The organism is Sutterella wadsworthensis 2_1_59BFAA (assembly GCF_000297775.1).
GTDB lineage: Bacteria > Pseudomonadota > Gammaproteobacteria > Burkholderiales > Burkholderiaceae_F > Sutterella > Sutterella wadsworthensis_A.
Map to the genome: position 1 here is coordinate 1 of NZ_JH815517.1, position 220,976 is coordinate 220,976.

167 protein-coding genes, 8 tRNA genes, 4 rRNA genes, 1 pseudogene and 1 riboswitch are annotated in these 220,976 nt (G+C 61.5%); of the genes and pseudogenes, 109 read left to right on the forward strand and 71 right to left on the reverse strand.

Translation table 11 applies throughout. From position 1 onward, the window contains the following. From HMPREF9465_RS07320 to dusA, 16 genes are all read left to right on the forward strand, one after another. Positions 1-2,654 (forward strand): 23S ribosomal RNA (locus HMPREF9465_RS07320); the annotation flags it as partial. Between the two features lie 118 nt (positions 2,655-2,772). Further along, positions 2,773-2,887, forward strand: a 5S ribosomal RNA gene (rrf, locus tag HMPREF9465_RS07325). 427 nt (positions 2,888-3,314) lie between these two features. Next, on the forward strand, positions 3,315-3,746 hold the full coding sequence (locus tag HMPREF9465_RS12835) for a group II intron maturase-specific domain-containing protein (protein WP_081579460.1): 432 nt from the start codon (positions 3,315-3,317) through the stop codon (positions 3,744-3,746). 271 nt (positions 3,747-4,017) lie between these two features. Beyond that, positions 4,018-5,331, forward strand: a complete 1,314-nt coding sequence (locus HMPREF9465_RS07330) for a replication-associated recombination protein A (protein ID WP_231289370.1) — start codon at positions 4,018-4,020, stop codon at positions 5,329-5,331. Positions 5,332-5,450: 119 nt separating this feature from the next. Then, entirely contained in the window at positions 5,451-6,764 is a 1,314-nt protein-coding gene (gene serS / locus HMPREF9465_RS07335) for a serine--tRNA ligase (RefSeq protein ID WP_038007178.1), read from the forward strand. A gap of 111 nt (positions 6,765-6,875) precedes the next feature. Then, positions 6,876-6,966, forward strand: a tRNA-Ser gene (locus tag HMPREF9465_RS07340). A gap of 139 nt (positions 6,967-7,105) precedes the next feature. Next, positions 7,106-7,711, forward strand: a complete 606-nt coding sequence (gene scpB, locus HMPREF9465_RS07345; RefSeq protein ID WP_051009049.1) for an SMC-Scp complex subunit ScpB — start codon at positions 7,106-7,108, stop codon at positions 7,709-7,711. Then, positions 7,695-8,942 (forward strand): 23S rRNA pseudouridine(2605) synthase RluB, encoded by a 1,248-nt coding sequence (gene rluB / locus HMPREF9465_RS13960; RefSeq protein WP_005435578.1) that lies wholly within the window; start codon positions 7,695-7,697, stop codon positions 8,940-8,942. Before scpB ends, rluB begins: the two co-directional genes overlap by 17 nt. Before the next feature lie 417 nt (positions 8,943-9,359). After that, the gene (rimP, locus tag HMPREF9465_RS07355; protein WP_005435580.1) at positions 9,360-9,926 is read left to right on the forward strand and encodes a ribosome maturation factor RimP; all 567 of its coding nucleotides are present in this window, start codon (positions 9,360-9,362) and stop codon (positions 9,924-9,926) included. 5 nt (positions 9,927-9,931) lie between these two features. After that, the gene (nusA, locus tag HMPREF9465_RS07360) at positions 9,932-11,425 is read left to right on the forward strand and encodes a transcription termination factor NusA (protein ID WP_005435581.1); all 1,494 of its coding nucleotides are present in this window, start codon (positions 9,932-9,934) and stop codon (positions 11,423-11,425) included. 249 nt (positions 11,426-11,674) lie between these two features. Next, a complete protein-coding gene (gene infB, locus HMPREF9465_RS07365; protein ID WP_005435582.1) occupies positions 11,675-14,524 on the forward strand; it encodes a translation initiation factor IF-2 in 2,850 nt (949 codons plus the stop codon). Positions 14,525-14,605: 81 nt separating this feature from the next. After that, positions 14,606-14,971: a 30S ribosome-binding factor RbfA gene (rbfA, locus tag HMPREF9465_RS07370; RefSeq protein ID WP_005435583.1), complete on the forward strand. Its 366-nt coding sequence runs from the start codon at positions 14,606-14,608 to the stop codon at positions 14,969-14,971. A 1-nt stretch (position 14,972) separates the two neighbouring features. Further along, entirely contained in the window at positions 14,973-15,866 is an 894-nt protein-coding gene (truB, locus tag HMPREF9465_RS07375) for a tRNA pseudouridine(55) synthase TruB (RefSeq protein ID WP_005435584.1), read from the forward strand. A gap of 17 nt (positions 15,867-15,883) precedes the next feature. Continuing rightward, entirely contained in the window at positions 15,884-17,740 is a 1,857-nt protein-coding gene (typA, locus tag HMPREF9465_RS07380) for a translational GTPase TypA (RefSeq protein ID WP_005435585.1), read from the forward strand. Next, positions 17,733-18,137 (forward strand): YchJ family protein, encoded by a 405-nt coding sequence (locus HMPREF9465_RS07385; RefSeq protein ID WP_051009050.1) that lies wholly within the window; start codon positions 17,733-17,735, stop codon positions 18,135-18,137. The genes typA and HMPREF9465_RS07385 overlap by 8 nt, the downstream gene beginning before the upstream one ends. A 75-nt stretch (positions 18,138-18,212) precedes the next feature. After that, positions 18,213-19,199, forward strand: a complete 987-nt coding sequence (gene dusA / locus HMPREF9465_RS07390) for a tRNA dihydrouridine(20/20a) synthase DusA (RefSeq protein ID WP_005435589.1) — start codon at positions 18,213-18,215, stop codon at positions 19,197-19,199. 58 nt (positions 19,200-19,257) lie between these two features. Here the strand turns inward: dusA and HMPREF9465_RS07395 are convergent, their stop codons facing one another. The 8 genes from HMPREF9465_RS07395 to lpxK all read right to left on the reverse strand — a co-directional run bounded on the left by HMPREF9465_RS07395 (position 19,258) and on the right by lpxK (position 26,962). Continuing rightward, the gene (locus HMPREF9465_RS07395; RefSeq protein ID WP_005435591.1) at positions 19,258-20,559 is read right to left on the reverse strand and encodes a hypothetical protein; all 1,302 of its coding nucleotides are present in this window, start codon (positions 20,557-20,559) and stop codon (positions 19,258-19,260) included. Between the two features lie 150 nt (positions 20,560-20,709). Further along, complete coding sequence (locus tag HMPREF9465_RS07405) at positions 20,710-21,237, reverse strand: HNH endonuclease domain-containing protein (RefSeq protein ID WP_005435593.1); 528 nt, start codon at positions 21,235-21,237, stop codon at positions 20,710-20,712. Beyond that, complete coding sequence (locus tag HMPREF9465_RS07410; RefSeq protein ID WP_005435595.1) at positions 21,200-22,438, reverse strand: class I SAM-dependent methyltransferase; 1,239 nt, start codon at positions 22,436-22,438, stop codon at positions 21,200-21,202. Before HMPREF9465_RS07410 ends, HMPREF9465_RS07405 begins: the two co-directional genes overlap by 38 nt. 10 nt (positions 22,439-22,448) lie before the next feature. Then, positions 22,449-23,888 carry an FAD-binding oxidoreductase gene (locus tag HMPREF9465_RS07415; protein ID WP_005435597.1) on the reverse strand — a complete coding sequence of 480 codons (1,440 nt, stop codon included), beginning with the start codon at positions 23,886-23,888 and terminating at the stop codon, positions 22,449-22,451. A 114-nt stretch (positions 23,889-24,002) separates the two neighbouring features. Next, a complete protein-coding gene (gene adk, locus HMPREF9465_RS07420) occupies positions 24,003-24,656 on the reverse strand; it encodes an adenylate kinase (RefSeq protein WP_005435598.1) in 654 nt (217 codons plus the stop codon). A 139-nt stretch (positions 24,657-24,795) separates the two neighbouring features. Beyond that, the gene (gene kdsB, locus HMPREF9465_RS07425) at positions 24,796-25,566 is read right to left on the reverse strand and encodes a 3-deoxy-manno-octulosonate cytidylyltransferase (protein ID WP_005435599.1); all 771 of its coding nucleotides are present in this window, start codon (positions 25,564-25,566) and stop codon (positions 24,796-24,798) included. Between the two features lie 7 nt (positions 25,567-25,573). Then, a complete protein-coding gene (locus HMPREF9465_RS07430; RefSeq protein ID WP_005435607.1) occupies positions 25,574-25,792 on the reverse strand; it encodes a Trm112 family protein in 219 nt (72 codons plus the stop codon). Positions 25,793-25,927: 135 nt separating this feature from the next. After that, positions 25,928-26,962, reverse strand: a complete 1,035-nt coding sequence (gene lpxK, locus HMPREF9465_RS07435; RefSeq protein ID WP_005435609.1) for a tetraacyldisaccharide 4'-kinase — start codon at positions 26,960-26,962, stop codon at positions 25,928-25,930. Between the two features lie 887 nt (positions 26,963-27,849). Between lpxK and xseA the strand changes: the two genes are divergently transcribed. From xseA to HMPREF9465_RS13740, 4 genes are all read left to right on the forward strand, one after another. Continuing rightward, complete coding sequence (gene xseA, locus HMPREF9465_RS07440; protein ID WP_196793873.1) at positions 27,850-29,376, forward strand: exodeoxyribonuclease VII large subunit; 1,527 nt, start codon at positions 27,850-27,852, stop codon at positions 29,374-29,376. A 132-nt stretch (positions 29,377-29,508) separates the two neighbouring features. Beyond that, a complete protein-coding gene (locus tag HMPREF9465_RS07445; RefSeq protein ID WP_005435613.1) occupies positions 29,509-30,090 on the forward strand; it encodes a superoxide dismutase in 582 nt (193 codons plus the stop codon). A 207-nt stretch (positions 30,091-30,297) separates the two neighbouring features. Further along, positions 30,298-30,798: a hypothetical protein gene (locus tag HMPREF9465_RS13735; protein WP_005435615.1), complete on the forward strand. Its 501-nt coding sequence runs from the start codon at positions 30,298-30,300 to the stop codon at positions 30,796-30,798. Next, a complete protein-coding gene (locus tag HMPREF9465_RS13740) occupies positions 30,791-31,330 on the forward strand; it encodes a hypothetical protein (RefSeq protein ID WP_005435617.1) in 540 nt (179 codons plus the stop codon). The genes HMPREF9465_RS13735 and HMPREF9465_RS13740 overlap by 8 nt, the downstream gene beginning before the upstream one ends. Before the next feature lie 445 nt (positions 31,331-31,775). Here the strand turns inward: HMPREF9465_RS13740 and HMPREF9465_RS07460 are convergent, their stop codons facing one another. Beyond that, complete coding sequence (locus HMPREF9465_RS07460) at positions 31,776-32,840, reverse strand: IS110 family transposase (protein ID WP_005435619.1); 1,065 nt, start codon at positions 32,838-32,840, stop codon at positions 31,776-31,778. Between the two features lie 328 nt (positions 32,841-33,168). Here HMPREF9465_RS07460 and HMPREF9465_RS07465 point away from each other — a divergent pair, with 328 nt between their 5' ends. Genes HMPREF9465_RS07465 through HMPREF9465_RS07475 form a run of 3 tightly spaced genes read left to right on the forward strand, consistent with a single transcriptional unit; the run spans position 33,169 to position 36,675 of the window. Then, positions 33,169-33,498, forward strand: coding sequence for an ATP-dependent Clp protease adaptor ClpS (locus tag HMPREF9465_RS07465; RefSeq protein ID WP_005435621.1), 330 nt, complete (start codon positions 33,169-33,171; stop codon positions 33,496-33,498). A 16-nt stretch (positions 33,499-33,514) separates the two neighbouring features. Beyond that, positions 33,515-36,166 (forward strand): AAA family ATPase, encoded by a 2,652-nt coding sequence (locus tag HMPREF9465_RS07470; protein ID WP_005435623.1) that lies wholly within the window; start codon positions 33,515-33,517, stop codon positions 36,164-36,166. Continuing rightward, positions 36,166-36,675, forward strand: coding sequence for a DUF2199 domain-containing protein (locus HMPREF9465_RS07475; RefSeq protein ID WP_005435625.1), 510 nt, complete (start codon positions 36,166-36,168; stop codon positions 36,673-36,675). The genes HMPREF9465_RS07470 and HMPREF9465_RS07475 overlap by 1 nt, the downstream gene beginning before the upstream one ends. 66 nt (positions 36,676-36,741) lie before the next feature. On the opposite strand, the gene dut is transcribed toward HMPREF9465_RS07475, so the two are convergent. From dut to HMPREF9465_RS07505, 6 genes are all read right to left on the reverse strand, one after another. Further along, complete coding sequence (gene dut / locus HMPREF9465_RS07480) at positions 36,742-37,188, reverse strand: dUTP diphosphatase (RefSeq protein ID WP_005435627.1); 447 nt, start codon at positions 37,186-37,188, stop codon at positions 36,742-36,744. Beyond that, the gene (coaBC, locus tag HMPREF9465_RS07485; RefSeq protein ID WP_005435630.1) at positions 37,178-38,398 is read right to left on the reverse strand and encodes a bifunctional phosphopantothenoylcysteine decarboxylase/phosphopantothenate--cysteine ligase CoaBC; all 1,221 of its coding nucleotides are present in this window, start codon (positions 38,396-38,398) and stop codon (positions 37,178-37,180) included. The genes dut and coaBC overlap by 11 nt, the downstream gene beginning before the upstream one ends. Positions 38,399-38,485: 87 nt before the next feature. After that, on the reverse strand, positions 38,486-40,522 hold the full coding sequence (locus tag HMPREF9465_RS07490; RefSeq protein ID WP_005435631.1) for a cation:proton antiporter: 2,037 nt from the start codon (positions 40,520-40,522) through the stop codon (positions 38,486-38,488). Between the two features lie 208 nt (positions 40,523-40,730). Next, complete coding sequence (lspA, locus tag HMPREF9465_RS07495; protein WP_005435632.1) at positions 40,731-41,225, reverse strand: signal peptidase II; 495 nt, start codon at positions 41,223-41,225, stop codon at positions 40,731-40,733. A 23-nt stretch (positions 41,226-41,248) separates the two neighbouring features. Continuing rightward, on the reverse strand, positions 41,249-44,116 hold the full coding sequence (gene ileS, locus HMPREF9465_RS07500; protein ID WP_005435633.1) for an isoleucine--tRNA ligase: 2,868 nt from the start codon (positions 44,114-44,116) through the stop codon (positions 41,249-41,251). A 40-nt stretch (positions 44,117-44,156) separates the two neighbouring features. Further along, positions 44,157-45,137: a bifunctional riboflavin kinase/FAD synthetase gene (locus tag HMPREF9465_RS07505; RefSeq protein ID WP_005435634.1), complete on the reverse strand. Its 981-nt coding sequence runs from the start codon at positions 45,135-45,137 to the stop codon at positions 44,157-44,159. A 105-nt stretch (positions 45,138-45,242) separates the two neighbouring features. Here HMPREF9465_RS07505 and purN point away from each other — a divergent pair, with 105 nt between their 5' ends. Further along, positions 45,243-45,893: a phosphoribosylglycinamide formyltransferase gene (gene purN, locus HMPREF9465_RS07510; protein WP_005435635.1), complete on the forward strand. Its 651-nt coding sequence runs from the start codon at positions 45,243-45,245 to the stop codon at positions 45,891-45,893. Between the two features lie 117 nt (positions 45,894-46,010). Next, positions 46,011-47,483 (forward strand): RsmB/NOP family class I SAM-dependent RNA methyltransferase, encoded by a 1,473-nt coding sequence (locus tag HMPREF9465_RS07515; RefSeq protein WP_005435644.1) that lies wholly within the window; start codon positions 46,011-46,013, stop codon positions 47,481-47,483. Between the two features lie 212 nt (positions 47,484-47,695). Here the strand turns inward: HMPREF9465_RS07515 and rpmG are convergent, their stop codons facing one another. Next, positions 47,696-47,863, reverse strand: coding sequence for a 50S ribosomal protein L33 (gene rpmG, locus HMPREF9465_RS07520; RefSeq protein ID WP_005435645.1), 168 nt, complete (start codon positions 47,861-47,863; stop codon positions 47,696-47,698). A 16-nt stretch (positions 47,864-47,879) separates the two neighbouring features. Further along, entirely contained in the window at positions 47,880-48,113 is a 234-nt protein-coding gene (gene rpmB, locus HMPREF9465_RS07525; RefSeq protein ID WP_005435646.1) for a 50S ribosomal protein L28, read from the reverse strand. Positions 48,114-48,499: 386 nt separating this feature from the next. Between rpmB and ispH the strand changes: the two genes are divergently transcribed. Both ispH and ybaK read left to right on the forward strand, forming a co-directional pair. Then, positions 48,500-49,441, forward strand: coding sequence for a 4-hydroxy-3-methylbut-2-enyl diphosphate reductase (gene ispH, locus HMPREF9465_RS07530; protein ID WP_005435647.1), 942 nt, complete (start codon positions 48,500-48,502; stop codon positions 49,439-49,441). Positions 49,442-49,576: 135 nt separating this feature from the next. Next, positions 49,577-50,071 (forward strand): Cys-tRNA(Pro) deacylase, encoded by a 495-nt coding sequence (gene ybaK, locus HMPREF9465_RS07535; RefSeq protein ID WP_005435648.1) that lies wholly within the window; start codon positions 49,577-49,579, stop codon positions 50,069-50,071. A 101-nt stretch (positions 50,072-50,172) separates the two neighbouring features. On the opposite strand, the gene tsaD is transcribed toward ybaK, so the two are convergent. Beyond that, positions 50,173-51,204 (reverse strand): tRNA (adenosine(37)-N6)-threonylcarbamoyltransferase complex transferase subunit TsaD, encoded by a 1,032-nt coding sequence (gene tsaD / locus HMPREF9465_RS07540; RefSeq protein ID WP_005435649.1) that lies wholly within the window; start codon positions 51,202-51,204, stop codon positions 50,173-50,175. A 231-nt stretch (positions 51,205-51,435) separates the two neighbouring features. Here tsaD and rpsU point away from each other — a divergent pair, with 231 nt between their 5' ends. The 10 genes from rpsU to HMPREF9465_RS07595 all read left to right on the forward strand — a co-directional run bounded on the left by rpsU (position 51,436) and on the right by HMPREF9465_RS07595 (position 64,946). Beyond that, the gene (gene rpsU, locus HMPREF9465_RS07545) at positions 51,436-51,648 is read left to right on the forward strand and encodes a 30S ribosomal protein S21 (protein ID WP_005431181.1); all 213 of its coding nucleotides are present in this window, start codon (positions 51,436-51,438) and stop codon (positions 51,646-51,648) included. A 113-nt stretch (positions 51,649-51,761) separates the two neighbouring features. Next, complete coding sequence (locus HMPREF9465_RS07550; RefSeq protein ID WP_005435650.1) at positions 51,762-52,205, forward strand: GatB/YqeY domain-containing protein; 444 nt, start codon at positions 51,762-51,764, stop codon at positions 52,203-52,205. 216 nt (positions 52,206-52,421) lie between these two features. Beyond that, complete coding sequence (gene dnaG / locus HMPREF9465_RS12455) at positions 52,422-54,710, forward strand: DNA primase (RefSeq protein ID WP_005435651.1); 2,289 nt, start codon at positions 52,422-52,424, stop codon at positions 54,708-54,710. 53 nt (positions 54,711-54,763) lie between these two features. Further along, the gene (locus HMPREF9465_RS07560; protein ID WP_005435652.1) at positions 54,764-55,705 is read left to right on the forward strand and encodes an ABC transporter substrate-binding protein; all 942 of its coding nucleotides are present in this window, start codon (positions 54,764-54,766) and stop codon (positions 55,703-55,705) included. A gap of 13 nt (positions 55,706-55,718) precedes the next feature. Then, complete coding sequence (locus tag HMPREF9465_RS07565; RefSeq protein ID WP_005435660.1) at positions 55,719-56,519, forward strand: ABC transporter ATP-binding protein; 801 nt, start codon at positions 55,719-55,721, stop codon at positions 56,517-56,519. Further along, positions 56,516-57,262 (forward strand): ABC transporter permease, encoded by a 747-nt coding sequence (locus HMPREF9465_RS07570; RefSeq protein WP_005435662.1) that lies wholly within the window; start codon positions 56,516-56,518, stop codon positions 57,260-57,262. The genes HMPREF9465_RS07565 and HMPREF9465_RS07570 overlap by 4 nt, the downstream gene beginning before the upstream one ends. A gap of 484 nt (positions 57,263-57,746) precedes the next feature. Continuing rightward, complete coding sequence (gene rpoD / locus HMPREF9465_RS07575) at positions 57,747-60,188, forward strand: RNA polymerase sigma factor RpoD (RefSeq protein WP_005435666.1); 2,442 nt, start codon at positions 57,747-57,749, stop codon at positions 60,186-60,188. A gap of 519 nt (positions 60,189-60,707) precedes the next feature. Next, positions 60,708-62,660 (forward strand): sigma-70 family RNA polymerase sigma factor, encoded by a 1,953-nt coding sequence (locus HMPREF9465_RS07585; protein ID WP_005435668.1) that lies wholly within the window; start codon positions 60,708-60,710, stop codon positions 62,658-62,660. 209 nt (positions 62,661-62,869) lie between these two features. After that, entirely contained in the window at positions 62,870-64,321 is a 1,452-nt protein-coding gene (locus HMPREF9465_RS07590; RefSeq protein WP_005435671.1) for a DEAD/DEAH box helicase, read from the forward strand. Positions 64,322-64,411: 90 nt separating this feature from the next. Beyond that, positions 64,412-64,544: riboswitch (SAM-I-IV-variant riboswitch) on the forward strand. Positions 64,545-64,685: 141 nt separating this feature from the next. Beyond that, entirely contained in the window at positions 64,686-64,946 is a 261-nt protein-coding gene (locus tag HMPREF9465_RS07595) for an AbrB/MazE/SpoVT family DNA-binding domain-containing protein (protein WP_005435672.1), read from the forward strand. Positions 64,947-65,141: 195 nt separating this feature from the next. Here the strand turns inward: HMPREF9465_RS07595 and HMPREF9465_RS07600 are convergent. The 3 genes from HMPREF9465_RS07600 to HMPREF9465_RS07610 all read right to left on the reverse strand — a co-directional run bounded on the left by HMPREF9465_RS07600 (position 65,142) and on the right by HMPREF9465_RS07610 (position 68,224). Continuing rightward, positions 65,142-65,217: transfer RNA gene (locus tag HMPREF9465_RS07600), tRNA-Glu, on the reverse strand. 159 nt (positions 65,218-65,376) lie between these two features. Next, positions 65,377-66,768, reverse strand: a complete 1,392-nt coding sequence (gene gltX / locus HMPREF9465_RS07605; protein WP_005435674.1) for a glutamate--tRNA ligase — start codon at positions 66,766-66,768, stop codon at positions 65,377-65,379. A 229-nt stretch (positions 66,769-66,997) separates the two neighbouring features. After that, positions 66,998-68,224: a DUF401 family protein gene (locus HMPREF9465_RS07610; RefSeq protein WP_038007210.1), complete on the reverse strand. Its 1,227-nt coding sequence runs from the start codon at positions 68,222-68,224 to the stop codon at positions 66,998-67,000. Positions 68,225-68,527: 303 nt separating this feature from the next. On the opposite strand from HMPREF9465_RS07610, the gene HMPREF9465_RS07615 reads away from it, so the two are divergent. Further along, on the forward strand, positions 68,528-70,492 hold the full coding sequence (locus HMPREF9465_RS07615; protein WP_005435684.1) for an LTA synthase family protein: 1,965 nt from the start codon (positions 68,528-68,530) through the stop codon (positions 70,490-70,492). 69 nt (positions 70,493-70,561) lie between these two features. On the opposite strand, the gene HMPREF9465_RS07620 is transcribed toward HMPREF9465_RS07615, so the two are convergent. The 3 genes from HMPREF9465_RS07620 to HMPREF9465_RS07630 are packed head-to-tail and all read right to left on the reverse strand — an operon-like array spanning position 70,562 to position 72,711. After that, complete coding sequence (locus HMPREF9465_RS07620) at positions 70,562-71,182, reverse strand: epoxyqueuosine reductase QueH (protein ID WP_005435685.1); 621 nt, start codon at positions 71,180-71,182, stop codon at positions 70,562-70,564. A 45-nt stretch (positions 71,183-71,227) separates the two neighbouring features. Beyond that, positions 71,228-71,965: a hypothetical protein gene (locus tag HMPREF9465_RS07625; protein ID WP_005435686.1), complete on the reverse strand. Its 738-nt coding sequence runs from the start codon at positions 71,963-71,965 to the stop codon at positions 71,228-71,230. A 38-nt stretch (positions 71,966-72,003) separates the two neighbouring features. Next, positions 72,004-72,711 (reverse strand): hypothetical protein, encoded by a 708-nt coding sequence (locus tag HMPREF9465_RS07630; RefSeq protein ID WP_005435687.1) that lies wholly within the window; start codon positions 72,709-72,711, stop codon positions 72,004-72,006. 480 nt (positions 72,712-73,191) lie between these two features. Between HMPREF9465_RS07630 and HMPREF9465_RS07635 the strand changes: the two genes are divergently transcribed. From HMPREF9465_RS07635 to rplS, 13 genes are all read left to right on the forward strand, one after another. Next, positions 73,192-73,920, forward strand: coding sequence for a YggS family pyridoxal phosphate-dependent enzyme (locus tag HMPREF9465_RS07635; protein WP_005435688.1), 729 nt, complete (start codon positions 73,192-73,194; stop codon positions 73,918-73,920). A 284-nt stretch (positions 73,921-74,204) separates the two neighbouring features. Next, the gene (gene ugpB / locus HMPREF9465_RS07640; RefSeq protein WP_005435689.1) at positions 74,205-75,521 is read left to right on the forward strand and encodes a sn-glycerol-3-phosphate ABC transporter substrate-binding protein UgpB; all 1,317 of its coding nucleotides are present in this window, start codon (positions 74,205-74,207) and stop codon (positions 75,519-75,521) included. A gap of 157 nt (positions 75,522-75,678) precedes the next feature. Then, a complete protein-coding gene (gene ugpA, locus HMPREF9465_RS07645) occupies positions 75,679-76,560 on the forward strand; it encodes a sn-glycerol-3-phosphate ABC transporter permease UgpA (RefSeq protein WP_005435691.1) in 882 nt (293 codons plus the stop codon). A 13-nt stretch (positions 76,561-76,573) separates the two neighbouring features. Next, positions 76,574-77,422 (forward strand): sn-glycerol-3-phosphate ABC transporter permease UgpE, encoded by an 849-nt coding sequence (ugpE, locus tag HMPREF9465_RS07650; RefSeq protein WP_005435693.1) that lies wholly within the window; start codon positions 76,574-76,576, stop codon positions 77,420-77,422. A gap of 12 nt (positions 77,423-77,434) precedes the next feature. Further along, on the forward strand, positions 77,435-78,505 hold the full coding sequence (locus HMPREF9465_RS07655; RefSeq protein ID WP_005435694.1) for a sn-glycerol-3-phosphate import ATP-binding protein UgpC: 1,071 nt from the start codon (positions 77,435-77,437) through the stop codon (positions 78,503-78,505). A 118-nt stretch (positions 78,506-78,623) separates the two neighbouring features. Continuing rightward, complete coding sequence (locus HMPREF9465_RS07660; protein WP_005435697.1) at positions 78,624-79,064, forward strand: YqaA family protein; 441 nt, start codon at positions 78,624-78,626, stop codon at positions 79,062-79,064. A gap of 44 nt (positions 79,065-79,108) precedes the next feature. Then, entirely contained in the window at positions 79,109-80,437 is a 1,329-nt protein-coding gene (locus tag HMPREF9465_RS07665; protein ID WP_231289372.1) for a sodium:solute symporter family protein, read from the forward strand. Between the two features lie 168 nt (positions 80,438-80,605). Then, complete coding sequence (locus HMPREF9465_RS07670) at positions 80,606-81,355, forward strand: electron transfer flavoprotein subunit beta/FixA family protein (protein ID WP_005435701.1); 750 nt, start codon at positions 80,606-80,608, stop codon at positions 81,353-81,355. Positions 81,356-81,376: 21 nt separating this feature from the next. Then, a complete protein-coding gene (locus HMPREF9465_RS07675; protein WP_005435703.1) occupies positions 81,377-82,312 on the forward strand; it encodes an electron transfer flavoprotein subunit alpha/FixB family protein in 936 nt (311 codons plus the stop codon). Positions 82,313-82,545: 233 nt separating this feature from the next. Further along, positions 82,546-82,794, forward strand: a complete 249-nt coding sequence (gene rpsP / locus HMPREF9465_RS07680; RefSeq protein WP_005435705.1) for a 30S ribosomal protein S16 — start codon at positions 82,546-82,548, stop codon at positions 82,792-82,794. A gap of 215 nt (positions 82,795-83,009) precedes the next feature. Then, complete coding sequence (rimM, locus tag HMPREF9465_RS07685; protein ID WP_005435707.1) at positions 83,010-83,528, forward strand: ribosome maturation factor RimM; 519 nt, start codon at positions 83,010-83,012, stop codon at positions 83,526-83,528. 11 nt (positions 83,529-83,539) lie between these two features. Then, a complete protein-coding gene (gene trmD, locus HMPREF9465_RS07690) occupies positions 83,540-84,280 on the forward strand; it encodes a tRNA (guanosine(37)-N1)-methyltransferase TrmD (protein WP_005435723.1) in 741 nt (246 codons plus the stop codon). An 85-nt stretch (positions 84,281-84,365) separates the two neighbouring features. After that, positions 84,366-84,734, forward strand: a complete 369-nt coding sequence (gene rplS, locus HMPREF9465_RS07695) for a 50S ribosomal protein L19 (RefSeq protein WP_005435727.1) — start codon at positions 84,366-84,368, stop codon at positions 84,732-84,734. A gap of 66 nt (positions 84,735-84,800) precedes the next feature. Here rplS and HMPREF9465_RS07700 read toward each other — a convergent pair whose 3' ends face one another. The 6 genes from HMPREF9465_RS07700 to leuS all read right to left on the reverse strand — a co-directional run bounded on the left by HMPREF9465_RS07700 (position 84,801) and on the right by leuS (position 93,275). Next, positions 84,801-86,039, reverse strand: a complete 1,239-nt coding sequence (locus HMPREF9465_RS07700) for an ISL3 family transposase (RefSeq protein ID WP_038007215.1) — start codon at positions 86,037-86,039, stop codon at positions 84,801-84,803. A 219-nt stretch (positions 86,040-86,258) separates the two neighbouring features. Beyond that, on the reverse strand, positions 86,259-87,452 hold the full coding sequence (locus HMPREF9465_RS07705) for a THUMP domain-containing class I SAM-dependent RNA methyltransferase (RefSeq protein ID WP_005435729.1): 1,194 nt from the start codon (positions 87,450-87,452) through the stop codon (positions 86,259-86,261). A gap of 35 nt (positions 87,453-87,487) precedes the next feature. Next, a complete protein-coding gene (locus HMPREF9465_RS07710; RefSeq protein WP_369818385.1) occupies positions 87,488-88,756 on the reverse strand; it encodes a glutamate-5-semialdehyde dehydrogenase in 1,269 nt (422 codons plus the stop codon). A gap of 176 nt (positions 88,757-88,932) precedes the next feature. Further along, the gene (holA, locus tag HMPREF9465_RS07715; protein ID WP_005435735.1) at positions 88,933-89,934 is read right to left on the reverse strand and encodes a DNA polymerase III subunit delta; all 1,002 of its coding nucleotides are present in this window, start codon (positions 89,932-89,934) and stop codon (positions 88,933-88,935) included. Positions 89,935-89,937: 3 nt separating this feature from the next. Beyond that, positions 89,938-90,450, reverse strand: coding sequence for an LPS assembly lipoprotein LptE (gene lptE / locus HMPREF9465_RS07720; RefSeq protein WP_005435737.1), 513 nt, complete (start codon positions 90,448-90,450; stop codon positions 89,938-89,940). Between the two features lie 188 nt (positions 90,451-90,638). After that, positions 90,639-93,275 (reverse strand): leucine--tRNA ligase, encoded by a 2,637-nt coding sequence (gene leuS / locus HMPREF9465_RS07725; protein ID WP_005435739.1) that lies wholly within the window; start codon positions 93,273-93,275, stop codon positions 90,639-90,641. A 230-nt stretch (positions 93,276-93,505) separates the two neighbouring features. Between leuS and HMPREF9465_RS07730 the strand changes: the two genes are divergently transcribed. Then, a complete protein-coding gene (locus HMPREF9465_RS07730; RefSeq protein WP_005435741.1) occupies positions 93,506-95,959 on the forward strand; it encodes an ATP-dependent helicase in 2,454 nt (817 codons plus the stop codon). 87 nt (positions 95,960-96,046) lie between these two features. Beyond that, a tRNA-Arg gene (locus HMPREF9465_RS07735) sits at positions 96,047-96,122 on the forward strand. Between the two features lie 375 nt (positions 96,123-96,497). Here HMPREF9465_RS07735 and HMPREF9465_RS07740 read toward each other — a convergent pair. The 5 genes from HMPREF9465_RS07740 to HMPREF9465_RS13260 form a co-directional block, all read right to left on the reverse strand. Beyond that, positions 96,498-97,379, reverse strand: coding sequence for an IS3 family transposase (locus HMPREF9465_RS07740; protein ID WP_147645179.1), 882 nt, complete (start codon positions 97,377-97,379; stop codon positions 96,498-96,500). Beyond that, positions 97,367-97,858, reverse strand: a complete 492-nt coding sequence (locus HMPREF9465_RS07745; protein WP_038007218.1) for a helix-turn-helix domain-containing protein — start codon at positions 97,856-97,858, stop codon at positions 97,367-97,369. Before HMPREF9465_RS07745 ends, HMPREF9465_RS07740 begins: the two co-directional genes overlap by 13 nt. A gap of 120 nt (positions 97,859-97,978) precedes the next feature. Then, a complete protein-coding gene (gene ansB / locus HMPREF9465_RS07750) occupies positions 97,979-99,022 on the reverse strand; it encodes an L-asparaginase 2 (protein ID WP_005435743.1) in 1,044 nt (347 codons plus the stop codon). A gap of 424 nt (positions 99,023-99,446) precedes the next feature. Next, on the reverse strand, positions 99,447-99,956 hold the full coding sequence (locus tag HMPREF9465_RS07755; protein ID WP_005435745.1) for a sulfatase-like hydrolase/transferase: 510 nt from the start codon (positions 99,954-99,956) through the stop codon (positions 99,447-99,449). Further along, positions 99,953-101,320: a sulfatase-like hydrolase/transferase gene (locus HMPREF9465_RS13260; protein ID WP_005435747.1), complete on the reverse strand. Its 1,368-nt coding sequence runs from the start codon at positions 101,318-101,320 to the stop codon at positions 99,953-99,955. The genes HMPREF9465_RS07755 and HMPREF9465_RS13260 overlap by 4 nt, the downstream gene beginning before the upstream one ends. Positions 101,321-101,599: 279 nt before the next feature. Here HMPREF9465_RS13260 and argG point away from each other — a divergent pair, with 279 nt between their 5' ends. The 6 genes from argG to HMPREF9465_RS07790 all read left to right on the forward strand — a co-directional run bounded on the left by argG (position 101,600) and on the right by HMPREF9465_RS07790 (position 108,843). Next, positions 101,600-102,925, forward strand: coding sequence for an argininosuccinate synthase (gene argG, locus HMPREF9465_RS07765; RefSeq protein ID WP_005435749.1), 1,326 nt, complete (start codon positions 101,600-101,602; stop codon positions 102,923-102,925). A gap of 147 nt (positions 102,926-103,072) precedes the next feature. After that, positions 103,073-104,134: a cation diffusion facilitator family transporter gene (locus HMPREF9465_RS07770; protein WP_005435751.1), complete on the forward strand. Its 1,062-nt coding sequence runs from the start codon at positions 103,073-103,075 to the stop codon at positions 104,132-104,134. 220 nt (positions 104,135-104,354) lie between these two features. Then, entirely contained in the window at positions 104,355-106,010 is a 1,656-nt protein-coding gene (locus tag HMPREF9465_RS07775; RefSeq protein WP_005435754.1) for a CTP synthase, read from the forward strand. Between the two features lie 134 nt (positions 106,011-106,144). After that, positions 106,145-107,002: a 3-deoxy-8-phosphooctulonate synthase gene (gene kdsA / locus HMPREF9465_RS07780; RefSeq protein WP_005435756.1), complete on the forward strand. Its 858-nt coding sequence runs from the start codon at positions 106,145-106,147 to the stop codon at positions 107,000-107,002. A gap of 98 nt (positions 107,003-107,100) precedes the next feature. Next, the gene (gene eno / locus HMPREF9465_RS07785; RefSeq protein WP_005435758.1) at positions 107,101-108,390 is read left to right on the forward strand and encodes a phosphopyruvate hydratase; all 1,290 of its coding nucleotides are present in this window, start codon (positions 107,101-107,103) and stop codon (positions 108,388-108,390) included. Positions 108,391-108,408: 18 nt separating this feature from the next. Continuing rightward, the gene (locus HMPREF9465_RS07790; protein ID WP_005435760.1) at positions 108,409-108,843 is read left to right on the forward strand and encodes an FtsB family cell division protein; all 435 of its coding nucleotides are present in this window, start codon (positions 108,409-108,411) and stop codon (positions 108,841-108,843) included. A gap of 101 nt (positions 108,844-108,944) precedes the next feature. Here the strand turns inward: HMPREF9465_RS07790 and HMPREF9465_RS07795 are convergent, their stop codons facing one another. Beyond that, positions 108,945-109,853 carry an Hsp33 family molecular chaperone HslO gene (locus HMPREF9465_RS07795; RefSeq protein ID WP_005435762.1) on the reverse strand — a complete coding sequence of 303 codons (909 nt, stop codon included), beginning with the start codon at positions 109,851-109,853 and terminating at the stop codon, positions 108,945-108,947. A gap of 222 nt (positions 109,854-110,075) precedes the next feature. Between HMPREF9465_RS07795 and HMPREF9465_RS07800 the strand changes: the two genes are divergently transcribed. From HMPREF9465_RS07800 to HMPREF9465_RS07830, 7 genes are all read left to right on the forward strand, one after another. Then, positions 110,076-110,921 (forward strand): PHP domain-containing protein, encoded by an 846-nt coding sequence (locus tag HMPREF9465_RS07800; RefSeq protein ID WP_005435763.1) that lies wholly within the window; start codon positions 110,076-110,078, stop codon positions 110,919-110,921. A gap of 146 nt (positions 110,922-111,067) precedes the next feature. Further along, positions 111,068-111,718 carry a site-2 protease family protein gene (locus tag HMPREF9465_RS07805; RefSeq protein WP_005435764.1) on the forward strand — a complete coding sequence of 217 codons (651 nt, stop codon included), beginning with the start codon at positions 111,068-111,070 and terminating at the stop codon, positions 111,716-111,718. Positions 111,719-111,729: 11 nt separating this feature from the next. Then, a complete protein-coding gene (locus tag HMPREF9465_RS07810) occupies positions 111,730-112,308 on the forward strand; it encodes a class I SAM-dependent methyltransferase (RefSeq protein WP_005435765.1) in 579 nt (192 codons plus the stop codon). Positions 112,309-112,523: 215 nt separating this feature from the next. Then, a complete protein-coding gene (gene bamC / locus HMPREF9465_RS07815; protein ID WP_005435766.1) occupies positions 112,524-113,681 on the forward strand; it encodes an outer membrane protein assembly factor BamC in 1,158 nt (385 codons plus the stop codon). A 129-nt stretch (positions 113,682-113,810) separates the two neighbouring features. Further along, positions 113,811-114,515, forward strand: a complete 705-nt coding sequence (locus HMPREF9465_RS12460; RefSeq protein WP_005435767.1) for a DUF805 domain-containing protein — start codon at positions 113,811-113,813, stop codon at positions 114,513-114,515. A gap of 11 nt (positions 114,516-114,526) precedes the next feature. Next, positions 114,527-114,922 (forward strand): DUF805 domain-containing protein, encoded by a 396-nt coding sequence (locus HMPREF9465_RS07825; RefSeq protein WP_005435768.1) that lies wholly within the window; start codon positions 114,527-114,529, stop codon positions 114,920-114,922. Between the two features lie 4 nt (positions 114,923-114,926). Continuing rightward, a complete protein-coding gene (locus tag HMPREF9465_RS07830) occupies positions 114,927-115,553 on the forward strand; it encodes an FKBP-type peptidyl-prolyl cis-trans isomerase (protein ID WP_005435769.1) in 627 nt (208 codons plus the stop codon). 84 nt (positions 115,554-115,637) lie between these two features. Here HMPREF9465_RS07830 and gluQRS read toward each other — a convergent pair whose 3' ends face one another. Then, the gene (gene gluQRS / locus HMPREF9465_RS07835) at positions 115,638-116,501 is read right to left on the reverse strand and encodes a tRNA glutamyl-Q(34) synthetase GluQRS (protein WP_005435771.1); all 864 of its coding nucleotides are present in this window, start codon (positions 116,499-116,501) and stop codon (positions 115,638-115,640) included. 108 nt (positions 116,502-116,609) lie between these two features. Next, complete coding sequence (locus tag HMPREF9465_RS07840) at positions 116,610-120,107, reverse strand: Rne/Rng family ribonuclease (protein ID WP_005435779.1); 3,498 nt, start codon at positions 120,105-120,107, stop codon at positions 116,610-116,612. Between the two features lie 1,209 nt (positions 120,108-121,316). On the opposite strand from HMPREF9465_RS07840, the gene HMPREF9465_RS07845 reads away from it, so the two are divergent. Together HMPREF9465_RS07845 and HMPREF9465_RS07850 are read left to right on the forward strand one after the other, a co-directional pair. Then, positions 121,317-122,282, forward strand: coding sequence for an RluA family pseudouridine synthase (locus HMPREF9465_RS07845; RefSeq protein ID WP_005435783.1), 966 nt, complete (start codon positions 121,317-121,319; stop codon positions 122,280-122,282). Position 122,283: 1 nt separating this feature from the next. Further along, the gene (locus tag HMPREF9465_RS07850) at positions 122,284-122,976 is read left to right on the forward strand and encodes an HAD family hydrolase (protein WP_005435786.1); all 693 of its coding nucleotides are present in this window, start codon (positions 122,284-122,286) and stop codon (positions 122,974-122,976) included. 87 nt (positions 122,977-123,063) lie between these two features. On the opposite strand, the gene HMPREF9465_RS07855 is transcribed toward HMPREF9465_RS07850, so the two are convergent. The 3 genes from HMPREF9465_RS07855 to HMPREF9465_RS07865 form a co-directional block, all read right to left on the reverse strand. Then, positions 123,064-126,441 carry an AAA family ATPase gene (locus HMPREF9465_RS07855; protein WP_005435789.1) on the reverse strand — a complete coding sequence of 1,126 codons (3,378 nt, stop codon included), beginning with the start codon at positions 126,439-126,441 and terminating at the stop codon, positions 123,064-123,066. Next, on the reverse strand, positions 126,438-127,742 hold the full coding sequence (locus tag HMPREF9465_RS12465; protein ID WP_005435791.1) for an exonuclease SbcCD subunit D: 1,305 nt from the start codon (positions 127,740-127,742) through the stop codon (positions 126,438-126,440). Before HMPREF9465_RS12465 ends, HMPREF9465_RS07855 begins: the two co-directional genes overlap by 4 nt. Positions 127,743-127,822: 80 nt before the next feature. Next, the gene (locus HMPREF9465_RS07865) at positions 127,823-129,334 is read right to left on the reverse strand and encodes a flavocytochrome c (RefSeq protein WP_005435793.1); all 1,512 of its coding nucleotides are present in this window, start codon (positions 129,332-129,334) and stop codon (positions 127,823-127,825) included. Positions 129,335-129,829: 495 nt separating this feature from the next. Between HMPREF9465_RS07865 and HMPREF9465_RS07870 the strand changes: the two genes are divergently transcribed. The 6 genes from HMPREF9465_RS07870 (at position 129,830) to HMPREF9465_RS07895 (ending at position 138,269) form a co-directional block, all read left to right on the forward strand. Continuing rightward, entirely contained in the window at positions 129,830-132,937 is a 3,108-nt protein-coding gene (locus HMPREF9465_RS07870; RefSeq protein ID WP_005435795.1) for a molybdopterin-dependent oxidoreductase, read from the forward strand. 23 nt (positions 132,938-132,960) lie between these two features. After that, positions 132,961-133,857: a 4Fe-4S dicluster domain-containing protein gene (locus tag HMPREF9465_RS07875; protein WP_005435797.1), complete on the forward strand. Its 897-nt coding sequence runs from the start codon at positions 132,961-132,963 to the stop codon at positions 133,855-133,857. Positions 133,858-133,870: 13 nt separating this feature from the next. Continuing rightward, positions 133,871-134,596, forward strand: a complete 726-nt coding sequence (locus HMPREF9465_RS07880; protein WP_005435800.1) for a cytochrome b/b6 domain-containing protein — start codon at positions 133,871-133,873, stop codon at positions 134,594-134,596. 212 nt (positions 134,597-134,808) lie between these two features. Continuing rightward, positions 134,809-135,693 (forward strand): formate dehydrogenase accessory protein FdhE, encoded by an 885-nt coding sequence (locus HMPREF9465_RS07885; RefSeq protein WP_005435801.1) that lies wholly within the window; start codon positions 134,809-134,811, stop codon positions 135,691-135,693. A gap of 55 nt (positions 135,694-135,748) precedes the next feature. After that, positions 135,749-136,630 carry a formate dehydrogenase accessory sulfurtransferase FdhD gene (gene fdhD, locus HMPREF9465_RS07890; protein ID WP_005435802.1) on the forward strand — a complete coding sequence of 294 codons (882 nt, stop codon included), beginning with the start codon at positions 135,749-135,751 and terminating at the stop codon, positions 136,628-136,630. A gap of 370 nt (positions 136,631-137,000) precedes the next feature. After that, positions 137,001-138,269, forward strand: a complete 1,269-nt coding sequence (locus HMPREF9465_RS07895) for a dicarboxylate/amino acid:cation symporter (RefSeq protein ID WP_005435803.1) — start codon at positions 137,001-137,003, stop codon at positions 138,267-138,269. A 248-nt stretch (positions 138,270-138,517) separates the two neighbouring features. Here HMPREF9465_RS07895 and lplT read toward each other — a convergent pair whose 3' ends face one another. Then, positions 138,518-139,849 (reverse strand): lysophospholipid transporter LplT, encoded by a 1,332-nt coding sequence (gene lplT, locus HMPREF9465_RS07900; RefSeq protein WP_005435804.1) that lies wholly within the window; start codon positions 139,847-139,849, stop codon positions 138,518-138,520. Between the two features lie 240 nt (positions 139,850-140,089). On the opposite strand from lplT, the gene alr reads away from it, so the two are divergent. From alr to HMPREF9465_RS13465, 3 genes are all read left to right on the forward strand, one after another. Then, complete coding sequence (alr, locus tag HMPREF9465_RS07905) at positions 140,090-141,172, forward strand: alanine racemase (RefSeq protein ID WP_005435805.1); 1,083 nt, start codon at positions 140,090-140,092, stop codon at positions 141,170-141,172. A gap of 20 nt (positions 141,173-141,192) precedes the next feature. Further along, positions 141,193-142,590 carry a DNA repair protein RadA gene (radA, locus tag HMPREF9465_RS07910; RefSeq protein WP_005435806.1) on the forward strand — a complete coding sequence of 466 codons (1,398 nt, stop codon included), beginning with the start codon at positions 141,193-141,195 and terminating at the stop codon, positions 142,588-142,590. A gap of 126 nt (positions 142,591-142,716) precedes the next feature. Then, the gene (locus HMPREF9465_RS13465) at positions 142,717-143,475 is read left to right on the forward strand and encodes a hypothetical protein (protein WP_005435813.1); all 759 of its coding nucleotides are present in this window, start codon (positions 142,717-142,719) and stop codon (positions 143,473-143,475) included. Positions 143,476-143,577: 102 nt separating this feature from the next. Here the strand turns inward: HMPREF9465_RS13465 and HMPREF9465_RS07920 are convergent. Further along, positions 143,578-143,663: transfer RNA gene (locus HMPREF9465_RS07920), tRNA-Leu, on the reverse strand. Between the two features lie 63 nt (positions 143,664-143,726). Beyond that, positions 143,727-144,293: a hypothetical protein gene (locus tag HMPREF9465_RS07925; RefSeq protein ID WP_005435814.1), complete on the reverse strand. Its 567-nt coding sequence runs from the start codon at positions 144,291-144,293 to the stop codon at positions 143,727-143,729. Between the two features lie 435 nt (positions 144,294-144,728). Here HMPREF9465_RS07925 and tig point away from each other — a divergent pair, with 435 nt between their 5' ends. From tig to HMPREF9465_RS07970, 9 genes are all read left to right on the forward strand, one after another. Then, a complete protein-coding gene (gene tig, locus HMPREF9465_RS07930; RefSeq protein WP_005435815.1) occupies positions 144,729-146,057 on the forward strand; it encodes a trigger factor in 1,329 nt (442 codons plus the stop codon). A 184-nt stretch (positions 146,058-146,241) separates the two neighbouring features. After that, positions 146,242-146,841 (forward strand): ATP-dependent Clp endopeptidase proteolytic subunit ClpP, encoded by a 600-nt coding sequence (clpP, locus tag HMPREF9465_RS07935; RefSeq protein ID WP_005435819.1) that lies wholly within the window; start codon positions 146,242-146,244, stop codon positions 146,839-146,841. A 20-nt stretch (positions 146,842-146,861) separates the two neighbouring features. Then, the gene (clpX, locus tag HMPREF9465_RS07940; RefSeq protein ID WP_005435820.1) at positions 146,862-148,091 is read left to right on the forward strand and encodes an ATP-dependent Clp protease ATP-binding subunit ClpX; all 1,230 of its coding nucleotides are present in this window, start codon (positions 146,862-146,864) and stop codon (positions 148,089-148,091) included. A gap of 96 nt (positions 148,092-148,187) precedes the next feature. Next, entirely contained in the window at positions 148,188-150,671 is a 2,484-nt protein-coding gene (gene lon, locus HMPREF9465_RS07945) for an endopeptidase La (protein WP_005435821.1), read from the forward strand. Between the two features lie 209 nt (positions 150,672-150,880). Then, positions 150,881-150,956: transfer RNA gene (locus tag HMPREF9465_RS07950), tRNA-Val, on the forward strand. A 97-nt stretch (positions 150,957-151,053) separates the two neighbouring features. Then, positions 151,054-151,130 (forward strand) — tRNA-Asp (locus HMPREF9465_RS07955). Positions 151,131-151,177: 47 nt separating this feature from the next. Further along, positions 151,178-151,254, forward strand: a tRNA-Asp gene (locus HMPREF9465_RS07960). Between the two features lie 126 nt (positions 151,255-151,380). Then, a tRNA-Asp gene (locus HMPREF9465_RS07965) sits at positions 151,381-151,457 on the forward strand. 121 nt (positions 151,458-151,578) lie between these two features. Further along, complete coding sequence (locus tag HMPREF9465_RS07970; RefSeq protein ID WP_005435822.1) at positions 151,579-153,486, forward strand: SurA N-terminal domain-containing protein; 1,908 nt, start codon at positions 151,579-151,581, stop codon at positions 153,484-153,486. 139 nt (positions 153,487-153,625) lie between these two features. Here HMPREF9465_RS07970 and HMPREF9465_RS07975 read toward each other — a convergent pair whose 3' ends face one another. Beyond that, positions 153,626-155,176 (reverse strand): FGGY family carbohydrate kinase, encoded by a 1,551-nt coding sequence (locus HMPREF9465_RS07975; protein ID WP_005435823.1) that lies wholly within the window; start codon positions 155,174-155,176, stop codon positions 153,626-153,628. 247 nt (positions 155,177-155,423) lie between these two features. Here HMPREF9465_RS07975 and HMPREF9465_RS07980 point away from each other — a divergent pair, with 247 nt between their 5' ends. Next, entirely contained in the window at positions 155,424-156,476 is a 1,053-nt protein-coding gene (locus tag HMPREF9465_RS07980) for an NTP transferase domain-containing protein (protein ID WP_081579466.1), read from the forward strand. 14 nt (positions 156,477-156,490) lie between these two features. On the opposite strand, the gene HMPREF9465_RS07985 is transcribed toward HMPREF9465_RS07980, so the two are convergent. Next, complete coding sequence (locus tag HMPREF9465_RS07985) at positions 156,491-157,789, reverse strand: IS256 family transposase (RefSeq protein WP_005433166.1); 1,299 nt, start codon at positions 157,787-157,789, stop codon at positions 156,491-156,493. Positions 157,790-157,885: 96 nt separating this feature from the next. On the opposite strand from HMPREF9465_RS07985, the gene HMPREF9465_RS13270 reads away from it, so the two are divergent. Further along, positions 157,886-158,275, forward strand: a complete 390-nt coding sequence (locus tag HMPREF9465_RS13270) for a hypothetical protein (RefSeq protein ID WP_147645282.1) — start codon at positions 157,886-157,888, stop codon at positions 158,273-158,275. 329 nt (positions 158,276-158,604) lie between these two features. Here HMPREF9465_RS13270 and HMPREF9465_RS07990 read toward each other — a convergent pair whose 3' ends face one another. Further along, on the reverse strand, positions 158,605-159,015 hold the full coding sequence (locus tag HMPREF9465_RS07990) for a hypothetical protein (protein ID WP_005435834.1): 411 nt from the start codon (positions 159,013-159,015) through the stop codon (positions 158,605-158,607). 385 nt (positions 159,016-159,400) lie between these two features. On the opposite strand from HMPREF9465_RS07990, the pseudogene HMPREF9465_RS14055 reads away from it, so the two are divergent. Beyond that, positions 159,401-161,166 (forward strand): annotated as a pseudogene (locus HMPREF9465_RS14055) (IS1634 family transposase). A gap of 218 nt (positions 161,167-161,384) precedes the next feature. Here HMPREF9465_RS14055 and HMPREF9465_RS08005 read toward each other — a convergent pair. Further along, positions 161,385-162,116 carry a LicD family protein gene (locus tag HMPREF9465_RS08005; protein WP_005435835.1) on the reverse strand — a complete coding sequence of 244 codons (732 nt, stop codon included), beginning with the start codon at positions 162,114-162,116 and terminating at the stop codon, positions 161,385-161,387. Positions 162,117-162,533: 417 nt separating this feature from the next. Here HMPREF9465_RS08005 and HMPREF9465_RS08015 point away from each other — a divergent pair, with 417 nt between their 5' ends. Genes HMPREF9465_RS08015 through HMPREF9465_RS08025 form a run of 3 tightly spaced genes read left to right on the forward strand, consistent with a single transcriptional unit; the run spans position 162,534 to position 169,220 of the window. Then, the gene (locus HMPREF9465_RS08015; RefSeq protein ID WP_005435836.1) at positions 162,534-164,513 is read left to right on the forward strand and encodes a DNA topoisomerase IV subunit B; all 1,980 of its coding nucleotides are present in this window, start codon (positions 162,534-162,536) and stop codon (positions 164,511-164,513) included. A 16-nt stretch (positions 164,514-164,529) separates the two neighbouring features. Beyond that, positions 164,530-167,283, forward strand: coding sequence for a DNA topoisomerase IV subunit A (gene parC, locus HMPREF9465_RS08020; protein WP_005435837.1), 2,754 nt, complete (start codon positions 164,530-164,532; stop codon positions 167,281-167,283). Positions 167,284-167,315: 32 nt separating this feature from the next. Next, entirely contained in the window at positions 167,316-169,220 is a 1,905-nt protein-coding gene (locus HMPREF9465_RS08025) for a HAMP domain-containing protein (RefSeq protein WP_005435838.1), read from the forward strand. A 489-nt stretch (positions 169,221-169,709) separates the two neighbouring features. Here HMPREF9465_RS08025 and HMPREF9465_RS08030 read toward each other — a convergent pair whose 3' ends face one another. The 9 genes from HMPREF9465_RS08030 to fdxA form a co-directional block, all read right to left on the reverse strand. Then, positions 169,710-170,897: an acetylornithine/succinylornithine family transaminase gene (locus tag HMPREF9465_RS08030; RefSeq protein WP_005435839.1), complete on the reverse strand. Its 1,188-nt coding sequence runs from the start codon at positions 170,895-170,897 to the stop codon at positions 169,710-169,712. A gap of 41 nt (positions 170,898-170,938) precedes the next feature. After that, the gene (argB, locus tag HMPREF9465_RS08035; RefSeq protein WP_005435840.1) at positions 170,939-171,820 is read right to left on the reverse strand and encodes an acetylglutamate kinase; all 882 of its coding nucleotides are present in this window, start codon (positions 171,818-171,820) and stop codon (positions 170,939-170,941) included. Positions 171,821-171,830: 10 nt separating this feature from the next. Then, complete coding sequence (gene argJ / locus HMPREF9465_RS08040) at positions 171,831-173,069, reverse strand: bifunctional glutamate N-acetyltransferase/amino-acid acetyltransferase ArgJ (RefSeq protein WP_005435841.1); 1,239 nt, start codon at positions 173,067-173,069, stop codon at positions 171,831-171,833. Positions 173,070-173,135: 66 nt separating this feature from the next. Then, entirely contained in the window at positions 173,136-174,080 is a 945-nt protein-coding gene (gene argC / locus HMPREF9465_RS08045) for an N-acetyl-gamma-glutamyl-phosphate reductase (RefSeq protein WP_005435842.1), read from the reverse strand. Positions 174,081-174,498: 418 nt separating this feature from the next. Further along, complete coding sequence (locus HMPREF9465_RS08050) at positions 174,499-175,710, reverse strand: PLP-dependent aminotransferase family protein (RefSeq protein ID WP_005435843.1); 1,212 nt, start codon at positions 175,708-175,710, stop codon at positions 174,499-174,501. 222 nt (positions 175,711-175,932) lie between these two features. Next, on the reverse strand, positions 175,933-176,601 hold the full coding sequence (gene nth, locus HMPREF9465_RS08055; protein ID WP_051009055.1) for an endonuclease III: 669 nt from the start codon (positions 176,599-176,601) through the stop codon (positions 175,933-175,935). Further along, a complete protein-coding gene (locus HMPREF9465_RS08060; protein ID WP_005435845.1) occupies positions 176,601-177,221 on the reverse strand; it encodes an RnfABCDGE type electron transport complex subunit B in 621 nt (206 codons plus the stop codon). The genes nth and HMPREF9465_RS08060 overlap by 1 nt, the downstream gene beginning before the upstream one ends. 24 nt (positions 177,222-177,245) lie before the next feature. Then, entirely contained in the window at positions 177,246-177,974 is a 729-nt protein-coding gene (locus HMPREF9465_RS08065; RefSeq protein ID WP_005435846.1) for a ferredoxin--NADP reductase, read from the reverse strand. A gap of 73 nt (positions 177,975-178,047) precedes the next feature. Further along, on the reverse strand, positions 178,048-178,371 hold the full coding sequence (gene fdxA / locus HMPREF9465_RS08070) for a ferredoxin FdxA (RefSeq protein ID WP_005435847.1): 324 nt from the start codon (positions 178,369-178,371) through the stop codon (positions 178,048-178,050). Positions 178,372-178,543: 172 nt separating this feature from the next. Between fdxA and dinB the strand changes: the two genes are divergently transcribed. Beyond that, positions 178,544-179,707, forward strand: coding sequence for a DNA polymerase IV (gene dinB / locus HMPREF9465_RS08075; protein ID WP_147645284.1), 1,164 nt, complete (start codon positions 178,544-178,546; stop codon positions 179,705-179,707). A gap of 74 nt (positions 179,708-179,781) precedes the next feature. On the opposite strand, the gene HMPREF9465_RS08080 is transcribed toward dinB, so the two are convergent. Together HMPREF9465_RS08080 and HMPREF9465_RS08085 are read right to left on the reverse strand one after the other, a co-directional pair. Beyond that, positions 179,782-180,561, reverse strand: a complete 780-nt coding sequence (locus HMPREF9465_RS08080) for a BPSS1780 family membrane protein (protein ID WP_005435849.1) — start codon at positions 180,559-180,561, stop codon at positions 179,782-179,784. A 12-nt stretch (positions 180,562-180,573) separates the two neighbouring features. Continuing rightward, positions 180,574-181,017 carry a hypothetical protein gene (locus HMPREF9465_RS08085; RefSeq protein ID WP_005435850.1) on the reverse strand — a complete coding sequence of 148 codons (444 nt, stop codon included), beginning with the start codon at positions 181,015-181,017 and terminating at the stop codon, positions 180,574-180,576. Between the two features lie 300 nt (positions 181,018-181,317). On the opposite strand from HMPREF9465_RS08085, the gene polA reads away from it, so the two are divergent. Then, positions 181,318-184,161, forward strand: coding sequence for a DNA polymerase I (gene polA / locus HMPREF9465_RS08090; protein ID WP_005435851.1), 2,844 nt, complete (start codon positions 181,318-181,320; stop codon positions 184,159-184,161). 91 nt (positions 184,162-184,252) lie between these two features. On the opposite strand, the gene HMPREF9465_RS08095 is transcribed toward polA, so the two are convergent. Next, positions 184,253-184,678 carry an META domain-containing protein gene (locus HMPREF9465_RS08095; protein WP_005435858.1) on the reverse strand — a complete coding sequence of 142 codons (426 nt, stop codon included), beginning with the start codon at positions 184,676-184,678 and terminating at the stop codon, positions 184,253-184,255. 322 nt (positions 184,679-185,000) lie between these two features. Between HMPREF9465_RS08095 and HMPREF9465_RS08100 the strand changes: the two genes are divergently transcribed. Continuing rightward, the gene (locus HMPREF9465_RS08100) at positions 185,001-185,357 is read left to right on the forward strand and encodes a NirD/YgiW/YdeI family stress tolerance protein (RefSeq protein WP_005435859.1); all 357 of its coding nucleotides are present in this window, start codon (positions 185,001-185,003) and stop codon (positions 185,355-185,357) included. A gap of 88 nt (positions 185,358-185,445) precedes the next feature. Here HMPREF9465_RS08100 and HMPREF9465_RS08105 read toward each other — a convergent pair whose 3' ends face one another. Continuing rightward, a complete protein-coding gene (locus HMPREF9465_RS08105) occupies positions 185,446-186,678 on the reverse strand; it encodes a dicarboxylate/amino acid:cation symporter (protein WP_005435860.1) in 1,233 nt (410 codons plus the stop codon). A 391-nt stretch (positions 186,679-187,069) separates the two neighbouring features. Between HMPREF9465_RS08105 and HMPREF9465_RS08110 the strand changes: the two genes are divergently transcribed. Next, a complete protein-coding gene (locus HMPREF9465_RS08110; protein ID WP_005435861.1) occupies positions 187,070-187,888 on the forward strand; it encodes a ZIP family metal transporter in 819 nt (272 codons plus the stop codon). 75 nt (positions 187,889-187,963) lie between these two features. Here HMPREF9465_RS08110 and HMPREF9465_RS08115 read toward each other — a convergent pair whose 3' ends face one another. Then, positions 187,964-188,824: a DMT family transporter gene (locus HMPREF9465_RS08115; RefSeq protein ID WP_005435862.1), complete on the reverse strand. Its 861-nt coding sequence runs from the start codon at positions 188,822-188,824 to the stop codon at positions 187,964-187,966. 169 nt (positions 188,825-188,993) lie between these two features. Between HMPREF9465_RS08115 and xseB the strand changes: the two genes are divergently transcribed. Genes xseB through dxs form a run of 3 tightly spaced genes read left to right on the forward strand, consistent with a single transcriptional unit; the run spans position 188,994 to position 192,096 of the window. Next, positions 188,994-189,221, forward strand: a complete 228-nt coding sequence (gene xseB, locus HMPREF9465_RS08120; protein ID WP_005435863.1) for an exodeoxyribonuclease VII small subunit — start codon at positions 188,994-188,996, stop codon at positions 189,219-189,221. Positions 189,222-189,267: 46 nt separating this feature from the next. Next, a complete protein-coding gene (locus HMPREF9465_RS08125) occupies positions 189,268-190,191 on the forward strand; it encodes a polyprenyl synthetase family protein (RefSeq protein WP_005435864.1) in 924 nt (307 codons plus the stop codon). 33 nt (positions 190,192-190,224) lie between these two features. Beyond that, positions 190,225-192,096 (forward strand): 1-deoxy-D-xylulose-5-phosphate synthase, encoded by a 1,872-nt coding sequence (dxs, locus tag HMPREF9465_RS08130; protein ID WP_005435865.1) that lies wholly within the window; start codon positions 190,225-190,227, stop codon positions 192,094-192,096. Between the two features lie 89 nt (positions 192,097-192,185). On the opposite strand, the gene HMPREF9465_RS08135 is transcribed toward dxs, so the two are convergent. Beyond that, positions 192,186-192,677: a YajQ family cyclic di-GMP-binding protein gene (locus tag HMPREF9465_RS08135; RefSeq protein ID WP_005435866.1), complete on the reverse strand. Its 492-nt coding sequence runs from the start codon at positions 192,675-192,677 to the stop codon at positions 192,186-192,188. A 197-nt stretch (positions 192,678-192,874) separates the two neighbouring features. Here HMPREF9465_RS08135 and murB point away from each other — a divergent pair, with 197 nt between their 5' ends. Both murB and trhA read left to right on the forward strand, forming a co-directional pair. After that, on the forward strand, positions 192,875-193,906 hold the full coding sequence (murB, locus tag HMPREF9465_RS08140; protein ID WP_005435867.1) for a UDP-N-acetylmuramate dehydrogenase: 1,032 nt from the start codon (positions 192,875-192,877) through the stop codon (positions 193,904-193,906). Positions 193,907-194,115: 209 nt separating this feature from the next. Beyond that, positions 194,116-194,787 carry a PAQR family membrane homeostasis protein TrhA gene (gene trhA / locus HMPREF9465_RS08145; RefSeq protein ID WP_005435868.1) on the forward strand — a complete coding sequence of 224 codons (672 nt, stop codon included), beginning with the start codon at positions 194,116-194,118 and terminating at the stop codon, positions 194,785-194,787. 78 nt (positions 194,788-194,865) lie between these two features. On the opposite strand, the gene rpsT is transcribed toward trhA, so the two are convergent. Next, positions 194,866-195,129: a 30S ribosomal protein S20 gene (gene rpsT, locus HMPREF9465_RS08150; protein ID WP_005435869.1), complete on the reverse strand. Its 264-nt coding sequence runs from the start codon at positions 195,127-195,129 to the stop codon at positions 194,866-194,868. Positions 195,130-195,493: 364 nt separating this feature from the next. Between rpsT and murJ the strand changes: the two genes are divergently transcribed. After that, positions 195,494-197,038, forward strand: coding sequence for a murein biosynthesis integral membrane protein MurJ (gene murJ, locus HMPREF9465_RS08155; RefSeq protein WP_005435872.1), 1,545 nt, complete (start codon positions 195,494-195,496; stop codon positions 197,036-197,038). Positions 197,039-197,132: 94 nt separating this feature from the next. Here the strand turns inward: murJ and HMPREF9465_RS08160 are convergent, their stop codons facing one another. The 7 genes from HMPREF9465_RS08160 to prmB all read right to left on the reverse strand — a co-directional run bounded on the left by HMPREF9465_RS08160 (position 197,133) and on the right by prmB (position 206,861). After that, positions 197,133-197,450 carry a hypothetical protein gene (locus tag HMPREF9465_RS08160; protein WP_005435874.1) on the reverse strand — a complete coding sequence of 106 codons (318 nt, stop codon included), beginning with the start codon at positions 197,448-197,450 and terminating at the stop codon, positions 197,133-197,135. A gap of 190 nt (positions 197,451-197,640) precedes the next feature. Further along, positions 197,641-198,786, reverse strand: coding sequence for a beta-aspartyl-peptidase (gene iadA, locus HMPREF9465_RS08165; protein ID WP_005435884.1), 1,146 nt, complete (start codon positions 198,784-198,786; stop codon positions 197,641-197,643). Positions 198,787-198,822: 36 nt separating this feature from the next. Continuing rightward, a complete protein-coding gene (gene dcuC, locus HMPREF9465_RS08170) occupies positions 198,823-200,205 on the reverse strand; it encodes a C4-dicarboxylate transporter DcuC (RefSeq protein ID WP_005435885.1) in 1,383 nt (460 codons plus the stop codon). A 309-nt stretch (positions 200,206-200,514) separates the two neighbouring features. After that, on the reverse strand, positions 200,515-201,333 hold the full coding sequence (locus HMPREF9465_RS08175; RefSeq protein WP_005435886.1) for a MetQ/NlpA family ABC transporter substrate-binding protein: 819 nt from the start codon (positions 201,331-201,333) through the stop codon (positions 200,515-200,517). A gap of 236 nt (positions 201,334-201,569) precedes the next feature. Further along, the gene (gene speF / locus HMPREF9465_RS08180; RefSeq protein WP_005435887.1) at positions 201,570-203,762 is read right to left on the reverse strand and encodes an ornithine decarboxylase SpeF; all 2,193 of its coding nucleotides are present in this window, start codon (positions 203,760-203,762) and stop codon (positions 201,570-201,572) included. A gap of 234 nt (positions 203,763-203,996) precedes the next feature. Beyond that, complete coding sequence (locus tag HMPREF9465_RS08185; protein ID WP_005435888.1) at positions 203,997-205,925, reverse strand: ABC-F family ATP-binding cassette domain-containing protein; 1,929 nt, start codon at positions 205,923-205,925, stop codon at positions 203,997-203,999. A gap of 9 nt (positions 205,926-205,934) precedes the next feature. Beyond that, on the reverse strand, positions 205,935-206,861 hold the full coding sequence (gene prmB, locus HMPREF9465_RS08190) for a 50S ribosomal protein L3 N(5)-glutamine methyltransferase (RefSeq protein WP_005435889.1): 927 nt from the start codon (positions 206,859-206,861) through the stop codon (positions 205,935-205,937). Between the two features lie 275 nt (positions 206,862-207,136). On the opposite strand from prmB, the gene smc reads away from it, so the two are divergent. The 7 genes from smc to HMPREF9465_RS08225 all read left to right on the forward strand — a co-directional run bounded on the left by smc (position 207,137) and on the right by HMPREF9465_RS08225 (position 220,878). After that, positions 207,137-210,664 (forward strand): chromosome segregation protein SMC, encoded by a 3,528-nt coding sequence (gene smc, locus HMPREF9465_RS08195; RefSeq protein WP_005435890.1) that lies wholly within the window; start codon positions 207,137-207,139, stop codon positions 210,662-210,664. A 111-nt stretch (positions 210,665-210,775) separates the two neighbouring features. After that, positions 210,776-211,948: a hypothetical protein gene (locus tag HMPREF9465_RS08200; RefSeq protein WP_005435892.1), complete on the forward strand. Its 1,173-nt coding sequence runs from the start codon at positions 210,776-210,778 to the stop codon at positions 211,946-211,948. 98 nt (positions 211,949-212,046) lie between these two features. Further along, positions 212,047-214,362 (forward strand): NAD-dependent DNA ligase LigA, encoded by a 2,316-nt coding sequence (ligA, locus tag HMPREF9465_RS08205; protein WP_005435893.1) that lies wholly within the window; start codon positions 212,047-212,049, stop codon positions 214,360-214,362. A 198-nt stretch (positions 214,363-214,560) separates the two neighbouring features. Further along, positions 214,561-215,325, forward strand: a complete 765-nt coding sequence (locus HMPREF9465_RS08210; protein ID WP_005435895.1) for an S-methyl-5'-thioinosine phosphorylase — start codon at positions 214,561-214,563, stop codon at positions 215,323-215,325. Continuing rightward, positions 215,322-215,846: a peptide deformylase gene (gene def / locus HMPREF9465_RS08215; protein WP_005435897.1), complete on the forward strand. Its 525-nt coding sequence runs from the start codon at positions 215,322-215,324 to the stop codon at positions 215,844-215,846. The genes HMPREF9465_RS08210 and def overlap by 4 nt, the downstream gene beginning before the upstream one ends. Before the next feature lie 341 nt (positions 215,847-216,187). After that, positions 216,188-217,722, forward strand: a 16S ribosomal RNA gene (locus HMPREF9465_RS08220). Positions 217,723-217,994: 272 nt separating this feature from the next. Then, positions 217,995-220,878: ribosomal RNA gene (locus HMPREF9465_RS08225) — 23S ribosomal RNA — on the forward strand. Positions 220,879-220,976: the final 98 nt, after the last annotated feature.

Consider the following 220,976-nt stretch of genomic DNA (forward strand, 5'->3'; position numbering starts at 1 on the left):
ATTCCGAAAGTAGTGGCGAGCGAAATCGGATCAGCCCAGCACTCGATAGCAGCCAACTTACGGGAACGGTCTGGAAAGTCCGGCCATAGAGGGTGATAGCCCCTTACTGGAAAAGGCAGCTGCGGTACTAAGTGTGCGATAAGTAGAGCGGGACACGTGACATCCTGCTCGAAGATGGGGGGACCATCCTCCAAGGCTAAATACTCGTGATCGACCGATAGCGTACCAGTACTGTGAAGGAAAGGTTAAAAGAACCCCGGGAGGGGAGTGAAATAGATCCTGAAACCGCATACATACAAACAGTAGGAGCCTCGTTAAGGGGTGACTGCGTACCTTTTGCATAATGGGTCAGCGACTTACGTTTAATGGCGAGCTTAACCGTATAGGGGAGGCGCAGCGAAAGCGAGTTCGAACAGAGCGTTCAGTCGTTAGGCGTAGACCCGAAACCAGATGATCTATCCATGGCCAGGTTGAAGGTGTGGTAACACACACTGGAGGACCGAACCGACTAGTGTTGCAAAATTAGCGGATGAGCTGTGGATAGGGGTGAAAGGCTAAACAAATCTGGAGATAGCTGGTTCTCCCCGAAAACTATTGAGGTAGTGCCTCGTGTATGACTCCAGGGGGTAGAGCACTGTTATGGCTAGGGGGACATGGCGTCTTACCAAACCATGGCAAACTCCGAATACTTGGAAGTTTGAGCACGGGAGACAGAGCACCGGGTGCTAACGTCCGGACTCAAGAGGGAAACAACCCAGACCGCCGGCTAAGGTCCCTAATATTGACTAAGTGGAAAACGAAGTGGAAAGGCTAAGACAGTCAGGAAGTTGGCTTAGAAGCAGCCATCCTTCAAAGAAAGCGTAATAGCTCACTGATCGAGTCTTTCTGCGCGGAAGATGTAACGGGGCTAAGTCAATAACCGAAGCCGCGGATTCACACTTATGTGTGAGTGGTAGGGGAGCGTTCTGTAAGCCTGCGAAGGTGACTCGTAAGGGTTGCTGGAGGTATCAGAAGTGCGAATGCTGACATGAGTAACGTTAAAGCGGGTGAAAAGCCCGCTCGCCGTAAGCCCAAGGTTTCCTGCTCTACGTTCATCGGAGCAGGGTGAGTCGGCCCCTAAGGTGAGGCTGAGAAGCGTAACTGATGGGAACAAGGTTAATATTCCTTGACCACCGCTGAATGCGAAGGGGGGACGGAGTATTGAAGATCATCCGGGTGTTGGATATCCCGGTTTGCGAGCGTAGGAGGCTGACAGGCAAATCCGTCAGCGAATCTCCGAGGCAAAGCATCGAGCTCTCTTTTGAGCGAAGTGATTGGATGTGCTTCCAGGAAAAGCCTCTAAGCTCCAGTTCAGCGGGACCGTACCGCAAACCGACACTGGTGGGCGAGCTGAATATGCTCAGGCGCTTGAGAGAACTCAGGAGAAGGAACTCGGCAAATTGACACCGTAACTTCGGGATAAGGTGTGCCTTTGTAGCGTGGAGGGAGAAACACCCCGAGCGCGAAGAGGTCTCAGATAATCGGTGGCTGCGACTGTTTATTAAAAACACAGCACTCTGCAAAGACGAAAGTCGACGTATAGGGTGTGATGCCTGCCCGGTGCTGGAAGATTAATTGATGGGGTGCAAGCTCCTGATCGAAGTCCCAGTAAACGGCGGCCGTAACTATAACGGTCCTAAGGTAGCGAAATTCCTTGTCGGGCAAGTTCCGACCTGCACGAATGGCATAACGATGGCCACACTGTCTCCTCCTGAGACTCAGTGAAGTTGAAGTGTTTGTGATGATGCAATCTCCCCGCGGCTAGACGGAAAGACCCCATGAACCTTTACTGTAGCTTTGCATTGGACTTTGAACCGATCTGTGTAGGATAGGCGGGAGCCTGTGAAACCACAACGCCAGTTGTGGCGGAGGCGTCCTTGAAATACCGCCCTGATTTGTTTGAGGTTCTAACCTGGGACAGTCATCCTGTCCGGGGACCGTGCATGGTAGGCAGTTTGACTGGGGCGGTCTCCTCCTAAAGGGTAACGGAGGAGTGCGAAGGTACGCTAGGTACGGTCGGAAATCGTGCTGATAGTGCAATGGCAAAAGCGTGCTTGACTGCGAGACCCACAAGTCGAGCAGATACGAAAGTAGGTCATAGTGATCCGGTGGCTCTGTATGGAAGGGCCATCGCTCAACGGATAAAAGGTACTCTGGGGATAACAGGCTGATACCGCCCAAGAGTTCATATCGACGGCGGTGTTTGGCACCTCGATGTCGGCTCATCTCATCCTGGGGCTGTAGCCGGTCCCAAGGGTATGGCTGTTCGCCATTTAAAGAGGTACGTGAGCTGGGTTTAAAACGTCGTGAGACAGTTTTGTCCCTATCTGCCGTGGGCGCTGGAAGATTGACGGGGGCTGCTCCTAGTACGAGAGGACCGGAGTGGACTCACCTCTGGTGTACCGGTTGTCACGCCAGTGGCATCGCCGGGTAGCTATGTGGGGAAGAGATAACCGCTGAAAGCATCTAAGCGGGAAACTTGCCTGAAGATAAGTCTTCCTGGAGGCTAGACCTCCCTAAAGAGTCGTTCGAGACCAGGACGTTGATAGGATGGGTGTGTAAGTGCTGTGAGGCACTCAGCTAACCATTACTAATTGCTCGTGAAGCTTGATCCTATAACCGTGAAGCTTTTTTGACTGAATGTCGTCAAGAGAATTTCTGAGTCAATGAATCACAGCTCAGCTTTGTTTCTGACCAAGTGAAGAATTCGCTGCTCGCGCAGCAAAGCCTTTGCCTGATGACCATAGAGAGGTGGTCCCACTCCTTCCCATTCCGAACAGGACAGTGAAACACCTTATCGCCGATGATAGTTGGTTGTATTTCCAGTGAAAGTAGGACATCGTCAGGCTCACCATTCCAAGAACCCCGGTTTCGAAAGAGACTGGGGTTTTTGTTTGTGCGCTCGGCAGCGCACGTGTGTCTATGCGGTGAAAGTCCGCTGTCCGCCCGAACCGGGGAAGGACGAGTGAGTCGTGCAAGTCGAGGGAGGCAACGACCTTGATGAAGGAAGCCGATAACAAAACTCCAGCCTGACGAACAGGAATCGGATGTGAGGCGTGTATCTTGGGAGAGTCGGCAAAGCTCGATTAACCCAAAGCTGTTCCGGAAGGGATGCACGTAGATCCGGCAGGTGGGGAGGGAAGCACATGTGTGATACCTGGGGAGAGCCATCTCGACGCCGCGAGGCTACCGAGGTTCGGGAGGCCGAGGGATGTCGGCATGGAAGTCAGCCGAGGCCGTAGTAGGGCGAAATTTCTTGGCTACACTTCGTGGGGATGACGGGACAACCGCTAGTTCACCCGAAAAGCTTCAAGCGGCTGCAGGACAAGCCTCGCACCGTCTTCTACAGGGCGCGCGGCGGGTCACTCTTTCGAACGATTAGGGTGCTCAATGCGATTCTGCGTGGATGGCGGCAGTACTTCAAGTTGGACACTCGCAAGGGCGTGTTCGATGCGCTCGACATACACATCCGACGCCATCTCCGAAAGTCGGTGTGGATTGCATGGAAGCGACCGAAGACACGTGAACGGGAACCTCGACGTCGCGGCTTGGATAAAGAGCGTGCGTGGAAGTCAGAGCGTGCGTGGAAGTCTGCCAATAACGGACGGGGTGCATGGTGGAACGCTGACGCACTTCACATGCGCGATGCATTTCCAAAGTCTTTCTTCAGACGACAGGGACTCTACAGCCTTCTCGAGATGCGCTGAGTTCCCTTCTATTTCTAACTCAGAAACCGCCGGATGCCGAACGGCACGTCCGAACGCTCAGCACTGAGTGAGCATAATTGTGTGGGAGGGGAGTGCCTGTGAGGGCGCTCTCTACCCGATTCCCGCGCCCGAGAGGTCGGGCATGACCTGCCGTTCGAATTTTGCTAGAGTACTGCGCATGAGCAACGATCTTTTCGGCGGCGAACTTCTGCCGCCAGACGCCAAATCCAAGCCCGCGTCCCGAAAGGCTTCAACCCAAGAGCCGCAGCCCATGCTGAGGCCGCTGGCCGAACGCATGCGACCGGGAACCCTCGACGAAGTCGTGGGGCAGACTCACTTGCTGGGAGCGGGAGCGCCGCTTCGCACCGCATTCGAACAGCATCGCCCGCATTCGATGATCCTCTGGGGGCCTCCCGGCGTCGGCAAGACCACGCTTGCCCGCCTGATGGCATCGGCATTTGACCTCCCCTTCATCTCGATCTCCGCCGTACTCGGCGGCGTGAAGGAAATCCGTGACGCCGTTGATGCCGCAAAGGAAACGATGCGTCTAACCGGCAGGCCAACTCTTCTTTTTGTGGATGAGGTCCATCGATTCAGCAAGAGCCAGCAGGACGCCTTTCTGCCTCATGTGGAGTCGGGACTCTTCGTCTTTGTCGGCGCGACGACCGAAAATCCCAGCTTTGAGGTGAATTCGGCTCTTCTGAGCCGTTCGACTGTGTATCAGCTTCAGAGTCTCAAGCCCGAGGAGTCCGAAGTCCTTCTTGAGCGTGCGCTTGAGAGAGAGTTTCCGAAGCTCTCGGTGACGGAGGATGCACGCCGTGTCATGATCGAACTGTCCGACGGAGACGCCAGGCGGCTTCTCAATGCGGTCGACGTGTCCTGCACGATGGCTCTCGAGAGGGGAATGACGGAGGTCGATGCGGGATTTCTCAGGAAGACGCTTCCTGCAACTCTGCGCCGCTTCGACAAGGGCGGCGACAACTACTACGATCAGATCAGCGCCATGCACAAGTCCGTGCGTGGATCCGATCCCGATGCAGCGCTTTACTGGATGTGCCGCATGCTCGACGGCGGGTGCGATCCGCGCTACATTGCCCGCCGCGTCGTGCGCATGGCGATCGAGGACATCTCGCTGGCTGATCCGCGCGCGACGCAGCTTGCCGTGGAGGCGGCTGAAATCTACGAGCGACTCGGCTCTCCCGAGGGGGAGCTTGCCATCGCGCAGGCTGTCGTCTATCTTGCCTGCGCACCCAAGAGCAACGCCGTCTACAACGCCTACAACGCAGTGCGGGCCTTCGTGAAGACGGACCGCACGCGTCCCGTCCCCATGTATTTGCGAAACGCGCCTACGAAGCTCATGAAGGAGCTCGGATACCATGAGGGCTATCGCTACGCACATGACGAGCCTGGCGCCTTTGCCGCCGGCGAGATCTACATGCCCGAAGGGCTCGAAGGCATGAAGTGGTACAAACCTGTCGATCGCGGTCTGGAGATCAAGATCGCTGAAAAGCTTGCTCGCCTGGAGTCGCTCAACGAAGAGGCCAGAAAGGCGGGGCGCGGGCGCAGAAGGGGCCAGGGCAGGTAGGTGGTCCTCATGAGCCGCAGTACTGCTGAATTTGCCTTTTCTCCGATAAAAGGAGAAAATTAAAAGATCGACTTCTGATGGCCGGCGTGCTTGCGCCGGCAACTTTAAAGGTAAAAACAATGCTTGACCTGACGATGCTGCGCAAGCAGCTCCCTGAAGTGGTTGCCCGCCTTGCGACGCGCAACTTTGTGTTCCCTGAAAAGGAATTCAACGAACTTGAAGCTGCCCGCAAGACCGTGCAGACCAAGACCGAAGATCTGCAGCAGAAGCGCAACGTGCTCTCCCGTCAGATCGGCATGGCCAAGAAGAACGGTGAGGACGCTTCCGCCCTGATGGCTGAAGCCGCCCAGATTCCCGAAGAACTCACGAAACTTGAGGCCGAACTCGACGACATTCGCACGCGTCTCAACGACATGCTTCTCCGCATTCCTAACCTCCCGCACGAAAGCGTGCCGGTCGGCAAGGATGAGTCTGAAAATGTTGAAGTCCGCCGTTGGGGCACCCCGCGCGAGTTTGACTTTGAAGTCAAGGACCATGTCGACGTCGGCGCTCCGCTCGGCCTCGACTTCGATACGGCCGCCAAGGAGTCCGGCGCCCGCTTCGCCTTCATGCGCGGTCAGATTGCCCGTCTTCATCGCGCCCTCGCCCAGTTCATGCTGGACACGCACACCCGTGAAAACGGCTATGTCGAGTGCTACACGCCGTACATCGTGACGGCTTCCACGATGCAGGGCACCGGCCAGCTACCGAAGTTCGAGGAGGACCTCTTCGCCGCCAAGAAGGGCGGTGCCTTTGGTGAACAGGAACAGATGTATCTCGTGCCGACTGCTGAAGTCACGCTGACGAATCAGGTCGCCGGCATGATGCTCAGCTACAAGGACCTTCCGCTCAAGGTGACGGCCCATACGCCGTGCTTCCGTTCCGAAGCCGGTGCTTACGGCCGCGACACCCGCGGCATGATCCGCCAGCATCAGTTCGACAAGGTGGAAATGGTCCGCATCGTTCGTCCGGAAACCTCCTACGACGATCTCGAGGAAATGACCCACAACGCCGAAGGCATTCTGCAGAAGCTCGGTCTGCCGTACCGTGTCGTCGCGCTCTCCACGGGCGACATGGGCTTCGGTGCCACGAAGACCTATGACCTTGAAGTCTGGATCCCAGCGCAGAACACCTACCGCGAGATTTCGTCCTGCTCCAACTGCGAGGCCTTCCAGGCCCGCCGCATGGGCGCTCGCTTCAAGGATGAAAATGGCAAGACCCAGTACGTCCACACGCTCAACGGTTCCGGCCTCGCCGTCGGCCGCACGCTCGTCGCCGTGCTCGAAAACTACCAGAACGCTGACGGCAGCGTGACGGTTCCCGAAGCGCTTCGTCCGTACATGGGCGGTGTTGAAGTGCTCCGTCCGATCGAAGGCGGCGTTTTCGCCCACTAAGCTGTTCAGGCAGCGACAGCTTCGAATTCGTTCGAATCTGAAGCGGGAGGTTTGACAAAACCTCCCGCTTTCTGTAATATGCAAAACCTGTTCTCCTTATGGGGAATAGCCGGAAGGATGGCAGAGTGGTCGAATGCGCCGGACTCGAAATCCGGTATACGGTTATACCGTATCGTGGGTTCAAATCCCACTCCTTCCGCCAGATTCAAAGTGAACGGAAATCAACTTCCGGTCACGATCCCGATTGAAGCCCCGCACTCGGATCGAGCTGCGGGGCTTTATTTTGGCGCCGCCTTTTTCTACAATGGGCGCTGTTTCAGATACCCTTTCGTCCGTCTCTCATGACTCCGCAGCACATCATTGAAGCAGCGCTACTGAGCTCGCGGCGGCCGATGCCGGTGCGCGAGATTAGGCGTCTCTTCGACGACAGGCTGAGCGCCAAGTCCGTGAAGGAACACCTCGCTGAGCTTCAGGCCTTCTGGGAGGACCGCGGCATGCGCCTCGTGGAGCTCTCCGACGGGTGGCGCTTCCAGACGGCCTCGGAGCTTGGTCCCAGATTCCTGCGCCTTGACGAGGAAAAGCCGCCCCGCTATTCGAGGGCGGCCATGGAGACGCTGGCCATCATCGCCTATCATCAGCCCGTGACCCGCGGCGACATTGAGGAGCTTCGCGGCGTGACCGTCAATCCGGCCACCCTCAGGCTCTTCGAGGAGCGCGGATGGATCGAGACGGTGGGTTATCGGGAGTCGCCGGGCAGGCCGGCGCTTCTTGCCACGACCAGAACTTTTTTAAATGATCTCGGACTCAGAAGCCTTGCAGAACTGCCGGGCCCTGATGCCGAGCCGCTTCCCGACTTCCTGCTGTCGGAAGCCCTGCCGCCTTCGGCGGCAGCCGACGAAGGGCCGATGCCGCTTCAGAAGGAGATTGATTTTGAGAAACAACAGTAATTCTCGCGGCGGTCGCCGTCCGCAGTCCGCCGAACGCAAGCGCACGCCGTTCCGTCGTCCTGGCGAAGGCAATTTGCCTCGCACCCGTCGCGTGCGCGAGGACGCCCCCTTTTCCGAGCGCGCAGGCCTGGCCTCTCCGCGCGAGGCCTTCGGACAGATGGAGTCCGAGGCCGACGGCTACAGGGGCTTTGCGGATCGTCCGATCGCGCTCGACATCATCGACCGCGCCCGCCAGCAGCAGACGCCTGCCGATCTGCCGACCGAAAAGCTTCAGAAGGCGCTCGCCGATGCTGGGCTCGGATCCCGCCGCGACATGGAGGCTCTGATCGCCTCCGGCGTCGTGACCGTCAACGGTCAAACCGCCACCGTGGGTGACCGCGTTACGGCTGCGGACATGATTCGTGTCGAGGGCAGGCTCGTGCGCCGCACGATGGCTGCCTCCTCCACGCCCCGCGTTCTGATGTACCACAAGATGGCCGGCGAAATCGTCTCCCGTGACGATCCTGAAGGCCGTCCCTCCGTCTTTGCGCGTCTTCCCCGCGTCTCGGGCGCCCGCTGGGTGGCCGTGGGCCGTCTTGACTTCAATACCGAGGGCCTTCTTCTCTTCACGACCTCCGGCGCGCTTGCCAACCGCCTTATGCATCCCCGTTACGAGATCGATCGCGAGTATGCCGTTCGAGTCATCGGCGAGCTTGAGGCCGAGCAGATGCTTCAGCTTCAGCAGGGCATTGAGCTTGAGGACGGCATGGCGAAGTTCGACAAGCTCGAGGATCAAGGCGGAACGGGCATGAACCACTGGTACCTCGTGCAGATCCGCGAGGGTCGCAATCGCGAGGTCCGCCGCATGTTCGAAGCTGTCGGCATGACGGTTTCGCGCCTTATCCGCGTTCGCTACGGCGCCGTTTCTCTTCCGAAGACCCTGCCGCGCGGCAAACGCATGGAACTCACGCCTGAAGAGGTTCGCGCCTGGATGCTTGACCTCGATGAGGCCGAGAAGAAAATGGCCGCCGCAGCTCCTGCAAAGGCTGAGGCTAAGAAGGCCGAAAAGGCCGCCGCTCGTGAAAAGGCCCGCGCCCGCGCTCGTGCCGAAAGCGAGGCCGAGGCCCGCGAGGCTCGTCGAGGCACCCGCTTCAAGGAAGGCAAGTCCGACCGCACGGGCGTGCCCATGTGGGAGGCTCGCGACATGAGCGATCGCCCGACGCAGCGCCGCCGAACGGGCGGACGCTCCTGATCGCGAAAGGACCTGAAAAAGCGGCTCCGCGCTTGCGCGGGGACGCTTTTTCACCTACAATCGCGGGTGTTCGTGAAAACCCGAGGCAACCTTCAAGGTCGTGTCCGTCCCTGAGCAAACGGGGGAGAGGGCGTTTTCACGGAAAGGTTCAGGCGGCGCAGACCGAGAGAAGGCCGCGCCGTTGCCCTGCCGGAATGAGAATCCCGAGGCCGCGTGTCCAGAAGGACATGCAGAAGGCTGCAGACGGACCGCCGGCGTCAGAGGGTGTCGAATGGGCGTTTGCCCATTTTTTTTTGTTTTTTCGAGCTTCGGCTGACTTTTGTCCGCTTAAGCTGCAGGGACGAGCCGTTCAGCACGGACGCGCCGTCAGGACGGGCCGGGATGACTCCGGCCGCAATTTAATAGGAAGTTTGATCAATGACCCAATCCGGAGCGCTTAACGAGCTCGTTGAACGTACCGTCGAAGGCATGGGCTATGAGTTCGTCGAACTCGAGCGCCTTGCCAGAGGCCTTGTCCGCGTGACGATCGACACCACCGCCGAAGGCGGCATCTCGCTTGAGGACTGCGAACGCGTGAGCGATCAGCTCACCCACCTCTTCACGGTGGAGGACATTCCCTATGAGCGCCTTGAGGTGTCCTCTCCCGGCGTTGAGCGCCCCTTGAAGCGCGCCCGCGACTGGGATCGCTTCGCCGGCGAACTCGCTCACGTCGAGCTCTTTGCGCCCCTTCACGCCGAAGGCTTCCCCGAGGCCGGCCGCCGCAAGCTCGATGGCCGCATCATCTCCATTGAAGGCGAGTCCGGTGCTGAAACGATCACGTTCGACTTCTTCGAGGTCTTCATCGCCCGCACGCCCACTGCTGCCGTTACGGCGCTCCGCGGCCGCAGGAAGAAGACGGCCGAGGTTCCCCCCGTGCGCGTCACCTTCCCGCTGTCCGATGTCGACAATGCCCATCTTCTTGCTGAATTGAACTTTAAAGGTTGATTTCAATGAACTGCCGTGAAATGCTCCAGCTTGTCGACGTACTCGCAAGCGAAAAGAATGTTGCCAAGGACACCGTCTTCGGCGTGCTCGAGGCCGCGCTTGCCAGCGCCGTCAAGAAGGCTCAGTTCCCCGGTGAGGACGCCGACGTCGTCGTGCATGTCGACCGCGTGACGGGCGAATTCAAGGCCGCCCGCCGCTGGCTCGTCGTTGCCGACGAGGAAGGTCTCCAGGAGCCGGACCGTCAGGAAATGTATTCCGACGTCATCGACGATTATCCGGAAATCCAGCCCGGGGAATTCATCGAGCGCGAGATCGAAGTGATTGACGTCGACACGACGGGCCGCCGCTTCGCTCAGGACGCCAAGCAGGTCATCCTTCAGCGCCTGCGTGACGCCGAACGCGAGCAGATCCTCAAGGAGTTCCTCGATCGCAACGAAAGCATCGTGACTGGCACGATCAAGCGCATCGACAAGGGCGACGCCATCGTTGAAATCGGCCGTCTTGAAGCTCGCCTGCCGCGCAACCAGATGATTCCGCGTGAGAATCTCCGCACGGGTGACCGCGTGCGCGCCTACGTCGACCATGTCGGCGAGTCCAACAAGGGCCAGCAGGTGTTCCTCTCCCGCACGTCCCCCGAATTCATCAAGAAGCTCTTCGAGCTTGAAGTCCCGGAAATCGAGGAAGGCCTCCTCGAGATCAAGTCCGCCGCCCGTGATCCGGGCGTGCGCGCCAAGATCGCCGTCTACGCCCGCGACCGCCGCATCGATCCGATCGGCACCTGCGTAGGCATGCGCGGCTCCCGCGTCAATGCCGTGACGAACGAACTCGGCGGCGAACGCGTCGACATCGTGCCCTGGAACGAGGATCCCGCCCAGTTCGTGGTCGGTGCCCTTGAGCCCGCCAAGGTCCGTTCGATCGTCATGCTCGAAGAGACCCACACGATGGAAGTCGTCGTCGACGAGGACAATCTCGCCATCGCCATCGGCCGCGCCGGCCAGAACGTTCGTCTTGCGTCCGAGCTCACCGGCTGGCAGATCAACATCATGACCGAAGCTGCCGCCGCTCAGAAGCGCGATGAGGAAGTCGCGAAGATCCGCGCCGACTTCATGGACAGCCTCGACATCGACGAGGCCGCCGCCGACGTGCTTATCGGTGAAGGCTTCTCCTCCGTTGAGGAAATCGCTTACGTTCCTGAGAAGGAGCTCTACGCGATCGAGGCCTTCGACCGTGAAACGGTCGACGAGCTTCGCCAGCGCGCCCGCAACAAGCTTCTCGCCGACGCCATCACCCGTGAAGAGAATCTGCGCAAGGCCGACGAGCCGCTGCTGAGCCTTGAGGGCATGGACAACGATCTCGCCAGCCAGCTTGTGGGCCACGGCGTCAAGACGCTTGACGATCTTGGCGAACTCGCCACGGACGATCTCGTTGAAATGACGGGCATCGACGAAGAGCGCGCGAGCAGCCTCATCATGAAGGCCCGCGAGCACTGGTTCGAATAATCAGGCGCAAGGCGAAGGGAGCGCGACCGCGAATGGCGGAGACCGCGCTCCGGACGAATCAGGATTTGTCCCCAAAGAAATGGTCTTCCGCCGCGAATGAATAATCGCCGTGCCGTTTGCGCGCGAACGTCCTTCGGGACGCAGGTGTACAGACGCAGGCACGGCAGATGCGTTCGGTCCGGGAAAGTCCCGCAGCGTCCCAGAGGACGCAGGGCATTCAGGCTGAAGGCATCAAGGAGAAAGGAATTTATGGCCAGCAAAACGGTAAGCGAATTCGCACAGGAACTCAAGGTGGCCGCCAAGACGCTTCTGGCTCAACTTCGAGCCGCGGGCGTCAACAAGGCGAGCGAAACGGATGAATTGAGCGAGACCGACAAGACGCGCCTGCTCGACAGCCTGCGCGTCGAGCGCACGCAATCGGCTCAGCGCAAGATCACCGTCACGCGCAAGGAACAGAGCGTCGTCAAGCAGCAGGACGGCTCCGGCCGCTCCCGTGCGATTCCGGTCGAAGTGCGACGCAAGCGCGTCTTCGTGAAGAATCCGCAGGTGCTCGCCGAGGAGGCTGCTCGCGCTGAAGCCGAAGCCGCTCAGGCCCGCCGCGCCGCCGAGGAAAAGGCCGCCGCCGAAGCCTGCGCCCGTGCGGAGGCTGAGGAGCGCGCCCGTGCTGAAGAGGCCCGCCGCGCCGAGGAAGCCCGCATCCGCGAGGAAGAGGAGCGCCGCGCCGCCCAGGAACGTGCCGAAGCCGCACGCCGTGAAGCTGAAGAAGCCCGTGCTCGTGAGGAAGCTTTGAAGAAGGAACAGGAAAAGGACGAGGCCGCCCTCAAGGCCGCCCGTCGCGAGGCCGAAAAGGCCAAGCTTGATGCTGAAGTGGCCGCCGCCACTGCCAAGCGCATGGAGGCCGAGGCCGCCGAACGCCGTCGCCGCGAGGAAGCTCGCCGCAAGGCCGAGGAGGAGGCCCGCAGCATCCGCGCCATGATGAACCGCAAGAACGGAGTTCTCACCGCCAAGAAGGTCAAGCCCGCTGAAAAGCCCGCCGAAGCCCCGAAGGCCGCTGAGCAGAAGCCTGCCGCCAAGGATGACAAGGCCAAGAAGACCGCTCGTCCGCAGCGTCCGGCCGCCGAGCCGCAGCAGAATGCCGGTGATGGCCGCAAGGGCCACCCGTCCGACCGCAAGAAGGGCGGCAAGGGCGGCTCCGACCGCTTCGGTGATGAGGGTCAGCATCGCCGCACGATCAAGACGCGCGGTGAGGACGATTCCGGGCAGACCGGCTGGCGCACGGCCCGCGGCCGTCGCAGCCAGGACCGCAACCGTCATGCCGAACCCGTTCAGCAGGTTCAGGAGCAGGTGGTGCGTGAAGTTCAGGTGCCTGAGACGATCAGCGTTGCGGACCTCGCCTACAAGATGGCCGTCAAGGCCACCGAAGTGATCAAGACCCTCATGAAGATGGGGCAGATGGTCACGATCAACCAGATGCTCGATCAGGACACGGCGATGCTCATCGTCGAGGAAATGGGCCACAAGGCCGTCGCCGCCAAGCCGGACGATCCCGAAGCCATCCTCGGTGAACTGCAGAACGTCGAATATCCCGCTCTGCCGCGTCCGCCTGTCGTCACGATCATGGGCCACGTCGACCACGGCAAGACCTCGCTGCTCGACTACATCCGTCGTGCCAAGGTTGCGGCCGGTGAAGCCGGCGGCATTACGCAGCACATTGGTGCCTACCATGTGAAGACGCCGCGCGGCATCGTCACCTTCCTCGACACCCCGGGCCATGAAGCCTTTACGGCCATGCGCGCCCGTGGCGCTCAGGCCACCGACGTCGTCATTCTGGTGGTTGCCGCCGACGACGGCGTGATGCCCCAGACGAAGGAGGCCATTGCGCACTCTCGTGCCGCCGGCGTTCCGCTTGTTGTCGCCATCAACAAGATCGACAAGCCCGAGGCCAATCCTGAGCGCGTAAAGCAGGAGCTCGTTGCCAACGACGTCATGCCTGAAGAGTGGGGCGGCGACGTGCCGTTCTGCCCCGTGTCCGCCAAGACGGGCGCAGGTGTTGACGAACTTCTTGAAAACGTGCTGCTTCAGGCCGAAATGCTCGAGCTCAAGGCTCCGGTCGAAGGTCCCGCCCACGGCATCGTGATCGAATCCCGCCTCGACAAGGGCCGCGGCCCCGTCGCGTCCATTCTGGTTCAGGGTGGTACGCTGCATCGCGGCGACATCGTGCTCGTCGGCCAGGAATTCGGCCGCGTGCGCGCCATGATCAACGAACTCGGCAAGGCCCAGCAGGCCGCCGGTCCGTCCATCCCTGTCGAAATTCAGGGCCTTTCCGGCGTTCCTGCCGCGGGTGACGAGGTCATCGTTCTCAACGACGAGCGCAAGGCCCGTGAAATCTCGCTCTTCCGTCAGGGCAAGTACCGCGATCAGAAACTCGCCAAACAGCATGCGACGAACCTCGCCAACCTCTTCTCCGGTGCGAACGAGGGCGAAGTCAAGACGCTGCCGCTCATCATCAAGGCCGACGTCCAGGGCTCTCAGGAGGCGCTCATCCATGCGCTTACGAAGCTCTCCACGGACGAAGTCCGCGTTCAGGTCGTTCATGCCGCCGTCGGCGGCATCAGCGAGTCCGACGTGAATCTCGCCGCTGCGTCGTCCGCCGTGATCATCGGCTTCAACGTCCGCGCCGACGCTCAGGCGCGCAAGGTTGCCGAGACCGAAGGCATCGACATCCGCTACTACAACATCATCTACGACGCCGTGGATGACGTTAAGGCCGCTCTGGGCGGCATGCTCTCTCCCGAACGCCGCGAAACGTCTCTCGGCCTTCTCGAGATCCGCCAGATCATCCGCGTGCCGAAGGTCGGCAACATCGCCGGCTGCCGCGTGCTCGAAGGCGTGGTTCGCCGCAATGCGTCGGTCCGACTGCTTCGCGACAACGTGGTCATCTGGACGGGCGAGCTCGCCTCCCTCAAGCACTTCAAGGACGACGTCCGCGAAGTTCAGGCCGGTCAGGAATGCGGCCTGTCGCTCAAGGGCTACGACGACATCCGTGAGCTCGACCAGCTTGAGATCTTCGAGGTGACCGAAGTCGCCCGCACGCTTTAAGAGGATCGTTCCAACATCAGGGGAGGACATGCCTTCGGGCTGTCCTCCCGTCATTGACTTTATGCAAGGGGGGCAACCTTCATGAAACCGAAGAAACCCGGCCGTTCCCTCCGAGTGGCCGACCAGATCGCCCGCGATCTCGCCGTGCTCATCCCGAAGGAGGTCCGCGATCCCCGCGTCGGCCTCGTTACGGTGACGGGCTGCGAGATTACGCCCGACTATGCGCATGCCAAGGTCTTCTTTACGGTGATCGGGAGCGATCCCGCCGTCTGTGAGGAAGGTCTCAATGCCGCAGCGGGCATGCTTCGCAACCATCTCTTTCGCAAGCTGACGATCCATACTGTGCCGACGCTTCACTTCGCGCACGACGACAGCGTGAACCGCGGCTTCGAAATGGACGCCCTCATCCGCAAGGCCATGAGCGAAACGCGTCCCGAGGAGAACTGACTTGGCCAGGCGTGGAGATCCGATTGACGGCGTCATGCTCCTTGACAAGCCGCTCGGCATGAGTTCGAACGCTGCGCTCCAGACGGTGCGCAGGCTTGTCAACGCGCAGAAGGCTGGCCATACGGGCACTCTCGATCCGATGGCCACGGGGCTTCTGCCGCTTTGCTTCGGCAACGCAACGAAGTTTTCCGCCGACCTGCTGCACGCCGAAAAGGGCTATGTCGCCCGCGTGAAGCTCGGCGAGGTCTCGTCCACGGGCGATGCCGAGGGCGAGATCGTCGAGCGTCATCCCGTCGACGTGACGGCCGAGGCGCTCGAAGAGGCCGTCGCCGCCTTTCTGGGTGAGATCGTTCAGATTCCGCCCATGTACTCAGCCCTCAAGGTCAACGGCAAGTGCCTTTATCAGCTCGCCCGTCAGGGTGAGACGGTTGAACGTGCTCCGCGCACGGTCACCGTGCGCGAGATCGCGGCCTCCGATTTTGACGGCACGTCCTTCACACTCACGTGTCTCGTTTCCAAGGGTACGTACATTCGCGTGCTTGCCGAGGACATCGGGCGCAGGCTTGGGTGCGGCGCTCATCTGACGGCTCTTCGCCGCACGCGCGTCGGCGACCTTTCTATCGACGACGCCGTGACGGTTGAGACGCTTGAAGAATGCGGCTCTCCCGAAGAGGCCCGCCGTCTTCTCAAGGGGGCCGACTCTCTTCTGCAGACCTTTGAAGCCGTGACGCTTGACGAAATGCAGACGGCACGCTTCATGACGGGACAGCGCCTTGCCCTCGGGCTTACAATGCGGGGGCGCGTCCGCGTATACGGACCGAACAACATGCTGCTCGGGACGGCCCGCGCAAACGAGCGCGGCGTCCTTGAGCCTGAAAGACTCATCGCACATTAAATCAACACGAGAAAAAAATGACTCGAGCTATTCGTAACATTGCGATCATCGCGCACGTCGACCACGGCAAGACCACGATGGTGGACTGCCTGCTTCGCAGCGCCGGCACCTTCCGCGCCAATCAGCAGGTTGCTGAACGCGTGATGGACTCCAACGATCTGGAACGCGAACGCGGCATCACCATTCTCTCGAAGAACTGCGCCGTCGAATACGAAGGTACGCACATCAACATCATTGACACCCCGGGGCATGCTGACTTCGGCGGTGAAGTTGAACGCGTCCTCTCCATGGTCGACGGCGTGCTGCTCCTCGTCGACGCCGTTGAAGGCCCGATGCCGCAGACGCGCTTCGTGACCCGCAAGGCTCTCGCCCAGGGCCTCAAGCCCATCGTCGTCGTCAACAAGATCGACCGCCCGGGCGCCCGTCCCGACTGGGTCGTCAACCAGACGTTCGACCTCTTCGACAAGCTCGGTGCCACGGAAGACCAGCTCGACTTCCCCGTGATCTACGCCTCCGCTCTCAACGGCTTTGCCGGTCACACGACCGACGTCGAAGAGCTCAAGCAGATCGGCAACATGCGCGCCGTCTTCGACGACATCATCAAGTACATCCCCGTCCGTGACGACGATCCCGACGGCCCCCTGATGCTTCAGATCTGCTCGCTCGACTACTCGAGCTACGTGGGCAAGATCGGCATCGGCCGCGTGCATCGCGGCCGCATCCGCCCGAACATGGACGTCGCGATCATGAACGGTCCGGAAGACACCCCGAAGCGCGTGAAGATCAATCAGGTCCTGAAGTTCGAGGGTCTCGAGCGTCAGCTCGTCGATGAAGCCGAAGCCGGCGACATCGTGCTCGTCAACGGCATTGAAGAGCTCTCCATCGGCACGACGATCACCGATCTTCAGCAACCCGAAGCCCTCCCGATGCTCAAGGTCGATGAGCCGACCCTGACGATGAACTTCCAGGTTAACTCCTCTCCGCTCGCCGGCCGTGAAGGCAAGTTCGTGACGTCCCGCCAGATTCGCGAACGTCTCGAACGCGAGCTCAAGTCCAACGTCGCCATGCGCGTGCGTAACACCGACGACGAAACCGTCTGGGAAGTCGCCGGTCGCGGTGAACTTCATCTCACGATTCTTCTCGAGAACATGCGCCGCGAAGGCTTCGAACTGGCCGTCTCCCGTCCGCGCGTCCTTCTCAAGGAAGTCGACGGCGTCAAGATGGAACCGTACGAACTTCTGACGGTCGACGTCGAGGAAGAGCATCAGGGTTCCGTCATGGAAGAGCTCGGCCGCCGCAAGGGCGACCTGCAGGACATGCAGCCGGATGGCAAGGGCCGCGTCCGCCTTGAATACCGCATTCCCGCCCGCGGTCTCATCGGCTTCCAGAGCCTCTTCATGACGATGTGCCGCGGCACCGGCATTATGAGCCATGTCTTCGACGACTACGGTCCCATCAGCCGCGGCGACATCGGTGAGCGCCGCTCCGGCGTGATCATCTCCCAGGACGACGGCGATGCCGTGGCCTATGCTCTCTGGAAGATTCAGGAGCGCGGCCGCCTCTTCGTCTCCCCGGGCGACAAGCTCTACGAAGGCATGATCATCGGCGAGCACGCCCGTGAAAACGACATCGTCGTGAACCCGATCCGCGGCAAGCAGCTCACCAACATCCGTGCCTCCGGTACGGACGAAGCCATCCGTCTGGTGCCGCCTGTCAAGCTCACGCTGGAAAGCGCCGTCGAGTTCATCAATGACGACGAACTTGTCGAAATCACGCCGCACTCCATCCGCCTGCGCAAGCGCTATCTGAAGGACTTCGAACGCAAGCGCGCCGCCCGCGCCGTTCAGAACGAATTCGGCGAGAAGGATGAGTAAGAAGAAGTCGAAGGGGTGTGATGCGGCCTGTCCTTGCGGGAGCGGGCTCGCACTCGCAGCCTGTTGCGGGCGTCTTCATGCGGGTGTGCCCGCAGAAACGCCCGAGGCTCTGATGCGAAGCCGCTATTCGGCATATGCTCTCGATCTCGACGCCTATGTCCTAGAGACGTGGGCGCCTGAAACGCGGCCCGCCGTCCTTTTCGAAGATGGCGAGGAACGGCCGAAGTGGCTTTCCCTCGTCATTCACTCCTCTTACGAGGAAGGGGCGGAGGGCAGAGTCAGCTTCACCGCGCGCGGCAGGACCTCTCAGGGCGCCTTCAGGTTGGAGGAGAACAGCCGCTTCCGTCTTGAGAACGGCCGATGGCTATATGTCGACGGCACGTTTGACGACAGGTAAGATCTCGACTTATGAGCCGCCCTTCGGGGCGGCTTAATTTTTATTCAACAACACTTGTTTACGGAACCGACTTTCATGCCTCTCAATCCCGGGGACTGGCGCTTCACCGTGGCGCCGATGCTGGACTGGACAGACCGGCACTGCAGGTACTTTCACAGGCTGCTCACGAGCAGGGCTCGCCTCTACACCGAGATGGTGACGACTGGGGCGATCATTCACGGCGATCGTGACCGCCTGCTCGGCTTTTCACAGCCGGAGCATCCCGTCGCACTGCAGTTGGGCGGCTCGGATCCTGCCGATCTGGCGGAGTCCGTCCGAATTGCATCAGCTTACGGTTATGACGAATACAACCTCAACTGCGGATGCCCTTCCGAGCGTGTGCAGAAGGGAAGCTTCGGGGCGTGTCTGATGCTCGAGCCTCAGACCGTGGCCGCCTGCGTCAGGGCGATGCAGGACGTGACGGACAAGCCCGTGACGGTGAAGCACCGCATCGGGGTGGATGATCACAACGAATACGGCTTTGTGCGCGACTTCGTGGGCACGGTCTACGATGCTGGTTGCCGCGTCTTCATCGTTCATACGCGCTCGGCCTGGCTCAAGGGGCTGTCGCCGAAGGAGAATCGAGAGGTTCCTCCGCTTGTTCGCGAGACTGCCTTCAGGCTCAAGAAGGACTTTCCCGACACGGTGATGCTGATCAATGGACAGATCGCCTCCCTCGACGAGGCGAAGGCGCTTGTTGATGCAGGCATGGACGGCGTGATGGTGGGACGCGCGGCCTATCAGAATCCCTGGATGCTCGCCGGCGTCGACGAGGTGCTCTACGGTGTTGAGCACGACGTGACGCGCCTTGAATGCGTTCATCGCATGACGGCGTATCTGGAGGAGAACTACAGGGACGACGTGCACGCCATCCGTGCCGTGGCTCGTCATGTGAACGGTCTGGCTCAGGGGCTGCCCGGCGCACGCAGATGGCGTCAGGTGCTTTCCGATCCTGCGGCCATCAAGGACAGGGGAGCGGGGCTCATTCAGTATGCATGGGAGGAGGCCTTCGGCGAAGGCTGATGACGGCATGAAAAACGCCAGGGTGAAAGCTCTGGCGTTTTCGTACGCGAAAGGATGATCAGCGCTTCTTGGCGGGCGTCCTGCGTGCCTTGCCAGAGGCGGCCTTCTTGGCCTGAAGGGCGCGGGCGCGGCGCGTCACGTCGCTTTCATTCGCGGCTTCCCAGGCCTTGCGGCGCGGGCGGGAGGCTTCGATGGCGGCCTTGACGGCCGTCGCTGCGGTCTTGTTGAAGCGGTACTGGCTGTCTCGGATCCTTTCATTCTTGAGCCAGACGGCGGTGGGAATGACGCGGGTCTTGCGGCTCGTCGGCGTGAGCTCCTCGGCGAAGGCCGGCATGAGCTTGCCGCGGTTGGCAGTCATGAGGCCGATGCTCAGGGAGTCGATGAGCGTGGGAAAGTCGACCGTCAGCGTGCGGGTGCCGTTGAGGTAGCGAAGGTCCCAGCGGGCCTTTACGACGGGGTCGGGCTTGCTTCGCTGGCAGAAGATCGTGCCGGACTTCGTGTGATAGACGTTGACGAGGCCGTTCTGCGGCAGTTCCACCGTGCGGGTCTTTGTTCCTCGGCGCGTCTTGATCTTTTCCTTGCCAGTCTTCTTCTTGATGGTCTTTTCGAAGCGAAGGCCCACGGGCGTGACACCGTCGCCGGGAAGCACGTTGAGACAGTATGGCGTTTCCTTCGTGAAGCGCTCGGAGAAGTCCTCGATGTTGTTCGAACCCGTGAAGGCAGTGTGGCTCAGCGCGAGCAGCTCGTCCTGAATGATCCAGAGCGTGGCGGCATAGGCTACACTGCCTGCGGGGAATCGCTCCTCGCCCATGAAGAGCGCGGCCTTGGTCGGCATGTTGCCTCGGGTGCGCAGGAAGTCTCGGATTTCCTGACCGGAGACGTCGTAGGCCTCCAGCGTGACGCGAAGCTCGAGTTTTTCCCTGCCGTCGAATTCGATGACGACGTGGTCGCCCTCGGGGCGGAGTCCTGTCGGATTTTCAGGCGGAACGCGTCGGCCGTCTCTCATGATGCCGACGGCACCGGAACCCCAGGAGAAGCCGTGAGGCTTGCCGAAGGCGTAGTCCTCTTCGACCTTGTAGCGGTTGTTTTCACGGATCAGGTCGGTGATGCGGAACTGCGCGCCTTCATCATCGTCGAAGAAGAAGATGCCGTCGCCCTTGAAGGCATCGACCACGGGCATGGGAATGCGCTTGGCGGTGAGAGGCGTGGCGGGGGCGGCGCGGGCGCCGAGATTGCTGAAGGTGGCGGGGCGGATGTTTTCCTCACGGGGGGCGGCGGTGGTCGCACAGCCTGTGAGCCAGAGTGCCGCAGCGGCGGAAGCGGAACCAATCAGCGCGCGGCGCGTGATGTGAACAGACATTGGGGGAGTCCTCACAGAGTTTGCAGTGTTTGTGCGCAGGCGTGCGAAATGCATCTTCTGTTGCCTATGGGCGACGGAAGGCGAAGGCCTGTCGGATGAGGATAGCAGATCGGGTGACGGGCGGACGCCGTTCTCAGGTAAGGAGGCGTTTCAGGGCCATCGGGCGGACTGAAGTTGTCTCGCCGCCATGTCGGCGGTTTCCAGAAGTGCGTCGAAAAGCGGGGTTTCCCAATGCAGTTTGGGAAGCGGCGTTCGGGTGAGCGCTATTTCAGCTTCACTGGCGAAGCGGGTGGGAGCGAGCGAGGAGAGCAGGGCCCAGTTCGAGAATATTTTGTCGCGCGAGTCATGCAGAATGTCGGCGGACGGAATGGCGTCCGACTTTCTTCCGTTTTCCACGCGGTCGGTGGGCATGAGGTTCCAGAGGTCGTTGCAGTGAAAGCGGGCCCAGGGCAGCATGTGGTTGACGGCCAGCGTCTGCGCCTTGAGCGGCGTTCCGCTCCAGATGCTCCGAAGGGAGCCTCGGCTGATTGCAGCCTTGTAGGCGCTTGCGGTAAAGTCCGTGTCGCGGGCGGACTCCGGCGGCAGAAGGCGCACGACGATGTCGGCCTGCGTAAGGGCGTGCTCAGCGCTGCACAGGGATTCAAAGCGTGCGGAGAGTCTGGCCCACTCGAGAATCAAGCTGTCCTCGAGCCAGGGGGGCGATGCGGTTGAGTTCGAGCCAGAGTTCGGCGGGAAAGGCGAGGAGACCGTAGCGTTCGATGATTGATCCGCGTCCTGTAAAAGGAGGCCTGCGACCGGTGTGCGTGGCGACGTAGGTGAAAACGGGGTTCCTGCCGTCATCCTGAATGTAATGGATGGGCCCCTTGAGAGCGGTCGTGACGACATCGTCGAAGAGCTGTTGAAGCAGTGAGGTCTGATCCTTTGAACGTGCCTCGTTTCGCATCAGGGATTCAAAGACGCCGTATTGGCTATGACATTTTGTCATGGTCCGTTCGAGCGCAGTGCCGAAGCCGAGCTCTCTGTTCTGATGGATCTGTCTGGGCATGCGGGGGCCGCTGGCGAGCTGCCAGTAGTCCCTGATCCATCGTTCGGCGATGAGGCCGAGCGGCACCAGAGCTTTGCCATTGTCGAAGCGGACGCTGCGCGGCATGGTGCGGTTGATGTCGCAGAGTGCGCGTAGGAGCGCGAGCTTGTAGGTCGAGGTTTTGGCATCCTTTTCGAGAATGTGCCTGAATCGTCTGTTGCTCAGTTCGCTTTGTGAGTCGCGAAGAAAAACGCAGGACGCCCATCTGCACTCGTGACCGGGAGAGCCGACGCCGTCCCGGATTTCCTGCGAGGCCAGCCGAAAGCCCATGCGCTCGAAGAGCGTGGCATAGTCGAGCGAATCGCGCAAGAAGGTCTTGCGATCTGGATCCCCCTTGTGGTCAAGAGGCACGACGACGATCAGCGTGCCCTTGTCCGTGACCGCACGCTCCATGAAGCATGCGGCTTCATAGAGTTCATGGTCGGACAGATGCTGAAGAACTCCGCAGGTGTAGACGGCGTCAAAGCGGGGGAGACGGGCGAATAGTGCGTCTTCGGAAGCCTTGTCGGGAGGAAGGCAAAGCAGGGAGAAGGAGGGCGACTCGGCGCCGAGGAGGGCCTGAGCTCTGGCCTCGGCGAGCTTCAGCAGCGGCCCGCTCCCGTCCGTGGCTTCGACGATGGCGTCGAGGCCCGACATGAAGCGGGCATCTCGGCCCGATCCGCAACCGAGCTCTAGAACGCGGCTTCCCTTGGGTATCCATCGGGTGAGGAGCGTTTGAATCTCTTGGGGCGTTTCACCCTCATAGAGCCTGAAAAAGGCCTCGGAACGTGTTTCGTAAGCGGACGGCATCGGCATGGCGCACTCCTCAGATCTCGACGATGCGGCCCGGATTGAGACGGTTGTCGGGGTCGAAGGCGAGTTTCAGGGCACGCATGGCGGCCAGCTCCTCCGGTGTCTTGGTGCGCTTGAGCTCCTGCGTCTTGAGACTTCCGACGCCGTGCTCTGCGGCGATGGAGCCGCCTTCGGCAAGGACTCGGTCGTGCACGAGCCTGTGAACGGCTTCTTCATGCGGGAAGGCGATGCCGGCGGGACCGACGTTGAAGTGCAGGTTCCCGTCGCCGTAGTGGCCGAAGACGGAGGGCTTTACGCCCGGGAAGGTCTCCTCAAGGGCGGCGCTTGTTTCCCTGATGAAGCGGACGAGGCTTGAGCGCGGGACGCTGATGTCGTGCTTGACGTTTCCGCCCTCACGCTTGACGGCGGAGGGAATGGTCTCACGGCAGCGCCAGAAGGCCTCGCGGTCCGATTCGCTGCGGCTAACGGCACCGTCGAGAATCAGTCCGTTCTCGAGAAGCGGTGCCAGAACGCCCTCGAGTTCTTCTGAGGATTCATCGGAATCCCGTCGCCAGTCGGAGACGTCTAGAAGCACCTGCCAGTCGGAAAGAGGGACGGGGGGCGTCATGCCCGTGACGGCCGAGAGCGATTCGAGCGGCGTGCGACCGATGAGTTCGAAAGCGGTGAGACCGGGGCCGAAGGCCGCCTCAAGTGTTTCAAAGAGCGTTTCAACGTCTTCAAGGCGACGAGGCGTGATCCAGGCCGAGACGATGGAGCGGGGCATGGGCTCGAGCGCGAGGACGGCTTCGGTGATGACGCCGAGCGTGCCTTCGGATCCGATGAAGACGTCCCGCAGGCTGTAGCCTGAATTGTCCTTTCGAAGCCCCTTCATGAGGTCGAGCACTTCGCCTGAGGCGAGCACGACCTTGAGGCCGAGCACCTGACGCCGCGCCATGCCGTACCGCAACACGTGCACGCCGCCCGCATTGGCGGCGATGACGCCTCCTGTCTGGCATGAGCCTTCGGCGGCGAGCGACAGGGGAAGAAGGCGCCCTGCATCCGAGGCGGCCTTCTGTGCATCCTGCAGAACGACGCCGGCCTCAAGCGTGATCGTGTTGTTGACGGTGTCGACATTCAGAATGCGCTTCATGTGGCCGAGCTGAAGGATGAGAGTTCGTCGTGCTGTCTCTGCGGAGGCGCCGGGTTCAGGCGTGGCGCCTCCGACATTGCTAGTATTGCCGCCCTGCGGGATGACGGAGAGTCCGTATGCGGCGGCAGTCTTCATGACGAGAGAAACCTCTTCGGTCGAGGCGGGTCGCACGACGGCAAGCGCTTCGCCTTGTCTGCGTCCTCTGCCGTCCAGAGCGGCGGCGGAGATGTCGGCGGGATCGGTTATGAGCCCCGTGTCGCTCACGGCGGAGCGGAGTACATCGATGATTTCTTGATAGGCAGGCATGGCGGAGGACGGTTTCATTGGAGGAATGCCTCAATCATACCTTCGGGGAGGGGATGAAGAGCGGGGCCCTCCAAAAAGGAAAAGCCCGAAGCGGGTGCTTCGGGCTTGAGCGTTGTCGGCGAAGGTGCGGAATTACTTCAGCGCTTCGAAGACGCGGGCCGTGATGGCGTCAATGGCACCGAGACCGGAGATGGCGCGGTACTGCGGAGCGGTCTTGTCACCGGACTTGGCGAGGTCGCTGTAGAAGCCGACGAGGGCTTCCGTCTGGCTGTGGTAGACGTCGAGACGCTTGCGAACGACTTCCTCGCGGTCGTCGTCACGCTGGATGAGCGGATCACCCGTCACGTCGTCCTTGCCTTCAACCTTCGGCGGGTTGTACTTGATGTGGTACGTGCGGCCGGAGACGGGGTCGACGCGGCGACCGGACATGCGTTCAACGATTTCGGCGTCAGGCACCTGGATTTCGAGAACGAAGTCGATCGGGATGCCTGCGGCCTGAAGGGCTTCAGCCTGCGGAATCGTACGAGGGAAGCCGTCGAAGAGGGCGCCGTTCACGGCGTCGGGCTGCGTGAGGCGGTCCTTGACGAGACCGATGATGATGTCGTCGGAGACGAGCTGACCCTTGTCCATCACGGCCTTGGCAGCCAGACCGAGCGGGGTGCCCGCCTTGACGGCGGCACGAAGCATGTCGCCCGTGGAGATCTGGGGAATACCGAACTTTTCGCAGATGAACTTGGCCTGCGTGCCCTTGCCGGCACCGGGAGGCCCAATCAGAATCAGACGCATTGGAATGCTCCTTCGATTATGTAATGAACGACGCCGGAGATTTCCGGCGGCCTGCCGTCCGGGGGAACGGCGGAGAATAAGCAAATTTTATCCCGAATCCGCATGAAGTCAAAGACCGTGCACGTATTCGCAACGGGAATCAGACGGGCGCGCCCTTTTCGAAGATCGCGCGCACACGGTCAAGATCCTCCTGAGTGTCGACGCCCGCAGGAAGGGCGGCGTCAAGCACCATGACCGCAATGCGCTCGCCGTAGTAGAGGGCGCGAAGCTGCTCCAGACTCTCGAGCTTTTCCAAAGGAGCCTGAGGCAGGGTGGGAAAGCGGCGCAGGAAGCCTGCACGGTAGGCATAGAGACCGAGATGGTGAAGCGGCGCGAAGCCTTCGGGGAGACTTTCCTTTGTTTCTCGGAAGTGGTCTCTGGGCCAGGGAATCGGAGCGCGGGAGAAGGTGAGGGCGGTGCCGCGGTCATCGAGCACGACCTTGACGACGTTGGGATTGAAGAAGCTCTCGACGTCGTGGATGGTGTGTGCGGCAGTCGCCATGGCGCAGTCGGGCCTGGAGGCGAGCAGGTCGGCCACGTCTCGGATGATGTTAAGCGGCATCAGAGGCTCATCACCCTGAAGGTTGACGACGATCTCGTCATCGGCAAGGCCGATCTTGGCGACGGCTTCGGCAAGTCGGTCGGTGCCCGTCGGGTGATGGGGATCCGTCATGATCACGTCAAGGCCTGCGGCTGCGCAGGCCTCGTAGACGGACGCATCGTCCACCGCCACGACGACCCTGTCCGCGCCGCAGGAGAGGGCGCGCTCGGCGACTCGGACGATCATCGGTCTGCCGCAGATGTCGGCGAGCGGCTTGTCGGGAAGGCGCGAGGACTTGAGGCGCGCAGGAATGATCACGGTAAAGGACATGAGAACCTCACTTGGGATCGAGTGCGGCCGAGCGCTCGGAGTAGTGGCGCGCCTCGTTGTCGCTCAGGCTGCGGGCGGCGTTGCGAAGCATCACGGGAATGTCGTGGCGGACTTCAAAGGCGAGGCGGCAGCGCGGGCAGACGAGCTCGCGGCGCTCGCCGTCGCCCTGCAGAAGCCTGCCCTTGCAGACAGGACAGACGATCATGTCGTTGAGTTTGGCGGACATTGTTCTCAGTATCCCTTTCGGAAAGGATTAAAACCAACATTTTACCGCTCGTGGTGGGGCGGAAACCATAATAAAAACGCCTCGAACCGCATCAGGGGATGCGGGAGGCGCTTTCCATGGCTTGCTGAAGCGAGGTCAGTGCCTGCCTGCGGCGTCGCGGGCGCGCTTGTCGATCAGGTCGATCAGGTAGGAGTCGAGCTTGACTTCAAGACCGACGACCCAGATGCGCTTGTCGCCTGCGAGCGCCGGATCGTGGCGGCACTTGACGGCGTCCTTGCCCGTGATGAAGATGATGTCCTCGGTGCGGTTCGCAAAGGGATTCTCGGCGAAGTCGAAATGGTCGCCAAGCTCGAGCTCGGCTCCCTCAATGTCATGGGCGCGGATCATCGCGAAGAAGCGTCCCGGAGCGGCGATGCCGGCAGCGGAGAGCGGCTTGAGTTTTTCGGCGTGAATCCTGTCGGCAAGCTCGTCGATGAGGGCGGTTCTGCCGGTCGCAAGCTGCGTGCAGGCGCCGAAGCAACTCGAGGCGGCGAAGCGCGGCGTCCTGCTTTCGACGACGGCTTCGTTCGATGTATTGAGAACGATGGCGTCCACGGTGTCGAGACGGGAGGGAGGCTCGCGCAACGGGCCCGCGGGAAGCACCCAGCCGTTGCCGAGGCCGCGCGCGCCGACGACCGCGATTTCGACGTCGCGGGCGAGAGCCGCATGCTGCAGACCGTCGTCGCTCACAATCAGATCCACTTCGGGATGCGCCTCGAGAAGCGCTCTGCCCGCTTCAAATCGGGCTCGACCGACGGCAACGGGGACTCCAGTTTCCCTTGCAATGAGAAGAGGCTCGTCGCCGGCTTCGGCGGCAGGAGTCTCCTCGTTGATCAGTCGAATGCCGTCTTCGCGGCGTCCGAAGCCGCGGGAGATGACGCCCGGGCGCCAACCGCGTGCCTGAAGCTCGCGGACAAGGGCGATCGTCACGGGCGTCTTGCCCGTGCCGCCGACATAAATGTTGCCGACCACGACGACGGGGACAGGCAGACGGTTGGGCACGGTACGCTCGCGGCGCGAACGACTGACGGCGAGGAAGACGAGGGAGAGCGGAGAAAGAAGCCAGGCCACGGGGCCGCGGGAGGCCCACTGGCGGTGAGCCCAGGCTTCAAGACCGGCGCGCCATGTCATGAGAGCACCTCCGCATGGATGTGCGAACAAACGGACGCTGCGGCGTATGCCGGCGGGATGGTCGAGGAAAAGGGTGTAGGGGGTGGCTTGTCGGACATGACGTTGATGGAAGAGCGCATGCAGTTGCGCGGGAGCGGTAATGATAAACGGTTTTCACCCCCCGGTGCGCGCCGCAAGGGCGCTTTTTGACGACAGGGACGGGGCTTTCGGCATCGGAAGTTATCCACGATGTTGTGGATAACTGTGTGGACAAGTCGCTGGCTTTTCCACGCTCGCTCTCTACCAGAGCTTGCAAAAGACGGGCGAAGAGGGCGAAGACTTCTCCCCTCGGTTGAAAAACATTTGAAAATCAAGCGATTGCGTATTTTGTCAGTGTTCGGGGCCTTCCTACTCAGATGCGACTTCGTGACTCGCCTACTGTTGCAGGGATGTGGACAACCCTGCCGATTTTCTTTCTGTCCCTATTGACTTTTTTATGAAAATCTGCATGTCCGTCGGTACCGTCGACGTGAGCATTAGGCGTTTTCCCCAGAGGCTGTGAGTAGCTCTGTGGATAAGTCTGTTTTTTGATAGTTAACATCATGAAATAAAAGGTAAAAGTGCCAACTGCCTAATTTTTGTGCAAAGTGTGGAAATTTCAGGCTTTGGGACTCGGATTGGCCTGCGGGGCGGATGCGCCGGAGCGCCTGACGAGCACGGGCAAAGGGTAGAATGGACGTTCGCAGACTCCGACAATTATCCACAGGCTTGTACACAGGGACCTTATGCCCGATTATCCCTTTCTTTTTGATGACGAATGCTTTAGTCGTCCCGCCTCCGCTCGTCCGTCCGTACCGCTTCGCAGGGAGCCGGCCCGATCTGAAAACGTTCTGGGGGTCGGGGCTGCGGTGGCTCGAATCCGCAGTGCGCTCGGCGGCATGCTGGGCGGTGTCTGGGTGTCGGGGGAGGTGAGCAACCTTTCGATGCCTGCGTCGGGGCACGTATATCTGACGCTCAAGGACAGGGACGCCTCCATCAGATGCGCGTATTTTGCCGGCAGCGCCAGACGTCATCCCGCAACGTTTAGAACGGGCGACAGGATCGAGGTGACCGGGGCTGTGGACGTCTATGCCAAAAGCGGTGATCTGCAGATCAAGGTGACGGACTGGCGCCATGCTGGTGCGGGGGCGCTTTATGAAGCCTATCTGAGGCTGAAGGTCCGGCTTTCCGCGGAGGGACTCTTTTTCGAAGGCCTAAAGAAGCCGCTTCCCTTTTTCGTGAGGCGGGTCGTCGTGGTGACGAGCGCTCAGGCGGCGGCACTGCAGGACGTCCGAAGGACGATCGACAGGCGGACGCCGTGGGTGAGGCTCATGCTTTCGCCCGCCTATGTGCAGGGGGAGTCGGCTCCTCTGTCGCTTATGGCTGCACTCGATCGTGCGGATGCGGCCGGGGCCGACGTCATCCTGCTCGTTCGCGGCGGCGGCTCCTTCGAGGACCTGTCCGCCTTCAATGACGAGCGTCTGGTGAGGAAGTTGAGAAGCCTGAAGACGCCCGTCATCGCGGGGGTCGGTCATGAGTCCGACGAAACGCTCGCGGCGCTTGCAGCCGACGTCTGCGCCTCCACGCCCACCGCCGCTGCGGAGCACATCGGTCCGGACATTCACTACTGGCGCTCGCTTCTTGATGACTTCGAAGAGCGCATGACGCTGGCCGTGGACAGAAAGACGGATGACGCAGGACAGACGCTCGACCGGCTCGAGGCAAGGATGAGCAGGCAGGACGGCTTCCTCTCAAGGCAGGAGGGGAATCTTGTGCGCAACGGGATGTTGCTCGAACGTCTTGCCGCAGGCAGCCTGCAGGGGCGCGAAGCGCGCCTCGAGACCGCAGGTTCGGGGCTCGCAGGCATCGGCGCCCTGCCCCGGAGGCGCAGCGTACAGCTCGAAGCGCTGGCGCAGCGTCTGGAGGATGCATCGGAGGGAGTGCTCGGCACACGGGCGCGCAGGCTCGATCACTTCGCTCTGTGCCTGCAGTCGCCGGACGCCGTGCTGCGGGCCAGAAGCGTCAGGCTGACGTCTCTGGACAAGACCCTTGAACTCGCGGCGGAACGCGCGTGCAACGCACAAAGCCGGCGCCTGGACCAGACCCGGACAGGTCTGGCGGCTGCCTTCGAGCAGTCGGCATACAGGAAGGACATGGAGCTCAGGCTCCTCGAGAGGAGACTTCCCGACATGGAGAGGCGCCTCGACGAGGCTGCGCTGCACCTGCGGGCGCTCGGACATGCACTCGCAGGACTTGATCCCGACAAGCCGCTCAAGCTCGGCTACGCAAGAGTCGAACTTGCGGACGGAACGGTTACTGCAGCCGCCGAAATCGCGACGGGGGACGAACTCACGCTCTGCTTCGCTGATGGCAGCAGGAAGGCCGTGGCGAAATGATCCTGCAGACAAAAGGGAGCCTGTTCGTGTGAAGGTTGTATCCAAATATTAGGAGTCTATATTGGCAGATCTTTTATGATAAACTTCATTTATCGAAACTCAGATCCCGACAGGTTCGGGGGAGATACCAACATGTTTACTCTGCCTGCTCTTCCTTATGCGCTCGACGCCCTCGAGCCCGCCATGAGCCGTGAAACCCTGGAATTCCACTGGGGCAAGCATCATCAGACCTACGTCAACAATCTGAACGGCCTGATCGCCGGCACGGACTTCGAAGGCAAGTCCCTTGAGGAAATCATCCGCACCTCCACGGGCGGCGTGTTCAACAATGCGGCCCAGGTCTTCAACCACACGTTCTTCTGGCAGGGCCTCAAGCCGCAGGGCGGCGGCATGCCCGAAGGCGCCCTTTTTGAGGCGATCAATGCAATCTGGGGTTCCTATGACGCCTTCCGCAAGGCCTTTACGGCCTCCGCTGCGGGCAACTTCGGTTCCGGCTGGACGTGGCTCGTGAAGAATGCCGACGGCACGCTGGCCATCGTCAACACGAGCAACGCCGGCACGCCGCTCACGGGCGATCAGAAGCCGCTTCTCGCGCTGGACGTCTGGGAGCACGCCTACTACGTCGACTACCGCAACGCCCGTCCGAAGTTCATCGATGCGTTCTTTGACAGCCTCGTGAACTGGGAGTTCGCTCAGCAGAACTTCGCCGCATAAGGACGTTCGATTCATGATGCTCGGAAGGGCGCCTTCTCAGGAAGGCGCCCTTCCTGCGCTTCAGGGGACGGGACTTTGGGCGAGGTGTGCTAATGTCTCGTACATAGTCGGTCTCCTTTTGCATGACAGAACCCGTGCGCCGCAATCCTCTCATTTCAATGGGAGGTAAGGCGCACAAAGTTTTCGAACGTGAAGTAACATTGCCTTATGCATACCACCACCCCTTCCTACATTGTCGAACTTCCGCTTCGTGTGAACGATCAGCAGAATCGTTTTCTCGAAAAGGCGTTTGAGTTCGGACGCACGCTCTACAATGCGACGCTCGGGACAGCTCTCGGACGTTTGCAGCGCATGCGTGAAACGCAGGAGTGGCGGGTGGCACGGGACATGCCCAAGGGGAAAGCACGCACGAAAGCGTTCAGTGCTGTTCACAAAGCCTTTGGACTAACCGAGTTCGGCCTTACGATCATTGCGAATAATCATCGCAAGGCGAGCGGTCGAAAAGACATTGGGGCTCATGAAGCGCAAAGCATTGGTAAAGCGGTCTGGAGGGCTCTCCAGCGTCACATGTTCCGGAAAGCCGGCAGACCTCGCTTCAAAACCTTTTGGCGTGGACTCAATTCCATCGAAGGCACGAACAATCAGGAAATCATGTACAAGCTTTCAACGCTGCTTCGGACGGTCGACAAACCGGAGGGGAATGGGTAAGTTTGTGGAGCATCTCAAACGCAAGGCTGAAAGCGCCGGCTGCGAGGTGATCGAACTCAATGCCTATAAGCTGAAGATGTCGCAGTACGATCCGCAAACGGATGCGTACCGTAAGAAGCCGTTGAAGGAAAGGTGGCACCGCTGGGGAAACACCGGCACGCTCGTGCAGCGAGACGCCATGAGTGCGTTTCTGGCGTGCCATGCCACTGAAAAAGGACACGACCGAGCCCTTCTCCTGGAGAAGTGGACGACTGCGGAAGCACTGTTGAGCGGCAGCGGTCTGTGTCGTCATGAACCTTGTAGCGACCCTGAAGTATCGAAAGACGCTTCGGGGCTCACAAAGCCGAATTGCGGTAGCAAGGCGGAACGGGAATACATGGTCAGCTCCCCGTTTGCAAGTGTTCGGGGCATTTTTTGGGGTACAACTCCCCCTGGAGGGCGCGCCCATGCGCGTCCTCCATCCAATACGTGGCGAAGCCACACCACTAAATTTGTAAAGTCAGATTACGGAATCGAGAAGGCTTTCATATGACAAGCAGCTGCCTGCCCGGGTTTGGTTCCCCATTCTCTTCGTGAGCGCAGCGCCCGGTAAGTCGCTCGAAAGGCCTCGTCGACTTGCGCACAACAAGCTTTCAGCAGACTCTATTTCCTTCCTTTTTGAGCGCGCACTGCGCGCCTGTAACTCATTCAGACTTCTACCAGAAGAAACCTGCTGCAACTCATTCGAAGTTGAAGAAAGGGCTTCACTGAAATACATCCGCGGTCAGGAGGTATTCATTCCTAAACCTCCGCCGACATAGTGAGATTCGGGGCAATAGAGGTGCTTTATTAAGAGGGCGTGATTAACGCTAACTACGCGATATCACATTACCGTTCACAGCATCACTCTATTGCGTTGAGCACGATTCGTCACTAGTAGTTGCCTTCGTAGTCCTTGGCGGGAATTGGCCGATGATCGCTCTGTGCGATATGCACCTTTAACAGCTTAGTACAGATGTGTAATCGACCTTGTCTTTCATCAGACGATAAATGATTCGAGCTAACTTGGCTGCGATGGCGCAGACAATGACGCCATGTTTCTTTCCGCTGTCTCGCATTTTTCGCACCCAGTCACCGAAATTCCCCTTCCACTTTTCCGCGTACATGAGGACGAGTTGCGCGCACTGCACGAGATTGGAACGAAGCCTCTTGGGCCCACATTTGGTGATGTGGTTGAGCCTGCTGTTGCCGCCGGTGCTGTTCTGCTTTGGTACAAGCCCAAGGGAGGCCGCAAACTGCCTGCTATTCTTGAAGCGCCCGAAGTCGACGCCAACATGAACCAGCAGTCCTACTGCCGTCTGAGGTCCAACGCAGGGAACCGTCATGATGCGCTTAGCATTGGCATCAGTTGCAGCCACCTGTTCCAGCCGCCTCTGGGCTTCCTCCTCTTGCTGAAGAAGATTGAGCCAAATCTCACGCCTGCGCTTAAACGAAGCCATCACGTCCTCAGGAATAAGCTCGGCATGCTTTTCAAGATGCGCCACCATGCGAGTCTTAATGAACTTCGAAGATTTTCGGACGGGACATCCGAACTCTTCGAGTCCCGCGTGGATCTGATTGCCTGCTTGAATGCGCAACTCCTGAAGGCTCTTATACTCGTTCTGCAGAAACTGCAGGGACTGCTGCTGTTGACTTTTAATGTAGACGTACGTGGTACCTGGTACGAAGTAAAGCTTGGCGATATAGGCGGCGTCACGCAGGTCATTCTTATGATTGATATTGCGAAGTGCCTTTACGTCGGCCCCTTTAACAAGGCGCACCTCATGACCGAGATCAGCGATACTCCGAGCATGGAACATGCTGCCCTTGCATGCCTCCATCAGGACAACAGCCTGAGGCAGATTGGACAGAATCTCCCGAAGCTTTGCATAGGAGCATCCATCCAGCCTTAAGCAAATTTTTCCGTTCTCATCGTAGCCGATGACATCGCAGTGATCTTTCGCGAGGTCAACGCCGATGACTTTCACGATTTTGCTTTTAGTCGAATTTTGTGTAGTATTCATGTCGAAGCACTCCTCTTGTCGTATGAGTATCAAGACTCAATGGCACTTTGATGCCGGTGTACTCGCATGGGCCCCGAGCCCGCTAGCGAGAGAAAAGAGAGAGTGCTTCTTTTTTTGCCCGTTTGTCAAGTTCTGCATGGATGGTCTCCGGTGTTCGATGCCCCTTGGGAGCTGACCATCTAATTAAGAGGTCTGCCGCGCACACTTTGTACGGACGGTGACGTTCAGGCGGCTTTGCCCCCTGAAAGAGCTGTCTGACGGTCAAAGTGAATACTCTGTCTTCAGACAGGGGAGCTTCAACGGATCACACGACACTGGGAAGGCAGCTATGACTGTGGATTCTTCCTGCGGCACGGCCGCGGAAAAGGAAAGGGGCGAGGAAAGGTCGCCCGATCGCTGGATGGTGGTTTTTCTGAACGACGACTACACGCCCTTTGACTGGGTGATCGACGTACTCATCCGAATTTTCGAGCGCACGCCGGTCGACGCCATGACGGTCACGCGAAGCGTGCATCAGCAGGGCAGGGGCATCGCAGGCGTCTATCCGCGCGTCAAGGCCCTTCGCCTTGTCGCCAAATGCATGAGCGAGGCCCGCAGAGACGGCTATCCCTTCACCTGCATTGCCGTGCCCGCCGAGGGCGGCGGCCTTTCCCTCTGACTGTCCGGAGCTGCTTATGACGGAATATCGTTTTCAGGACGCCGTGGAGGAGATCGTCAGATCCACGCTCTTCTGCGCGCAGGAAGCCAGCGATGACTGGGTTCCGCTTCTTTTCCTTGCCTTCCTGTGCAGGCATCAGGCGACGCAGGACGCGCTCTCGCAGGCCGGGTTTGATGTCGAGCGCTTTGAGCAGGCCAATCAGGCGTGGCTCTCCAAGGCTGAAGACGTCTGTCGCAAGGTGGAGTCGTGCGAGGCCATGACGCTTGCGGACCTGCCGGAATTCGATGCAATCGAGGATGCCGGCGTCGTTTCGTGGCTTGCCAATGCAGGCATCCACGTGATGAGCGCGGGGCGCCGCGATCGCGTCGTCGACGTCTATGACATTCTCATCGCCATCAAGACGGTGATGTCGGCAGGGTCCGTCATTTCCCAGGCTTGGGATCAGGCGGGGGTTACGCTTGCCGAGCTTCGCAGGCGTGATGCCGTGCTTCACGGTCCTCAGGGCTTCTATACGCTGACGCCGCCTGCGACCACAGGCTTCATGGCGGATTTTCTCGATGACTTCTTGTTTGGAGGTCCCGACGAGGAGGCCAGGAATGAAGAGGTGGAAGAGGGTGAAGAAGGAGAGGGCGCAGCGACGGCCGGAACGGAGTCTTGGGGCGAGGTCGTTGCCGACGGACGCGGCGGGAAGGTCGTGCGCATCAATCTCAATGATGGTGACGAGGTTCCGGAGGCTCTTAAGAAGATGATCCTCCGTCTAGCCGACCGGGTTGCCGGGAGCGATTCTGGAGACGAGCCTGAGAATCAGGCTGAGGCGGTGGAGACGGACAAGCCCCGGGCGAAGGGCCTGAGCCGAGAGGAAAAGTACCTGCAGGGGTGCACGCGCGATTTGAGCGCGGCAGCGGCAGGAGGGGAGCTTGATCCTCTCATCGGACGCGACGCCGAGGTGCTGCGCATCTGCGAAATCCTCTGTTGCAGGCGCAAGAACAAGCCGCTGATCCTCGGTGAGACGGGCGCGGGCAAGACGGCGTTGGTCGAAGGGCTTGCGCTTCGCATCCATGAGGGCCGCGTGCCTGCGGCGCTCAGGGGGCTCCGCATCTTTGCGCTCAACGCCTCCTCCATGTCGAGCCGCTACAAGGGCGCATTCGCCGAAAAGCTTTCGGAAATCGTCTCCGTCATCAAGAAGGTGCCGGGAGCCGTGCTCTTCATCGACAACCTGCATATGCTGATCAACGGCACCGACGGCAACTCGCAGGAGGAGTACAACGCGCTCGGTCATCTGGCGGGCGACGATTCGCTGCGCCTCATCACGACGTCCACTTTCCGCGCCTGGCGCCAGACCTTCAGCAAGGACGATCTGCTCACGCGTCGTCTGCAGACGGTGGAGCTCGCGCCTGTCTCCAGAGATGAGGCTCTGCGCATCGTGACGGGCGTGCTTCCGAAGTTCGAGCAGTACCACGGCGTGCATTACGCGCCCGAGGTTGCAGAAAGGGCCGTGGCGCTGGCCGATCGCTGGATTACGGACAGGCCCTTCCCCGACAAGGCGCTCGATCTGGTGGATGAGCTTGGCGGCGCAGCCCGCATGAACAGGGAGGCGGGGAATGAGACGCCCATCGAGGTCGGCGTGCAGAAGCTCCCCGAGCTCGTCGCGCGCATGGCCCGCATTCCGGCCGAGCAGATTTCCGAGAGCGAGCACGGTGAGCTCGCCGCGCTCGACAAGGTCATTCGAAGTGCTGTGTTCGGTCAGGACGAGGCGATCGACAGAATCGTTTCGGCGATCCGCGTCTCCCGTTCGGGGCTCGGCAATCCCGAGCGTCCCGTGGGCTCCTTCCTCTTCACGGGGCCGACGGGCGTCGGCAAGACCGAGGTGGCCCGCAGGCTTGCGGGAGCGCTCGGCGTACAGCTTCTTCGTTTCGACATGTCCGAGTACGCGGAATCGCATACGATCAGCCGTCTCATCGGCTCGCCTCCAGGCTATGTCGGACACGGCGAGGGCGGGCTTCTCACCGAGCAGGTGACGAAGCATCCCTACAGCGTCGTGCTGCTCGATGAAATGGAAAAGGCGCACCCGTCGCTCTTCAACCTGATGCTGCAGGTCATGGACCACGGCAAGCTCACCGACGCCTCCGGCCGCGAGGCGGATTTCCGAAACGTGGTGCTCATCATGACCAGCAATGTGGGCGCCCGAGAGATGGAGCGCAACACCATCGGGTTCGGCGGAAGCAGGACGGGAGATGACGGCGCGGCCATCAGGAAGGCCTTCACGCCCGAGTTCCGCAATCGACTCGACGCCGTGGTGCGCTTCGCGCCGCTTTCGGTGGATTCCATTGCGTCCGTCGTGGACAAGTTCCTTGCCGAGCTTTCCGATCAGCTCAGAGCCAGAGGTGTCGAGCCCGTCTATTCGGAGGACTTCCGCGCCTGGCTGGCCAGAAACGGTTACGACCCGCACATGGGGGCGCGTCCGATGCGCCGCCTGATTGCCGACAAGGTCCGCCGTCCGCTGGCCGAAGAGCTGCTGTTCGGCCGCCTGGCGGGTGGTGGAAAGGTCGTCTTCGACATCCGAACCGATGCGGGCGGTGAGGAAGTGGTGTTTGAAATCCCTGCTGCCGACTACAATGACCAGAAGCCGTCCCGTTTGTCGGAGGACGGTCCTGAAGGAGAAGCCTGATGACTGAAATCAACGAGCTCTGCCGCGACATTCAGATGAAGCTTCCGGACGAGATCTGGATGCTGGATTCGCTCGAACGCTACCGCCGCGGCGCCGTCCATACCGATGACTTTGCCAGAATGGACGGTCGCACCTATCTTTTCGGCGTGGTTGAGGTTCCGCTCGCCTACGAAGACGATGCGAGCTTCACATGGGGCTGCTGGATTGAGGTCGACCGTTCTCTGCACGACGCATATCTCGAGGCTTTCCAGAGTCCTGCCGCCGACCGCCTGACGGGCGATGGGAGGCTTGCCAACGACATCCCGGGGTATGAGGATGCTGCAGGCGCCCGCGTTGAAGTGATGTTCTCGTCCGAACGCCGCCCTGTCTTTGTCGTGGACGCGGGCAACTCTCTCGGGCGGGACCAGAGGAGCGGTCTTTCGCTTGAGGATCATCAGGCGCTCGACGACATCCTTTTCGGCGACGATGAGGATGAGGACGACGAACAGGACTGGAACGAGCGCGACTGATGTTTGTTTGAGATCACTGAAATGAAACAGGCTTCCGTGTGGAAGCCTGTTTCATTTGGAGAGAGGTCAGCCCCTGCCCGTGGATCCGAAGCCGCCTTCGCCGCGTTCGCTTTCGTCGAACTCATCGACCACGCGGAAGTCCGCCTGCATGACGGGCACGATCATGAGCTGAGCGAGGCGTTCGAAGGGTTCGAGCGTGAAGGGTGCCTGACCGCGGTTCCAGGTCGAGATCATCAGCTCGCCCTGATAGTCGCTGTCGATGAGACCAACGAGATTGCCGAGCACGATGCCTTTTTTGTGACCGAGCCCCGAGCGTGGGAGGATCAGGGCGGCATAGCCGGGATCTCCGATGTGGATGGCGAGGCCTGTGCGCACCAGCACGGTTTCACCGGGATTGATGACGAGAGGCTCGTCAAGAAGGGCACGGAGGTCGAGGCCTGCGCTGCCGGGCGTGGCGTAGGCGGGCATGCGTTCGCGCATGCGTTCGTCGAGGATTTTGACGTCAATCTGCATGGTTCTGAATGAGTGAGGTTTGAGAATTGAGCATGGAGGCGATGCGGCTGACGATTTTCAGTGCAACCTCCCGCTTGGAGGCAGGCCCGAAGGCTTCGGCGCTCTCTGGCGTTACAAGGAGCACGCAGTTGTCGGGGCTTCCGATGGCTGTGCGTGCAAGGTTGCCCACGATCAGGTCCGCGTGTTTTGAGATGCACTTGCCTCTGGCATAGGCCTCGAGGTTTTCAGCCTCGGCAGCAAAGCCGACCTTGAGCTTTACGTCGCTGCGCGTCCCGACAGTTCTGAGAATGTCGGGGTTTTCTTCAAAGCGAAGCTCAGGGGGGCGGCCGTCCGTTTTCTTCATTTTTCCGCTGACGGCGGTGGCGATGCGCCAGTCGGCCACGGCGGCGACGCCGATGAAGACGTCCGCGCCGTTTGCCTTGAGGGCTTCTTCGACGGAGGCGAGCATTTCCGCGGCCGTCGTGACGTCAACACGCTTGACGCCGAAGGGCGTCGGAAGGTGAACGGGACCCGAGACAAGCGTCACGTCGGCGCCCGCATCACGGGAGGCGCGGGCGATTTCGTATCCCTGAAGTCCGGAACTTTTGTTGGTGATGCCCCGAACGTCGTCGATGGGCTCGAAGGTGGGCCCCGCCGTGATGACGACGCGTCTTCCGCTGAGGCTTTTGGGTGCAAGCAGTCCGGGGAGCAGGTCAAGGACTTCCGAAGGCTCAACCATGCGTCCTGCACCGACGTCGCCGCAGGCCTGAAAGCCGCAGGCGGGGCCCGCAAACAGGGCGCCGTCCCTTCGGAGCTGCTCGACGTTGCGCAGATTCGCGGGATTCTCCCACATGAAGCGGTTCATGGCGGGCACGAACAGGACGGGCTGGCGTCTGGCGGCGATCATGGTGGAGACGAGGTCATCTGCGATGCCGTGAGCGGCCTTGGCGATGATGTTCGCCGTAGCGGGCATCACGATGAGGAGGTCGTTCGAGCGGTTGAGCTCGATGTGCGGCATGGAGCCCTGAGGACCCGGCGCCCATTCCGTGAGGGCGACGGGATGGCCCGTCAGCGCCTCGAAAGTGATGGGGCCGACGAAGGCGGCGGCATGCTCCGTCATGGCGACGTGTACGTCGATGCCGGCCTTTTTCAGACCGCGCACGAGTTCGCAGCACTTGTAGGCGGCAATCCCGCCCGTTACGGCCAGCGTGACGCTTCGCAGTGTCGTCATGAGAATCTCCATAAGAAAAGGCGCGGCCTTCACGGATGGTGAAGGCCGCGCCCGTTCATTTTAGCGGAAGCGACAGGGAGCAATCAGTCATTGCTTGCGACGCAGGAAGCTGAAGATGCCGGGACGATCCTTCGTTTCGCCTGCTGCCTTCTCTTCCGTCGGCACGGCGGTTTCGGCTCCCGATCCTTCGGAGAGGGAAACGGATTCGACTGCTTCGGCGGAGGGAGCGGAAGAGGCTTGAAGCTCAATGGAGGCATCGGAGGGTGCTGCGGGCGCAACGCCTGTAGTCTCGGACTGAGGTACGGAGACGGAAGCCTGTTCGGGAGCGGCGGTTTCATCCCTGTCCTTGTCTTCGGTGTTCTCGGTTCGTTCCTCCTCACGGGCCGTCGCCTCGGCGAGCTTCGTGTTGATGATGGTGCCGATGGGAGCGTTTTCGGCGAAGGCGGTGTTCACGTCGACGGAGATCTTTTCGGCGGCGCTTTCATAGCTGCTCACGAAGCGAACGCCGTCGATGCCGGGCACGTCGGTCCAGATGCCGGGATCGGGAGCCACGATCGTGATGGGCGTGTCACCCTTGACAGCTCGGGCGGCTTCGGCGATGCGCAGCGAAGTGGTCGAGTTGTCGAGGATCATCAGCATGCCGGCGTTCTTGAGATGCGCAGCGACCATGGCCTGCGGATCGGCGGGGTTGCCGACGATGACCGTGACGTCGAGCTTGTCGAGTTCGGTGGCGAGGTCATGATCCTGAACGATGGCGACGACGGCCGCGCCTGCCTTGTGAAGCTCGGTGGCGAGCGGCGGCAACAGGCGGCTCTTGCCCGTGATGACGATCTGGTTGTGAAGCTTTTCGGCGGGCGTTTCGTTGGAGACGCGTTCGAAGGGTGCTTCACGCAGCGCGGCGGCGCGCGCCCAGGCCCAACGGGAGGTCAGCTCTCTGCCGATGGCGGGGATGAAGCTGAAGACGACGGGGTTGAGTGCGATCGACAGAATGGCGGCGCCCACGATCAGATTGACCGTGTAGTCGGTCGCCAGGCCGAGGCCCTTGGCCTGACCGACGAGAATGAACGAAAATTCGCCGATCTGTGCGAGTGAGGCGGCGACCGTGATGGCCGTGTGCAGCGGGTAGCGCAGCACGTAGACGAGGCCGAAGGCGGCGAGACCCTTGCCGAGCATGATGATGAGCAGCACGGTGAGGACGGAGAGCGGGGCCTCGATGATGATGTGCCAGTCAAAGAGCATGCCCACGCCGACGAAGAAGAGCACGGAGAAGGCGTCCTGGAGCGGGAGCGATTCGGTGGCCGCCCTGTGGGCGAATTTCGACTCGCGCATCACCATGCCTGCGAAGAAGGCGCCGAGGGCGAAGCTCACGTTGAAGATGGCGGAGGCGCCGTAGGCGATGCCAACGGCTGCGGCAAGCACGAAGAGCGTGAAGAGCTCGCGGGAGCCCGTGCGGGCAACCTGAGCCATGATCCACGGGAGGACGCGGCGGCCGACGAGCATCATCACGGCGATGAAGGCGATGACGTTGCCGATCGTGATGGCGATCTGGATCGCAATGTCCTTACCCGTAATGCCTGGCGCGGCGTCGGAGCCGAGAAGGCCGGCGAGCGGCGGCAGAAGCACGAGGATAAGCACGGTGGCGACGTCCTCGACGACGAGCCAGCCGACGGCGATCTGGCCGTCCATGCTCTGCAGGATTCCTCTCACTTCAAGCGCCTTGAGAAGCACGACCGTCGATGCACACGAGAGGCACATGCCGAGCACGAGTGCATCCCCCCAGTGCCAGTCCCAGATGAAGTGCGCGACGAGGCCGCCGAGCAGGGTGGCGATGAACATCTGCAGCACGGCCCCGGGCACGGCGATGCCCTTGACGTTCATCAGGTCTCGAACGGAGAAGTGGAGGCCGACGCCGAACATCAGCAGCATGACGCCGATTTCGGAGAGCTGCTGGGCAAGGGCCGCGTCGGCGAAGACGCCCGGCGTGTACTTGCCCGCAGCAATGCCTGCCAGAAGGTAGCCGACGAGCGGAGGTGCCTTGAAGAGGCGCTCGGCCAGAAAGCCGAAGACGAGCGCCAGACTGAAGGCGATGACGAGTGTTGAAATGAGGGGAAGGGAGTGTTCCATAGGAGGCGTTGACGCGTGTACGGGTGGCGGGGCAGGAACGGGATATTCAAGCCGTGTGATTGTACTTTGAGCGCCGTTTCAATGGGGGTGAAAAAGCTGAAAAAACTTGTGCGGGATGCGTTTTCGGGAGGTGAAAGGTAAAAGGAAAGGGACTGGAATCCGTTTGGTTTCCAGTCCCTCATTGAGGAGCGGTGATGCCCGAAATGACTTATCTGCGTCCGCTTCTCAGTTCGTCGATGATCAGGAAGAAGGCGCCGCCGCAGATGGCGACGTCCGCGACGTTGAAGGCGGGCCAGTGCCAGCCCTGCCAGTAGAAGTCGAGAAAGTCGACGACGTAGCCGTAGACGGTGCGGTCGATCATGTTCCCGAGCGCACCTGCCGCGATGAGCGTGAGCGAGAGGCTCAGCAGCTTGCGGTGGCTGTTGCGCACGAGAAGCACGATCATCGCGACGATGACGGCGGCGGCGAGGGCCGCGAACGCCCAGCGCTGCCAGCCGCCCGCATCGGCCAGGAACGAAAAGGCCGCGCCCGTGTTGTGCGCCAGGACCAGATTGAATCCCGTGCACACGGGCAGGACCTCGCCGAGCGAGAAGTTCTGCTCGAACCAGATCTTCGTCGCCTGATCAATGCCGAGGACGAAGAGTCCGAGGCAGAGCCAGGCGGCGAACTTCGCGGGGGTCGGGCGGGCGGAGGCGTCCGTCATGAGGGCTTCCTCAGGCCGCCGCATCAGGCGAAGAGGCGCTTTTCACCGGCGCCGAAGAGGTTGGATGCGCAGCGCGGGCAGAGCGTCGGATGCTCGGCATCGCTGCCGATGCCGGCGACGTAGTGCCAGCAGCGCTCGCACTTGCCTTCCTTCGAAGCGGAGACGGCGAAGTGCGTCTCCTCGTCGGCGGACTTCACGAGTTCGACGGCGGAGACGATCATCACGAAGCGGAGCTCGTCGCCGAGGGACGCCAGAGCGTCGTAGACGGCGGGAGCGGCCTCGATGCGGACGACGGCCTGAAGCGAGGAGCCGATCTGGCCTTCGCCGCGGAGCTCTTCGATCTTCTTCTGAAGGTCGGCGCGTACCGTGCGGACGGCGTCCCACTTGGCGAGGAGGGCCTCGGCGCCGGCCACTTCGGGCAGCGGTTCGAAGCGTTCCGTGAAGATCGTTTCGCTTTCGTTGGGCGAGAAGACCTTGAAGGCCTCCTCGGCCGTGAAGGAGAGGACCGGAGCCATCAGGCGCAGGAGCGTCTTCGTGATGTACCAGAGGGCCGTCTGAGCGGAGCGGCGGGCCTCGGAGCCGGGAGCCGTCGTGTAGAGACGGTCCTTGAGCACGTCGAGGTAGAAGCTGCCGAGGTCGGCGGACGCGAACGTCTGGAGCATCGAGACGACGTTGTGGAAGCGGAATTCGCCGTACTCGGCGAGGACTTCCTTCTGGAACCTTTCTGTATAGGCGAGGGCCCAGCGGTCGAGCTCGAGCAGGTTCTCGACAGGCACGAGATCCTTCGAAGCATCGAAGTCGGACGTGTTGGCGAGCAGGAAGCGCAGCGTGTTGCGCACGCGGCGGTAGCTTTCGACGACGCGCTTGAGAATCGTCTGGCCGAGGCGGAGCTCGCCCGAGTAGTCGGTGGAGGCGACCCAGAGACGGAGGATTTCAGCGCCGAACTTCTCGCTGACTTCCTGCGGACGAACGACGTTGCCCTTGGACTTGGACATCTTCTCGCCCTTTTCGTCCACGACGAAGCCGTGGGTGAGAAGCATCTTGTACGGCGCGCGGCCGTCGATCATCGTGCCCGTGAGGAGCGAGGAGTGGAACCAGCCGCGGTGCTGGTCGGAGCCCTCCAGGTAGAGGTCGGCCGGCCAGGCGAGTTCGTCGGCATGGCTGCCGCGCATCACGGTGTAGTGCGTGACGCCGGAGTCGAACCACACGTCGAGAATGTCGGTGGAGCGGACGTAGTCGGCGGCCTCGTCGGCAGTGAGGAAGTCCTCGGGTTTGGCGGTGGCCCAGGATTCGATGCCCTTTTCCTCGACCATCTTCGCGACCTCTTCCATGATCTCAAGGGTGCGCGGGTGCAGCTCGCCCGTTTCCTTGTGCATGAAGAAGGGGAGCGGAACGCCCCAGTTGCGCTGACGGGAGATGCACCAGTCGGGACGGTTCTCGATCATCGCGTAGAGGCGGTTGATGCCCCAGGTCGGGAAGAACTTCGTGGCCTTGACGCATTCGAGGGCGGCATCGCGAAGGGATCTTTCGCTCGCCTCTGTGTCGAGCACGCCGCGCGTGTCGGCGTTCGGAGCGTCCATGCGGACGAACCACTGGTTCGTGGCGCGGTAGACGAGCGGGGTCTTGTGGCGCCAGCAGTGCATGTAGCTGTGCACGATCGAGCCGTGGGAGAGCAGGTTGCCTGCAACGGCGATCGTCTCGCAGATCTTGTCGGCCGCAGCCCAGATGTTGAGGCCGCCGAAGAGCGGAAGCGACTCGGAGTAGGTGCCGTCGCCCATCACGGGGGTGAGGACCTGGTCGTTCGTCATGCCGTGCTTCTTGCAGGAGATGAAGTCGTCCACGCCGTAGGCGGGAGCGGAGTGCACGATGCCCGTACCGGCCGTCGCGTCGACGTAGTCGGCGAGATAGACGGGCGAGAAGCGGCGGAAGCCCTCGTGGACGTGCCAGAGAGGATGACGGAAGCGCACAAGCTCGAACTTGTCGCCCATGGCGGTAGCGATCTTCTCGCCCTTCATGCCGTAGCGCTCAAGCGCGGCTTCGGCGAGGCCCGTGCCGAGGATGAGAAGGCGGTCGCCCACGTCGTAGAGCCCGTATTCGAGCTCGGGGTTCATGTTCAGGGCCTGGTTGGCGGGAATCGTCCAGGGCGTCGTCGTCCAGATGACGTTGAAGCAGGGCTTTTCAAGGCTGCGGCCGAAGATTTCCTCGACGCGTGCGCGGTCCTCGTCGGCGAGCTCGAAGGCGACGTCGATCGTGTGGCTCTTCTTGTCCTTGTACTCGACTTCGGCTTCGGCCAGGGCGGACTGGCAGTCGAAGCACCAGTTCACGGGCTTGAGGCCGCGGTAGACATAGCCCTTTTTCACGACGGCGGCAAGGGCGCGGATTTCCTCGGCCTCGTTCTTGAACTTCATCGTGCGGTAGGGGTTGTCCCAGTCGCCGAGAACGCCGAGGCGCTTGAAGTCGGCGAGCTGGAGCTTGCTCTGCTCGAGGGCGTAGGCACGGGCAAGGCTCTGCATCTTGTCGACGGGGAGGTTCTTGCCGTGCATCTTCTCGATCTGCACTTCGATCGGCATGCCGTGGCAGTCCCAGCCCGGAACGTACGGGGCCTGGAAGCCCTCAAGGGTCTTTTCCTTGAGGATCATGTCCTTGAGGATCTTGTTGACGGCGTGACCGACGTGGATGTTGCCGTTGGCGTAGGGAGGACCGTCATGAAGGATGAACTTCTTGGCGTCGCGGCGGGCGTCGATGATGCGTTCGTAGATGTGCTTTTCATCCCACTCCCTGATCCATTCCGGTTCGCGCTTGGGCAGGTTGCCGCGCATCGGGAACGGCGTGTCGGGAAGGTTGAGCGGGTATTTCTTGGTGTCGGCGGCCGATCCGGCTTCTTTTGCCATGGTCAGTACTCCTGGCCCCCTCGGGCTCTTCAGGTAAAGGTTAAGGATTCATGCCTTGAAGGGGGACGTCTGCCTGAGGACGGACGCACCCGAGAATCCGACGGGCATGATCGGCGTCGGACTCGATGGCGGCCTTGAGCTCGTCAAGACCGGAAAACTTCTTCTCTCCCCTCAGGCGCTCGACGAACTCGACCTTGACGATGCGGCCGTAGGCGCTGCCGCTCCAGTCAAAGACGTGCGTCTCGAGAAGCCAGCGCCCGTCGGTTGCGACCGTGGGCTTGACGCCGATCGAGGCGACGCCGTTCTGAACGGCCTGTCCGAGTCCGTGGATGCGGACGGCGAAGACGCCCGTGACGGCGGGACGGGAGTGGCTGCCCGGCGGAATCGGCGCCATGTTGAGCGTGGGGAAGCCCAGCGTGCGGCCGAGCGCGGCGCCGTGGATGACGCGGCCCGTCATGCTGTAGGGACGACCGAGCATCAGGGCGGCCTCGTAGAGGTCGCCTACGGCGAGGGCCTCGCGGATGCGCGAGGAGCTCACGCGGGCCTCCTTGTGATAGAAGGTCGGGGAGACGTAGAGCTCGTAGGGCAGTGTGCGGGAGAGCTCTTCAAGAAGCTCGACGCTGCCCGCGCGGTCGCCGCCGAAGCGGAAATCCTTGCCGACGCTCATCCAGCAGGCGTCGAGTCCCTTGAGAAGGACGTCGCGCACGAACGTCTCGGCCGGCATGCAGGCCAGACGCGAGTTGAATGGCAGTATGTAGATGCGCTCGATGCCGGTTCCAAGGATGGCGTTCACCTTGTCGTAGAGCGTGGAGATGCGCGCGACTTCGCCGCCGCGGCCGAAGAAGTCCTTCGGATGGGGCTCGAAGGTGACGACGGAGGGAACGAGTCCGCGCGCTTGCGCGGCTTCCTTCACGTATTCGAGAAGCGCCTGATGACCGAGGTGGACGCCGTCGAAGTTGCCGATGGCGACCGCCGACGGACGGCGCTGGAGCGGAGAAGGCAGACCGCGGAAAACGTGCATGACTTGAACGGCCTTTTGCTAGATTGGGGAAAGTTCCGATTATACGGAAAATTTCTTCTGCCCCGCCCGAAGCGTGCACGGTCTTTGGTTTAGAATGACGCCACTATGCAGAACATCGTAATTCTTATCTCCGGCCGCGGCAGCAACTTCGAGGCGATCCTTCGAACGAGCCGCGAGGAAAACTGGGAGTCCGCCTGCAATGCACGCATTGCGGCGGTGATCTCCAACCGCCCTCAGGCGGCTGGTCTTGACATCGCGCGCGCTGCGGGCATCGAGGCCGTGGCCATGGACCACAAGGCCTACGACTCCCGCGAGGCATTCGAGGCCGAACTCGCCGACATCATCAGCCGCTATGATCCGGCCGTGATCGTTCTGGCGGGCTTCATGCGCGTTCTGACGGAGGGCTTTGTCTCCAGGTTCGAGGGGAAGATCCTCAACATCCATCCCGCCCTGCTGCCGCTTTTCCCCGGCCTCAATACGCACCAGCGCGCCATCGATGCGGGTTGCCGCGTGCACGGCTCGACCGTTCACTTCGTGACGGCCGTGCTTGACGGCGGTTCGATCATCGGCCAGGCCGTCGTGCCCGTTCTGCCGTCCGACGATGCCGATGCGCTTGCGCACCGCGGCCTCGTCTACGAGCACCAGCTGTATCCGAAGTGCGTCCGCGCCATTCTCGAAGGCCGCGTCCGCTGTGAGGACGGCCGCACCGTCTGCAACGACGAGACCGCCCGCTCGCTCACGATCTTCGGCTGCTGACCGTTTTTTGACAACACCGCGCCGGCGGACGGTCCGTTCGCCGGCCTCATGGAGGAAGCGCAGGCCCCGCAGGGGTTCGGGTCGCTTCCTTTTTGCTTTAACTACCGCTGAATACATATGGCTGAAACCAAGTTCCCGAAGCGTCGCGCGTTTGCGATGCAGAAGCCCCGCAAGACCGAGCGCACTGAGTCGCCCCGCCGCACGGAGCGCCAGCGCGCCGCCGACAAGCGCCGCCGCGAGGAGGCCCGCGCCATGGGCGGCTACGCGAAGGGCCCGAAGACGCCCGAAAAGCGCATGACTGCGCTCCAGCCGGGCCAAGTCCGCATCACGGGCCTGATCGTCGACGAGCTCACCCGAGCGCTCGGCGTCATCCTGAAGCTTGACGGTCCCGCCGACGTGCTGATGAAGCTCTTCTTCCGCAGCAACCCGCGTCTGGGCATGCGCGACCGCGGCATTATCGCCGAGGGCATCTACTATGCGCTTCGCCATCTCGGCACGCTCTCCTGGGCTATGCATCCCGTGCCTCCCGCCCGTGCGCCCCGCCTTGTCGCTCTCGCGACGCTTGCACGGCAGCACGGCATCGAGTCCCTCCCGCCCGCTTCCATCGGCCGCGAGGAAGGCCCCCTCAAGAACGTGCTCGCCGCAGACTTCTCGAAGGCGCCCCCCCACATTCAGGCCGAACTGCCCGAGTGGATCTACAGCCTCCTCGAAGCCCAGTACGACGACACGAAGGAGCTCTATGCCTCGATGCTCGAGGGCGCTCCGCTCGATCTGCGCGTCAATCTCCTGAAGGCCAGCCGTGAGGAGGTTCTTCAGGAGCTCGCCGCCAACGGCGTCGAGGCCTATCCGACGCCCTTCAGCCCCGACGGCGTTCGTCTGCCGACGAAGCCCGGCCTCACCCAGTGGCCGATCTACAAGGAAGGCAAGGTGGACGTTCAGGACGAGGGTTCCCAGCTCATCGCCCGCCTGCTCACCCCGCGCCGCCGTGAAATGATCTGCGACTTTTGCGCGGGTGCGGGCGGCAAGACGCTCGCCATCGGCGCCCTGATGCGCTCGACGGGCAGCCTCTATGCCTTTGACGTCAACGAAAAGCGCCTTGCGGGCCTTACGCCCCGCATGCGCAGAGCGGGTCTCTCCAACGTGCATCCGATCGCGATCCGCAGCGAGCGAGACGAACGCATCCGCCGCCTGCAGGGCAAGTTTGACCGAGTGCTCATCGACGCGCCGTGCACGGGCACCGGCACCTTCCGTCGAAACCCCGACCTGAAGTGGCGTCTCGCCCCGTCCGAACTTGATCGCATCAACAAGATCCAGAAGGATGTGCTCGAGCACGCCTCGCGTCTCGTGAAGAAGGGCGGCCGCATGGTCTACGCCACTTGCTCGATGCTCAGACGCGAAAACCAGGAGGTCGTCGAGGCCTTCCTCGAAGCGCATCCCGAATGGCATCTCGTGCCCGCGGCCGACGTATTCGCGCAGCAGGGCATTCAGTTCGACGCCTCCCAGTGGGAGCGCTTCGGCAGCTACTTCCAGATGCTCCCGCATGTCAACAGCACCGACGGCTTCTTCGCCGCCGTACTCCAGCGTGACTGACGCGAACTGACGGACCGCCCGTAACGGTTTGCACGCCGCCTCTCCTTTCGGAAGGCGGCGTTTGTTTTGCGCGCCGCTACCCTAAAAATGACGCTGCCCCAGACTTCTCCTGAAGTCGGGGGCAGCGGTCGGAGACTTTTCCTGTCCTCGGACAAGCAAAAAGCCCGGCCGATATGAATTGCCGAGCTTTTTCGCCGAATCGAATGCTCAGATTACTTGAGCTTCGTTTCCTTGTAGATCACATGCTTGCGAGCCACCGGGTCGAACTTGGAGATTTCCATCTTGCCGGAAGAGGTCTTCTTGTTCTTCGTGGTGGTGTAAAAATGACCGGTACCGGCCGTGGATTCAAGCTTGATCTTTTCGCGAGCGCCTTTCGCCATGGTGAAACTCCCTTAATTAGATTTCGCCGCGGGCGCGGAGGTCCGCCAGAACCGCATCAATACCAATCTTATCAACCGTACGAAGGCCAGCCGTCGTCAAACGCAGACGAACCCAACGGTTTTCGCTTTCAACCCAGAAACGGCGGTACTGCAGATTGGGCATAAAACGACGCTTGGTCTTGTTGTTCGCGTGCGAGACGTGATGGCCGACCATCGGCGCCTTACCGGTGACTTGACACACTCGTGCCATCTCTAACTCCAGTGAAATGAAAATAAAACATCTCGCAGGCCGGTCCCTCTCGGGCAGCCACGCGAGCGCATAAAAGAGAAATTATACGCCTCCTCATGTTCGCATGCCACCTGTCTCTGCAGTGCATGACACCGCATGGCAGGCTGACGCCCCACTGTGTCAGTACAGGGAGTCGGCAGTGCGCAGATTTGAGCGTGGAGCGCATTCTACCCGTTTTTTTTGATGCGTGTGCGGATTTTCCCAAAAAACTTTAGACTTAATGGAAAATTTTTCGTCCGCACGCGTGCCTGCGACCTCTTAGGAGGGACTGCGGCAGGCATATGCGCTCCGTCAGGCAGCGTCTGCGGCCTCCGACAAGCAAAGTCAGTCACGAGGAAATGACAGTCATGAAGGTTCTCCTTGCCCAGCCGCGCGGTTTCTGCGCGGGCGTCACGCGCGCCATCGCGATCGTTGAGCGTGCGCTTGCCATCTACGGCGCGCCCATCTATGTCAGGCACGAGATCGTGCACAACCGCACGGTCGTCAACAGTCTGCGTGAGCGCGGCGCGGTCTTCGTCGACAATCTTGCCGAGGTGCCCGAGGGTGCGACGGTCGTCTTCTCGGCCCACGGCGTGCCGAGGGCGGTGTCTGAAGAGGCGGAGCGCCGGGGCTTCCGCGTTTTCGACGCCACCTGTCCGCTTGTTACCAAGGTGCATCGCGAGGTTGCCCGCATGCGCGCCGAAGGACGCACCGTGCTGATGATCGGTCACGCCGGTCACCCCGAGGTCGAGGGCACGATGGGCCAGGTCGACGGCGGCATCGAGCTTGTCGAGAACACCGCCGACGTAGCAGCGCTGCCCTACACGAACGATGACTCGCTTGCCTATGTCACCCAGACGACGATCAGCGCCGATGACAGTCAGGCCGTGATCGACGCGCTCAGGCACCGCTTCCCCTTCATTCAGGAACCCAAGCGCCAGGACATCTGCTATGCCACGACGAATCGCCAGGAGGCCGTCAAGCTTCTCGCCCGCTCGGGCGTCGACATCGTGCTCGTGATCGGCTCCGCCACAAGCTCCAACTCCAATCGTCTGCGCGAAGTGGCCGAACGCGAGGGGGCCCGCGCCTATCTGATCGACACGGCCGAGCACATCGATCCCAAGTGGTTCGAGGGCGTTGCATGCGTGGGCATCACGGCGGGTGCCTCCGCCCCTGAATCCCTCGTCCAGGGCGTGCTTCGTTATCTTGAGGCCAACCTCAACGCCGAGCATGCCGTGGCGCTCGAAGGCGTCGAGGAGAACGTCGTCTTTCCGCTTCCCAAGGGACTTCGCGAGGAGGATGCCGACTGAGCCCCGCAAGGTAAAGTCGCATTCCGTTCTTGCGCTCGGGCATGGGCGGGAGACGGCGCACGCGCCGCATCCGCCCGCTTCGGGCACAATCCTTCTTTCCGCTTCCTCTATATAAGAAAGGCACGCAAGTAGAAAATGAGTTCGAAAGTGAAGCACCAGAGCCTGACGCCCGCCACCCAGTGGCTCAGGCAGCACGACATTCCCTTTGAGGAAAAGTCCTACGAATACGTCGAGCACGGCGGTACGGCGCTGGCCGCCTCGTCCTGCGGGATTGATCATCATCACGTGATCAAGACGCTCATCATGGAGGACGAGCACGCCAGACCGCTGGTCATCCTGATGCACGGCGACTGCGAAGTCTCCACGAAGAACCTCGCCCGACAGATCGGCGCCAAGCATGTTGCGCCCTGCAAGCCCGAGCAGGCCCAGCGCAATTCAGGCTACATGGTGGGCGGCACGAGTCCCTTCGGCACCCGAAAGAAGATGCCGGTCTACGTCCAGAAGACCATTCTCGAGCTTGACCATATCTTCATCAACGGCGGGCGACGGGGCTATCAGGTCGGCATCGATCCCAAGGTGCTCGTCGACGTGCTCGGCGGCATCCCCGTCGACTGCGCGAACGAGGAGTAGTCCTTCATCGGGACCTGCAGCAAAGACTCGACCAACAAAAAAAAGGATCCGTATCTGAAAGATCGGATCCTTTTTCAGTTCTGAGGGCCGTGGGGCGGAGGTCAGAGGTTTGAGAGCTGCCAGCGGGGGCTGACGCCGAAGCTGCGCTTCGCCTTGAGCGCCTCGAGTTCCTCTGCCGTCATGCCTTCGAGGCGTGCGAGGCCTGCGGCGGCGATCATGGCGCCGTTGTCGGTGCAGAGCCGCATGGGCGGATAGAAGATCGTGCCGCGACGGCGGCGGACTTCGGCGGTGAGGCGCTGTCTGAGCTGGCGGTTGGCGGACACGCCGCCGGCGACGACGACGTTGCGAAGCTCCGTCTGCTTCATGGCGCGCACGAGCTTGGCGGCGAGCACGTCGACAAGAGCGTCCACGAAGCCGCGGGCGAGATTGCGGCGGAAGACTTCGTCTCCTGCGTCGGGAGCACTCTGGACGGCGGTGAGCACGGAGGTCTTGAGACCAGAGAAGCTCATGTCGAGATTGGGGGCGTGGATCATCGGACGGGCAAGCTCTATGGCGCCGGGCTCGCCCTCTTCGGCAAGGGCGGACACGGCGGGGCCGCCCGGGTAGGGCAGGCCGAGCAGCTGGGCGGTCTTGTCGAAGGCCTCGCCCGCTGCGTCGTCGAGAGTCTGGCCGAGAAGCTCGTAGCTGCCGAACTTCTCCACCTTCATGATCTGGGTATGGCCGCCCGAGACGAGAAGGGCAAGAAACGGGAATTCGGGAGCGGGATCCGAAAGACGGGCTGCAAGCAGGTGCCCCTCGAGGTGGTGCACGCCGAGCACGGGCACATCGAGCGCCCAGCCGATGGCGTGCGCAACGCCCGCGCCTGCGAGCAGGGCGCCGGCAAGTCCGGGGCCCTCCGTCACGGCGACGGCGTCGATGTCTCCGCGGGTCTTGCCCGCCTTCACGAGCACTTCGTCGACGAGTGCGACGGCGCGCCGGATGTGGTCGCGGCTCGCAAGTTCGGGCACGACGCCGCCGTAGGCGCGGTGCATGTCGATCTGGGAGTAGAGGGCGTCTGCGAGGAGGCCGTCCTTGTCGGAAATCAGGGCGGCTCCCGTCTCGTCGCAGGAGGATTCAATACCGAGAACTAGCATAGTGCCGAAAATTCTAGAGCCTTTTTGCGGTGGACGTGCAAAAAAATGGTGCTTCGGTTTGAATTTTCCCAGTGTTTTATGTCAAAATCTCGGACTCGACATTCGGACGGCTCCGCTCAGGGGCCGTCTTTGTTCGATTGCGTCCTCCGTCTCTTGTCCCGGAACCAGAGATGCCGGAGGCTTTCCATTTGATTTCCGGGTCATCACACTGTTTACTGAGGTTAGGTTCTAATGCCTACTATCCGCGTTAAAGAAAACGAACCGTTTGAAGTTGCCCTCCGCCGCTTCAAGCGCACCATCGAAAAGTCTGGTCTCCTTACCGAACTCCGCGCCCGCGAGTTCTACGAAAAGCCCACCGCCGAACGTAAGCGTAAGAAGGCTGCTGCCGTCAAGCGTCACTACAAGCGCCTGCGCAGCATGATGCTCCCCAAGAAGCTCTACTAATTCGAGTTTCTGCCCGGGCGTTGGAGGCCGGAGGCCGCCGATCCCCGTGCTGTCGGTTGGGCGGCGGCACAAAGCTCCACAGACAAACAATTTTTTCCTCACGAAGGATGGTGATGATTAAGGACAGAATCCGCGAAGATATGAAGGCTGCCATGCGTGCGCATGACGCGGCGGGTCTGAGCACGATTCGCTTGCTCCTTGCCGCGATCAAGCAGCGTGAGGTCGACGAACAGATCGAGGCCGACGATGCCCTGATCCTCTCGGTGATCGCCAAGATGGTCAAGCAGCGTCAGGATTCCGTGCAGCAGTATCTGGCGGGGGACCGTCAGGATCTCGCTGACAAGGAATCGGTCGAAATCAAGGTGCTCGAAGCGTATCTCCCGAAGGGACTTTCCGACGAGGAGATCGCTGCCGTCATTGATGCTGCCGTTGCCGAAGTCGGTGCGACCGGCATGGCTGCGATGGGCAAGGTGATGGCGATCGTCAAGCCGAAGGTGACGGGCCGTGCCGACATGGGCAAGGTCAGCGCTCTCGTCAAGGCGAAGCTCACCGCTTAAGTCGAAGTCCGCTGCATGGCGGGTGCGGCTGCTCTAAGCCGCACGTTCATAACGCAGGAATGCCGCTCAAGAGTTTCTCTTGGGCGGCCTTCTTTTTTATTGGGCGCCCTCAGGAGGCACCCGAGAGCCGGCCCGCTCAAGGCTCTATAATCAAAATCCTACCCGCCGCCCCTTCCGGGCGGAAGATCCACGCCTTTTCCCCTAGCAAGACCATCCATGATTCCCGAGGGCTTTATCACAGGACTGCTTGAACGCGCCGACATCGTCGACGTGATCAACCGCTACGTCCCTTTGAAGAAGGCGGGGCGCAACTGGATGTGCTGCTGTCCCTTCCACAAAGAGAAGACGCCGTCCTTCTCGGTGAGCCAGACGAAGCAGTTCTTCAAGTGCTTCGGCTGCGGTGAGGCGGGCAACGCCATCGGCTTCATCATGAAGTACGAGGGGCTTGAATTCCCTGATGCGGTGAGAAAGCTTGCGGGCTACTACTCGATGGAGGTTCCCGAGGACCGCTCGCCCGCAAAGATCAAAGCCCGCGAGAAGGCGCGCACGCTCACGGACTACATGGGAGAGGCCGCGGCCTTTTACACGGAGCAGCTCAGGCGGAACGCTGGGGCCTCCGATTACCTCAAGAACCGCTGCATTTCGGCCGCCACGGCTGCGAAGTTCGGTCTCGGCTATTCGCCCGACGACTGGCATCCCCTTCAGACCCTTTTCGGAGAGAAGTATTCCGACAGGGCGCTTGAGGAGTGCGGTCTTGTCAACGTCAGGAACGACAGGCGCTACGATGCGTTCAGAGGGCGCATCATGTTCCCGATCCGCAACGCCAAGGGCCTTGTGATCGGTTTCGGCGCCCGCACGATGAACGGCGACGAGCAGCCCAAGTACCTCAACAGTCCCGAAACGCCGATCTACCACAAGGGCAGCGAACTCTACGGTTATTTTGAGGGCAGGGAGGCGATCTACGGCAAGGGTCGCGCCATCGTCTGCGAGGGCTACATGGACGTGATCCAGCTTTCGCAGGCCGGGTTCGAGGAGGCCGTCGCCGCACTCGGCACGTCGATCACGCCCGAGCATGTCAGGAAGCTCCTCAAGCTCACCGACAGCGTCTACTTCTCGTTCGACGGCGACGCCGCCGGCCGCAAGGCCGCGCGTCGTGCGCTTGAGGCGGCCCTGCCTGTCATCACGGACGTGCAGAAGGCGGGTTTCATCATTCTGCCGCCCGAGCACGATCCCGACAGCCTCATCAAGGCGGAGGGCGCGGAGGGGTTCGAGCGCCAGATTGAAAAGGCCTACGGACTCACGGACTTCATGAAGAAGCTCCTTCTCGAAGGGAAGGAGCTCATGTACGCCGAGGAGCGTGCGAAGCTCGTGGCCGAGGCCAAGCCTTGGGTGCTCTCGATGCAGCATGCTCCCATTCTGCGGCTTGCATTCATCCGCGAGCTCGCAGGCATCGCCCGCCTGCAGGCGGATGACATCGAGCGCCAGTACGGGCTCGCCGGCGCCGCTCCCTCCAGGCCGTCCTTCGATGGCGGCCGGCAGCAGGGCCGTGGCGGCTTTGCCCGCAGGCGTGACGACCGCTTTCCACGCTGGCCCGCGAAGCCCGCACCCGAGCCTCGAGTTCGCGTCAAGGACGTTAGGGAGCGCATGCTCCAGTGCCTCCTTTCCTATCCTCATCTCGTGAGCGAATTCAGCCACTCGATCGAGGAGGAGTTCCTGTCGAGCACGCATCCCGCCGCCGAACGCATCATCGAGGTCTGGCGCGCAGCGGCGGCCGAGGACGAGGAAGGAGGCTGCGTCAATCCTGCTTCCCTTCTCATGAGGCTCGGAGAGAGCGCCAGCCTTTCCTATTATGAGGAGCTCCTCACCGAGGAGCTCTCGACGGGCACGCCCGAGGAGGGCGCCCGTCTTGAGGTAAGGAAGGCCTTCATCGAGCTCGAGCTCGAGCGCACGAAGGCCCGCATCGAAATGCTCGCCCATGATGCGGCGAGGGACATGGACGCGATGCGCAGGCTCAACGACAGAAGGGCTGAGCTTCAGCGCCTTGCGGACGAGGCCCGTCTTGCGGAGCGCGAGTACCGCCTGCGCATTGAGAATCAGGCAAGGTTCGAGAGCCAGCGTGCGGCTGAAAAGCCTTCGGGCGGCGAGTTCGCCCCTCTTTCGTCCAATCCGATCGTCGCGCAGCTGCAGCGCTTCCTCAGGGGCGACACGGGGACTTCTTCTGTCTCGGGCGCGCAGGCCGCGCCTCAGGGAGCCTCCCGTGTTTCAACGAGTGCCGTGAGGGAGGCTCTGGCAGCAAGCGCCGCAGGGCGTACCGCGGGAGATTTCACCGCCTTCGCGGAGAGCTTGCCGCCTGAGCTTTCGGATGAGAAGGTTGATTTTGTACCCGATGGTATGAAAGAATATGACGTCTCGGGCATGCCGCCCGACGTGCCGTTCGACGATGAAGCTCCCTACCGCTATGACGACGCCGGAGATCCCGACGCGGATCTCAACGTGGGTCTGTGACGGCGGGGGAGGCCGCGCGCCGGCGCGACTAGCTTTTCCCTAAGGAGCTCATTTTGAAGAAGACTTTATGGGCGGCCCTGCTGGCTGCCGGCACGATGGTTTCTGCGGCGGTCGACGCCGAGCCCCTTCGCATCGGTGTGCTTCCAGCCGCCGACGCCATTGTGATCCACGCCGCGGCCGACGAGAAGCTGTTCAAGGCCAGAGGGGTTGACGTTGAGGTGATTCCCTTCAAGTCTGCTCTCGAACTTGGTGCCGCCATGCGTGCGGGCCGCCTTGACGGGCATTTCGGCGATCTGATGAACGTCTTCACTCAGAATGAGCGCGGCGTTCCCCAGGCCGTGATTCTCACGACGACCCATACGAGCCGGGCACAGCGTGCCTTCGGTCTCGTCGTCGCGCCTGCCGCTGCCGAGAAGATCCGCTCGCTCAAGGATCTCGACGGCACTGAGACGGCCATGAGCTCCGCCACGATCATCGACTACCTTCTCGACCGCATGAAGGCTGAGGAAAAGCTTTCCGACGGCGCGCTCAGGAACCTTGAGGTCAAGCAAATCCCGATCCGCCTTCAGATGCTTCAGACCGGCAAGGCCGCGACGGCCATGCTGCCCGAGCCGCTCGTCTCCGTCGTCGAAGCGAAGGGCGGACGCGTGATCTGGGATGACCGCGGTCTCAACGAGGCGCTTGCCGTCGTTGCGCTCAAGAAGGACAGGCTTGACGACAAGACCGTCGCCGCCTTCCGGGGTGCCGTGGCGGACGCCGCCAGACTCATCGAGTCGGAGCCCGACCGCTTCCGCGCCGTCATGGTGAAGAAGGGCCTGCTACCTGCGCCCGTTGCGCAGAACTACACGATGGTCCGCTTCTCCATGTTCGGCACGAATGACGGTCTGCCTCCCCTGCCGAGCGCCGAAGACGTGCGCCGCGTGGGAGAATGGATGGTCGGAAAGAACATGATCAAGGCGGTGCCCGCTTACGACAGCGTGGTGATCCGTCCGTAATTCGAAGGTGCGCATGCAGAATCAAAGGGAAGAGGCGCTTGAGCCGCCGGGACTGGCCTGCAACGGGCTTACGCTTGGCTACGACGGCAGGCCCGTCATTGAGGGGCTGGATCTGTCGTTGCCGCCGGGGGCCTCGCTTGCCATCGTCGGCGAGTCCGGTTGCGGGAAGTCGACGCTTCTCACCGCTCTCGCGGGGCTGAGGCCTGCGATTTCGGGGACGGTCAGGTGGACCTCTCCTCAGGGCGGAGTCCGTTCGATTCAGGATATGCGCACAAGCTTCGTCTGGCAGCATCTCGGTCTTTTTCCGTGGAAGCGCGTGAGGGAGAACCTCGCGCTTCCACTGGAGCTTTCCGCCGGACGCTGCGCCGATTCGGCCGGGCGTGTCTCGGCCATGCTTTCCGAACTCAGACTCTCTGGGCTCGAGTCGCGCTTTCCCTCCGAGCTTTCGGGAGGACAGCGGCAGCGTCTTGCGCTCGGCCGCGCGCTCATTGTGCAGCCTCAGGTTCTCTTCATGGACGAGCCCTTCTCGGCTCTTGACGCGCTTTTGCGCGCGCGCATGCAGGATTTCCTGACGGCGCTCCGCCGCAGGCATCCATGCAGCGTGATTCTGGTGACACACGACATCAGCGAGGCCGTTGCGCTCGGTTCGCATGTCCTGATGCTTGCGCCCCACGGCCGCAGAGCGCCCGAATGCTTTGAAAATCCCGCCTACTCGCAGGAGCTCGGCTGCGGCGACAGGGCCTCGCCCGCCTTTTACGACACCGTGCGCCGCATCCACGCGGGGCTGGCGGCCGCTTCGGGAGAGGACGAATGATCGTGATGCGCTACATCCTCGGCTTTCTCTTTCTGGGCGGATGCTGGCACGCGGGCGCGCTTGCGCTCGGACCCGACCTTCTGCCCGATCCCGTGGCCACGATCAGGCTCTTCGCCGAGTCTCTAGGCACGCCTGAATTCTGGGGGCACATCCTCGTGAGCCTCTGGCGCCTGACGCTCGGCCTTGTTGCGGCCGTCGCGGTTGCCTTTCCTCTGGGACTTCTGCTCGGACACTGCCGTGCGGCGGATCTGGCGGGCAGTCCGCTCCTCTTCATTACTTATCCGCTGCCCAAGATCGTATTGCTTCCCGTGTTCTTCACGCTGGTGGGGCTCGGAGACGCCTCGCGCGTTCTCCTCATTGCGCTTACAACGGGCTATCAGGTGCTCGTTATCATCCGTGCGGGGGCGCTCAGCATCGATCCCTCCTGGGCCAAGGCCTTCCGCTCGATGGGCGGCACGACGGCCGAGGCCGTCCGACATCTCTATGTTCCTGCAGCGCTCCCTGCGCTCTTCACCTCCCTCAAGGTGGCGAGCGGCACGGCGGTCGCGGTGCTCTTTCTGGCCGAAAGCTTCGCAACCACCTCGGGGCTCGGCTACCTCATCATGGACGCCTGGGGCATGGGGGACGTGCTCTCCATGTTCAACGCCATTCTGGGCATGAGCCTTCTTGGTCTCGTGATCTACGGCGTCATCGGACTGCTCGAGAGGGTGTGCTGTCCCTGGCTCTTTGCGGGCAGGAGGTAGGGCTCCGACAGAGGGTGCCTATTCGGACAAACCATCATAAACGGCGGAATTTTCCGCCGTTTTTTGATTAAAAGCATGCTTTCTGACGGAAAAACACGACTTCGAAGGCAGGGATTGCCATTATGCCGCCTCCACTTTCGGGAGGCGGTGTGGCAAAATGATTAAGTCATTGTCCTTTGCTTTGTCAAGCGGAAAGACGTACTTTTTTGAAACCTTTGAAAAAAGCATATCGGCTCCCGGTTTGGCGAATGACATCACGTGGAGACGACACGCGGATTTTGCCGTGAGTTTTTCGACCGGAAGAATTCAGGGCAAAAGATGCGTCGGAGGGCGCCCGACGGGCGCCATGCTCCGCATGCAGCGGCGAAGGGAGGCCTCCGGGTCTCCGTGTTTGATCCGCGTGCCGCTCGGCCTAGTCAGTCGTGCGCAGCGCAGGGAGTCGGCGTGAGAGAGATGCGCGCCGTCTCAGCAGAAGAGGGCAGGTATGGCTGTATCCAAAAAGACGACGGTGAATGAGGCGGCTCAGGATGAAACGGAGCAGGCGCCTCAGACGGTGGCTCCCAAAAGGAGGCGTGCCCCAGCAAAGCGCGCCGAGAAGGAGGTCGCGACCTTGGAAACCGCCGGTCTGAAGCTCTCCGTGGAGGCCCCTGAAGAGGCGGAGGCCCCCAAGACCAAGCCCGTGTGTCGCCGTACCCGCAAGACCGCCGAGGCCGCTGAAGCCGCCCCTGCCGTCGAGGAAGCGGCTCCCGCCGCTGAAGAGGAGGCCGCCAAGCCCCGCCGCACCCGCCGCAAGAAGGCGGGTGCCGCAAAGGCCGCGCCGAAGCGCAGGAAGACCGCTTCAAAGAAGTCGAAGGCCAAGGGACGCTCGGATGAGGACGATCTGGCCGAATACGACGACGATGGAACGGGCGACTTCGACGCTGTGCTTGACGACGACGTCGACTACGAGGAGGACATTCCCGATCTGCCTGATGATCTTTCCGAAGAGGACGAGGCCGATGAAGCCGGCGAGGCGGAGACGGACGCCCAGATCGGCCGCCGCAAGCGCAAGGCGCGTAGCGCCCGCGACAAGAAGGCGCTTCTCAACGGTTACGGCTCCGACGAGGAGGACTCCACCGAGGACCGCCGTTCCAAGCTCTTCACGCTCATCCGCATGGGGCGCGAGCGCGGCTACGTCACCTACGGCGAAATCAACGACAACCTGCCCAACAGCCTGATCGATGACGATGCGATCGAGACCGTCGTGGCGATTCTTTCGAATCTGCATATTCAGGTCTTTGAATCCGCTCCCGACGAGGATACGCTCGCCATGATGGGCAACGAGAGCGTTGCCAGCGAGGAGGATGCGGATGCGGAGGCCGAAGCCGCGCTCTCGACCGTCGACAGCGAATTCGGCCGCACGACCGACCCCGTGCGCATCTACATGCGCGAGATGGGCTCGGTGGAGCTTCTTTCCCGTGAAGGCGAAATCGAAATCTCCAAGCGCATCGAGGACGGCCTGAAGCACATGGTGCTCGCCATCTCCCGCTGCCCGGTCACCGTGGCGGCGATCGTCGGCTATGCGCATGAAATCCGCGAGGGCACGCTGCCCATTGACGACATCGTCGACGGCCTCGTTGCTGCGGATGATACGGGCAACGTGCTCGGCCACAACGACGATGAGACCGACATGGGCGCCTCCGCCATGACGGTGGACCAGCTCGAGGACATGAAGCAGCGCAGCCTCGCGATCTTTGCCGTCGTGGAGGAGCATTTCAATACGCTCAAGACCGTTGTCCGCGAGGAGGGTTACGGTAGCGACAGGCTCGACCCGCTCAAGGATTCGATCCAGCGCGAGCTGATGGCCGTGCGCTTCACCGCTAAGACCGCTGACAAGCTCTGCGAGCTTCTTCGCACGACGATCGACGAGGTGCGCACCCGCCAGAAGACGATCTACAACGAGCTCGTGCGACGCGTCGGGCTTGACCGCACGTGGTTCCTTGCAACATTTGCCGATCATGCGACCGATCTTGACTGGATGAGCGCCATTGTACGTGACAATCCCGAAAAGGCCGCCTATCTCGAGCACCTCAGGCCCACGGTTGAGGAGGAGCAGCGCAAGCTTGCCGAACTGGTCTCGAATGCCTGCATGACCGTGCCCGAGCTCTTTGATACCTACAAGCAGATGGCGACGGGCGAGGCCAAGGCACGCAACGCCAAGCGTGAGATGACCGAGGCCAATCTCAGGCTCGTCATCTCGATCGCGAAGAAGTACACGAACCGCGGCCTGCAGTTCCTCGATCTCATTCAGGAGGGCAATGTCGGCCTCATGAAAGCCGTCGACAAGTTCGAGTACCGCCGCGGCTACAAGTTCTCGACCTATGCCACCTGGTGGATCCGTCAGGCCATCACGCGTTCGATCGCGGACCAGGCCCGTACGATCCGCATTCCCGTGCACATGATCGAGACGATCAACCGCATGAATCGCATCACGCGCCAGATCCTGCAGGAAACGGGCGTCGAGCCCGATTCCCGCGAGCTTGCGAAGCTGATGGAGCTGCCCGAGGACAAAATTCTCAAGATCATGAAGATCGCCAAGGAGCCCATCTCGATGGAGACACCGATCGGCGACGATGACGATTCCCATCTCGGCGACTTCCTTGAGGACACGCAGACGGTGGCGCCCGCCGAGGCCATTCAGAACACGAGCCTCTCCGAAACCGTCCGTCAGGTTCTCGACAGCCTTTCCCCGAGGGAGGCCAAGGTTCTGCGCATGCGCTTCGGCATCGAGATGCAGTCCGACCACACGCTTGAGGAGGTCGGCAAGCAGTTCGACGTCACGCGCGAACGCATCCGCCAGATCGAGACGAAGGCGCTCAGAAAGCTTCGTCATCCGTCTAGAGCCGACAAGCTGAGAAGCTTCGTCGAGGGCGACGGAAAGGATTGATGCCTTGCATGACGGGGAGCGGCTAAGGCCGTTCCCCGTTTTCAAATACGGCGCCCGTGCCGCTCGGAGGCCCTGACGGGAGGGCGACGGGCGGCGTTTCGCCGTTTGTTGCTTTTTCTGCTTGAAAAGAGTATGGCGCAGTGTTAAGCTATCCGCCTTTTTCGCCCATGACGGTGTCTGCCGACACTGTCGCGGAAGGCGTCGTGCGGTCTGGACCGCCGGAGGCGCAGGATCGCGTTGCTCCGGAAGAGAACGGGAGATCAGGCAGCGACGGCACGAAGCGCGCTGACGTAGGACGAAAAATAATCGATGCAGCGCCGGGCTGCGAGGATGACCGGCTGCTTTTCCCTGGATGCATGGTTCCCAGGCCGATAGTCGGCAGGCCCCGAGAAGACAGAATGATTCGGGCGGACGAGAGGAGGATGCGGGAGAAGGGCGGCGCCGAGGCGGTCCGGAGAAATTAGGAAGAAGCGGGGCAATTGCAACAATAAGAGCCCCGCCAACGAGAGATTGGAACAGATGAAGACGAACGAAGACGCTTTTGAGAATGATGACGACATCGACGAAATGGAGGAGGACTCTTCCATCGACGATGAAGCCGCAGAACTCGACAAGTGGGAGGACGAAGGTTCCGAGGAACAGGGTTCGGCTTCTGGCAGCCGCCGTTCGGTGACGGCGGGCAATGGCTACGGCGCTCTGGTGCGTCTCGGCCGCTCCCGCGGCTGGGTGACGGTTGAGGAAATCAACGACCACCTGCCTGAAAGCGCCGTGCGTACGGCCGAAAACGTGCAGGAGATCACGGAGGCGCTCGGCCGCCTTTCGATCAAGGTGTTCGAGACGCGTCCCGACGAAGACGACCTTCTCATCACCGGCAACGGCGTCGACGAGGCCGAGGACATCGACGAGGATGACGCCGCCGCCATGCTGACGCCCGAGGAGTCCGCAGGCCTCTCCAAGGATCCGCTCCGCGCCTATCTGCGCGGCGTGGGCTCGCACAAGCTTCTCACCCGTGCGGGTGAAATCGAGGTTGCCAAGTCGATCGAAATGTTCACGGGCAGGCTTGTCTCGACGCTCGTGCAGTATCCGATGGCCGTGGCCGAGCTTTGCAAGATGGCCGAAACCCTCAAGGATACGTCCGTCTCCGTCGACACGCTCGTCGACGGCTTTACGGACAACCTCGAGGAAGTGGACGCCGTCTCCTCTGACGGCGACGACATCGCCACCGACATCGGCGCCGCCGCCATGACGGCCGACCAGCTCGAGGAGATGCGCGCTCGCGTGCTCGATATCTTCGAGAATTGCGGCAGGCATCTTGAGACCGTTCGCGCCAACTTCGGCCCGAAGGGCGACGCCGAGGCCTACAAGGCCGCCTGCGCCGCCATCGCCGAGCTCCTCGCGCCCGTGCGCTTCTCCGTGAAGGTTGTCACGCAGCTCTCCGAGGACATCTCCAAGCACATGGACGAGGTGACGACGTCCCTCAAGAACGTCCGCAGGGTTCTTGCCGACCAGTGCCGCATGCCGCAGCGCGCCACGCTTGACGTGATCAACGGTGATCCGACCGCCGACGGGCTTTTTGAGGCCATCGCCGAGAGCGAGACGCCGTGGGCGCCTGCCGTTGCGCGCAACCTTGGCGTTCTGCACGAGGAGCAGCGTCATCTGCGCGGTTTCGAGGAGCGCGCGATGATGACGATCGCCAGCCAGCGCGAACTTGCCCGTCTGTTCAGGCTTGCGCAGACGAATCTCATGCAGGCCAAGGCCCGCATGATCGAGGCGAACCTGCGTCTGGTGATCTCGATCGCCAAGGGCTATGTCAACCGCGGTCTCGCGATGACCGACCTGATTCAAGAGGGCAACCTTGGTCTGATGAAGGCTGTGGACAAGTTCGAGTATCGCCGAGGCTACAAGTTCTCGACCTATGCGACCTGGTGGGTCCGTCAGTCCGTCACGCGTGCCGTGGCCGACTTCGGCAACACCATCCGCATTCCGGTCCACATGACGGAGTCCTACAACAAGATCCGCCGTCACAAGCAGCACTTCCTGCAGGAGCACGGCCGGCAGCCGACCGAGCAGGAGCTTGCCGATCTTGCCGAGCTTCCTCTCGCCAAGGTGCAGCTTCTCACGCAGGCTATGCGCGGCGTCGAGTCCATCGACGCACCAATCGGTGATGACGAGGATGCGACGAAGCTCGACTTCGTGCGCGGCGATGAACATGACGATCCGAGCCGTGCCTTCCAGGACCGTTCGATGATCGAATGCATCAAGAAGTCGCTTGACGATCTCGCTCCCCGTGAGGCTCAGGTGCTTCGCCTGCGCTACGGCATCGGGACGAACAAGGACCACACGCTTGAGGAAGTCGGCCATGCGCTCGGTCTTACGCGCGAGCGCGTCCGCCAGATCGAGTCGGCGGCCATCCGCAAGCTTCGCAGTCCCGAGTTCCAGGAACGTCTGCGCGACTACCTGACTGAGAACTGATCCCCTTGACTCCGCCTCGTGCGGAGTCGCCTGAAAAGGCTCCTTCGGGAGCCTTTTCGCGTTTTCGGGAGGACGCGCCGCCCTGATGCGGGTGGCCGAAAACTGCGCCACGTGCGGAATCCCGCTAAAATAACGGTTTTCAGGCGTTCAGCAAGTGCCCTTGCGACGCCGCCCACACTCAAGAGCCATTCCAAGAGAACGCCAGCAGCATGTCATCGTTCGCACAATTCAATCTCGACTCCCGCATCATGTCCGCCATCGAACGCATCGGCTACAAGGAGCCGACGCCGATTCAGCTTCAGGCCATTCCCGTGGTGATGAAGGGGGGAGACGTGATGGGCGCAGCCCAGACGGGCACGGGCAAGACGGCGAGCTTCGGTCTCCCGCTCATCGCCCGCATTCTTCCGCATGCGAACACCTCGATGTCGCCCGCCCGTCATCCCGTGCGCGCGCTCATTCTGACGCCTACGCGCGAGCTGGCCGATCAGGTCTCTGCCAACATGACGCAGTATGCGGCGGACACGCCGTTGCGCGTCGGTGTGGTCTACGGCGGCGTCGACATTCGTCCGCAGTCCGACATGCTCCGCCGCGGCGTCGAAATTCTGACGGCGACGCCGGGCCGTCTGCTTGACCATATCGAGCAGCGCGCGACGAATCTCTCTCAGGTCGAGGTCGTCGTGCTCGACGAGGCTGACCGCATGCTCGACATGGGCTTCCTGCCTGACATCAGCCGCATCCTCAAGCTTCTGCCGGCCAACCGTCAGAGTCTGATGTTTTCGGCTACGTTCTCGCCCGACATCGCCAGGCTCGCGAAGAACTTCCTCAAGCCCGATCCGTTCATGATCGAAGTCGCCCGTCAGAATCAGACGGCCGACACGGTTACTCAGGAGGTCTTTCAGGTCGCGGATCGCGAGAAGACGGACGTGCTGATCGACATCCTCAAGACGCGAGGTCCCGAAAACAAGCCGCTCGAGCAGGTCATCGTCTTCGTCAACGCGAAGATCACCTGCCGTCGCCTTGCCCGCACGCTTGAGCGCGTCGGGATCAATGCAGACGCCATTCACGGCGACAAGACGCAGGAGGAGCGTCAGGCGGCGCTCGACGGCTTCAAGTCGGGCGCCATCCATGTTCTCGTTGCGACCGACGTCGCGGCACGAGGTCTGGACATCAAGGAGTTGCCCTGCGTCATCAACTATGATGTTCCGTTCAGCGCCGAGGACTACGTGCACCGCATCGGCCGTACCGGTCGAGCCGGTTCCCACGGCCTTGCCATCATGCTCGCGACGCGCGAAGACGGCCGTCTTGTCGACGCCATCGAGAAGCTCACGAGGCAGACCTTCGAACAGAAGCCTCTGCGCCCGCTCTCGCGTCAGGCTCGTTCGGAAATGCGCCGCGCCTCAGGAGAGCGTCCCGAACGACGTGGCGAGCGCGAGATCGAGCGCGTCGATACGCCCGAGGATGAACGTCTCGCCAAGGAGCGTGCCCGTGCATATGTGCCACCCTCCCAGCGCAACCGAGATCCGATCTTCGACACGCCCTATCGTGAGCGCAGCGGCGCTTCGGGCAAGCCCGAAGAGCTTCGAGTCTTCGAGCGCGAGACCGTTCGAAAGCCCCGACAGGCGGCGGTTCTGCTTTGCGGCTTTCCCCGTCGACGCGATTGATCGAAATGATCAGCTCGTCTAGGCACTTTGTCCATCACCTATCCATGGTAGGCGTGTTGCGACGAAGTGCCTCGGACGTGTATATTAATTCGACAGCATGAAGAGATGAGGACTTTCCTAAAAGCCCTCACGCCAACCTGCCCGCCTCCGGGCAAGGTGGTGGCCTCCGCGGGAGGCCATGTGGCCGGTAGCTCATCGCGCACCGACAAACATACGGAGAATGGCAATGCCTCTCGACATGCGTGTACGCTGCGGGAGGCTTTTTCGCATCAGGACCGTAGCTTCATCGAGGATGAGGCCCCTGACCGAAAAAGCTCCGCGGCATGCACATCCATCAACATTTATCTGCATGAAGGAGAAGCATATGTCGCATCGTCTTACCATCAAGGGGCAGGTCACGATCCCCAAGGAAATTCGTGACTTTCTCGGACTCGAGGAAGGCTGCTCCTGCGTGGAGTTCGTCGTTGAAGCCGACGGCAGCGTCAGCGTGCGCAAGGCGGGCGAAAAGCCTCGTTCCAGTCGTTCCTCCCGCACTTCCTCCGTTCAAACCGTGCGCAAACCCGTGCACGGTGTTCGCACGCGCGCCCATGGCGGCGTTCTCGCCCTGCTTGCGGGCGGTCTCTGATGGTATAACTCCCGTTGACGTCTCTGTTTCCGCTGCCTGAGAAGTGTTTCAGGCGGCGGTTTGGTTTGCGTTGGGAGAGGGAAGATCAGGCAGATGAGCGGGAGAAAAGAATGTCGGGGAGAAAAGCGGCGGGAGGAGAGGGCTTGCCGGATAAAACAAAACCTCCGTCAGTTCAAGATACTGCGGAGGTTGAGTTGGCGTCCCCAGCGGGGTTCGAACCCGCGTTAGCAACGTGAGAGGCTGCGGTCCTGGACCACTAGACGATAGGGACGTTGTTTCGTAGGGAATGAACTATACGCCGTTTTTCCAGAAGTTGCAGATCGGAATTTGCGTTAAGTCAATGTTTTGCGTAATAAGGATGAAAATAAAGCTCAGTCCGCATGCTTGCGGACTGAGCTTCAACTGATCAGCCTTTTGCCTCTGTCGGCAATCAGAGCGCGCGGGCGATGCGGGCGAGAACTTCTTCCTTGCCGATGAGGCAGAGCGTCTTGTCGATCTGCGGCGTGCGATCGGCGGCGCAGACACAGACGCGGAGCGGGTTGGCGAGCACCTTCATCGCAATACCCTGCTCCTCCATCACGGCCTGAATGCAGCCGTAGACGGCCTCAGGCGTAACGTCGGAGATGGCCTCGAGCTTTTCACCGAAGAGCTTGAGGGCTTCGCGACCGCCGTCGGCGAGGACCTTGGCGGCTTCCTCTTCGTTGACCTTGGGTTCAACGTAGAAGAAGAGGGCGGCGTCGGCCAGCTTTTCGAGAGTGGTGGAGCGGGACTTCAGCAGTTCGCAGACGGCCGCGAGATCGGGACCGCCTTCAACCTTGCCGCCGCGGGCCTCGATGCGGGCCTTCGTGAGATCGGCCAGACGATTCGCGTCGGCTTCCTTCATGTACTGCTGGTTGAGCCAGTCGAACTTCTTCCAGTCGATGCGGGCGGCGGCACGGGAGCAGTCGGAGAGCTCGAACACTTCGGCGAGCTCCTCGCGGGTGAACTTCTCCATGTTGCCGTGGCCCCAGCCCAGGCGGGCGAGATAGTTGAAGACGGCTTCGGGGAGGTAGCCCTGACGTTCGTATTCGAGCACGGAGACGGTGCCGTGGCGCTTCGAGAGCTTCTGACCGTCCTGACCGTTGATGAGCGGCAGGTGGGCGAAGACGGGCACTTCAGCGCCGAGCGCGCGGTAGATGTTGATCTGGCGCGGGGTGTTGTTGATGTGGTCAGCGCCGCGGATCACGTGGCTCACTTCCATGTCCCAGTCGTCGACGACGACGGCGAAGTTGTACGTGGGAATGCCGTTGCGCATGATGATCAGGTCGTCAAGTTCGCTGTTGGAGACTGTGATCGTGCCGTAGACGGCGTCGTTCCAGGTGACGGCGCCTTCATCGGGATTACGGAAGCGGATGACCGGCTTCACACCTTCGGGGATGGGCTTCCCCTGACAGTTCTCAGGACGCCAGCGACCGTCATAGCGGGGCTTGAGGCCCTTGGCCTTCTGTTCTTCGCGCATGGCGTCGAGCTCTTCGGGCGTGGCGTAGCAGTAGTAAGCGCGGCCGTCGGCAAGCATCTGGTCGACGACTTCGCGGTAGCGCTCGAGGCGGTCCATCTGATAGACGGGACCCTCGTCGTAGTCGAGGTTGAGCCACTTCATGCCGTCGAGAATGACCTGAACGGCCTCCTTCGTGGAGCGGACCTGATCGGTGTCCTCGATGCGAAGCAGGAACTTGCCGCCGAAGTGGCGGGCGACGGCCCAGCAGTAGATGGCCGTGCGGGCGGTGCCGAGATGCATCATGCCCGTGGGGCTCGGTGCAATGCGGGTGCGAATCGTCTTCATCACTAAAACTCGTTGTTTGAAAAGGGTCCCGCCTGAGCGCTGCGGCTTCGGGCGCGGAGGAGCGGACGCGCGCGGGGTTGGACGCGCGGCTTGAAAGCTGAACAAAGTCAATATTTTACCCCGTTTGCTGATACTGACGTTAAGCGGAAGTCAAATCAGGAAGTGCGGGGAAAGAAAGGGGCCCGACGCGTGTGAGCGTCAGGCCCCGCCTGATGGATCAGGGATGCGGTCAGGCAGCCCAGGTGAGCCAGGTCCAGACCGAGAAGACGACGAGAACGATGGCTTCCGCAAGGATGACGGGCACCAGCGTCTTGAAGAAGTCCGACTTGAAGTAGTCGATCGTGATCGTGAGGCAGACGTGGGTGGGCGTGATCATCTGGCCTGCGACACCGAAGACCATGGCGACGCCGGCCAGATCAAGAGAGCCGGGCATGAGGCCCGCCACGATCGGCATCACGATGGCAACGTGGCCCTGGCTCATGCCGGTGAGGATGCCGATGACGAAGCTCGTGAGTGCGATGATGACGGGCACGGGAAGCGCCGAGCCTTCGAAGCAGGTGATGATCTGGTGCAGGATGCCCGTGGCCTCAAGAAGCTGGATGAAGAAGAGGATGCAGCCGACGTTGAGGAGAAGACGCCAGTCGGCGGCGCCGACGAACACGTCCTTGACGCTCACGCCGCGCTTCATCATCAGAAGTACGGGGATGAGCAGCACGACCACGGCGCCCATGGCGAGGGCGGCGGAGAGATTGAAGGCCATCATGAGAACGACGCTCAGAAGCACGGGCGCGATGGCGAGCACGACGTTGATGAGGTCTGTCCTGCGCTGCTCGGACGACAGTTCGGCCTTGCGGCGCTTTTCCTCAAACTTGAGCGGGCGGACCATGACGAACCAGCCTGCGGCGAAGGCGACGACGGACATCCAGAAAAGATGGATGACGAGATCGGCGACGCTCACGTGAGCGATGGCGCAGCCGAGGATCATGCCGGGAATGATGGGGCTGGCGAACTCGCAGATGTGGCGGAACCAGAAGTTGATGGCGGCCTTGCTTTCGGGCTTGATGTCCATACCTTCGCAGGCCGTCTCGACGATCGGAGCGGAAAAGCGTGCGCCGCCGACAGAGGGCAGAAGACCAAGGAAGGCGGGCATGCTGGAGATGACGACTTTCGTTGAGGAGAAGAAGCGGTTGAGCGCGTCGACCATGCCCTTGAGCGTGCCGGATCTGCGGAGCTGGATTTCAAGGCACATCACGAAGTAGAGCGCAAAGAGGAGGTCGTAGGTGCGGTTCATCGTTAGCATGTCGTGACCGGCTTCGGTGAGGGCGCGCAGAGTGGGGTCTTCAAAGAGCCAGAGAAGGGCGCCGCCGGCCAGAATGGCCGGTCCGATCGGACACTTGAAGCGAAGCAGGACGACGATGAGGATGATTGCCGCCGCAATGAGGAGGAAAACGTTCATTGTTGTTGCCTTGGTGATGGGCGGTCCCTCCTGAATTCGGGGACCGCGAATGTGCATCCCGAAATTTTCCGCCTATTCTCCGAATTTGGCAAAAAATACTTTCCGAACTCGCCATGGCCGGAGCGTGACGTGCTCGGAGCGCAACAGATTGAGGAGGTTTCGTGCAGAAAGGCGTCGTTCTTGGGGAAAAATGATCGCCCTGTGAACTGAAAAAAAGTTCGCGCCTAAGTAGAATGCACCCTTTGGCCTGCAACGGCACGGTGCCATGCGGGTCCTGCAATGATTCAACGGCTCTTTCGGACAATGACAGAATCCTTTAACTGGCTCGGGCGGTGCGCCCGGGCAGCGGCTTTCGGCATCGCCGCACTCCTTCTGCTGACGATTGCGAGAATCGTCTTCTTCTTCGCCTATAAAAACGACGATCTCGGCTTTCTGAGCGACTTTGCACCTGCAATGGTGATGGGGCTTCGCGTTGATGCCAAGTGGCTGGCAATCCTGCTGCTGCCCGCCTGGATCTGCGTTCTCCTTTCCTACTGGAAGGCCTTCTTCTGGAAGCTGGCGCGCATTCTTGCCTTCGTGGGCATGTTTGTGACGGCGCTTCTGACGGTCATCAACTTCGGCTTTTACGGCTTCTACGCAACGCCCATCAGCCCTATCATCTTCGGCTTCCTTCAGGACGACACGAAGGCGATCGTCATCACGATCATGAAGGACTGGCCCGTGTTCACCTACCTGCTTTGTCTGGCGGGTTTCACGGCTCTGCCCTTTGCGTGCACCATGCTTCTCGGTCGCAGCCGTGAGCGCAGGGTCGGCAGGGCCGCCTACGGCGTCCTTTCGATTCTTTCGATTGTCGTGATGGCGCTTGTCATTCGCGGTAGCCTGGGCACCTTCCCGCTTCGAATCCAGAGCTATTCCGTTACGAAGAACGCCTTCATCAACGCCACTGTTCCCAACGGCATGGCTGCCTTCCATGAGGCCCGAAAGGGCATGCAGGTGCTTGAACTCAAGGGCGGCGCCATTGCCGCCCTCCAGCAGATGGGCTTTGGCAAGGCATCAGATGCTGAGGCTCTCATTGCCGAGGTTCGCCCTGTACTGCCTCAGAGCAAGCCGCTCAAGTCGCAGCCTCATGTTGTTCTGGCCGTCATGGAGTCCATGGGGCGTGACGTGTTCGAGTCGCACAAGCCCGGTGTCAACGACACGCTGGGTGCTCTGGCAGGCGAACTCGATTCGGCGCTTGTCTTCAAGCAGTCGCTGTGTGTGGGACAGGCAACCTTCCCGACGCTCGAGGGCCTGCTTTTCGACTCTCCCCTGAATCCGATCACGCAGAGCCGCTACGGCCGGCACGTCTTCGATTTCTCCCGCATGCTTGAGTACAAGAAGGCGGGCTACAGGACGATCTTCTTGACGGCGGGTCCCGAGGCCTGGCGTCAGATCGAAACCAATTTTCCGCAACAGGGCTTCGACGAGATTGTCGGTGCGGGCAAGCTGTCGTCCCGCTATCCCGGCGTCGAGAACGGCACGTGGGGTGTCGGTGACGCCTGGATGTTCAAGCGTGCGGAGGAGATTCTGAAGGAGGCGGACCAGAAGGGGGAGAAGCTCTTTATCGTGATGCTCTCCACCGCCAATCATCCGCCGCACAGGGTGCCCGACGGCGTCAAGGTCAATCCCGTTTCCTACAAGGAGTTGCCGCCCTTCATCACGGACAACAGGTACGACATCCTGACGGGTTCTCTTGAAACCTATCAGTACGCGGCCAATGCTCTGGGCGGATTCGTGCATGACATGAGACGCGGCGCGCTCAAGCGCGAGCTTCTGATCGTGGCGACCGGCGACCACAATCTTCGCATGTCGTACGCAGGCGGCTACGCCCATCATTTGCATGGCGTTCCGATTCTGATCTGGGCGCCAGAGAGCCTTGAGGCTGACGCCGGGAAGGTCGACGTCACGCGTTGGGCGGGGCATCGCGACATCTTCCCGACGATTGCAGGCGTCGTGTTGGGCAGGACGCCCGAAATTCACGAAGGCCGCAACCTGTTTGCCAACGAATCGATGGACCTCATCGTTTCCTATACGGGCATCGCAGCGGGCAGCTGGGGTGCCGCCGAGATCAGGGACAACGGAAGCGTGACCTGCTATCGCTGGGAGAATGACCGCATGGTGCCTGAGGATGCCTGCACGGGGCTTTCCAAAAAGATGGCCGATGCGGCCAGAGCCCAGAGGGCGCTCGCCGACTACAAGGTCAGGAAGGGGCTTCTCAACGAGAAGTAAACACCCGGATTGAAATGACAGCGGGCCCGCAGCCGAGAAGACTGCGGGCCCGCTGTCCATTGAAACTTGTCAGCCCTTTCCCGTAAGCCCCAGTGCTTCAAGATAAGGCTTCATGTGGGCGGGAAGGTCGGAGGGATCGCGTTCTCGAAGATGTCCCATGGAGAATTCGCAGCCGCACCAGAGCTGGTTGTAGAAGTTTTCCTCTCTGAGGATCTCGCCCCTGCGCTCCTGCAGACCGCCCTTGCGCCAGTTCTGATCCCAGTAGGTGGTGCCGGGGTGCAGGGCAGCCGCTTCGAGCGCGGCCTCTCGAATCTGATCAAGGCGCTTCCAGCGGCTTCCTGCGAGGGTTGTCGTAAAGCGCCTGATGCCGAGCTTTGCGGCCATGGCGGCGGTGGCCCTCATGCGCACGCCGAAACACAGCCTGCAGCGTTCGCCGCGTTCTGGATCGCATTCGTGTCCCTTGACGGCGTTGCGCCAGCCTGCGTGGTCCCAGTCGCCGTCCGTGAACGGAACGGCAAGCTTTTCACAGTAGCGGATGCACTCGTTCTTGCGAACGAGATACTCCTCTTCAGGAAATATGTTGGGATTGAAGTAGTAGACGTGAGGCGCGTAGTCGTTCTGCAGAAGCCATTCGAGAATGGCGGAGGAACAGGGCGCGCAGCAGCTGTGCAGCAGAATGGGTTCTTTCACGGGCTCGGATCCCTTGCTGAGGATTGAAGTCCGCTCATTATAGGTTCAGGAAAAGAACCCGTGGAGGTGCCAGCGGACCTCCGTCTTGTCGGAATCCTCCGTTCGGTAAAGCCAGACGCGGCGGCCGCTCGAACTTTCGGCCACAAAGTAGTCGCGGATCTCCGAGTCGTCGGCATGGCGCACGGGACCATCAACCAGACGCAGGGACTCTTGACGCCATGCAAGTCCATCGTCCGAAGCGTGGAGCGGTAGCGGATCAGAGAGAAGCATCGTGGGCCTCACGTCTGCTTTGCCGGCAGGAGCGCTCATGGGCTTGCGCGCAAAGGCGTCCGCAACGGGAGCAAGACGGCTCGAGGTGGAGGGAAGGCCTTCATCGAGGTTGCTGAGACGGAAGACGCGTCCCGGACCAAGGCGTGCCTGAAGTCGGGCGGCAAGCCCCGTCGGGACGGAAGCGTTCGGCGTGTCCCTGATGAGATCAGAGATTTCGGGCTCAAGCGAGAGCGTCATGCGTCGCAGGCTTCCCGGAATGGGCGTGCGGATCAGTCGGTCGGTCAGGACGTCGGTGAAGGCGCGTGCGCTGCCGTTATTGACGCTGACGACGATCCTGCGGGTTTCGTCCAGCCCCTCGAGCGTGAGAGTGAGTTCGCCGCCTGAGCAGTCGGCGTTGCCCGCAATCCCTGCGCTGAGACTTTTGACCATTGAGGGAAGTTCCTGCAGACGGATGCCGACGGGGACGCTGACGACGGCTTTGAGGGATGTTTTGGCGCAGGTGGCGATGTTCATGAGCTGGACTCCTTGATGGACGAGCATGAGGGCTGCGTTCAGCAGGCGGGAGAGAGACGGGCCGAGGCGAGAGCCTGTTGCACTTTGCGGCGGCATGCGCGCGGGGCGGGAACGAGGGGCCTTTCCTCCAGACTGACGTCTGCTTCCCGCGTGCGGTCGAAGAATGCGCCGCGTCGCGTAGCTCGAACGTGTACGGTGCCGGACCTGCCCGGCCGCAGCATCAGACGGAGTTCGGCAGGGGACGGCGTGCAGGCCATGCTCGAGGGGCGGATGAGGAAGATCGTCGTGCCCGTCGAGTGCGCGGCCATGTCGAGCCTTGCGAGGGCCGCACCGTCCTTCCCGTGAACGAGCGGATTGAGCCAGACGACGACGGCCGAGGTTTCTCCGCTGGCGGCGGCCTGTTCCGCGCACCAGAAGGCCTCTTCAGGCGTAGAGGGAATGGAAAAGAGCTGTCGGTCAAGATCGAGGCCGGCGTCGGCAAGGGCGGGCGCGTAGGGAGCCGCCTCCGAGTCGCAGGGCAGCACCCAGGTGACGTGCTTCAGGGATGCCAGAGCGGGAAGCAGCATGCGGACCTCTCCGATGCCGGCGTGCGGAATGAAAAGCTCGGTCAGGGCGTTCACGGGAAAGCCGCCCTCCGTCAGTTCGTCGAGCGCGGGAATGCGGCTTGCAAGGCTGGCAGGGCGTTCGGAACGAGCCTCTCTCAGGGCTGCGGTGAAAAAGTCGGAAAGGACTGCGGCGGTCGACATGCTGGTACTCCTGAATTTGCTTGAACGTAACACTTGAACGATGCTGTCGTCGTAAGGTCAGTGTACTTTGAGTCTGTCTGTTGCGTATCGACTCGTGATCCTCTGGCGTGATCCACTTGTATTTCATTCTTGCTATCTTGTTGAAGAGTAAGTAAAAGATTTGTTTTGGTGGTTGATTGCGTGTCTTTGCAGGATCATGAAAGGATGCAGTGTGTCGCAAGTTGTGCGCCTTCGCAAATCCGCTCCGGGCTTCAGTTTGCGTAAAAGACAGCGTGAGCTGTGTTTGCGTCAGAACGGCGGGGACGGCTGTTCGGAGGGGGCTTCGAGAGGATCAAATCCGAAAAATGATGCATTTGAAAATTTGACGGAGGTCAAGAAATCGTCAATCTTCGTGCGATGCCGATGCGCCGCCACCCTTGCTAGACTGTCGTTGCGCACGAAGGACGCCTTTCCTTCGAACAGCTTTCAGGAGAATGCATCGTGAGCGAACTCAAGCCGGGACTGCCCGAACGACTGGAACGGGTGCGGGGGGAACTTGCGGCCGCGGAGCGTGCGGCGGGCAGGCCTGCGGGCTCCGTCAGGCTCATTGCCGTCGGGAAGACCTTTCCCGTCGAGGCCTGCGAGGAGGCCTATGCCTGCGGTCAGAGGGCGTTCGGGGAAAACTACGTTCAGGAAGGGGTGGAGAAGATCGTGCACTTTCGTGCGGTGCATCCGGAGGATCCCGGCGAGTGGCACTTCATCGGGCCGCTTCAGGCCAACAAAACCCGCCTCGTCGCCGAGCACTTCGACTGGGTTCAGTCCGTCGACCGCCTTCGCATTGCGTCGCGGCTTTCCGCTCAAAGACCCGCTGGCATGCCGCCCCTCAACATTCTGATCGAGGTCAACATCGACGGAGAGGAGACGAAGTCGGGGGTTGCGCCTTCCGAAGTCGAGGCCTTCGCGGACGAGATCGCCGGCTATCCGGGCCTGAGGCTAAGGGGGCTGATGGCGATTCCCGCGCCGGCGGCGGACAGCGAATCTCGTCGAAGGCCCCTTGCGGCCATGCGCGCACTCTTCGAGCGGCTCCGTGTGAAGCACCCCGGCATGGACACGCTTTCCATGGGCATGAGCGCCGACATGGACGAGGCGGTGTCGGAGGGCGCGACCATGGTGAGGGTCGGCAGGGCCGTCTTCGGACCGCGCGACTATTCGGCGAAGTGCGCCGTTTGAGGCAGTTGGATGCAGAAAACGCCTTTCGTAGGGAAAATCCCATCATGATGCCGCGAAGGCCTGCCAGAGCGCACTTTGGAGGCGGCTTCAGCATCTGGTGGTAGGCGCATCCACCGATCGGCGTATGGACAGGGGAGGGGGCATCCCCTATGATCCAAAATCGGGCGAAGGCTTTTCGTCCAAGGAGTTTGCCTTTCCTCCTTCATGGAAGTGCCCTCGGAGACCGGTGACGGATGCTGCTGACGGCGCCTGGCAAAGGCCCCCTCTGCTCAAAGGAGAACAGCATGAGCAAAAAGTTTGTCGCTGCCGGCGTGATGGCGGCTTCCCTTATGGCCGCGGGCGCGGCCTCCGCCGCTCCCACTGAAATCACGATGTGGCATGCGATGGCCAATACGCTCGGCGACTGGGTTGCCGACGTGACCAAGGACTTCAACGCCAAGACCCCGCAGTGTCATCTCACGTCCACGTACAAGGGCACCTACGACCAGACGATGACGTCGGGCATCGCAGCCCACCGCGCAGGACGCTCCCCGAACATTCTTCAGGTGTTTGAAGTCGGCACGGCAACCATGATGTTCAGCAAGGGTGCCATTGTTCCTGTCGGCGAGCTTCTCGACAAGGCAGGCTACGAATTCAATCCCAAGGACTACATCCCTGCCGTCTACGGCTACTATTCCACGGCCGACGGCAGGATGCTCAGCTATCCGTTCAACTCCTCCACCACCGTTCTCTACCTCAATCTCACCAAGTTCAAGAACGCAGGCCTGCCGACCGAGCCGGACAAGCTCCCGCGCACCTGGCCTGAGATTGAAAAGGCCGCCAAGGCCCTCAAGGCCGCGGGCGAAACCTGCCCGATGACTACTTCCTGGATGGGCTGGACCCAGCTCGAGAGCTTCTCCACCTGGCACAACGTCGAGTACGCCACGCTCAACAACGGCTTCGGCGGCACGGGCGCGCGCCTCATGGTCAACTCTCCGCTCCATCAGCGCCACCTTGAAAATCTGGCCCGCATGGCCAAGGAAGGCACCTTCGTCTACAAGGGCCGCGGCAATCTTGCCGACGCCACCTTCTACTCGGGCGAATGCGCGATCAACATGGGCTCCTCGGGCTCGCTCGGCAACATCCGCCGCAACGCGAAGTTCGAGTACATGACGATGCCGATGCCCTACTACGAGGGCGTGCCTGATGCTCCGCAGAACACCGCTATCGGCGGCGCCTCGCTCTGGGCCATGGCAGGCAAGTCCGACGAGCAGAACCGCTGCGTCGCCGAGTTCTTCCACTACCTCTCCGACCCGCAGGTTCAGGCGAACAACCACATGCGCACGGGCTATCTCCCGGTGACGCAGAAGGCCTTTGAAATCGCCAAGGCCAGCGGCTACTACGAAAAGAATCCGGGCGCAGACGTCGCCGTCAAGCAGATGCTCAAGACGACCGACAAGAGCCGCGGCATTCGTCTCGGCTACCTGCCCAACATCCGCACGATCGTTGACGAGGAATTCGAAAAGATCTGGTCCGGCAAGGCGACCGCCAAGGAGGCCCTTGATGCCGTCGTCCGCCGCGGCAACGAGCAGCTCGTCCGCTTTGAACGCGTGACGAAGTAAGCACGAGCCCTTTCCGACGACAGCTCGCGGACGCCCTCGAACCCCTGAAGGCGTCTGTCCTGCTGCGATACCGCATCCCGAAGACGTCAGGGCACACGGCCCTGCCGTCTTGCGGGATGCTTGCGGTTAGGTTTTTAATATCCTCAGAGTCAACAACGTGGAAAAACGAGTCGTATTCCAAAACCGCTGGCTGCCCTACCTGCTGGTGGCGCCGCAGCTCGCCATTACGCTCATCTTCTTCTTCCTGCCCGCCGGCCAGGCCATCTACCAGTCGGTGCTGATGCAGGATCCCTTCGGGCTCAGCACGGAATTCGTGGGTCTTCAGAACTTTGAAACGCTTCTGTCCGACCCGAACTATGTCTCGAGCTTCAAGATCACGATGGTCTTCTCGGCGCTCGTGGCCTTCCTCGGCCTTGCGATCAGCCTTCTGCTTGCCGTCTGTGCGGACCGCGTGCTGCGCGGCGCCTCGGCCTACAAGACCTTCCTCATCGTGCCGTACGCCGTCGCCCCCGCCGTGGCGGGCGTCCTCTGGATGTTCATCTTCAATCCGACGCTCGGCGTTCTCTCCTACGTGATGCGCATGTTCGGCATCGACTGGAACTATCTGGTCGACGCGGACCAGGCCCTGACGCTTCTCGTCATCGCGGCGGTCTGGAAGCAGGTGAGCTACAACTTCATCTTCTTCCTCGCAGGTCTGCAGGCCATTCCGAAGTCGCTGCTCGAGGCGGCGGCCATGGACGGCGCGGGTCCCTTCCGCCGCTTCTGGACGGTGGTCTTCCCGCTGCTGTCGCCCACGACCTTCTTCCTGCTCGTGATGAACATCGTCTACGCGTTCTTCGACACGTTCGCCATCGTCGATGCGACGACCATGGGCGGTCCGGGGCAGGACACGAACATCCTCGTCTACAAGGTGTTCGTCGACGGCTTCCGCAACATGGACTTCGGCGGCTCCGCCGCACAGTCCGTCATCCTGATGGTGATGGTGATCATCCTCACGGTGATCCAGTTCCGCTTCATCGAGCGGCGCGTCAACTACTGACGGGAGACGACAGATGGTTGAAAATCGTCCCTGGCTCAATTTCTTCACGCACCTGATTCTGATTCTGGGCGTGATCGTGGTGGTCTTCCCCGTCTACGTGGCGTTCGTCGCGTCGACACAGACCGCCGTCGAAGTGGAACAGGCGCCCATGAGCCTTCTTCCCGGCGCCCACTTCATCGAAAACTACATGCAGATCCTCACTGAGGGCGGTGGCACCGCTTCGCGCGCCCCCGTGGGCCGCATGCTCTTCGTCTCGCTCATGATGGCCATGGGCATCTCGATCGGCAAGATCCTGATCTCGCTCGTCTCGGCCTTCGCGATCGTTTACTTCAGGTTCCCCGGCCGCAAGCTCTGCTTCTGGCTCATCTTCATCACGCTGATGCTGCCCGTCGAGGTCCGCATCTCGCCCACCTATGAAGTGATGGCGGATCTGCACCTTCTTGACAGCTGGGGCGGCCTGATTCTTCCCGTGATCGCGTCAGCGACGGCGACCTTCCTCTTCAGGCAGTTCTTCCTCACCGTTCCCGACGAGCTCACCGAAGCCGCCCGCATGGACGGCGCCGGGCCGATGCGCTTCTTCTTCACGATTCTGATGCCGCTTTCCCTCACCAACATCGCGGCAATGTTCGTGATTCAGTTCATCTACGGCTGGAACCAGTACCTGTGGCCGCTGCTTGTGACCACGTCCGAGGACATGTACCCGATCGTGATCGGCATCAAGCGCATGATCGGCGGCGGCGACTCCGCCAACGAATGGAACCTCATCATGGCGACGGCCATGCTTGCAATGATCCCGCCCGCCATCGTGGTGACCGTCATGCAGCGCTGGTTCGTCAAGGGCCTCGTCGACACGGAAAAGTAAGAGACAGACAACATGGCTAACATTCAATTCAAAGACATCCGAAAGAGCTACGGCGACGTGGCAGTCGTGCACGGCATCTCGCTCGACATCAGGGACGGCGAGTTCATCGTGATCGTGGGCCCGTCGGGCTGCGGCAAGTCGACCCTGCTGCGCATGGTGGCGGGCCTCGAGCAGATCACCTCGGGCGAACTCATCATCGGCGAGCGCGTCGTCAACAATCTCGAACCCAAGGACCGCGACTGCGCCATGGTGTTCCAGAACTACGCGCTCTACCCGCACATGACGGTCTTCGACAACATGGCTTACGGCCTCAAGATCCGCGGGGTTCCCAAGGACGAGATCGAGCGTCGCGTCAACGAGGCCGCGAAGATGCTCGAACTCGGAGGCCTGCTTGCGCGCCGTCCTCGCCAGCTCTCCGGCGGCCAGCGCCAGCGCGTCGCCATGGGCCGCGCGATCGTGCGCGAGCCCTCCGTCTTTCTCTTCGACGAACCGCTCTCGAACCTCGACGCAAAGCTGCGCGTGCAGACGCGCCTGCAGATCCAGAAGCTGCACCGCCGTCTCAAGACGACGAGTCTTTACGTCACTCACGATCAGGTCGAGGCCATGACGCTCGCCCACCGCATGATCGTGATGAACGCAGGCCGCGCCGAGCAGGTTGGCACGCCTCAGGAGGTCTATGACGATCCCGAGACGATGTTCGTCGCGAACTTTATCGGCTCTCCTCCGATGAACCTTGTTCACGGCCGCGTCTCCGCAGACGGCAGTCACTTCGAGCACGATTCGGGTGTCCTGTCGCTGCCCGAACCCTGCACGGCACTTGCCGGCAGGGCGGTGGTGCTCGGCGTGCGGCCCGAACACGTGACGCTCCGTCCCGAGGGCGGACTCGCCGCCTTCGAGGTGGAGACGGTCGAGGCCCTCGGCGCCGATCATCTGATCCACGGCGTCCTGCTGGGGCAGAACGTGGTCTTCCGCGTCGACAACCACATGTACATCCCGGAAGTGGGCATCAGGGCGGGACTCGAGTTCTCGGCGGAACACGTGTACTGGTTCGATCCTGAAACGACGAAGCGCATCCGTCTCTGACCCTGTACATGAGCAGGGACTGAAAGGACGGTCCCTGCTTCAGGCTATAATCGGAACGTCGCTCTCCTGTTGGGGGCGGCGTTTCGTTTTTTGAATTCCCACGAAGGAGCCGCGTCCGATGCAGGACTTTCTTTTTGAATGGCTGTCGGGCGCAGGGGCCGAGGCTGCGGTTTTCGCGAGTGCCTTCATTTCCTCGACGCTGATGCCTGGCGGATCCGAGGCGCTCCTGGCAGGGGCGCTGTCGCAAACGCCTGACGACACGCCCCGCCTCTGTCGTCTCGTGCTCCTTGCAACGGCAGGCAATACGCTCGGCGCGATGACCACGTGGCTCATCGGTCGACTGATTCCCGAAAGGGAGAAGACGGACAGGGCGCTTGTGTGGCTCAGGCGATGGGGAGCGCCCGCGCTGCTTCTGTCGTGGCTGCCCGTCGTGGGAGACGCCCTGCCGCTTGCGGCGGGCTGGCTCAGGATGCCTGCTGCAAGCTGTGCAGTCTGGGTGGCCGTGGGAAAGCTTCTGCGCTACGTCGTCGTGGCGGCGGGCACGCTCTCGCTTGTCTGAGTCGGTCTGCCTGAAACAATGGAAAGGAAGAAATCGTCGTGAACATGCTTACAGGCCTTGTGCTCATTTATCTGATCGTTCTGATGTGGTTCGGCTTCTGCGGGGAGCGACATTCGAGCTCGGGGCGCGCCTTTCTTACGAGCGGCGGCCGAGCAGGCGCGCTTCTCTGCGCGCTCTCTCTCGTGAGCACCATCATTGGCGGGTCCGCAACGCTCGGCATGGGAAGCCTCGCGCAGAAGATTGGTTCGGGCGCCTTCTGGTGGCTCGGCGTAGGTGCGGTCGGCCTTCTTCTTCACGGATGGATCGCTCCGAAGATTCGTGCGCTTCCCGCCGTTACGCTTCCCGAGGTGGTCGGCGTCGTGGCGGGCAGGAATGCTGAGCGCTGGGCGGGCGTCATCATTGCGGTCTCCTGGATCGCCGTCACGGCCGCGCAGTTCGTCGCGCTTCACACGCTCCTGCTGACGCTCTCGAGCCCGCTCGCCGCCGAGGTGCTCTATGTGATGATCGCGGGCGTTGTGATCGTGCATACCATCACGGGCGGACAGAGTGCAGTGATCCGCACCGACGCCTTTCAGGCCGTTCTGCTTCTGGGCGGATTCACGGCCGCCGCCTTCTGGCTGCTCGGCGATCGTCCCGACGCCGTAATGGCGCTTGATCCCGTCCCCTTGGGCGACAGGTTCGGGCCGTGGGATTTGGGCAGGATGATGCTTCTCGTGGGCATCACCTATGTCGTAGGTCCCGACATGTTCTCACGCACCTTCACGGCCAGAGACGGACAGTCTGCTCGTTTCGCCGCCTGGATCGCCTCGCCCTGCCTCGTGTGGTTCGGCGTCGTCGTGACGGGGCTCGCGCTTCTCAATCTGCAGGATCCCCAGCCCGTGGCGGGCTGGCTCTCGAGTGCTTCGGAGATGCCCGCCTGGCTCAAGGGAGCGCTCGCGCTCGGCCTCATCAGCGCGCTCTGCGGGTCGGCCGACACGGTGCTTCTTTCGGCCTCCGGCATTGTCGAGCGAAGCCTTCTGGCGGGAGACCGTACGAACGCCGTGCGCTTCTTCGTGGGCGTCTTCGGATTTGCCGCCGCTGCGGCCGTCTATGTCTCGAAGGACATCATCTGGCTGCTGCTCACAGCCTACTCTTTCTTCGTGCCGGGAGTGGCCCTGCCGCTTCTCATTGCGCTCATCGGGCGGGTGAGGCGCCTCAACGCACAGCTCTGGACGGCGGGCGCCGTCTTCGGCGGCATCGGCGGCCTGGTGGGCAACGTCACGGGGGACGAGGTGTGGACTTTTGCAGGCATGGGCGTCTCGGCTGCCTTTGCCGTCGCCTCCCGTTTCAAGGCGCCTGCGGGCGGTTCGGACGCCTTCGGCTCGCTCCGCTGAGCGCGGGCTGAGGGCATTGCGGAACCTGTGTTTCCGTGGGCAAAACGGCCTTTTCCTTAAGCGAAACGGGCGTTGAGTCCCGTTATAATTTCCCGCAAGTTGATTTTTCATGGACGGCGCGCGCTTCAGGTTGAAGGCGCGCCCTCTCAATAGGACTGGAGTTTTTTGATGAAGATCCTGGTCGCTGTCAAGCGCGTGGTGGACGCCAAGATCAAGGTGCGCCCGCTTCCCGATCATTCCGGTGTGGATGTCAAGCTCGCCAAAATGGCGATGAATCCCTTTGATGAAATCGCAATCGAAAAGGCCGTCACGCTTCGCGAGGCTGGCGTCGCCGACGAAGTCGTTGCCGTGACCGTCGGTCCCCTCAAGGCCGTCGACACCCTGCGCGTCGCCATGGCGATCGGCGCGGACCGCGCCGTTCACGTCCGCACCGACGAGTCCCTCGAGCCCCTCGCTGTCGCGAAGGTGCTTCGCGCCGTCGTCGAGCGTGAAAAGCCCGATCTGGTGCTTCTGGGCAAGCAGGCGATCGATGACGACGCCAACCAGACGGGGCAGATGCTCTCCGCCCTTTGCGACATGCCGCTGGCAACCTTTGCCAACGAGATCGTCCTTGAGGGCGGCCGCTGGGTCGTTACCCGCGAGACCGACGGCGGGACGCAGACCGTCTCGCTTGCAACGCCTGCCGTCGTGACGGCGGACCTGCGTCTTGCCGAGCCGCGCTACGTGACGCTGCCCGCCATGGGCAAGGCCCGCAAGAAGCCTGTCGAGGACATTGAGCTTGCCGGCCTCGGCATTGACACGGCTCCGCGCATCCGCATCCTCGGCGTCGAGGAGCCGCCCGCCCGCAAGGCAGGCGTCATGGTCTCCGGCGTCGACGAGCTCGTCGACCGCCTCAAGAACGAAGCGCACGTCATCTGAGAAAAGAGGGAGTAAAGCAAAATGACAGCTCTTTTGATTGCCGAACATGACAACGTGACGCTCAAGCCCGCAACGGCTCAGGCGCTCACGGCTGCGCTCAGGATGACGGACGTCGTCGACGTCCTCGTGGCGGGCAGCAACGGCCAGTCCGTTGCCGAGCAGGCCGCGAAGCTCTCGGGCGTGCGCACCGTCTACTACGCCGACCATCCCCAGCTCGCCCAGGAGGCGCCCGAAGTGCTCGCACGCCTCGTGCTTGACGAAGCCGAAGGCTATTCGCACGTGCTCTTCGTCGCCTCCGCCGTCGGCAAGTCCGCCATGCCCCGCGTGGCCGCGAAGCTCGACGTCTCCCCCGTTTCCGACGTTCTCGACGTCAAGGGCCCCAAAACCTTCGTGCGCGGCATCTATGCGGGTTCGCTTCTCGCGACCGTCGAGGTGACCGATCCCGTCGTCGTGGCCACGATCCGCACGACGGCCTTCGAGGCCGCCGCTCAGGAGGGATCCGCTGTCGTCGAGGAGGTCATCGCTCCGGAAGGCTATGACGCCTCCCGCTTCGTGCGCTTCTCCGAAGCCAAGTCCGACCGTCCCGAACTCGTCTCCGCCCGCATCGTCGTCGGCGGCGGGCGCGGTCTTCTCGACGAGGCCGGCTTCAAGACCCTTGAGGCCTTCGCCGACTCCATCGGCGCGGCCGTCGGCGCCACCCGCACCGCCGTCGACATGGGGCTCTGCCCCAATGACTGGCAGGTGGGCCAGACGGGCAAGATGATCGCCCCTGAGCTCTATATTGCCGTGGGCATCTCCGGTGCCATTCAGCATACCGCTGGCATCAAGGATGCCAAGACGGTCGTGGCGATCAACAAGGACGCCGAGGCTCCGATCTTCGAGGTGGCCGATTACGGTCTCGTCGCCGACGGCGTCGAGGCGCTTGAGGCTTTGCGCGCCAGACTCGGCACCAAGTAAGAAGAGGGAGTTTCCCCGCTTGCATGCCCGCCCGCCTTGCGCGGGCGGCTTCTTTTTAGAAAAGGCTGAAAAAATCGCGTTGACGGACTTGCGTCCTGTGTTCCCGTGAGATAAAATTCAGACCTTTCGCAACGGGCGGATTGACCGCGCGCTGCATGAAGAATTCTTCCGAACGCTCCTCGTGACGGGGGCTTCGGCTTTCAATTGAACCAATAAGTTAAAGAGGTAAACTCATGGTTATCGTTCGTCTCGCCCGCGGTGGCTCCAAGAAGCGTCCGTTCTACAGCATCAACGTCTGCGACAGCCGTTGCCGCCGCGACGGCCGCTTCATCGAACGCATCGGCTACTACAACCCGATGGCTGCCGGTCAGGCCGTCCGTCTCAACGTCAACCAGGAACGTCTGGCCTACTGGCAGAGCCAGGGCGCCCAGCTCTCCGAAACGGTTGCCCGTCTCGTGAAGGAAGCCAAGGCTGCCGCCTAATTTCCTGACGGAAAGCACTAGTCATTGCGCCGGACTTTAAACGGCGCGGAAACCCCGCAAAACCTCAAGTGCGGGCTCGCTCGCAAGCGGTCGTGCCTCTCGTGTCCAGCACATCGTGATCCGTTCGCAGCACCTGGAGCCCGGTATCTACGCCTGAGAGTCTGCGGGGTTTTGTTTTGTTCGCAAAAAACGATTGATTTTCGGAGACTGTTGTTATGGACGATCTCGTCGAGCTCGGACGCACCGCCGGCGCCTACGGCTTCCGCGGCTGGGTGCGCATTGTGCCGCTGGAATCCGGCGAAGTGCTTCAGAAGGCCAAGACCTGGGTCCTCACGGACCTCAAGGGTGTGCGCACGACGCTCAGCATCGAGGCCTTCCGTCGTCACGGAGACGGCTTCATCGCCAAGTGGGCGGGCTGTGAAACGAAGGAGGCGGCCGACGCCGCCCGAGGCCGCGTGTCGGTCTCCCGCGCGGACTTTCCTGATGCGGGCAAGGACGCCGTGTGGGCCGTCGATCTGGTCGGCTGCAAGGTCGTCAACAAGGAGGGCACGGCCCTCGGCACGGTCGAGAGCATCGGCTCCAACGGCGCGCAGGATCTGCTCGTCATCGCCTACGACAATGCTGACGGCAAGAAGGCCGTGTTCATGCTTCCGCTCGTGAAGGACGTCTATCTGATCGCCATTGATACCGACGTCCGCACGATCACCGTCGACTGGCAGCCCGACTGGCGCTGAGGAGGCGGATCATGCGCTTTGACGTCGTTACGCTCTTTCCGGAAATATTCGACTCGATCACGAAGTGCGGCATCACCGCCCGTGCGATGAAGCGAGGCCTGTGGTCCTGCCACACCTGGAATCCCCGCGCCATGACCGAGGACGTGCACCGCACGGTCGACGACCGCCCCTTCGGCGGCGGTCCCGGCATGGTGATGATGGCCGATCCGCTCGCGAAGACGGTCGACATGATCCGTGCATCCGGCAACCGCGGCCGCGTCATCTCCTTTGCACCCAACGGCACGAAGCTCACCGATGAGCGCGTTCGCCGCATGGTGGCCGAGGATGAGAGTGTCGTGCTCGTGTGCGGACGCTATGAGGGCATTGACGAGCGCTTCCTGTCGACCTATGTCGACGAGGTGGTGAGCCTTGGGGACTTCGTTCTCTCGGGCGGCGAGATCCCTGCATGCGCCCTGATGGACGCCGTAGTGCGACAGCTCCCCGGCGCCATCAAGGATCTCTCCACGTCGGACGAGAGCTTTGCGACTGGGCTTCTTGACGCGCCCCACTATACGCGTCCCGAAGTCTGGCGCGGCATGGAGGTGCCCTCCGTGCTCCTTTCCGGGCACCACGCAAACATCAGCAGGTGGACGCGCGAAGAAAGTTTGCGATTCACCTTGCAAACTCGCCCGGACTTGATTAAAATCGCGGATTCTTCTGGCAAGTTGAGCGATGCGGACCGCAAGTGGTTGCGCGCCAACGGCTGGAAGTAAGATTTTGGATTAATTTTGCCATCCTCTCGGCGGTGGGCTCAGCTCCCTCAAAAACAGCCGCATGACGATGGTTTTGGAGAAAAAAATGAATCTGATTCAGATTCTCGAACAGGAAGAAATGGCCCGCGTCACCGCTGGCAAGACGATCCCCTCTTTCCGCGCCGGTGACACGGTTGTCGTGAACGTCAACGTCGTTGAAGGTTCCCGCAAGCGCGTTCAGGCCTTCGAAGGCGTCGTGATCGCCCGCCGCAACCGCGGTCTCAACTCTTCCTTCATCGTCCGCAAGATCTCTTCCGGCGAAGGCGTTGAACGTACGTTCCAGCTCTACGCCCCGACGATCGCTTCCATCGAAGTGAAGCGCTACGGCGATGTCTGCCGTTCCAAGCTCTACTACCTGCGTGACCGCTCCGGCAAGGCCGCTCGTATTAAGGAACTGCTGGTTCGCAAGAACTAATCTGAAGGCTCCGGCTGACAGACATGAAAAATCCCCGCGATTTCGGTTGCGGGGATTTTTTTTGGTTCATCTCGGAAGTCCGTGGAACGCGGCCTTGACTTTTAAGAAAAAGTACTGATCGTCTCGGAAGCCATAAGCTCGTCGCTTAATTTGCTTGATTTTATTGTTGACACCTTCAAGCACAGAGGTGTTGATCTTAAAGTCCGCGGCTGCAATGATGCCCTGCACATAGCCCCTGAGGTTCTTGCCGAAATCTACCAAGGGCGTGATCCTGCTGTGAGTGGCTCGGTGAATCCAGTCCATAACCAAAGCAATTGCTTGTCCGCGCGTTCCCAAACTCCAGAGATGTCGAAGTTCGTCTCCCATGAGATAGCATTTGAGCAACGGCGTATTAAGTTTCGAAAGCTCCGCCAGTTTTGTATGCTCCTTCTCCGTGAGGTTTTCAGGGCGCTTGTACAAGAGGTACCGGGAGCTCTTCACGACTTTTCTTAACCAAGGCGCATGCCTGAGGGAATTGGCCGCGTCCACCCTGACTCTGTCGATCACCTTTCTGCCGAAGTTGGACAGGACATGAAACAAGTCGTAGACAACCACGCCGTTGGGACAGTTCTCTTTCACCTCAAGGTCGAAGGCAGAGTTTTGATCCATGGCAACAGCTCTTATCCCAGCTTTTTGCTCTGGCGTAAGTAAGTTAAAGAACTTTCGAAGCGTAGCTCTGGAGCGACCACGATCAAGCCAAAGGACTTTCTTTGTATCAATGGAGTACACAACTGTGGCGTAACGATGCCCGCGATGAATGGCGAATTCATCCACAGCCAAGCGGCGAGAGTTATCCCAATGGAAATGTTCGTACAATCGCCGCAACCGGGCCTTGTCGATCTCTTTCACTGTATCCCAGGAAAGATTCGTTTCTTGAGCAGCGTAAGCCACCGTTTCTTCAAGCGTTCTGTGCTCAACGTGCTCGCGCAATAGCTCGGTATACCGCTTGAACGGCGCAAGCCATTCTACGGCTTCCATTGGATGCCCTTTGCAATGAAGGCAGTCCACTCGTCGCAATGTCACGTTGAGCTCAACAAAATACCCTAAAAGGGAGCGCTCCTTGATTCTTCTGGAAACATAGCCGTGAACGAGCGGTGCCTCATGGCGGCAGCGCGAACATATCGGCATTGATCCTTCGACAGGTCGCAAATCAAGAATTAGAGTCTTCCTGCCATCTACGGGCGAGACTTGAATCTTGAAGGAAGTGATCTGGAAGCCGGGCCATGGATCGAGAGATTTGAACAGTTGCTCTACAATATTGGTCATAGCGCTCATCCTTTTTTCGCGGTTCTTCGCTTGTAATTTGAATCTGCCTGAAATTTGGAGTGAGCGCTACTTTTTTTCTTGGAGGGAGCCGACCAGACTTTTTCTTAAAAGTCAAGGCCGCGTTCCACGGACTTCCGAGATGAACCTTTTTTTTCGCGCTCGAAAAACAGAGCCCCCATGCTGTGCACGGGGGCTCTGTTGCGAGGAGAACGGAGGGACTTATTCGTCCGCCTCTTCGCGCGGCTTTCTGCGGTTGCTGCCCGCAACCATGTCAAAGCGGAAGAAGCGGCATTCAAGCGGTCCGTTGAAGAGAACTGTCTTGCGCGACTCCTTGAGGCGCATCTGCTGCGGGAGCGTGCGGTCGGAGGTGAGCATCCAGGCGGTCCAGCCTGCGAAGTTGGCCTTCAGATTGTCGGCGACGTGCTTCATCATCGACTGGATGGAGGCGGACTTCGGGTTGGACTGTTCACCGTAGGGCGGGTTTGCGATGAGAAGTCCGGGCGCCATGCCTTCTTCGGGACAGGCTTCGCGGGCGTCGCCCTGACGGAAGGTAAGGCGTCCGTCGTCGAGCATGTCGCCGAGGCCCGCGCGGCGGGCGTTTTCCTCGGCCTTCTCGACGACGAGGGACGAGATGTCGCTGCCTGCAATGCGGATCCTGACGTGCCGATTGACGGCGGCGCGCGCATCTTCCTTCATTTCGGCCCAGAGGTCGACGTCAAAGCCCTCGAGCTTTTCGAAGGCGAAGCGGCGGTTGAGGCCAGGCGCCATGCCTGCAGCCATCTGCGCAGCTTCGATTCCGATCGTGCCCGAGCCGCAGAACGGATCGATGAGTGTTTGGGAGGGATCCCAGCCCGAGAGCATCAGAAGACCTGCCGCAAGGTTTTCCTTCAGGGGAGCCTCGCCGTGGGTGAGACGCCAGCCGCGCTTGAAGAGCGCTTCGCCCGCAAGATCCAGATAGAAGGTGCAGGTGTCGTAGGTGAGGAAGGCGGCGATGCGCACGTCGGGGTTGTATCGCTCGACGTCGGGACGACGTCCCGCGAGGTCGCGGAAGCGGTCGCAGATGCCGTCCTTGATGCGGAGCACGGCGAAGTCGATCGATTCGAGCGGACAGCGCTGGCCGTTGGCCGAGACCTTGATCGTCAGGTCGGGACCGAACCACTTCTCCCAAGGGGTGTCTGCAGCCATTTCATAAATGTCGCGGGTGTCCCAGTAGGAGGCCTCGGCGACCTTCATGAGCACGCGGCTGGCGAGGCGGGAGTTGAGGCATACGGCCATCGCCGTGGCGGCGGAGCCGGAAAAGGAGACGCCGCCACGCGCAGCGCGGATGCGTTCGGCGCCGCAGGCGGAGATTTCGCCAGCAAGCAGTTCTTCAAGCCCGAAGGGGCAGACGGCGTAAAAGGAAAGGTTGGCCATGGATTGTCAGTCGGTGTGTGTTCAGAAAGGGGCGGTCAGCGGCGGCCTTCGCCGTGGCCGAGCACGACGTACTTGAGCGAGGTGAGGCCTTCAAGACCGACCGGACCGCGCACGTGAAGCTTGTCGGTAGAGATGCCGATTTCAGCGCCGAGGCCGTATTCGAAGCCGTCGGCAAAGCGAGTCGAGGCGTTGACCATCACGGAGCTCGAGTCCACCTCGCGCAGGAAGCGGCGGGCGTTGTCGAAGTTCTTCGTGATGATGGCGTCGGTGTGGTGCGAGGAATGGAGGTTGATGAAGTCAATCGCCTCGTCGAGACTTTCGACAATGCGGATCGAAATGATCGGGGCATTGTACTCGGTATCCCAGTCCTGCGGGGTGGCGTCGACGGCGCTCATGCCGCTCTGTTCGACGATGCGGCGGGAGAGCTCGTCACAGCGCATCTCGACATCGTGGTCGTGGAAGACGCGGGCCATGGGAGGCAGAAAGTCGAAGGCGACGGCGCGGTGCACGAGCAGCGTTTCAGTGGCGTTACAGGGCGAGTAGCGCTGGGTCTTGGCGTTTTCAGTCACGCGAACGGCTATGTCGAGGTCGGCTTCGGCGTCGACGTAGGTGTGGCAGATGCCCTCAAGATGCTTGATCATCGGAACGGTCGCTTCGGCCGTGAGACGGGCGACGAGGCTCTTGCCGCCGCGCGGAATAAGCACGTCGACGTAGTCGCGGGCACGGATGAGCTCGCCCACCAGGGCGCGGTCGGAGGATTCGATGAGTTGGACGGCGCGTGCGGGGAGGCCTTTTTCGGCAAGGGCCCGGCCGACAAGCTCCCAGAGGACCGTGTTGCTGCGAAGCGCCTCATGGCCGCCGCGCAGGATGATGGCGTTGCCCGACTTGACGGCAAGGGCGGCGGCGTCGATCGTCACATTGGGACGGGACTCGTAGATCATGGCGAGCACGCCGAGGGGCACGCGCATGCGGCCCACCTGAATGCCGCTAGGCCGGAAGGCAAGATCGGTGACAGTACCCACGGGATCCTCGAGTGCGGCGATCTGGCGGCATCCTTCGGCCATGGCGCGAAGACCTACGGCGCTGATCGTCAGACGATCGAGAAAGACCTCGTCCAGACCTTCGGCGCGGGCGGCCTCGAGGTCGGCCTCATTGGCGGCGCGGATGTCCGCCTCCTGTTCGAGCAGAAGCTCGGCGATGCGTTCAAGCACCGCATTCTTGGCGGCCGTGGAGGCGCGAGCCATGGAGCGCGAGGCTTCGCGGGCCTGACGGCCGATGCGGCTGATGTAATCGCTGGGAGTGATGGTGATTTCGGGCATGATGCGCGGTTCCTGAAAAAGGGCCGGAGAACGCCGCCCTCAAAGGACGGGGCGGCATGCATTTTCCGGGCATGTCTTTCCATTTTAGCCCGAACGACGGCATCTCTTTGATCTTTGCAGGACCTGCGGATGCGCGAAGGCCTCCTCCCGTGGAGCCGGCTTCAGGAGGCGAGAAAGAGGACGACGCTCTTGAGCTCGATCCAGGGATCGGAGTCCCGCTTGGGAACGGGAAGCCCCTTGACGAGCCTGTCGATGTCGGCGCAGACGGAGAGGGCGCCGCAGAGCTTCTTCACGGTGAGGCGGCGGGCGGCCTTCTGAAGGGACGGCGTTGCGAAGACTCCGGTCACTCTGGACTGGCCGTTGTCGTAGCCCGTGCGCAGCTTGATGAGGGAACGGATTTCGGCAGTGAGCATGGCCAGCAGGAAGGGCAGGGCTTCGGCCTGCGCCTCAAGCCCGTCGATGATGCGCACGATGCGGTCGGCCTGACCGAGGCGCATGCTCTCAAAGAGCGTGTCGAAATCGAATCGGGCGTTGCTCGAGACGGCCTGACGGAGCTGTTCGGAGGTGATCTCGCCCTTAGGATGGAGAAGAGAGAGCTTTTCGATCTCTTGTGCGGCAGCAAAGAGGTTGCCCTCCATCATATCGGCGAAGTAGTCGAGCGTCTCGGGGGACATGACGAGCTCGTGGCGGGCGAGTCTTGCCTTGAGCCAGGAGGGGAGTTGTGCGCGTTCCACGGGCGAGCAGTCTACGACGGTGGCCTTGCGCTGAAGCGCCCCCCACCACGCCTCCTTCGTGACCGTCCAGTCGGGGGCGGGCATCGTGATGAGCGTGACGACGCCGTCGATCGGGTTGTCAAGATACTTCACGATGGCGGGCGCGCCGTTCTTGCCCGGATTCCCCGTGGAGAGACGCACGTCGACGATCTTGCGGTCGTCGAACATGCCGATGTCGGCGGCGGCCATCGGCAGGCGCGACCAGTCCGCTGAGGCGTTCATGTCGAGCACCTGACGGTCTGTGTAGCCCTGTCGGCGCGCTTCGGCACGGATGGCGTCGCCTGCTTCGACGGCGAGGAAGGCGTCCGAGCCCGTCAGAAGCCAGAAGGGATCCAGACGTCCGTCCTTCGCGGATCGCGCGAGGTAGCCCTGGAGCTGGTCGGCCTTCACGGATCAGCCTCCCGCCTGCTTCGGGGGCTTGATCGCCTCGATGCGGCGCATGAGCTGGTTGACGAGGTCGGCCTCCATGTCGCGGTAGAGGAATGCCTCCTCCTTTTCACGCGAGAGGAAGTCCGATTCGGAGTAGGTGAGGTCTCGGCTGGCGGTGAGCGTCACGGCTTCCATGTAGTCGATGCCGCTGGGGTTCGACACTCGGAAGGAGAGCGAGAGCGTGATCTCGTATTCACGGGCGCGGCCCGTGTCGTTGATCGAGAGGACGTCGCGCGAACGGGAGTCGGAGAGGAGTTCAAGGATCGCTTCGGCCTCGGAGGGCGTGTTCACGATCGTGACGTCGGATCCTGCCAGAAGCTCCTGTCTGAGACGCACCGCAAGGTACGAGTTTTCCGGCATCTGGAGGTACAGGGTCCTGAACGGCGTCGAATAGGAGCCGCGCAGCCGGAAGCCGCAGCCTGTGAGCGGGAGTGCGCCGATGAGGGCGGCGCCGAGAAGATGACGACGGGAAGTCACGGAGATGATCCTCGGGATGGCAGGATGATGTTGGAGGCCCCTTGGAAGGGCTTCGGAATCATCAATTATAACGGCCGACCGCAGGAGTCGAGAAGGAGTCAAGAAGACGGGGGAGTGCGAAAGAACGAGGGCCTGCGTCCGGTCGGACACAGGCCCCCTTAGGATGGTCAGCTTGAAGGTGCGGCGCCTTACTTGGCGACCACGACGTTCACGAGCTTGTTCTTCACGATGATGATCTTGCGGACCGTCATGCCTTCAGTGAAGCGCTGCACGTCTGGATTGGCGAGTGCGGCGGCCTCGATTTCGGCCTGAGCGGCCTCGGCGGGTACGAGGATCTCGCCGCGGAGCTTGCCGTTGACCTGGACGACGAGCTTGAGCTCGTCGGCCTTGATTGCGTCTTCGCTGACTTCGGGCCACGGTGCGTCGATCAGGTCGCCGATGCGTTCGACGAAGCCGAGCTCCTGCCAGAGCGCCGTCGTGATGTGCGGGGCGATCGGGTAGAGCGTGCGCAGCAGGATCGAGGCACATTCGCAGAGAGCCGCCAGATCGGCGGGCGTCTCGCCCTTGAAGCCTTCGATCGTGTTGAACATCTTCATGCAGGCGGAGACGACCGTGTTGTACTGCATGCGGCTGAAGTCGTACTCGGCCTGGCGAAGCGTCGTGTGGACTTCGCGGCGCAGGGTCTTGGCGTCGTGCGGAAGCATCTGGCCTTCAAGGGCACCTGCACTTGCGATGAGGTTCTTCTTCGCGAATGCCCAGTTCCAGATGCGGCGCAGGAAGCGGTAGGTGCCTTCGGCGCCGGAGTTGGACCAGGCGGCGGACTGATCGGGAGGACCAGCGAACATCACGAAGCTGCGGGCCGTGTCGGCGCCGAATTTCTTGATGATGTCGCGCGGCTCGACCACGTTGTTCTTCGACTTGGACATCTTTTCGATGCCGCCGAGGGTGACGGGCTGACCGTCGGCCTTGCAGACGGCACCGACGGGGCGGCCCTTCTCGTCGTACTGGACCTCAACCTCGTCCGGGTAGAACCAGACCTTGCGGCCGTCGTCGCCGTTGCGGTAGTAGCAGTCGGCCATCAGCATGCCCTGGGTGAAGAGGTTCTTGAACGGCTCGTCGTACTTGACGAGGCCGAGATCGCGCATCACCTTCGTCCAGAAGCGGGCGTAGAGCAGATGGAGCACGGCGTGCTCGATGCCGCCGATGTACTGGTCCATCGGCATCCAATAGTCGGCGCGCTTGTCGACCATGGCCGTGGAGCAGTCGGGCGAGCAGTAGCGCTGGAAGTACCAGGAGCTGTCGACGAATGTGTCCATCGTGTCGGTTTCGCGCTGGGCGTCGCCGCCGCACTTCGGGCACTTGACGTTGAGGAAGGATTCGCACTTGGTGAGCGGGTTGCCGGAGCCGTCGGGAATCAGGTCTTCAGGCAGCACGACAGGGAGATCCTGCTCGGGGACGGGCACGGGGCCGCAGCACGGGCAGTTGATCATCGGGATCGGGGTGCCCCAGTAGCGCTGGCGGGAGATGCCCCAGTCGCGCAGACGGAATTGGACCTGTTTGTCGCCGAGGCCGCGGGCCTTGAGGTCGGTGGCGATGGCGTCGAAGGCTTCGTGGATACCGAGGCCGTCGAACTTGCCGGAGTTGACGAGACGGCCGTCAAGCGTCTTGTCGCCGTACCAGTCTTGCCATGCTTCGGTGGAGTAGGTCTCGCCCTCGACGGCGATGACCTGACGGATCGGAAGACCGAACTTTTTGGCGAAGGCGAAGTCGCGCTCGTCGTGGGCGGGCACGCCCATCACGGCGCCCTCACCGTAGCTCATGAGAACGTAGTTGGCGATCCAGACCTCGACGTTGTCGCCCGTGATCGGGTGGCGGACGTAGAAGCCGGTGGGCACGCCCTTCTTTTCCATGGAGGCCATGTCGGCTTCGCTCACGCTGCCCTTCGAGCATTCCTCGATAAAGGCCTGAAGGTCGGGGCGGTTGCGGGAGACGTAGGCGGCGAGCGGATGCTCGGCGGCGATCGCAACGAAGCTCACGCCCATGAGCGTGTCGGGGCGGGTCGTGTAGACGCGCAGAAGCTTCGGGGTGCCCTCGAGTTCGTACGGGAAGGAGAGGTTCACGCCTTCGGAGCGACCGATCCAGTGCTCCTGCATGCGGCGGACCTGCTCGGGCCAGCCCTGAAGCTGGTCGAGGTCGTCAAGGAGTTCCTGAGCATACTGCGTGATGCCGAGGTAGTAGCCGGGGATCTCGCGCTTTTCGACGACGGCACCAGAGCGCCAGCCGCGGCCTTCAATCACCTGCTCGTTGGCAAGCACGGTCTTGTCGACGGGGTCCCAGTTGACGATCTGGGTCTTGCGGTAGGCGATGCCCTTCTCGAGCATCTTGAGGAACATCCACTGGCTCCAGCGGTAGTATTCGGGCTTGCAAGTGGCGACTTCGCGCGACCAGTCGAAGGCGAGGCCGAGCGGCTCCATCTGGCTCTTCATGTCCGCGATGTTCGAGTACGTCCAGGCGGCGGGAGCAACCTTCTTGGCGATGGCGGCGTTTTCAGCCGGCAGGCCGAAGGCGTCCCATCCCATCGGGGTCATCACGTTGTAGCCTTTCATGCGGTAGAAGCGGTACATCACGTCGTTGAGCGTGTAGTTACGGACGTGTCCCATGTGAAGCTTGCCGCTCGGGTAAGGGAGCATGGAGCAGACGTAGAACTTGGGTTTGGGCTGTCCGTTGTTGTCGACCGCGTTCTCGACGGCACGGTAGACGTCCTTGGCCTTCCACATGGCCTGGACTTCGGATTCCACTGCCTGAGCAGAGTAAGTCTCGCGCATAACGCCTTCCAAAGAAGAGGGTTCAAAAAAAGAATAATTGCCTAGTATACCTGTTGCGGAGCGCCTTCGGCATTGCAGGGACTGCCTAGCGGACGGCATCCAGGTCGTGATTTCGGGCGTTTGGGAGGGGAGCGGAGCGGGGGCGTGAGCCTGTCGTCGAAATGTGCTACCTTTTAGCCCGTCCGGCCCTTCCTGCCGGCTTCCGAATTCTTCGCCGGAGGTTTTCCCGCATGTCGTCCGATCTTCTTCAGTCCCTCAATCCCCGCCAGCTGCAGGCCGTCACGGCCCCCGAAAAGAGCGTACTCATTCTGGCGGGCGCGGGTTCGGGCAAGACGCGCGTGCTGACGACGCGCATCGCCTGGCTCTTGAGCGAGCACAAGGCCCAGACGGGAGACATTCTGGCTGTGACCTTCACGAACAAGGCCGCCAAGGAGATGCTCGTCCGACTGGAGGCTATCCTGCCCTACGATCTGCGCCGCATGTGGGTCGGAACCTTCCACGGCCTGTGCAACCGCATTCTGCGCACCCACGCCCAAGACGCGGGGCTCCCGAAGACCTTCCAGATTCTTGACTCGAGCGATCAGCTCTCCATGGTCAAGCGCGTCATGAAGGCGCTCAACATCGATACCGAGAGCTACGATCCCCGTCAGGTGGCGAACGTCATCAACTGGTACAAGGAAAACGGCATGCGTGCGTCGCACGCCGCAGGCCAGCAGGGCGGCGACGAGACCGCCGTCAAGGTCTATCAGGCCTACGAGCAGCAGTGCCAGCGCGAAGGCGTCGTGGACTTTGCCGAGCTTCTTCTGCGCTGCTACGAGCTTCTCGACCGCAATGAAATCGTCCGCTCGCATTATCAGAACCGCTTCCGTCACATTCTCGTCGACGAGTTCCAGGACACGAACGTCCTGCAGTACCGTTGGCTTCAGATGCTGGCGGGGTTCGGACGAGGCCCCGGCGGCGCACCGATGAACGCCGTCTTCGCCGTGGGTGACGACGACCAGTCGATCTACGCCTTCCGAGGTGCGAACGTGGGGAACATGAGCGACTTCCTCCGCGACTTCGGCGTTGAGGAGCCCATCAGGCTTGAGGAGAACTATCGCTCGACGGGGACGATTCTTGACGCGGCCAACGCGCTCATTGCACACAATTCGAACCGTCTCGGCAAGAATCTCTGGACGTCGGGCAGCCGCGGCGACCGCATCTGCGTGGCAGAGCTTGACGACGACCGCGCTGAAGCAGAGTGGATCGCCCGCGAAATCGAGGCGGACCGCTCCCGAGGCCGCGCCTGGCGCGACCATGCGATCCTCTATCGTGCGAACGCGCAGTCGCGCGCGCTCGAAAGCGCCTTTACTGCCCGAGGGATTCCCTACCGCATCTACGGCGGACAGCGCTTCTTCGAGCGTGCCGAAGTCAAGCACGTGCTCGCCTATCTGCGCCTGATGGACAACCCGGGCGACGACACGAGCTTTCAGCGCGTCGTCAACTTCCCGCTTCGCGGGATCGGTGCGCGCACGATCGAGACGCTGGCGGAGGAAGCCGCCGCACGCGGACTCACGCTCTTCGGCACACTCTTTGCGCCCGACTACAAGGTGCCCCCGAAGCTCGCGGCCTTCCGCGAGCTCATCATGAACATGCGCGAGGAAGCGGATTCCCTCAGCCTTCAGGACGCCATCAAGCTCGTCATCGTGCGCTCGGGTCTTGAGGCCCACTACAACGCCGAGAAGGACGGCGAGGACCGCATTGCGAACATGCGTGAAATGATGTCGGCTGCGGCGGGCTACATCGCCAACGAGGGTCTGCCCGACAGCATGCCTGCCTTCAGGCCCGCCGATGAAGGCGGTCAGACGCCGCTTCAGGGCTTTCTGACTCAGGCGACGCTCGAGGCGGGTGACAAGAACGAGCAGGGTGATGTGGACGCCGTTCAGCTCATGACGGTGCACGCCGCCAAGGGTCTGGAGTTCCCGCAGGTCTTCATCGCCGGTGTCGAAGAAGGACTCTTCCCGCACTTCTCCGCCCTCAAGGACGAGCGGGGTCCAGGCGTCTCCGAAGAACGCCGCCTGATGTACGTGGCCATCACGCGCGCCAAGCAGCGTCTGGTCATCACGTATTGCAAGAGCCGCATGCAGTACGGCGAATACCGCAGGAACGAACCCTCAAGCTTCCTTGACGAGATTCCTGAGCAGCTGGTCGACAACAAGGACCTGACGGCCGAAGCACAGGGCTACAGGAGTTCGTACGGCGGGCAGAGTCGTGCAAGTGGTTACGGATGGGAGCGTCCGTCCTTCGGCGGATCGCGCGGTGGCGAGCGAAGTTACGGCCGCTCGTCCTCTTCCTCCCGCAGCTGGAGTTCGTCTTCGTCGTCCCGCGGTGGCTCGTCCTCCTACGGTTCCTCGCGCTCGTCCGCTTCTCAGGATAAGGACGACTGGCGCAGGGGACTCTCGGGCGCAGGCGGCACTTACCGCTCGGGTGAGGATCCCGTCGTGAAGAAGGCGGCCGCGCGCGCAGCAGGCTCTACATTCGGCTACGAGGCGGGCGACAAGGTAGAGCACAAGAAGTTCGGTCGCGGCGTGATTGAGTCGATCACGGGCTCGGGCAATGATGCCCGCGTCTACATCCGCTTCAACGACGTTGGCCGCAAGGAGCTCCTCCTTGCGCTTGCAGCGAAGAACATGCAGAAGAAGTGATGCACGGGACTGGCTTTTTGCAAGGACTTCACTGCAATCGGTCAGGATCTGCTAGAATTCACTACCCTGACGCAAGACAGGACGGTGGTGGCCATAGTTCAACTGGATAGAACTGTCCCCTCCTAAGGGACGGATCTGGGTTCGAGTCCCGGTGGCCGCACCAGGCACATCTTGACGTCAAAACGAAGTGGCTCGTTCAATGTGAACGGGCCATTGCCGTTTCTGGAGAGTCCCTGTATTTGTTCAACAGCTGCCTTGGCTGCGGCCGTGCCGCCGCTGTGATGAAAAAAGCCCTGAACCTTTTGATCTGGACCCCGAAACTTGGACTACAAAATAAACTCCAAGTTGAGTGCGGCCGATTTTAACGCTCGCCGCTTGGCATAGCCGGGACAAGCAAGTCCCGGCTACGCCGATAGCGTATTTTATCTGGGGCGCGTCAAGGGACGACCGAACAACTTAGATCCTCCCAAAGGGCCCCTCCAACTTCTTCGGTCAACCCTTGACCCGACTCATCGCTCTCAGACCGCTGAGAACGCTCTTATTCCGCTTTAACATAACGCTGACGGTACTCGGATGGTGCGTATCCATCCAAACGCTCCTGAGGTCTCTTCGTGTTCCAATGGGCGATATAAGCCGTCAGATCGCTCTTGAAGGCGTCAAAGCTATCCCAGCACTGCCCCCTGAAGAACTCGTCCTTCATATGGCCAAATGCCTGCTCTGTTGCCGCATTGTCCAAACAGTTACCCTTGCGAGACATGCTTCGCGTGACGTTGTGCTCCTTGGTCCATTTAATCCAATCAGGATTCTGATATTGCCATCCCATATCGCTGTGAAGGATGGGACTAGCCCCAAGGGGTAACGCCTTCACCAACGCGTCGAACATCTCTTCTTGCTGATCCATGTTGGGCGATCGACTGATGGAGAAAGCCAGAATCTCATTGGAGTAAAAGTCAACGACCTGAGCGAGGTATACCTTACCGAAGGACAAAGCGAACTCTGTCACATCGGTACCGATCTTCGTGAAGGGGCAGGCTGTTTTGAAATCGCGTGCCAAGAGATTGGGAACGGTACGATTGTCGCCTTTATAAGAGCTGTACTTTCCAAACCCCTGTCGCCTAATCTTACAGATCAACCCCAATTCTCGCATTACCTTCAATACCGTCTTTTTCGCGATGACGATGTTGAACTCACGACGTAAACGCATGAAGATCTGGCGATGGCCGCAACCATTTGACGTGCGGTTGAAGATTTCCTTGACCTTCTCATGAACGTCCGGGCGTGTAGCTGCCTTCGGATGTTTACGGGCATAGTAGTAGCTCGACCGGGGCAACCCAATGATCTTCAACAGAAGATCAAGATCATGTTGCCCTGAAAGAGAATAAACGATCTCTGCTTTCTCTCGATTGCTCAGTTTCGCCAATCTTTCAGGGCCGCGACTTTTTTTAAGATGGCATTCTCCGCTTCAAGTTGCTTGATACGAAGTTCCAGCTTCTCCATGGGGGTCAACTCTTGCACGGGCTTCTGCTTGGCCCCTAACTGACGTCCCCTTTTCTTCGGTTGCAGACCTGCTTCGCCATGTTCACTATAAATCTTGCACCAACGTCGAAGAAGCTTGGGAGCAACGCCATATGCAGCCAAGATGTCTTGGTACGAGACCTGATCTTCAATGCGAGCTTTGACTGCTGCCAGCTTGGTTTCGTAGGAATGTGTCGTTTTGACGGTATGTGACATTAGAAATCGAGAAACGCCCAAAATACGAATTGTAGCGCGCCAATCCCTAAGATCATGCTCATCCAGCCCAAGCTGGGTCATTATCTCTTGATAGCTTGCGCCATCCTCATAGAGCTCGAGAAACCTCAGCTTTCTAGCTTCAACTGTTCCCTTCCATTTATGTCCCATACAGATGGTCCCCAATTCTTTGTCCAAGAATCGGGGACCACATCACTTTCGGATCAGGGCTTTTTCAAGACTTGAGTCATGCGCTTCAGCAATCATGTGAAGCGCAGGCGGAGACTTCGATTAGTAGAGGTCGAAGTACTTCTGGACTTCCTTCCAGTCGGAGGTCTTCGTCAGGGCGAGCTGCAGGAGGACGCGGGCCTTCTGCGGATTCAGTTCGCCGGAGGAGACCCAGTGCTGGGCCTTGTCGTCCACTTCAGCGTCCTTCGTGGTGGCGCCCGTCGGAACGCGGGAGGAGCGAACAACGACGGCACCGTTCTTCGTGGCCTGTTCAAGAACCGGCCAGATGGACTTGTGGATGTTGCCGTTGCCGACGCCGGCGTTCACGATGCCCTTGTAGCCGGCCTTGACGAGCGCTTCAGCCTGGAGGCCTTCCACGCCGGCGTGGTTGTAGACGATGCCGACCTTCGGGAGTTCCTTCAGACCCGTGACGTCGAACGGCGTGGCGGTCGTGTGAGCACGAACCGGGAGCGTGGAGTACGTCACCTTGTTGTTGAAGATCGTGCCGACCTTGCCGAAGTTGGCGGCCTGGAACGTTTCGGGCTGAACCGTGTTGGTCTTGATGACTTCACGAGCGCCGACGACGATGTTGTCCATGGCGACCACGACGCCCTGCTTGGCGGTTTCAGGCGTGGCGGCGGTCAGAACGGCGTTGTAGAGGTTGCGCGGGCCGTCAGCACCGAGGCCCGTGGACGGCAGCATGGCGCCGACCATGGCGACGGGCTTGTCGCACTTGAGCGTGAGGTTCAGGAAGTAGGCGGTTTCTTCCATCGTGTCCGTGCCGTGCGTGATGACGAAGCCGTCATACTTCTTGCAGTCGGCGTTGATCGTCTGGGCGAGCTTGAGCCAGACTTCGTCGGACATGTCCTGAGAGCCGATCTGGGCGACCTGCTTCGGGGTCACGTTGGCGATGTTGGCAAGTTCCGGAACGGCGGCAACGAGATGGTTGACGCTCACCTTGCCGGCCTGATAGGCAGTGCCCGTAGCGGAGGCGCCGGCACCGGCGATTGTGCCGCCGGTAGCGAGAACGGCGATGTTCGGAAGGGCGAGGGCGGCGCCGGAGGCGGCGACGAGGCCGAGGCCGATCAGGGTCTGCTTCATGGACATGGTTGTTTGCTCCTCTAGTTTGGAGCGCGTCAGTTGAATGGCGCTCCTGTTGTTTGAGTGTCCGCCGCTTGAAAAGTGGCGGACTGGCCGTCAGGGGTACCCTGCAGTTCGTTTTCATGGTCCTGAAACCGCAGTACCTTCAGGTAACTCGTTCAGTCTATACGGATTGATTGAGGTCAAGCAATCAACAGTGCATTGCGTTTGATCTTGGACTAGAAAGATTGAAAAATAGGAAAACCCCTATGGAAAAAAGTAAGAGTGTCACTCTGGACTGTTTGTAACGGAATATTGGTTTTGCCTCTTGTGTAGGCGAAAGGACGGAGATGTCGTCGATAAGCGGCAGTGTGAAAGGAACGTGGAGGGAAGAAAGCCATGTCGGCAGCCTTTGGAGGTTGCCGACATGGCTTGTGAGTCGAAATCGACTTTAGAGGTTTGGATCGCTGTCAATGCGAATATCTCCGTACATGGTGCGAAGCTCCGAGACAGGGCGGTCGTATGTAAAAGAGGAAATGTCGTTTTTGGGGTTGTAAAACGGCCATTCCTTGAGACCGAAGACGCCGCAGAGCGAGTCGAACATCATGTCGTTCGTAAACGGTTTCACTGCGTTTTCCTTGAGCGCGGCGACGGTCTGAGGGTGCTTTTTCACGAAATCGTCCGACATGGCAAACCACAGGGGAATTCTGGCCATGTCCCAAGTGAAATGAGCCGGCCTGTGTCCGAGCTTTGGATTCTCTCCGTGGTCGGCCATATAAATCATGACCTGAAAGTCGGGACGTGCCTTGAAAGCCTCATAAAGTTGGGAAAGCACCCAGTCGTTGTACCTGAGGGAATTGTCGTAGGCATTCGTCCTGTCCTGCTCGTCCCAGAACTTGTATTCCGGGGGGTAACGATTGGGGTAGTCGGTATGACTGCCAACGAGATGGATGAAGATCACAGTAGGCTTCCCGTCTTGGGTGGGAAGATGCTTGAGGAGTTCTCCGTCATAAGTTTCCCCAAGCCAGACGTGATGATCCGCGTTGCTTGAAATGATCGATATGGGTGTGGACCAAGCGAGATTTTGCTCTGATTGCTCAGCCAATACGTTTCATAGCCGGAGGCCCTGACGACCTCGACGATGGAAGGACTGTCGTCATAGCTGATGTCGTTGTATTGGTTTTTGGCCGTGAGTGCATAGGTGAGCGCTGACACGGTTGCGACATACGACGTATACGCCTTGTCGAACAGAATGAAGTTTCTGTCGGAACGCATGTCCTTCAGCCAGGGAGTCGTTTCGTGTTCCTGAGGGCCGTATGCCGTCATGCGGTCACGGGTATGCGACTCGCCGATCACGAATACGAATAGACCGCTTCGACCTTTCTGACCGGCTTTGGCCAGTTCTTCAAGAATCGCCTTGCGTTGTTCATATCCTTCTTCGAAGCGACCTGTTTCCCTGATGTGGATGTAGGCGTTATAAAACGCGTAAAGCGATACGTTGTTGGCACTTTTGAAACTGGAGATGGCCGCCAGACAGCAAGTTGTCAAAACGGCAATCCTGAAGGCGGTCGTCTGGGGCAGGGAGCGGGAGTGCATTCCTTTTTTGAAGGCTGCTACGGACAGGGCAAGGAGTGTAAGGCACGCAAGCGCAACAACGCCCATCATGAACGGTCCCATAAAGGTCAGGTATTCCCAAGCTTCATTCGGATGGGTCTGAGCAAGCGCGAGCACGATGTCCGGAGTCAGAAGTGCGTCAAAGCCGATCAGGTAGACCAGAAAGCTCGCGATTGGCAGGAAGGCGAGAATCCAGCAGCAGGTCATGAGGGCGGCAGCGGAAAATCTGACGGCACGATGTCGGATCAGGCCCGTCAACCCAGTTCCCGCAATGAGGAGGACGGCTTGAGTCATGGCCCAGACATTGTTCTCAGCAATGTCAAGGGTTGAGAGAGGCTTTGTTTCGAGAAAGGCAGTTGTAATCGGAGGGATGCTGAGGATAAGCCAAAGAACAAAGCCAAGGGCCAGATCGCGGTGGTTATTTCTATAGAGGCAAAGAAAGGCGGCGAGAGGGACGGCTCCTAGAGCCGTGTGAGAAGCCTTGCCGAGCAGACCATGGAGAGAACCCGTCAGTGCTGCATTTGAGGCGACGAGCAGAAAAACGGCGGCGATAAAGTACATCAGGCACTGTCCCAGAACAGGCAGCAGTTGCCTGATGCGGGCAAGCAACGGATAGGCTTCGAGCTTGAGAAAATTCATTTTGTATTGGTAATGCGATTTTCTGACGAGGAGGTGGAATGTCAGCAGGAAGGCTTTCGGAGAATGGGCCATTATGCAAAGTCCGTCGGAGAAATGCAATTCTGCGTGCCGACTTGCATGCTGCAGGTGTTTTTTGTTGCTAAGGCGGACAAATGCGGTCATATGTCGACCATTTGTCTGTCGTTCTCAGACCGTCTAGGTACAACTCCTCAAGCTGTTTGAGGACTCTTCAAAAAGTTTCACATAGTGGCGTTCGGAGGCGGCAGGCGGGGCTGAGAGAGCGGATAATCATCGCCACAGGCCCCAGGTTGCTGGGTAAACAACAACACGAACTCACAAGAAACTCAAAACATGTCTGAAACGATCCTTCAAAGCGTTCCCGTCGGCCAGAAAGTCGGCATTGCCTTTTCCGGCGGCCTCGATACGAGCGCTGCTCTTCGCTGGATGAAGAACAAGGGCGCTCTGCCTTACGCCTACACGGCCAACCTCGGCCAGCCCGACGAAACTGACTATGAAGCCATTCCGCGTCGCGCCATGGAGTACGGCGCCGAAAACGCCCGCCTGATCGACTGCCGCGAACAGCTCGTGAACGAAGGCATCGCCGCCATTCAGTCCGGCGCCTTCCACATCTCGACGGCAGGCCAGCTTTACTTCAACACCACTCCGCTCGGCCGCGCCGTGACGGGCACGATGCTCGTCGCCGCCATGCGTGAGGACGGCGTCAACGTCTGGGGTGACGGATCCACGTACAAGGGCAACGACATCGAGCGCTTCTACCGCTACGGTCTTCTTGCCAACCCGAACCTCAAGATCTACAAGCCTTGGCTCGACGTGCAGTTCATCAGCGAGCTCGGCGGCCGCGCCGAAATGTCTGCCTTCCTTCAGAAGGAGGGCTTCAATTACCGCATGAGCGCCGAGAAGGCCTACTCGACCGACTCGAACATGCTCGGCGCCACGCATGAGGCCAAAGACCTGGAAAGCCTCGACTCCAACATGAAGATCGTTGAGCCGATCATGGGCGTCGCCTTCTGGCGCGACGACGTTGAAGTCAAGCCTGAAACGGTCACGGTTGAATTCAACGAAGGCGTTCCCGTCGCCATCAATGGGCAGAAGTTCTCGAATCCCGTCGCTCTCATGGAAGAGGCCAACCGCATCGGCGGCCGTCACGGTCTCGGCATGTCCGACCAGATCGAGAACCGCATCATCGAGGCCAAGTCCCGCGGCATCTATGAAGCTCCGGGCATGGCGCTTCTCTTCCTTGCCTACGAACGCCTCGTCACCGGCATTCACAATGAGGATACGATCGCCGAATACCGCATCAACGGCATCAAGCTCGGCCGCTACCTCTATCAGGGCCGCTGGTTCGACAGCCAGGCGCTGATGATCCGCGAAAGCGCTATGCGCTGGGTCGCCCGTGCCGTCACCGGCGAAGTGACGATCGAGCTGCGCCGCGGCAATGACTACACGATCGTCTCCACCAAGAGCCCGAACCTGACGTACGAACCGTCCCGCCTCACGATGGAGAAGGGCGACTCGATGTTCACCGCCGTCGACCGCATCGGTCAGCTCACGATGCGCAACCTCGACATCACGGACACGCGCGCCAAGCTCGGCATCTACGCCAGCGCGGGGCTTCTCGCAGGCAGCGGCTCGGTGGCGATGCTCACCGGCAAGTAAGTCCTGTCGCCGCCCGAGGGCATGCCTGACGGAGGCGGAGGCTTTATAATCCGTCTCAAATCAGAACAAAGGCCCGGACAGCCCTGAGGATGTCCGGGCCTTGCGCTTGTCTGCGCGCAGCAGAGGTCAACAACGGCACCATTCATCATGTCCGAACAGAAGCATTTCGACGACGTTTTTCAAAAGCCCGAGCCCAACTCCGAGTTCTCGAGTCACGGCCGAGGAGACAGCCACTGGCTTCATGCGGCCGAAAAGACGAAGACGAGCGTGCTGGGCTTCGCGGTTGCGCTCACGCTCAGCTTCTCCGTCATCGAGCTTGTGGGCGGCCTCTGGGGCAATTCTCTTGCTCTGATCGGCGACGCCGGGCACATGGTGACCGACTCGGCGAGCCTGCTTTTCGCGTTAGTTGCCAACAAGATCGCCCAGAAGGGGGCGGACGACGACCACTCCTTTGGTCACGGCCGCGTCGAGGTGCTTGCCGCCTTCATTAACGGTCTCGTGATGCTCTGCGTCGTGGGATGGATCTTCTTCGAGGCCGTCTCGCGCATCATGACGCCCGAACCCGTCTCCGGCCTTTCCGTCATGGCGATCGCGGCTGTGGGTCTGGTGATCAACATTCTCGTTGCCTGGTCCCTCTCCCGAGACCGCAAGAATATGAACACGCGCGCGGCGCTTCTGCACGTGATGGGCGACCTGCTCGGCTCCGTGGCGGCCATCGTTGCGGGCGCCGTCATCTACTTCGGCGGTCCGACGATTGCCGACCCGATTCTCTCGCTCGTCGTCTGCTGCCTGCTTCTGCATGCAACCTGGGAGATCCTCCGCGACTCGACGCGCGTTCTTCTTGACAGCGTGCCTGAAGGCGTCAACTATTTCAGCGTCGGTCGCACGATCGAGGCTATCCCAGGCGTCAACCGCGTGCACGACCTGCACGTCTGGACGATGAGCCCCGGTCACGGCGCCATCCAGTGCCACGTGCACATCGAAAGCCCCGAGTGCTGGCCCAAGATCCTCGACGTGTTGCGCAGGCAGCTTCATGAGGAGTTCCAGATCGACCACGTCACCGTGCAGCCCGAGTGGGACTTTCGCGGCAGCGACGAAGAGTGCGAGGTCTGCCGCTATGCGGAGTTCGAGGCCGCCTGCCGCGCGGACTTCGACGATCCGAGGGCCGCGCCTGCGGCGCCCGTGCTCGATGCGGAGAAGCTTCTCTGAGCCCGAGGGCTTCCTCCGTACGCGTAGGCCGGGCGGGGAAGCCCTTCGGGAGTCCCGGCAAAAAGTCGTGTCGGCGTCGGGAGAATTCTCGTACAATGAATAATCGGCCTGATTCGGAGGCGGCGCGGAAGCGGAGACGTTTTTCGGGCGGTATGCCGAACTTCAGGTATAATCTCGGCTTTAATTTTTTCCTGTACCTCCTTGCGTGGGGCTCTTCTTCATGACCAAGTACGTATTTGTGACCGGCGGCGTTGTCTCTTCTCTCGGCAAGGGCATCGCCGCCGCTTCGTTAGCGGCTATTCTGGAATCTCGTGGTCTGAAGGTGACCATGATCAAGCTCGATCCGTATATCAACGTCGACCCGGGCACGATGTCGCCTTTCCAGCACGGTGAAGTTTTTGTGACGGAAGACGGGGCGGAAACCGACCTCGACCTCGGTCACTACGAACGCTTCATCTCCACGAAGATGCACAAGCCCAACAACTTCACGTCGGGTCAGATCTACGAGAGCGTGCTTCGCAAGGAACGTCGCGGCGAATACCTCGGCAAGACCGTTCAGGTGATCCCGCACATCACGAACGAAATTCAGGAGTTCATCCAGCGCGGCGCCGCCAGCACCTTTGACGGCAAGCCCGACGTGGCCGTCGTTGAAATCGGCGGTACGGTCGGCGACATTGAGTCCCTGCCGTTCGTCGAGGCCGTCCGCCAGATGTCCTTCCGCGTGGGCCGCAACAACACCTGCTTCATCCACCTGACGCTCTGCCCGTGGATTCCGTCCGCCGGCGAGCTCAAGACGAAGCCGACCCAGCACTCCGTTCAGAAGCTCCGCGAAGAGGGCGTCTATCCCGACATGCTCCTCTGTCGCGCCGAGCACATGATCCCGGAAGGCGAGCGCGCCAAGATCTCGCTCTTCTCCAACGTGCCGATGGACTGCGTGATCAGCGTCGCCGACGCCTCCACGATCTACGAAGTGCCGCTCATGCTCCACGCCCAGCATCTTGACGACCTCGTCTGCAAGAAGCTCGGCCTTGAGACGAAGCCCGCCGATCTCTCCGCCTGGGAGGACATCGTCCGTCGCATCAAGAACCCGCAGCGCGAGGTCACGGTCGCCATGGTCGGCAAGTACGTCGACTACGCCGACAGCTACAAGTCCCTCAACGAAGCGCTGATCCATGCCGGCATCCGCACGGAGACCCGCGTCAAGATCCGCTACGTCGACGCCGGCCAGATCGAAGAGGAAGGCGCCGAGAAGATCCTTCAGGACGTCGATGCGATCCTCGTCCCGGGAGGTTTCGGCAAGCGTGGCACGGAAGGCATGATCAAGGCCATCGAGTTCGCCCGTGAAAACAAGATCCCGTTCCTCGGCATCTGTCTCGGCATGCAGATGGCCGTCATCGAGTTCGCCCGTCACGTGTGCGGTCTCGGCGGAGCCAACTCCACCGAGCTCGATCCCGACACGGCCCATCCCGTCGTCGCCCTCATCACCGAGTGGAAGGACCGCACGGGCAGCGTCCAGAAGCGCGACGAGTCGTCCGACCTCGGCGGCACGATGCGCCTCGGCCGTCAGGAAGTTCCCGTCGAAAAGGGTACGCTCGCCCACAAGATCTACGGCGACGTCGTGGCTGAACGCCATCGTCACCGCTATGAGGTGAACAACGCCTATGTGGCCCAGTTCGAGGAAAAGGGCATGGTCATTTCCGCCAAGACTCCGACGGAGCACCTCCCCGAAATGATGGAGCTCCCGGGCCATCCCTTCTTCTTCGCCGTCCAGTTCCATCCGGAATTCACGTCGAGCCCCCGCTTCGGCCATCCGCTCTTCAAGGCCTACATTGAGGCCGCGATCGCGCACGCCGATGAAAAGAAGGCTCAGGCCTAAGCCGGACTGATCCGACCTAGACGCAAGGCAGCTCAACGGGCACTGCAGTTCGTGGGGCTGCCTTTTTCATTTCGGGCGCCGTCTTGTCTGGACGACTTTTCCGGGGCGCGCCCTCCTGCAAGAGGACAACAAACATGAAGCTCTGCGGCTTTGACATCGGGCTCGACCGTCCGTTCTTCTTGATCGCCGGCCCCTGCGTGCTCGAGGGCGAGCAGATGGCCGTCGACATCGCCTCCGCCATGAAGGAGATCACGGACGAGCTCGGCATTCCGTATCTCTTCAAGGCGAGCTATGACAAGGCGAACCGCACGTCCGCCCATTCCTTCCGCGGTCCCGGCATGGACGAGGGCCTTCGCATTCTCGCCGCCGTTCGCGAGAAGGTCGGCGTGCCCGTTCTCACCGACGTGCATACCGAAGCAGAGGTCCCCGTCGTCGCCTCCGTCGTCGACATGCTCCAGACGCCCGCCTTCCTCTGCCGTCAGACGGATTTCATCCGCGCCTGCGCAGTTTCTGGCAAGCCCGTCAACATCAAGAAGGGCCAGTTCCTTGCACCGGGCGACATGCTCAACGTCGTCGAGAAGGCCCGTGAGGCCGCCTCGGCTGCAGGCCTTGACCCCGACGTCTTCACGGTCTGCGAGCGCGGCGCCTCGTTCGGTTACGGCAACCTCGTGTCCGACATGCGAAGCCTTGCGATCATGCGCCAGACGATGGCTCCCGTGGTCTTCGACGCCACACATTCCGTGCAGCTTCCCGGCGGCAACGGCACGTGCTCCGGCGGTCAGCGCCAGTTCGTTCCCGTGCTCGCGCGAGCTGCGGTCGCAGCGGGCGTCTCCGGCCTCTTCATGGAAGCCCATCCGACGCCCGCCTCCGCCAAGAGCGACGGTCCCAACCTCGTTCCGCTCGGCCGCATGCGTGAGCTCCTCGAGAGCCTTGTGGAGATCGACCGCCTCGTGAAGGCCCGCCCCTTCCTTGAAGATACGATCAACGGGTAAAATATTCTGATGTGCCCGCGATCCGCACGCAACGTCGTCGAACCGCGGGAATCTTCTTTCCTTGACATCCCTTTTTCATCCAAACGAAAGGACAAAAGATGAGCGCAATTATTGATGTGATCGGCCGTGAAGTTCTCGACAGCCGCGGCAATCCGACCGTTGAAGCCGAAGTCTGGCTCGAAAGCGGCGCCATGGGCCGCGCCGCCGTGCCGTCCGGCGCCTCCACGGGCGTGCGCGAGGCTCTCGAGCTTCGCGACAAGGATCCGAAGCGCTACTGCGGCAAGGGCGTGCTGACCGCCGTCGCCAACGTCTCCGGCGAAATCGCCGACGCCCTCATGGGCCTTGAGGCCTCCGACCAGGCCTACATCGACCGCACGATGATTGCGCTCGACGGCACCGAAAACAAGGGCCGCCTCGGCGCCAATGCCATCCTCGCCGTCTCCATGGCCGTGGCCCGCGCCGCCGCCGAAGAGGCCGGCATGCCGCTCTACCGCTACTTCGGCGGCATGGGTGCCCTCCAGATGCCCGTCCCGATGATGAACGTCATCAACGGCGGTGCTCACGCCAACAACAACCTCGACCTGCAGGAGTTCATGATCATTCCGGTGGGCGCTCCGTCCTTCCGTGAAGCCCTTCGCTACGGTGCCGAGACGTTCCATGCCCTCAAGAAGATCATCAACGCCCGCGGCATGTCCACGGCCGTCGGTGACGAGGGCGGCTTCGCCCCCAAGTGCGAAAGCCATGAAGAAGCCATCGAGCTCATCCTCGAAGCCATCAAGGCTGCCGGCTTTGAAGCAGGCAAGGACATCATGATCGGTCTCGACTGCGCCTCGAGCGAATTCTTCGAAGACGGCAAGTACGTCATGAAGAAGTCCTCTGGCAAGGCCCTCACGGCCGAGGAATGGATCGCTGTTCTCGAGGACTGGGTCAACAAGTACCCGATCATCTCGATCGAAGACGGCATGGCTGAAGGCGACTGGGAAGGCTGGGCCAAGCTCACGGCCGCTCTCGGCAAGCGCGTCCAGCTCGTGGGTGACGACCTCTTCGTGACGAATCCCGCTATCCTCAAGGAAGGCATTGAAAAGGGGGTTGCGAACTCCATCCTCATCAAGGTCAACCAGATCGGTACGCTTACCGAAACGTTTGAAGCCATTGAGATGGCCAAGCGCGCGGGCTACACCGCCGTCGTCTCCCACCGCTCGGGCGAGACGGAAGACAGCACGATCGCCGACATCGCCGTTGGTCTCAACGCCGGTCAGATCAAGACCGGTTCCATGAGCCGCTCCGACCGCATGGCCAAGTACAACCAGCTTCTTCGCATCGAGGAACACCTCGCCGAAGTGGCTCAGTATCCCGGCCGCGACGCCTTCTACTGCCTTCGCAAGTAAGACGGACGCCTTGAAGCGATGACGCGCATCTTCATGCTCGTGCTGGCGGCAGGCATCTGCGTCGTGGGGTTCCAGCTCTTCGGGCCCGGCGGCGCATGGTTTCGTGCCGCCGAGCTTGAGGAGGCGCTCGCGCTTCAGAATGAGGCCAACCGCGTTCAGCAGGACCGCAACGAGGCTCTGGGCGCAGAGCTTTATTCGCTTGAGCACCGCAGGGACGCCATTGAGGAGCGCGCCCGCAGGGAGCTCTACATGGTGAAGGCCGACGAGGTGCTTTTCCGCCTTGAGACGCCGGGAGAATATGAGCAGAGGGCCCGCGAGCTCGCGAGCATGCCTGACTACCGCTCTCCCAACATCAAGCCGGGCTCCGCGCCGACGTTCTCCGCGAAGCGCGCCGACCTCTACCATGCGCCCAAGAACCTTCGCGCGCCTCCGTCCCGCACGAAGCGCCAGTAAGGCAAGAAAAAAACGCACGATCCGCCGCAATCGGACCGTGCGTTTTTTCTTTGCTCGTGAAGTAGGGAGGAAAGTGAAGCTTTCCTCCCTGGAAGACCTGATCAGTTGAGCGTTCTGGGCTGGGCGGGAGCGCCCGCGAAAAGAGAGGCAACATCAGCGCTGTCGAAGGAGCGTACCTGACCGCAGAAGTGGCAGGTGATGTCGATCGAGCCGCGTTCGGCGATGATGGCTTCGGCCTCCTCCCGGCCCAGAGAAAGGATCATGCTCCGCACGCCTTCGTCGGAGCAGCGGCATTTGAATTCGGGCCTGGCTTCGAGCGTGACGTTCGGGGATTCCTCCCAGAAGAGACGGCGGTTGATCTCTTCGGGATCGAGCGTGAGAAGCTCTTCGCTCTTGACGGTGTCGGCGAAGATCTTGAGACGCTGCCAGCCTTCCTCGTCGAAGTCCTCGGGAAGGGCCTTGCCGCCGAGAAGCGGCATTTTCTGCAGCATCAGACCGCCGACGCCGGATTCGTCGCTTGCGAGCTTGATCTTCGTTTCGACCTGTTCGCTCGTCGCGAAGTAGTTCGTCATGGCTTCGGCGAAGGTTTCACCTGCAAGACTCACCACGCCCTGATAGGGCTGGGTGTCGGGATCGCGCCCCGTCTGGTCGAGAATGAGCGCGCAGCGACCGCGGCCGCCTGCGTTGACGAGTTCGGTCATGCCTGCGTCGGCGCTGATCTCGCCAGCGTCCTCTCGCATCGTCACGGAGACGCGGAAGAGGAGGCCGGGACGGACTTCCGCCACGAGTAGCTTGATGGGACCGTCGCCCGCAATCTGCAGAAGCACCGTGCCGTCAAACTCGAGGGCGGCTGCCGCAAGAAGTGCGGAGGCCGTCACTTCGCCCGCCAAGCGGCGAACGGCGAGGGGCAGATGCTGATGCTCGACCGAGCGGCTGAATTCGTCGTGAAGCACGACGGTCTCGCCGCGGACGGCGGCACGCTGGAAAAGCAGTTTCTGAAGGGCGTCCATATGAATTCCTGTGTGTTCGCGCGCAGTGCGGGCGGCGCAGGCGGGATCATGCGCCCGCCGCGGCCGGAGCGGGCCCGCGCGCAATTGAAGCAATACGCTTTATATGGGGGCAAGGGGACGCCTTTTCAAGTGAGCCGAATACCATGTCCGCCTCAAGCGGTCCTGAACGCGCGGCCGTATAATCAAAAAATTACTACGTACTTCCCGCGCAAGGCTCTTCTGATGATCATCGACCTGCACATGCACTCCAATGTTTCCGACGGGAAGCTTTCGCCCGCCGACCTCGTGCGTCTCGTGCATGCAAACGGCGTGGAGCTCATGGCGCTGACGGACCACGATACGATGGACGGCGTCAGGCAGGCATCGGCCGCCGCCGAGGAGCTCGGCGTCGGGTTCATTCCCGGCGTGGAGATCTCGACGGGATGGGGAGGACGCGTCGTGCACATCGTGGGGCTCGGAGTCGATCCTGATGCGCCAGGCATCGACGCATTCTTCAGCAGCATCTGCACCAAGCGCGACCGGCGCGGCCGCCTTATCGGCGAACGATTCGAGCAGCTCTACGGCATACGCGGCGCCTACGAGGGCGCGCTTTCGCTTGCCGACAACAAGGACAACCTTTCCCGCACTCACTTCGCACGCTGGCTCATGCAGGAGGGCGTCGTGAAGGAGTATCAGGAGGCCTTCGACCGCTTTCTCAAGACGGGGAGGCCTTGTTGCGTCGACATCGACTGGCCGGGACTCACCGAAGTGGTCGACGTCATCCACAATTCGGGCGGCGTCGCGGTCATTGCACATCCCGGACGCTACAGCTTCAGCGAGTCCTGGATGCTCGACGAGTTTCTCAAGGCCTTCAGGGACGCGGGCGGCGAGGCGATTGAGGTCTGCTCAGGATCCCAGTCCCGCGATGCGGACGTCTTCTTTGCGGACGTCGCGCGCCGCATGGACTTTCTCGCGAGTTCGGGCTCCGACTGGCATGCGCCCGGCACCGTGCGTCCCATGCCCGGCACGCAGCTGCAGATTCCCGAGGATCTCACGCCCGTCTGGCGCATCATTCCGCGTCGCCGTTGACACGTTTTCAAACAGTCTGTCGACATTTACGCGGATCGGTCGGCGTGCACGGCGCGGGTTTGTGGCAGACTTTCACGATTGAACCCCTTCCGTAAATCCATCCGGGCGCAGTCTTTCCACTGCACCCCGAAGCCTTTGCTCCCTCCATGATTGAAAACGCCATTCAGATCATCTGCGTCTACGCCATTCCGCTCATCTTCGCCATCACGCTCCATGAGGCCGCGCACGGCTGGGCGGCGAAGAAGCTTGGCGACGACACCGCCTGGATTCTCGGCCGCGTGACGGCCAATCCCGTTCCCCACATCGATCCCGTCGGCACCGTGCTCGTGCCCGGGGCGCTTGTCCTGATGTCCGCTCTCACGGGCGGCGCGGGCTTCGTCTTCGGCTGGGCCAAGCCCGTGCCGATCAATCCGCGTTACTTCAGGCACTTCAACCGCGACATGATGCTCACGGCGCTTGCGGGGCCCGCCTCCAACCTTTTGCAGGCGATCGCCTGGGCCGTGGTGCTCAAGCTCGTCGTGATGCTCGGGATCTCCGAGCGGTTCGTGATCAGCGTGTGCGCGGCCGGCATCTCGGTCAACCTGATGCTGATGGCCTTCAACCTCATTCCGATTCCGCCGCTCGACGGCGGCCGCATCCTGAGGGGACTTCTGCCCTCGAGCGGCAGGAGCCTTCTGGACAGGATCGAGCCCTACGGCATGGTGATCCTCGTCGTGCTGATGGCGGGCGGAGGCCTCGGGTTCTTCGCCCGTCCCTTCCTCGAGGCGGGACGCTGGCTCGTCGAGCTCGTGCTGTGACGGGAGGTGCCATGGCGCGCAACGACTATTCCGAATGCTTCACGAGGCCTTCGCCCTGGGTGCTTCGCTGGAAGCACCTGCTGCCCCGTCAGGGCGAGGTGCTGGACGTGGCCTGCGGGCCCGGAAGGCATACGGCGCTTCTGGCTCTTGAGGGCCGCAGGGTTCTAGCCTGCGACATCGACCTGACGGGCGTCGAGGCCCTTGCGGAGCTCCCGAACGTGACGCTCGAGTGCAGGGATCTCGAGGGAGAGCGCTGGCCATGGGAGGCGGAGCGGTTTGCGGGGATCGTCGTGACGAACTACCTGCACAGGCCGCACTTTCCGCATTACTGGGATAGCCTGATGCCGGGCGGCGTCCTCATCATGGAGACCTTCACGGAAGCCAATATGATGATCTGGGAGCATCCGCGCAATCCCGACCACTATCTGACGGAGGGGGAGCTCATTCGCCTGGCTCCTGCCGATGCGCGAGTCGTCGCCTACGAGGAGGGACTCACTCCCGCTGATACGTGCGTCGCGAGAATCGTCCTCATGAAGCACGCGCCTGCGGAGTGCTACGCCGCTCCGCTTGAGGCGGGACTCGGTCTCTGATGGCGGACCTCCGTAATTACCGCAATCGGCCGCTTTCAAAAGCGCCTTGAGGCGGTCAAGTTTGCTAAACTCTTCAGGATATTGTCGGTCGCCCTGCGGCCGGAGGTCTTCGCACGGCGGAGACGTTTTTTCGCGGAGCTATTCCGGACGGGGCCTTCCCGGCCTGTGTTCGACGCACGGTTCCGCATTGGTTTCTCTAGCAAAGGATTACCCCGATGAATAAGCGTACGCTGCGTGCCGCCGCTCTCTGTCCTGCTCTGCTGGTCCTTGGCGGCTGCTCGGCTCTCGGCATCAACTTTACGGACGACAAGGTTCAGTACGAAGCCTCCAATACGCGTGCCAATCTCGAAGTGCCGCCTGATCTTGCGCCTGTCGCCAATGAAAACCGCTTCGAGGTGCCGTCCCGTCCGGGCGTCGTCAGTGCCAACACCGAGATGGCAAGGGCTCAGGTCGCAGGCGAAGCCACTCAGGAGCGCGGCTCCATCGTGCAGCGCACGGTCGTTGCCAAGCTCATGCGCGACGGTAACGAACGCTGGCTTCGCGTCAACGCCGACGCCGAGCCGCTCTGGACCGTCGTCACCGACTTCTGGCCGAGCGTCGGCCTCACGATTCGTCGTCAGGACGCCAAGACCGGCTACCTTGAGACCGAATGGGCCGAAAACAAGGCAAAGCTTCCGCAGGACATCATCCGCGGCACGATCGGCAAGGTGCTCGACTTCGCCTACTCCACGGGCGAACGCGATCAGTACCGCTGCCGCATCGAGCGCAATGACGACGGCACGAGTGACATCTTCCTGACGCATCGTTCGATGGTTGAGGTCGTCACCGGCTCTCAGAGCGACTCCACGGTCTGGCAGCCCGGTCCCTCCGACCCGACGATGGAGGCCGAAATGCTTCAGCGTCTGGCCATCCGCATCGACGAGGAGTTCAATCCCGATGCTCTGCCGATCAAGAAGGCCGATGCGGCCGTTGTTGAGGACATCACCAAGCGCGAGTCCCGCAGCGATGTCGTGAAGGCTGCCGACGGCACGCTTGAGGCAGTCGTCCTCAAGGAGCCGTTTGACCGCGCCTGGCGCACCACGGGTCTCCTCATCGACCGCATGGGCTTTGAGCTTGTCGACCGCGACCGTGCCGCCGGCAACTTCATCGTCCGCTACCTTGACCCCGCCTATGAAGTCAAGGTCAAGTCCGAACGCGGTTTCTTCAAGCGTGTCTTCGGTTCCGACGAGGCCATTGAGGCGCCCGAATACCGCATCCATCTGGGCGATGAAGGCTCCGTGACACGCATTCAGGTGCTCGGTGCCGATGGTGGCGCCGATACGACCGGTTCCGCCGGAAGCATCCTGACGCTTCTCGCCGAGCAGCTCCGCTGACCGCCGAAAGGCGCATCCGGCCTGCGGCTTGCCGCAGGTGCGTTCAAAGCCTCGGATCCGGACTCTCTCGTAGAGGTCCTCCGGGGCTTTTCAAGTTTTGGACCGCTTGCCTTCAGGGATTGATGAACGATGAGTGTGGCCGTCAATGAGATCCTCTCTCTGTCCTTCAAGGGACGTGCGAGCCGCGGTGCCTACTGGCGCACGCTTGCGGCGCTGGCCGTGCTTGCGGCGGCAGGCGGATTGGCGCTCGATTCGCTTTCGGGCCTTGCGGGCGGAGGCGCCGCGCAGAAGGGACTCGATCTTCTCATATGGGGGTGGCTCCTCTTTCTGGCCGCCTTTCTGGTGTCGGCCGTCGTGCGCCGGCTGCACGACATCAGCTATGGGGCTGTTGCGGCGGTATTTCTGATCGTGCCCGGCCTTCAGATCATCGTGCTCGTCATCCTCGGTCTGATGCCGGGCAAGAAGGGGCTCAACCGCTTCGGTCCGGATCCGCTTGCCGTGATGACGGTGAGGGATGCCGCGCCCGTGCGTCGAACCGAACGGAGCGACACCGTCAGGTGTCCTGCGCGCGAAGTGCGCGAGACGCTTGAGGGCGAGGTCGTGGAGCCGGGGCCCGATCTGGAGGGCACGATCATTCGCGAACGCATGAGTGCCGAGGCCGAAGACTGGGCCTCCGATCTCATCGCAGGAGCGAAGGCGCGCATCGAAGCTTCGCCTGAAAGCCGTGAGGGTGAGGTTGCCGCCGTCAGGGCGGGGCTTGTTGCCGCGCGCAACGAGGGGCGTCTCACCCAGTCTGCGTTCGTGCGATGGGTGCAGATCCTCGAGGGGCTCTGAGGCGGGGCATCATGCGCTGGAGCAGGCTCGCCATGGGATTCTGCCCGCAGTTCCGAAGCGGGAGGAGGCTTTACGCCCAGGAGACGACGGGCGCGCTTCTGGCGGGGCTTTTTCTCTGGCTCATGATCAATCCGATAGCCGACGCCGAGTTCATCAGCGACGAGATGCTGACTTGGATCGGCCGCTTCGTCTATCCTCTCCTCATCAATCTCATTCTTATCTTCATGACCGTGTCCGCGGCGCGCAGGCTGCACGATGCCGGTCATTCGGGGGCCTGGGCACTGTTCGTGATGTGTCCGGGCGCAAATATTTTTCTGATGCTGTACCTGCTGCTGCGCCCCGGCGTCTCACGGCCAACGGGTTGGAGACGTCTGGAAGAGGCGGCTGCCGAGTGCGGCTGGGAGTGAAAACATGGCGCTTGCCGTCAAGAAAGACATGCTCGTAACCCTGTCCGTTCGCATGGCGGACATGTCCGGAAAGATTCTTGAGGAATCGGGCCCCGAGGGGCTCACCTATCTGCACGGGCACGGCGACATCTTCCCGAAGCTCGAGGCTGCGCTTGAGGGCCGCTTTCCCGGCGAAGGCTTCTTCATCAAGCTTGAGCCCGAGGATGCCTTCGGGGAATACGATCCCGATTCGCTCGTCATGGTGCCGGTTGAACGTCTGGGCAACCCCGAGACCGTGGTCCGTGGTCTTGTCTTCGAGGGCGTGCCCGGCGAGGCCAATGACGGCCGACGCTGGCACGTGACCGACATTGCCGATGGCATGGCGGTGCTCGAAACCAATCATCCGCTCGCAGGCATGGCGCTTCAGTTCGAGGTGAAGGTGATGGAAGTCGCCGAACCTTCCGACGAGGATGCCGTGGGCGACGACAATGTCGTCGTGCCGGGCTTCCTGTCTATCGCAGACCGCATCGTGAGCGAGGATGAAGAGGACGAAAGCGACGAGACGATGGACCGCATGCTTGAGGAGCATGCGCACCCGGACGACTCGGCCATGGCCCGCATGGCTTCGGCGGCGCCGCGCATCATCCGCTGATCGTCACCACGATTTCCTTTCAAAAGGCGGTTGCTCTTCTTGAGAGCGCCGCCTTTTGTCGCATCTGCGCCTTCTTCGGAGGCATTACGGGACGGCGTGCCTCGACTTCCAGAGGGGGAGCGCCGCATCCCAGAAGGCATGAATCGAGTCTGCACCAAGTCTGTCGAATCCGAGGTGCATCCATGCACGCTCGAGTTCGCCGAGCGGATCGTCTTCATCAAGGGGCGTTGCCCCCTGCTGCTTAGAGAGCTTCTGCCCCTCGGGGTTGAGCACCAGGGGCAGATGCATGTAGCAGGGAGCTTGGGCACCGAGCGCCTCGATGAGCTGGATCTGACGAGGCGTGTTGTCGAGCAGGTCGGCGCCGCGCACCACGTCGGTGACGCCCTGATGAATGTCGTCGACGATGGCGGCGAGCTGATAGGCCCAGAGGCCGTCCGCACGCTTGAGTACGAAGTCGCCGACTTCGTGTTCAACGTCCTGTGTGAAGTCGCCGCAAAGGCGGTCGGTGAAGGTGGTGGTTCCTGAAGTCGTCAGAAAACGCATGGCGCGCACGGGGCGACCGTGCGTTCCCAAGCGGCATGTGCCGGGATAGACGCCGGCGGGAAGACCAAGCTCGGCGGCCCGAAGGGCAACTTCCTTGCGGGAGCAGGCGCAGCCGTATACGCGCCCTTGGGCGATCAGGCGATCGAGGGCCGCCTGATATGCTTCGTGTCTGTCGTGTTGCCAGAGAACGGGCTCGTCCGATGCAAGGCCGAGCCTTGCGAGGGTGCGGATGATGTGTTCGCCTGCGCCCGGAATGTCCCTGGGCGGGTCGATGTCCTCGATGCGAACGAGCCAGACGCCGTCGTGGGCGCGCGCATCGAGAAAGCTCGCCATGGCAGCGACAAGACTGCCTGCATGAAGGGCGCCTGTGGGAGAGGGGGCAAAACGGCCTCGGTAGGACGACATGGTGCGGGAGACAGAGGTGAAGATGATTGTAGAAGAAAAAGGGCGCCGCACGCCTTGAAGCGTTCGGCGCCCTTGTGGGCTCTGACCGGGGTCAGTCATCAGGGCTCATCAGGCCTCGCGGGTGTGAACCTGCACGAGCGGCTCTTCGTTGAGAGCAGCAGGAGCCTGATAGGGACGACCGGGATAGCGCACGGCCTCGTAGACGACGGGGCGGCAGAGCTCGGGACGGGTATGAACCTGTTCGAGCGGGCCCTCGGTCTCGCCTTCAGCCTTGACGGGCATCGGGCGGCCGCTGTAGCGGACGACGTCGTAGCCCTTGAAGGTCACGAGCTCGGGCTTGGTGTGCACCTGCTCGAGGCCAGCGCGGGCGAGGTTGGCTTCGAGGCCCTCGGCCACGTCGCCCATGAGCGGCGCGTGCACGACGGCTTCGGTCCCGACAGCGGGAGCGGCTTCGACGACGGGGGCGGCTTCAACAGCGGATTCTGCAGCGGCTTCGACAGCCTCGGCCTTGAGTTCGACAGCTTCAGCCTGAACCTGAACCTTTCCCGCCTCTTCCTCCTTGGTCTCAAGGGCCTTGGCGGTGACGGCGATCTTCCCGAGCGGATCGGGCTCGGCGACGATGCCGGCGACGGCTTCGGCGATCGGCTTCAGGTGGGTCTTCACTGTTTCGTCCGGCTTGACCTTGCTGCGACGGGAGCGGCGCGGACGGCGGTCGGACTTCTCGAAGCTTTCCGTAATGAGCTGGGCCACGTCGGCCATGTGCTCGGGGCTCTTCAGCAGGTCGGCTTCCGTCTTGGGGGCTTCAGCCTCGGCAGATCGGGTTTCGATCTGCACGAGCGGCTCTTCGGCGGCTTCAACGGCCTGATGAACGGGCTTGCGGCCGCGCGGCTGGGCCTCGACGTAGTCGGAGGGCTCGGCCTTGGCCGTCGTCTCGACCTGAACGAGTTCAGAGGCGCCGACGTCCATGCCTGCGAAGAGATCCTCTGCGGGCTTGAGGTCTTCGGCGGGCCGGGACTCGACCTGAGCTTCAGGCTTGGCCTGCGCCTGTTCCTCGGCCTTCACTTCGTCAGGAGCCTCGACGACAGCTTCGGGAGCGGCATCGGCGGTCGTTTCGGCGGCGCCTTCGGCAGTCTCGCCTGCGGCCTTGCCGCTGCGACGGCGGCGGCGCGGACGACGGCGGCGGGTTTCGCCCTGAGCTTCGTCGACGGCTTCCTCGCCTTCGGGACGAACGGCTTCAGCTTCGTCGGCCTTCGGTTCCTTGGTCACCGCTTCGGCGGGCATCTCGACAACGGGGGCGGCCTTGACTTCGGTCTTGACCTCTTCCTTCACCTCGGGAGCGACTTCAGCCTGAGCGGCGGGGGCGACCTCTTGGGCTTCGGAGACAATGGTCTGAAGGGCTTCGGGCTGTGCGGCCTGAGCTTCGGCTTCGGCAGGACGACGGCGGCGGGAGCGGCGGCGCTGGGTGCGTTCGCCCTCGGCCTTTTCGACGGATTCGTCACGGGCGTCCTGAGCCTGCGGGGCGGCCTCGGCGACCGGACGGCGGGCGGGACGCTCGCGGCGCTTCTTCTCTTCGATGCGCTCTTCGGGCTTTTCAGTCTTGTCGGCTTTTTCCTCGGTGCGTTCCGTGCGGCGGGTGCGGGAGGAGGCGTCACGACGGGAGTCGCGGCGGCCACCGCGACGACGGCGGTCTTCGCGGCCGGCGTCCTTGGACTTTTCCTTGCCTTCGGTCTTGTTTTCCTCGACCTTCTTTTCCTCTTCCTTCTTTTCATCCTTGCTGCCGAAGAGGAAGCTCATGATGCGAGAGAAGAGGCCCTTTTCCTGCGTGACGGGCTGGAGCTGGGCGGACTTGCCGGCCTCGGCCTTGGCTTCCTCGGCCTTTTGCGGATGCACGGGAGCGGGATCACGCGGGAGTACGTTCTTGATGACGGGAACCTGCTTCGGACGCTGGGGCTTGTCCTCCTGGCTCTTCAGGGCGTACGGATCGTCGGCCACCTGGGCGACGTCCTCGGCGCGGTTGAAACTCGGCGTCGTGTCTTCGAGGCGCTCGTCGTCCTGACGCAGGCGCTCGATGTGGTAGTGCGGCGTCTCGAGCTTGGTGTTCGGGATGAGCACGATGGGCACGCGGTGGCGTGCCTCAAGCTTCGTGATGTCGTTGCGCTTCTCGTTGAGGAGGAAGGTGGCGACGTCGACGGGAACCTGCGCGTGCACGGCGCCCGTGCCTTCCTTCATGGCCTCTTCCTGAAGGATGCGCAGGACCTGCAGGGCGCAGCTTTCCGTGTCGCGGATCACGCCGACGCCGTTGCAGCGCGGGCAGGTGACGTGGCTGCCTTCGGAAAGGGCAGGACGCAGGCGCTGGCGGGAGAGCTCCATCAGGCCGAAGCGGCTGATCTTGGCCATCTGGACGCGGGCGCGGTCGTACTTGAGGGCGTCCTTGAGACGCTGCTCGACGGCGCGTTGGTTCTTCGTGTCGGCCATGTCGATAAAGTCGATCACGATGAGGCCGCCAAGGTCGCGCAGGCGCATCTGGCGGGCCACTTCGTCGGCAGCCTCGCAGTTGGTGCGGAAGGCCGTCTCCTCGATGTCGGCGCCGCGCGTGGCGCGTGCGGAGTTGACGTCGACGGCGACGAGGGCTTCCGTATGGTCGATCACGATCGCGCCGCCGGAGGGCAGCGGGACCGTGCGGGAGTAGGCTGTTTCGATCTGGTGTTCGATCTGGAAGCGCGTGAAGAGCGGAATGTCCTCACGGTAGCGCTTGACGCGGCCGACCATGTCGGGCATGACGTGCGACATGAACTGGCGGGCCTGTTCATAGATCTCGTCCGTGTCGACGAGCACTTCGCCGATGTCGGGCTGGAAGTAGTCGCGGATGGCGCGCACGACGAGGTTGGATTCCTCAACGATCAGGAAGGGCGGAGGATTGGCGCGGCGAAGCGGGCGGCCTTCGACGACGCTCGTCTTGACGAGCTGCGTGGTGCGGCGGCCGTTTTCCTCGCGCACGAGCTCATACTGCGGCGCAGCGGCTTCGGAGATGGCCTCCCAGAGCTTGAGGAGGTAGTTGAGGTCCCACTGGAGCTCTTCGGTCGTACGGCCGATGCCGGCCGTGCGGGCGATGGTGGACATGCCGCCAGGCAGGTCGAGCTTTTCCATGGCCTCGCGCAGTTCCTGACGTTCCTCGCCTTCAATGCGGCGGGAGACGCCGCCACCGCGCGGATTGTTCGGCATGAGGACGAGATAGCGGCCGGCAAGGCTGATGAAGGTCGTGAGGGCGGCGCCCTTGTTGCCGCGCTCTTCCTTTTCGACCTGAACGATCAGTTCCTGACCTTCCGTGATGGCTTCGCGGATGGAGGCCGAACGGACGTCGACGCCTTCCTTGAAGTAGGCGCGGGAGATTTCCTTGAAGGGAAGGAAGCCGTGGCGCTCTTCGCCGTAGTTGACGAAGCAGGCTTCGAGGCTGGGCTCGATGCGGGTCACGACGCCCTTGTAGATGTTGGACTTGCGGGCTTCGCGGCCCACGGTCTCGATGTCGATGTCGATGAGCTTCTGTCCATCGACGATGCCGACGCGGGTTTCTTCCGCGTGCGTGGCATTGAAAAGCATGCGCTTCATGGCATTGCACTCCGGCCGCCACTGACGCGGGCGGACTTTGGCGTGCCTTGAAGTGAAATGGCGCCTGTCCCTGCATTCGCTGCGGGCAACGGCAAGCGCGCCTCAGCCGCATCGAAGGACGCAGGCCCGTCATGCCGGACCTCGTTGAGGTCGGCACGGGTGGCGTCTTCCGCGCGTTTCGGCGCCGACGGCACGCGTGCTCCCATGGTGCGTGTGACGCACCTTTTGGAGCCCTGCGGCCGGCCATCCTGGTTGCTGTCGGGTGCGTCAACGGCGCTGTGTCTGCCCCGATCGGGGCAACTGGGGAGAGTCTTCACGAGCGGACGCGGGAGCGTTCGAACGGGCTCAATCCCTCACAGCATTCCGAGCCTTCTCCATCGTGCGGAGCACGAGGAAAAGCCCGCCGGTGCATACGCTGATAAGCGCGGCCGGAGCATTTTTCAGACCCGTCGGAGGCTTCGGGCGCAGATGACTCTACGCAGCGCGCTCAACACCCGAAGGGAAGACGGGGGAGCTGCGCCAGTGCGTGCTGCGCGGCGGGAAAGAGGGACCTCCCTCGAATTTCCCGGTCCGGGGTCCGCTCAGGCCGGGCTGACAGCCCGGAGCGGCAGACAAGTGAATTTCAGCTTCAAAGGCAACGGCATCGGGGATTGTCGCCCTGATGCCGCCTGCATCCCTCTCTCGGCAGGAGCCGTCGCAGGCGCGGGCTGCTCGGCCGGCGGACCGGTCGCGATGCTTCTCCGCTCGTCTCGCTTCGGTTCCGGACACGACCGCCGCAAAGGGGGCGGACAAGCGCTCAAGCTGGCCTCACGGCTTTGCCGGGGCTGCGAGCCTAATGTCGGGGAGCCGTTTCGAGAACGGTGCGGCGCATCGCGGAGGTCCTGTCGGACGGCGCGGACGCCTTGGCGAGGGCTCGGTACGCCGGGTACCGGGACGCCTGTTGAACAAAATGGGTTTTAGCCCGACGCTTCGCCAGTGGGGCGGCGGACACAAAAATCGATGAAAACGTGAGAGAATGCGCGTCATGACGCGGCTTCGGGCCGCATCAATGCCTGACGGGGCGCTTTCAAGCCTCGTCACGTCTGAAACCTGACCGCCTGAAGCCGTCGAGCGGACGGTGGTTCAAACGATCATAGCCGACAAGTATAAACGATGAGTGGAGAAAACAAAGCGGAAATTTCCATCCTGCCTTCGTCCGGGATCACGTCTTTGCGTACTGACGGCGTCAACTGGATTGCGGTCGGCCCGGATGCGGACGGCCAGCGTGTCGACAACTATCTTGCACGCGTTGCCAAGGGCGTGCCCAAAAGCCACATCTACCGCATCATCAGGGCTGGTGAGGTGCGCGTCAACAAGGCGCGCGTCAAGGCGGAGACGAAGCTCGTCGAGGGTGACCTGCTGCGCGTGCCTCCGATCAGGATTTCTCAGAAGCCCGCAGGCAGGCCTGCGGCCGTGCCCCTTGCTGAAGGGACGGTTCCCGTCCTGTACGAGGACAGACATCTTCTCATCGTCAACAAGCCTTCGGGCATTGCCGCCCACGGCGGCTCGGGCATTTCGCACGGTCTCATCGAGCGCCTGCGCGCCTCGCGTCCCGACGAACCCTTTCTTGAGCTTGCCCACAGGCTCGACCGCGAGACCTCCGGCGCCATCATCGTCTGTCGAAGCCGCAAGGCACTCGTGCGCCTTCACGACATGATGAAGGAGAGCGGCGGCATTGAGAAGCACTACCGCCTGCTCGTCAAGGGCGACTGGGTCAACGACCGCCAGCACGTGAAGCTTCCGCTCGTGCGCTATCTGTTGCCCTCGGGCGAGCGTCGCGTGCGCGTCGATCAGGTCGAGGGAGTTCCCGCCCACACGATCTTCACGCTTCTGAAGCGCTACGGCTCCGTCAGCTATCTTGATGCGGAGCTCAAGACGGGGCGCACGCACCAGATTCGCGTCCATGCGCTCTCCCAGGGCTTCCCGCTCGTGGGTGACGACAAGTACGGGGACTTCGACTTCAACAGGGAGGTGTCGCGAGGCCTGCTCGGTGCGCCTCTCAAGCGCATGTTTCTGCACGCCGCCCGCCTGCGCTTCACGCATCCCGTGACGGGCGAGCAGCTCGACATTCAGGCGCCGATGCCTGAGGACTGTGCTGCGCTTCTAAAGGTTCTTGATGAGAAGGGAGGCCGCTGACATGACGGGCTTTGCACCCAAGTACGATCTTTTTGTCTTTGACTGGGACGGCACCGTCATGGACACGACGGCTCTCATCGCGAAGGGCATCCAGCATGCCGCGCGCGAAATGGGCTATCCCGTGCCGTCCTTTCAGGACGCCTGTGGCGTGATCGGCCTCGACTGGCGAAGCGCCATCCTCAAGGTCGTGCCTGACTGTCCCGAGTCCGAGCACATGAGGTTCGGTGAAATCTACCGCGCGTGGTACATCCCGCACGAGGCGGACGTGATCCTCTTCCCCGGCATGCGCGAGTTGATCGTTGGACTTCATGCAAGAGGCCTCAGGACGGCGGTTGCAACGGGCAAGAGTCGTGAAGGCCTTCGGCGCGTATTCGAGCGTACGGGATTGGAAGGCTTCTTCATGACGACGCAGACGGCGTCCGAATGTCTTCCCAAGCCCAATGCCGAGATGCTCGAGAAGATCGGCATTGAGCTTGATGTTCCTGCCGAACGAACGGTCATGATCGGCGATACGACCCACGACGTGATCATGGCGCACCGCTACGGCTGCGATGCTGCGGCCATGACTTACGGCGCATCGACGCTTCAGGACCTCATCGCCTCGAAGCCTGCCGTGCTTTGCCCTGACGTCAGGGCGCTTGCCGAATACTTGGGAGTGTCCGAGTTGGTGAAGGACGTTGACTTTACACGCTGAGTGTTTTCTCACCTGACTTGAAGAAGCCCTGCGGGGGTGATCCTGCAGGGCTTCGCTTTCTTTTGAGCTTGTTGTGGAACTGTACAGCTATTCTGCGTCAATTTTCGTGACTCCAGGTCCTGACAGCGTGCTTCTGCCGCTTCCGGGACGCTTCGTCACGACGATCTGCGCATCAATGCGTTCACGAATGCTCTTGACATGGGAGATGATGCCGATGAGCTTGCCGCTCGACTTCTGGAGCGTCTCGAGGGCGTAAAGCGCTTTGTTGAGCGTGTCCTCGTCGAGAGTGCCGAAGCCTTCGTCGAGGAACAGTGTGTCGACCCTCAGATTTCGGCCGCCCATGCGTGAGAGCCCGAGGGCAAGCGCCAGACTCACCATGAAGCTTTCGCCACCGGAGAGGTTCTGGGAGGTGCGCACCTGACTTCCCATCTCGTGGTCGATGACGTCGAGAGAAAGTCCCGACGGCCCGCCCGTCCTGAGCTGGTAGCGGGGCGACATGGTCTTCATGGCCTCGTTGGCGAGCTTGAGGAGGATGCGGAACGTGATCTTCTGGGCGGCCGCCCTGAACTTCTTGCCGTCATGGCTGCCGAGCAGCATGTTGAGCTGCTCCCACTGACCGGCAAGTTCACGAAGCCGTTCGATTTCCCTGCGTGCGTCGTCGGCTTCAAGTCTACGACGGTCATCCTCGGCCATCGACTTTTTCGCTGCGCTCAGTTCATCCCTGCCTGCAAGGAGCTTGGTGGCGGCATTCGCCGCCTTGGGCGCAAGCGCTTCGGCCGTCTCTGTTGTCAGAGACTTGGCGGATTCTTCCTTCACCTGTCTATCAAGCTGCGCGACCTCGCCGGAAAGACGCACGCGCTCTTCGACGAGCTTTTGCATTTGCGTTCTGCAAGCTCTGATCGTCTCAGCCGGCAGAGCGGCGCCTCTGGCTTCGTCGATCGTTTCAAAATCTGCATCCTCAAGTGCCTTGGCAAGAGCAGTGCGCTTCTCTGTGATCTGGGCGTCCAGATCCGCCGAGGTTTTTCTGAGCGTTTCGGCACGGGCAGTGCCTTCCCTTTCGTTTGCCTGCGCCTTTGAGAGAGCGTCTTGCGCGACGTGCAGGCGGGCGCGGGCCTCGTTGAGGGCCCGATCGTGAGCGGTGAGCTCTGCTTCGGGATTGCGTTCTCCGAAGGCTTCCGCTCTCAGAGCGACAGCGTCGGTGCATGCCTTCTTCGCTGCGCCGCACGCTGCCTCCGCGGTGTTCTTCGCTTGTGTTGCCCTGGCGGCATCGGACTGACAAACGGCAAGCGTACGGTCGGCGCGGGTGAGTGCGTCGGCAGCCTGGCTTGCCTGAGCTTCGAGCTTCCTTCGGTTTGCAACGCGGGCTTCGAGCGCGGTGCAGAGCGCGGGGAGATCGAGTTCGGCGTCGCTGTCAGGAAGCTGTGAGCGAAGTTCCTGAGCATGCGTCTTTTCAGCCTCCAAAGCCTTGGAGGCGGCGTCACGGTTCTCGCGGGTATGCCTGAGCTCTCCCTCAAGTTTTTCGAGAAGAGCCTGCGCCTTCCGGAACCTTTCTGCGGATAGGCTTTTGTTTTCCAGCGCCTCGCGCTCCTTGAGCTCTGCGGCACGGCAGGCGCGCTCGCCTTCTGCAAGATCGCTCGTCCACTTGTCCAGTGCGTTTCGTTCTTCACTGAGAGACTTGAGGTGCGTGTTGTCAGGTGTCGACAGCACGGTGCAAAGTCCCGGATGGCGCTTCTCGATGGCATCAAGGCGCTCTTCGAGACGGTGCAGAAGCCCCTGCATTTCGGGAGCACCCGAGGCCTCCCACCAGATGGGGTCGGCCGATGCGGCCATGCGTGCCGTGCTAGCCTCAATCGTGGCCTTCTGCTGAAGGAGCGTCTCGACGTGGCGTGCGAGTGCCATCTCTTCGGTCAGAGTCTTCATGCGAAGCAGTGTGGCTTCGTAGGAGCTCTTTGCCTGCATGGCGGCAAGGGTCTTGCGAGCCTGTTCCAGAGTGGTCTGACACGCGGCATGGGCTTCGACGGCGGCCTTCACCTCTGCTTCGAATGACGCCGTCTTGACGCGGCCGAGCTCAAGACGTCCCACGAGGGTGTCGGCATTCTGCTCCTCCTGCCGCAGGCGGGTGGAGAGCGCTTCAATCGCAGCGGCAGACTGCTTCAGAAGCGCAAGCGGAGTCTCGAGCTGTGCATCGGCAGAAGTGGTGGTCATGCGTTCCTGCAGGCGGGCGGACTCATCGGCGGCCTTCTTTTGTCGGGCGGCTGCTGTTTCGAGGTCCGCGCATGCGGTCTTCTCAGCCTCGAAGGCTGCTTCGGCAGTCTTTTGTGCGGTTGACGCCTGATGAGAGAGTCGTCTGATGCCTTCGTCAGCCTCGAGCATGCGGCGGTATTCGGGCATGAAGCCGTCTCTGGTGGCTGCGGCTCCTCGCTCCGCCGTCGCGGCGGTCTTCAGGGTAGCTTCCAGATCAGGGAGGGCAGTGCGTACCGCTTCAAGCTGAGATTCCGCTTCGGCCAGTTCGGACTTGTTGCGTGTGAACAGAACCTCGGTCTTGAGAAGCTCTTCATGGCGCTCGACAGGCTTTGCGGCCTGCTCGGCGCGTTCGGCCTTCCTGAGCTCGGGCTCGAAGGCAGCCTCGGCCGCCTTTGCGGCGGCTTCGACCCTGACGCGGTCTGCAAGGTCGCAGGTCAGTCTGTCGAGTCCCCTGCGCCAGCGCAGTGCTTCGTCCAGCTCTTTCGAGGCTTTTTCCATGGCGGGCACCTTGAGCGAGAGCTCGGTCACCGTTTGTTCCAGCGCCCGACGATCCTCGTCGGAGAGAATCTGCATGCCCTCGAGTCTGGCGACGGCCATGTCAAGACTGTCGCGGGCGCTTCGGTTTTTCTCGAAGATCTTCATGCTGACGGCCGAATAAAGATCCGTCCCCGTGATCTTTTCGAGGAGATTTGCACGCTCGTCGTCGGCAGCCTTGAGGAAGTTGGAGAAGGCGCCCTGCGCAAGCAGCACCGAGCGGGTGAAGATCGGGAAGGACATGCGCGTGATGCGCTGGATCTCGCTTTCCCACAGGCGCTTCTGACTGGCGATGACGCGTCCCGTCCTGTCTTCGGGGCTTGCGAAGGCCACAAGCTCGACTTCGTCTTCGGAAAGCCTGCCCGTACGCTTCGTGCGCCGGCTCCATCGCGACAGGTACTCGCGGCCGTCCGCCTCGAATCGAACGGCGGCGCTGGCCGCGCCTTCCCCCTTCGTCATGACGGGGCAGGCGTCGGGTCCCTCGAACTTGACGTGTGTGTCCGTCATGCGGGGCGTCGTGGCATAAAGCGCGAGCGAGACGGCGTCGAGAATCGTCGACTTGCCGCTGCCCGTCGGGCCGATGATGGCAAAAAGCGGACTGCGCCTGAAGTCGGCGTTCGTGAAGTCGATCTCCCAGGTGCCCGCAAGTGAGTTGATGTTCGTGAACCGGAGTTGCAGGAGCCTCATGCCGGAACCTCCTCGGCGGTGTTCTTCTCTTGGTTGGGTGTGTCGGCGCTTTCGATGGCGGGGCGCGTCTCGATGCGCACCTCCTCGACCGCTTCGTCGAGAAGCGGCATGAGCTTGCGATAGGCGTCGTCTGCGCCTTCGCGCGTTTCAAAGCGCTCCTCAAGAAAGGACTTGAAGACGGATTCGGGCGTCAGGTCGTCGAGGGACGGCGCATTGAGCTCGTCCTCTTCGTATTTGCGTGCGGCCTGCTGGTTGCGTACGGCGGTGACGATGACGCCGTGCGCCTCGCCCCAGGCGGTGAGTTCGCCCGCAAGGTCGGGCACGCATTCGTCCGACGTGAGCGTCGCTTCGACGAAGGGCTTTTCATGTGTTGCGCCGGCCTCGGCAATGTCTGCGCGAAGCTCCTCGAACGTGCCGCTGACACGAACGAATTCACGGGGCTGCCTGACGGGAAGTTCCTCGAAGGTCATGCCGCCCGTTTCATCGAAGGTGAGCTCGACGATGTGATGGCGGTACGGGATGTGCGAGTAGGAAAGCGAGACGGGAGAGCCGCTGTAGCGCATGGGAATCTGTGCCTTGACCGTCTGGCTGTTGTGAATGTGTCCGAGGGCGACGTAGTCCCAGTCCGTGCCGAAGGCGTCGGCCGTGACGTTACGAAGAGAGCCCACGTAGGCACTCTCGTTCGGTGTCGTCGGGTCGTCGTCGGGTCGCAGGCGCGATCCCGTCACGAACAGGTGCCCCATGGCGATTCGGGGTACTCGTGCGCCGTCGAGCGCCTCGTCCAGAAAGCCGTTAACGGTATCGTAGTGCTTCCTGACGCCCGACTCGAATCTGGCGGCCCTCGTGGCGTCCGTGTCGTCGATTGAGCCGCCTCTTACGTCGCCCTCGCGCAGGAAGGGAACGGCCGCGACGGCAAGGAGGGGCTCGCCCGCATCGTCTCGGAGAACGAACGCCTGACTTTCGGGCGACTCGCCCGCGACAAAGCAGTTCATCGTTTCGAGAAGTGCCCTGGGGGCTTCGAGAAAGCGCTGTGAGTCGTGGTTGCCCGCCGTGATGACGGTGGCCATGACCGACGTGCCCGAGAGGGCGCGGATCATGTCGTAATAGAGGCGCTGGGCACTGTTTGCGGGCATGGACGTGTCGAAGATGTCGCCCGCTAGAAGAATGACATCGGGCCTGCGCTTCTCGACGAGTTCGAGAAAGTCGCGGATGAAGACCCGGAAGTCGTCCGTGCGGTCGATCGTTCCGAGTTCCTTGCCGATGTGCCAGTCGGCCGAGTGAAAGATGCGAAGCTTTGGCAAAGGAAGGGCCTCCGTGGGTTCTGTGGAACCATTATGACGGAAGCCGCGTCAGGTTGCGTCGTCTGGCGACGGAGTGGCCCTCAGCCGCCCGTTCCTGCCGCAGGCTTCGTCTTCGCGCGCAGCTTTGCCCAGTCTGCGGCTTCGGTGCCCGCGATGCGGCCGTAGACGATGGCTGCGGTAAGACCTGCACCCTCAAGGCGTCTGGCGCCGAGGACGCCGCCCGTCACTTCGCCCGCAGCATAGAGCCCGGCAATGGGGCCCTTGTCGCTCAGGACGCGGGCGCGCGGGTCGATCTTGAGGCCGCCGAGTGTCGTGTGAATGCCGGGGCGCACGCTCACGGCGTAGAGCGGGGAGCTGTCGAGGCGGCTCAGGAGCTGGGGACGGCCGAAGTCCGTGTCCTCCTGACGGTCGACCATGCTACGGTAGCGCACGAGGGTTTCGTGGAACTTTTCGGGAGGCACGCGGATGCCTCGGGCGAGTTCAAGGTCGGACGTGCCGCGAATGAAGTAGCCCGAGCGGGCGTAGCTCTTGAGAACTGGCATGTCGTCGATCATCGCCTGATCGAAGATGAGCCAGGCGCGGCCGCTGTTCTTGTCGCGGATCTGCTCCGCCAGTTTTTCGGAAAGCTCGTCGGCGAAGCGTTCGCCCTTGTCGTTGACGAGGATCGCGCCGTTGACGCGCACCTGATGAGGCAGGATGAGACCGGAAAAAGGAAGCGTGGTCGGATGAACCGTCACGGCGTGCATGTCGACTGTTCGGGCCCCCATGTTCTCGGCAAGAAGGATGCCGTCGCCCGTGGCGGCGGGGGAGTTGGTGGACTGCAGGCCCTGCGTGTGGCGTGCGAAACGGGAGACCATCGCCTCGTTTGCGCTGAAGCCGCCCGTTGCGATGACCACGGCGGGCGCATCAATCCTGTACTCCCTGCCCTTCGTGTTGAGGACGACGACGCCGTTGACGCGGCCCTCGGCGTCGGTTGTGATTCTCTTGACGGCGGTGCGGGTGCGGATGGGCACACCGTGGGATTCGATCCCGTGCAGAAGGGCGTTGATGATTTCGGGCCCGATGAGGCCGCGCTTGGGCTGGATGCCGCGCTTGGAAACCGTGCCGTCCTCATTGAGGTTGCAGGCCGTCTGAAGGCTGTCGTCGCGGGTGATGCAGAGGGGCTCGAGTTCGGCGCCGTAGCTGCGAAGCCATTCAACGGCTTCGCCCGAGCCGGAGACGATGCGTGTGAGAAGGGCCTGATCGGTCGTGCGGCCGCCCTTGCGGATCATGTCGCTCTCGAGCAGCTCGAGCTCGCGGGGTTCGCCCTTCGGGACGCCGAGCATGAAGCCCGTGGCAAGAACGGTGTTGCCTCCAATGAAGGGCATCTTCTCGACGACGATTACCTTCGCGCCCGCTTCGGCTGCGGAGAGCGCCGACGTGAGACCTGAGCCGCCCGCACCGATCACGACCACGTCGCAGTGCGCGTCGGCGGCAAGGGCCGATGTGGCTGCCGCTGCAAGGCCGATGCCGGCGGCAATGCCCGCCGCGCCGCGAAGGCAGCGCGAAAGAAGTTTGCCGAGGGTCTGATGACCGTGTCCGCTGTTGAGCATGGTGTGGTTTCGAGCTGAAGACAGTCTTTGAAGGTTGGGCGTCGTTCGCCCTTTGCAGGTCTCGGGTAAACCCGTAGGCAAAAGAATAGCAAAAAAAGAGAAGGGCGCAGTGGCGTTTTCCGCAAACGCTTCGGGCAGGCGGACTTGAAAACCTGAGAATACCGTGAATGCGGTATGCCGGCCATGTGATCTTTGGACAACTCGCTATTTTCATTGTGAATAGCGGGGCTCTCCTGCAGAAATGAGTTTCCCGTTGAAGACCCTTCGTCAGAAGTACCTCTCAGGTGGTAGATGTATTAAAGCTAAGGGAGGGGGCTTTTGGTTGAAAACTACTGCGAGAGTAGGGTTGTCATGAATTCGACATGAGGGCAGACTCTCTGTGTCGACGGAGTCCCCCTCTGTCATGACGAAAATCACCGCCGCGATGCGCCGCCCCTGATTCGGTGCATCGCTCATGCGACGGCAAGAACAACAACTTTCCAAGAAGGATCCCCCATGGAAGTATCTCGCAGAAGTTTTCTCAAGCGTGGTTTGCTTCTCGGCGGCGGTGCTGCGTCCGGTCTTGCCGGCGCGGCTGCCCATGCGGCCGGCGGCTCCAAGAAGCCCTACAAGCTCACCAGCGTGAATGAAACGACGAACATCTGCTGCTACTGCTCAGGCGGCTGCGGCACGATCTGCTCGACGCGAAACGGCGAACTCATCAATCTTGAAGGCGACCCGGATCATCCGGTCAACCTTGGTGGCCTGTGCCCGAAGGGCGCCGCCATGTGGGGCCTTCGCAACATCGTGACGAAGGATCGCCGCGCCCAGCTTCATCCGGACCGCGTGCTCTATCCGATGGTTCGCCGTCCGGGCAGCAAGACCTGGGAGCGTCTTTCCTGGGATCAGGCCGCTCTTGAAATTGCCAGGCACGTCAAGAAGACTCGCGACGCCACCTTCGTCGAGAAGGAAGGCGACGTGACGGTCAATCGCTGCGACGGCATCGCCAGCCTAGGCGCCGCCCAGCTTAACAACGAGGAAGGCTGGCTCGTGCAGAAGTTCGCGCGCAGCCTCGGCGTCCTCGCCATCGACAACCAGACCCGCGTCTGTCACTCTTCGACCGTTTCCGGTCTTGCGCCGTCGTTCGGCCGCGGCTCCATGACGAGCCACTGGTGCGACTTCGCCAACTCCGACGTCATCATGTCGATCGGTTCGAACAACGTCGAAAACCATCCGCTCTCCTCCCGCTGGGTCGAGCGCGCCCAAGACAAGGGTGCCACGTGGATCGTGGTCGATCCGCGCTACTCCCGTTCGGCCGCCCGCGCCGACATCTACGCCCGCATCCGTCCGGGCTCCGACCTTGCCTTCTACGGCGGCCTGATCAACTACATCCTGCAGAACGACCTTTTCCAGAAGGAATACGTCCTGCACTACACGAACGCCGCCTGCCTGCTGCGTCCCGACTTCAAGTTCGACGTCGATCACGGCCTCTTTTCCGGCTGGGATCCGGAAACGAAGCGCTACGACAATGAAACCTGGGGCTACGACGTCGATCACAAGGCCGTCTGGGACACTTCCGAAGGCTCCGCCTTCGCCTGGGTCAACCGTCCGGGCACGCCGAAGTTCAAGACGCCTGACCTCAAGGTCCTCAAGCGCGACATGACCCTTCAGGATCCGAACTGCGTCCTCAACGTCATGAAGCGTCACTATGCCCGCTACACGCCCGAGCTCGTCACGCGCGTCACCGGCATGGATCCCGACGTCATGAAGAAGGTCTGGGAGGTCTTCGCCTCCACCGGCCGTCCCGACAAGGCGGGCTCCATCCTCTACGCCCTCGGTCAGACGCAGCACACCTACGGCTCCCAGAACTGCCGCGCCATGTGCGTCATCCAGCTTCTGCTCGGCAACATCGGCATAGCGGGCGGCGGCATCAACGCCCTTCGCGGCGAACCGAACGTTCAGGGTTCGACCGACGTCGGCGCAAGCTCGCATCAGGCTCCCGCCTATCTCTCCTGGCCGACCGGCAAGGCTCACCCGAAGCTCGCCGACTATCTTTCGAAGGAAACGTACGCCGCGGGCTACTATGCCAACAAGCCGAAGTTCTGGATCTCCCAGCTTCGCGAATGGTTCGGCGCCAACGCCACGGTCGAGAACGACTACTGCTACGACCTGCTGCCGAAGATCAGCCCGAAGCTCGACTACGGCGACTACTCCACGATCATGTCGTTCAACGACATGCGCGACAACAAGATCAAGGGCTACTTCTGCTGGGGCATGAATCCGATGCATTCCACCCCGAACGGCAAGCACGCCCGCCACTCGATGGCCAACCTCGACTGGCTCGTCGTCGCCGACTGGTTCCAGACGGAGACCTCGACCTTCTGGGAAGCTCCGGACATGAAGCCCGAGGACGTCAAGACCGAGGTCTACTTCCTTCCCGCCGCGCTCATCTATGAAAAAATCGGCTCCATCAACAACTCCGGTCGGTGGATCCAGTGGCGTGAAAAGGCCATCGAGCCGCCGGGAGAATGCCGTTCCGACTTCGAGATGATGATGCTTCTCTGGAAGAACATCGTCGAGCTCTACAAGAAGGAAGGCGGCGCCTGCCCGGATCAGATCCTGAAGACGAACTTCGACTACACGATCGACGGCAAGCCCGATCTGCGCGCCCTCTGCTGGGCCCTCAACGGCTACACGGTCGGCGACGGCAAGCTCCTCAAGGGCTACGGCCAGCTTCAGGCTGACGGTACGACCGCTTGCGGCATGTGGATCTTCTCGGGCTACTACAACAACGAGTCCCAGAAGCTAGACCCGATGAAGCAGCCGATGACAAACCGCTCGAAGGAAGACCCGACCGGTCTCGGTCTCTTCCCCGGCTGGTCCTTCGCCTGGCCCGCCAACCGCCGCATCCTCTACAACCGCTGTTCCGCCGACCCGAAGGGCAAGCCCTGGGATCCGAAGCGCGTGCTCGTCGAATGGGACGGCAAGAAGTGGCTCCAGAACGACGTGGGCGACTTCGTCACGGCCAAGGCCCCCGACGACAACGCCTTCTTCATGACCTGGGAGCAGAACGCCCGTCTCTTCGCCTACTCGATGGCCGACGGTCCGCTGCCCGAGCACTTCGAACCGCATGAGGCTCCGGTGAAGAACCTCCTCAACGGTGCAGGCGGCAACCCGTGCGCTCGCTTCACGGAGGACCCGTCGGTCCGCCGCGGCAGCAGCAAGGACTACCCGTACGTGGTCACGACCTACTCCGTCGTCGAGCACTGGCAGTCCGGCACGCAGACCCGCAACATCCCGTGGCTCAACGAACTCATCCCGAGCAACTTCATCGAGCTTTCCGAAGAGCTTGCGAAGGAAAAGGGCATTCGTCCGGGCGACAAGGTCCGAGTCTGGAACAACCGAGGCTCCGTCGTGGTCGACGCCATGATCACCATCCGCATGAAGCCGATGATGATCGACGGCAAGCTCACGCACGTGGTCGGCATGCCGCACCACTTCTCCTGGGCGACGAAGCTCGCCACCGGCGACAACGTGAACGACCTCACTCCCAACGTCGGTGACCCGAACTCGTACATTCCGGAATACAAGGCGTTCCTTGTCAACCTTGAGAAGGCAGCCTGACGGCGTGCCAATGGAGATGAATGATGGCAAACACTAAAGAAGTCGCCATGCTGTTCGACTCTTCGCACTGCACCGGCTGCAAGGGCTGCCAGGTTGCGTGCAAGCAGTGGAACATGCTTCCCTCGAAGCTCGGCCTCAACGAGAACAAGTTCTCGGGCACGTATCAGAACCCGCCTGACCTCAACGGCGACACGCGTCTCGTGATGACGTTCGACGAGAAGGAGTCCGGCAACAAGTACCAGCCGATCAACTTCGCAATCGGCCGCCGCTCGTGCTACCACTGCACGGACGCCGCCTGCGTTGCGATCTGCTCGTCCGGCGCCCTCTACAAGAAGGAGAACGGCGTCGTCGCGTACGACACGGACAAGTGCAACGGCTGCACGTACTGCCAGTCCGCCTGCCCGTTCGACGTGCCCCGCTTCCGTCCGATGGACGGCTGCGTGGACAAGTGCACGCTCTGCATCGACCGTCTCGAAGAGGGCGGCATCCCGGCCTGCGTCAAGACCTGCCAGCCTGAGGCGCTCAAGTTCGGCCCGCGCGACGAAATGATCGCGCTCGGTCAGAAGCGAGTCGAGTTCCTCAAGAAGAAGGGCTTTGACAAGGCCGAGCTCTACGGCGTCAACGAGATGGGCGGTCTGCACGTGCTGCAGGTCTGCCAGTTCGGTCACGAAGCCTATGGCCTCCCGACCGATCCCAAGCCCAACAAGATGATCGGCATGATGAACGCCATGCGCACGGTGACCGGTGTCGGCACCGCTGCGGTGCTCGCCGGCCTCGCCGTTTCCTTCGTCGCCGCCACCGGCTACCGCCGCGAAAAGGTGACCGTCGAGGAAGCCAAGAAGCACTGGACGCCTGAACAGCGCGCCACCGCCGATCGTGAAGTCAAGGAGCTTCTTGAAAAAGAAGCCTCCGGCAAGTAATAGGAGACTCAGAATGACCAGATACATTCAGCGTCACTCTCTGCTCACCCGCGTGACTCACGGCGTTGCCGCCGTCGCCTGCATCCTGCTCGCGGTCACCGGCGTGTTCGTGTTCGTTCCGAGCCTCGGCGGCGGCATTATGGGCGGTGAGTTCACCCAGACCATGCGCATGCTCCATCGCGTCCTCGCGGTTCCGTTCATCCTCGTTCCGCTCTTCGCCGTGCTGAAGTCGCCCGCCGGCTTCGTGCACCTCTTCAAGGAGGACATCTTCGGCAAGTGGGACAAGGACGACGTGACCTGGGCCATGAAATTCCCGTTCTATCTGTTTGCGCCGGGCAAGGTTCACATGCCCCCGCAGCACCACGTGAAGTCCGCCCAGCGTCTCGCCGACGGCGCCCTGCTGTTCTTCTGCATCATGCTCGCGCTCTCGGGCATCGTGCTCTGGCTCAACACGGGTTTCCCGACCGGCTCCGGCCTCAAGGTCGACTTCGCCCCTGAAACGCTGCTTCTTGCACACCTCGTGCATGACGTGTTCTTCTTCCTCACCGTCTTTGTCGGCATCGCCCACATCTATCTCGGCGCCGGCATCTTCCAGCCGTATCGCGGCACCGCCCGCATCATGTTCGGCGACGGCAAGGTGAGCGAGTCCGACGCGGTCTACCACTGGGGCTACTGGGCGAATGAGGAAATCGCCCTTGGCAAGAACGTGACCGTTGAAAAGGACGGCAAGGAAAAGTAAGGGGAAGCTTTTCCGAACTCTCCGAAAGAGCCGCCGGTGCTTCTGCGACGCCGACGACCCCCGGACGGGCCCCGCAGGGGGCTCGTCCGGAAAGAGGCCTCTAGAGACTTGGAGACCTCTTTCCGGACGCCCGAAGAGGCGCCGAATCCACAATCAGAAAACGCGCATTCCGGGCTTACGGCACGGAGTGCCTTGAAAAAAAGGAAAGTCACATGCTCAACCGCAAGTCGATCGAAAGGGCCCTTGCCCGTGCCGCCGGTCACCAGGACGAAAGCGTCGTCGCGCGTCTCGCGCTCTTTGCGCCCGCGCTGCTCAAGGCGGCGGATCTGCGCGCACAGCTTGCCGCTGAAGCTCCCGAGTGGACTGACGAAGAGATCGAGGCCGCCCGTCTGGGCAAGGAGACGCTTCTCTCGCTCCGTCCCGTCAGGATTGACTCGGAGCGCTTCCTGCAGACGGTCGACGCCATCGCGGCGGCCCTTCTCGACAACGACGAGATCGAGGGCGACATGCTCGAAGCCTGCCGAGCCATCGACTGGAGGCGCTTTGCGTCGGCTGAGCTCCTTGAGAGCGCAGGTCGCGATCCGATGGGGTATCTCCATGCCGTCGAGGTGCACGCGGGCGAGGACGACCTTCTTGACATCTTCCTTCTTCCCGTGCTCGGCCTCGCGCTTCGCGTCTTCCTTGACGAGGCGGCCGACGAAGGCAGCCGCCGCATCGCCAGAACGGGCACCGACACGACGCATCACAACCGTCCGCTTCACTGCCCCGTCTGCGGCTCCGACGCCGCCGTCGCGAGCGTGACCGACACGCCGCTCAACGGACACGTCAAGCAGCTCTGGTGCACGTGCTGCGGCGCACACTGGGTCTTCGAGCGCATCCGCTGCGCCGTCTGCGGCGATCAGGCCGTGTCGGACCTCTCCTACATCCATGACGAGACCGACGAAACGCGCCGCCTGCACGTCTGCGCCGGCTGTCATGCCGCCTTCCCGACGATCTTCGCGGGAGAGGAGCTCAACTTCTGCGCCGACGTCGAGCAGATCGTCATGACGGGGCTTGAGCTCTTCTATCAGAACGCCGTTGAGGGCAAGGAAGCCTGAGGATCAATATTTCCGCAACGAGACGCCGCTGGCACGAAACGCACGGGAGACGAACATGGGATGCGCTTATTTGAACAAGGCCGAACACGCGCTTTCGACCGCCATTGAGGCGGGGACCTGCATGCCCGTCTCCATGGGCGGCGTCGAGCGTCTGGGGGCCCGCGAGGTCGAGGTCTTTCGCATGAATGCAGACGAGCCTGCGCTCGACTGGGTGGCAGAGGAGGTTCCCGTTGCGCTTGTCTACAACGGCATCTCGCACGCCGTCATGATGGCCTCTCCCTCGATGCTCGAAGAATTCGCGCTCGGCTTCTCGCTTGCCGAGGGCATCATTCCCGACGCCTCGCATCTCTATGCCTGCGAGGTGCGCGAGGCCTGCCGCGGCGGCATCGAGGTGGACCTCACGATTTCGTCCGAATGCTTCTGGAAGCTCAAGGACCGCCGCCGCTCGATGACGGGCCGCACGGGCTGCGGCATCTGCGGCGTCGAAAGTCTTGGAGAGGCCGTGCGCGAAAAGCGGGTCGTGCCGCACGAGCAGACCTTCCCGATGGCGGCCTATGCCGACGCCCTCGGCTATCTGGAGCGTGTCGAGCGCCTCGGCGGCATCACGGGCTGCACCCACGCCGCCGTCTGGGTTCGTCCCGACGGAAGCTTTGCGGGCGGCGCCGAAGACGTCGGCAGGCATGTCGCGCTTGACAAGCTGCTCGGTCTTCGTGCCCGCAGGGGCTGGCGTGACGGCGCGCTTGTCATCAGCTCCAGAGCCTCCTACGAAATGGTTCAGAAGGCGGCCATGTGCGGCGTCGAGATCATCTTCGCCGTCTCCGCACCGACGGCGCTCGCCGTCGAACTTGCACGAGAGTGCGGGATCACGCTTGCGGCCTTCTGCCGTCGCAGCCGCGCCAACGTCTACTCCCATCCCGAGCGCCTCATTGGGCTCTGAGAGAAAAAGGGCGAAGACGGAACAAGTTGTCTTGGAATGCCTTCCGGTTTTTCCTTTTTCTCCGGAAGGCCTTTTGACAGGCGGAGGACTGGTCTCACGGTCTTCCGCCTCTTTTTCGTCTGTTGTCGTCAGAAGGCGGCGTTACCCTGCGGGGCAGACGCCTTTGGATTACGGTGAGTCGAACTAGGCAGTTGTGCTTAGATGGATCGGTTCGCTACTGCTGCAAGCCGGGAAAACATGCCTGATTTTTGTTGACGCAAAATGAGGATGCGGGGATATACCTGAGCGAGTTGCTCGGGTATACACTTCGAAAAGACTGTTGCGGTTCCGCAGCACTGCAGTTTTTCAAAAACAAGAAGGAAACTCCCAGATGACTCAATCCCCCGACGAAGCCAGGCCCCGCGTCAAGGGTTCCCAGACCGCCATGGCGGCCGCCTATCTCGTTGCGATCGTGCTCGGCGTCTGCAGCGGCCTCTGGGGCGGCGAGACGATCCATGCATTCGCGGACTTCGTGAGCTCGATCTTCATTCGCCTCTTCAAGTTCATCAGCATTCCGATCATCGCCGTGTCGATCATCGCGACGCTCGCCTCGATCTCCCGTTCGAGCGAGTCTGGCCGCATCTTCCGCCACACGATCTTCTACACGCTCTTCACGACGATTCTGGCGGCCACGCTCGCCGCCGTCCTCTACGTCGCCATGTCTCCCGCCAACGTCGCCATGACGGCGGGCGCCATCGCGCCGCAGGTGGCGGAGCACTCCTATCTCGAGTACATCCAGTCCGTGATTCCGGATAACTTCCTGGCGCCGTTCCTCTCCGCGAACGTGCTCTCTGTCCTGCTCGTCTCCGCCGCCATCGGCATCGCAATCTCCCGCCTGCCGCGCGACAGCCGCTCGCAGGAGGTGCTGCTCGCCTTCTTCACGGGCGCTCAGGAGGTCCTCTTCATTCTCGTGAAGTGGCTCATCCGCGTGCTTCCGATCGGCATCTTCGGCTTCATCTCCGCGCTTGTCGTTGAGATGAACAAGGGCGTTGAGATCGGCGGTCTCGGCACCTATTTCGGCGTCATTCTCGCCGCCAACTTCATCCAGATGCTCGTCGTGCTGCCGCTTCTCATGCTTGCCCGCGGCGTCAATCCGATCCGCGTCGCCAAGGGCATGGCGCCTGCGCTTGCCGTCGCCTTCTTCTCGAAGTCCTCCGCCGGCACGCTGCCCGTCACGATGTCCTGCGCGGAAAACAACGTGGGCGTCGCTCGCCCCGTCTCCCGCTTCGTGCTGCCGATCTGCACGACGATCAACATGAACGGCTGCGCCGCCTTCATCCTCGTTACGGTCGTCTACCTGATGCAGAATGCGGGTGCCGAGGTGACGCTGCCGATGCTCGCCGCCTGGATCCTGATCTCGACCCTCGCGGCCGTGGGCAACGCAGGCGTTCCGATGGGTTGCTTCTTCCTTTCGGCGAGTCTTCTCGCAAGCATGAACGTGCCCATCATGCTCATGGGCGTGATCCTGCCCTTCTACGCCGTCATCGATATGATCGAAACGACGCTCAACGTCTGGTCCGACTCCACGGTTGCAGCCATGGTGAACCATGATCTCGGCAAGGATGAAAAGGATGACGAGGCAGTTCCCGCCGCCGTATAAGACAGGGACTTTCTCCTGACGTCTTCAGGCGGACCGTTCTCCCGACGTGGAGGCGGTCCGCTTTTTCTTGTACTCGCGTTTCCTAAGGCTTTGAGGGGGCTTTCGATGGGGGGCAGGTGGTTGCTGTGTTGTTTGCTGGCGAGGAGAGGGCGTTTGGCTTTTTGCGCTTCATGGCTGGGAGCCATGAACGGAAACGTGCCCGTGCTGTCGTGCAGGGCCCGTTCGGGAGGGTGCCTTGGTGATGCTGATCAGTGCTCTTCAGTCACGTGGCGGGTGCTTTCGCCGATCAGGTGGGTGCTGTCGTACTCGGCCTGATTGCGGCGGTGCTTGAGGATGACGAGCAGCATGGAGATGCTCACGAAGACGCCGAAGATCATCATCGTGGCGGGAACCGAGAGGTCGGCCTTGATGAGCAGGGAGTAGACGCCGAGCATCACGAGGATGGAGGAGTTCTCATTGAAGTTCTGCACGGCGATGGAGCGTCCCGCGCTCATGAGGACATGGCCGCGGTGCTGCAGGAGCGCGTTCATCGGAACGACGAAGAAGCCCGCGCAGATGCCCACGAGGATCATGATGAGGCCGGCGATCATGACGGCCCAGGAAAGCTCGAAGCCGAAGAGCGAGAGGCCGCCTGCGGGCGCAATGTCGCGCGTGAAGTAGGAGGCGCCCACGACGAGCACGCCCATGCAGATGCCCATGGGCAGAACGTTGAGGGACTTCTTGAGAGGAACCTTGGCGGCGGCGAGGAAGGCGCCGACGGCGATGCCGAGGCTCACGACGGCCTGCATGACGGCACCCTGAGAGAGATCCATGCCGAGCGCGTGGTCGCACCATTTGAGAACGAGGAACTGAAGCACTGCGCCTGCGCCCCAGAAGAGCGTCGTGACGGAGAGGGAGATCTGACCGAGACGGTCGCTCCAGAGAAGACGGCAGCTCTTGACGAAGCCCTTGATGGAGTCGACGGGGTCGAACTTCTGCGGGGGATAGCGCACGCCCGTGTCGGGAATGGCGAGGTTGACGGCCGAGGCGGCGAGGTAGACGAAGGCGATTGCGAAGATGGCGGCCTCGGCAAAGCTCGACAGGCCGAGAGCATCAAGATGGAACAAATCGAGGATGGACTGTGCGATCTCAGGCTTGATGAGAACACCGCCGAGCACAACGCCGAGAATGATGGAACCAACCGTGAGGCCCTCGATCCAGCCGTTGGCGACAACGAGCTTCTGCGGCGGGAGAAGCTCGGTGAGAATGCCGTACTTCGCGGGCGAGTAGGCCGCAGCGCCCACGCCCACGATCGCGTAGGCGAGAAGTGGGTGGCCGCCGAAGAGCATCAGCAGGCAGCCGACCGCCTTGACGAAGTTCGTCAGGAACATGACGCGGCCCTTGGGCATCGAGTCTGCGAAGATGCCCACCCAGGCGGCGAGGCACACGTAGCTCACCACGAAAAAGAGCTTGAGGAGCGGCGTCATCCAGTCAGGAGCGTTGATGCTCGTCAGAAGGGCGATGGCAGCGATGAGCAGTGCGTTGTCGGCCAGAGACGACAGGAACTGCGCGCACATGATGGTATAGAAGCCGCGGTTCATAAAAGCCTGTGAATGAGCCTGAATGGTTGGAGGTCAATCCGTTAAGTCTACCTTGCCTGAGGGCGTACGTAAACATTCGGTGCAAATTCCTTTCGAGAACGGGGAGAGGCGGGAGGTGGGCCGAGTCACTTTCAAATTGTGAAATTCGAACGAATCGCGGCGCAGGCGAGTAACATTAACGGGTTTCTGCACGAGACGCCCCGTGCGGGTTCCCTTGACTTATGAAAGAAGAGTATTCGAGTGCCCCGTCCCATATACGCTGAAATTGATATTCAGGCGCTGAAGCACAATCTTGCCCGCCTTCGTGAGAGTGTCGGCGATCGCACCCTCTGGGCGGTCGTCAAGGCCAATGCCTACGGCCACGGTCTTGAGAATGCCGTCGAGGCCTTCGCCGATGCGGACGGCTTTGCGACCATCGACCTGTGCGACGCCGAACGCGCGCGCCGCGCGGGCTGGCACAAGCGCGTGCTGCTTCTGGAGGGCTTCTTCGATGAAACGGACATCGAGCCGCTTCAGGACCTTGACGTCGAGACGGTCGTCCACTCCATGTGGCAGATCGACATTCTCAAGCGTCTCCAGCTGCGTGAGGTGAAGGTTCACATCAAGGTGAACTCGGGCATGAACCGTCTGGGCTTCCTGCCCGTCGAGGTGGGCACGATCTACGACCTCCTCACGTCCATTCCGGGCGTGAAGGTGATGGGCGTCGTCACGCACTTTGCCAACGCCGAGCCGAGCTATCTCGGCGATGCGCCCGCATCGGTCTCCCGACAGCTCACCCGCATGGGCAGGCTCGCGCATTCCGCCACGGCGGCCTGCATGGCCAACTCCGCTGCCATCCTCTGGCATCCCGAAGTGGGAGGTGACGGCGTGCGTGCGGGCGTTGCGCTTTACGGCGTGAGCCCTGACTCCCACATTTCCTCCGAGGAGCTCGGCCTCATTCCCGCCATGACGCTCTCGGCGAAGATCATCGCCGTTCAGGAGATTGCGCCGGGCGAGGCCGTGGGCTACGGCTCGCGCTGGATCGCCAAGCGTCCCACGCGCGTGGGCATCGTTGCCTGCGGCTACGCGGACGGTTATCCACGTTCGATGCCCGACGGCTCTCCCACGTGGGTCGAGGGCGCCATCGCGCCGCTCGTGGGCGCCGTCTCGATGGACATGCTCGAGATCGACATCACCGACATCCCGTCCGCAGGCCTCGGCAGCCGCGTGGAGCTCTGGGGCAGGCACCTGCCCGTCAACCGAGTGGCGGCCGCTGCAGGCACGATCGGCTATGAGCTCATCTGCGCGCTTGCACGCCGCGTTCCGCTTCAAATCAAGCACTGACAACCGACATACGGCAACCGATGGCACCTCGCACGACCAAGACCAGAACCGAATTCGTCTGCAATGAGTGCGGCGGCACGACTGCCAAGTGGCAGGGACAGTGCCCGCACTGCAAGGCCTGGAACACGCTCCAGGAGTTCAAGGTGTCGCAGGGCGCCGCCGCCCGCTACGGTGCGGGCTCCCCGCGCTCCGCAGGCGGCTTCGTCGACACGACGGGCTCCCTGCAGGACCTCTCCGACGTGGCGATCGAGGAGATCCCCCGCACCGTGACGGGACTCGGCGAATTCGACCGAGTCATGGGAGGCGGGCTTGTGAAGGGATGCGTCGCCCTGATCGGCGGCGACCCCGGCATCGGCAAGTCGACGCTTCTGCTGCAGGTCATGGCCAGACTCGTCGAGCTCGGCCATTCGGCGCTTTACGTTTCGGGCGAGGAAAGCCCCACGCAGATCGCGCTCAGGGCGCAGCGCCTTCAGCTCGAGCCCCGCGGCCTCACCCTCATGAGTGAAATCGAGCTCGAGCATATCGAGAGCGTGATTTCTAGCCGCAAGCCCGAGTACGTCGTGATCGACTCGATCCAGACCATCTTCTCAAGCCAGCTTGACAGCGCGCCGGGTTCCGTTTCTCAGGTGCGCGAGTGCGCCGCAAGACTCACGCGCATGGCCAAGACCGTGGGTACGACCCTCATCTTCGTCGGTCACGTCACCAAGGACGGCTCTCTTGCCGGTCCTCGAATTCTCGAGCACATCGTCGATACGGTGCTCTATTTCGAGGGCGACCAGCACTCGAACTTCCGTCTCGTGCGCGCCTTCAAGAACCGCTTCGGCGCCGTGAACGAGCTCGGCGTCTTCGCCATGACGGATCACGGTCTTCGCGGCGTGACGAACCCGTCGGCCATCTTCCTCTCCGAATACAAGTCCGACATTCCCGGGTCGAGCGTGCTGGTGACGCAGGAGGGCACTCGCCCGCTTCTCGTTGAGATTCAGGCGCTCGTCGACGCCACGCACCTGCCCGCGCCGAGGAGGCTTGCCCTCGGCGTGGACTCGCAGCGCCTTGCCATGCTTCTTGCGGTCCTGCACCGCCACGCGGGCGTGGGCTGCTTTGATCAGGACGTCTTCGTCAACGCCGTGGGCGGCGTGAAGATCTCGGAGCCAGCGGCCGATCTCGCGCTTTTGTGCGCCATCTATTCGAGCATTCGAAACAAGCCCCTGCGCCGCGGTCTCGTTGTCTTCGGCGAAGTGGGCCTCGCCGGAGAAATCAGGCCTGCGCCCAGAGGTCAGGAAAGGCTTCGTGAGGCGGCGAAGCTTGGCTTCGCAAAGGCCGTGATTCCGCGCGCCAATGCGCCGAGAACGCCCGTCGAGGGCCTCGAGGTCATTGCCGTCGACCGTCTTTCCGATGCGCTGGCGGCCGCTGTCGAATAGCCTTTGCCGGGCGCAAAGTTTTCTTACACGCGAATGATTCTCTTTGCTTAAAATGGGTAGACACTTGTCGGCGCCTGAGGGCGAAGCCTGTCGCTTCGCGAGGCGCCGGCCTCACAGGAATTCAAAATGACGACTTTTACCAAGCTCCTGCCGCCCGAAGCGGCCCCTGCCCAGCCCATTCTCGCCCGCGCCAAGCAGCTCGTTCTCACGTCCGCCCAGCGCATGGCCTGGGAGGACTCCTTTGAAACGCCCGAAGGCGTGATCGCCGTCTCCGTTGAGGAAAAGCGCCCGCTCTTCGTCAACGACGTTTTCGTTGACGACGCAGGCCAGTTCTGGGTCGTGCGTCCCGCCGTTGAAAAGGTTCTTCACGTGACGGGCGACCTGCGCACGATGCAGGAGGCCGTCGGCGCCCTCATCAACCGCGGCGTCGAAGTGGCCGAAGCTCCCGAGGGCTTCGCCGTTCGGCCGCTCCCGAACATCGCCAAGATGCTCGGCATGATCGGTCTCGAGGTCACCGAGGTCGAAGAGGCCTTCGAACCCGTCCGCATCGAGCGTCATGCAGGCGGTTGCGGCTGCGGCGGTCATCATCACCATCACGGCGAAGAGGAATGCGGCTGTGGCTGCGGCGGGCACCACCACGACGAGGAAGAGTGCGGCTGCGGCTGTGGCGGCCATCACCACCATCATGCCGAAGAGGAATGCGGCTGCGGTTGCGGCGGTCATGACCATCACCACGAGGAGGCGTGTGGTTGCGGCTGTGGCGAACATCATCACCACCATGAAGATGAGTGCGGTTGCGGCGAGCACCACCATCATCATGACGGTAAAGAGCATCATCACCATCATCACGAGGAAGGCGCCTGCGGCTGCGGTCACAAGCACTGACTTGTGAAGGGGGGCGCACGGCCGCGCCCCATTTGCCCTGCGGCGGGCTGAATGAAGAAAAGGGAGACACTCGGAAGCGTCTCCCTTTTCTTTCTTAATCCTTGGTGCGGGGAATCGGACTCGAACCGACACGCCTCAACGGCGTCAGGACCTAAACCTGGTGCGTCTACCAATTTCGCCATCCCCGCACGAACAACGCATTCTACAGGAATTCAGGGCGCGGATGTCCTGACCTTGAGCCTGATGGCGTGTCATTCGGCGGGAGCGCCCGTCCTGCTTGCATCGTAGACCTCGAGACGGGCGCGGTTGTACTCGGCCCAGGTCATGGCGCCCTTGAGAAGCGAGGACTGCAGGGCGGAGATTTTTGGATCGACCATTTCACGGGAATGGCGCGCAAGCTTGATGAGGTGGGCGTCTCCCGAGGAGATCATCAGGCTGCGGGTGTCCTCGTTGAGCTTGTGCAGGCTTGCAAAGACGCGCTCAGCGACGCGTCGCGCCTCCGGGGTGATGCGCGAGCCGTCCTTGAGGTGAGCTTCCGTCATGCCCGAGGGCAGGCAGGGCGTCTTCGCATAGTAAGGACGGTTTGCTGGCGAGGTGCAGATGGCGCGTATGTCCCTTGACACCTGAGCGATCCTCTCGTTGTAGAGTTCGTTGTCGGTGGTCTTTGCAAAGCGTTCTGCGGTCGTGTGACGGCGGGTACTCGTGACTTCCTGTTGCGTCCCCGCATCAGTGTTCGTCCCCCTGGGCGCAGTTGCGCAGCCTGCAAGAAGGGAGAGCATGGCGAAGGAGATGGTCAGAAGGGAAAGACGGGACCGCATGGTTCTGAAGGCAGGAGGAAGATGAGGGCCGGCGCAGGCCGGATTGAACGGGAGAAAAATTCTAGCAAGCTCGAAAGAGCCTCGTCGCAGGAATTGTAAGCAATTGGCCGTGCGGATGCGGAGGAAGGCGTCTCCTGCACAAGAGGAGGACGGCGCCTGAATCGAGGCCGAATTCAGTGCGGGGAGCGGGTTTCCCGCAGGAACCCGTTGAAACAACAGCTGAATTTCTCCGCTATAATTAAAAAATTCAGGTCCGCCGACATCAGAAGCCGGCGGATGCTCTTTTTATAGAAGAGAACGAACGACGGTCCGCCGCATGCGGGTGCGCTTCGCTCTGGAAAGGATTTTTCACGCGGTCCGTTCTGCAAAGGGACGGATCTCTTCCACAAATTCCGCCGCGCGTCAAGCGGGCGGACTTTTATAAAGACTACTGCGATGACTGAACAAGAAACCGTCAAGACCGAAGAGGTCGCCAAGGTCAACCCGCTCGAACGCACGCTCGATCTGGTCGTTTCCTACGCTTCCGCTGAAGAACTCACCGAAAAGGCCCTGAAGAACTACGGCAAGAACGCCAAGCTCCCGGGCTTCCGCAAGGGTCACGTTCCGGCCGCTCAGGTCCGCCGCATGTACGGCATGCAGGCCTATGACGAAGCCATCAACCAGCTCGTCGGCGAAGCCTGGCAGAAGGCCGCCTCCGAAAGCGAGCTCCGCATTGCCGGCTATCCGCGCATCGACGCCGCCAAGAACGAAGAGGACAAGGAGAACATGCACTTCACGGCCAAGTTCGAAGTGTTCCCTGACGTTCAGGTTCCCGACTTCTCCGCCGTCGAACTCAAGCGCTACGTCTGCCCGGTGACGGACGCCGAAGTCGAAAAGACGATTGACGTCATGCGCCGCCAGCGCGCCACGTACAACGTCGTGGAACGCGCCGCCGCCAACGACGACCGCGTCAAGCTCAACTTCAAGGGCAAGAAGGACGGCGTTGAATTCCAGGGCGGTTCCGCCGAAGGCTACGTGTTCGTTCTCGGCCAGGGCCGCATGCTCCCCGAGTTCGAAGCCGCCGTCACGGGCATGGCTGCCGGTGAAAAGAAGACCTTCCCGATGACCTTCCCCGCCGACTACGGCATCAAGGAACTCGAAGGTCAGGCCGTTGAATTCGACGTTGAAGTCGTCGAAGTCGCCGAACCCGCCTACCCGGAAGTTGACGACGAATTCGCCGCCAGCCTCGGCGTCAAGGGTGGTGTTGAAGCCATGCGCGCTGAAATCCGCGCCAACCTCGAACGCGAAGTCAAGGCCCGCCTCGAAACGAAGACCAAGGCCGAAGTGATGGAAGCCGCCGCCAACGCCTGCGACTTCGCCCTTCCGACCGTTCTCGTGAACGACCAGTGCGAAGCCCTCCGCCAGCAGATGGAAAGCGACCTCGCCGGCCGCGGCATCGACGTCAAGAAGATGCCCGCCATGCCCGTCGACGCCTTCAAGCCGCAGGCTGAACGCCGCGTGCGCCTCGGCCTCTTCGTCGAAGCCCTGATCTCTCAGGAAAATATCTCCGGTTCCGACGAACAGGTTCGTGAAATCGCCGCCGATATCGCTTCCAGCTACGAAAAGCCGGAAGAAGTCATCGAGTACATCATGAAGGACCAGAACCGCGTGGGCAACCTCCGCGCCCAGGCCACGGAAAACAACGTGACCGAATGGATCCTCGCCAAGGCCAAGACCGTTGAGGAAACGGTTGAATTCGACAAGCTGATGGCCGGCCAGTTCTAACGAACGGGACAACGTCAGACTTGCGGGCGCGGCCTGCCGCGCCGGCCCTGATCGACTCGAGAGGCATCACGGACAACACGCCGGATGCCTCTTTTTTTCTTTTCCGTGGTCCGCAGGCGGGAGCTTTTCCGCTCGCTCCGCTACAATCGGCAGATACCCCTTTTTCCACAAGGCGAATAAAAAAATGCTAGTCCCTTATGTCATTGAAGACACCGGCCGCGGCGAACGCAGCTACGACATCTATTCGCGCCTCCTTCGCGACCGCATCATCTTCCTTACGGGTGAGGTGAACGACCAGTCCGCGAGCCTCGTGATTGCACAGATGCTCTTCCTCGAGAGCGAGAATCCGGACAAGGACATCTACTTCTACATCAACAGCCCCGGAGGTTCCGTTTCCGCCGGCATGGGCATCTACGACACGATGAAGTTCATTCGTCCGAAGGTCTGCACGATCTGCGTGGGCCTTGCCGCCTCGATGGGGGCGCTCCTCCTGAGCTCGGGCGAGAAGGGCCGCCGCTATGCGCTGCCGCACTCCCGCGTCATGATCCATCAGCCGCTCGGCGGCATCCAGGGGCAGGCGACCGAAATCGAGATTACCGCCCGCCAGATCCTGCGCACGAAGCAGGAGCTCAACCAGATTCTTGCCGACAACTGCGGCAAGCCTGTTTCCGAAGTCTCCCTCGACACCGAGCGTGACTACTGGCTCGTGGGCGAGGAGGCCATGAACTACGGCCTCGTCGACCGCATCTTCACGACGCGCGCCGAGCTTGAAAAGGCGCTTTGAGCGGAATCGAGGTGAATGACATGCGAACCTGTTCCTTCTGCGGCCGCAGCGAGAGCGAGTGCAAGGAGCTCTTCTCCGGCATTCGCGGCGAACTGATCTGCGGTGAATGCATCCGCTCGATGAACGACGAGCTCAGGAGCGGCCCCACTCCTGAGAGCGCTCCCGAGGCGAAGCCCGAGGCTGAGAAGCCCCTGCCCAAGCCCAAGGAGCTCTATGACCTGCTCGACCAGTACGTCGTAGGTCAGGAGCGCGCCAAGCGCACGCTATCCGTGGCGGTCTACAACCACTACAAGCGACTGAAGAACCAGGCGGACGCTGCGCGCTCCGTCGAGCTTCAGAAGTCAAACATTCTTCTGATCGGTCCGACGGGCTCCGGCAAGACGCTGCTGGCGCAGACGCTTGCCCGTGCGCTCGACGTGCCGTTCGCCATTGCCGACGCGACGACGCTCACCGAGGCGGGCTACGTGGGCGAGGACGTCGAGAACATCGTCGCCAAGCTCGTGCAGGCCGCCGACGGCGACATCGAGCGCGCCCAGCGAGGCATCATCTACCTTGACGAAATCGACAAGATCGCTCGCAAGAGCGAGAACCCGTCGATCACGCGCGACGTGTCCGGCGAAGGCGTGCAGCAGGCGCTGCTCAAGCTCGTCGAGGGCACCGTGGCAAGCATGCCCGCCCAGGGCGGCCGCAAGAATCCCGGCAAGGCCATGATTCAGGTCGACACCTCGCAGATCCTCTTCATCTGCGGCGGCGCCTTCGACGGCATGCAGAGCATCATCAGCCGCCGCACCGAAAGGGCGGAGATGGGCTTTGGAGGCCGCGTCTTCAGCAAGGACGGCGACAAGAGCCTCACCAAGGTGTACAGCCAGGTCGAGCCCGCCGACCTCGTGAAGTACGGCCTGATCCCCGAGCTCGTCGGCCGTCTGCCCGTGATCGCTGCGCTTCAGGAGCTCGACGAGGAGGCGCTCATCGCCATCCTCACGAAGCCCAAGAACGCCATCGTCCGCCAGTATCAGGCCCTGCTCGGCATGGAGGACGTCGAACTCGAGTTCACGCCCGACGCGCTCAAGGCGGTCGCCGAAAAGGCCATCGCCCGCAAGACGGGCGCCCGAGGCCTGCGCTCCATCGTCGAGGGCGTGCTTCTTGATGCCATGTTCGACATTCCGACGCGTGGAAACATCGCGCGGGCGCGCGTTACGCGTGAGACGGTCGAGAAGAGCGCACCCGTTGAGCTCATCGAGCGCGACTGACGAAACTGATCTGCATACGACTTGAAAACGGGGGCTCTGGCCCCCATATATTCAAGACCGAACCGAACATTCACTAGGACTAGAGATTTGGACAACATGACCGACGGGGAAGTGATTTACCCCGAACAAATTGAAGTGCCTGCTGTCGCAGTGCGGGACATGGTGATCTTCCCCTCGACGCTGGTGCCCGTCTTCATGGCGCGCGAGGCTTCCGTCAACGCCGCTAGGAAGGCCTTTCAATCCGACAATAAGTACGTTTTCGTGGTCACGCAGAAGGAGCCCGACACCGATGCGCCCAAGCAGGACGACTGCTACGGGGTCGGCACGCTCGCAAGCGTGATGCAGTTCTTCGGCCTGGCTGACGGCACCTCGAAGATGCTCGTCGAGGGCCTCGCCCGCTATCGCGTCGACTCGCTCTTCGAGCGTGACGGCTCGCTTGTGGCTCGCTGCACCCGCCTCCATACCGTCTACGCCCCAGAGCGCACGCTTGAGCCGCTGCGCCGCCAGTTGATGAGTGAGTGGAAGAAATACGGCTCCTTCGGCACCGGAAAGAGCGAGCCTGCGGGCCGTTTCGACGCGGAGACTGATCCCGAGCGTCTGCTTGACCTTGTCTGTGGCCAGATGTCCGGCCTTGCTGCCGCCAAGATGGAGATGCTTGCCGAGGTCGACCTTGCGGCGCGCTTCCGTCATGGGATCGACTTCCTGCTGACCCAGATTGATCTTCAGAAGCTCAATGTTCGCATCGACGGCCGCGTCAAGCGCCAGATGGACAAGAACCAGCGCGACTACTATCTCCACGAGCAACTCAAGGCCATCCGCAAGGAGCTCGGCGACACGGATGAGGGCGCTGATGAAGAATACGCCGATCTTGAAGCCCGCATCGCCTCGGCGAAGATGCCCAAGTACGCCGAGGAGACCGTGCGCAACGAGCTTCGCCGCCTGCGCCAGATGCCGGCGATGAGCTCCGAGTCCGTCGTCGTGCGCAGCTACATCGAAACGCTCACGGACTATCCGTGGACGAAGAAGTCCCGCGTTTCGCGCGACCTTGAGGCCGCCGCCCGCATTCTTGACGAGGATCACTCCGGTCTCGAAAAGGTGAAGGAGAGGATTCTCGAGTATCTCGCCGTTCAGAAGCGCGTGGGCAAGGTGAAGTCTCCGATTCTCTGCTTCGTGGGTGCGCCCGGCGTCGGCAAGACCTCGCTCGGCGAGTCCATCGCCCGAGCCACGGGCCGCAAGTATGTGCGCGTGGCTCTGGGCGGCGTGCATGACGAAAGTGAGATTCGCGGCCACCGTCGCACCTACGTGGGCTCGATGCCAGGTCAGATCATCAAGAGCATGATTCGTGCCGGCGTGCGCAACCCGCTCTTCCTGCTTGACGAAATCGACAAGATGGGCACGGATCATCGCGGGGATCCCGCTTCGGCCATGCTCGAGGTGCTTGATCCCGAACAGAACAACGCGTTTGCCGACCACTACATGGAGATTCCGGTGGATCTCTCCGACGTGATGTTTGTGGCGACCTCGAACAGCTACGACATTCCGCCGGCCCTGCTGGACCGCATGGAGGTGATTTCTCTTTCGGGCTATACCGAGGAGGAGAAGATCCACATCTCCGAGCACCACCTGATTCCCAAGCAGCTTCGCGCCACGGGGCTCAAGGCTGAAGAGGTCGACCTCCCCCGAGAGGCCATCGTCGACATCATCCGCTACTGGACCCGCGAGGCGGGCGTGCGCGGACTTGAGCGTCTCATCGGCAAGATCTTCCGCAAGGTTGTGTTCGCCGCCGACAAGAAGGGCGGCAGCATGCCTGAAAAGGTGGTGATCAAGCCCGAAAGCCTCAGCACCTATCTTGGGCCCGCCAAGTACACGATCGGCCTTGCCAGCAAGGAGCCGCGCGTGGGCGTCGTCAACGGCCTGGCCTGGACGTCCGTGGGTGGTGAAATGCTCGTTATCGAAGCTCAGATCTTCCCCGGCAAGGGGGGCGTGCAGCGTACGGGCAGTCTCGGCGACGTGATGAAGGAAAGCGTCGAGACGGCCCGCTCCGTCGTGCGCGCCCGTGCGGCCAACCTCGGCATCGACACGAAGCGCTTCTACGAAACCGACCTTCACGTCCACTATCCTGAGGGTGCGACGCCCAAGGACGGTCCGTCGGCAGGCATCGCCACGACCACGGCCATCATCTCGGCCATGACGGGAATTCCCGTACGCTCCGACGTCGCCATGACAGGCGAGATCACGCTTCACGGCGAAGTGCTCGAAATCGGCGGCCTCAAGGAAAAGCTCCTCGCCGCCGTCCGTGCGGGCTGCACGAAGATCCTGATCCCCGACGTCAACAGGCGCGATCTTGAGGACGTGCCCGAGACCGCCAAGACTCAGATCGAGGTCATCCCCGTGAAGACCATCGATGAGGTGATCGCACAGGCGCTCGTCCGCCTGCCCGAGCCTCTCGCGGTCGAAGCTGAAACGGCTGGAGCTGCAGCAGGGGCCGCGACCGGCGAAGCCGCTGCGTCCGCCGCAGAGGAAAGGTCCTCCAAGGCCAGCAGTGCGGGCAAGACTCCCACGCTTGAGGTCCATGCCTGACCTTGCGGGAAGAGGGCCTTCTGAGAAGGAGGTTCCTCGCATGAAATGATGTTCGGCCCGTCCGCGCAAGCGGTCGGGCCGAACACGTTTGAGGAATGGCCGAAGCGAGCAAGGCATACCGTGTTTGCGGTATGGTTTTGCCTAGGGCATCGTGTACAATCCGAGTTCTGCAGCGCGCAACGAGGCGTCATGCAGGACTTTTACCGTGGGGGTGCTTAGCTCAGTTGGTAGAGCACCGCCTTTACACGGCGATGGTCGGGAGTTCGACCCTCTCAGCACCCACCAGTCAAAATAGTTGAGGAGTTTTGGAAAAAAAACTTCTTGACAGATTGGAAAAGTTCTGTATAATACGCTTCTCTGCTGATGCAAAAGCTCTGAAAACGGAGTGGTAGTTCAGTTGGTTAGAATACCGGCCTGTCACGCCGGGGGTCGCGGGTTCGAGTCCCGTCCACTCCGCCAACGTTTCCGAGCGTACATCGACAGATTGCGACAAGCACATGATGTGCGGAGTGGTAGTTCAGTTGGTTAGAATACCGGCCTGTCACGCCGGGGGTCGCGGGTTCGAGTCCCGTCCACTCCGCCAACAGATTTTAAGAAGAATTCGATACAAAAGTACCGGGTTTTTCAAAAAAGGCGAAAACCAAAAAAGCAGAAGTTCGCTAAAATATCGGACTTAGGTTTGAGCCGCGTGCGAAAGCACGGCATGTGCGGAGTGGTAGTTCAGTTGGTTAGAATACCGGCCTGTCACGCCGGGGGTCGCGGGTTCGAGTCCCGTCCACTCCGCCAACAGATTCTGAAAAGAGGCGAACCTTGCGGTTCGCCTTTTTTTTGCTCTAAAAAATCATCGGGAACGAGGCCTCTCTGCGTCCGTCGGGCGACAGTTGGCCAAGACAACAAGGAAACGTTCATGCTTCAGGCATTTCGCGATCACAAGCGCTGGCTGATGTTCATCGCCATGGTGCTGATTATTCCGAGCTTCGTCGTGACGGGCATCTACAGCTACAACCGCATGACCCAGGCTGACAACTCCATCGCCAAGGTCGGCGACAGCTCCATTACGCCGGAACTCTTCGACCAGGCTAAGCGCCAGCAGCTCGAGCGCCTTCGCCAGCAGATGGGCGACCAGTTCCGTGCAGGCATGCTCGACACGCCTGAGGCCCGCGAAGCCCTCGTGCGCAATCTGATGGACGAGGCCGCCGTCACCCAGACGGTTGCCAGAGAGCATGTCGGCGTGAGCGAGCAGGAAGCCGTTGCGCTCATCAAGAACGCCGATGCGCTCAAGGAGAACGGTCAGTTTTCTCCCGCGCTCTACGAGCGCTTCCTCCAGAGCCAGGGCAAGAGCGACCAGCAGTTTGTGGCTGAAGTCCGCCGCGACCTCGCCAAGGAGGCTCTTCTCACGGGCGTGACCGCCACCTATCCCGTGCCGTCCGCCGTCGTTGAGCATCTGCACAAGATCATCACCGAAGAGCGTGAAGTCCAGACGCTCATCTTCAACATCGACCAGTACATGGGCGACGTGAAGGTGACGCCCGATGAGGTCAAGGCCTACTACGACGGCCATCAGTCCGAGTTCATGGCCGACGAGCACGTCACGGCCCAGTACGTCGTCCTCTCGCCCGAAAGCTTCAAGGCCTCCATCAAGCCCAATGAAGAGGACGTTCGCAGCTATTACGAACAGAACAAGCAGCGCTACGCCACGGCTGAGGAGCGTCGTGCCAGCCACATCCTGATCAGCTTCGGCGACGACAAGGCCGCTTCCAAGAAGAAGGCCGAAGAAATCCTCGGCAAGGCCAAGGCCGATCCGTCCTCCTTCGCCAAACTGGCCAAGGAAAATTCCGTCGACACGGGCTCCGCCGTTGAGGGCGGCGATCTCTCCTTCTTCGGCCGCGGCATGATGGTCAAGCCCTTTGAGGACGCCGTCTTCTCCGCCAAGAAGGGTGACATCGTCGGCCCCGTCGAGAGCGACTTCGGCTGGCACGTCATCTACGTGACCGACATCCATCCGGCCCGCGTGCGTGACTTCAACGAAGTCCGCGCCGACATCGAGGCCGAATACATCGACCAGATGGCTCTGCGCGAATTCTCCGAAAAGGCAGAAGAGTTCACGAACATCGTCTACGAGCAGGCCGACAGCCTCGAGCCCGCCGCCCAGAAGTTCGGCCTCAAGCTCATGACCGCCGAGGACGTTACGCGTCAGGGTCCTGCCGATCCCGAACTGGCTCCGTTCTTCAACGAACACGTGCTTGAAAACCTCTACGGCTCCGAATGCCTGCAGGAAAAGCGCAATTCCGCTGCCGTCGAAGTGGGCTCCAATCAGCTTGTCGCCGCCCGCGTCGAGAAGCACTTCCCGAAGGCCGTTCGTCCGTTTGACGAGGTCAAGGGTCAGATCGAGGACGGTCTGAAGCTGCGCAAGGCGGGTGAGCTCGCCAAGGCCGCCGGCGAGAAGAAGGTCGCCGAGGTCCGCCAGTCGAAGTCTCTTGACGGCTTCAGCAAGGCCGTCTGGGTCTCCCGCCAGAATCTGCTCGGTCATCCCGCCCAGCTCGTTGACCGCATGGTTGCGCTTCCCGCCGACAAGCTCCCCGCCTACACGGGCATGCAGGTTGACGGCGGCGCCTACTTCGTCGCGTTCGTGAACGCCGCCAAGGTGAAGGCTCCGACCGAAAACGAGCTGAAGTCCCTCTCGCGCGAGTTCGCCACGATCTACGGCGAAGCCGATCGCCGCGGTTATCTCTCCGCCCTCCGCCAGGAGCTCGGCGAAGAGATCCTCCGCCCCGACTTCATCAAGGGCGAGAACAAGGGTGAGGACGCCGAGTAATTCCGGCTTTGCCTGATCCCGCAAAGGGGCGCATGTCCGACGGACGGCGCCCCTTTCCCATTCTTCAAAAGAAGAGGGCGCCCCTCCTGACCGGAACGGGCGTCCGTTCTCGAGCTGAACGGGATCGAGGCGTTATTTGTTATTCGATGGTTCGCATGGCGACGAGGCGGCTGAAGGCGGTCTTCATGTCCTCTCGCACGAGCTTCTGACGCATGTCGTAAAGCGTGCGGTAGCGGCTCGTGAGCGCGGGAACGGGTGCATACTCGGCGTCGCGCTCGATGTTGTCAGAGAGCACCTTCCTGACGTCGGGCGCGTCGCCCACGGCGTGGGCCGCGACGATGCAGTTTGTGAGGACAGCGCCGCCCGCATTGCGAAAGCGCACGACGTCCGCGCCGAGCATGTGGCTCTTGATCCTGTTCCAGAGCTCGTTGCGCGAACCGCCTTCCGTCACGGTGATGCGGTTGAGGTCGACACCAGCCGCGCGATAGCTGTCGGCAAGGCCCATGTAGTCGTAGCCGATGGCTTCAAGCACGGCACGCCACATGACGAACTGGTCGTCGTCCATGGTCATGTTGAGGAAGCATCCGCTCGCTTCCTTCTCTTCGCCCGAACCGCCCGTAAGGTAGGGCAGGAACATCACGCCACGGCAACCTGCGGGCACTTTCTCCGCGCCTTCCGTCATCGGGCCGTAGTAGGCAGCATCGTCCGCCTTCTTGCAGACGTTGTCCTTGAACCAGCGCAGGGCGAGACCGCCCGTGCGGACGAAGCCCCAGTAGAAGTAGGTGTCGGGGAGCGTGCCCGAATTGAAGATGAGCCCTGTGCCCGGTTTGGAGAGCTCGGGGATGATGCCCTTCGTCGAGACGCAGAACATAGCGCAGGTGCCCGCCACGTCGACGCCCTGGCCTGCCTCGAAGATGCCGGAGCCAAGCATGGACTGCATCGTGTCGCCTGCGCCGCCCAGAATGGGAATGCCCGCCCTGAGGCCCGTGCGTTCGGCCATTGCCTCGGAAAGGCCGCCGACTTTGTCCCAGGGCTTCACGATTTCGGGCATGTACTTCCTGTCGATGCCGAGAATTTCGAGCTGTTCGTCGGACCAGCACTTTTTCTGGACGTCGTAGCCCAGGCCCCAGCCGGACATGGCGCCCCAGTCGATGAAGGCGTCCTCGCCCTTGAGGCCCGCGAGATGCATGAGGATGTAGGGGGCGTTGTGCACGAACTTCACGCCGACGCGATTGAAGGCCTCATTGTTCTTCAGGAACCAGCGGGCGAACATCGCGGGGAACATCGGGGAGGCGACGGAGTTGCCCGTCTCGCGCCCCCAGATCTCGAGTCCTCGGGCGTTGAGAGCCTCGACGTCTGGTGTCGTGCGGCTGTCAAGATAGTTGATGTAGGGCGTCACGGCATCGCCCTCGGCGTTGACGCCGACGATGCCGCAGATGATGCCGTCGCCCATGACGGCGCAGACGTCCTTCGGATCCCTGCCCATTTCCCTGAGGGATTGAGCACAGGCGGCCATTGACTTTACGGTGATCTCGAGGAACTCGTCGGCGCTCATCTCGACCCAGCCGGGCTGCGGATAGTGCAGGTGCGTGGGCAGGCTGTGGCTCGTGAGGCAGTTGAACTGCTCGTCATAGACGGCGACCTTGACGCTTTGGGTGCCTGCGTCAAAGCCCATGTAGAGTTTGCTCATAGGGGGCCTTTAGGGGTAGTGAATCTGACAATTGTATGCGAACCACAGGGGGCACGACACTGTTTTGCGCAGAATCATCTGTAGCAGAGAAAGGACGCCGTTGGGTGGGAGACATACATTCCCCGGGCTGCTTCAAGAGTCTGCGGAGGAAATAATGGTAAACTCCGTGGTTGAGCAGTGATTGTTTCCTGATAATTCAGATGTGATATTTAGGAGAAGATGCGCGGTGTCAAACGAGCAAAATAAAATGACAAGAGATCTTTTTGATTGTCTGATGGCCTTGCTTTTGTCTGGAGAAGAAAATCAAAGGCCTGCAAGTGACGCCTATGAGGTCTGCGTGTGCAAAGGGTGGGCGGAAGGGAGGACTGTCACGGCCGCAGGGTTGGAGGCTCTGAAGCCTTACAAGGTGAGAAACGCCGTCATCATGGCTGCAGGGTTCTCGTCAAGATTTGCCCCCTTGTCATATGAATGTCCCAAAGGACTGGTCAAGATCAAGGGGGAGGTACTTGTCGAAAGACAGATCCGCCAGTTGCAGGAGGCGGGGATTTTAGAAATCATCGTGGTTGTTGGTTATAGAAAAGAAGATTTTTATTATCTTGCCGAAAAGTTCGGTGTTGAGATTGTGGAAAATTCGGAATATTCGACGAGAAACAATCATTCAAGCCTTATGGCTGTGAAGGAACGAATTTCAAATACGTATGTCTGTTCTGTCGACAATTACTTTACAGTAAATCCCTTTAGGTCTTATGAGTGGAAGGCATTTTATTCTGCGCAATGGTCAGAAGGAGAAACTTCCGAATGGTGCATGAGGTCGGATGATACGGGGAGAATTTCTGAGGTTCAGATAGGTGGTCGCGGGAGCTTCTACATGGTGGGGGCGGCATATTTCGATACTGATTTTTCCAGAAAACTTCTTGATATTATTTCGTCAGAGTACTTTGTTCCTTCATCGAGGAGTAAGCTTTGGGAGGATTTCTTTGTCGAGCATCTGGATTCTCTTGATATGGAAATGAAGTGCTTTTCCGAGGGCTGTCTTCTTGAATTTGACAGCATTGATGATGCAAAAAGCTTTGATCCTGTTTTTCTAAAGGAACAGCAATCTGAAATTCTTGACAGGATAACGGCTTGTCTGGGTTGCCAGCGAGAGGATATTCATTCCATTGTTTCCTTGAAGTCAGGTCTGGGGAGTGTCAGGATTTCTGTGTCTGGGGAGGTTATTCCAGGGGCAGCCCAACGAGGCTGCCCTTTGTTTTTTGTGATGCAGTATGCCAGACCTGATGCGATAGCGCGGGTAGTCTAATCATACCCCTTGTCTTACTCCATGGCACCTGTAAAGCGCTCGCCAAACAGCAGAGCGAACTGAGGCATGGCAGCAGACCACCTGGCTGTAGCACGCTTCCAGGAGGTCGTGAAATTCATGATAGCCAGGTAGATCAGCTTCCGGGCTGCGTCCTCACTAGGGAATAGAGTGCGCGTCTTGATCACCTTCCTGACAGCGCGGTTTAGCCCTTCAATCGCATTGGTCGTATAGATCAGTGTACGGATCTCTGGCGGGAACTGGAAGAACGGGATCACTTGCGCCCAGGCGCGTTCCCAGATCTGGATGATGGCTGGATACTTCTTGCCCATGTCCGTGCTTCCAAAACGCTCCAGAGCGCGTTCTGCAGCGTCGGCATCCACTGCCTGGTAGATGGGCTTCAGCTCCTTGCATACGGCCGCCCTGTCCTTCTGAGAGACGAATGAGGTGGATGCGCGGATAAGGTGGACGATGCAGGTCTGGTGGAGGGTCTGCGGATACACGGTTTCAAGAGCCTCCGTCATGCCCTTCAGGCCGTCCGTAACGGCGATGAGGATGTCCTCCACGCCTCGGGCCTTGAGCCCGTTGAACACGCTCGCCCAGAAGCTTGCGCCCTCGTTCTCGGCGATCCACATGCCCAGAACCTCACGCGTACCGTCCGTGCGAACACCAATCCCGAGATGAACAGCCATGTTCTTTACGGCTGCGCCGCTGCGGATTTTGACTCGAAGGGCGTCGAAGAAAGCGACGGGATACACACTTGCGAGCGGGCGATTCTGCCACTCCCGGACGTCCTCAAGCACTCTGTCAGTAACCTTGCTGACGTAGTCGGGGCTGATGTCCACCCCGTAGAGGTTGTCGATGAAGGCCTGGATGTCACGGGTGCTCATGCCCCTGGCGTACATGGCGATGATCTGCTCGTCCATCTTGCCGAACGAGCGGCTGTGCTTGGGCACGATGATCGGGTCGAAAGTGTTCTGTCGGTCGCGCGGAACGCTCAGCGGCAGAGGACCAAACTCGGTCTTCAGGGTCTTGTGGCTAAAGCCGTTGCGCTTGTTGGAAAGCTGGGGAAGCTCGTCAGCGGCGACCTCTTCAGGAGGCGTTTCAGTGGGCTGACAGCCTGTGAGATGGGCATCCATTTCTCCCTGCAGCATGGCTTCGACGAAGCGTTGGGAGAAGGTACGGACGGCCTCGGAGAAGGCTTCGGGGCCCAGCGGGCGGCCCGATGCTCGAAGCTCGGAAACGTACTGGTCGATATGGTTATCGAGGGGGTTGGTGGACTTCTTACGAGAATTGCGTTTGGTATTCGTGTTCATTGGATGCACCCGATTGGCGGGCTCCGATTATCCCATGGACACAAAATTTCTGACGCTCTCGCGGTTTTGGGAAGCTACGCAATGAGACACGAGACCGTGGACAATCACGTAGCTCTCCAGATAAGAAATGCAGTTTCCGCTGCAGCGTACGGTGTTCTCCTGTGGGGCGTGGCGGATGTCGGTGCCGTAAAGCCATTTGGGAGTATTTTGTATTTGATCTCAGGTTGTGCTCTTGTGGGAACGATGTCGTATCTCTTTTATTACAAGGCCATTTCCATTTTAGGGGCTTCAAAGGGGATGGCCTTGAATATAACTTATTCTGCGTGGGCGTTGCTTCTTGGCTTTGTCCTAAACGATGGCGCAATAAGCGGACTTGCTTTTGTATTCTGCTTTCTTATTGTTGTGGGGACGATAGCTTCGGCCACCTCACTTTTACTGCCCAAAATCCCGCTTCTATCCTCTGTACAAAGACGTCAATTTCCATGAAAACGGAACAGTGTACCCAAACACACCGTCAAAAAAATCAAAAGTTCCGTAAAACATTAATTCCTCTGAAAACAAAGGATGGTTGTCGCCTTTTTATTTTTAATAAAATTCTCAACAAATTAATCTTTATATTGCAAACATAATTCGTACCTCAGGAACGAATTATGTGAATCAATACTTCCAATAGTATCTACAATACATATCCGAGAGATTCCGTTGGTGTTCAGTGGTTCTTTGGTAAATATGCACCCCGTCAGACATGCTTTGAGAGACTCGATGTCCCTTTTTTGTAGAAATTGACGAAAGAAGCGGGATTTTTTTGAAAGGTATCACGCCTTGTCGGCTGACGCCGTTGTTTGAGCCGCCTGCGCGTTGAGTTCATCTTGCGCCTTCACGGCAGCAATGTAGCTTGCCAAATGCTCTGCAGACATCAGCTCCCACAGTTCGTCGGCATTGTCGAAGAGTCCTTCGCACCCCAACTCCTTCAGGAGTCCCTTCTGCTTAGAGGTTAGGTTGATCAGCCGGGTCTGCTGTGTGCGATGGCTTCTGATGGCAACAACACTCTTGAGTTCCGTAAGCATTTCCGAAATGGTGTAGTAGTCGCTGAGGGTGTATTCCTCGTTGAAGTCCATGATGTCGCAGTCGACTGCACGGATGTTTTCATGGGCGGGTAATTTCCTTTTGAGCATCGTGCGAAGGTTTGCCAGCAAGCTCAAGGCAACGAAGGTCACCAGAAGCATGCCGTCGAGACTTTGGGAAGCTCTTCAAAAGTACCCTGAACAATCGTTTGCACAGAAATTTAGCCTGTGTAATAGACAAAAGCTCTCGGAGCGCAAAATTAAAGAGGGCTTTTGAAGAGCTTCCTTTGAGACGATTGCACGCGCGTCGTCCGATGCAGGTCTCCCAACATCAGTCGGAAATTGACCTCCACCTCGTTGCGCAACCGGTATTTGTCAAGAAGTTCGTCCAAGCTCTGGTCAGTACCCTGCAAGTCGTCAAAAGATCACTCAAAGCCCAGAAACGAAGTAGACACTTCTCTTAAAAGCCCTGTTTAATCGGGACTTTTTTCTTGCGCCGTGGTGGGTGTGTATGATATAATTATATACACCCATTAAAGGAGATCAAATGGCAGCTCGGAAGGAGTTCCCGGTCAAAGTTCGCCGTGTGGCAGTAACGAACCAAAAGACCGGCGTCAAATACATCGAGGAACGTCGCTATCAATACGATCCGGCAAAGGGCTACAACGTCCTTCTGTCGAGCCGTCGGATGGGTGAAAAAATCCTGGAAGGCGAAACGGTGACAACCCGTTGCCGCCCCAAGAAGAAGCCAGCCGAAGCGGCTCAGACTGCCGAGCTTTCTGCCAGACGAACCCGTGTAGAGGCTCTGGACTTGATTCGTCATGCCGGGGCAGTGGCCGGACTCGAAAGTTCGGTCCGCAGGGCGTATCCCAACGGTGGAACCTCCGAGAAGCTGCTCTCTGTCTCTCAGTACTTGGTCGTTACGGGTGAAACTGTTCACAACGTGGAGGCCTGGCAATGCGAACATGATCTCCCCTACGAAGCCGGCCTGTCCGAGGACATTTGCTACGACCTTTTCCACGAGCTCGGTCTGGATGAATCCGGTTCACAGTCTCTCTTCCGGGAACTGGCCCGTACGGCAGGCAACGACGAACAGCCGGCCATCGCATTCGATTCAACCTCGCATTCCGTCTACGGCAACGGCCTGAAACCGTACGCGCGGCAAGGCTTCAACAAAGACGGCGACGGCTTGGACATCTACAAGATCATCACCTTCTACTCGCTTGATTCCGGTCTGCCCGTTTCTTTCGAGCTTCAGCCCGGCAACATCCCCGACGTGATTTCTCTCGTCAATGCCGTGCCTCGGGCCAAGGCATACGGCTTGAAGAATCCGGAGTTCTGCCTCGACAACGGGTTCTTCAGCAAGGAGAACGTGCTGCGCTTCCTGCGCAAGAATTTCAAGTTCACGATCCTTGCCACGCTCAAGCACGCCTGGATCTACAAGCACTTGGACAGCGCCGCCGATGATGGGACCAAACTGAGAGACCACTTCTCGCGGTACGCTTCTCAGTGCCGTTCGACGAGAAGATCAGTGCCGTATCGGTGTCTGAAATGACGCCGTTTGAATGGAAGCGGCAGCGCACGCGCAATGGCGTAGCCGCCGGGGATACGGAGTCAAAATCCTTCCGACTGTACTTTCACTATTTTCGCAACAATGCCCGAGCTGTCATGGAAGCTTCAGCCTTCCACACGAAGCTCAAAAGCTACGAAATGAGTCTTGCAACCGGCAAGGAAAATGAAATGGACGATGCCGAGCTTAAGTTCGCGCACCGGTACTTCTCGTGGAAGCGTGTTCGAGGCGGAGGCATCAAGGTCATCCCCAACGAAGAGGCCATTCTGGCCGCACAGAAGGACTTTGGGATTTTCGTCATCCTTTCAAATCTTCATGCGAGCCCGTGGGACGCGCTTCGTCGCTACCGTCGCCGCAACGACATTGAAACCTCGTATCGCGTCGTCAAGTCCGACCTTGACGGGCGAAAGCCCCGAGTCTGGACGATGACCAGCGTACGCGGGCAAGAAATCTGCCGACACGTCACACTCGGCTACCGTTTCGTGCTGCAGAGCATGATGGAGCGCACGGCTCAGGAAGCCGAGCGGCGAGCCAACGATGAGTCGCTCGGGAAGACTGTGCGGAAGCAGTACGAAAAACTGACCGCCTGGATTCGATCGATGACGCTCAAGCAGTTGCTCGATTGGTTCGACTGCGTGGAAAGAGTCGAGGTGAGGAACAGGGTGGATCAGTACCGTTGGTCTACGGAGACGACGGCCAGAGACCAGATGTTCCTCGAGCTCTTCTTCGACGAATCTGACTGAGTGTAGATTCCACGGTTTTCAGGATCTGATTGGTTCCCAGTTCATATCAGCTCCCGGTAAACATACGTACAATATTATATAGATGTTTGCGCCAAAAAAAGCAACCCCTTAAAGTAACTTTTTACGCCTTGCCTTACAGGGGATGAGTGGTCTTCAAGGGGGCAGCGATGAACGGTTGTACAGAGGTGACGCCGGGAGTTTGGGTTACTGGTAAAGCATTAATCCATTGAATCCAGAACTGAGAACTCAATAAGGTGAGTGTGCCTCTTGTCGGCAGGAGGATATTCCATGTAATTTCCATATCCACACCCCTTTAGAACGTTATCGAAATTATTTGGTCCAGGGAGAATTAGTCCTCCAAAGTTGTAGACTCTTTTCACAGGAAATATGTCTTCAAATCTCCAAGTTCCTTCTGAAAGAAATAACTTACATACAACGATTTTCGTTTTGTCAGTTATTGATATGAACTGCTCTTGAAGAATTTTTTCTGTTTTATTTTTTTTGTTTATGAGACTGGAAAGCTTTATTTTCAAGAGGCGACGCTTGAAAGAGTATTTTGGTAAGGTTTGTCTATAGTCATGAAGTTCACGAACTTGTCGTATTTCATCGATGTGATTTCGTAAAATGTTTTCTTGTGCATTAAAACCATCGAGAATGAAGATGTCGATGAACCCGCCATTTGAAATACCGAGGTCGTTGTCGTTTCCTTCCAGGGTATGAACGCGATTGTCACGAAGCTTGGGGAAATCCAACGGATAAGCAGGGTCATTTTCCTTTCTTTGCAGGCAAAAATAGGAGGGAAGCTGAGTTTCAACGGACAACAGCTTTTCGTAATTCTCTCTGGTCATCAAAACGTCAAGGTCGTCATCCCAAGGGATGAATCCTTGATGCCGTACGGCTCCAAGCAGTGTTCCATAGGCAATGACGTACTCGATCTGGTGTTCTGTCATGAATCTGTCGAAATCTCCAAGAGTTCGTGTCAGATATTTGTGTACCAAGGCTAAGTCAACGGCGGAGGTCATTTCAAGAAGTATTTTGGTGGAGCGCAACAGTCGGTCGAGGACTGCCTTTGCGCTCAGATGATTGATCTTATGAGCGTTAATGATACTGCTGAAGTCGTTTGTCTGGGTTTCCTTCGGCAGCTGATGATATGGAAGTCCCCGTCCCGTTTCCTCTCCGTCGTGTTTGTTTTATGTTTGGCGGATCGGGAAGCCGGTGTGACTCTTTTCCTTGATGACTCAGAGAAGTGTGGGGGAGGGACGTTTTGAAAACATGGGTTACAATCCTTGCACAGTTTTGAGGCGGATGCAGAACGGATCCGCCTCTTTGTTGGATGTGTTGAAAATCGGTCGGGTGAATCAGTAATCATGGCGAAGACAAACGGCAGAGCGGAGGACTACGGCGTCTCCTCAATCAAGGTGCTCAAGGGGCTTGAACCCGTCAAGCAGCGCCCGGGGATGTACACGCTTACGGACAATCCTCTCCACATCATTCAGGAAGTAGTTGACAATGCGACGGACGAGGTCCTTGCAGGCTTCGGATCACGCATATCGGTGACGCTTCATGCCGACGGGGGCATCACGGTCGAGGACAACGGCCGAGGCATCCCGACGGGGCTTCATCCTGAGGAGAAGGTGCCTGTTGTCGAGCTTGTCTTCACGAGGCTGCACGCAGGCGGCAAGTTCGCCAAGTCCGACGGCTCGGGTCCGTATTCCTTTGCGGGCGGTCTGCACGGCGTCGGCGTCTCGGTGACGAACGCACTTTCGACTACGCTCGACGTCACCGTCTGGCGCGACGGCGAGGAGTCGACGATCGGCTTTGCCGACGGCGATGTCGTCAGCCCCCTCAAGTCCCGCCGTTCTCCGCGTCCGAAGTCCCAGACGGGCACGCGTGTGACTGCTCATCCTGATCCGAAGTACTTCGACAGCCCCGCGATTCCCGAGGGTGCGCTCATTCGCCTGCTTCGCTCTAAGGCCGTGCTGCTTCCCGGCTGTGAAGTGGTCTACAAGAATGAGAAGACTGGTAGGGAGGAATGCTGGAAGTATGAGGGCGGCCTTCGCGAATACCTCCTCTCCGAGATTGCAGCTGAACCGCTTGTCGCTCCCTTCGAGGCGCATGGTTACGTTGAGGATGCCGGTGACGGCTATGCAGTGGGCGAGGGCGCGGCCTGGGTCGTCATCTGGACGACCGAGGGAGGGCTTGAGCGCGAGAGCTATGTGAACCTCATCCCGACGCCGCAGGGCGGCACGCATGAGGCGGGGCTCAAGGACGGCCTGTATCAGGCCATGCTCGCCTTCATGCAGGCGCACGGCCTGCAGGCGAAGAACGTGAAGATCCTCTCCGAGGACGTCTTCAGCCGGGCCAACTTCGTGCTGTCCACGAAGGCGCTTGATCCTCAGTTCCAAGGGCAGACAAAGGAGAAGCTCACGAGTCGCGAGACGATGAAGCTCGTGAGCGGCTTCGTGCGTCCGCAGTTCGAGTTCTGGCTCAACGACCACATCGAGGAAGGCAAGAAGCTCGCGGAGCTCATCGTCTCTCAGGCACAGGCGCGCCAGCGCCAGTCGACGAAGTACGAGAAGAAGAAGTCCTCGAGCGTTGCGGTGCTCCCCGGCAAGCTCACGGACTGCGAGTCCGACGACATTTCCATGAACGAGCTCTTCATCGTGGAGGGCGACTCTGCAGGCGGCTCCGCCAAGTCGGGTCGCAACAAGGAGTTTCAGGCCGTGCTGCCGCTGCGAGGCAAGATCCTCAACACGTGGGAGGTCGACGCCGACAAGATCTTCGGCAGCGACACCGTGCACGACATCGCCGTGGCGATCGGCGTTGATCCGCACCCTGCGGACGGAGCCCCCGACCTCAAGGGACTGCGCTACGGCAAGATCTGCATTTTGTCCGATGCCGACGTGGACGGCAGTCACATTCAGGTGCTGCTTCTCACGCTCTTTTACCGTCACTTCCCGAAGCTTATCGAACTCGGGCATGTGTACGTGGCCATGCCGCCCCTCTATCGCGTCGACGTGCCGAAGAGGGGCCGCAAGCCCGAGCGCAAGTTCTACTGTCTCGATGACCGAGAGCTCTCCCGCACCCTGACGGCCCTCAGGAAGGAGGGATTTGAGGAAGACAAGATCTCGATCTCCCGATTCAAGGGTCTGGGCGAAATGAAGGCTCAGCAGCTCGCTGAGACTACGCTTCATCCCGACACCCGCAGGCTGCTGCCCGTGGGGATGGGCGACGTCGACGAGGCCGTGACGGGTGAGGTGATGAACCTCCTGATGGCGACGAAGAGCGCGGGCAGCCGCAAGCTCTGGATGGAAGAATACGGCGACCGCGTCGAGGCGGACGTCTGAGCTGGAGAGAGACGATATGGCAAGAAAGAAAGGCGGCCTCAATCCCGAGGTCCAGGACGACGGCGGTCTCTTCGGCGACCAGATGCTCGTTTATGAAGACGATTTGAAGAAGGCGGAAGAAACGCCGGCAAGGAAAAAATCCGCTGGCGGCAGGGTGGCAAAGGCATCTGCCGAAGCACCCGTTCAGACGCCTCTGCTTCCCGAGGTTGAGGAGAGCGTCGAGGTGCAGGCTGACGAACCCGTTCAGGAGACGGCGCCTGAGGAGTCCTCCGCTCGCGAGATCGAAGAGGACGTGACGGAGGAGGCTCGCATTGAGGAGGATGCTGCAGAGGCTTCCGAAGATGAGGGCGCGTCGCCTCTTGGTGCACGCGTTGACGAGGTGATGACGGGCGGTGTCGAATCCGACGGTCAGCTCACGCTCGCGCGCTATGCAAGCCGGGCCTATCTTGAATACGCGATGTCGGTCGTCAAGAGCCGTGCGCTTCCCGACGTCTCCGACGGCCAGAAGCCCGTGCAGCGCCGCATTCTGATCGACATGGAGCGCATGGGCGTCAAGGCGGGCACGAAGGCCGTCAAGTCTGCGCGCGTCGTGGGCGACGTGCTCGGCAAGTACCATCCCCACGGCGACCAGTCGGTCTACGATGCGCTCGTGCGCATGGCGCAGAGCTTCTCGCTCCGCTATCCGCTCATCGACGGCGAGGGCAACTTCGGCAGCAGGGACGGCGACTCTCAGGCTGCCATGCGTTACACCGAAGCGCGCCTCATGCCGATCGCAAGTCTGCTTCTTGAAGAGGTGGACACGGGGGCAATCGACTTCACGCCCAACTATGACGGCAACTTCCAGGAGCCCGTGGTTCTGCCCGCGAAGCTGCCCTTCGTGCTGCTCAACGGCTCGTCCGGCATTGCCGTCGGCATGGCGACCGACATTCCCTCGCACAACCTGCGGGAGGTCGCGGCCGCCTGCACGCTGCTGATTGACAAGCCCGAGGCAACGCTTGACGAGGTGCTTGAGGTTCTGCCTGCGCCGGATTTCCCGTGCGGCGGCCAGATCATCAGCCCGAGAAGCACAATTCGCGACATATACCGTACGGGCAGGGGCAAGCTCACCGTGCGTGCGCGCTACCACTTCGAGGATCTTGCCCGCGGCCAGTGGCAGCTCGTGATCGACGAACTCCCGCCCGCCTCGTCCTCGCAGGACGTGCTCAACCAGATTGAAGCCATCACGAATCCGAAGGCCAGAAAGGACAAGAAGACGGTTTCGTCGAAACAGCAGCAGGCCAAGAGCGCCATGCTTGCCATTCTCGACAGGGTTCGAGACGAGTCGACTGAGGAAAAGCCCGTGCGCCTCGTCTTCGAACCCAAGAGCAGCCGCATCGACCGCGAGGAGTTCGTGGCGGCGCTCCTTTCGCAGACATCGATGGAGTCCAACGTCTCCGTCAACCTCGTCATGCTCGGCAATGACGGCAAGCCCAAGCAGAAGAACCTGCTCGAGATCATCCGCGAGTGGATCGCCTTCCGCCTGCTGGCCGTTCGCCGCCGCACTCAGGCAAGGCTCGACAAGGTCAACGACAGGATTCACGTGCTTGAGGGTCGTGCGCTCGTCCTTCTCAACATCGACCGCGTCATCGAGATCATCCGCAACAGCGATGAGCCGAAACCCGCTCTGATTAAGGAGTTCGGTCTCACTGATCGTCAGGCGGACGACATTCTTGAAATCAGGCTCCGCCAGCTTGCTCGTCTGGCCGCCATTGCGATCGAGAAGGAGCTCGCCGAACTCAACAAGGAAAAGAGTTCGCTCGAACGCATTCTCGGCAGTGACGGCGTTCTGCGCCGCACAGTGGCCAGGGAGATCGAGCAGGCAGCGAAGACCTTCGGCGACGACCGCCGCACCCTCATCGAGGAGGCGAGCGTCGTTCAGGCCGAACAGCACGTGGTCGACGAACCCGTTACGGTCGTGCTCTCGCAGAAGGGCTTCCTGAGAACCCGTCAGGGCCACGGGCACGACTGCACGCTGCTCAGCTACAAGGTGGGCGACGGCTTCGAGCGTGCGGTCGAGTGTCGCACGGTCGACGACATCAGCTTTGTCACCGACACGGGCCGTGTCTACACCTGCAAGGTCTCTGCCATTCCCGGCGGTAGGGGCGACGGCTTGCCCGTCACGTCCTTCTTCGATCTTGACAAGGGCATGAAGCGATTCGTCGGTGTCTTTGCTGGCCGTGAGAAGGAGGATGTCGTGCTCGGCACGTCGGACGGCCTCGGGCTCAAGTGCACGATCGGCGACCTCAAGGCCTCGCAGCGCATCGGCCGCACCTTCGTGCGCATGGCCGACGGCGTCACGCTGATGCCGCCCGCCGAGGGCTGCGCCGAGATGCCGCTGATCGCCTGTCTTACCGAGAAGGGCCGTCTCGTGATCTTCGCACACGACGAGATCCGCAGACTCTCCAACGGCGGCATGGGCGTTTCGCTCGTGAAGCTTGAGTCCGGTGAAAGGATGATCGGCATGACGCTCGTCGATGAGCGCGGTCTCACCGCCTCCGGCACGGGACGAGGCGGCAAGCCCAGAGAGGTGCAGATCACCCGCAAGTCCTTTGAGGAGTTCCGCATGCAGCGCGCCCGCAAGGGCCGCCAGATCGGCGTCACCTGGACGGTCGAGTCGATCGCCCCTATCACGCCCGTCAAGCCTGAAAACGAAGGCGAAGGCTCGTCGGGTGCCGGCTCCGCGGGAGGCCTCACGATCCAGCTTGAGGACGAAAATCCGCGCCTCATCTGACGCGCAAACGGAACACAGGAAGGATCTACGTCGTGAAACTCAATCCGCTCCGCTTTTTCAAGAGCCTCTCGGCGAGGCTTCTGCTTCTCACGCTCATCTGGGTGAGCTTCATCGTGACCACGATCGGGTATACGATGATGCTCAACTGGAAGCTTGAGAGTTCGTCGGCTGCGACGAATATCATCGGGGACATCAGGTTCCATGTCTTCCGCACCGCGCTTTATGTGCTTCCGCAGTATGACAACAGGGACTTCGACAACGAAGTCCGTACGGTCAACGCAGGGCTTGATCTTCTCCAGAAGGGTGATCAGTGGCGTCCGCTTCTCGTGCCTGAGACGCAGGCCATCCGTTCGTCGCTTCAGAGCATCGACTCTGAGTGGAAAGAGTCGGTGCTTCCGCACCTTACGGCCGCCCGCGGCGGCGCCCGCGAACCGATGATGGGCGACGTCAACCTTTATGTCGAGAAGCTCGCCGCGCTGACGAACGACATCGACGAATATCGCGCGCACTTCCTGTGGCAGCTCCGCTATCTGCAGGGTCTCCTCATCGTGCTTGCGATCGGCAGTCTCTTCGCGATCATGGCGCTTCTGCTCCGCTGGGTGATCCGTCCCCTCGAGCAGCTCGGCGGCGCCATCGGACGGCTTTCCTCGGGCGACCTGACGGCCCGCACCGAAGTGAGGAGTGAGGACGAAATCGGCGAGATCGCCGCAGGCTTCAACGAGATGGCCGCCAGACTCAAGGATTCTCACGACAATCTCGAGCAGAAGGTAGCCGAGAAGACGGCCAGCGTCGAAGAAAAGAACAGCCATCTCGCGCAGCTCTACGAGATGACCTCCTATTTCACGCAGCGTCGCAGCCTTGACGACCTTGCCGACGGCTTCGTCTCGCGAATCATGCGCCAGACCGAGGCCGATGCGTGTACGCTCCAGCTGCTCTCGGGCCGTGACGACTCGATGCAGCTCCTCACGGCCGAGGGACTTTCCGTCGACCTCGTCAAGGCGGTCAACGATCTGCCTGGCGACGCGGGCATCGTGCCCTCGGTGCTCTCGAAGACCTATCCCGTCTGCTTCCAGCTCACCGAGCTTGAGGACGAGTTTTCCAGACGCTTTGCCGACGCGGGTTTCAAGACGGCCTACAGCTTCCAGATCCGTTCGACGCCGGGCGACCTCGGCATCTTCACGCTCTTCTTCAAGGAAAGCCCGCAGCTCACGACGCAGGTCATCCGCCTGCTCGAGAACTTCGTGACCCACTTCGGCGTCGCCGTGGCGAGCAACCGCCTCATCGAGCGCGACCGCCAGTTCGCCGTGGTGCAGGAACGTCAGCTCCTTGCACAGGGCCTGCACGACTCGATCGCTCAGGCGCTCTCCTTCCTCAACCTGCAGGTGCAGTTCCTGTCGGACGCCATCCGTACTAACGACGTTGCGCTGCGTGACGAATCCCTTTCCGCCATTCGCACGGGCGTTCAGGAGTGCTACGAGGACGTGCGCGAACTCCTTCTCAACTTCCGCGAGCGTTTGCACAAGGAAGGCTTCATCGAGGGCGTACGGACCGTGATTGATCGCCTCGAGGGACAGTCCCGCATGAACGCGCGTCTTCGAGTCTCGGGGCGTGGCCCGCAGCTTACGCCGCGCCAGAAGCTTCAGGTGATCTTCATCATTCAGGAGGCGCTCTCCAACGTCCGCAAGCATTCTCATGCCGAAAACGTCGACATCCGCATCGAGAACGACGCCGACCTCAAGGTGACGATCACCGACGACGGCGTCGGCATCGATGATGCGCTCGTCACCGAGCGAAAGGGCCAGCACGTGGGCCTCTCGATCATGGCCGAGCGCGCATCCCGCATCGGCGCCTTCGTCGACGTCGAGCGCGTCTCGCCCGCAGGCGGCACCCGAGTCGTGCTCATCCTCTCCGAGGAGGCCAGACACGAGCAGCAGTAGCTCCGAACGGCTGCCCGCATGGCGGCAGGCGGGCAGCCCGGGAATCCTGCCGGTTGTCCGTCCCGACACCTTCAAGGTATTCGATGGAAACGACAGCAGGACAGGGGAGCCTAAGGATTTGTACGGATGGATTTCAAGGTTGACGCATGTCAATGGAGTACGCGTTTTTCCGCAAACTCTCTTAAGTGGTATTGAGAATTATTCTCAAATGCGGCAAGATACGTTCAACGACAGCGAACGCAGGCCTCTCACCAAAGGACAACGGGGGGCGTCCGAGAGGCAGGCGATGGAGGGACTCCTTGGTTCTCTCCTGACGGGTACATCTCCGCCCGGCGCTGTTGGGGGTCTGAGAGAGCGGCGGATGCGTGCAATGCGCACCCGCCGCTCATTTTTTGTTGTTCACCTGTACGCCTCACAAAACGGGGAGCCTTGCACAGCGGCAGGACTCCCCGTTTTCGATGGTGTGTTGCAAGACAGGTCGGAGGCGGCTTAGTGTGCGGCTTCCTGAACCTCGCGAATGGCGGCTGCAAGCCTCAGCAGGCCGTCAGAAAGCTCCTCCTCGGTGATGGCGAGCGGCGGGAGCAGGCGCACGCGGTCCTTGGCGGTGAGGACGACGAGACCGTTGTCGAGGGCCTTTGCCTTGATGTCGGCAGACTTGCAGCCCTCGACCGAGAAGCCGAGCATGAGACCGAGCCCGGAGACGTCCTTCACGCCGGGGATTTTTTCCAGTTCGGCGGTGAGCCAGGTACCCTTCTGTTTGACGGCCTCAAGGAAGGCGTCGTCGATCTGCTCAAGCACGCTGAGTGCGCCTGCACAGGCGACGGGGTTGCCGCCGAAGGTGGAGCCATGCGTGCCGGGCGTCAGAACCTCGGCTGTCTTCGAGCCCATGAGCGTCGCGCCGATGGGAAGGCCGTTGCCGAGGCCCTTGGCGGTGGAGACGAGGTCGGGTGAAAGGCCGAACTGCTCGTAGGCGAACCAGGTGCCCGTTCGGCCGTTGCCCGTCTGCACTTCGTCGACGCAGAAGAGCACGTTCTTTTCGTGGCAGAGCGCCTCTACGGCCTTCAGGTAGTCCGCGTCGAGCGCGCGCACGCCACCTTCGCCCTGAACGATCTCGACGAGAACGGCGGAGCAGTCCTCGGCGTCAAGCTGCCTTTCGAGTGCGGCAAGGTCGCCCGCGGGCACGTAGCGGAATCCCGGCGTGAAGGGCCCGAAGAACTTGTGGAACGTGTCCTGCCCCGTGGCGGTGACGGTCGTGAGCGTGCGGCCGTGGAAGCTGTTGACGAGCGTGACGAAGGGATGCTCGCCTTCTCCCTTGGTGTCGGAAGCCCACTTTCGGGCGGTCTTGATCAGGCACTCGTTGGCCTCGGCGCCTGAGTTGGAAAGAAAGACGCGCTCGAAGTGCGTGCGAAGCGCAAGGCGTCCCGCGAGCATGGCGGTCTTCTCGTTGTAGAAGAGGTTCGAGGTGTGCGGAAGAACTGCGGCCTGTTCGGAGACGGCCTTCACCCATTCGGGGTTGGCATAGCCGAGGCTCATGACGCCGATGCCGCTGCCGAAGTCGATGTAGTCGCGGCCCTTGTCGTCCCAGAGACGGGCTCCGCGGCCGCGCTCGAAGACGACGGGCGCGCGCCCGTAGGTGCAGGCGTGGTAAAGGCTGTCGATGGTCTTGATGTCCTTCATGATGAATGTCCTTCAGAGAATTCTGTTCGTGGTGCGGCCGCTCAGGCGGACGCAGCAGTGCGGGGTCCGGTCTTGACGAGGGTACCGATGCCGCCCTTGGTGAGCATTTCGACGAGGATGCTGTGGGGAAGCGTGCCGTTGATCATGGCGACGCGCTCAACCCCTGATTCGATGGCGTGAAGCGCGCAGTCGATTTTCGGGATCATGCCGCCCGAAATGACGCCCTGTTCCTTGAGCGGACCGATGTCCTCCGTCGTGAGGACGGAGATGAGCGAATCGGGATCCTTCACGTCGCGCATGAGTCCATTGATGTCGGTCATCAGCACGAGGCGGCGCGCGCCGAGCGCGCCGGCAATCGCTGCGGCCGCCGTGTCGGCATTGACGTTGTAGCTTCGGCCCTCGCCGTCACCGGCTACGGACGCGATGACGGGAATGCATCCCTTTTCGAGAAGCGTCTCGACAATCGAGACGTCGACGCCCGTGATGTGCCCCACGAGACCGAGATCCTCCGCTTCGGGTCGTGCGGTGATGAGACCTGCGTCAAGTCCGCACAGTCCCACGGCCTTCGAGCCCTCGGCGCACAGGAGCTTGACGAGGTCCTTGTTCGTCTCGCCTGCGAGCACGCGCTGCACGACGCGCATCGTCTCCTCGTCGGTGACGCGAAGTCCGCGCACGAACTTCGATTCGATCCCAAGGGCGGCGAGCGACTTGTTGATGGAGGGACCGCCGCCGTGAACGAGTACGATGCGGATGCCGATCATCGAGAGGAGCACTAGGTCGTGCATCACCTGCTGCTGCAACTCGGGGTTCTTCATGGCGTTTCCGCCGTACTTCACCACGACGGTGTGGCTGCGGTAGAGCCTGACGTACTTGAGTGAGTCGCTCAGGAGCCTTGCGATGTCGAAGTCGGTGAGTTCGTTCATGGTCTTGACCTCAGCTGCGGTAGTCGCCGTTGATGCGCACGTATTCATAGGAGAGGTCGCACCCCCAGGCAGTTGCATCGGCATCGCCGTCGTGGAGCGTCACGATGATGGAGACCTCCTTTTCAAGGAGCACCTTCTTGGCAAGCTCCTCGGAGAAGTCGAGCGCGCGACCTGCGCTGCAGACGTCGACGATGCCCGCGGAGGAGGCGAACGACACGTCGGCCGCCTCGGGGTTGAACGGTGCCCCGCTGTAGCCGAGCGCGCAGAGCACGCGGCCCCAGTTGGCGTCGGAACCGAACATGGCGGTCTTCACGAGGCTCGAGGAGATGACGCTCCTGGCGAGCACGCGGGCCGTCGCATCATCAGTCGCGCCCGTCACCGTGCAGGTGAGGAGCTTGGTCGCGCCTTCGCCGTCTCTGGCAATGGCGCGGCTCAGGTGAGAAGTGACCGTGTGGAGCGCGGCGGCAAACGCGTCGAAGTCTGCGCCTGCCGCGGTGATTTCGGCGTTGCCCGCAAGGCCGTTGGCCATGACGCTCAGCATGTCGTTCGTCGACGTGTCGCCGTCGACGCTGATCATGTTGAAGGTGTTCTGAACGTCGGTGCTCACGGCCTTCTGAAGCATCTCGGAAGAGATCGCTGCGTCCGTGGTGATGAAGACGAGCATCGTGGCCATGTTCGGGTGAATCATCCCGGAGCCCTTGGCGATGCCGCCGACGGTGACGGTTTTGCCGCCGATGTCGACCGTGACCGCGCAGTGCTTGGCCACGAGGTCGGTCGTCATGATCGCGGCTGCGCAGTCTTCGCCGCCTTCGTAGGAAAGTGCGTCGACAAGAGGCTTCATGCCGGTGGCGATCGGCTCGATCGGGAGCGGCTGGCCAATGACGCCTGTCGAGGCGATGATGACGTCGTCTGCGCTGAGGCCGGACGCTTCGGCGAGCAGCATGCACATCTTGCGGGCGATAGCCTCGCCGTTAGGGGCGCAGGTGTTGGCGTTGCCGGAGTTGCAGAGCATTGCCTGCGCGCGTCCGTCGGCGATGTTGGCCTTGGTGACGGCGATGGGCGCGCCCTTGACGGCGTTGAGCGTGTAGACGGCGGCTGCGGCGGCGGGCACGTCGGAGACGATGAGGGCGAGGTCCTTCTTCGTCTTGTTGCGGCGAAGGCCGCAGTGAATGCCCGAGGCCCGGAAGCCCTTCGGAGTGCAGACGTTGCCATCGGGGAGAAAGGTCACGGCGGTGTTGCTGTCAGTCATGGTGTTCTTCTTGTCGTGGTGCGTTTGGAGTCGAACGTGTCGACGGAGTGGCTGGAAGAAGCCGGGTTAGGAAAGGCTGAGCCCTCGGGCGGGATTGGAGTCCGTCATGAGGTTCAGGCATTCGAGCGCGGCTCCGGAGGAGCCTTTGCCGAGGTTGTCGTAAAGCGCGGTGAGAAGGACGCGGTGGGGACCGCCCGACACCGCGATCTTCATGCCGTCGTGTCCCGCCATCGCGTCGAGGCGCAGGGCGCCGTCCTCAAGAAGGGACTCGAATTCGACGGGGCGCACGACGGGGGAACCCGCGTAGTGCTTTGCCCAGACGGACTGAACGGTCTCCTTTGTCGTGCCGAGAAGTCCAAGATCGAGTGGAACCGTCACGAGCATGCCGCAGCGGAAACTCCCCACGATGGGCTGGAAGACGGGCGGACGAGCCAGACCTGCGGCGATCGTCATTTCGGGAAGGTGCTTGTGCGTCTGCGAATGGGCGTAGGGAAGCGGCATGGCCAGGCTGTCGAAGGCCGTGCGGCCTGCCGTCTCGTAGGCGGAGATCATCTTCTTGCCGCCGCCCGAATAACCCGTCACCGATGTGGCCGAAAGGAAGGCGTCCGGCGCAATGATGCCTGCGGAAACAAGCGGAGCCACAAGCAGGATGAAGCCTGAGGCGTGGCAGCCCGGCACCGATACTCTGGATGCGCGCGCGATTTCGGCGGCGCGGCCGTTCATGAGTTCCGGCATGCCGTAGAACCACTCGGGAGCGGTCCTGTGAGCGCTCGAGGCGTCAAGCACGCGGGTGCCGGCTTCGTCTGCCAGCTTCACCGCCTCTCGTGCGGCGTCGTCAGGCAGGCAGAGCACCGTCACGTCTGCCGCCTTCATCGCCTCAAGACGGGCGTCGGGGGAGCGGCGCTCGTCTGCGGGAAGCGAAATGAGCTTGAGGTCGGCCCTGTTGGCAATCCGCTCGCGGAGCCTCAGGCCCGTCGTGCCGCTTTCGCCGTCGATGAAGATGGTGGTCATGGGTGTTTTCCTTTGTCTTGCCAGTGGGATTCCGGCGGACCTCGAGGGGCTTTTCCGGAAGTGCGCTGTGCAATCGTAATGAGTTGAACGGCGGATTTCGCAATGAAGAACGGACTAATCGAGCCTTTGTTGCTTGATGCGAAAACACCTCCTCCAAAGACCTTAGTTTTGGCCTTTTCGATTGAACAAGAGGTCTTTCAAAGGTGTATCTATTGTCGACAAAATGGCCTTTCGGGTCGCTTTCGGTTCTGTCTCTGCTCGACAAAAACAAAGCCCGCAGGGAGGCCTGCGGGCCGGAGGGCGGATGTGAAGTATGTGAAAGGGCCTGACGGTCGATGCCTGTCAGGCCCTTGGCGGCGGAGCGGGCGCACGTCTTGAGCGTGCGCCGCCTGTGTCGGGGAGAAAGATCGGGAAAATCTCAGAGGAAGGTCTTGAGCGCTTCGGCGACGGACTTGATGCCCGCCACGATCTTCTCGGACGGGACCGTCACGAAGGAGAGTCGGCAGTGGTTGACCTCGGGATTGTCCGTGTAGAAGGCCACGCCGGGCACGAAGCCGACGGGCACGTCGGACGCGAGGACCTTCTTCATCAGGTCGGCGGAGTCGACGTTCTTCGGGAGGTTGAGCCAGATGAACATGCCGCCCGTGGGCTTCGTCCAGCTGACTTCGGGGTGTTTGGGCATGAACTCCTCGAGGCTGTCGAGCATGACCTTGGCCTTTTCGGCGTAGAGGCGTCGGACGGCGGGGAGGTGTTCGCTGAAGAGGTCCTGGTCGAGCACGCGGGCGGTGATGAGCTGGGTGTAGGTGCTCGTGTGCAGGTCCATGGAGGTCTTCATCTGCTTGAGGGCGTTGAGGACGTGCTTGGGACCGCAGATGTAGCCGAGGCGGAAGCCGGGGGCGAGCACCTTGGACATCGTGCCGAGGCGCAGCGTGCGCTCGGGTGCGAAGGCTCGCAGGGAGACAGGCGGACGCTCTGCGTAGTAGAGCTCGCCGTAGGGATTGTCCTCGATGAGCCAGAAGTCGTACTGACGGGCCTTTTCGGCGAGCTTGCGGCGGCGTTCCTCGCTGATCGTGCGGCCGGTCGGGTTCTGGTAGGTGGGCATCACGTAGGCAAACTTGGCGCCCGCGACGCGGTCGTCGATCAGGTCGGGGTTGAGGCCCTCATCGTCGGTCGGCAGGCTGACGAACTTCGGCTTGCAGAGCTCGAATGCATAGAGAGCGCCCATGTAGGTCGGCGTTTCGACGAGGACCTTGTCACCCTCGTCGGTGAAGACGCGGGCGATCATGTCGAGGGCCTGCTGGGAGCCGGAGACGATCATGACTTCGTCGGGCGTCGTGGGCACGCCGTGGTCGGTCTCGATTTTGGCGATGGCTTCGAGAAGTGCGGGCATGCCGCCCACGGCGGAGTACTGCAGAGCCACCTGCGGACACGTCTCCAGAACCCAATCGGCCGCATCCTTGATGGCCTTGACCGGGAAGCCTTCGGCGGAGGGAAGGCCGCCGGCGAAGCTGATCACTTCAGGACGGGCGGCGAGGGCGAGGATCTCGCCGATCACCGAGCTTTCCTTGGGCTTGCCGATCTGGCTGTAGGAGGGCGTCGGGGTTTGGTGGCATGTGCAGCTCTTTGTCATGATGCTTTTCCTGTTTTCAACTGAATGTTCGAATTCGAGGTTTTCTGTTCGGGGGCGGCCGTCCGAGGGCCTGTCGCCTTCATGTGATTTTAGGCAGACAAAAAACGCCCGGACATCGTCCGGGCGTCATCCGAAGGGGTTATTTCGACCTCTCTGCGTCTATGTCATGCCGTCTAGGGAAAAGCCGCTAGGACAAACTGCATAGGCGCTGGAAAACGGGAATCACTCTGACTTCGAGGGGGATCCGAAGTCGGCAAGGCGCTTCTTCTTCTCGGGGGCGTTGCACCACTGCGCGACGGGGCAGCGTTCGCATTCAGGCGAGCGGGCCTTGCAGCAGTATCGGCCGTGAAGAAGAAGCCAGTGGTGAGCCTCGTGCTTGTAGGCGTCGGGAATGATTTTCTCGAGCTTGGTTTCAATTTCGTCGGGTGTCTTGCCCTTGGCGAGTCCCGTGCGGTTTGAGACGCGGAAGATGTGCGTGTCGACGGGGATCGTCGGGTGTCCGAAGGCGACGTTGAGGACAACGTTGGCCGTCTTTCGGCCCACGCCGGGCAGGGCGACGAGCTTGTCGAAGTCCTCGGGCACCTCTCCCGCGTATTCGTCGCGAAGGATTTCGGAGAGTCTCACGACGTTCTTGGCCTTGTTGCGGTAGAGGCCGATCGTCTGAATGAAGGGCGTGAGGCCCTCGACGCCGAGTGCGGCGATCTGCTCGGCCGTGTTCGCAACAGGAAAGAGTCTGGCCGTCGCGATGTTGACGCCCTTGTCGGTCGCCTGTGCGGAGAGCACGACGGCGACGAGAAGCTCGAAGGGCGTCGTCCAGTTGAGTTCGCTCTCGGGATTCGGGTGCGCGGCGGCGAGCGCCGCCATGAATGCGCCGCGGTCTGCAGCCTTGATCATGTCAGTCCTCCTCTGTTGTCGCCGGCGTTTGCACGGCGGGCTCGAGCCATGATGTCCGCGATAAGCGCGGAGGGGCCGCCGGCGGCCTTTTCAGCCGCAGGCTTTCGGAGTGCGTCGAGTCGGGCGAGGTCCTCGGCCTCGAGGCGCTCGCGGCGGGCTGCGGCATTCCGATGGTGCTCTCTCGCCCTGTGCGCATCCTCCAGCGTCCACGTCCTTCCGTTTTCGACCATGTCGATCGCGTCCATGGGACAGGCTGGCAGGCAGAGCGCGCAGCCCGTGCAACGCTCCTCCACGATGCCGTGCAGGTGCTTGGGAGAGCCTGCAATGGCGTCGGTCGGACAGACGCGGATGCACCAGGCGCAACCGATGCAGTCACGCGCGCGGATGCGTGCGACGGCGAAGGGCACTTCGCGTCCGTATTCGGGATCGAGCGGCACGACGGGGCGGCCTGTGGCGGCGGCAAGACGGGCGATGCCCTCCGCACCGCCGGGCGCGCATCGGTTGATGGCCGCGCCTTCCTCAAGAATGGCGCGGGCGTAGGCGAGGCACCCGTCGCAGCCGCACTGGCGGCACTGCGTCTGCGGGAGCAGGTCGTCGATTTCCTCAAGCGTAGTCATGGGTCTGGCGGGGGGAATGGTTGCTTACCAAAGGGATTCCACGAGAAGCTGGCCCGGCTTGCCCAGACGCGGCGATACGATGCCGCGGGCCTTCATGAGGGCGCGGGTCTCGCGGATGAAGTCGGGGTTGCCGCACAGGAGCAGACGGGCGGATTCGGGCGTGAAAGCGGCACCGGCCTTCGCTTCAAGGGCACCCGATTCGATGAGCGCGGGAATGCGCCCCGTGAGTTCGCCCGCTTCGCGGGAGGCGGCCGTGAGGATCGTGAGCGGAATCCGAGCCTCGCTCTCGGCGTAGGCGGCCAGGCGGTCGACCTCCTCACGGGTGCGAGCACCAATGACGAGGATGTGCTTTTTCCAGGCGCCAAGCGTGCCTTCGTCGCCCGTCATGGCGATGAAGGGCGCAAGGCCGGAGCCCGTCGCGAGCATCCAGACCGTGTCGCCGCCCGGAATGCGGGCGGGGAGAAGGTTCCCCTGGGCTTCGCCGTCGAGCAGGACTTCGTCGCCCGGATTGAGGGCGCACAGGCGGGGTGAGAGTGCGCCGCCTTCGACGGATTTCACGAGAAAGCGCAGGCCTTCGGCTTTGGGTGAGCCTGCGATCGAGTAGGCGCGGAAGACGGGCTCGTCGCCGTCGGCGGCAAGGCCGATGCGGGCGAACTGCCCCGCCTCGAAGGTCCAGCCCTCGGGACGGGGGAAGAGGAGTTCGTAAACGGCGGGCGCGACTTCGCGGCGGCTCGTGAGCTTGACGGTCTGCATGGCGGCAGCCTCCGGGTGGAAGATGATGAAAAAAATGGCGGCCCTTCGCAAGAGCCGCCATTGCCAGCGCTTGTCAGCGCTTGAGGAACTTCAGCTTGCCCTTGACGCCGTGGTACTGGTCGGCGTCGTCAGGGTAGGGCTTGCGGCGCGTAATGGAGGGCCATTCGCGGGCGAGCTCGGCGTTGAGCGCGATGAATTCCTGCTGATCCTCAGGGACGTCCTCTTCGGCGAAGATGGCTGCTTCCGGGCATTCGGGGATGCACACGGCGCAGTCGATGCATTCGTCGGGGTCGATCACGAGAAAGTTCGGGCCTTCGCGGAAGCAGTCGACAGGGCAGACGTCGACGCAGTCGGTGCGCTTGCAGCCGATGCAGGCTTCGCAGACAACATGAGGCATTGAAGGAATCTCCTTGGATTTGAGGGTACGAAATGTAAGAAAGAGATTGTAGTCCTTTTGCAACCCGCAGACCATGTCCGAAAGACGGAATTTGGAGGTAGACGGCGCCTCGAGGCCCTGCGATCTGATTTATCCTGTCGTTCGAAATCCCCCTTTCCCGACAATGACGACCATGGCAACACGTCCTCCCGCTTCACAGTCAGTTCCCGCATGCGTTTCCGCAGGAAACGGGGCCGAAGGCCTCACGCTTGTGCGCAACGTCTCGCGCAGGATCGTGCACGTCGACATGGACGCATTCTATGCCTCGGTCGAGCAGCGTGACCGCCCCGAGCTTCGGGGACGCCCGATCGCGGTCGGACACGCTCAGGGGCGCGGCGTCGTTGCGACGGCAAGCTACGAGGCGAGGCGCTTCGGCGTGCACAGCGCCATGCCGAGTTCGAGGGCGCGCGAGCTCTGTCCCGAACTGATCTTCGTCGAGGGACGAATGAGCCACTACAAGGCCGTCTCCTGTCAGATCCACGAGATCTTCAGGCGCTATACCGACGTGATCGAGCCCATCAGCCTTGACGAGGCCTTTCTCGACGTGACCGTCAACAAGCAGGGGCTCGCCCTCGGCGTCGAGGTGGCGGTCGCCATCAAGCGCGCGATCCGCGAGGAGCTCGGCCTTGTGGCGAGCGCCGGCGTCTCCTACAACAAGTTCCTCGCCAAGGTCGCTTCCGACTGGCGAAAGCCCGACGGTCTCTGCACGATCCATCCCGAAAGGGCGATCGACTTCATCGACCGCCTGCCCGTAGAGGCCTTCTGGGGCGTGGGCCCCGCCACGGCCGCCAGACTCCATGCGCTCGGCATCAGAACGGCGCCTGAACTCCGAGCCGTGCCGCTCTCCGATCTGATGCGCCACTTCGGACAGTCTGGCTACGATTTCTACCGCTTCGTGCGCGGGATCGACGACAGGCCCGTGAGGTCGAGCCGCGTTCGCAAGAGCGTCGGGTGCGAGAGGACCTTTGAGCGGGACGTCAGGGATCCCGTGCGCCTGAGGGGGATCATCGGAGAGCTTGCCGCCGAGCTTGCCTTCAGGCTCGGCCGCGCGGACTTTGCAGGAAGCACGCTTTCACTCAAGGTGAGAAGCCACGACTTCACGACGCGCACGCGCTCGGTGGCGGCCGAGGTTCCCTATGATGCGAACGCCATGACGAGGCTGGCGGAGGATGCCTGCAGGCTTCTGGCGGGCATGGAGATTCCGAAGGGCGGCGTCAGGCTGCTGGGGCTTGCCGTGGGATCGCCCGCGCAGAGGGACGACGGACAGCCCTCGCTTTTTGAGGGGCTCGAGGCGTGAGGATGTGAAGAAGGCCGCGGTGACGCGGCCTTCCTTGATGATGTCGACAGGGTCGACAATGAGCTCAGGCGGACTCAGTCGAGACGCTCGAAGAGGTTTTTCGGACCGAAGAGGTCGCGGTACATCGGCCAGACGCAGGCCTGAGCGATCGTCGTGACGAGGATCGCGATGATCGGCGTGATGTAGGTCGTGGCGCCGCCGAGCCCGGCGGCAAGGCCCGCACCGACGGTGAGAAATACCGCCGCGCTCGTCATCAGCACGAGGAGGACGGCCGTCGTGAGGCAGGCCGAGAAGTTCCTCAGGATGCCGAAGAAGGAGTAGAAGAAGCTCTTGCCCGCGCCCTGGCCCGCGTCCGCAATGAGAAGCGGCGCGAAGAGCGTCGCCATGAAGAGCGGAGTGTAGAGGACAAGCGCCGCCGCAACGCCTGCGGACGGGAAGTGTGCCGCGACGCTTTCGGGGTCGATCGCCCCCTCGACCATCTTCCACTGCGCGATCTGGTCGGCGGAAAGCAGCTGGAAGACGAGCATGACGAGCTCAAGCACGCCGGCGCTGATGAGGCCCACGGCGATGAGGTGCAGGCGCATGCCCTGCTTCCTGAAGGCGGCGAGAAGCGGTGCGTATCCGGGAAGCCTGTCTGCGAGCGCCTCGCGGGCGGCAAAACCCGTGAGCACGGCTCCGAACGGCATCCAGACGCCTGCGAGGATCGTGCCCACGACGGGCAGGCCCGAGAGCAGGCCGCTTATGAGGACGTAGAAGACGACGATGCCGACGAGCCCGAGCGGCCGGTTCCTGAGGGCGCGGACGCCCTCGCCGAACCAACGCAGGCCGTCGGCGTAATTGAATGCTTGTGCCATAAAGGGATGCGGTTACCAGCCGAGTTCGATGAACTTGGTCGTGCCGAGCGTACTCTTGGAGTTGCCCGCAGGCGAGGAGTCGATCGGACGTTCGGCCCTGTTCTCGATGCGATAGGGGATCTGGGTGGTGCCCGGCGTCACGACGTATTCGGTGACGCGGTTGTTTTCGTCACGGACCTCCTCGATCTTGGTCTGGCGGTCGAACTTGGGCGGCAGATGGCCGTGGGCGCGCTCCTCGCGGGCCTTCTCCATGTCGGCCTTGCTCGGAAGGAGCGGGTTGGCCTCCTCGGCGGACGGCTTGCGGGCTGCGGGTCCGGACTGCGGAGCGGGCTTCTCGACCTTCACGTCGCCCGCGTACGGGGGCGGCGCGTCGTTCGGAGCCGAAGGAGCCGCGCAGGCGGCGGTCGAAACGGCGATGAGACAGAGGGCGGACAGGCAGTTTCTGGTTTTTGTCATGGCTAATCCTTTGCGCCGCTCGTCATGGGCTTCGCGGAAGCGGCGGCGCGGTGAAGGGAGGCAGGGCCGGCGGGCGTCAGGCCCATGAATGGTCGGAATGCGCCTGCGAGACCTCCTGCGGCGCATCGCGGCCCTGTCAGTCCAATTGTGCCACGGCGAGGCGTTCAGAGGCGACAGGCGAAGTGTGTCCGCATGTATGGATGCGTCTCTGGCTTCGCCGTGGCGGACGGCTTTTTCGGCTATTCTTACGGCAGCCGGTTTTTACGGCCCATTCATACATTTGCAGCAACGACTTCCAACATGTCCAAGATTCTTCTCATCGACGGCTCCAACTATCTTTTCCGCGCCTTTCACGGCCTTCCCGACCTTCGCACGAGTTCGGGCGAGCCGACGGGGGCCGTCCGGGGCTTTCTGGGCATGCTCGGCAAGGTCTGGGCGCTTGCCAAGCCCGATCACGCCGTCATCATCTTCGACGCGCAGGGGAAGAACTTCCGCCACGAGATGTTCCCCGAGTACAAGAGCAACCGTCCGCCGATGCCCGACGACCTGCGCGTGCAGATCGAACCGCTTCACGGCATTCTGAAGGACCTCGGCTGGCCCGTCGTTTCGGTGCCCGGCGTCGAGGCCGACGACGTGATCGCGACGATCGCCGAAAAGGCGCGCGCCGCGGGCATGAAGAGCATCATCGCCACGGGCGACAAGGACATGGCCCAGCTCGTCGACGACGACATCGTGCTCATCAACACGATGAACGTGAAGTTCTACGACCGCGAGGGCGTCATTGAAAAGTACGGCGTTCCGCCTGAGCGCATCGTCGACTACCTCTCCCTCATGGGCGACAAGGTCGACAACGTGCCCGGCATCGAGAAGTGCGGTCCGAAGACCGCCGCCAAGTGGATCGCCGAATACGGTGACCTTGAGGGCGTCAAGGCTCATGCGGGTGAAGTGAAGGGCAAGGCGGGCGAATATCTGCGCGCGGGGCTTGCCTTCCTTGACGACGCACGCCGCCTCACCACGATCTGTCGTACGGTCAAGCTTCCCGAGGGATGCGTGCCTGAGGCCCTCGTCGTGAAGCCCGCCGATCCCGATGCTGTCTCCGCCTTCTGCCGTCGCTGGGAGATGTCGCTTTCGACCCTCAAGCGCGCCGCGCCTTCCGGCATCGGCGCCTCCGCCGAGCCTGCGGCGACAGGGACGGCCGAGCCCGACGATCTCGGCGGACTCTTTTCCAGAGAGGCCTTTGCGGCCGAGGCGCTTGCCGCCAAGCCTGCTCCGAAGCCCGCTCCCGCCAAAAAGGCGGCGCCCGCCGCACCCGTGATGCAGGTGAGCTTCTCGCCCGCGTTGGTCGAGCGTCCCGACGAGCTGCCCGTGACCGAAATCGCCGACCGCATGACGCTCGAGCTGTTCGCAGGCAGGCTGCTCGACGAGAGCCGCGCCATGCCCGTCGCGCTTACGATGCTCTGGGACGGCGACGCCCGTCATGCAGAGCCTGCCGCGCTCGGCGTCGCGCTTTCCATCAAGGACGTCTTCGTGATCCGCTTCACGGAGGAGCTCCCCGTCGCGCACGTCATGGACGTGATGCGTCCCTGGCTCGAGGGTTCCGCTGCCAAGGTCGCACATGACGCGAAGACGCTCGCGCATGTCTTCCTCGCCCAGGGCGTGAGGCTCGGCGGCATGCTGCACGACACGATGCTGATGAGCTATGTGCTCGAGGCTCATCTGAAGCACGAGCTGCCGCTTCTTGCCGCCCGCTCGCTTGCGCGTTCGATTCCCACCCGCGAGAGCGTCGTAGGCAAGGGCGCGAAGGCCATTGCGGCAAAGGATGCTGATCCGAAGGCCGTCGTGGAGCTCCTCGGCGAGGAGGCCGCCGCAATCCGTGCGCTTCATGCCGTGCTGATGACGAGGCTCGATCTTGAGGATGGGCTGATGGCGATCTACGAAACGCTTGAGCAGCCCCTCATCGGCGTGCTCGGCCGCATGGAGGAGGCGGGGGTTGCGCTCGACGACTTCAGGCTCTCGCAACAGTCCGAAGCCCTCACCGTTCGCATCGACGGCCTTGTGGCCGACGCCTACAAGGCGGCGGGGCATGAGTTCAATCTGTCGAGTCCCAAGCAGCTCGCGCAGGTGCTCTTCACCGAGCTCGGGCTTCCCTCGAGCAAGAAGACGGGTACCGGCACGCCGTCGACGGACGAGGAGGTGCTGACGGAGCTCGCTCTCGACTATCCGTTGCCGAAGCTCATTCTCGAGCACCGTCGTCTCACGAAGCTCAAGAGCACCTATCTCGACAAGCTCCCGCGCATGGTCGACCCGAAGGACGGCCGCGTGCACACGACCTTCGGTCAGGCCGTCGCCGTGACGGGGCGTCTGGCGAGTTCGGATCCGAACCTGCAGAACATTCCCGTGCGAACCGACGAGGGCCGTGCGGTGAGGGAGGCATTCGTCGCCGAGTCGGGCAACGTGATCATCTCCGCCGACTACTCGCAGATCGAGCTTCGCATCATGGCCCACCTCTCGCAGGACAAGGGGCTTCTGGACGCCTTCGCGCGCGGCGAGGACATTCACCGTGCGACCGCAGCGGAGGTCTTCGGTCGCAAGCCCGAGGAGGTGACGGCCGACGAGCGTCGAATGGCCAAGGTCATCAACTTCGGCCTCATCTACGGCATGAGCGCCTTCGGTCTTGCCCAGAACCTGGGCATCGAGCGCCGCATGGCCGCCCATTACATCGACGAGTATTTCGCGCGCTATCCCGGCGTGCGCGTCTACATGGACGCCAAGCGCGCAGAGGCGCATGAGCGCGGCTACGTCGAGACGGCGTTCGGCCGCCGTCTCTGGATTCCCGAAATCGCGAGCTCGCGCAAGCCCGTTCAGGCGGCCGCCGAGCGCGCGGCCATCAATGCGCCCATGCAGGGCACTGCGGCGGACCTCATCAAGAAGGCCATGATTGCGGTCGACGCCTGGCTGAGAGCCGAAGGTCTTCGCTCTAGGCTCGTCCTCCAGGTGCACGACGAACTGATTCTCGAGGCGCCTGTCGAAGAGGCCGAACTCGTGCGCAGGAAGGTGCCCGAACTGATGGCCGCCGTCGCCTCGCTCTCCGTTCCGCTCGTCGCCGAGGTCGGCATGGGGGACAGCTGGGGGGCCGCGCACTGACGGCTTTCGATCCTCTTCCCCGAGAGTTGATGCAAAAGAAAAGGGAGGCCGTGAAAACGGGCCTCCCTTTTTGGAATGGTGAATCCGGATCTTATTTGCAGACGCCGGGGGCTTCGGGCACGAGCGTCATGACGAGCTTGCGCTCGGCGTCAAGGAGCCTGACCTTGTCGCCTTCGGTCTCGACGTAGACGGTCTTTCCAAGGTTGGAGAGGAAGGCGTCCTCCATCTTCATGAGTTCGGGACCGCACATGCGGCGGGTGGAGCCGAGCTGAGAGAGGTCGAGCTTGTCGCCCTGGAGTGTCCAGCCGCCGACGAGAAGATTGCAGCCTGCGTTGCCGGAGACCTTGCCGTCGGCGCCGAACTTGATGGACGGCGGGACTTCACATTCCTCGGTGGCACCGTCGGTCCACATTAGGGAGCGGCCCGCGAGGTCGGCGTTCTGGGTGCTGGTGACGGCGGTGCAGGCGGTGAGTGCGATGGCGCACGGGACGATCGCGGCGGCGTGGCGCAGCTTCATGGCAGTTTTTCTCCTTTTTTTTGATGCGGTCGGGACTTGACCGCAACAGGCAAAACATACCATATTGGAGATATGAACCGACGTTTGCATCTGTATCAGAGCGTGTCATTCAATTACGGGATTTCACGGCATCTCTTGCCCTAGGGCAAGCATCGGCGCATGCTTCACACGCCGCAAAGGCGCAAAATGATGGCCCATGAGAATGTGGCGCAGGCAACCCTCACGGGGCTTCAGGTGAATCCTCCGCGCCGGCGCCCGTTCGTTCATCAATCACGCATCCACGCAGGCGTTCCTCTGGGAGCGTGCCTGCAAAGGAGAAGAAATGTTCAAGTCCTGTCTGGCAGGCCTTGCGCTTGCCCTCGCACTCGGCGGCGCTCAGGCCGAGGTCACGGCGCGCCACGCCTACGTCAGCTTTGACACGGTGGCCGCCGCTCAGAAGAACGCCCGGGCCGACGAGCTCGTCTACTTCAGGGGCCACATCACGGCTGAGCCTGAGGACGGCGTTTACGTCTTCGAAGACGGCACGGGTAACGTGCGCGTCGAGATTCCGAACGAGGCCCGCACGGGCGTCACTCTGAGAAGGGACGTCCGTTACGAGGTTTTCGGCAGGGCCCTGCGCCTGCCCTTTGAGGAGTTGCGCGTTCAGGCCGAGACTCTGACGCCGATTTCGGGCAAGTAGTCCGACGATCCGATTCCGAAAGGAAAACGCCCCTGCAGTCAAGGCTGCAGGGGCGTTTTCCTGGTTTGTCAGAGCGGTTCAGCGAACCTTAGTCCGCTCCCTCGACATAGGGTTCGGAATTGAGGTCGCCCTCCATCTTGGTGACGATGACGGCGGCGGCCACGTCGCCGACCACGTTGATGGACGTGCGGATCATGTCGAGAATACGGTCGACGCCGGCGATGAGCGCAACGGCTTCGAGCGGAATGCCGACCTGCGTGAAGATGATCGTCGTCATGATCAGACCTGCGCCCGGAACGCCGGCGGTGCCGACGGCGGCGAGAACGCCCATCAGAACGATGGTGAGCTGGTCGGCCATCGTGAGCGGAAGACCGTAGACTTCAGCCGCGAAGATCGAGCAGACGCCCATGTAGATGGCCGTACCGTTCATGTTGATCGTATTGCCGAGCGGGATCGAGAAGGAGGAGATCGCCTTCGTGGAGCCGAGCTTGCGGGCGGCGTTCAGGTTGGCCGGAAGGGCGGCGGCGGACGAGCAGGTCGTGAAGGCGACGAGCCACGGTTCGAAGATGCCCTTGAGGAAGGTCATGATCGGTATGCCTGTCGCGATGCGCACGAGCGGCAGCAGGATCATACCGACGAACACGACGGTCGCGAGGAAGGCCGTGAGAATGAGGGCGCCGAGCGGAAGCAGGACGGCGAGGCCGTGACGGCTGACCGTGAACGAGATGAGGCCGAAGACGCCGATCGGGGCGTAGAGCATGACCATGTGGGTGACGCGGATCATCACGTCGCCGACGATTTCGAAGAAGTGAAGCACGGGCTTGCCGCGTTCACCAAGGCCGGAGAGGGCGAAGCCGAAGATCACCGCGAAGAAGATGATCTGAAGCATGGAGCCTTCGGCCATGGCCTGCATGGGGTTGATCGGGACGATGGCGAGCAGCGTCTTGACGAGCGGGGGCGCCACGACTTCCTTGGCCTGAAGGCCTTCGGTGGAGAGGTCAAGGCCCATGCCCGGCTGGATGATGCCTGCAAAGAGCAGGCCGCAGGCCACGGCGATGCCGGTCGTCACGGCATAGACGAGAAGAACCTTGACGGCGACACGACCGAGCTTGGACGTGTCGGAGATGCCGGCGGCGCCGGCAATGATCGTTGCCAGAACGAGAGGAACGACCACCATTCGGATCAGACGAATGAAGAGGTCGCCGAGCGGCTGAAGCCACGTCTGGGCGAAGGAGGAATCAACGAGCGCGCCGACTACGATACCGAGCGCGAGCCCGATCATCATCTGCCAGGCCAGACTGATTTTTATTTTGGAGGACATAATCTCCACCCCTAGCTGTTGTTACTCTTATATAGCCGCCGCACGGTTGGAAAGAGGGTGCAACGACGCTGACGGAATGTTTGCTCCCGCTTTGACTCGATTCTATTCACCTAGCTCATATATAAGACCTAGGGTAAACGCGTATTCGTCGGTGCGTGCTTCAGTTTGCTTTTGCGGGAGTTTCCGAAGGGGGCGCCCAATGTACGTGGATTGCGGCGTGATGTTGATTTCGATCAAAAGGCAGCCAATGATTATTTACCTATTGGCATGGGTGCTCTTATAGGGAGCGTGCATGATGGTCGGGGCTCGGCGCTCTGTCGTAAAATAGCAACGCCCGAAAACAGGGTTTCAAGGCTGCCCTCCGCCTCTTTGACAGTCAATAGAAAACAACATGGATACTCTTCTACACATCCTTGCCGCAGGCGTTTTGACGAGAGTCCTTTCGATTTCCGTTGCCGCGCTGCTTTCCTGCCGATGGCTTGCGGGCCTCTCCGAGCAGCTCCTCGCGGTCGCCTGCGGGCTGCTTGCCGCAGTTGCGCTCACGCACCTCATTCCCGAGGCCTTTGAGATGCCCGGGGTCGAGGCGCATGATCTGGGACTCGTCATGCTCGGCACGGTCCTGCTCTTTCTGTTTCTGGAGCGGATCTTCACGCATCACGGGCACGAGGGATGCGGCGAGGCTCATCCGGGGCGTGCGGTCGCGACGGCCGTGATGACGGGAGCGGGACTGCACAACTTCGTCGACGGCGTGCTGATCGCCAGCACCTTCCTCATGGACGAGCGTGCGGGCTGGCTGGTGGCGCTTGCCGTCTGCTGCCACGAGATTCCCCAGTCGACGGGCTACATGGTGATTCTGAAGAACTGCGGACTCGATGCTCGCCGCGCCGTGCTCTGGTGCGTGGCCGCGGCGCTACCGACTCTGGCGGGCGGCGTCGCGGGCTGGGCCGCCGTGAGCTTCTCGCGTGAGGCGCTGCCCTTTGCGCTTGCTGCCTCCGCCGCCTCCTTTCTCTTCATCACGCTTCATGCCCTGCTGCCCGAGGTCTTCAGGGACTGCAGGACAAGGCGAGACGGCCTCAGGCAGCTCGTTCTCTTCATTGCGGGCGTGCTGCTGAGCACCGTCATCCTCGGTATTGGGCATGACCACGGCCACGAGGGACATGAGCATGAGAAGCCCGGCGTCCAGCTGCAGGCGGATCCTCACGGGCACTGATCCTGAAAGACCTGAATGCAAGAAGGGGCCGTATGGCGGGGTCATGAGTCCTAGCGTGCGCCCCTTTCGTTTTCATCAGGACTTCTTTTTGGCGATGACGGCGGCCCAGACGCCCGAAACCAGAATGACGGCGATGCCTGCGGCGCTCATGAGACCGACGGGTTCGTCGAAGAAGGCGAGTCCGAAGCCTGCGGCGAAGACGATGGCCGAGTACTGGAAGACGGCGGTGAGAAGCGTGTTGGCGCTGCCCCAGGAGCGGGTCATCGCAAGCTGGGCGCCCGTAGCGGTGACCGCCATGCCGAGGAGAGCGGGCGCGTTGTCCCAGGTGACGGGCGTCATGCCGCCCGCAAGCAGCAGGTGTCCGCCGAGTCCCCAGACCGTGCCGAAGAGCGTGAAGTAGAAGACGATTCGCCATTCTGGCTCCTGCATGCGGCTGAGCTGGCGGATCTGGAAGTAGGCGAGGGCCGCGAAGAAGCCGGACGTGAGACCGACGAGCGCGGGGAAGGTCTGGCCGGGAGAAAGTTCGGGCTTGAGCACGAGCGTGACGCCGAAGAAACCCAGCACGACGGCTGCGGCGCTTGCGCGGCTGAAGGACTCGCCGTTCTTTACGGCGAGGAAGATGACGATGAGGGCCATGTAGAGCGGGCTCGTGTAGTTGAGCGTCATGGCGGTGCCGAGCGGCAGCTTCGAGATTGCGTAGAACCAGATCGTGAGTGCGAACGTGCCGAGGAAGCTGCGCATGAAATGCGCACGCACGAGCGGCGTCCTCAGCGTGAAGCCCTGCGCCCATACCCAGAGTGCGATGACGGCGGCGCCGAAGGCCGAGCGGTAGAAGACGAGTTCAAGCGCGGAGAAGTCGGAGGCGCCCATGCGTGCGAAGGCGGCCATCAGGGCGAAGAGTAGCGATGCGACGAGCATCCAGAGGCTTTTGATCATGATCGGCGGACGATTGCGGCGTTTGGACGGCTTGCGTGCGGGGGCGCAGGCGGAGTCCGTCAGAGAAACGCTCGGGCTTTAGGTACAATGCAAGGATATGCCCGGACAATGCGGGCGGCGCGCTTTCGGCCTTTTCGGGCCGGACGGCATTTTTGGAAGAATGACTTCGATGACAGATCTTAAACCCGTTGAGGAACTCACCTTTGAAGAGGCGCTTGAAGAGCTCGAGGAGCTCACAAGCAGCATGGCCTCCGGCGAAGCGACGCTCAAGGAAAGCGTGGCGGGGTATGCCCGCGGCACGGCGCTTCTGAAGCGCTGCAGGCGAGAGCTCGAGGAGGCACGCAGGACAATTGAGACGTTGCGCGCCGAATCCGACGACGAGGTGGCGCCGTTCTGATCCCCTGCGGTTGCGGCGCACGACAAAAGAAAGAGAGGTGAACTCAATGACGGAAGCTTCCGAGAACGACTTCAAGGTCTGGATGACCGAGACGGCCAGACATTTCGAGTGGTATGCGGACAGCACGCTGCCCAAGCCGGGCCGCGAGCCCAGACGGCTGATCGGTGCCATGCGCTATGCGGTCCTTGGCGGCGGCAAGCGCGTGCGCGCGCTTCTGGCCTACGCCGCAGGCGCCGTTTCGGGCGCGAGCCCCGAGGCGCTTGACCGCGCGGCGCTTGCGCTTGAGCTCGTGCACGCCTATTCGCTTGTGCACGACGACATGCCCTCGATGGACAACGACACGCTTCGCCGCGGCAAGCCCACGGTGCACGTGCAGTACGGCGAAGCGACCGCGATGCTCGCGGGCGACGCGCTTCAGACGGAAGCCTTCACGGTGCTCGCAGCCGTCGAACCGCCCGCTGCGGCCGCACGCCTGTGCGCCACGCTCGCCCGTGCGGCCGGCGTGCGCGGCATGTGCGGCGGTCAGGCCCTTGACCTCGCGATGGTGGGAGGGCATCCCGGCGAGGCCGAACTCCTGCGCATGCAGGCGATGAAGACCGGCGCCCTCATTCAGGCCGCCGTCCTCTGCGGTGCTCAGGCGGGCGATTGGGACAGGCTCGGCGACGGTGCCAGAGGAGGCCTTGCGGCCTATGCAGACGCGCTCGGCGTGGCCTTTCAGGTGGTCGACGACATTCTCGACTGCACGCAGGACACGGCCACCCTCGGCAAGACCGCCGGCAAGGACGAGAAGGACGACAAGCCCACCTGGGTGTCGCTCCTCGGGCTCGAGGGTGCACGTACGCGCGCCCGAGAGCTGCATGACCGCGCCAATGCCGCGCTTGCGCTCGTCTCGGCCGATCCCGCCGTCCCCGAAGGCGCGGTCGACCGTCTTGCACAGATCGCCGACTACGTGATCGCGCGCTCGCACTAAAATGACCCAACTTCACATATAGGCCGCCCTCAAGTGACTCAGCAAACGCTTCTCGACTCCATCAGCTCGCCTGCGGACCTGCGCAGGCTCGACGTGCACCAGCTCCCGCAGCTCGCTCAGGAGCTCCGCGCGTTCATGGTCGAGTCCGTCTCGAAGACGGGCGGCCATCTTTCGAGCTCGCTTGGCGCGACGGAGCTCGCCATCGCGATTCACACGGCGTTCAACACGCCCGAGGACCGCGTCATCTGGGACGTCGGCCATCAGGCCTACGCCCACAAGATCCTGACGGGACGCCGTGAGGGCATGGCCACGCTGAGAAAGCACCACGGCCTCTCGGGCTTCCCGAAGCGCACGGAGTCTCCCTACGACGCCTTTGGCACCGCGCACTCCTCCACCTCGATCTCGGCCGCACTCGGCATGGCCATTGCGGCCCGCCTTGAGGACAAGACCGACCGCTGGCACATCGCTGTGATCGGCGACGGCGCGCTGACGGGCGGCATGGCGCTCGAAGCCCTGAACGATGCGGGCGTCTGGAAGGAAGGCGTCAGGCTTCTCGTCATCCTCAACGACAACGACTGCTCGATCTCGCCGCCTGCGGGCGCGCTCTCGAATCATCTCGCGAAGATCGTCTCGACGCGCGCCTACACGTGCGCGCGCGAAATCTCCAAGCGCGTCCTCAAGCCCGTGCCCGGACTCTGGGACATCGCCAAGCGTATGGAGAAGCAGGCGATCAACTTCGTGAGTCCGCCCTCGGGCATCTTCTCGAGCTTCGACCTCAACTACTACGGTCCCGTCGACGGCCACGACGTCGTCGGACTCGTCGAGGTGCTCAAGAACCTGCGCAGGCTCAACTGCCCGTGCGTGCTGCACGTCGCGACCCAGAAGGGCAAGGGCTACGAGCCTGCTGAAATGGATCCGACGGCCTACCACGGCGTGGGCGTCTTTGATCCGCTTCTCGGCCTTCCCGAAAAGAAGCCGGGCAGACCGACCTACACCGAAGTCTTCGGGCGCTGGCTCTGCGACACGGCCGCCGCCGACAAGCGCCTCTACGGCATAACGCCCGCCATGCGCGAGGGCTCGGGACTCGTCGAGTTCGCGCGCCGCTATCCCGAGCGCTATCGCGACGTCGCCATCGCCGAGCAGCATGCGGTCACCTATGCTGCAGGCCTTGCCTGCGAGGGCATCAAGCCCGTCGTGGCGATCTACTCGACTTTCCTGCAGCGTGCGATCGACCAGGTCATTCATGACGTGGCGCTCCAGAACCTGCCCGTCGTTTTCGCAATCGACCGAGGCGGTCTGGTGGGCGCCGACGGCGCGACGCACCACGGCTTCTTCGACATTTCGCTTCTTCGCACGATTCCGAACATGACGGTGATGACGCCCTCCGACGAGAACGAGTGCCGCCTCATGCTCAACACGGCCTACTCGATGAACACGCCCGCCTCCGTCCGCTATCCGCGCGGCCGCGGCCCAGGCGTCGAGGTGACGGCCGGGGGCGGGACGATTCCCGTCGGCCGCTCGCGCACCCTGCGAAAGGGCAGTCGCGTGGCCTTCCTCGGCTTCGGTAGCATGACGAACGTGCTCGCTCCTGTTGCCGAAAAGCTCGACGGCACGCTCATCGACATGCGCTTCGTCAAGCCGGTCGACGAGGAGGCCGTGCTTGAGGCCGCGCGTACGCACGATCTGATCGTTTGTGCCGAAGAGGGCATGCTCATGGGAGGCGCCTGCAACGCCGTTCTCGAGGTGCTTGCTGACAACGGAGTCGTCAGGCCCGTGATGCGCTTCGGCCTGCCCGACGAGTTCATCGAACAGGGCACGCAGGCCGAGCTTCTTGAGGACGTCGGCCTCACGTCCGAGGCGATCGAGTCGAAGGTCGCCGAGAGGATTGCAAAGCTCGGCATCTGAGCCCTTTCCAAAGCTGAAGAACAAAGAGGACGCCCGAACGGGCGTCATCTTTGTTCTTGAAGCGCAGGACGTCGTCCTGCAGCCTTTCGTTACGCGCGGAAGTTCGTGAAGTTGAGCGGAACTTCCTTCACTTCGGTCTTGAGAAGCGCGATGGCCTCCTGAAGGGCGTCGCGCTTGGCGCCCGAGACGCGCACGATGTCGCCCTGGATGGCGGCCGTGAGCTTGAGGGCCTTGGCGTTCTTGATGATGCCCTGAATGGTCTTGCCGAGTTCCTTCGTGACGCCTTCCTTCACGACAATGGTCTGCTTGAGGCAGTCGCCGCCGATCTTTTCGGGGGCCTTCGTCTCATCAAGGAAGCGCACGTCGATGCCGCGCTTGGCAAGCTTGCCGATGAGCACGTCGCGGACCTGACGGAGCTGGAAGTCGCTTTCGGCGACGAGGTAGAGTTCGAGGTCCTTCTGCTCGACAGAAGCCTTGGTGCCGCGGAAGTCGTAGCGGGTGCCGATTTCCTTCTGGGCCTGATCGACTGCGTTGCGAAGCTCGACGGCGTCGGCCTTGACTTCAACGTCAAAAGAGGGCATTTGAGTCTCCAAAAGTGTGGGCCGCGGAGCGGCCGTTGCGGGATCCGACGTTTCTACCGCATCCCGCCCCGCCTGTCAAGGCGGGATGGGACAAACCACGGGCGCGGGTGCATCTTGCGTGGGCGTGGAGCAGACCCTGCCTATAATCAAGTCAGAACTAACAACAAGGGGCGGCTCGCGACAGCCGTCAAAACGCCATGATTTCAAGCATCCAAGCCCACAGGCCGCTCGACGGCCTCACCACCTTCGGGACGCGTTCCGAAGCGGACCACTATGCCGAGGCAGGCTCTCTCGACGAGCTTGAGGCTCATCTTGCTGAAGCGAACGCCAACGGTCTGCCCGTGCACTTTCTCGGCGCGGGCGCCAATACGATCGCGATGAGCCGCGTGCCGGGCATGACGATCCGCATCACGATCAAGGGCGTGGAGATGTCCGCCGCTCCCAACGGCGACGTGCTCGTCAAGTGCGGCGCGGGCGAGGTCTTCGACGACATCGTGGCACGCACCCTCAAGGCGGGCATCGGCGGCCTTGAGAACCTCTCCGCCATTCCGGGCACGGTGGGCGGAGCCGTCGTGCAGAACATCGGCGCCTACGGCGTCGAGCTCGCTGAGCGCCTTTCCTCCGTCACGGTCTACGACCGCGCCGAAAAGGTCGTGCGCGTCCTCACCGTCGAGGAGTGCGACTTCAGCTACCGCCATAGCATCATGAAGACCGAGGCGGGCCGCAACTTCGTGGTGCTCTCCGTAACGCTGCGTCTTCCCGCCGTCTGGACGCCCGTGCTGGGCTACAAGGACCTCGAGGCCGAGATTGAGGCCCGGGGCCTCACGGCCGAAACCGTGACCGCGCCCGTCATGAGTGAGATCGTGCGGGCCGTGCGCGCCCGCAAGCTGCCCGATCCCGCAGTGATCGGGAACGCAGGCTCCTTCTTCACGAACCCGATCGTCACGAAGGTTCACTGGCACGAGCTCCTCACCAAGCATCCGAGCCTCGTCTACTACAGGCTCGGAGGCGGTCGCATGAAGCTCGCCGCCGCCTGGCTCATCGAGGCCGCAGGCTTCAAGGGCTTGGCCGAAGGTCCTGCTGGCGTCTACGAGCACCATGCGCTCATTATCGTCAACCGAGGCGGCGCCACGGGCGAGGACGTCATGGCGCTCGCTGAAAGGATTCAGAAGCGCGTCTTCGAGCTCTTCGGCGTGAAGCTCGAGATGGAGCCCGTGCGTCTGGGCTGAAGCTTGAACCGAGTCTTTTCGTGATCAATGATCATGCAAAAGGTCCGCCTGCGGACACGTTCAGCAAGCGGCTCTTTTGCTTTCCTGTCTTTGTTCGGAGCCTCCTCGGTACGAAGTGAAATAGCGCACGGTTACAACCCTGACATTTCGTTTCCACCTTTAATTTCGCATGAATACAAAATGTATGATTTGAAGGAGGATTTGCAGGCATGTCTTTCAACAGTCCTGCGGCCGCAGTCGGCTGCTATTCGACAGGCGAGGAGATCGCCAATTCGGTGACGCACGGCGTCGCTGCGCTGCTGAGCATTGCGGGGCTCGTCGTGATGCTCAGCATGATGCCCGTCACGGCGGGCGCCGCCACGATCACGGCCGCCGCAGTGTTCGGCGCGTCGATGATCTTTCTCTACACGGCTTCGACGCTCTACCATGCCATCCCGAACCTCCGCGTCAAGCGCATTCTGCAGGTGCTTGACCATTCGGCGATCTATGTCATGATCGCGGGTTCGTACACTCCGTTCTGTCTCGTCACGCTCAAGGGGACGACGGGCACGATGCTCTGCATTGCGGTCTGGTCGATCGCGCTCGCAGGCATCATCCTGCAGCCCGTACTCATGAAGAGGGCCGAGTGGCTCAACTGCCTGCTTTATCTGCTTCTCGGCTGGTGCGTCGTGTTGGTTTTCGAGCCGCTCATGGCGGCCCTACCCTCTGCGGGCATCTGGCTTCTGGCAGCAGGCGGCGTCGTTTACTCGCTCGGCGTCATTTTCTATCTCTGGGAGCGGATCCCGTACAACCACGCCATCTGGCATCTCTTCGTGCTGGGCGGTACTGCGCTCCAGTTCTTCTCGGTTCTCTTCTACGTGCTTCCCGCGGGCGCCGCCTGAGTAGCCGCCGGGAGAGGGACGAAAAAAAACGCACCCCCGCGAGGAGGTGCGTTTTTTTGTCAGGATCCGACGTTCCGATTAGGCCATGGCCTTGATGGAAGCGGAGAGACGGCTCTTGTGGCGAGCAGCGGCGTTCGTGTGGAGAACGCCCTTGCGAGCCATGGAGTCGATCACGGATTCAGCCTTCTTGAAGGCTTCCTGAGCGGCGGCCTTGTCGCCGGCGACGATGAGCTTGCGCACGGCCTTGATGGCGGTGCGGAACTGGCTGCGCTGAGCCGAGAGGTGCATGTTGCGCACAACCATCTGGCGGGCGCGCTTGCGAGCTTGCTTGGTATTGGCCATTTTTTTAAATTCCTTGCCTGTAAATTAAACAGTTGGCGTCCAGAGCATCCCGATGGGATGCCTGATCCCGGTGTTCCCGTGGTGCGCATCATGCGCTGTCCGGACGCCGCTGCATAACCTCCGCTTGAGGCGGGGAAAGTGCATCGCGGTTGCGCGAGACACCAAAGATTTCGTGAATTTCCAGAGCCTTGCGCAACACTTCCGTCCTTCGTCCGTCTGAGGTTGGGGCATCAGTCGGCCTGTCAGAACGGAGGCTTTGAATTGCGTGACTCCGAAAAGCCCTCAACTATATCAAATTTCCAAGCCGAGGGCGCGTTTTCTAGTAGAATTTTTTGCGATTTTCCAATTTCCGACGGGATGACACATGTCGCTCTTGAAGTCTGCTCTTACTGTTTCAGGCCTGACTCTGGTGAGCCGCGTCACGGGCGTGATCCGCGACATGCTCATCGCGCGCTTCTTCGGCGCCTCGGCCGAGACCGACGCGTTCTACGTTGCCTTCAGGCTTCCGAACATGCTGCGCCGCCTCTTTGCGGAGGGAGCCTTCCAGCAGGCCTTCGTTCCGATGCTCGCCGACGTGAAGGAGAGAAGCGAGGGCGAGGCGGGCACCTTCATCGACCACGTCTTCACCGTGCTCGCGCTTTCGGTCTTCGCCGCGAGCATCCTCGGCGTCGTGGCGGCGCCGCTGCTCGTTTGGGCGATCGCGAGCGGTCTTGCGTCGGCCCCCGAGGCCTTCGACCTCGCGAGCGCGCTCACCCGCTTCATGTTCCCCTACATCGCCTTCATGGCGCTCACGGCGCTTGCCGCTTCCGTCCTCAACACCTGGAAGCGCTTTGCGGTGCCGGCGGTGACGCCCGTTCTCCTCAACCTCTCCTTCATCGGCTGCACGGTGCTTCTCGCGCCTCGCATGGCCGAGCCCATCTGGGCGCTTGCCGTGGCGGTGATCCTGGGCGGCGTACTGCAGCTCGGCACCCAGTATCTGGCGCTTTGCAGGCTCGGGATCCGGGTGCGTCCCCGCGGGCTTCGGGACAGTCTGGCCGACGGTGACGTCAGGCGCGTCCTCAAGCTCATGGTGCCCGCGCTTTTCGGCGTGGGCGTCGCACAGCTTTCGATTCTCATCAACACGAACATCGCCTCCCATCTCGGCAAGGGCGCGGTCACCTGGCTCAACTACGCCGACCGCCTGATGGAGTTCCCGACGGCGCTTCTGGGCGTTGCGCTCGGCACCGTGCTCCTCCCTGGTCTCTCGAGCGCCTATGCGAAGGGCGACACGTCGCGCTACAACTCGCTCCTCGACAGGGGACTGAGGCTCGTCGTCCTCGTCGCCGTGCCCGCGGCCGTCGGCCTCTGGCTCACGAGCGAGGCACTCGTTTCCTTCCTCTTCCAAGGCAGAAGCTTCACGCCCGACGACGTGAGCCAGACCGCACTCGCTGTCGTGGGGTATTCGGTCGGCCTCATCGGGCTCATTGCGCTCAAGATCGTTGCTCCCGCCTTCTACGCCCGCAAGGACATCCGTACGCCCGTCAAGACCGCCTTCTGGAGCCTTGTGGTCGTGCAGCTCGTCAACCTGGTCTCCGTGCCGCTCTTCTCGCATGCGGGGCTTGCCCTTTCGGTCGGCGTCGGCAGCGTCTTCAATGCGGGTACGCTTCTGATCATCCTGATGCGCCGCGGCATCTACACGCCGCTTCCCGGGTGGGCGAAGGCGGTGCTTCGCATCGCGCTCGCCACTCTCCTCATGGGTGCGGGTCTCTGGTACGGGCAGACCTTCGTCTCCTGGACCACGATGCCGTGGCTCATGCGCGCGGGCGGCGTGCTCGCCATGGTGGCGGTCGCAGCCGTCGCCTACTTCGCCGTCATGTTCGCTTGCGGCTGGCGCCTCTCCGACCTGCGTCCCGGACGCGGAGACGACTGAGGGTCGAAATCAGGAACATTGAAAAAGGAAAAGGCACGGACAGCAGATCCGCGCCTTTTCCTTTTTGAAGTCTGTCCGTTCGGGAGTCAGGACCTTATTTGACGTCCTCTTCCTCGACCGCTTCTTCATCCTCTTCGTCCTCGCCGAGGGTGTCGATCTCGTCGAAGGTGAGGAAGGGCATGCGGGCGGGCCAGCCGATCAGTTCGTCCTCGCTCATGGCGTCGAGAGCCGCGGGGCCGAGGCGGGCCGTGTTGACGGCGTAGTTGAGCTTCGCGTACACGTGCACGAGGTCGTGGTTGAGCACTTCGAGCGCGTCTTCCTGATCGCCGTTTTCAACCTTCTGGAGCGCGTCCTGAAGCGCTTCGGAGGCATCGTTCAAGGTGGCCTGCAGCCATTCGAGTTCAATGTCCATGTGGTCCTCTTTTTTCTTTTCAACATGCGGCCGCACGGGCGGACGCACCAAAGGGAATTGTAAATCTCCTCAATGGGTCAGGCAAAGCCCCTGATTGTTGAAGAGTTGTCGAAAAAAAGGAGCCGTCCTCCCTGAGGGAGGACCGGCTCCTGAAAACGTGCGGACGCGGGCCTTTCGGCCTGTTTCGGCGTTAGTACTCGAACGTGCCCTTCACGAGGATTTCACCGTCGCGCATCATTTCGCGGCCGCGGGCGAAGACGCCCTTGAGCTCGAAGTCCTCGGTGAAGAGGCAGGCGTTGGCGCAGGCGCCCGTCTCGATGACGCCGTGGCCCTTGATGCCGAGGGCGCCGGCGACGTTCGAGGTCGTGAACGTGAGGGCCTGTTCGATCGGCATGTTGTGATCGCGGATGAGACGGATGGTTTCCTTGAGGTTTCCGTCCACGCCGCCCACGCCGAGGCCGACCATTTCGCCCTTGTCGTTGAAGCGGGGCACGGAACCGTGACCGTCGGTCGAGAGCGTGATGTGCGTCGGGTCGACGCCCGCGGCGATCGCCTCGACGACGGCTTGGGCAGGATGGTCGAAGCAGCAGGAGGCGCCCGTCGTGATGTCGATCCAGCCGCCCTTGAGGGCGAACTGGACGGCGGAGTCGAAGACGTGGCGGATGCGGCCGCAGTGGGTCGGGCGGATGTGCTTGACCGGGAAGCCGCGCGAGACGATTTCCTCATACATCGCGAAGGCGCCGGGAATGTTGCCGTTGTGGATGTGGAGGAAGCCGATCTTGCCTGCGAGCATGGCGCCGACGCGGATGTCGGCGAGCATGGAGAGGACCGTCTGGACGTCGGGGAAGCTCGAGCGGTGGTCGCCGAGGGCGATCTTCACGCCGAGGACCTCGGGAATGAAGAAGAGGTCGTTGCCGATGGAATCGGTGAGAAGCGTCGGCGGGCAGCGGTAGTTGGACGTGTACATCCAGGCGGAGACGCCTTCGGCCTGAAGGGCGCGGACCTTGGCGAGAAGGTTTGGGATGGAGCGCGTCGTGTAGTCGGTGCCGGAGACGCCGACGACGTCGGTCGTGCCGCAGGCGACGAGTTCGGAGAGCACGAGCTCGGGCGTGCGCGTGGCGGGACCGCCTTCACCGCCGCCGCCCGTGACGTGGATGTGCTGGTCGAAGAAGCCCGGGGTCATGATCATGCCGCCGGCTTCGACCGTCTGCAGGTCGGGGAGGTTGGGGGCGAGGTCCTTGCCGACGGCGAGGATGCGTTCATTGGCCATGAGCACGTCGACCACGCCGAGGTCCTTGGGCGCGAAGACGCGTGCGTTCTTGATGAGAATAGCCATTTCAGTTTCTCCTTGGGTGAAGGCCGTATTCCGTGGTTAGAGGAAGACGGCGGAGGCGGCGACGTTGACGATCAGCGCGAGAAGCATGACCGGAATCGTGCGCCTGATGATTTCGAAGGGCGTGAGGCCCGCAATGCCGGCGACGGCGATGATCACGCCTGCGATCGGGCACATCGTGCGGGCGATGCCGGCGGAGAGCTGGACGGGCACGACGAGCACGGCGGTGTTGATGCCCACGCTGGCGGCGGCTTCGGGAAGCAACGGCGAGAAGGCGAAGAAGGCGGCGTTGCCAGAGCCCGTCACGATCGTGGCGACGACCATGATGCCGAGCATGATGAAGAGCATCCCCCAGACGCCGGCGCTTTCCATGGCAGCTGCGGCCTGAATCATCGTGGTGATGCCGCCCATCTTGTTCATGCCGAGCGCGAAGAGTTCGGCGCAGCAGATGAGGGCCACGGTGGAGGTGAAGACCTTGCCCATGCCTTCAAAGACGGCGCTCGTGCGCTTGCAGCATTCCTTGAAGTCGAAGTGCGTGATCAGGTCGACGAAGAAGGCGATCAGGATGGAGACCAGAATGCCGGTCTGCAGGGAAAGCTTGATGCCGTCGTAGACCATCGGCGAGAAGACGATGAGGAGAACGAGCGGGAGCATCGGCAGAAGCGCGTAGTGCACGGGGCCCGCGCCTTCGAAGGCCTTCTCGAGGTCCTTCTGGTCGGCCTTGACGGGAGCGCCGTCGGCGACGCCGCGGGCAGCGTCGCGCTGGTCGAACCAGCGCTGGACAAAGAAGTGGCCGATGGCGAGCGTGGCGATCACGCAGACGGCAACGGGAATCTGGCTCTGGACGAAGTAGGTGACGACGTCGGTCGACATCAGGTCGGCGGCACGCATGGCGTTCGAGGACGAGGGACCGAGGTCAAGGCAGCAGGTCGAGCCGATCACGGCGGCGGCCGAGGCGCGGGAGACGCCGAGCGCGACGAGGAGCGGATAGACGCTGGCCATCAGAAGAAGACCGAGGCCCACGGCGGAGTTGATGAAGAGCGCCATGAACTGGCCCACCACGTAGGTGATGGCGAGCAGCACGTACGGGGAGCGGACGGCGGAAAGCGGCTTGACGCAGAGCTTCACGAGCGCCTTGGAGGCGCCGATGCGGTCCATGTAGAAGGAGAAGCCCGCAATGAGCATGATGTTGAGGCCGAGGCCGGGAAGGCGGCCCTTCATCTGGTTCGTGAAGGCCTGGACGAAGTCGAAGCCCACGAAGTTCGTGCTCTTCTTCGCGTCGACGGGATCGACGCCCATGAGCCAGGCGCACACGAGCATGAGCAGGCCTGCGAGAAGAAGGACGATGGGCGGGTAGTAGTTCTTGAGCACGCAGTACGCCACGACGGCGATGACTGCGACGGTAATGAGGATGCCGAGCATTTTTTTCGGTCTCCCTTGTCGGTTGGATGTGTTGTTGGAATGATCGTGCCGACGGGAGTCCGGAGGGCGAAAGCCCCGGGAGGACGCAGGCCGGCCGCGTCAGGCCTGCCGTCCTTGGAGAAGTGAGGTGAAATTCATGGCGCCATCCTGACGGCGTCCCGTCCATCCGCTACTGCGAGTGGCGGGCGCGCGCCGTTATGGTAGCAGTTCACATGCCCGTTCAACAGAGGAGGTCATGGAAAACGCCTAGGGCCCGACGGAAGGCAGTCCGTGCGGGCCCTGAGGGAGGTCATGCGCAGAAGGCGGTGATTACCAGCTCGGCTTGATCGTGCCGTTGAAGGTCTTTTCGACGAAGGCCTTGACTTCGGGCGAGCGGTAGTACTTGACGAAGTCCTGAACGCTCTTGTCGTTCCTGCGGTCCTGATGCGCGGCGATGATGATGAGCGCGAACGGCGCCTCGAGGGACTCGAAGTAGAAGCCCTGCTTCTGCGGGGAGAGGCCCGCGCTGATGACGTAGTTCATCGGAATGACGGCGACGAGCGCATCATCGAGGCTACGGGGCAGCTGGGCGGCCTCGAGCTCCCTGATCTTCAGGTTGCGCTTGTTCTCGACGATGTCGGCGAGAGAGGCCTCGCTGCCCATGCCTTCGGGAAGCTTGATGAGGCCCGCGGCCTGCAGGAGGAGAAGACCGCGTCCGCAGTTCGTCGGATCGTTCGGTACGGAGATGACCGCCCCTTCGGGAATGTCGGCAATGGACTTCACCTTGTTGGAGTAGAAGCCCATCGGCTGCACCACGGCGTTGCCCACGTTGGCGAGCTTCGTGCCCTTCTGCTTGTTGAAGTTGAGAAGGAAGGGCTCGTGCTGGTAGACCGCGGCGTCAAGCGCGCCGTCGTTGAGGGCCGTGTCGGGCGTCACGTAGTCGGTGAACTCGACCACCTCGACCTTGAGGCCGTTCTTCGCCGCGACCTTTGCGGCTTCGGTGACGATGGCGGCGTGCGGACCAGCGGTCACGCCCACGCGGAAGGGCTTTTCAGCCACCGCCTTTTCCTCGTCGCAGCCCGTGAGAAGAACTATGGCGCTGAGCGCCGTGACGGCGGCGAGAGACTTGATGAAGGTGCGCTTTTGCATGATGAACTCCTTGGGGGCGGCCTGTTGGTATGGGAAATCGAATGCGTATGCGGCCGTCCGATGGATTCATTTTGCGGGATGCCGTGCATCCGTGAAAGGTAATACCTCAAGTTTTCTTCACTGAAAACGCCTGATAGGTAATCGTCTCTAGGAGAATGTGCTTAGCCTGCGGGACCGGAGACAAAAACGGCCCGGAGGCCTTGCGGCTTCCGGGCCGTTTCCCGACGGAATCGAGGTCAGAGGGCTTTGCCGAGGAGTTCGGTCTCGCGCTCGTGCGTGAGCACGTTGGCCCAGGCGACCTGACGGCCGTCCTCGTCCTCCTCGATGTAGACGCCCTGCAGCTCGGGTGCAAAGCCCGGGAAGAGGTTGATGCCCTGCTCAAGGGCGAGGAAGTACTGCAGCACGGCGCCGCCCCAGACTTCGCCCGGCACCAGGCAGAGGACGCCCGGCGGGTAGGGAAGCGCGCCTTCGACGCCCACTCGACCCTCGGCCTCGCTCAGGCGCACGAGCTCGACGTTGTCGCGGATGAACTCGTAGTTGGCCTCCTGAGCGTTGAGCACACGCCAGGGAAAGTACTCCTTGCGGAACATCGCCTTCTGGAGGTCCTTGACGTTGACGGACTTGTAGAAGTCATGCATCTCCTGGCAGAGCTCGCGGATCGTGTAGCCCTTGTAGCGCTCCTTGTGGGCGTTGTAGAGCTCGGGGAGCACTTCGGAGAGCGGCGCGTCATCGTCGACGAAGCTCTCGAAGCGGGCGATCTGCGTGATGAGGTGCGCCATCTTGGCATGGTCCTCGGCGGGCGTCATCAGGAAGAGGATCGAGTTGAGGTCGCTCTTTTCGGGGACGACGCCGTTCTCGCGAAGGAAGCTCGCGAGAATGGAGGCGGGAATGCCGAAGTCGGAGTACTCACCCGTCGTGGCGTTGATGCCCGGCGTGGTGAGCAGGAATTTGCACGGGTCGACGAAGTACTGCTGCGGTGCATAGCCTTCGAAGTGGTGCCACTTGTCCTTGGGATTGAAGGCGAAGAACCGGATGTCGGTCGCGATCTGCTCCGTCGGGTAGCTGTCCCAGGCCTTGCCGTCGACCGTGGGCGGAATGAAGGGCTTGATGTAGTGGCAGCAGGCGAGCATTTCCTTGCGCGCATCGATCGCGACGCGCACGCAGTCGGCCCAGAGGCGGCGGCCGGATTCGCCCTCGTGCATCTTCGCGTTGACGTCGAGCGCGGCGAAGAGCGGATAGAAGGGCGAGGTGGACGCGTGCATCATGAAGGCGTTGTTGAGGCGCTTGTGGGTGCAGTAGCGCTTCTGGCCCTTGATGTGAAGGTCCTTCTTGTGGATCTGGGAGGTCTGCGAGAAGCCGGCCTGTTGCTTGTGGACGGACTGCGTCACGAAGATGCCGGGATCCTCGGGACCGAGGTCGAGCAGGAGCGGCGAGCAGTCCTTCATCATCGGGATGAACTGTTCGTAGCCGACCCAGGCGGAGTCGAAGAGGATGTAGTCGCACAGGCGGCCGATGCGGTCGACAACCTGACGGGCGTTGTAGATCGTGCCGTCGTAGGTGCCGAGCTGGATGACTGCGAGGCGGAACGGGCGCTTTTCATCGGCGCGCTCGGGCGCAACCTCGCGGATGAGCTCGCGCAGGTACTTCTCGTCGAAGCAGTGGTCGTCGATGCCGCCGATGAACCCATAGCTGTTGCGGGCGGTCTCGAGGTAGACGGGCGTCGCGCCCGCCTGAATGAGCGCGCCGTGATGGTTCGACTTGTGGTTGTTGCGGTCGAAGAGCACCAGATCGCCCGGCGTGAGCAGCGCGTTGAGCACGACCTTGTTGGAGGCGGAGGTGCCGTTGAGGACGAAGTACGTCTTGTCGGCGTTGTAGATCTTGGCGGCCGCCATCTGGGCGGCGCGGGGCACGCCTTCGTGGATGAGAAGGTCGCCCATCGCGACGTCTGCGTTGCAGAGGTCGGAGCGGAAGACGTTTTCGCCGAAGAAGTCGGCGAACTGACGGCCTGCCGGATGACGGCGGAAGAGGGCGCCGCCCTGGTGACCCGGACAGTCGAAGTGCACGTTGCCGTTGCGGACGTAGGACTCCATCTTGCCGAAGAAGGGCGGAAGAATCTGATCCTCGTACTTCTGGGCGGCGGCGTCGATCAGGCGACCGTAGAGGCCGACGTTGTCGGGCTGGGAGTTGATGACGGAGACGACCTTGCCGAAGAGCTCGGTCGGGAGCTTGGCGCCGTTGTTGAGCAGAATGACGGGAATGCCGAACGCCGTCGCCTCGACGCGTTCGAGCTGGCCCGAGAGCGCCTCGTCGGCCGTCATCACGACGGCCGAGACGCTCGTGAGGTCGGCCTTGTTGAGGTCGACGACGACGCGTTTGGACTTGAAGGCGTGCAGCGTGCCGGGCGTCGCTGCAATGTTGTATCTGCGCATGTGGGACTCCGTACGGGCGGAAAGGGCGTTGTCGGGAGGAAGGCCCCTTGGTCGTGACGGCCCCTGAGGGCCGCCGGGGCTTTCCGATTTGCGTGAATCATATCAGCAAAAGAGGGCGCGGGACGCGTGAGGGAGCCGATGCGCATGCCTTTCGCATCGGTCGGTCGGGGCCGAATGAAGAAAGGCCGCCCATTTGCGGGACGGCCTTGCAGAAAAGGTGCGGCTCGGAGGACGTCAGCAGACGGCCTCGATTTCCTCGGAGAGTTCGAGCCAGCGCATTTCGAGCTCCTCGACGACGGGCTTGAGCTCGCCGTGTTCGCGAAGCACGCGGGCCACTTCGTCGGGATCAGTCGAGGTGTAGAAGTCGCCGTCGGCAAGGCGATCGGAGAGCTTCCTGAGCTCCTCGTTCTTCTGCGCGAGTTCCTTTTCGACCTTGGCAAGCTCCTTCTGCAGGGGCTTGCGCAGGGCGGCGATGCGCTGGCGCTCCTGAGCCTCGGCACGGCGGGCCTCCTTGCGGTTCTGGGAGGGCTCGCGCTCGCTGGACTCAAGCCTTTCGGCCTGATTCGCCGCCTTTTCGGCTGCGACCGTGGTGCGGCGGTGTTCAAGCACGAGCTGGGCGTAGTCGTCAAGGTCGCCGTCATAGGGCTGGACGGCCCCGTCGTGCACGAGGATGAGGCGCTCGGTCGTGGCACGCAGAAGATGGCGGTCATGCGAGACGATCAGCACTGCGCCCTCATAGGTGGAGAGCGCCATGGTCAGGGCCTCGCGCGTCTCCATGTCGAGGTGGTTCGTCGGTTCGTCGAGCACCAGAAGGTTGGGCTTGCGCCAGGCGAGGAGTGCGAGCGCAAGGCGGGCCTTCTCGCCGCCCGACATCGGGCCGACGGGGGCGGACGCAAAGTCGCCCGAGAAGCGGTAGATGCCGAGGTAGTCGCGAAGGTCCTGCTCGCGCACGTCGGGCGCCATGCGGCGCATGTGCTCGAGCGGACTTTCGTCGGGACGCAGCTGATCGAGCTGATGCTGAGCGAAATAGCCGATCTCGAGACCCTGGCCGCGACGAAGTTCGCCCGCCATCGGAGCAAGGTCTCCGACGATGCCCTTGACGAGCGTGGACTTGCCTGCGCCGTTGACGCCGAGGATGCCGATGCGCTCGCCCGAGCGGATCGAGAGCGTGACGCGGTCGATCACGACGCGCTCGTCATAGCCGAGGCGCAGGTTCTCCGTGTCGACGAGATGCTCGGGCAGGCGCACGGGCTTCGGAAATTCGAAGCGCCACTCGCGCTTGGCGCGCACAGGCTCGACGGCCTTGAGCTTTTCGAGCATCTTGATGCGGGACTGGGCCTGACGGGCCTTCGTCGCCTTGGCGCGGAAGCGCTCGATGAAGCTCGAGAGATGGGACGCCTCGCGCTCGTAGGCCTTGGCGGCCGCATCCTGCAGCCTGAGCTTTTCGATGCGCTGGGACTCGAAGGCGGAGTAGTTGCCTGCGTAGCGGCAGACGGTGTCGTCCTCGACGGACCAGATCGTCGTGACGGCGCGGTCCAGAAACTCGCGGTCATGCGAGATGATGACGACGGTCGCCTCGACGCGGCGCAGCCAGTTCTCGAGCCAGATGAGCGAGTCGATGTCGAGATGGTTCGTCGGCTCGTCAAGGAGAAGCAGGTCGGCGGGGCACATCAGGGCGCGTGCGAGCGCGATGCGGTTTCGCCAACCGCCCGAGAAGTCGTAGACGGGGCGGTCGACGTCGGTCTGGCTGAAGCCGAGACCCGCAAGGATGGTACGGGCCTGTGCGACGATCGCGCCTTCGTTGAGCTCGGCAAGATTGGCGTGGGCCTGAGCAAGACGCATGTCGTCGCCTGCCTTTTCGGCTTCGGCGAGTGTCGCGCGGGCGGCGATCAGGGGAGCGTGCCCCCCGAGAACGAAGTCGACGGCGGGGACGTTGTCGGCGACGAAGGACTGCGCCACGTGGGCGATCCTGTCGCGGGGCGGCGTCTCGATGTCGCCGTCTTCGGGAGAGAGGTCGCCGAGCACGGCTGCAAAGAGCGTGGACTTGCCGCAGCCGTTGGGGCCGACGAGGCCGATGCGCTCGCCGGGCGCCGCAGTGAGCGTCGCATGACGGTAGAGGACGCGGGTGCCGCGGGAGAGCGCAAGGTTGAGAAGTCGGAGCATGACGCTGGATTACTGTTCGAAGTAGTTGAGGAGCGCTTCCTTCGTGACGAGGAAGACCTGGTCGTCGCCGCCCGAGGTGGCGAGCCAGATGATCTCGAGGCCGGGGAAGGTCGCCTCGACTGCTTCGGCGCCGTCGCCCACTTCGACGATGATCATGCCGCCGTCATTGAGATGTGCGGCAGCTTCGGGAAGCATGCGGCGCACGACGTCCATGCCGTCGTCGCCTGCGCCGAGCGCCATGGCGGGCTCGTGACGGTATTCGGAGGGCAGCGTGTCCATGCTCGCCTGCGTGACGTAGGGCGGGTTGGAGATGATGATGTCGAACGTGCGGCCCTGCAGGTTTTCAAAGAGGTCGCCCTGAACGAGCTCGAGCGTCTCCTCCATGCCGTAGTCGCGGCGGTTGATTTTGGCGACCTCGAGCGCGTCGGGCGAGAGGTCGGAGCCCGTCACTTCGGCGTTCGGGAAGGTGCCCTGGGCGAGAATCGCGAGGCAGCCCGAACCCGTGCAGAGATCGAGCACGCTGCCCACTTCATACGGATCCTCGACCCAGGGGGCGAGGTCCTCTTCAAGAAGCTCGGCAATGTAGGAGCGCGGAATCAGCGCACGCTCGTCGATGTAGAAGCGGTGCTCGGTGAGCCAGGCCTCGCGCAGCAGGTAGGCGGTCGGAACCTTTTCGTGGACGCGGCGGTCGATGAGGTGCACGAGTCGGGAGAGCTCGTTGTGCGTGAGCGCGGCGTCGAGGAACATGTCGAAGTGGTCGAATGGAAGCTTGAGGCCGCGGCAGATGAGGAAGGAGGCTTCCTCCCAACTGTCGGGAGAGCCGTGGCCGTAGGAGATCTCGGCGTTTTCCATTTCCGTGATCGCCCAGCGGAAGACGTCGCGGATGGTCTTCAGATTGTGAATGGGGTCATCAAGCAGCGGAGCAATTTCGTACATGGCGGTATCCAGTAAAGGGGCGGACGCGGCGAATGCGGCGCCCGCGGGAACGCGGAAAACGGAGGGCGCGCAGGCGATGCGCAGGTCCGAAGGATCGGATGCGGCGCGTCTGCGGCGATGCCCGACATTATAAGGTCGGCGGGGGCGGCCGTCCGTGCGGGGGGATGTCCCGCGGGCTGCCCTCATTTAGAATAGGCAGACACGCCTGTTTCCGCCGCCGGTCTGCGGCGCAACGGGCCTTCCATCAACCGGCCGCACCTTTTCAGGAGACCTTCTTGCGCTTACGTCAGATCAAGCTCGCAGGCTTCAAGAGCTTTGCCGATCCGGCGCTCATCGAGCTCGAGCATCCCGTCGTCGGGATCGTCGGACCCAACGGCTGCGGCAAGTCGAACATCATCGACGCCGTTCGCTGGGTGCTCGGCGAGGCGCGCGTCTCTGAACTGCGTGGCTCGTCCTCGATGCGCGAGCTGATCTTCGCGGGCTCGACCACGCGCCACGCCCTCGGGCGCGCGAGTGTGGAGCTCATCCTCACGAACGACGACGGACGCCTCAAGGGGGCGTGGTCGGAATTCGGCGAAATCAGCGTCAAGCGAGTCGTGACGGCCGAAGGTCAGTCCGCCTACTACATCAATCATCAGCAGGTGCGCCGCCGAGACGTGCAGGAGATCTTCCTCGGCACGGGGCTCGGGCCTCGCAGCTACGCCATCATCTCCCAGGGGATGATCTCGAACTTCATCCGCGCCAAGCCCGAGGAGATGCGCGTCTATCTAGAGGAGGCCGCGGGCGTCTCGCTCTACCGCGAGCGACGCAGGGAGACGGAGTCGCTTCTCAGTCAGACGAGGGGCAACCTCGAGCGCGTGCGCGACATGCAGGCCGTCAAGGAAGAGGAGGCCGCAAGGCTTGAGGGCGAGGCGCAGCTCGCAGGGAAGTGGCGTGCGCTCACGGACGAGCGCAACGCCGCCGAATCCCTCTGGTACTGGATCCAGTATGAAGACGTGAAAAGAACGCTCGACGGGATTGCCGCCGACATTGCGCGCGGCGAGGCCGAGATCGAGGCCAGAAAGGCCGACGCCGCCCGTGAGGCGGCGTCGCTTCCCGCGCTCGAGTCCGCGGCACGCGAGGCTGAGGCGAAGGAGCTTGAGGCCGCTGCAGGACTGAGGCAGGCCGAACGTGCGCTCACCAAAGCCGAAGCCGAGGAAAGACGGCAGCGCGAACGCAGGGCCGGAGCGGAAAGAGCCGCAGCCGAAGCCCGAGAGGCAAAGGCGGCCAAGGAAAGGCGCCTTGCCGAGACTGTTTCCGCCAGAGAGGCCCAGGCATCCGAGACTGACGAGCTTGAGGAGACGATTGCGCTCTCGGGCGAAGAGGAGGCTGCGGCACAGGAGGAGGTTCTCTCCGCCGAGGACGCCCTGAACGACGTCAATGCCCGCGCGGCCGAAGCTCGAAGAGCCGAGTCCGACGCGAAGGCTCAGGCACGTGTTGCACTTGCGCGGCTTGAGGCGGCCGAGCGCCGTGCCGAGGATCTCAGACAGCGTCTTCTGAGGCTTGCAGCTTCCGAGGGAACGCTCGAAGCACCTGACAAGGAGGGGCTCGAGGCGATGAAGCTCGACTTCGAGGAGGCTCAGGCCGCCGCAGAGGAGGCGCGCGCACTTGAAGAGGAGGCGGCTGAGGCGGCAGCAGAGGCGAGACGCAGAAGAGACGCCGCCAACGAGGCTTATTTTGCGGCTCTTGCTCAGGAAAAGGAAACGGCCGCGAAGCTCAACGCCCTTGAGGCCGTTGAGGCGGGGGCTCAGGCAAAGGGGCGGCTTGCCGAATTCGAGGCCGCCGAAGGGCTTGACGGTCTTCCGCGCCTGTCCGAGGCGCTTTCGGCCGACCCCGAATGGGTGACGGCCGTCGAGGCCGTTGTCGGATCAAGGCTGGGAGCACGCTTCTTGAGCCGGCTCGGCATGGCTCAGGGCTACGAGAGCCGCCGGCCGCCCGCCGCCATCTCGTTCGTTGAACGAGGTGAGACGCAGGAGGGCCGCCCTGCACTCGAGCTCGACGGCGTCAGGCTGGAACCCATCACCTCGCACGTCAGGTGCCGTTCGTCCGACGCGACGGCGGCTCTTGCGGACGCTGCGGCGAACGTCTACTGCGTGAAGAGCCTTTCGGAGGGGCTGGCTTTGAGAGCCTGGCTTCCCGAAGGCGTCACGCTGGTGACTCCGAAGGGCGACCGGCTCACGAGCCGAAGCCTTGTCGTCTGGACGGCGAGCGATCCGGGACAGTCCGTGCTCTCTCGCCAGCAGGAGATCTCCGCACTCAGGGACCGCCTTCATGAGCTTGAGGACAGGCTGGGCAAGCTTGATGACGACAGGAATGCGGCCGGAGCGGCGGCCGAGGCCGCTGAACGGACCGCACGCACTTCGGCTCAGGGCGCCCGTGCTGCTGAGGCGGGGGTGGCCGACCTGAGGCTCAGGATCAAGGCGGCGGAGGCGGCGGTGGCGGCCCACGAGACCCGTCTTGCCGATCTGCGTCGCAGCAGGGAGGAGCTTGAGGCCGAAGGCGAGGAGGCCAGAGCGCTTGCCGAAGAGGCGGGCGTAGCGGCAGACGAGGCGGAGGCGGCGTCAGAACGCGCCGTGCGCGCTGCCGCAGGATTCACGTCCGAACTTGCGCGAGCCGACATGCGCTTCAAGACGAAGACGGCTGCGCTTGCGGCCGTGAGGCACAAGGCGGAGCTGGCACGCGCGAAGCTGCGGCAGCTTTCGGAGTCGGCCCGTCTTTATGCACAGAGCGAGGCGGCTCTTCGAAACGACATCGCCCGAGAGGAGGCGCGTCTTGTCGAGGCCTCCAGGCTCCTTGAGGAGAGCGCGAAGGTGCTCGGCGACGCGGCGTCGGCCGCTGCCCTCAAGGTGCTTGAAGAGGCGGAGCGTGCGCATGCCGCACGTCGCGACGCGACGGCCGCGGCCAGACTTGCGCTCACCGAGGCTCAGGGCCGCTGGCAGGCCGCGCAGGCGGACGTCATGCCCATGACGGAGGCGCTCGGCGTCAAGAGAGTCGAGCAGCAGATGAAGGAAAGCCTTCGGACTCAGTTTGAGGAGAGGCTCGATGAGCTCAAGGCCGACAGGACGGATCTTGCGCGTCGCGCGGCGGAGCGTCCGCAGAAGGCTCAGAGCCTTCGCGCCAAGGTGCTGAGGCTCATCAGCGAGATTGCAGGATTGGGTCCCGTCAATCATGCCGCGCTCGAGCACCTCGAGGCGGTGAGAAGGACGCTCGAGGCGACGGCCAGACAGGTGGAGGACCTTGAAAAGGGCATTGAAACTCTGGAGGCCGCCATCAGAAAGATCGATGCGGAGACCAGAGGACGTCTCAGGGAGACGTTCGAGGAGGTGAACGGTCACTTTGCCGAGACGTTCTCCGAGCTCTTCGGAGGCGGCGTCGCCTCGCTCGTCATGTCGGGAGATGATGTGCTCAACGCGGGCGTCGAGGTGAAGGCTCAGCCGCCGGGTAAGAAGAACGCGGGCGTGAAGCAGCTTTCGGGCGGCGAGCAGGCCCTCGCGGCCACGGCGCTCGTCTTTGCGATTTTCAGGCTCAATCCCGCGCCTTTCTGCCTGCTCGACGAGGTGGATGCGCCTCTTGACGAAGCCAATCAGGCGAGGCTTGCTGGGCTGTGCCGCCGCATGTCGAGCGAGACGCAGTTCCTCATGATCACGCATCATCGCGTGACGATGGAGTTTGCGGGAGCGCTTGTGGGCGTGACGATGAAGGAGCCCGGCGTGAGCCGCGTCGTGAGCGTCGACATCGAGAACGCGGTCCGCATGGCGAACTGACGCCTGCGGTTCCGCGTCCCGCACGCGCGTCGTGGCGAATCCGTCAAAAGTGCGTACAATCAACAGAAGTTGCGCCCGCGTCGGGCGCCCACAAAGCCGGACATAATTCAAATGAGTCAGACTCAGATCATTCTTATCGTGGCCGCCCTGGTGGTCATTGCCTTCTTCTTCTGGCGCTCGATGCGCGAGGAGCGCCGCATGCGCGCAAGCCGAAAGGCCCGCCTGCAGGCGGGAGGCGACGTTCGCAAGGACGTGCTCGCCGAAGAGAAGCCCGAGCCCCGCGTCGAGCCTCAGCTCGAGGACATGGTGGACGACGAGCCGCACGAGGCGGTTCAGCCTGCCTCCGGGGACGACCTTCCGTCTGAAAAGCCGCCCGTCTACGAGCGTTTCGCCGAGGAGCAGAAGGCGCGCCTTGAGCGCGAGGCCGCCCGCGGCGGACGAAAGGCAGGCCGCATTGCCGGCATCGAAAAGCCGCCCGTCGACCACGGCATCCAGTGGGTGCTTGACGTGACGCCCTATGAGGGCAAGACCTTCCCGCTCGGCTCCATGGACTCCCTTGTCACGCAGATCCGACAGCTTTCGCTGCCGCTGCCCGTGTCGCTTTGGGCGAAGTCCGTTGAGGACGGCCTCTACTATCCGTCCGAATGCCTGCCTGCGGAGGCCGTTCACATCGTCGCGACGATCCTGATCGCCAATCGTGCCGCCGTGCTTGACGACGTTTCCGCCTCGAGCTTCCTGCAGGTGCTCGAGCAGACTGCCGCCCAGAACGACGTTGACGTGCGCACATCCTGCGACATCAAGACGGCGGTCTCGACGGCTGTTCAGATCTCCCGCTTCATCCACTACTACGACAAGCTGATTGAGGTTTCGATCGTCCCCGCTCCGCGTGAGGAGGGCCTGACGCTCGAGGAGGTGACGAAGGTTGCCGAGGGCGCGGGCTTCGTCAGCGCGAGCGGCCGCTGGGAGCTTCGAATCGACGAAGGTTCCAGAGAGCCTCTGATGACGCTCTCGCTGGCGGGTGCCGACTCCTCCCAACTGCGCCTTTCCTTTGACGTCCCCCTTGCCAACGTGCCGCGCGGCGACCTCAAGCGCTTCTTCCAGCTTGCAAACCACATCGCCTGCCATCTCGGCGGCGTCTGGGTCGACGGCGCGGGCAACCGCATCGAGGCTGCAGGCGGCCTGATCCTTCAGGACGAGATCGAGCATCAGGACGCGCAGATGGCCGCCAGCGGCGTGCGTCCCGGCTCCGAGCGCGCAAGGCTCCTCTTCTCGAGAAGCGCCTGACGCAGGATCCGCATCAAGCATCATTCACTGCCCGCCGCATTCGGACGCAAGCCGCCCGGCGGCGGGCTTTTCTTCTTCGCTTCTTCGGAATGCAAGACATGACCGAACCGACAAAGACTGAAACCCTCGCGAACGACGACTTCGACGGTGCCGCAAAGGCTGCGGCGATCGAGCTCTCCAGGGCCCCCGCCCGCATGCGCGAGCTCGAGAAGCGCGTAGAGACCTGGGACTACGAGTACTTCGTGCTTGACAATCCGAGCGTTCCCGACGCCGAATACGACCGCACGTTCAATGAGCTCAAGGCTCTTGAGGCCAGATTTCCTGAATGGAAGAGCCCTGCCTCGCCCACGACCCGCGTGGGCGGTGCCGTTCGAAGCGACCTTGCAAAGGTCGTGCACGCCGTGCCGATGCTCTCCATTCACACCGAGACCGACTTTTCGAGCGAGGGTGCGGCGGCATTCGATCGCCGCGTGCGCAGCGAACTCGGGCTCGCGGATGAGGATCCTGCCGTGGCGTACGACTGCGAGCTCAAGTTTGACGGTCTGGCAACGAATCTTCGTTATGAAAAGGGCGTTCTCGTACAGGCCGCCACTCGCGGCGACGGCAGTGCAGGGGAGGACGTGACCGCGAACGCGCGCACGATCCGCACGATCCCGCTTCGTCTGGAGGGCGACTTCCCCGACGTGCTGGAGGTGCGCGGCGAGGTGATCATGCATCGCGACGACTTCGAGGCGCTCAACCGCCGTCAGGCAGAGGAGGGGCAAAAGACCTTCGTCAATCCGAGAAACGCGGCGGCGGGGTCCCTGCGCCAGCTCGATCCTGCAGTGACCGCACGCAGGACGCTTCATTTTTACGCCTATGCGCTGGGTGAAGTCTCGGGCGGCGAATTCGCGCCCACGCAGACGGAAGTTCTCGACAGACTTGCGTCGCTCGGGTTCCCAGTTGCGGACGTCCGCCGAAGGGTCGAGGGGCCGACAGCGCTCGCGGCCTTTCATGATGAGGTGGCGGAGATCAGGCACACGCTGCCCTTCGACATCGACGGCGTCGTCTACAAGGTGGACAGTCTTGAGCTTCAGAGGGAGCTCGGCTTCATTGCTCGCGAGCCCCGCTGGGCCTGCGCCCACAAGTACCCGCCCGAAGAGGCTCTGACGGTCTGTGAAGCCATCGACATTCAGGTCGGGCGCACGGGCAAGCTCACGCCTGTCGCGCGCTTGAAGCCCGTTTTCGTCGGCGGCGTGACCGTCTCGAACGCCACTCTTCACAACGAGGACCATATTGCGGGCCTTGATCTGCGCCCCGGCGACACGGTCGTGGTCCGCAGGGCGGGCGACGTGATTCCCGAGGTGGTGCGCGTCGTGCACGAGCGCCGTCCCGAGGGTACCGTGCCGTTTGCAATGCCGTCCGTCTGCCCTGCCTGCGGCTCGGCCACGATTCGCGACGAGGAGGAGAAGGACACGCGATGCACGGGCGGCCTGTACTGTCCGTCGCAGATGAAGCTCTCCCTCGTTCACTTTGCCTCCCGCAGGGCCATGGGCATCGACGGGCTCGGTGAGAAGATCGTCAACATGCTTGTGGACGAAGGGCTGGTGAAGAGTCCTGCCGACATCTTCACGCTCAAGCCTGAGGATCTCATCGCGCCGACAACGGCGACGAAGGATCTTGAGAAGCCCGTCAAGCGCATGGGGCCGAAGGCCGCTTCGAACCTGCTTGAAAGCATCGGGAAGGCGAAGCACACGACGTTCGCCCGCTTCATTTTCGCGCTCGGATGCAGGCATGTGGGTGAGGCGACCGCGTTGTCGCTTGCGCAGCACTTCTGCACGCTTGCCAATCTTGAGGCCGCCGACGTGGAGGCGCTCACAAAGGTTGATGACGTGGGTGAGATCATCGCCGAGAGCATTCATGCCTTCCTGAAGGAGCCGCACAACCGAACTGTGATCGAGGCGCTCGTTGCTTCCGGCGTCGTCTGGCCCGTGGTGGAGCCCAGGCCTGCAGCGGAGGCCTCCGAGGTTGCGGGCAAAACCTTCGTGCTGACGGGGACGTTGCCCACGCTCACGCGCGACGAAGCAAAAGACCGTCTCATCGCGGCGGGCGCCAAGGTGTCGGGTTCCGTCAGCAAAAAGACCGACTTCGTGGTTGCGGGCGCGGAGGCGGGTTCCAAGCTCGAGAAGGCGCAGACACTGGGTGTGAAGGTGATCGACGAGGAAACTCTCCTTGCCATGCTCGAGGGCGGCGTTTCAAGCGAAAAGCTTGTTGTGACGCCTGAGGCTGAGGAAGAGGAGAAGGCGGCGGCCGAGGGGGCGGTCAGTACTCAGGATGCTTCCGACACACCTGCCAATCCTGAAGAAAAACGGGCTGCAGGGACGGAGGTGGGGAAAACGGACGACGAAGGCCCGCAGCAGGGCGCCCTTTTCTGAGCCTGATCCGCAGAGGCATTGACGGAGCGTGGTTGTTCAATTTTTCAACTGCGCTTCGTCATGATGCGGTGGAAGGCCCTGTTACGGAGCGGGAATGTGCGAGGACTATACACGTATCAGGTTCCCGGCTCTTTTAGAATTGAAGATCGCCTGCTGTCGGCGGTTGCCAGAGAAAGAAATCATTTTGAGGAAAGTGAGATGCTTGCATTGATCGGCGGATCCGGCTTTACCGGCAACGACGTCATTGAGGACTGCGAGGAAATCGAGATTACAACGCCCTGGGGGGCTCCGAGCGCGCCGCTTGTCTTCGGACGCCTCGGCGGAAGGTCGATCGTCTTCCTGCGTCGTCACGGCGTGAAGCATGAGTTCGCCCCGCACAGGGTGCCCTACCGTGCAAACATCTGGGCGCTGCAGAAGGCGGGCGTGGAGGGCGTGATCGCCGTCGGGACCGTGGGCGGTGTTGCGCCGGACATGGGGCCCGGCCGCATTGCGGTCCCCGATCAGCTGCTTGACTACACCTGGGGCCGTGAAGTCACTTATTACGATGACTTCGGGACTGCCGGCATGAAGCACGTCGACATGACGTGGCCGTTCGACAGGGCGTTGAGCGCCAGACTGGTTGAGGCCGCGGAAAGGCTCGGTGTGGGCGTGAGGACTACGGGCGTCTATGCGTGCACTCAGGGTCCGAGACTGGAGACGGCGGCCGAGGTGAGGCGCATGTGCAGGGACGGAGCCGACATGATCGGCATGACGCTTTATCCCGAGTGTGCCCTTGCCAGGGAGCTTGATCTTCCTTATGCGGGCATCTGTGTTTCCGTCAACCATGCCGCAGGCATGGGTGACTGTGCCGATGAGATCGACTTCGCGTCGCTTGAGTCGTCGCTTGCGCGTGCCGTCAGGGGCGTCGTCGACATCGTCAGGGAGACCGTGCGTGCTGACGCGCAGAAGGGAGGGGCCGAATGATCCGTCCCGTGTTGAAGATGGGCGAGGAGCTGCTTCTTGAGAAGGCGATGCCTGTGAAGGCGTTCGGTACGCCCGAGCTCCGGAGGCTTGTGGCCGACATGTGGGACACCATGGACGTCGAGGGCGGCATCGGCATTGCCGCACCTCAGGTGGGCGTCTCGCTTCAGGTCATCTGCTTCGGTACGAAGGAGAGCGAGGAGGCTTCGGGCGCACGCAGGGTTCCGAGAACCGTGCTCATCAATCCCGTTGTCGAACCCGTCGGCGAAGAGACGATGAGCGCCTGGGAAGGTTGCCTCTCGGTGCCGGGGCTTCGCGGCAGGGTTGTGAGGCCGGTTGCGGTCCGATACAAGGGGGTTGACCTTGAGGGCAACAGGATCGAGCGAACGGTCGACGGGCTGCACGCCAGAGTCGTCCAGCACGAGGCCGATCATCTGGTCGGCATTCTCTATCCGATGCGCGTAACGGACTGGCGGACCTTCGGGTATTCGGAGGTTCTCTTTCCCGAAAAATTCAAGGCGTGAGCCGGAGGGATACCGTGTTTGCGGTATTTTTACGACAAGTCTTGACAAAGCCTGTGGAAAGGTGTTTAATTTCAATCCTTCGCTGACGACGCCAAGTCATCAGCGAATAAATTTGACAAAGAGTTGACGAGCTGATAAACTCTCAATTCTGTGCTCTTCAGAGCACTGTTCTTTAAAAATCAGAATTCAACGAACCGATAAGTGTGAACATCGGCAGTTTCAGGAGTGACTTTCAAAAGCACTCAAAAAAACTTACGAAGTTCGCGCTTTGAAGGAAAAGCCGAAAGACGAAGGTTAATTCCTTCTCTTTCAATTCCGGCGAAGAGCGACAAACAGAGATTGAACTAAAGAGTTTGATCCTGGCTCAGATTGAACGCTGGCGGCATGCTTTACACATGCAAGTCGAACGGCAGCACAGGGAGCTTGCTCCCGGGTGGCGAGTGGCGCACGGGTGAGTAATACATCGGAACGTGTCCTGTTGTGGGGGATAACTGCTCGAAAGGGTGGCTAATACCGCATGAGACCTGAGGGTGAAAGCGGGGGATCGCAAGACCTCGCGCAATTGGAGCGGCCGATGCCCGATTAGCTAGTTGGTGAGGTAAAGGCTCACCAAGGCGACGATCGGTAGCTGGTCTGAGAGGACGACCAGCCACACTGGGACTGAGACACGGCCCAGACTCCTACGGGAGGCAGCAGTGGGGAATTTTGGACAATGGGGGCAACCCTGATCCAGCCATGCCGCGTGCAGGATGAAGGCCTTCGGGTTGTAAACTGCTTTTGTCAGGGACGAAAAGGACCGTGTTAATACCATGGTCTGCTGACGGTACCTGAAGAATAAGCACCGGCTAACTACGTGCCAGCAGCCGCGGTAATACGTAGGGTGCAAGCGTTAATCGGAATTACTGGGCGTAAAGCGTGCGCAGGCGGTTCTGTAAGACAGATGTGAAATCCCCGGGCTCAACCTGGGAATTGCATTTGTGACTGCAGGACTAGAGTTCATCAGAGGGGGGTGGAATTCCAAGTGTAGCAGTGAAATGCGTAGATATTTGGAAGAACACCAATGGCGAAGGCAGCCCCCTGGGATGCGACTGACGCTCATGCACGAAAGCGTGGGGAGCAAACAGGATTAGATACCCTGGTAGTCCACGCCCTAAACGATGTCTACTGGTTGTTGGGGTTTATTAACCTTGGTAACGAAGCTAACGCGTGAAGTAGACCGCCTGGGGAGTACGGTCGCAAGATTAAAACTCAAAGGAATTGACGGGGACCCGCACAAGCGGTGGATGATGTGGATTAATTCGATGCAACGCGAAAAACCTTACCTAGCCTTGACATGCCAGGAATCCTGAAGAGATTCGGGAGTGCCCGCAAGGGAATCTGGACACAGGTGCTGCATGGCTGTCGTCAGCTCGTGTCGTGAGATGTTGGGTTAAGTCCCGCAACGAGCGCAACCCTTGTCACTAGTTGCTACGCAAGAGCACTCTAGTGAGACTGCCGGTGACAAACCGGAGGAAGGTGGGGATGACGTCAAGTCCTCATGGCCCTTATGGCTAGGGCCTCACACGTCATACAATGGTCGGAACAGAGGGCAGCGAAGCCGCGAGGTGGAGCAAATCCCAGAAAACCGATCGTAGTCCGGATTGCAGTCTGCAACTCGACTGCATGAAGTCGGAATCGCTAGTAATCGCGGATCAGCATGCCGCGGTGAATACGTTCCCGGGTCTTGTACACACCGCCCGTCACACCATGGGAGTGGGGTTCACCAGAAGACGTTTGTTTAACCGCAAGGAGGACGGCGTCCACGGTGGGCTTCATGACTGGGGTGAAGTCGTAACAAGGTAGCCGTACCGGAAGGTGCGGCTGGATCACCTCCTTTATAGAGAGATGCAAGAAATCCTCTTGAAGTTGACTCGGTGTTCACACTTATCAGTTTCGTTGAAACTTGATTGCTCTTTAAAAATTTGGAAAGAAACAAAGCGTTCTGTCAAAAGAAGCTGCCGTGATGAGATGGCGGCGGATGTTGACAGACGGGTTGTGATTGCATTCATTGATTCATTGAAGTTCTCAAGAACCGACATAATCAGAGAAATCAGCGTATACGTTATAGGTTGCTTGTGACTTTGAGGGCAAAAGGCCTCAGGGTTATAGGATCAAGCGACTAAGTGTATGTGGTGGATGCCTTGGCGATCACAGGCGATGAAGGACGTGACAGCCTGCGAAAAGCTGTGGGGAGCTGGCAAATAAGCTTTGATCCACAGATGTCCGAATGAGGGAACTCACCTGCTTTGCAGGTATCCCATCCTGAATATATAGGGATGGGAGGCGAACGAAGCGAACTGAAACATCTAAGTAGCTTCAGGAAAAGAAATCAACCGAGATTCCGAAAGTAGCGGCGAGCGAAATCGGATCAGCCCAGCACTCGATAGCAGCCAACTTACGGGAACGGTCTGGAAAGTCCGGCCATAGAGGGTGATAGCCCCTTACTGGAAAAGGCAGCTGCGGTACTAAGTGTGCGATAAGTAGAGCGGGACACGTGACATCCTGCTCGAAGATGGGGGGACCATCCTCCAAGGCTAAATACTCGTGATCGACCGATAGCGTACCAGTACTGTGAAGGAAAGGTTAAAAGAACCCCGGGAGGGGAGTGAAATAGATCCTGAAACCGCATACATACAAACAGTAGGAGCCTCGTTAAGGGGTGACTGCGTACCTTTTGCATAATGGGTCAGCGACTTACGTTTAATGGCGAGCTTAACCGTATAGGGGAGGCGCAGCGAAAGCGAGTTCGAACAGAGCGTTCAGTCGTTAGGCGTAGACCCGAAACCAGATGATCTATCCATGGCCAGGTTGAAGGTGTGGTAACACACACTGGAGGACCGAACCGACTAGTGTTGCAAAATTAGCGGATGAGCTGTGGATAGGGGTGAAAGGCTAAACAAATCTGGAGATAGCTGGTTCTCCCCGAAAACTATTGAGGTAGTGCCTCGTGTATGACTCCAGGGGGTAGAGCACTGTTATGGCTAGGGGGACATGGCGTCTTACCAAACCATGGCAAACTCCGAATACTTGGAAGTTTGAGCACGGGAGACAGAGCACCGGGTGCTAACGTCCGGACTCAAGAGGGAAACAACCCAGACCGCCGGCTAAGGTCCCTAATATTGACTAAGTGGAAAACGAAGTGGAAAGGCTAAGACAGTCAGGAAGTTGGCTTAGAAGCAGCCATCCTTCAAAGAAAGCGTAATAGCTCACTGATCGAGTCTTTCTGCGCGGAAGATGTAACGGGGCTAAGTCAATAACCGAAGCCGCGGATTCACACTTATGTGTGAGTGGTAGGGGAGCGTTCTGTAAGCCTGCGAAGGTGACTCGTAAGGGTTGCTGGAGGTATCAGAAGTGCGAATGCTGACATGAGTAACGTTAAAGCGGGTGAAAAGCCCGCTCGCCGTAAGCCCAAGGTTTCCTGCTCTACGTTCATCGGAGCAGGGTGAGTCGGCCCCTAAGGTGAGGCTGAGAAGCGTAACTGATGGGAACAAGGTTAATATTCCTTGACCACCGCTGAATGCGAAGGGGGGGACGGAGTATTGAAGATCATCCGGGTGTTGGATATCCCGGTTTGCGAGCGTAGGAGGCTGACAGGCAAATCCGTCAGCGAATCTCCGAGGCAAAGCATCGAGCTCTCTTTTGAGCGAAGTGATTGGATGTGCTTCCAGGAAAAGCCTCTAAGCTCCAGTTCAGCGGGACCGTACCGCAAACCGACACTGGTGGGCGAGCTGAATATGCTCAGGCGCTTGAGAGAACTCAGGAGAAGGAACTCGGCAAATTGACACCGTAACTTCGGGATAAGGTGTGCCTTTGTAGCGTGGAGGGAGAAACACCCCGAGCGCGAAGAGGTCTCAGATAATCGGTGGCTGCGACTGTTTATTAAAAACACAGCACTCTGCAAAGACGAAAGTCGACGTATAGGGTGTGATGCCTGCCCGGTGCTGGAAGATTAATTGATGGGGTGCAAGCTCCTGATCGAAGTCCCAGTAAACGGCGGCCGTAACTATAACGGTCCTAAGGTAGCGAAATTCCTTGTCGGGCAAGTTCCGACCTGCACGAATGGCATAACGATGGCCACACTGTCTCCTCCTGAGACTCAGTGAAGTTGAAGTGTTTGTGATGATGCAATCTCCCCGCGGCTAGACGGAAAGACCCCATGAACCTTTACTGTAGCTTTGCATTGGACTTTGAACCGATCTGTGTAGGATAGGCGGGAGCCTGTGAAACCACAACGCCAGTTGTGGCGGAGGCGTCCTTGAAATACCGCCCTGATTTGTTTGAGGTTCTAACCTGGGACAGTCATCCTGTCCGGGGACCGTGCATGGTAGGCAGTTTGACTGGGGCGGTCTCCTCCTAAAGGGTAACGGAGGAGTGCGAAGGTACGCTAGGTACGGTCGGAAATCGTGCTGATAGTGCAATGGCAAAAGCGTGCTTGACTGCGAGACCCACAAGTCGAGCAGATACGAAAGTAGGTCATAGTGATCCGGTGGCTCTGTATGGAAGGGCCATCGCTCAACGGATAAAAGGTACTCTGGGGATAACAGGCTGATACCGCCCAAGAGTTCATATCGACGGCGGTGTTTGGCACCTCGATGTCGGCTCATCTCATCCTGGGGCTGTAGCCGGTCCCAAGGGTATGGCTGTTCGCCATTTAAAGAGGTACGTGAGCTGGGTTTAAAACGTCGTGAGACAGTTTTGTCCCTATCTGCCGTGGGCGCTGGAAGATTGACGGGGGCTGCTCCTAGTACGAGAGGACCGGAGTGGACTCACCTCTGGTGTACCGGTTGTCACGCCAGTGGCATCGCCGGGTAGCTATGTGGGGAAGAGATAACCGCTGAAAGCATCTAAGCGGGAAACTTGCCTGAAGATAAGTCTTCCTGGAGGCTAGACCTCCCTAAAGAGTCGTTCGAGACCAGGACGTTGATAGGATGGGTGTGTAAGTGCTGTGAGGCACTCAGCTAACCATTACTAATTGCTCGTGAAGCTTGATCCTATAACCGTGAAGCTTTTTTGACTGAATGTCGTCAAGAGAATTTCTGAGTCAATGAATCACAGCTCAGCTTTGTTTCTGACCAAGTGAAGAATTCGCTG

What these genes read in the sequence shown, in the direction of transcription:
- HMPREF9465_RS12835 (WP_081579460.1), top strand. Translation starts at nt 3,315, where the DNA reads ATGACGGGACAACCGCTAGTTCACCCGAAAAGCTTCAAGCGGCTGCAG.
- HMPREF9465_RS07330 (WP_231289370.1), top strand. Translation starts at nt 4,018, where the DNA reads ATGCTGAGGCCGCTGGCCGAACGCATGCGACCGGGAACCCTCGACGAA.
- serS (WP_038007178.1), top strand. Translation starts at nt 5,451, where the DNA reads ATGCTTGACCTGACGATGCTGCGCAAGCAGCTCCCTGAAGTGGTTGCC.
- scpB (WP_051009049.1), top strand. Translation starts at nt 7,106, where the DNA reads ATGACTCCGCAGCACATCATTGAAGCAGCGCTACTGAGCTCGCGGCGG.
- rimP (WP_005435580.1), top strand. Translation starts at nt 9,360, where the DNA reads ATGACCCAATCCGGAGCGCTTAACGAGCTCGTTGAACGTACCGTCGAA.
- nusA (WP_005435581.1), top strand. Translation starts at nt 9,932, where the DNA reads ATGAACTGCCGTGAAATGCTCCAGCTTGTCGACGTACTCGCAAGCGAA.
- infB (WP_005435582.1), top strand. Translation starts at nt 11,675, where the DNA reads ATGGCCAGCAAAACGGTAAGCGAATTCGCACAGGAACTCAAGGTGGCC.
- rbfA (WP_005435583.1), top strand. Translation starts at nt 14,606, where the DNA reads ATGAAACCGAAGAAACCCGGCCGTTCCCTCCGAGTGGCCGACCAGATC.
- typA (WP_005435585.1), top strand. Translation starts at nt 15,884, where the DNA reads ATGACTCGAGCTATTCGTAACATTGCGATCATCGCGCACGTCGACCAC.
- HMPREF9465_RS07385 (WP_051009050.1), top strand. Translation starts at nt 17,733, where the DNA reads ATGAGTAAGAAGAAGTCGAAGGGGTGTGATGCGGCCTGTCCTTGCGGG.
- dusA (WP_005435589.1), top strand. Translation starts at nt 18,213, where the DNA reads ATGCCTCTCAATCCCGGGGACTGGCGCTTCACCGTGGCGCCGATGCTG.
- HMPREF9465_RS07395 (WP_005435591.1), bottom strand. Translation starts at nt 20,559, where the DNA reads ATGTCTGTTCACATCACGCGCCGCGCGCTGATTGGTTCCGCTTCCGCC.
- HMPREF9465_RS07410 (WP_005435595.1), bottom strand. Translation starts at nt 22,438, where the DNA reads ATGCCGATGCCGTCCGCTTACGAAACACGTTCCGAGGCCTTTTTCAGG.
- HMPREF9465_RS07415 (WP_005435597.1), bottom strand. Translation starts at nt 23,888, where the DNA reads ATGAAACCGTCCTCCGCCATGCCTGCCTATCAAGAAATCATCGATGTA.
- adk (WP_005435598.1), bottom strand. Translation starts at nt 24,656, where the DNA reads ATGCGTCTGATTCTGATTGGGCCTCCCGGTGCCGGCAAGGGCACGCAG.
- kdsB (WP_005435599.1), bottom strand. Translation starts at nt 25,566, where the DNA reads ATGTCCTTTACCGTGATCATTCCTGCGCGCCTCAAGTCCTCGCGCCTT.
- HMPREF9465_RS07430 (WP_005435607.1), bottom strand. Translation starts at nt 25,792, where the DNA reads ATGTCCGCCAAACTCAACGACATGATCGTCTGTCCTGTCTGCAAGGGC.
- lpxK (WP_005435609.1), bottom strand. Translation starts at nt 26,962, where the DNA reads ATGACATGGCGCGCCGGTCTTGAAGCCTGGGCTCACCGCCAGTGGGCC.
- HMPREF9465_RS07445 (WP_005435613.1), top strand. Translation starts at nt 29,509, where the DNA reads ATGTTTACTCTGCCTGCTCTTCCTTATGCGCTCGACGCCCTCGAGCCC.
- HMPREF9465_RS13735 (WP_005435615.1), top strand. Translation starts at nt 30,298, where the DNA reads ATGCATACCACCACCCCTTCCTACATTGTCGAACTTCCGCTTCGTGTG.
- HMPREF9465_RS13740 (WP_005435617.1), top strand. Translation starts at nt 30,791, where the DNA reads ATGGGTAAGTTTGTGGAGCATCTCAAACGCAAGGCTGAAAGCGCCGGC.
- HMPREF9465_RS07460 (WP_005435619.1), bottom strand. Translation starts at nt 32,840, where the DNA reads ATGAATACTACACAAAATTCGACTAAAAGCAAAATCGTGAAAGTCATC.
- HMPREF9465_RS07465 (WP_005435621.1), top strand. Translation starts at nt 33,169, where the DNA reads ATGACTGTGGATTCTTCCTGCGGCACGGCCGCGGAAAAGGAAAGGGGC.
- HMPREF9465_RS07470 (WP_005435623.1), top strand. Translation starts at nt 33,515, where the DNA reads ATGACGGAATATCGTTTTCAGGACGCCGTGGAGGAGATCGTCAGATCC.
- HMPREF9465_RS07475 (WP_005435625.1), top strand. Translation starts at nt 36,166, where the DNA reads ATGACTGAAATCAACGAGCTCTGCCGCGACATTCAGATGAAGCTTCCG.
- dut (WP_005435627.1), bottom strand. Translation starts at nt 37,188, where the DNA reads ATGCAGATTGACGTCAAAATCCTCGACGAACGCATGCGCGAACGCATG.
- coaBC (WP_005435630.1), bottom strand. Translation starts at nt 38,398, where the DNA reads ATGACGACACTGCGAAGCGTCACGCTGGCCGTAACGGGCGGGATTGCC.
- HMPREF9465_RS07490 (WP_005435631.1), bottom strand. Translation starts at nt 40,522, where the DNA reads ATGGAACACTCCCTTCCCCTCATTTCAACACTCGTCATCGCCTTCAGT.
- lspA (WP_005435632.1), bottom strand. Translation starts at nt 41,225, where the DNA reads ATGACGGACGCCTCCGCCCGCCCGACCCCCGCGAAGTTCGCCGCCTGG.
- ileS (WP_005435633.1), bottom strand. Translation starts at nt 44,116, where the DNA reads ATGGCAAAAGAAGCCGGATCGGCCGCCGACACCAAGAAATACCCGCTC.
- HMPREF9465_RS07505 (WP_005435634.1), bottom strand. Translation starts at nt 45,137, where the DNA reads ATGCACGTTTTCCGCGGTCTGCCTTCTCCGCTCCAGCGCCGTCCGTCG.
- purN (WP_005435635.1), top strand. Translation starts at nt 45,243, where the DNA reads ATGCAGAACATCGTAATTCTTATCTCCGGCCGCGGCAGCAACTTCGAG.
- HMPREF9465_RS07515 (WP_005435644.1), top strand. Translation starts at nt 46,011, where the DNA reads ATGGCTGAAACCAAGTTCCCGAAGCGTCGCGCGTTTGCGATGCAGAAG.
- rpmG (WP_005435645.1), bottom strand. Translation starts at nt 47,863, where the DNA reads ATGGCGAAAGGCGCTCGCGAAAAGATCAAGCTTGAATCCACGGCCGGT.
- rpmB (WP_005435646.1), bottom strand. Translation starts at nt 48,113, where the DNA reads ATGGCACGAGTGTGTCAAGTCACCGGTAAGGCGCCGATGGTCGGCCAT.
- ispH (WP_005435647.1), top strand. Translation starts at nt 48,500, where the DNA reads ATGAAGGTTCTCCTTGCCCAGCCGCGCGGTTTCTGCGCGGGCGTCACG.
- ybaK (WP_005435648.1), top strand. Translation starts at nt 49,577, where the DNA reads ATGAGTTCGAAAGTGAAGCACCAGAGCCTGACGCCCGCCACCCAGTGG.
- tsaD (WP_005435649.1), bottom strand. Translation starts at nt 51,204, where the DNA reads ATGCTAGTTCTCGGTATTGAATCCTCCTGCGACGAGACGGGAGCCGCC.
- rpsU (WP_005431181.1), top strand. Translation starts at nt 51,436, where the DNA reads ATGCCTACTATCCGCGTTAAAGAAAACGAACCGTTTGAAGTTGCCCTC.
- HMPREF9465_RS07550 (WP_005435650.1), top strand. Translation starts at nt 51,762, where the DNA reads ATGATTAAGGACAGAATCCGCGAAGATATGAAGGCTGCCATGCGTGCG.
- dnaG (WP_005435651.1), top strand. Translation starts at nt 52,422, where the DNA reads ATGATTCCCGAGGGCTTTATCACAGGACTGCTTGAACGCGCCGACATC.
- HMPREF9465_RS07565 (WP_005435660.1), top strand. Translation starts at nt 55,719, where the DNA reads ATGCAGAATCAAAGGGAAGAGGCGCTTGAGCCGCCGGGACTGGCCTGC.
- HMPREF9465_RS07570 (WP_005435662.1), top strand. Translation starts at nt 56,516, where the DNA reads ATGATCGTGATGCGCTACATCCTCGGCTTTCTCTTTCTGGGCGGATGC.
- rpoD (WP_005435666.1), top strand. Translation starts at nt 57,747, where the DNA reads ATGGCTGTATCCAAAAAGACGACGGTGAATGAGGCGGCTCAGGATGAA.
- HMPREF9465_RS07585 (WP_005435668.1), top strand. Translation starts at nt 60,708, where the DNA reads ATGAAGACGAACGAAGACGCTTTTGAGAATGATGACGACATCGACGAA.
- HMPREF9465_RS07590 (WP_005435671.1), top strand. Translation starts at nt 62,870, where the DNA reads ATGTCATCGTTCGCACAATTCAATCTCGACTCCCGCATCATGTCCGCC.
- HMPREF9465_RS07595 (WP_005435672.1), top strand. Translation starts at nt 64,686, where the DNA reads ATGTCGCATCGTCTTACCATCAAGGGGCAGGTCACGATCCCCAAGGAA.
- gltX (WP_005435674.1), bottom strand. Translation starts at nt 66,768, where the DNA reads ATGAAGACGATTCGCACCCGCATTGCACCGAGCCCCACGGGCATGATG.
- HMPREF9465_RS07610 (WP_038007210.1), bottom strand. Translation starts at nt 68,224, where the DNA reads ATGAACGTTTTCCTCCTCATTGCGGCGGCAATCATCCTCATCGTCGTC.
- HMPREF9465_RS07615 (WP_005435684.1), top strand. Translation starts at nt 68,528, where the DNA reads ATGACAGAATCCTTTAACTGGCTCGGGCGGTGCGCCCGGGCAGCGGCT.
- HMPREF9465_RS07625 (WP_005435686.1), bottom strand. Translation starts at nt 71,965, where the DNA reads ATGAACATCGCCACCTGCGCCAAAACATCCCTCAAAGCCGTCGTCAGC.
- HMPREF9465_RS07630 (WP_005435687.1), bottom strand. Translation starts at nt 72,711, where the DNA reads ATGTCGACCGCCGCAGTCCTTTCCGACTTTTTCACCGCAGCCCTGAGA.
- ugpB (WP_005435689.1), top strand. Translation starts at nt 74,205, where the DNA reads ATGAGCAAAAAGTTTGTCGCTGCCGGCGTGATGGCGGCTTCCCTTATG.
- ugpE (WP_005435693.1), top strand. Translation starts at nt 76,574, where the DNA reads ATGGTTGAAAATCGTCCCTGGCTCAATTTCTTCACGCACCTGATTCTG.
- HMPREF9465_RS07655 (WP_005435694.1), top strand. Translation starts at nt 77,435, where the DNA reads ATGGCTAACATTCAATTCAAAGACATCCGAAAGAGCTACGGCGACGTG.
- HMPREF9465_RS07660 (WP_005435697.1), top strand. Translation starts at nt 78,624, where the DNA reads ATGCAGGACTTTCTTTTTGAATGGCTGTCGGGCGCAGGGGCCGAGGCT.
- HMPREF9465_RS07665 (WP_231289372.1), top strand. Translation starts at nt 79,109, where the DNA reads ATGCTTACAGGCCTTGTGCTCATTTATCTGATCGTTCTGATGTGGTTC.
- HMPREF9465_RS07670 (WP_005435701.1), top strand. Translation starts at nt 80,606, where the DNA reads ATGAAGATCCTGGTCGCTGTCAAGCGCGTGGTGGACGCCAAGATCAAG.
- HMPREF9465_RS07675 (WP_005435703.1), top strand. Translation starts at nt 81,377, where the DNA reads ATGACAGCTCTTTTGATTGCCGAACATGACAACGTGACGCTCAAGCCC.
- rpsP (WP_005435705.1), top strand. Translation starts at nt 82,546, where the DNA reads ATGGTTATCGTTCGTCTCGCCCGCGGTGGCTCCAAGAAGCGTCCGTTC.
- rimM (WP_005435707.1), top strand. Translation starts at nt 83,010, where the DNA reads ATGGACGATCTCGTCGAGCTCGGACGCACCGCCGGCGCCTACGGCTTC.
- trmD (WP_005435723.1), top strand. Translation starts at nt 83,540, where the DNA reads ATGCGCTTTGACGTCGTTACGCTCTTTCCGGAAATATTCGACTCGATC.
- rplS (WP_005435727.1), top strand. Translation starts at nt 84,366, where the DNA reads ATGAATCTGATTCAGATTCTCGAACAGGAAGAAATGGCCCGCGTCACC.
- HMPREF9465_RS07700 (WP_038007215.1), bottom strand. Translation starts at nt 86,039, where the DNA reads ATGACCAATATTGTAGAGCAACTGTTCAAATCTCTCGATCCATGGCCC.
- HMPREF9465_RS07705 (WP_005435729.1), bottom strand. Translation starts at nt 87,452, where the DNA reads ATGGCCAACCTTTCCTTTTACGCCGTCTGCCCCTTCGGGCTTGAAGAA.
- leuS (WP_005435739.1), bottom strand. Translation starts at nt 93,275, where the DNA reads ATGCGCGAGACTTACTCTGCTCAGGCAGTGGAATCCGAAGTCCAGGCC.
- HMPREF9465_RS07730 (WP_005435741.1), top strand. Translation starts at nt 93,506, where the DNA reads ATGTCGTCCGATCTTCTTCAGTCCCTCAATCCCCGCCAGCTGCAGGCC.
- HMPREF9465_RS07745 (WP_038007218.1), bottom strand. Translation starts at nt 97,858, where the DNA reads ATGGGACATAAATGGAAGGGAACAGTTGAAGCTAGAAAGCTGAGGTTT.
- ansB (WP_005435743.1), bottom strand. Translation starts at nt 99,022, where the DNA reads ATGTCCATGAAGCAGACCCTGATCGGCCTCGGCCTCGTCGCCGCCTCC.
- HMPREF9465_RS13260 (WP_005435747.1), bottom strand. Translation starts at nt 101,320, where the DNA reads ATGGCCCATTCTCCGAAAGCCTTCCTGCTGACATTCCACCTCCTCGTC.
- argG (WP_005435749.1), top strand. Translation starts at nt 101,600, where the DNA reads ATGTCTGAAACGATCCTTCAAAGCGTTCCCGTCGGCCAGAAAGTCGGC.
- HMPREF9465_RS07770 (WP_005435751.1), top strand. Translation starts at nt 103,073, where the DNA reads ATGTCCGAACAGAAGCATTTCGACGACGTTTTTCAAAAGCCCGAGCCC.
- HMPREF9465_RS07775 (WP_005435754.1), top strand. Translation starts at nt 104,355, where the DNA reads ATGACCAAGTACGTATTTGTGACCGGCGGCGTTGTCTCTTCTCTCGGC.
- kdsA (WP_005435756.1), top strand. Translation starts at nt 106,145, where the DNA reads ATGAAGCTCTGCGGCTTTGACATCGGGCTCGACCGTCCGTTCTTCTTG.
- eno (WP_005435758.1), top strand. Translation starts at nt 107,101, where the DNA reads ATGAGCGCAATTATTGATGTGATCGGCCGTGAAGTTCTCGACAGCCGC.
- HMPREF9465_RS07790 (WP_005435760.1), top strand. Translation starts at nt 108,409, where the DNA reads ATGACGCGCATCTTCATGCTCGTGCTGGCGGCAGGCATCTGCGTCGTG.
- HMPREF9465_RS07795 (WP_005435762.1), bottom strand. Translation starts at nt 109,853, where the DNA reads ATGGACGCCCTTCAGAAACTGCTTTTCCAGCGTGCCGCCGTCCGCGGC.
- HMPREF9465_RS07800 (WP_005435763.1), top strand. Translation starts at nt 110,076, where the DNA reads ATGATCATCGACCTGCACATGCACTCCAATGTTTCCGACGGGAAGCTT.
- HMPREF9465_RS07805 (WP_005435764.1), top strand. Translation starts at nt 111,068, where the DNA reads ATGATTGAAAACGCCATTCAGATCATCTGCGTCTACGCCATTCCGCTC.
- HMPREF9465_RS07810 (WP_005435765.1), top strand. Translation starts at nt 111,730, where the DNA reads ATGGCGCGCAACGACTATTCCGAATGCTTCACGAGGCCTTCGCCCTGG.
- bamC (WP_005435766.1), top strand. Translation starts at nt 112,524, where the DNA reads ATGAATAAGCGTACGCTGCGTGCCGCCGCTCTCTGTCCTGCTCTGCTG.
- HMPREF9465_RS12460 (WP_005435767.1), top strand. Translation starts at nt 113,811, where the DNA reads ATGAGTGTGGCCGTCAATGAGATCCTCTCTCTGTCCTTCAAGGGACGT.
- HMPREF9465_RS07825 (WP_005435768.1), top strand. Translation starts at nt 114,527, where the DNA reads ATGCGCTGGAGCAGGCTCGCCATGGGATTCTGCCCGCAGTTCCGAAGC.
- HMPREF9465_RS07830 (WP_005435769.1), top strand. Translation starts at nt 114,927, where the DNA reads ATGGCGCTTGCCGTCAAGAAAGACATGCTCGTAACCCTGTCCGTTCGC.
- gluQRS (WP_005435771.1), bottom strand. Translation starts at nt 116,501, where the DNA reads ATGTCGTCCTACCGAGGCCGTTTTGCCCCCTCTCCCACAGGCGCCCTT.
- HMPREF9465_RS07840 (WP_005435779.1), bottom strand. Translation starts at nt 120,107, where the DNA reads ATGAAGCGCATGCTTTTCAATGCCACGCACGCGGAAGAAACCCGCGTC.
- HMPREF9465_RS07850 (WP_005435786.1), top strand. Translation starts at nt 122,284, where the DNA reads ATGACGGGCTTTGCACCCAAGTACGATCTTTTTGTCTTTGACTGGGAC.
- HMPREF9465_RS07855 (WP_005435789.1), bottom strand. Translation starts at nt 126,441, where the DNA reads ATGAGGCTCCTGCAACTCCGGTTCACGAACATCAACTCACTTGCGGGC.
- HMPREF9465_RS07865 (WP_005435793.1), bottom strand. Translation starts at nt 129,334, where the DNA reads ATGCTCAACAGCGGACACGGTCATCAGACCCTCGGCAAACTTCTTTCG.
- HMPREF9465_RS07870 (WP_005435795.1), top strand. Translation starts at nt 129,830, where the DNA reads ATGGAAGTATCTCGCAGAAGTTTTCTCAAGCGTGGTTTGCTTCTCGGC.
- HMPREF9465_RS07875 (WP_005435797.1), top strand. Translation starts at nt 132,961, where the DNA reads ATGGCAAACACTAAAGAAGTCGCCATGCTGTTCGACTCTTCGCACTGC.
- HMPREF9465_RS07880 (WP_005435800.1), top strand. Translation starts at nt 133,871, where the DNA reads ATGACCAGATACATTCAGCGTCACTCTCTGCTCACCCGCGTGACTCAC.
- HMPREF9465_RS07885 (WP_005435801.1), top strand. Translation starts at nt 134,809, where the DNA reads ATGCTCAACCGCAAGTCGATCGAAAGGGCCCTTGCCCGTGCCGCCGGT.
- fdhD (WP_005435802.1), top strand. Translation starts at nt 135,749, where the DNA reads ATGGGATGCGCTTATTTGAACAAGGCCGAACACGCGCTTTCGACCGCC.
- HMPREF9465_RS07895 (WP_005435803.1), top strand. Translation starts at nt 137,001, where the DNA reads ATGACTCAATCCCCCGACGAAGCCAGGCCCCGCGTCAAGGGTTCCCAG.
- lplT (WP_005435804.1), bottom strand. Translation starts at nt 139,849, where the DNA reads ATGAACCGCGGCTTCTATACCATCATGTGCGCGCAGTTCCTGTCGTCT.
- radA (WP_005435806.1), top strand. Translation starts at nt 141,193, where the DNA reads ATGGCACCTCGCACGACCAAGACCAGAACCGAATTCGTCTGCAATGAG.
- HMPREF9465_RS13465 (WP_005435813.1), top strand. Translation starts at nt 142,717, where the DNA reads ATGACGACTTTTACCAAGCTCCTGCCGCCCGAAGCGGCCCCTGCCCAG.
- HMPREF9465_RS07925 (WP_005435814.1), bottom strand. Translation starts at nt 144,293, where the DNA reads ATGCGGTCCCGTCTTTCCCTTCTGACCATCTCCTTCGCCATGCTCTCC.
- tig (WP_005435815.1), top strand. Translation starts at nt 144,729, where the DNA reads ATGACTGAACAAGAAACCGTCAAGACCGAAGAGGTCGCCAAGGTCAAC.
- clpP (WP_005435819.1), top strand. Translation starts at nt 146,242, where the DNA reads ATGCTAGTCCCTTATGTCATTGAAGACACCGGCCGCGGCGAACGCAGC.
- clpX (WP_005435820.1), top strand. Translation starts at nt 146,862, where the DNA reads ATGCGAACCTGTTCCTTCTGCGGCCGCAGCGAGAGCGAGTGCAAGGAG.
- lon (WP_005435821.1), top strand. Translation starts at nt 148,188, where the DNA reads ATGACCGACGGGGAAGTGATTTACCCCGAACAAATTGAAGTGCCTGCT.
- HMPREF9465_RS07970 (WP_005435822.1), top strand. Translation starts at nt 151,579, where the DNA reads ATGCTTCAGGCATTTCGCGATCACAAGCGCTGGCTGATGTTCATCGCC.
- HMPREF9465_RS07975 (WP_005435823.1), bottom strand. Translation starts at nt 155,176, where the DNA reads ATGAGCAAACTCTACATGGGCTTTGACGCAGGCACCCAAAGCGTCAAG.
- HMPREF9465_RS07980 (WP_081579466.1), top strand. Translation starts at nt 155,424, where the DNA reads ATGACAAGAGATCTTTTTGATTGTCTGATGGCCTTGCTTTTGTCTGGA.
- HMPREF9465_RS07985 (WP_005433166.1), bottom strand. Translation starts at nt 157,789, where the DNA reads ATGAACACGAATACCAAACGCAATTCTCGTAAGAAGTCCACCAACCCC.
- HMPREF9465_RS07990 (WP_005435834.1), bottom strand. Translation starts at nt 159,015, where the DNA reads ATGCTTCTGGTGACCTTCGTTGCCTTGAGCTTGCTGGCAAACCTTCGC.
- HMPREF9465_RS08005 (WP_005435835.1), bottom strand. Translation starts at nt 162,116, where the DNA reads ATGACAGAACACCAGATCGAGTACGTCATTGCCTATGGAACACTGCTT.
- HMPREF9465_RS08015 (WP_005435836.1), top strand. Translation starts at nt 162,534, where the DNA reads ATGGCGAAGACAAACGGCAGAGCGGAGGACTACGGCGTCTCCTCAATC.
- parC (WP_005435837.1), top strand. Translation starts at nt 164,530, where the DNA reads ATGGCAAGAAAGAAAGGCGGCCTCAATCCCGAGGTCCAGGACGACGGC.
- HMPREF9465_RS08030 (WP_005435839.1), bottom strand. Translation starts at nt 170,897, where the DNA reads ATGAAGGACATCAAGACCATCGACAGCCTTTACCACGCCTGCACCTAC.
- argB (WP_005435840.1), bottom strand. Translation starts at nt 171,820, where the DNA reads ATGAACGAACTCACCGACTTCGACATCGCAAGGCTCCTGAGCGACTCA.
- argJ (WP_005435841.1), bottom strand. Translation starts at nt 173,069, where the DNA reads ATGACTGACAGCAACACCGCCGTGACCTTTCTCCCCGATGGCAACGTC.
- argC (WP_005435842.1), bottom strand. Translation starts at nt 174,080, where the DNA reads ATGACCACCATCTTCATCGACGGCGAAAGCGGCACGACGGGCCTGAGG.
- HMPREF9465_RS08050 (WP_005435843.1), bottom strand. Translation starts at nt 175,710, where the DNA reads ATGACAAAGAGCTGCACATGCCACCAAACCCCGACGCCCTCCTACAGC.
- HMPREF9465_RS08060 (WP_005435845.1), bottom strand. Translation starts at nt 177,221, where the DNA reads ATGACTACGCTTGAGGAAATCGACGACCTGCTCCCGCAGACGCAGTGC.
- HMPREF9465_RS08065 (WP_005435846.1), bottom strand. Translation starts at nt 177,974, where the DNA reads ATGCAGACCGTCAAGCTCACGAGCCGCCGCGAAGTCGCGCCCGCCGTT.
- fdxA (WP_005435847.1), bottom strand. Translation starts at nt 178,371, where the DNA reads ATGCCTCATGTTGTCTGCGAAGCCTGCATCGGCTGCAAGCGCACCGAC.
- dinB (WP_147645284.1), top strand. Translation starts at nt 178,544, where the DNA reads ATGGCAACACGTCCTCCCGCTTCACAGTCAGTTCCCGCATGCGTTTCC.
- HMPREF9465_RS08080 (WP_005435849.1), bottom strand. Translation starts at nt 180,561, where the DNA reads ATGGCACAAGCATTCAATTACGCCGACGGCCTGCGTTGGTTCGGCGAG.
- HMPREF9465_RS08085 (WP_005435850.1), bottom strand. Translation starts at nt 181,017, where the DNA reads ATGACAAAAACCAGAAACTGCCTGTCCGCCCTCTGTCTCATCGCCGTT.
- polA (WP_005435851.1), top strand. Translation starts at nt 181,318, where the DNA reads ATGTCCAAGATTCTTCTCATCGACGGCTCCAACTATCTTTTCCGCGCC.
- HMPREF9465_RS08095 (WP_005435858.1), bottom strand. Translation starts at nt 184,678, where the DNA reads ATGAAGCTGCGCCACGCCGCCGCGATCGTCCCGTGCGCCATCGCACTC.
- HMPREF9465_RS08100 (WP_005435859.1), top strand. Translation starts at nt 185,001, where the DNA reads ATGTTCAAGTCCTGTCTGGCAGGCCTTGCGCTTGCCCTCGCACTCGGC.
- HMPREF9465_RS08105 (WP_005435860.1), bottom strand. Translation starts at nt 186,678, where the DNA reads ATGTCCTCCAAAATAAAAATCAGTCTGGCCTGGCAGATGATGATCGGG.
- HMPREF9465_RS08110 (WP_005435861.1), top strand. Translation starts at nt 187,070, where the DNA reads ATGGATACTCTTCTACACATCCTTGCCGCAGGCGTTTTGACGAGAGTC.
- HMPREF9465_RS08115 (WP_005435862.1), bottom strand. Translation starts at nt 188,824, where the DNA reads ATGATCAAAAGCCTCTGGATGCTCGTCGCATCGCTACTCTTCGCCCTG.
- xseB (WP_005435863.1), top strand. Translation starts at nt 188,994, where the DNA reads ATGACAGATCTTAAACCCGTTGAGGAACTCACCTTTGAAGAGGCGCTT.
- HMPREF9465_RS08125 (WP_005435864.1), top strand. Translation starts at nt 189,268, where the DNA reads ATGACGGAAGCTTCCGAGAACGACTTCAAGGTCTGGATGACCGAGACG.
- HMPREF9465_RS08135 (WP_005435866.1), bottom strand. Translation starts at nt 192,677, where the DNA reads ATGCCCTCTTTTGACGTTGAAGTCAAGGCCGACGCCGTCGAGCTTCGC.
- murB (WP_005435867.1), top strand. Translation starts at nt 192,875, where the DNA reads ATGATTTCAAGCATCCAAGCCCACAGGCCGCTCGACGGCCTCACCACC.
- trhA (WP_005435868.1), top strand. Translation starts at nt 194,116, where the DNA reads ATGTCTTTCAACAGTCCTGCGGCCGCAGTCGGCTGCTATTCGACAGGC.
- rpsT (WP_005435869.1), bottom strand. Translation starts at nt 195,129, where the DNA reads ATGGCCAATACCAAGCAAGCTCGCAAGCGCGCCCGCCAGATGGTTGTG.
- murJ (WP_005435872.1), top strand. Translation starts at nt 195,494, where the DNA reads ATGTCGCTCTTGAAGTCTGCTCTTACTGTTTCAGGCCTGACTCTGGTG.
- HMPREF9465_RS08160 (WP_005435874.1), bottom strand. Translation starts at nt 197,450, where the DNA reads ATGGACATTGAACTCGAATGGCTGCAGGCCACCTTGAACGATGCCTCC.
- iadA (WP_005435884.1), bottom strand. Translation starts at nt 198,786, where the DNA reads ATGGCTATTCTCATCAAGAACGCACGCGTCTTCGCGCCCAAGGACCTC.
- dcuC (WP_005435885.1), bottom strand. Translation starts at nt 200,205, where the DNA reads ATGCTCGGCATCCTCATTACCGTCGCAGTCATCGCCGTCGTGGCGTAC.
- HMPREF9465_RS08175 (WP_005435886.1), bottom strand. Translation starts at nt 201,333, where the DNA reads ATGCAAAAGCGCACCTTCATCAAGTCTCTCGCCGCCGTCACGGCGCTC.
- speF (WP_005435887.1), bottom strand. Translation starts at nt 203,762, where the DNA reads ATGCGCAGATACAACATTGCAGCGACGCCCGGCACGCTGCACGCCTTC.
- HMPREF9465_RS08185 (WP_005435888.1), bottom strand. Translation starts at nt 205,925, where the DNA reads ATGCTCCGACTTCTCAACCTTGCGCTCTCCCGCGGCACCCGCGTCCTC.
- prmB (WP_005435889.1), bottom strand. Translation starts at nt 206,861, where the DNA reads ATGTACGAAATTGCTCCGCTGCTTGATGACCCCATTCACAATCTGAAG.
- HMPREF9465_RS08200 (WP_005435892.1), top strand. Translation starts at nt 210,776, where the DNA reads ATGAGTCAGACTCAGATCATTCTTATCGTGGCCGCCCTGGTGGTCATT.
- ligA (WP_005435893.1), top strand. Translation starts at nt 212,047, where the DNA reads ATGACCGAACCGACAAAGACTGAAACCCTCGCGAACGACGACTTCGAC.
- HMPREF9465_RS08210 (WP_005435895.1), top strand. Translation starts at nt 214,561, where the DNA reads ATGCTTGCATTGATCGGCGGATCCGGCTTTACCGGCAACGACGTCATT.
- def (WP_005435897.1), top strand. Translation starts at nt 215,322, where the DNA reads ATGATCCGTCCCGTGTTGAAGATGGGCGAGGAGCTGCTTCTTGAGAAG.